The sequence below is a fragment of the Sphingobacterium hungaricum genome, assembly GCF_015210005.1.
In the GTDB taxonomy this organism is placed as follows: domain Bacteria; phylum Bacteroidota; class Bacteroidia; order Sphingobacteriales; family Sphingobacteriaceae; genus Sphingobacterium; species Sphingobacterium hungaricum.
In genome coordinates, this window is sequence record NZ_MU158698.1 from 992,352 (window position 1) to 1,223,037 (window position 230,686).

Consider the following 230,686-nt stretch of genomic DNA (forward strand, 5'->3'; position numbering starts at 1 on the left):
AACCCGAAAATAACCTGATTCTATATAGGAAAATGTTTGGCAAGGTTTGCCTACTTGAGTGTAGAATTGATTTTTTACGAGTGTTTGTTTTTGGAATTTTGACAGAATGCGATTCAAATCATCCTGTTCGGCACTAAATAACCCCAGAAGTTGAAGCTTTAAATCCATTGCCTACAAGATAACCAGCTCTTCGACCACCACTTTTCCGACATATTCATTGACATTGACCATAATTTGCTTGCGCATCAGCATCAGCTCATTCTTGATTACAGCAGATTCCACTTTAACAAAAAGCTTCTTGTCTTTGATATAAATCTGTTGCGTACGGTTGGCGATGGCTTTGCCAATGATATTCGGCCAAGCCGAAAGAATGGATGTTTCATCGAATTTACGGCGCAGATGATACACATCCAGCATTTTTTCTACTGCCTGTTTGATAGAAATATCGTCATTTCTTCTAAATGCATCGTCTTTATAGTTCGCCATGAATCATCCCTCCTTGAATATCAAATATACGAATTGGATGAGCGATTTCGTCAAAAATCTTTCGAAGTCTCAATGCGTCCGTGTCGGTAATGAACAATTGTCCAAATTCGTCATCAGCCACAAGTTTCATCAACTTTTTTGTTCGATTGGCATCCAGTTTATCAAAGATATCATCCAATAATAGGATTGGATTCAAATGCTTATTCTTTTTCAAAAATGCATACTGCGCTAACTTCAAAGCAATCAGAAATGACTTTTGCTGTCCTTGCGAACCAAATTTCTTCAACGACATCCCATCATGAATTGTAAAATTCAAATCGTCTTTATGAATTCCTTGCGTTGTTCTTTCCAGTATTCTATCCTTTTCCAGATTCAGCTGTAACAAATTCAGGAAAGATTCGGAATGCAATGGCGATTCGTACAACAAAGCAACTTCTTCCGACTCATCAGAAAGGTAGGCGTAGTACTTTATAAACTCTGGATGAAATTCTTCCATGAAGCGCTTGCGCCGTTCAAAAATCTTTTCTCCAATAGAAACGAGCTGTAAATTCATGACTTCCAGCAGTCCCAAATCTAAGCTAAATTCTGCTTTAGCTTTTTTCAGCAAAGCATTGCGTTGCAACAAAACACGATTGTATGCGATTAAGGTATCCAAATATTGATTGTCCGTTTGTGAGATGACATTGTCAACGAACTTACGGCGCTCTTCACTACCTTCGGTAATGATTATATGGTCATTTGGTGAAATCATCACCAATGGAAATTGACCAATATGATCAGCCAATCGGGGATAATCCTTTTTATTCCGCTTGAATTGTTTCTTCTGATTTTTCTTTAAACTGCACGAAATCGTACTGGGAAGGTCGTCTTTTTCAAAATCGCCTTGAATCATGAAAAATTCTTCACCTTTTTTGATGTGCTGGGAATCTACAGGATTAAAATAGGATTTACAAAGGGACAAATAATGAATGGCATCTAGCAGATTGGTCTTGCCAGCGCCATTGTTCCCTGCAAAAGCATTTGTTTCTGGAATAAACGTTAACGTAGATTCCTGATAATTCTTGAAATTTAATAATGAAAGATGCTTGAGCCACATAGAAAAACAAAGATAAGCTTTAGAAAAACTAAACGCTTACTTTATTTCTTCGAAATCAATAAACTCACCAGCCGTAGCCGTTCCTTTTCGCTCGTCCTCTTTTGGCGGAACATAGTCCACATGGATTTTCCCATCCGGCTTCTGTTGCTGAGTCTTGAACTGATCAAAAGGGTTTGAATTTGTATATTGATATGATTGTTGTCCTGACTGTGATTGTTGTGCTTTTTGCATTAACTTTTCAGCCATTTTTCGCATAGCGAATGGCATGATAAGTCGCATCGCAAACTTAAATATATAATAAAATGCAACTGCACAGATTATAAAATATAAAAAGCTATTCATAATAATTTTACTGTTATCCTCAAATTTAATAAATATAGTTATTCAAAATGTTAACTGAATGTCAGAGATAGATTGATTAACATTATTTAAGATTTCACCTGAGCTTGTTTAACGGCTTTGACCAATTCGTCTGCTCGTTGCGTTCCGATGATGTAAATCAATCCATCCCTATCTGTTAACCAAACGGCATCTCTCCCATCTGAATAAAAACGAATCTTCCCATTCTTATGCAAATTGTACACTGGATTATTAAAAAAATAGGTACTGTATGGCTTTTTTTCTACTTTAACAATGGAGTTTAAATCAATTTTCACCAAACTTGTGCTCCACAATCCGCTCAATGTTAAAAAATTCGGAGTCACTTCCGTCTTGTAATTGATCATGTACATCATGATAATCGAAACCACGATAATCGAAGCACCGACAATAAAGAAAAGCTGGCTTGAAGCAAGATGATCTAAATTTAAATAATAGGCCGAAAAACAGAACAATGCCAATATCAATCGCACACTGATCCATGTTTTATCCCGTCCTAAATATTGTTTTTCTTGAAATAAGTATTCTTCTGCCATATGCTAATTTTCACAAACTAAAGTTACTACTTTTTGTGTTTTTCTGGTTAGTTTATACCGATTATCTATTCGATTATTTACTACCCACATAATATCATTATTTCCATTTAATAAAACACAGACCTCATCTTTCTCAAACAAGTTTAACTTGATGCCGATTAAATAGTCACTTACTTTTTTAAACCCCCTCATTCCTAAAGGAACAAACTTATCGCCATTTTTCCATCGCCTTAATGTCAAAGGAAAAGTTAATTTATCAAAATCGAATTGTGCAACACCCTCATCATTGTTAATCTCCGTGTTTTTATTGACCTCCATCAAGTATTTTTTATTCATAAATTGGAAATCAACATCTCGATGCTCGATAAGCAATTCTTCTTCATTTCGAACGGATTGCAACTTTCTTAACCAAATATACTCTCTATCCAATAACAATTCGTGTGAAGAAGATTCAAAAATCCGACCAGAACCATTTTCCCAAGAATCTTTCAGATCCTGCAGAATGGCTTTGGAAAAATTAAACTCATTAAATAGCGCAAAAACCATCGGTCCGCTGTTTAGATACACCTGTAGCTTGATTTTTTCGATTTTAAATAAGGTTTCTGAAACCGATTGAAACAATGCCTTTTTGACAGGAGCTAGAAATTCATTCAGCAGGCTGTAGGAATCATTGAAATTTTGAATGCTTTGAATAAATGTTTTATCAAATTCTGGATTGATTTCCCTCAACAATGGAACAACCTTCAGCCGGATTTTATTCCTGCTATATTTAGTCTCGAAATTTGACGCATCATCTCTGAAAGGCACATTCCATTGCTTCGCAATATCTTGAACATCCTGAGACGTGAAATGAAGGATCGGACGCAAAATTTTATCACGGATAGGCTGAATGCCGCACAAACCTTTCAACCCTGTTCCTCGAGTCAGATTTAACAGAACCGTTTCTACTTGGTCATTCGAGTGCTGCGCAACGGCAATGTATTGCGCTTCTTGCTCAATTCTCAATTCTTCAAACCAAGCATAGCGCAATTCCCTAGCAGATACTTGAATGGAAATTTTGTGCTGATCAGCAAACTTTTCTGTATCGAAAGATTTAACGAAGAAAGGCAACTTATGATTCAGCGCATACTTCCTTACTAATTTTTCGTCTAAATCAGATTCCTCTCCACGCAAGTTAAAATTACAATGAGCGAGAATTATCGAATAACCAGAACGGTAAAAAAGCTCCGTCATCACCATGGAATCCTTTCCTCCGCTGACGGCAAGAACCACAGTATCATCTTTTCCTAAAAGCTGATTATCAAGAATGTATCGTTGAAATTGACCTAAGAAATCCATAGGGCTAATTTAATGAAATAAATCAATCGATTTATTTGTCCTAAAAAAATGTTAAACACTCTTAAATCGTCTAGATTAAATGGAAAATGTATCTAATTTTTGCATATTTTTGAACCTGTGAGAATTTGGCTACTAGTATTACTTTTTTTTAGCGCTGCAGGTGTAACATTTGGACAAACTCCAATCCCTCAAAACCCTGCGCAACAGCAAAATAATCAGCCAATCAAGCTTATTAGCTCTGTTTATACCAAAATCTTAAATCAAAATACATTCAGCAGTCTTTCGCCTCTTTATGAGCATAATGGAAACACATTAAAAGCAGATAGCGGGGTCTTGTATGAAGATGATATCAAACGGCAGTTTTTTGAGGCCTTCGGCAACGTCGTAATCACGCAACCTTCAGGAACCGTAATCTATGCCGAACGTTTGCATTATGACGTGACCACGCAACATGCGATTCTCACGCGAAATGTCCGCATGGTTGATGGACCATCCGTTTTAACGACGAATTACTTAACGTATAATATGCGAAGCAAAACCGGAACGTACACCGGTGGCGGAAGAATTATCAGTAAAGGCGACACCATCACCTCTAAAAACGCTTATTATTTCGAATTAACGAAAGATGCGTATTTCAGAAATCAAGTAGTCGTCCGCACACCAGACGTCAAAATTTTCACGGATACCATGCGCTATAATTCGCTTGAGCGCGTGACCTACTTTTTTGGCCCAACCAATATCAAAGGGAATAATGGCGAAAATTTATACACGGAACTTGGAAATTACAACACAGGAACCGATGTTGCAAAATTTTCGAAAAATAACCTTTATACCGAAGGCTCTAAATTCTTGAAAGGCGATAGCTTGTATTATGAGCGAAATGGCGGTTTCGGAGAAGCTTTTCGCAACGTCGTTTTTATTGACACGCTAGATAAATTTTATGCAAATGGTGGATATGGGCTTTATAAACAAGGGGAAGAGTCAATTTTAATGACCGACAAACCCTTGATAACTTATGTCATCGTTCAAGACGATACCACGCAAAATAATGTGGCTCAAGATTCTGTCGCATTGGACGAAGAAAAAACATTAAGCCGACGAGAAAAAAGAAGGCTCGAAAAAGAAGCTGAAGTGGAAAACCAAGCTGACCTGTCTGATTCAACAGCTACCGAAATAAAGGCCATTGGCATTGCTCCACAGCCCGAACCGAAGATAGATTCGGTATACATGACGGCAGACACGCTTTTTTCGAAAGTGATTTTAGTAAAGGATTATAAACCGTTGGATTTAAAATTAAATCGAGATGGTGGAGAAATATTGGATGAAACCGATATCGATTATGGTGATGACGAAGATGAATTTGGAGTAGATTCACTGGGACGAGGTTCTTTAGAACTTGATTCTTTGGGCTTAGGAGATATTCAAAGAGGTACAGATTCATTAGAAACGAAGGTTGGACAAGAGCTTGTCAAAAAAGCAGAGGAGAAAATCGACTCAACGAAAATAAAAACGGCAAAACCGATTGTCGCGGCAGCAAAGAAAGAACTAACGGTAGAGCAAACCGTCAAAGCAGACAGCTTGCTTCGAAATAATGCAGAATTTCCGAGCGGCCTGGAGGCGGATAGTTTGCTATCCAAAGCGATTACATCCGTGCAGTTGCCTGATACCACAATTAAGGATTCTACCATTGCCTACTCCGATACCGCGCGTACGCGGATTGTGAATGCTTATTACAATGTGCGCTTATTTAAATCGGATTTACAGGCGGTCGCAGATTCAGTGTATTATGGCATGGTGGACTCGATGTTCCGTTTTATGGGTAAACCTATGATTTGGGCAGAAGGTTCGCAAATTTCGGCTGACACACTTTTCTTGCAGATTAAAAATCAAAAACTCGATAATGCGCTGTTAAAAGACAATGCTTTTATGGTCAATGTCGTTTTGGATACGGTGAAATTTAACCAACTCAAAGGACGAAAAATCACGGCATTTTTTACGAACAATAACGTCGATCGAATTTATGTGGACGGCAACGCCGAAAACTTGATTTTTACATCAAACGATAGTTTGAACATTATCAATGAAATGTTCCATGACCGCAGCAGCAGGATTAAAATCAAGATGGAGAACAAAGAAATCATCGATTATGTTTCTGCGAAAAAAGTAGATCAAAAAGTCTATCCATTTAAGCTGGTCAGTGCCGAAAATGAAATTCTTCCAGGTTTTATCTGGCGACCGCAAGACCGTCCAAAATCGAAAGAAGATTTATTAAATCGAAAACGAGAGGTTTCTACGCCTGTGGACCCGAATGAGAAGCCGGAAAATCCAGGTAAACGAACCGTTCAGGACGAGGTGATTGATAAGATTTTAGAAAATAAGGACAAGATCCTCGCCCCTCCTTTAAAGAAAGCAGAATAATTCTTCAGCCTAACAACTGCCGCAAATTTCTCTTAAGATTTTTTGGTTTCGGATAAAAACTCCGCTAGTTTTTTGACCGCTATCGCACGATGGCTAATGCTGTTTTTTTCGTCAGCACTCATTTCTGCAAAAGTCTTGTCGTATCCATTAGGAATAAATATTGGATCGTAGCCAAATCCTTTAGTACCCACTTTAGAATTGATAATCGTACCTTCAATAGCGCCTTCGAAAAAATAGTTTTGTGCATCGAGCTGCAACGAAATTACTGTACGGAAGCGAGCGCTTCTGTCAGTTATTCCTTCCATCTTTTGCAGCACCAATTCAATATTTTTTTCCATATCCCGAGAACCGGAATAGCGAGCAGAATAAACTCCTGGTTCACCATGCAAGGCATCAATCTCCAACCCAGAATCATCTGCAAAGCAATCCATATTTAGCTTATCCACTAAATAATCAGATTTCTGTTTTGCATTGGCTTCGAACGTGTCGCCCGTTTCGGGAATATCTTCATACAGGCCAACTTCTTCCAAAGTTTGAATATCGAATTGATTTCCGATTATAGCCTGAACTTCTTCTAGTTTATGCAGGTTATTGGTTGCAAATAGGATTTTCATTAGGATTGGATAAATGTTTTAAATTCTTGCCAGAATGCTTTCTTTTTATCTTGATTTGCAAACATCTCTTCAAAACTAAAGGTATTGAAAACGGTCGCTATCTTTCCTTTCATGTAGGAATTATGAGCAATCAGCGGAAGTTTTAAAGAGATAGGTTCAACGCCCAGCAAAATGATTTTCGTAGGTGTAAAATACTGCATGATTTGTTTAAAATCATTTGGATTATGCGCATTCGCCAAATTAACCACTGCGACATTCTCCGGCCCCAATTTGACCGCATCCATCATTTTGTTAAACGCATCTTCCGCCTCTGGCGAAAAATAAGGATAGTCGGGATAACGCAAAATAAACAGCACGCCTTTAGCTTTTGAACCTTGATAGATAAACGCTTCCTGCGCCGTTGGCTCTTGTGCTACAGCAATCGGTTCAGCTTCGCTTTGCTCATTTTGAATTTCATTCACATACAAATCATCCCCAAAAGAATAAATATCTTCTGACATAAAAGCCTGCAATGCAATTGGATTAGTAGTTTTCAAGATAATTCAAAAGTAAAAATTCAAAAGTAAAAAGTAAAAAGTAAAAAGTAAAAATTCAAAAATGTATGGCGGATTATAAGCTTTCATACTTGCTTTTACGTCATTCCGAAATTTTTCGGAATCCGCGACATCGAATCAATTGCCCTCCTTAGAAGAAAAGATTCGTGAACTAAAAATTGCGCACCGACAGGTGCGCAATCTAAATAATATGCTTAATTCCCTAAAACCCAAGCGAAGATCAAAGGCGCAACAATTGTCGCATCCGATTCCACAACGAATTTCGGTGTATCAATATCTAATTTTCCCCAAGTAATTTTCTCATTAGGAACAGCTCCTGAATATGAACCATACGATGTAGTTGAATCAGAAATCTGGCAGAAATACGACCAGAAAGGAACATCTTCCCATTCTAAATCTTGGTACATCATCGGCACAACACAGATCGGGAAATCACCTGAAATACCTCCTCCAATTTGGAAGAAACCTACACCTTTTCCGTCAGAATTTGCGCGGTACCATTCTGTCAAGTAAATCATGTATTCGATACCAGACTTAACAGTACTTGCCTGTAATTTTCCTTTAATCACATTGGAAGCAAAAATATTTCCCGTTGTCGAATCTTCCCATCCCGGACAGATAATTGGCAAGTTCTTTTCAGCTGCCGCAACAATCCATGAATTTTTTGGGTCGATTTCATAGTATTGTTCCAAAACACCAGAATTAACCACTTGATATAAGAATTCATGTGGCAGATAGCGCTCGCCTTTCGATTCAGCAGCATGCCAAACATCTTCTAAATGCTTTTGCAAACGGCGGAAAGCTTCTTCTTCTGGAATACACGTATCCGTAACACGGTTGAAATGGTTATCCAATAATTCACGTTCTTGCTCTGGAGTCAAGTCGCGGTAGTTCGGAACACGTTTATAGTGAGAATGCGCAACTAAATTCATGACATCTTCTTCCAAGTTTGCACCTGTACAAGAAATAATAGCCACTTTATCCTGACGAATCATTTCAGCCAAAGAGATTCCTAACTCGGCTGTACTCATCGCACCACCTAAAGAAATCAACATTTTACCGCCAGCATCCAAATGTGCTTCGTACCCTTTAGCTGCGTCAACCAATGCTGCCGCATTGAAATGCAAATAATTTGTTTCTAAAAACTGAGAAATAGGTCCTCTTTGTTTACTCATGATTTAAATCTTTATGCCTAAAAAATATTGGCACAAAGGTAAGGATTTGTTATGAGCTAGCGAATTTTTAGGACTTTATAAGCATCTCTTTAAGCGGATAATTGATTTCGCTTTCTCCGTTCACAATCTGCTGATGGTTATTGATCACAACAGACAAAGGATGCGCCGAATTATTTTGGATCCTAAACGTATTTTTTGAAATCCTGACTTCCAACAAAGATTCGCGAAACGTAATTTTAAACGAAAATGCATTCCAGCTTTCTGGCAAGAAAGGTGTAAAATTCAACTTCCCATTCTTCACGCGCATACCGGCAAATCCTTCAATAATGCTCATCCAGCTCCCTGCCATGGAGGTAATGTGCAAGCCATCTTCCGTATCGTTGTTGTAATTATCCAAATCCAATCTTGCCGTACGCAGATAAAATTCGTAGGCTTTATCTTCGCGTTTTAGCTTTGCAGCTAGAATGCTGTGGATGCATGGCGAAAGCGAACTTTCATGCACCGTTTTTGGTTCGTAATAATCATAGTTTCGTTGCAGAGTCTCTTGGTCATAGTCCTCTTCGAAGAAATACAAACCTTGTAACACATCCGCTTGCTTGATAAACGGCGAACGCAAAATTCGATCCCAAGACCAATTTTGGTTAATCGGACGTTCAGATTTCTGCAGATCCGAAACCGTTAAATCTTCTTTATCCAAATAGCCATCTTGCTGTAAGAAAATTCCTAAGGATTTATCTTCTGGAAAGTATAGATTATCAATAATATTTTGCCAATCGCTTAATTCTGTTTCTTCAAACGAATTTTTGCTGCATATAATTTCATAGCTCGACAAATCAGCAACTTTCAACGATTCCAAAAGCTTCTTCGTATAATCTAAACACCAAAGGGCTATCCGATTTGTGTACCAATTGTTGTTGACATTATTTTCATATTCATTTGGCCCAGTCACACCGAGCATCACAAACTTGTTTTTGTCTTTGCTCCAATTCACGCGCTGCTTCCAAAAACGAGCAATCGCCAGCAGCACATCCAGCCCAAATTCTGTCAAGTATTTTTCGTCGCCTGTATAGCGCACATAGTTGTAGATCGCAAATGCAATCGCACCGTTTCTATGGATTTCTTCAAATGTGATTTCCCATTCATTATGGCTCTCAGTTCCGTCCATCGTAACCATTGGAAATAAAGCAGCTCCATTTGTGAAACCCAAAGTCTGTGCATTTTCAATGGCTTTTTGCAAATGGTTGTGGCGATAAACCAACAGGTTCCGACTGACTTCCACTGGAGAAGTTGCCAAATAAAACGGCAGGCAATAGGCTTCTGTATCCCAATAGGTCGCACCAGCATATTTTTCTCCCGTAAATCCTTTCGGCCCTATATTCAAGCGCGCATCTTTCCCTGTGTAGGTTTGATACAATTGAAAAATACTAAAGCGAATGCCCTGCTGTGCCAATAGATCACCTTCAATGATCAAATCGCCTTCCGCCCATTTATGCGTCCAAGCTTCAGCTTGATTCTGTTTAAGTTTTTCAAAACCCAATGCCGTTGCAGCAGTTAGGATTTGAGCAGATTTTGCATATAAATCCTCTTGATTGTAATTCAAAGAAGAAACAACAGCTGCGATTTTTTCCAGGCTGATCTGTTCTCCTTGTTTTATCGAAAGTTCGTAGTGCTTCGCAATGAATTTTTCTTTTCGAACGACCTCTCCAGCAACTTCAAGTTGCGTGTTGTTGCTAAATAATTTATTTGAGGCTTGAATGGCTAAATCAAACTGTGTTTTTAAGGTTCTTGTTTGAAGAAAGATTGTATCTTGATCGTCATGATCCCTTACAAAATCCCAAAACTTCGTTTCATAATTGCTGTCTTCATTTCGTACATCGCCGTCCAAATAAGAAATGATTTTTACTTTTCCTGAAAAATTCACGGCTTCAATCTGGTAGCGCAAGCCTGCGATTTCATCTTGATCAATGCTGCAAAATCGGATGGAATTAACTTTAACAATTTTTCCGCTCGTTAATTTCGCTTCGAAAGAGCGCGACAAATACCCATCTTGCATATTCAATGTGCGGTTGAAATTCAACACCTCACATTGATGCAGATCCAAAACTTCGCCATCAATTTCTATTTCCAAACCAATCCAGTTGATGGAGTTGATTACCTTATCAAAAGTTTCAGGATAGCCATTTTTCCACCAGCCAACACGAGTTTTGTCGGGATAAAATATACCCGCAACATAGGATCCTTGCAACGTTTCTCCTGAATACGTTTCTTCAAAATTAGCGCGCTGCCCCATTCGGCCATTGCCAATGCTAAATAAACTCTCTGCTATTTTATTTTTCTGAGGATCAAATCCTTCTTCTATAATATTCCAAGCATCCGCTTTACTGTAACGCTCCATCTAATTTCTTAATTTTTAGTTTGTAATAATGCTAAATTTACCGCTGCCAATGAACCGACCGTAAAATCAGCTTGACGCAAATCCTCTGCTTTTCCGATTCCAATGACTTTCATGCCCGCTCTTTTCCCTGCCTCTACTCCTGCCTGCGCATCTTCGAAAACAATGCACTCTTGGGGATCGGCTTCTACTAATTTGGCCGCCAATAAAAATACTTCTGGATCAGGCTTTGATTTGCTGACTGAATTTCCATCAACAATTGCATCGAAATACGGACTGATGCCTGTCTTTTCTAAAATTAACGGTGCATTTTTGCTTGCAGAGCCCAATGCGATTTTAATTCCATTTTCCTTTAATTCGGACAAGAGTTCTTTCGATCCAGGCAGTAATTCTTCGGGTGTCATTTCGGCAATCATGTCTATGTACCAATCGTTTTTTAGGGTTGCCAACTCCAGCTTTTCTGTATCGCTTTTTTCTATGTTTCCCCAGCCTAACAATTTATTCAAACTATCCACCCGGCTAATTCCTTTTAGCTCCTCATTTTGGATTTCGGTGAAAGAAAACCCTAAAGAATTGGCCAGTTTTTTCCAGGCAATAAAATGGTATTTGGCTGTATCAACCAATACACCATCTAAATCAAAAATACATGCTTTCACGTGTGCTTACTTCTTTAATTCTATAACTAATGTTTTTTGCTGTGGAATCACAATCGAAGTCAGATTGTCCACTTTTTCTTGAGAAAGAATATTTATTCCGGAGGTAAAACCATCCAATCGCTGACTGAATCGAGCAAGATCTAAGGTTTTATCCTCCTTTTGATTGTTCATGATAATCATGACCGTTTTATCCTCATTATACCTGAAATAAACATAAATATCGTTCTCGGGAATATACTGCATCAGTTTTCCTGTTTGCAATACCGGATTATTTTTTCGGTAATTTGCTAAGGTTTTAACAAAATTAAAAGCTTCATTCTCTTGCTCTGTTCGGCCTGAAGCGACAAATTTATTGACTTTGTCCTCTTGCCATCCTCCCGGAAAATCTTCTCTGACTTTTCCGTCAGGATCTGCAAAATTCTTCATCAGAATTTCAGTGCCATAATAAAACTGAGGAATACCGCGCGTGGTCAATAACCAAGCAATTCCCGATTTATAGCGTTCAAAATCTTCCCCAATTACAGAATAATACCGACTTAAATCGTGGTTGTCCAAAAACACAACATTGCGCGTAGCATCTTCATATAAATAGTCGCTTGCTAAAGTATTGTACATACGGGTTAAACCTTCCATCCACCCGGACTTTCCATTCAAAGCATCGTTTATAGACCAATAGGTCTGAAAATCTGTAACCCCTTGCAATTCTGTATCTATTCCTTGATTGATTTTATTTCCTTTGGTGAAAAATGCTTGATTTGGCACTCCATGTACCCATGTTTCCCCGAAATAAGTCATTTTAGGATATTCCGCTGTAATCGCTTTTGCCCATTCGGCCATGTATTCCAGATCATTGTAAGCGTAGGTGTCTAAACGAAAACCATCGATTCCTGCTTCTTCAATCCACCAGATATGGCTTTGCGTAATGTAATTTCTGACGAACGGATTTTCCTGATTCATATCAGGCATGTGGCGGTCAAACCAGCCATCAACCATAATTGTCTTATCCACAGCAGCTGCATATGGATCCATCTGCACTTGTTCGCGGTAATTTGTTTTCGTGTAGGTCGGCCACTGATGTACCCAATCTTTCATGGGCATATCTTTGATTGTGAAATGTTCCGTTCCCACATGATTGTGAACCAAATCTTGGATAATTTTAATTCCTTTTTTATGACTTTCGTCAATGAGTTTCTTATACGCTTCATTGCCTCCAAAACGTGGATCGACATGGTAGTTTTCGGTATTGGCGTAGCCATGATACGATGTTCTTGGCTGATCGTTTGTCAATACAGGATTTAACCAAATGGCGGTCACACCCAACTCCTGCAGATAATCCAAATGTTGCGTAACTCCTTCTAAATCGCCTCCATGCCGAGAGTACATGCTATCCCGATGCACAGCCATCTCATTCATCCCTTTAACTTGGTCATTTTTTGGATTTCCATTCGCAAAACGATCAGGCATAATCAAATAAATAAAATCTGATGTATTGACACCTTGAAGCTGTAGATGGTCAGTTCTTCTTGCTTTTAAATCAAATGCTTGCGTAAATTTCTTACCCTTGCCGTCATTAAATTCAAACTTTACTTGTCCGGCTTTTGTCTGCTCCGCAATGTTTAAATCCAGGAACAGGTAATTTGGATTTTCAACTTTGTTTACTTTCTCAATAGTTACTCCCGAATAGGCAGTTTGAACAGTATAGCCAGCAATGTTTTCTCCATAAACTAACAATTGCACTTTCGGGTTTTTCATACCTACCCACCAATGCATTGGTTCTATGCGTTGAACTTGTGCAAAGGAAAGCGTAGCGAAGAAAAGGAATAAAAAGAAAAAATAAACTCTCATGTTTTTTGGATTATAAAGCGTGCAATTCATAAAAGAATCACACGCTATTCAATGTTTAGTTTTTAGTTAAGGTATAGACTAACGTCGTTGGATTAATCGAGATGGAATAGTTTCCTGCTGTTGCAATGGATAAATTTCCTCCCGAAGCACTTAATGTTCCTGATCCTCCACTTCCTAAGCTTGTTCCCCAATCATGGTTTTTACGGAATTTAAATTCTCCAGCCACTAGATCCATTTTTCCTACATAGTTGCCTGCACCATCATTGACAAATTTCAAATCAACATCTTTGTCCCAATTGCTTCCCGGAACTGCCGCTCCGATAACAGACCATACATCTGCATCGTCTATCGTATATGTCAATGTATTCAAATCAACAGTTACCAATTTAGCACCTGCTGTGACTGCTGTTAAGTCGCCACCGCTAGTACTCAATGTGCCATTGCCACCATCTCCATAGCCAACATTCCAATTTTTTTGAGGTGTGATTTTAAATGTATAATTACCTGTTGTAAAGACTATAACTCCTGAATAGATACCGTTGCCAGTAATAGAAACTAGTGAATCTGCTGTTTCAGGAACCCAATTTTGATATGCTCCTGGAACGTATACCCAAGAGGTTAAAGGAATCGGTCTTGAAGTAATTTCTACTATACTGCTGTAGATGGCCACCGTACTTGATAAGGCCGACTTCAAACGTACTTCCACTTGCGAATCTGCATCAAGCGGTAGGTTCAGCGATGACATTAGGTTATTAAATTCCAAACCCGTAAACGAGTGTGTGAAGACGTCTTTCGCTAAAACAACTTCCTTGAAGGGTGTAAAACTTGTTCCCTTCAAGCCAAATTCTAGTGAATAGGTGATTCCTGACTTGAATCCAAAATCTGAAGGCGTAAGCGTAAAAGTTACTTTGGTATCATTGAGCGTCGCTTTATCAATTGTTACTGCATTTACTGAAGCTGTTAGCGTGCCCGAAGTTCCTGAATTCGCCACCGTCAATTCTCCTTCCTTTTCACAAGACACAAAGAATGTGCTGATGAATAGGATTAGGATTGCGCTTATGTTTAATTTATTTTTCATTTTCTTAAATGCTAAAATTAATAACCTGTATTTTGAGTAAGATTTTGATTAGCAATCACATCCGAATTTGGCAGGGGCAATAGATTTCTATATTCATCAATTGAACGTCCTGCTAAAGTACCACCTTTCCATGGCCAGATGTAACTGCTACCAGTCAATCTTCCAAAACGGATCAAATCCGTACGGCGATACGCTTCGAAATACAATTCTCTAGAACGTTCTGCCAAAATAAAATCTAAAGTCAACGCCGTAATGTTTCCAGTTGCATTGCCATAAGCACGCTGACGAATAAGATTAACATATGAAATTGCCTGAGCCAATGAACCTCCAGTTCCGCCGCGAAGTACCGCTTCAGCATACATCAAATACACATCCGCCAATCGGAATAAAGGAAAATCCAATGAACTAAAAGTTCCTCCTTGCGAAGCACCTGCTTGCCCTGTAGATTTCATGTTTTTAAATTTTGTAATGCGCAATCCGTCTGTAAAAACTCCCAAATCATCATTCGTGATTTTATCGCCGAAAAATTGTGCGCGTTTATCGGTAGCTCCCGAATAATCACCAAAGGCCAAAGGCAAAGTGCTCGTTGTGCGATTGCCTCCCCAACCTCCGGTCGGCACACCAAAATTCGCTGGAATCATCTCTCCATTGATTGTCGAATTGATAATAAAGGTTGTTCCTCCATTATTTTGTGTCTGCACACCATCGTAATTCAAGCTGAAAATAATTTCATCTTTGCTGGTTGCATAATTGTCCTCCAAAAATAAATTGGCATAACTGCTTGCCAATGCATATCCCCCACCGATGACTTTTGTCGTATACGTAATGGCTTCTGTATATTTCGGCTGGTCGATGTAGACTTCAGCGTTCAGGTATAATTTTGATAACAAAGTCCAGACAGCAGCTTTATCCGCACGCCCGTATTCGTTTTTCTTAGGATCTGCCAATTTAGTTTCTAAATCCAGCAATTCCGTTTCGATGTAATCAAATAATTGCGGACGCATAATCTGATTTGGAGCGGTCGTTCCGATTAAATTTTCTTCGGTAACAAATGGCGGATTACCAAACAAATCCATCAGCACCCAATATTGATAGGCACGGATAAAACGTGCTTCGTTACGAAACGATTCGATGTCTGCAGTCTGAGAAATATTGCGTGCAGCTAATTTTTCTGGCGTACTTTCTCTCAAGAATTCATTGACTAAAGTAACCGTGTAAATGCATCTTGTGTAGATACCCTGGATCATGATGTTCGAAGCGTCTGGAGTTCCATAATTCATATCCGGAATACCAGGGTCATTCCAGCTGCATAGAGTTTCATCCGACGTCAGCTGCTGAATATTCCAATACAGGCGTAAAAAATCAGATTGCCCCGCATCAATTCCTGCAAGATCCGTAGCACCGGGGCCACCACCACCGGTCATTACCAAACTGCCATATACTTTTAAGAAAGCTTGTTGGTAACCTGTAAAATCTTTGTACACCTGCTCTGCAGTAATATCATTCGTCGGTGTAAGATCTAAAACATCTTTATTACAAGCGGTTAAAGAAGCAATAATCATTGCGCCCATAACAATATTTTTTTTCAAGTAATTCATCTCTTTACTTTTATAAAATTAAAAACCAAAATTCAAACCGAACGAGTACGTTCTAGGTCTTGGATACAACGTGTTGTCAATACCTTCAAAAATCTCCGGATCAATGCCTTTGTATTTTGTGATCACAAATACGTTCTGACAATTTGCACTAAGCATCAATGTAACCGAACCATCTTTATTCAAACTGCCCACATTGTATTGCAATCCGATGTTATCCATTTTTAAGAACGATGCATTTTTCACATAGTAATCGCTAGAATATTGATTGTTCACAAAATTCGTATTGTAGATATCTGTGGTTGCGTTATTGATAAATCCGGATGGATTCAAAATATTTCGTCCAACGCCATTTCCAGAAGACACGTTATCATACACGTAGTTTCCAAGATTAGCTCTTAAAACGGTACTCAATGTGATTTTCTTGTAGTTCAATGAAGTCGTAAAACCCATCATGTATTTTGGTGCAGGTTGCTGATAATAATACATATCGGATGGAGTAATCAAGCCGTCGCCATTTAAATCTTCATAAACGCCTTCCAAAGGTTTACCCGATTGATCATACACTTGCTTGTACACATAGAATTGGTAGGGCGCTAAACCGACAGAATGGTATTGAATCTGATTTCCTGTTCCTCCAGAAATACCTCTGGCTGCTAATTGGAAACCTGGATTGTCATTCAATGTCAAATTAGTCACTTTCGCTTCGTTGTATGTCAGGTTAAATCCTAAATCCCAATTGAAATTTTCTGATTTTACTGCTTGAATATTAATGCTTCCTTCAATTCCTCGGTTTTCCATATTACCTACATTCGTCAATAATTGGTTGCTGAAATTTGTTCCTACCGGAATGGTAACGGTCGCTAAAAGATCCCTGGTTTTCTTTTGGTAAGCATCGATGCTACCAAAAATTCTTCCACCCCAAAATCCATAATCCAAACCTATATTTGTTGTTGCTGTAGACTCCCATTTTAGGTTTTCATCATAAGCAATTGGCGTATATACATTGTAGAACGTATTGCCCATTTGGTAAAGACTTTGAGCTGTGCTCAAATAGTAATTAGGCAAATAGCTGTAGTTTGCAATACCGTCCTTATTACCAGTTTCACCATAACTCACCCTTAATTTTAAATCAGAGACCGCATCGTTATCTTTTAAGAAGTTTTCCCCTTTGATGCGCCAAGTCAAACCTGCAGACGGGAAAATACCCCAACGTCCTTCTGGGTTAAATTTGGAAGAACCATCCGTACGAATCGTTCCCGAAAGAATGTATTTGTCCGAAAACGAATAGATCAAACGGCCATAATAAGACAATAATTTATTTTGCTCCACAACGAAAGGAAAGTTTGGCGTCACCAACACATTGCCTAAAGCATTGTATTCGATTTCGTTATAAGGTGTCCTTTTGTTATCGTAATATCCATAACCTGCTGTTACGTTAATGTTGCTATTAATCGATGAAATATCTTTCGTATAGTTCAAATAAGCTTCAAAAAAGTTATTGTTCTGTGTTTCTCTGTAGCGTTGGAACTTTCCTTTATTAGCAAAATTTGAAGCTGCATTTTCAGGAATATACGTCGCTCCCCAGCCTTTTACCACATCATAACCAATGTTGGCGTTGATATGCAATTCTGGCAAGAAATGAAATGAATAATCCATCTGAAGATTACCTAAACTGCGGTTTGTTTCCGCACGGTTGCTATACAATTCTAGTTGTGCTAAAGGATTTCTTGGGGACAAAGGGTCAGGAACAGCGCCCTCTTGCCATTCAAAATATCCACCGTAAGGACTGGTTTCATCGTAAATAGGTTTTGTTGGATCAAAAGCAATCGCCGACCCAATAGCTGCCGTATTCGCGAATGTATTGTTCGTAATAGTTCCTTTAACGTTCAGATCAAACTTCAGGTGGTTGTCGAAAAATTTCGGAGAAATATTTAAACCTGATGTTGCGCGCTTCAAATAATCCGTTTTCAACGTTCCGGCTTGCTCAATATAGCCTAATGATATGCGGTAAGGCATGTTTGCCACTCCGCCCGAAAACGTAAAGTTATTGTCCGATGCAAAGGCATTTTGATAAATCGCATCTTGCCAATCAGTGTTGTAATCGGTCAATAAATCTTTTTGCGTATCGTTTCCATAGGTATTGACATATTCCCTGATCTGATCAGCTGTAAGCACATCAATCTTATTGGCAATTGTAGCTAAGCTGTTAACCGAAGAAACGCCAACTTTTAAACGGCCTATTTTTCCGCTTTTTGTGGTAATCAAAATCACTCCATTTGACGCTCTTGAACCGTAAATCGCTGTTGCATTCGCGTCCTTCAAGACAGTCATCGTTTCGATATCATTTGGATTGATCAACGCCAATGGGTTCGAAGCCCCGCTGATGTTGTCGCCGTTTAATGGGTTGCCATCGATTACGATCAAAGGATTATTGGAAGCTGTCAATGATGCTCCCCCGCGTACGCGAATCGTGCTTCCTGCGCCTGGTGCTCCTCCATTCGATGTGACCGAAACTCCAGCAACTTTCCCTTGAATCAATTGGTCAGGAGAAGTAATCGCACCTTTCTGAAAATCTTTTGATTGTACGGTAGACACCGAACCTGTTACCATTTTGCGGTCTACAGCTCCGTAACCGATCACGACAACTTCGCCAATCTCTTGATCATTCGAAGAAAGAATAAAATCTAAATTAGTTGAGGTTGGAATCTTGACATTCAGTTGGCTATTGGAATAACCGATGAACGAAGCGGAAACCAAATGGTCACCGGCTGTCAAACCTGTTAATGTATAGTTACCCTCCGCATCCGATGATGTCGAAATGCTTGTGCCCAATACACTGATGGTCGCCCCTGAAATCCCAACTTTGCTTTCGTCCGTCACACGCCCCTTTAAGACATTTTGCTGGCCAAAACTGAAGAATGAAATTAGCAGAAAACTTGTTAAAAAGCCAAGTTTGGCTAATGAGTAAATTCTGATCATACACTAGAATTTTTTGTTTATAAAATTGGTAATGCTGCCATCGTATTAGACAACATGACTAAGGTAAAATAGAGTTTTCACAAAAAAAAGAAAAATTATAAAATATTTTTCAAGATTAAAAATCGCTATTTTTATTTTTTAAAATTCTGAAAATCAATTTAATAAAAAATTGATTTTCAGAATTTCTTGGTGAAAAATAATTTATTTTTTCGGGAACGTTCTCGGAGTTTATCGAAAATTCTTCTTATTATTGATGTATAAACAAAATTATTGATGAAATTCGCTTCGTAAAGCGAGGTCATTTATTACACTTTTTCTATTGAGGATAAATGCAATTGATTGATATTTATAGTACATTTAAATCACCAATTTTAAATCATGCTTCAAAAGACATATTCCAAAAAACCTAGGCTTACTAGGCTTCAAATTTTCAACATGAGTTTTGGGTTCTTAGGAATTCAATTTGGTTTTGCTTTACAGACCGGAAATGCCTCCCGCATCTTACAGACGTTTGGAGCAGATGTCGAACATTTATCTTTATTCTGGTTAGCAGCGCCGCTGAGCGGGATGATCATACAGCCGATTGTGGGTTATTACAGCGACCGTACCTGGACTAAGCTGGGCAGGCGACGACCTTTCTTTTTGGCTGGAGCACTGATCGCTGCCATCTCGCTCGCCCTTATGCCAAACGCCGCTTTGTTTACGGCTATCTTACCCCCATTGATGATCGGGGCGGGCATGCTGATGATTATGGACGCTGCTTTTAATGTTTCGATGGAACCTTTCCGTGCTTTGGTTGCGGATAATCTACCCAAAGAACAGCATGGACAGGGATTTTCAATGCAGACTTTTCTTATTGGTGCGGGCGCAATTATTGGATCATTTCTTCCTTTTATCTTTTCAGAATATTTAGGCATTTCAAAAACAGCCGATGAAGGTTTTGTGCCTCAAAACGTGATCTGGTCTTTTTATGTAGGCGCTGCCATCCTTTTATTAGCGATCATCTGGACAGTTATATCGACCAAAGAATATAGCCCTGAAGAATTGAGGAGTTTCGATGAGGTGGTTTCAGAAGAAATAAAAGAAGAACAAAAAGGTTTTATGCTGGTTCTGAAAGACTTCAAAAACATGCCCAAAACCATGAAACAGCTGGGGCTTGTGCAATTTTTCTCTTGGTTCGCGTTGTTCTCCATGTGGGTATTTACGACGCCCGCCATTGCGCAGCATATCTACAAATTACCGACATCCGACACCTCGTCTGCCGCATATGCCGATGCCGGAAACCTGACTGGGGTTTTATTTGGAGTGTATAATGTTGTTGCTACCGCAATGGCGTTATGCCTGCCTTTTTTCTATCGGAAATTTGGAAAGAAGAAAACACATTTTCTATCCCTTGCGATCTGCGGATTGGGTTTTATCTCGATGCTTTTTATTGAAGATAAAAACCTGTTGTTTATACCGATGATTGCTGTTGGTATTGCTTGGGCAAGTATTTTGGCTACGCCCTATGCTTTATTGGCGAATGCGTTGCCAGCACGAAAAATGGGTCTGTATATGGGGATATTTAATTTCTTTATTACGTTGCCACAAATTGTAAATGGTTTTTTCGGTGGTTGGATTGTCAAGCATATCTTTCAGGGACAAGCAATTTACTCCCTGACTATGGCTGGCGTATTTATGCTTCTCGCCGCTGTTACCACGCTATGGATTTCCGAAGAAAAAATTAAAAAGTAAAGAGTAAAAAATCTAGAAAGCAGGAAGGCTTTTAACGTTTAAAGACCGCAGAGGACTCGGAACAGGCACAAAAGACACAGAGAAAGAATTTTTACGATAGTTGCTCTTCATGAGGTGCAAAGATTCGGATCCTCAAAAACTCTGTGACATCTTCGTAAATCCCTGTTTTTCAAAGTAAAAAATACTGAGTTAGGAATAGTTTATGATTAAACGCATAAAAACCCCTATTCTTTACTCCTTGTTCCTTACTCCTTATTCCTTGCTCTTAATAGCTTCCTTTCAAAGAAGAATCTCTAATCATTAGCTCCGACTCCAGCACAAATTCCTGATGAGTTTGCTTAGGGTTTTCATCAGCGAGCTTTTCCAATAATAAAGACGCAGCCTTCTCTCCTATTTTAATGGCTGGCTGTTTTATTGTGGTTAATGGTGGATTTAATAAAGATGCAATTTCGAGACTTGAAAACGCTGCGATTTTAATGTCTTGAGGGATTTGAAGCTTCATTGATTGACAGACTTGATACGTGGAAAATGCAAGGCGCTCCACCGAAGCCAAGATTCCGTCAGGATGATTGACTTCAATCATGTGCTCAATGATGACCGCATTTTCTTCATACGAATTTGTGCAATCCACAATCAAACGCTTCCGGATCGGAATTCTATTTTTCTTTAGCGCATCGACATAACCTTGCATACGGGTTTTACCAATCGACTGCTCTTTATTCACCACTAGGTACGCAATGCGTTCGCAGCCATTATCAATCAAATGCTGAGTGGCGTGGTAGCTGCTGTTGTAATCATCGGTAATAATTTTCGGGACACCCACTTCCTCATAAATCCGATCGAACAGGATCAATGGAAATCCAAAACTCTCGATATTATTTAGGTAGCTATGGTCGGTCGCTTCTCCCGAAGCCGACATCACCACGCCATCAACACGGCCATTCGACAGGCTTCGCATAAATTCCCGTTCCTTTTGAATATCATCGTCGGTTACAAAAATCAGAATGTGATAGCCCGCCGTTTTCGCAACCTTCTCTACGCCCTGAATAATCTGCGAGAAATAATTATTGGCCAATTCGGGAATAATCACCGCAATGGTCTTGCTTTTTTGCTCCCGCAAATTGCTGGCATAATGGTTAGGCTGATAATTTAGTTCAGCTGCCTTTTCCAGAATGCGCTTCCTTGTTTCGGGATTAATGTCATTTGTATTTCTAAATGCCCTCGAAACCGTGGATGTAGAAATATTCAAGACCTCAGCTAGCGTATGTATATCAATCTTTGCCATATCAAATAGAGACCGCCAAATTAACCTTAATTAGTAAGAAAAAAAACTACTATTTACAGTTCCCATTTTTCGCATTGCTGCAGAAAGCTCTCCTTTATAGACGCGCCAATGCCGATCGCTTCCGGAAGCACAATTTTATAGCCATCAAATTGCACACCTCCCTGAACTGGATCTTCCAAATGTCCAATCATGCAGGTATCCATATCGAAAAATTTGACGTTTGGGGCCGCGTAAGCAAAATGCACTTTGGCCGTCAGCGCCAATCGGGATTCCAGCATTCCTCCAATCATGCAATGCACACCATACTGAGAAGCGACGTTTTGGATTTTCAGCGCTTTGCGAATGCCTCCCGATTTTGAAAACTTGATGTTGATGTAGTCGCACGCATCTGTCCTGCAGATTCTGTCTGCATCATGATGTGAATAGACCGACTCATCGGCCATAATCGGAATAATCGTTTCTGTCCGTAATTGCGGCAGCAAATGGTCGTTGTACGTGCGCATAGGTTGTTCGCAGAATTGGATTTTATAGGCTTCCATGCCTTGCAAAGCTTCAATTGCCTGTTCAAAAGACCAGCCTTGATTCGCATCGATGCGAATCGGAATATCAAAACCGACTGCCTTTCGTATTGCTTTGATGCGCTCGATATCGTCGGCAGGCTGTTTGCCTAACTTCACTTTCAATATCTCTGCACCATTCTCTTTGAAAGCCAAGGCTTTCGTTGCCATTTCTTCAGCAGAGCTGATGCCGACCGTAATATCGGTCGTAATTTCACGGACTGCACCTTCCAAGAATTTGTACAAGGGTAAATTCGCATGCTTCGCCGCCAGATCAAACAATGCCATCTCGAACGCAGATTTGATGGTTGTATTTCCGGCGATAAACAAATCCAATTCGCCCATCCGATCATCAATTTTTAAAGGATCTTTTCCCTTCCATAGTTTTGCAAATTCCTTCGCCAGCACGATGCAGGTGTCTTGGGTTTCACCGACAATCATCGGAAAGGCAGAACATTCGCCAGTACCCTCTAAGCCAGAGTCGGTATAAATTTTCACACAGGTATTTTGTGCATAATCCATAGTCCCTGTCGCAATGACAAATGGCTCCATAGGAATGCTTAATCTATAAATCTCTATTCTGTTAATCAGCATACAAAAAGGTTAAATACAAAGGTAAGCATTGCATTATGAAATTTTCAACAGAATATCTTTTAAATACAAAATCATCGATTTTTGGAGTTTATCATTACAAATAAATTAAAAGGAATGATTATAAATTACAAAAAACATAATATAAAATTATTTTTATTGCTATATTAGCATTTCCAAAAAGATTTTTTAGTAATGATAAATGAAGGAATGAGCGCTGCAGGACTTTATGATCCTAATTTTGAACACGATGCGTGCGGTGTAGGTTTTGTAGCCCATATCAAAGGCAACAAATCTCATCAGCAAGTTAGGGATGCTTTAACCATGTTGGAAAACATGGAGCATCGCGGAGCTTGCGGTTGTGATCCAGAATCAGGAGATGGAGCCGGAATAATGATTCAATTGCCCCACGAGTTTTTGTGGGAAGAATGTATTTCTTTAGGAATACAATTAGAAGAGCCCGGATATTACGGAACTGGAATGCTGTTTCTGCCCAAGGAAGAAGCATTGAATAAGATTTGTAGAGATACAATTATCGAAGCGACTTCGGAAAGAAATATGAAGTTCTTAGGATTCCGAACGGTTCCAGTCAATAGAGAAGGCATCGGGCCAACAGCCTTAAGCGCTGAGCCTGAAATCGTCCAGTTTTTTGTCTCCCGCCCAGAAGGCATCAAAAACACGGAAGAATTCGAACGCAAATTATTTGTGTTGAGACGATTGATTATTCAAAAGATAAAACTACACCAGGAATATCCTTTGCCATTGTACATGGCATCGCTTTCTTGTAAAACAATTATTTATAAAGGTCAATTAACCACTTACCAAGTTGGAACATATTTCGAGGACTTAAAAGATCCTCGCGTTGTTTCGGCTTTCGGTCTAGTGCATTCGCGTTTCTCGACCAATACATTTCCCTCGTGGTCATTGGCGCAGCCATTCCGCATCATCGCGCATAATGGGGAAATCAATACGCTGACAGGAAATTTAAACTGGTTCTACGCAGGCATGCGTGCCCTTTCATCGCCTTATTTTACGGAAGATGAAATGGAAATATTATTGCCAGTAGTCGATCGCGGACAATCGGATTCAGCTTGCCTGGATAACGTGGTCGAATTGCTTTTGCATTGTGGCAGAAGCCTTCCGCACGTGATGCTGATGTTAGTTCCCGAAGCTTGGGACGGAAATACCCAAATGGATCCGTTGAAAAAAGCGTTTTATGAATACCATGCGACGCTTATGGAACCTTGGGACGGACCGGCAGCTTTGTGTTTTACAGACGGAAAAACAATTGGCGCGACCTTAGACCGCAATGGCTTGAGACCTTTGCGCTATGCAATCACATCGGATGACCGCGTAGTCGTAGCTTCTGAAGCTGGCGCATTGCCAATTCCAGAAAGTCTGATTATTAAAAAAGGACGTCAGCAACCCGGAAAAATATTCGTTGTTGACATGGAAGCTGGAATTATCCGTTCTGACGAAGAGGTCAAGGGACATTTAGTTACACAGCAGCCTTACGGCGAATGGTTGGACAATTACAAAATCCGCATGGAGGAATTGGAAAAACCGAGGGTCACTTACACCTATCTATCTAAAGAATCGGTTTTCAAATACCAGCAGGCTTTTGGCTATTCCAGAGAAGATTTGGAAACCATCTTAACGCCGATGGCATTGACTGGCTACGAGCCCATCGGCTCTATGGGAACGGATGTTCCTTTAGCGGTCTTGTCCGAACAACCTCAACATTTATCAAGTTATTTTAAGCAGTTTTTCGCACAAGTTACCAATCCGCCAATCGATCCAATTCGCGAACGTTTGGTCATGAGTTTGGCGACTTTTATAGGAAATGCAGGAAACATCCTAATTGAGGATAAAAAATTCTGTCATTGTGTAACCTTAGAACATCCGATTTTGACTTCCAGCGAGCTGGAGAAATTGCGTTCTATCGATACAGGCGTTTTCCAAGCAAAAACATTGCAGTTATATTTTAAAGCTGATGGCAAAGCAGGCAGTTTAGATGCTGGTATCGAACGTTTATGCCGTTATGCAGATGACGCCGTACGCGATGGTTTCGAAGTGATTATTTTATCAGATCGAGCGATCGATTCACAACATGCACCGATTCCTTCCATATTAGCTGTATCTGCAGTTCATCACCACCTGATCAAAACGGGAAATCGTGGCGCTGTAGGTTTGGTTGTCGAAGCTGGAGATGTTTGGGAGGTCCATCATTTTGCATGTTTACTGGCATTTGGTGCTACCGCAATCAATCCGTACATGGCATTGGCGAGTATCCGCACAATGAAAGAACAGGGTCATTTAGAAACTGATCTAAATTGGGAAGAGCTTAAGAAAAATTATGTAAAAGCAATCTGTGCTGGGCTTCTGAAGATTTTCTCGAAAATGGGAATCTCTACTTTGCAGTCTTATCACGGTGCGCAGATTTTCGAAGTATTGGGCATCGACCAATCCGTAGTAGATAAATATTTCTGTGGAGCGGTTTCCAGAATCGGCGGTTTAGAATTGGACGATATTGCGAAAGAGGTTTTAGCGAAGCATTATGGTGCTTTCAGCAATGCCCGAGTAGAAAAAAGCTTGCTTCCTGAAGGTGGAATTTATCAGTGGAAACGCCGTGGCGAAGGTCACTTATGGAATCCGCAAACGGTTCATTTATTGCAACAGGCTTGCCGGAACAATGATTTTGAGTCCTACAAAAAATACGCTTCATTGATCAATAATCAAAAAGAGCACATGTTCACCTTGCGGGGATTATTGGATTTCGCGAAACACAGAACACCAGTTCCATTAAACGAAGTGGAATCTGCAAAAAGCATTATGAAACGTTTTGCGACAGGCGCGATGTCTTTAGGGTCGATCTCGACAGAAGCGCATAGCACGTTAGCCATCGCAATGAACCGTATCGGAGCAAAAAGCAATACAGGAGAAGGCGGTGAAGATGCGATCCGTTTTGAACGTTTGCCAAATGGCGATTCCATGCGCTCGGCAATTAAGCAAGTAGCTTCGGCACGTTTCGGAGTGACTTCACATTACTTGACTGAAGCGGATGAAATTCAGATTAAAATGGCCCAAGGTGCAAAACCCGGAGAAGGCGGACAGTTGCCAGGTCACAAAGTGAATGAGTTTATCGCTCGATTGAGACACTCAACGCCAGGTGTTGGTTTGATTTCGCCACCTCCGCATCACGATATTTATTCCATCGAGGATTTAGCACAATTGATTTTCGATTTGAAAAATGCAAATCGTGCAGCAAGAATCAATGTAAAATTAGTTTCGAAAGCTGGTGTTGGAACCATCGCTGCTGGAGTTGCAAAAGCACATGCCGATGTGATTTTAATCGCAGGTTACGATGGCGGAACAGGCGCCTCACCGATCAGTTCTGTTAAGCATGCAGGGCTGCCTTGGGAATTAGGTTTAGCCGAAGCACATCAGACATTAGTACAGAATAAATTAAGAAGCCGCGTAGTTCTTCAGGCCGATGGCCAAATGAAAACTGGACGGGATATTGTTATCGCCACCTTATTGGGAGCGGAAGAATGGGGAGTTGCAACAGCAGCATTGATTGCAGGCGGATGTATCATGATGCGCAAATGTCATTTGAACACCTGTCCTGTAGGCGTAGCTACACAAGACCCTGAGCTTCAGAAACTGTTTACCGGAAAACCGGAAGACATTGTACATCTGTTCGGATTTTTAGCTGAAGAGATTCGTGAGACCATGGCTGAATTGGGTTTCCGCACCATCAATGAAATGGTGGGACGCGCACAATTCTTAAAGAAACGCGAAAACATCGACCATTGGAAAGCATCCAAAATCGATTTCTCTAAAATCTTGTATGTTTCACGTCAGGAACTTTCAGAAACATTGCACAACACACAAGAGCAAGACCATGGCTTAGGAATGATTTTAGATTGGGGATTGTTGAAACAAGCTAAAAATGCTTTGGACACAAAAACCCCAGTATTCGGAACGTTCCATGTCAAAAATACAGACCGTACGATCGGAACCTTGCTATCCAATGAAATATCCAAAGTTTATGGAGCTGAAGGTCTGCCAGACAACACCATCAACTTTAAGTTTGAAGGTTCTGCTGGACAATCTTTTGGCGCATTTGCGACAAAAGGAATTTCCTTTGAATTGGAAGGTGAAGCGAACGATTATGTTGGAAAAGGACTTTCTGGTGCTCAACTGGCAATTTATCCTACAGAAGACAGTCCGTTAACAGCACAGGACAACATCATTATTGGAAATGTGGCACTTTACGGTGCAACGTCCGGACATTTATTCATCAACGGAATGGCGGGCGAACGCTTTGCTGTTCGTAATTCAGGCGCGACAGCAGTTGTTGAGGGCATTGGAGACCATGGCTGTGAATACATGACGGGTGGAAGAGCCTTGATTTTAGGTGCGACCGGACGGAATTTTGCTGCCGGAATGAGCGGTGGATTGGCTTGGATTTATGATGTGAATGGCACATTCTCTGAAAACTGCAATCAAGAAATGGTCGACTTAGATCCATTGCAAGCAGAAGATGAAACAGCAATCATCACATTGCTGAAAAGACACATTCATCTGACCAACAGTGAAATTGCAAATTTCATTCTGAATAATTGGTCTGCAGAGAAAAATAGATTTATCAAAGTATTCCCTCGTGAATACAAAAATGTATTGAACAAAAAATTAGTAGTCGCTTAATCGGAAGGAGAATATAAAAATGGGAAAACCAACAGGATTTTTAGAATTTGATAGAGCCCTTCCTCAAAAAGAAAAGGCTGATGCTCGGGTACAGAATTACCAAGAGTTTGTAAAAGAATATAGCGCCGAGCAATTGCATGATCAATCGGCGCGATGCATGAATTGCGGTATTCCTTTTTGTCATTCAGGATGCCCTTTGGGCAATGTCATTCCTGAATTCAATGATGCCGTCTACGATGGCAAATGGGAAGAAGCTTACCAAATATTGATTTCAACAAATAACTTTCCAGAATTTACAGGAAGAATTTGTCCAGCACCTTGTGAAGCGGCCTGTGTTTTAGGCATCAACAAATCACCAGTTGCCATCGAGGAAATCGAAAAACACATTATCGAAATCGCTTTTCGAAATGAGTATGTGAAAGCCAGCAGCACTTACCTGAAAACAGGTAAAAAAGTAGCTGTTGTAGGATCTGGCCCTGCTGGATTGGCCGCCGCGGCGCAATTAAATAAAGCGGGCCATGATGTGGTTGTTTACGAAAGAGATGATAAAGTCGGTGGATTATTGCGTTATGGAATCCCTGATTTCAAATTAGAGAAAACAGTGATCGACCGCAGGGTCGATGTGATGAAAGCGTCGGGCATTGAATTTCGGACCAATGCCGAAGTTGGCAAAAATGTTCCTGCTGCTGAATTAAAGGATTTCGATGCAATTGTTTTAGCAGGAGGATCAACAATTCCACGTGATTTGCCAATCAAAGGAAGAGAATTGAAAGGCGTTCATTATGCGATGGAATTTTTGAAGCAACAGAACAAACGTGTTGGATTATCGACTTTTGAAGAGCAAGATATTTTGGCGACAGGCAAGAATGTGTTAGTTATTGGTGGTGGCGATACGGGTTCCGATTGTGTAGGAACATCGAACCGTCATGGTGCCAAATCGGTAACGCAATTTGAGCTTATGCCACAGCCTCCTCAAAAAAGGACAGACGGCATGCCTTGGCCAACCTATCCTATGTTGTTAAAGACAACCACTTCTCATGAAGAAGGCTGTCAACGCCATTGGAGCATCAGCACAAAAGAATTTTTAGGAGACGATGAAGGAAATCTGCGCGCAGCTTTAATCGTTGACTTGGAATGGGAAACTGACCATTTAGGCAGACCAACAAAATTCAAAGAAGTAGAAGGCTCTTTACGGGAAATTCCTTGCGAATTGGTAACGCTTGCAATGGGATTTTTGCATCCGCAACAACAAGGTTTATTAGAACAGTTGGGAGTCGAGTTTGATGTGCGAGGCAATGTATTGGCAACAGAAGGCGACTACCAAACTTCGGTAAACAAGGTATTTGCTGCAGGCGATATGCGCCGCGGTCAATCCCTAGTTGTTTGGGCAATTTCTGAAGGACGCGAATGCGCACGCAAAGTTGATGAGTTTTTAATGGGCTTTTCAGAATTGGAATCCAAAGATAAAGCTGTTAGCTACGCTGTATAATAATACGTATTTACTAAAACCGATTGGCTGGAGAGTTATCTCCAGCTTTTTTTTGTCACAATTTTACCATTCAATTAAATCTTCTGAAACTAAATTATCTCCGTATTGTTTTACTAACAAACAGATTATCATGGGTAAAATAATAGCAGAACAATTAGTAGATTATCTAGTCGAAGCTGGAGTTAAACGAATATATGCCGTCACAGGTGATAGCCTAAATTATTTAAACGATGCTGTCCGCAAAGACGGAAGACTGAAATGGATACATGTACGGCATGAAGAAGTTGGAGCTTATGCCGCAGCTGCTGAAGCCGAATTAGATGGCATTGCCTGCTGTGCTGGATCCTGCGGACCCGGACATGTGCATTTGATCAATGGAGTATATGATGCCCATCGTTCCCATGTCCCCTTGATTGTGATTGCTTCGACCATCAACACCATCGAGATGGGTATGGATTATTTTCAAGAAACAAATACTTATAAATTATTTGACGACTGCAGCTGTTATAACCAATTGATCACGACTGCTGAGCAAGCTCCGAGAGTAATTCAGACGGCCATTCAGCATGCGATTTCACAGAAAGATGTTGCTGTGATTGGCTTGCCAGGCGATGTGTCGGAAATGGATGCAAAAACAGGAAACAACGCAGAAAAGTTTTTCTTTACAAACCCAATCGTCAGACCGAACAACAAAGAATTAGCAGAAATTGCCCAGCTATTAAATGATTCCGATTCAACCACCATTTTTTGTGGGATCGGCGCAAAAGATGCTAGACAAGAAGTTATTGCTCTTGCTGAAACTCTTCAAGCTCCAGTTGGCTATTCTTTTCGGGCTAAAATGGGCATTCAGTATAACAACCCCTACGAAATTGGCATGACTGGATTACTTGGTCAGCCCGCTGCTTATCATAGCATGCATGACTCAGATGTAATCTTGCTATTGGGAACAGATTTCCCATATGACAAATTTATTCCAGCGGATTGTACGATAATTCAAATTGACATTAACGCGCATCGCTTAGGCCGTCGAGGAAAAATAGACTTCGCTGCTTGCGGTGATATCAAAGACACGTTAACCGCCTTAATCCCTTTGCTCAATAAAAAGGAAAGCGATAAATTTCTTCAAAAACATCTGGAAATGCATGAGAAAACCAAAAGTCACATGCAATCCTTTATCGAAGATCAAGGCGAAGAAAATGCAATCCAACCTGAATTTGTTGCGCACACATTGGATAAGCTTGTTGCACGAAATGCGATTTTCACTGTTGACACTGGGATGAGCTGCGTTTGGGGCGCGCGCTTTATTACAGACACGGGTCAACGCGAGCTTTTAGGCTCGTTCAACCATGGTTCTATGGCCAACGCGATGCCAATGGCTATTGGCGCCGCATTAGCTCATCCAGAACGTCAAATTATTGCAATGTGTGGTGACGGCGGTCTTTCGATGTTGTTGGGCGATTTAGCAACCATAAAACAATACAATCTTCCAATCAAGATTATTGTTTTTAACAATCGTTCTTTAGGCATGGTGAAACTAGAAATGGAGGTTGCGGGATTGCCAGATAATGAAACTGACATGATTAACCCCGATTTTGCAATGGTTGCTGCCGCAATGGGCTTCCGAGGTGTCAATGTACAAAAACCGAACGAAGTCGAACCCGCCATCTTGGACGCGCTAAATCATCCCGACCCCGTATTGGTAAATATTTTCACGAATCCGAATGCATTGGCTATGCCACCAAAGGTTGAATGGGAACAAGTCAAAGGAATGACGCAATCCATGACAAAACTAATGCTCGGCGGAAAAATGGATGAAGTTTGGGAAACGATTAAATCTAACTACAAACATATCAAAGAATTATAGAAATTAAAAAATCCCTTAACTTGCATATTTTAAGGGATTTCTATTCATTTATTCTATATTTCAAATCCATAATAGCTCCCAAAATCCGTATTATCTGAATTTCTCGATCTGAAATTATGGAATAAAAAATGATGTGTTTATTTATTAAGTAACCCAAAACATCTGGATGAATATTTTTATACCTTCTCCCAATTGGTGGATTATTCGCTATTTTCTGACAGCATAAGATTATTTCATGGTAATATTTATCGGCTTGAGCTTCCGACCATTTCTTAAAAGTATACGTATATATATTTGATAGGTCTTTGACAGCTTTATTAGTAAAGAGATAATTATTCACCTTTCTTCAAATCAGTTTTCAAAGTATTTAGGTGCGCTATTGGATCAAAGTCCTCTGCAAAACCGCTATCAAATCCCTCCTGAATTGAACTCTTTAAATCCAAAATTCTATTTTCCTCCTCTTCTAACAATCTTAATCCTGCTCGGATAACTTCACTCATGTTCGAATAACGTCCTTCGGAAATTTGGCTATCGACAAATTCTTCAAAGTGCTCGCCTAATAAAATATCTTTTGAGTGTTCCATAATCATTGAGAATTGAACTAATCACATAAAGTTACATAATTTATCATTTTTTTCAAAAGCTAAACTACTACTATAGATTTCACAATTATCAGAATTGATACTTTTTCACTAAAGCTCCGTCAAGAAAAATCAGCTAAAATCTGACATTTGGTATTCCGACTCCCCATCTGTTATGTTAAAACCTAGACCTTGGTTCTCTTTCCCTACGTTCGTCTACAACATCACTTTGAACTAGCCGGTCGTTAACATAGGTCAGCCTTGATGTCACTTCATACCACATACTCATTCTTAACACCCTATCAATATAAAACTGCTCGTCCACTAGCTGATTTTTATCGTTATAATAAAAACTTACTCGACTCGGCTTGCCTACGACCTTAATCACTTCTTCCTTGGACATTCCAGGCTTCACATTGGAACTATTTAATACCGATTCCATTCTAGCCGCGGCACAGCCACCGAACGTCAAAAAGATAACAGCAATAAACGACATGGAAAATATTCTTTTCATTGTCTTTGAATTTTTAGGGTTAATCATAAACTTAGTTTTATTATTTCGACTAACTTAAAAGAATTAAGTTTAATGAATTAAAAGAATATTGGATTGAGAATAGGCCCTACTTTCTAGTTAAATATTTATACAGAATAATCAAATTCACCATTGCCAAAAATAGTGTTGGAATCAGCCTGAAGGTTTGATGATTGGAAATCAACAAGTTCAAAGTTTCGACACGGTATTCATTTTGTAGTTGGACATGGATAGGAACTTGAACCAAAACCGAAAAAATAAGTATGAAAAGAAGCAAAAAAAAGGATATCAGAAAAAGAGTCTTAAAGCTTCGTGCCAATTTCATAAACAGCAAAAAAACATTCAATAAAAGGGTAAATCCCAAAGGAAGGAAAAGATATAATTTTAATAGTTTTTCTAACTCGATATGGTATTTTTTAAATTCAGTATTGCCGATAAAATACCAGCTTTTGTAGTTTACGTCATTTTCGATTGCCAATGCACCTATCGAATAAAATAAAAACCCGAAATAAAAAACAAGGATAAGTCTTGAGAATTTTGAATGTTCCATATATCAAAAAAATTAGCTTATGATCATCATTCAGCAAGGATATTGTATTATGCGCATTCATGTTGGAACAAAAATATCAATTAAATATACCGAAAAATTTAGGCAATAAAAAAAGCCTCTCGAAAGAGGCTTGATTTAGTAGCGGGAACCAGACTCGAACTGATGACCTTCGGGTTATGAGCCCGACGAGCTACCAACTGCTCCATCCCGCAATGTATTTTAAATATTGTTGAGTCAACCGAAGTTGACTTGTTTAGTAGCGGGAACCAGACTCGAACTGATGACCTTCGGGTTATGAGCCCGACGAGCTACCAACTGCTCCATCCCGCAATATATTTTAAAATGCGTTATTTTTTGGTGTTTAACGCGAATTGCTTATCCTTTTATTGGAGCACAAAGATATAATTTGTTTCTTTGTAAAACAAATAAAAATCAGAAAATGTCGCATAAAGCAGGATTCGTCAGTATCATCGGAAAGCCTAACGCAGGTAAGTCTACGCTAATGAACGCGTTAGTCGGTGAGAAGATGTCAATCATTACTCCCAAAGCCCAAACCACCCGTCACCGAATTATTGGAATTTATAACGAAGAAGACATTCAAATCGTTTTTTCGGACACTCCAGGTGTTATAAAACCAAATTATTCTTTACAGGAATCGATGATGAGTTTTGTCCAAGGCTCATTAATTGATGCGGACATTATTTTATTCGTTACAGATATCAACGAACGCTACGATGAGAATGATGTGTTGGAGAAACTAAGAAAAACGAGTTCTCCGGTAATCGTGATCATCAATAAGATGGATAAATCGACAGAGGAAGATGTCAAAGCAAAATATGATTATTGGAAAGAGACGGTTAATCCAGAGCAAATTTTTGCAATCTCCGCTTTGCTAGGCTACGGAACAGATGGAATCTTGGATTACATTAAATCGAATCTGCCAGAGCATGCTCCGTATTATGAGAAAGACGAGCTGACGGATAAATCCGTTCGGTTTTTTGTTTCGGAAATGATCAGAGAAAAGATTTTTAAACTATACGATAAAGAAATCCCATACAGCACGGAGGTTATTGTCACCTCTTACAAAGAAGAAGCTAAAATCACCCGCATCGCTGCTGAAATTATTGTGGAACGAGATTCACAGAAAAACATCATTATCGGGAAAGCCGGAGAAATGATTAAAAAAGTGGGTACTTATGCCCGCAAGGACATTGAAGAATTTATTGACGGAAAAGTATTTTTAGAACTTTTTGTCAAAGTAATTCCCGATTGGAGAAGCAAGAAAAATTATTTGAAAAGTTTTGGATATGAGGATTAAGCTAAACTAAAGTTTAGCTTAATCATTTTTTGCCTGAAGCTCTAGATCACTTAAGGTTTTCTTTTTCTTAACAGGCGCTTTCTCTTCGCCAAATAAGCCATTCCAAATGCGTCTAGACTCTTTGGTCAACAAAGGTGAAACAATCGAAAGGATCAGCACATACACGACTACAAAAGATTGAATGACGGGAAGCAGCTTTCCCGCTTTTCCGATATTAGCCATGATAATGGAAAACTCACCTCTTGCTGATAATGTAAAACCAATATCAAAGGCGGCTCTAGGTTTCATGCCTGCAAATTTTGCAGCAAAATAGCCAGAAGCCAAGTTACAGATAATCGTTATTACAGCTGCTAAAGTAGCCCATCCAATCGCGCCACCAAGCGAATACATATCGATCGATAATCCAAAGCTAAAAAAGAACATGGCACCAAAAAAATCTTTAAATGGCAACACCATGCCTTCGATTTTCTTGATGTATTTTGAATCCGCAAGCACCAATCCTGCCAACAAAGCACCAATCGCTTCGGCAACATGGATCGTTTCGGAAAAACCAGCAATTACAAATAACAGACTGATCGTAATCAAAATAAAAATTTCGGAAGTCGTATCTTGCAACAGCTTATCTATACTCGGAACTAATTTGCGCCCGACAATGATGAATGTTAGGATAAAGCCCAAGGCGAGCAAGGAAGTCCCAAGAACTGTCCAGACAGAAGAACTGCCTGTCAGAATCAACCCTGAAAGGAAGGAAATATGCATCGCAATAAACAAATCATCGAACATGATCATTCCCATAATGACCTCTGTTTCCGGATTTGCAGTTCGTTTTAAATCGGTCAATACCTTGGCGACAATTGCCGTAGAGGAGGATGTCATAATCCCGCATAACACCATCATTTCCTTAAACGGCAAATCCATCAACCAGCCGATTAACAAACCGGAAACAAAGTTGAGACATACGTAGACAAGTCCACCCGAAACAATGGATTTCCCAGATTTAATCAATCGTCCGACGGAAAACTCCAGCCCTAAATAAAACAGCAAAAATAGAACGCCTAGGCGCCCCATAAACTCAATAAAGGGCTTGCTTTCTTCGAAGGATAAGTCGATGTGTCCAATTTTTGGCGCATTTTCTGCGCCCAAAACCATCCCAATAATTATAAAAAAAGGAATTACAGAAAATTTCAACTTGTTTGCAAGCAGGCCAACTACAGTGACCAAAAAAACGGCGATTCCTACTTCTAAAATTAGGGTTTGTGATAGCATCAAATTACAATAGAATTTCTTTTAACATTTTAATATTTTTTGCCTTCCCAGCGATAACCAATGTGGTGTCCGTTTGAATAACGTAATCAGGCCCCGGATTGATTTTTGTTTCGTCATCATGAATGGCGGCAATAATTGATGCTCCAGTACGCTGACGAACTTCTAATTCTCCAATGCTTTTGTTTACTCCATCATTGGAAGCGCCAACTTTGTACCATTCGATGCGCAAATCATCCAAAGCAAGCTCCATGGTTTCCAAAGCCTTCGGCTTATAGGAAAGTCCCCCCAAAATACCGGCAACTTGACGAGATTCCTCGTCAGATAATGTCATTACACAGTGCGTCTCATGATCCTCATCTTCGAAACGATACAATTCTCTACGACCATCATCATGAATGACGACGACCATATTATCACCAGCTTCCGTTTCGATTTGGTATTTCTTACCAATCCCAATAAGATCGCTTTCTCTTACTACAGACATGCTATATTTAATTAAATGAAAAATTTATTAACAATATCCTAATGCTATACGAAGATATAAAATTATTTCTTGACAGCGACATCCACTATTTTATACGAACCATCGTCCTTCTTCGCTCCTTGCCCAATACTGATGCTCTTGGAGTGATAAAAAAGGTAAATCCATTCCGTTGCTTTGCCTTCCTCCCAATACTGCGCACGTAAATCCCGAGCTAAACGTCCATCATAATCGTATTTGGCGATGAAGCTTCTGAAAATCTCTTCCGGCTCCGGCAACACATCTCCTCCAAAGAAATAATGCTCGCCATTTGTCTCAATATGAAAGGCCTGATGATTTGGGGTGTGCGCACCATTCAATTCATAACGGATTTCCGGATTCACAGAACCCGAACCTTCTACTAAATGCAAATTTCCGCTTCTTTGCAGCACATCGAAAATCGCTGTATCGTACGAAGAAGATTTGCCGTCGTAGGCGCTCTCCCACTCCCCTTGCTGTACAATGTGTTCAGCATTCGGAAAGGCCAATCGAGCAGTTCCATTTTTAACGTCAACTAATCCTCCTGTATGGTCTCTGTGCAGATGCGACAACAAAACATGCTTTACATCTTCGACTTCAAATCCTAGTTTTTTAATGTTTTCGTGAATCAGCAATTCATCATTTTCCGTTCTAAATCCCAATCCTGCATCACAAAGAATCAATCCGTCATTGGATTCAATCAAAAATGGATGAACATGAATAAATAGCGAACCCGGACGATCTTTAGGATCATCTTTTTTATCATCAAACGGAACAAAGGCTTTGGAACTATCTACGGAAAAAGAACCCTCAAAAAGTGAATATGCTTTTATCATTTTTATTTTATTGTAACTATGACAGTTAAGAAATCTGTTGCCCTTCCAGTCACAGGCATTAGGTAAGTCTTGCTATTAAAACGTATATTTACACGTAATCAGTCTGCAAAGATATGCAAAAAAGATGGGTAGTAAAACCCAAAAATGACATCTATAAAATCAACAGCTTAGGGGAGGAATTAGGGATAAGCGCAACACTCTCAAACATTTTAATTCATCGGAATATTGAAACATTCGATGAAGCTCGTCAATTTTTTCGCCCAACTTTAGATGATTTGCATGATCCATTTCTTATGAAAGATATGGACAAGGCGATTTATCGAATCGAAACTGCGATCGGGAACAAGGAAAAGATTTTAATTTATGGAGATTATGATGTAGATGGCACTACTGCGGTGGCGACAGTCTATAGTTTTTTCAGAAACTTCCATTCAGGAATGGATTTTTATATCCCCGACCGCTACGAAGAAGGCTACGGAATTTCCAAACAGGGAATTGATTTTGCGCATGCAAATGGATTTACGTTAATCATTGCATTGGATTGTGGCATCAAAGAAATTGAGAATATCCAGTACGCTAAAGAGAAAAACATTGACTTTATCATTGGCGATCACCATCTTCCCGGAAGCAGCATTCCAGATGCATATGCCGTTCTAGATCCAAAACGCTCAGATTGCAATTATCCTTATAATGAACTGTCCGGTTGCGGCATCGGATTCAAGCTGGTTCAGGCATTTATTCTAAAAAACGATTTAGAAATGACGGACGCTTATCAATATTTGGATTTGGTAGCCGTCAGCATCGCTTCGGACATTGTTCCGATCACCGGAGAAAATAGGATTCTTGCTCATTTTGGGTTAAAAAAATTAAATAGCAATCCGAATTGTGGCCTGCAGACATTGGTGGATTTATCCACGAATAAAAATTCGCATTTTGGAATCAATGATATTCTATTTCAGATTGGGCCAAGAATAAACGCTGCAGGACGTATTGATCACGCGAAAAACTCTGTCCAGCTTTTGATTTCTAAATCCCTACAAGAATCTGAAAGCATTGCCAAAAAAATCGACCAGCAAAATAGCACTCGAAAAGAAGTGGATTTAAAAATCACGGAAGAGGCACTGGCTTTATTGGACTCGAATAGCTTAGAACAGCATAAAAAAAGCACGGTATTGTTCAAAGAAGATTGGCACAAAGGCGTCATCGGAATTGTAGCATCTCGCTTGACGGACAAATATTACCGTCCGACCATTATTCTCACAGAAACCAATGGACACATCGCCGGTTCGGCACGTTCAGTTTTAGGGTATGATATTTACGAAGCACTAACTGAATGCAGTGATTTGCTAGACCAGTTTGGAGGACATAAATACGCTGCTGGTTTAACGATGAAGCGGGAAAATGTCGAACTTTTTCAGCTTAAATTTGAAGAAATCGTGAGCAACAGCATTCCTCCGGAATTATTGCAACAAGAATTATTGATTGACCAAGAGCTCAATTTGGCAGAGATCGACGCCAAATTTTTCAGGATTCTGAATCAATTGGAGCCGTTCGGACCATCGAATGAGAAACCTTTGTTTCAAGCAAAAAACCTTTCTTTGTACGGGCCAGCACGCATTGTTGGGAAAAACCACTTAAAATTGAGCGTCGTTCAAGAAGGAAGCAAGCGTTTCGACTGCATCGCTTTTGGCTTGGCTGATGAATTGGAAAACCTATCCAATCATGCTAATTTTGAAATTTGTTTTTCGATTGAAGAAAATATCTGGAAAGAAAATCATAATTTACAATTAAATATTAAAGCGATTCGATATTAAATATATTTGTAATCACAGGATTAGAAGAGTACATGATATTAAAAGCCGAGCACCTCGTAAAAAAATATAAACAGCGTACCGTTGTTAATGATGTTTCATTCCATGTTGAACAAGGAGAAATTGTCGGATTATTAGGCCCCAATGGAGCAGGAAAAACCACCTCATTTTATATGATTGTGGGTTTGATCAAACCCAATGACGGAGAAGTGTATCTAGATGACCAAGAAATCACAAAGGATGCGATGTACCAACGCGCACAGCGCGGAATCGGTTATTTAGCCCAGGAAGCTTCTGTCTTCAGAAAATTATCCGTCGAAGATAATATCCTCGCTGTTTTGGAAATTCATTATAAAAACAAAGCGGAACGCAAAGAAAAATTAGAAGAGCTGCTTGCCGAATTTAGCCTTAACCGCGTACGAAAAAACCGAGGTGATTTATTATCCGGAGGAGAACGCAGACGTACTGAAATTGCACGCGCATTGGCTGCAAATCCTTCTTTTATTCTATTGGATGAACCTTTTGCTGGGGTCGATCCGATCGCTGTAGAAGAAATCCAAACCATTGTCCATAAATTAAAATCAAAAAACATAGGCATCTTAATCACGGACCACAACGTACAAGAAACCTTATCGATTACTGATAGAGCTTATTTACTGACCGAAGGAAAAATTATGCTCACTGGAACTCCCGAAGAAATTGCCAGCAACGAACTTGCACGTAAATTTTATTTGGGTAGACACTTTGAACTTAGAAGAAAAAAGCTTTAATTTAATCGTAAATACATTGGTATGGCCATTATAAACTCTCTATTTACGTGGTTTTTGAAAAAGCGCATGCATCAGATTGAGCTTTTTATTAAATATCCTCATGATGTGCAAGAGGAATGGTTCCATAGTTTATTGTCCACAGCAGAAGCTACCGAATGGGGCAAAAAATACGATTATAAAAGTATCCTGACTCCAGACGAATTCAAAAGACGTGTCCCTATCCAAGATTATGATTCACTCAAAGGATATGTAGACCGCATGATCAAAGGCGAACAGAATGTTTTGTGGCCGTCGGAAATCAAATGGTTTGCGAAATCATCGGGAACAACAGCCGACAGAAGCAAATTTATTCCAGTTAGCCTCGAAGCTTTGGAACAATGTCATTTTCAAGGCGGAAAAGACATGCTGACAATTTATTGCCACAATCGGCCCAATAATAAAATCTTCAATGGAAAATCAGTCGTTTTAGGCGGTTCTTCACAAATCAACAATTTTTCTTCCGATTCTTACTATGGCGATTTATCGTCCATTTTGCTTAGAAATTTACCATTCTGGGCAGAATCGAAACGGACTCCGACTTTGGCGATTACGTTGAACCCGAATTTCGAGGAAAAAATCGAAACGATTGCGCAGATTACCAGCAAAGAGGATGTGACAAGTTTAGCCGGTGTTCCGACCTGGAATGTCGTGATGGCTAAACGCATTTTAGAAATTACGGGAAAAGACAATTTGCTAGAAGTCTGGCCTAACCTAGAATTTTATGGGCATGGCGGTGTTAGCTTCAAGCCCTATGTCGAGCAATTTAAAAAATTGATTCCCTCAGATAACATGTATTATTTAGAAAATTACAATGCATCTGAAGGATATTTTGGCATTCAAGACATGAGCAATTCTGATGATCTATTGCTGATGCTGGATTATGGAATTTACTATGAATTTTTGCCAACTGAATTTATTGGACAAGAAAACCCAAAAACATTAGGCTTAGACGAAGTAGAAATCGGAAAAAATTACGCACTGATTATTTCGACGAATGGCGGACTTTGGCGATACATGATTGGCGACACAATTAAATTTACCACAAAATCGCCTTACCGTTTCCAGATTACGGGAAGGACAAAACAATACATCAATACATTTGGAGAAGAGCTAATCGTAGACAATGCAGATGTAGCTATCAAAAGAGCTTGCTTGGAAACTTCGGCGATTGTCAAAGATTATACAGCCGGCCCGGTTTATTTTAAAGAAAAAGAAGCTGGCGCTCACGAATGGATTATCGAATTTGAACAAGATCCAACTGATTTTAATCAATTTTGCCAGACCCTTGACAATACGCTGAGAGAAATCAATTCGGATTATGATGCCAAACGATTTAAAAACATGGCCTTAAATTTTCCAATCATCCACAATGCCAGCAAAGGCACCTTTTACAATTGGATGAAATCCAGAGGAAAATTAGGCGGACAGAATAAAGTGCCCAGATTATCCAATGACCGATATTACATCGATCAAATACTGAATTTATCTAAAAATTAATATTTTGGATTAAGGTTTTATGGCTGTTTTGTACATATAACTTAAAAATCCTCGAAGAAAAGTCCACAAACTTTCGTAATGGCGGTTAGCCAAATCCGCTTCGCTCTGTTTCTGCTGGTTTGATTTCATACTATTTAGTTGGTTTGTAAATCATTAAACGCTAAATTTCAGAACATCGCTACAGTGGATTGAATTCAAACCAAATTGATTCTGCAACATTAAATATAGCCGTTTTCGCTTTATCTATTAATTCTTTTTCATAAATTGCATACAAATTATAAGAGAATGAGCTTAATAACTAATCCTACAATTCAAGTAGAGCCAACAAAAAATTCTAGGCTTTCGGATGTAGATTTCGACAATTTAAAATTTGGTCAGATCATGTCGGACCACATGCTGGTAGCGACGTATGAAAATGGAGATTGGCAAGAAGTGAAAATCGTCCCTTATGGCGATTTAACGATTAGTCCTTCCCTATCCGCACTTCATTATGGACAATCCATTTTTGAAGGCGTAAAAGCCTATAAATTTAACGATGGTACGGTAAGTATTTTTCGTCCAGAGAAAAACTGGGAACGTTTTAATAAATCGGCAAGCCGCTTGCAAATGCCAGAAGTTCCTGAAGAAATATTTTTAGGAGGTTTGAATAAGCTATTGGATTTGGATAAAAATTGGGTACCATCCAAAGAAGGGTCATCTTTATATATTCGTCCATTTATGTTTGCTACAGAAGCTGCTTTGGGCGTTCATCCATCCATTTCCTATAAATTTATCATCATCACAGGGCCAGTTGGGGCGTATTATAGCAAACCGATTAGCTTAAAAGTAGAAACCAAATATACACGTGCTGCCGAAGGCGGTGTAGGATTTTCTAAGAATGCAGGAAATTATGCATTATCGTTATATCCAACACAATTAGCAAATGACGAAGGCTTCGATCAACTGATGTGGACGGATGCCAAAGAGCATAAATACATTGAAGAAGCAGGAACTGCAAATCTGATTTTCCGCATCGGCGATACGATCATTACACCGCATGGAGAAACAATCCTACATGGTGTGACGCGTAGAACCATTATGGAATTGGCTGAAAAATGGGGATTCAAAGCTGAACAGCGCAGAGTTTCTGTTCAGGAATTAATCGACGGCATCAAAAATGGAACTGTTTCTGAAGCTTTTGCGGCAGGAACGGCAGCTACAGTAACACCGATTTCAAAAATTGGCTATGAAGGCGAAATCTATGAATTGCCTCCTGTAGAAGGCAGAGAATTCAGCAACAAAGTATTGGCTTACTTAAATGATTTGCGCTACGGTAAAATTGCTGATGAGTTCGGCTGGAACTTTATTGTGAAATAAGAAAATAATCTGATTTGAATTGGCTAGAATGGTTAATTTCCATTTCTAGCCAATTTATTTTGAATCCATTCTGGATTATTCATTCATCACATACTCTTGATGAAATGATTTAATTGCTTATAATTTCTGATCGATATAATCTAAAATCCCTTCCGTATCATTTGGTTCGAACCATTCGGTTTCACCATATTTTTTAAACCAAGTGATCTGCCGTTTAGCGTATTTCCGTGAATTCTGCTTGATTTTATCGGTTGCTTCAAGCAATGAAATTTTAGTATCCAAATAATCAAATAATTCGGCGTAACCAACCGTTTGCAAAGCGGGATAACTTTTATAGTTTTCTAAACCCTTTACCTCTTCAAGCAAACCGTTTGCCATCATTCCGTCTACACGCTTATTGATTCGGTCATAAAGAAGCTGACGATCGGTATTGAGTCCAATGGTAATGATATTAAAAGGTCTTTTATCAGTGTTTTTCTGTTGGTAATAAGAAATTGGATTTCCGGTAGCCTCGTAAATTTCCATCGCACGGATCACGCGCTGGGTGTTGTGAATAGATTGTGATTCGTAAAATGCGGGGTCGATCGTTTTTAATAGTTCCTGAAACGAAGCTATGCCTTCTTGTTCGGCTTTTAGATTTAGTCGACTTCGGATTTCTTCGGAAACATTCGGAAGACTATCCAATCCTTCGCATAATGCGCGAATAAATAATCCAGAACCCCCAACCACGATTGCTACATCTTTAGTCAAGAAAAGATTGGATAAGAGGACTAGGGCATCGCGCTCGAAATCTCCAGCAGAATAGGGTTCTGTGATTGAATGCGAATCAATAAAATGATGCTTTGCTTGTGCTAATTCTTCAAGAGAAGGTTTTGCTGTGCCGATCGACATTTCTCTATAGAATTGACGGGAATCAGCAGATAGGATTTCGGTAGAAAACTTTTTTGCAAGTTCAATAGCCATCGCAGTTTTTCCAACGGCTGTTGGCCCAACAACGACAACTATTGTCTTATTTTTAGTGCTTGTCAATGAAATTAATATTCATCAAATCCACCGGATTTTTTGCTTTCACCACCCTCTTCCGATTCTTCTTCATCATCGTCGAACAAATCGAAATCTTCCTCTTCATCCACACCATATTCGGTATCGTCGACAGGTCGGTCGTCTTCATCATCTACGTCATCCGCTACAGGGAAATTCGCAGCGGCTAAATTCCTAGGCGCAGGGCCTACAGACTTAGAAATTAATGGATATTGCTTTCCAGCTTCTTCTTTTAAAATTTTAATCAGCTCCACATGAAACTCATATGGGCGGTCAAAGTTATATACGTAATAAAATTTCTGATGAGGATCATCAATAAATTTACTCAAGCGAATATTTTCCATAATCAATACCCCAGCATCCACTTTACGCGGCGATGGAAGCAATGCGATTTCAGTTCCTTTTTTCCATTGGTCATTGCTAACATAAAAAGAGGATGAACGCTCCACTTCATAACCAGTGGATTGTTGAATAGCTTGGTGTAAATCTAAGAATGTACTGTTTGAAGGCATATCAATTTCACGATATACATCTTCATAATCTTCAAAAGTGACTCTAAATCTGTAAATAGCCATTTGTATTCTATTGTCTTTGATTGAATGTTAAAATTACAATTTAATTTATTAATCCTAAATACTCGAGGTATTTTTTAAAGTAAGCCCAAGGGTTTTTCCCTTTTCAATGACAAATGCCATAGCTTCTTCCCTAGCATTTGGAATCTCTCCTTCTAATATGGCTTCGCGCATGGCATTTTTGATTTTGCCAACAATTTTGCCAGGGCCGACTCCAAAAATTTCCATAATATCAGCTCCAGTGACCGGAGGTTGCCAATTGCGGATCTGATCGCGCTCCTCAACATCTTTTAATTTCTGTTTGACAAGCTCAAAGTTATTGCGGTATTTCTGTTTTTTGTATTCGTTTTTGGTTGTCACATCTGCATGGCAAAGGAACATCAACGCGTCAATGTCATCTCCTGCTTCAAATAACAATCGCCGAACGGCAGAATCTGTCACAATATCTTTTGCTAAAACAATCGGCCTTAGATGAAGCTGAACGAGTTTCTGAACAAACTTCATCTTTTCATTCAATGGAAGTTTAAGTTCAGCGAACAATTTCGGAACCATGCGCGCCCCTTTGTCCTCATGGCCGTGAAATGTCCAGCCAACTTTTTTATCAAATCGTTTTGTTGCGGGCTTCGCAATGTCGTGCATAATCGCAGCCCATCGCAACCATAAGTCGTCCGAAAGTCCGGCAACATTATCCAAGACTTCTAAGGTATGATAAAAATTATCTTTGTGGCTTTTGCCGTCTATTGTTTCCACGCCGCGCAAATTATACATGGCTGGAAAAATAAGTTCGAGCAAACCGGTATCGAACAAATAAATAAATCCGATGGAAGGTTTATTCGACAGGATAATTTTATTCAGTTCGTCGGTAATTCGTTCTTTTGAAATTATCTTGATGCGTTCCGCATTTGCCGCTATGGCCTGAATTGCTTTGATATCAATCCTGAAATTTAATTGCGCAGCAAAACGAATCGCGCGCATCATGCGCAAAGGATCGTCCGAAAATGTAATTTCAGGATCCAGCGGTGTGCGGATTATTTTATTTTCAATGGCTTCTAAACCATTGAACGGATCTAGCAGTTTGCCAAATGTCGCTTCATTTAGACTGTAGGCCATCGCATTAATCGAAAAATCACGTCGATTTTGGTCGTCTTGCAAAGTTCCGTTTTCGACAATTGGATTTCTGGAATCCGAACGGTAAGACTCTTTGCGAGCACCGACAAATTCAACATTGATCCCATCATAAACAAACATGGCTGTACCAAAACTTTTGTAAACCGCGACTTTACTTCGTACCTGTTCGCCAACTTTCGTTGCAAAATTGATTCCGCTCCCAATTACCAAAATATCCACATCGTCTTTAAAGGGACGATTCATAATCCGGTCGCGCACGTAGCCGCCAATCACATAACATTCGACTTGCTCACGCTCTGCTACTTCTTTGATAATCTGAAAGATAGGATGTTGTAACTCTACACTCATAGTTATGCACTCGAAACCAAAAAGTTCAATAGTTTGCAAAAGTACGTTTTTTAAACGTAATGCGGATGAATGTAGCTAATCTCCATTCAATTCATAAAGCGAAAATAATTAATCGCGGTCCCTAGTTAAGCGGCGAAAGGTCAATGGATTTTTCGTCAATTCCTTCTGTTCTCTCCTGCGCTCAACGATATGAACAGCCGTAAATAAAGCCTCCATAAATGAATCATGGCTTGCAACATTTTGTCCGGCAATGTCATATCCGGTTCCATGATCCGGAGAAGTGCGCACAATCGGAAGACCAGCGGTGAAATTCACACCCGTGCGGGAAGCAATGTGCTTAAATGGAATCAGACCTTGATCATGGTACATGGCCAAAACCGCATCGAATTGTTTATAAGTATTGGAAGCGAAGAAGCCATCTGCAGGATAGGGTCCAAAACAAAATATGCCTTCTTTGTTTGCTTGCGCGATGGCGGGCTGAATGATTTTTTCGTCTTCTTCTCCAATCAATCCATTGTCGCCTGCATGAGGATTCAGTCCTAACACGGCGATTTTTGGTTTTTGAATCCAAAAATCAGTTTTCAGGCTCGTATTCATTAATTTCAGCTTATGAATAATAGCATCCGGAGTAATAGCTGCCGAAACATCTTTTACAGGAATATGCCCAGTCACTACCCCTACGCGCAATTCTTCGGAAATCATAAACATCAACACATCATTCTGATTTGTTTTTGCCTGAAGATATTCGGTATGTCCGGGGAAGTTAAAGCCTTCTTGCTGTATGTTATGCTTGTTGATGGGTGCTGTAACCAATGCATCGATTTTTCCAGCATTCAAATCTTCGACTGCTCGCTCTAAAGATAGAAAAGCATATTTTCCGCCGATTTCATTTTGCTCGCCTAAGGTGATTTTCACATCTTCCTGCCAGCAGTTAATCATGTTCGGGCGCTTCGGATTCGCCTGATCAGCCGAATTGATGACGTTAAAACTAAAATCATTAATTCCGATTGCTTTGCGATGAAAAGAAGCAACTTTGGTATTTCCATAAACAATTGGTGTGAAAAAATCAGTCACCCGATTATCGAAAAGTGATTTGATAATTACTTCCAGACCTATTCCATTCACGTCACCAACTGTAATACCAATTTTTAGTTTTTCTTTCATAACAAACCCATAAACTTTTTAACTAATTCAAAAGTATGGAAAATTAAAAAGAAAACAGCTAGTGAGGGAAGATTTTCAGATTCAAAATTTGCTTATCAATTAATCCCTATATTTGTAGTCTATCCATAAAATATGAATAAAGTTCGCGCGAAAAAACACTTAGGACAACATTTTTTAAACGACAAAAATGCGGCAGAGCGAATCGTAGAATCATTAACTCCAGCTTTAGGTTTCAAACAGGTGTTGGAAGTCGGACCAGGAATGGGCGTGTTGACGGATTTTCTAATCCGAAAAACTGATTACGAGACTTGGGCAATTGATATTGACAAGGAATCCATCATTTACTTACAAGAGAATTATCCTGATTTACAAGAAAGAATTATTGATGGAGATTTTTTAGCATTGGATTTCAATGAGCATTTCGACCAAAAAATGGCCATTATCGGGAATTTCCCCTACAACATTTCTTCCCAGATCTTATTTAAAGTTTTAGAAGAGCGAAACCGTGTGGTTCAGGTCGTAGGCATGTTTCAAAAGGAGGTTGCCGAACGCTGTTCGGCCAAGGCTGGAAGCAAAGAATACGGTATTTTAAGTGTGTTTTTGCAAGCTTATTATAAAGTTGATTATTTATTTACGGTAAAAGCCGGCGCATTTACGCCCCCGCCAAAAGTTCTTTCGGGCGTTATTCGCTTGACACGAAATGAAGTCAGCGAGTTGAATTGTGATGAAAAATTATTCTGGCGCGTTGTGAAAGCTGGGTTCAATCAACGCCGTAAAACATTAAGAAATTCATTATCTGCTGTTGTTCCGAAGGACAAAATGAGCGATAATCCGCTGTATGAATTGCGGGCTGAACGCTTAACGGTTGCTGATTTCGAAACTTTAACAAACGAAATTTCGAAGGCATTGTAATGGACAAGGTTGATTTTTTGATTATTGGAGGCGGTGTGGCAGGATTAACTGCTGCGATCAGTTTACATAAGATCGGAATCGATGCAACAGTTTACGAACGCGCAACAAAACTGACCGGCATTGGAGCAGGATTTGGTTTCGCGGCAAATGCGATGAAAGCTTTTGAGATTTTGGGAATGAAAGACGGAATTGTTCCGTTGGGCCATTATCTAGATAGCTATGAAATCTTGGATAAACATGGAACTGTTTTGGCTTCGCCGAATACACAAGCAATCAGTTCAAAATACAATGAAGATAATTTTGCGATTCATCGCGGTGAATTGCATCAGCATTTATTAGCACAGATTGCTCCCTCCAAAATCCATTTAGGAAAATCAGCGGTTCGTCTGGAACAAGAAAAGTCCCTAATCCGGGTCTATTTCTCCGACGATACTGTTGTTGAATGTACTGCTTTGTTGATTGCCGATGGTGTCAAATCAACATTGCGGCAGCAGCTTGTTCCGAGTTCCAAACCACGCTATTCGGGTTACACCTGCTGGCGAGGGGTGATTGACAATTCAAAAATCAATTTGAAAATAGGTTCGGAAACTTGGGGAAAAGATGGCCGTTTTGGAATGACGCCTTTGGTTGGAAATAAAATCTACTGGTATGCCTGTATCAATTCGTTGCCAAATAATTCGACATTTGCTAATTTTACTGTAGCGGATTTAAGCAAACATTTTGCTTCCTATCATCATCCCATTCCTCAAATTATTTCTGAAACAAAGGATGAAGAATTGATCTGGAATGATATAATTGACATCAAGCCGCTTAAGCATTTGGCCTACGGCCGAATTTTATTAATTGGTGATGCAGGTCATGCGACGACTCCAAATCTCGGTCAGGGAGCTTGTCAAGCGATTGAAGATGTTGCTGTATTGATTGATGAATTAAAAAAAGAACAGTCGGTAGAGAATGCTTTCAGCCAATTTGAAAACAGGAGACTGGCAAGAACTACCTACATTACGAAGACTTCCTGGCAGATCGGAAAGATTTCGCAATGGGAAAATTCGTTTCTAGTTTATGCGAGAAATGGCTTTATGAAACTTTTACCAGAATCTGTAAAGCAAAAAACTTTACAAAAGCTATTAGAAGTTAATTTTATGGAAATAAACACGAACCATGGAAAATAGAATTTTAATTGTTGATGATGTTCATCACATTCTGACGGAAAAATTTGAAGGGGCAGGAATTTCATTTGATTATTTACCAGAAATCACGAAATCGGAGGCCGAAAAAATCATCCATTTATACAGCGGAATGGTCATCCGTTCAAAATTTGAGGTCGACAAAAATTTTATTGACATCGCTGAATCGCTGAAGGTTATCGCTCGATGCGGTGCAGGAATGGATAATATTGATGAAGATTATGCTTCGCAAAAAAACATTAAACTCATCAATGCGCCTGAAGGCAATCGGGATGCTGTCGGCGAACACATGATCGGCATGTTGTTGAGCCTGATGAATAACCTCAACAAAGCCGACCAAGAAATCAAAAATGGCCGATGGGACCGGGAAGGAAACCGTGGGCATGAATTAAAAGGCAGAACCGTTGCTTTGATTGGTTATGGAAATAATGGCCAGGCAATGGCAAAGAAACTGAGCGGCTTTGATGTCCATGTAATCGCCTACGACAAATACAAGACTGGATTTTCTGACGACTATGCGAAAGAAGTTTCGATGGAAGAAGTGGTCAAACAAGCGGATGTTCTAAGTTTTCATATTCCGCTGACTAAAGAAACTAAAGGTTTGGTGAATGATGAATATTTGTTTCATTTCAAGAAACCATTTTTCTTTCTGATGGGCGCCCGTGGGCCTATCGCCGATGTTTCTGCGATCTTAAAGTATTTGGAACAGGGAAAAATTCTAGGTGCGGCGTTTGATGTTTTGCCTGTTGAAAAATTCCCTTCTCTTGCTGAACAAAGCTGGTATACAGATTTAATCAGTCATCCCAACGTGCTTCTGTCACCACATGTAGCGGGATGGACTTTCGACAGCTACTATAAATTATCTGCATTTGCTGCAGAGAAAGTGGTGGAATTTTTCGGGAAGAGCTATTGATCTAATTGGCGATCCTATGAAATTTCGCTAATAAATCATCATGCTTGCATAAACCAACAAAAATTGTACAACCAAAAAAGCATCTAATAAATAAACTTTGTTATACTCGTTTACGCCTTTGAAAACATATTGTTTCAAAAAGATGCAAATCAGCGCATTGGTAAAAAGCAATCCAATTTTCACGTCCAATTCAAATGGAGAAAGTACAATTAGCCCTGAATGAACGATCAATAAAACATAATTGATCATTTTAGCTTTCTCAATTCCGAAATATGTTGGAATGGTTATTAGGTTATATGATGAGTCCTGCTTAAAATCACGAATATCAAAAGGCAAAGTACAGATAATCAAGAATAAGAATTTCATGACGGATAAATAAATCACCTGATCCAAATCTACATGGATTCCCTCTGCCGTTAATTCAATCACTGGTAGAATCACGCTGCTACAGGTCCAAATAAATGCGATATGGAATAATTTAACAAAAGGAATATTCCGCAATCCTATCTTAACTCCTTTGTAGCGAACAACCGGAATAGCATACAATAAACTAAAAGCGCCTATCGCTCCAAGAAAGAGAAAACTTTCAAAACTGATTTGGAAAGTAAAATAAAACATTAGCAACATCGACAATAGGCTGCTTGCCCAGATCACATACGTATACTTAAAAATCCAGCGTGTTCGAGCGTAAATCGAATTTTGAGGATTTTTAGGTTTGGAAAGTAGAATGCTAAAGTTGTACAAAAGCAAAGTCGCTGTTGTTTCGATTCCCAAGATATCGTAATTAATTTCTTGATTAAAAATCAAGTAGGTCAAAGCACATTGAGCCAATGCGGCTGATGCAATCAGCAGATTTGAAAAGATAAAAAAATCGGAAATCTTATGGATAACTTTCATCTATATAAATAAAGAAAATTCTTGTGACTATGTTTTGGACCGTGCATATTTTATTCGTAATTCTTCATTATTACTCTCGAAAAAACTATATTAGTGTTGTTTAAATGCTATTTCACAAGTAAGATAAATAAAAGTCTTATCTGAATAAATTTAACAAAAACAAATAAACCAAAGATATGAAGTTGCAAATTAACTCTTTTGAAGAATATCAAGAAGCGTATAAAAAAAGCGTAGAACAGCCAGAAGAATTTTGGGCTGGAGTAGCCGACAATTTTTTCTGGAAAAAGAAATGGACCAATGTTTTGAATTGGAATTTTACAGAACCATCGATCAAGTGGTTTGAAGGCGGAAAGGTAAATATCACCGAAAACTGTTTGGATAGGCATATATATCAATTGGGTGATCAGCCAGCATTAATCTGGGAACCGAATGACCCCAATGAAGCTCACCGCATCTTAACGTACAAACAGCTTTTACAGAAAGTAGAAACTTTTGCAACGGTCTTAAAAAACAACAACATAAAAAAAGGCGATCGAGTTTGTATATACCTGCCGATGGTTCCTGAATTAGCGATCGCTGTTTTGGCTTGTGCGCGTATCGGAGCTATACACTCAGTTGTGTTCGGGGGTTTTTCCGCGCAATCCATCGCCGATCGAATTACAGACGCCGAATGCAAATTGGTCATTACATCAGATGGTAGTTATCGCGCGAAAAAAGTTTTAGAATTAAAAAGCATTGTGGATGACGCTTTGATGCAGTGCAAATCGGTGGAGCGTGTCATTGTCTTAACGCGCACCAGAACTCCAGTTTCAATGATCAAAGGCCGCGATGTATGGTGGGAAGATGAGATCAAAAAAGTAGAAACACAAGGAAATCCGCCATGTCCTGCTGAGGAAATGGACGCAGAGGACAATCTATTTATTTTATATACTTCCGGTTCGACAGGAAAGCCAAAAGGCGTTGTACATACTACTGGTGGCTATATGGTTTATACGGGATATACTTTTTCTAATGTTTTCCAGTATCAGCCAGGTGAGGTTTATTTCTGTACGGCAGATATCGGATGGATAACGGGACATTCATACATTATTTACGGCCCATTATCTCAAGGCGCAACAACGTTGATGTTCGAAGGCACGCCGACTTATCCGGACGCAGGCCGACTTTGGGATATTGTAGAAAAATACAAAGTCAATATTCTTTATACCGCTCCTACCGCTATCCGTTCGTTGATGGCTTTTGGCGATGAATTTTTAGAAAACAAAGACTTAAGCAGCATCCGCAAACTTGGCTCTGTCGGCGAACCCATTAATGAAGAAGCCTGGAATTGGTTCAATGAGAAAATCGGCAAAGGCAAAGCTCCGATTGTCGACACCTGGTGGCAGACCGAAAACGGTGGGATATTAATTTCGCCATTGGCGGGAATAACACCAACGATCCCAGGATATGCCATGTCCCCTCTGCCGGGCGTTCAACCATGTTTAATGGATGAGAACGGCAAAGAGATTGAAGGAAATGATGTAAGTGGAAATTTATGCATCAAATTTCCTTGGCCGGGCATGTTGCGTACAACATGGGGCGATCATGAACGTTGCCGCCAAACTTACTTTGCGACGTACGAAAACAAATATTTTACTGGTGATGGATGTTATCGTGATAAAGATGGCTATTACCGCATCACAGGCCGTGTGGATGACGTATTGAATGTTTCAGGGCACCGCATCGGAACTGCTGAAGTCGAAAATGCAATTAATATGCACGCAGATGTTGTCGAGTCAGCGATTGTAGGTTATCCGCATCCTGTAAAAGGTCAGGGCATTTACGCATATGTGATTGCGAATCCGCATCGTGAAGATGCAGATAAAACCAGAGCAGATATTTTGCAGACTGTAAGCCGATTAATCGGTGCAATTGCAAAACCCGACGTTATTCAGTTCGTGACGGATTTGCCAAAGACACGTTCCGGAAAAATCATGCGCCGTATTTTACGCAAGATTGCCGAGGGTGACACTGGAAGTTTGGGTGATACATCAACTTTGCAAGACCCTACGGTAGTTGATTCAATTATCGAAGCAGCTAAGGAGTTTAGGGGGTAAGGGGAAATGACTCCACAATATCGGTTAGCCTCGAAGTAAGAACTCATAAATATCTTAAAACAGAAGGAGCCGTCTCATATTGATTTGAGACGGCTCCTTTTCATGTAAAAAACTAAAGTCTTTTATTGCTTATTAACATTGCCATAATAGAATGACGTTGGAGTCCCTTTCTTAATCAATCCTCCAATCATTGCTGATTTTGAAGTTGAACTTTCTACCCAAGCCAATTCAAATTCTGCATCGATGAAATAGTTCTTGATAGCTGTAGTAACCCATCCATTACCCCAATTCGCATTTGATACACTTGGAATGTAATTTGAAAGTTTTATTGTATTTCCCGTTATGACATAGTCATATGACGCATCAGCCAAATACTGAGTTGTACCGCTTAAAAACCAAACTTCAAGCTTCGCTTTTCTAGGGTCAACCAATTTAAATGTCATGGAAATCATTGAAACACTATTTAATTGGTAGTTCGCTAGCTGAGCAGCCCAAAGTTGATTAAAATCGGAAACCACACCTTCAGGCATAACGCTGCCAGTGGTATAGATTGAGTTATACACTCCGTTATGCTTGAAATATAATTCAAACGGAAAAATTGGTTTAGCTTCGACTGTGATCGGATATTCCGTATTTGCCTCGTCGTAAGCTATCAAATTTCCTGCAGAATTAATTTTAAATCTTTTAATAACTATATCGTCAATAATTAACCCATTTATTACTTCTATGGCATCTATTGAAAAATAAAAACTTGCGGAAGTCGCTACTGAACCGGCGTCAGAAAAATTTGTCGATGATACTTTTTTATTCGTAATATCAAAGCTAATTTGGTAGTCCTTACTTCTATGAGCCAACTTTGTAAATGCATTACTTGAGAAGAAAGTTCTGTATTTGTTAATGTTAGTCGGGTATCCAGCATTCAGATAAGCACTTTGTTGCTCCTGAGTTGCTTTAACTAGAATTAATGGGTTTAGATATTTTTTTCCGACAAAAATAACGCTATCGCCAGATATTCTATCAAAATTATATTCTATATCACTTTGATATCCTCTGGCCGCTGTCCCACCTGCGACCCCCGGAACTGGATCTTGCATCAATGTCAGATAATTGTAGGTGTCAAATATAAGAGATGCATTCGATCCCCATTTCACCCTGTATGTGGATTCAACTAACGCAGTAGCCGATGCGGTAGAATAATCGCTTAACATTTTTAATTTATCATCTTCTGAAAACGAAATATAAAATCCGTAGCCACCTTTTCCACTAGTACCCATTCCCACTATCCATCCATTAGGAGCTTCTACTAAAGTCGATTTAACTTCTGCTAAAATTTCACTAACTCTTTCTTCCGGCGTTGCTCCGAATGTTAAATCAGTATCCTCTTTCTTACAACCAATTAATAAAATTGGTAGAATAAGCATATATAATATATTTTTCATCTTATTATTTTAAAACTATAGGTCCATAAAAATAATTACCCGCAGCGCCGTTGACTGAAAAACCTCCAAAAGTTCTGTACAGAGGATCTGTAGATGTAATACCTGTTGGTAAATATGATGCTACAAATTGTCTATTTGTTAGGTATGGAAGGAAAAATCTTTCAAAATTAACAAGTATGCTGGCGATTGCACCATTGCTGTACGTAGTTCCGGCTCCCTCAGGAATACTCTTAGTCCACGTTGTAAGCCCATTAGTGTTATTTATAGCCATATTAAAATCATAATCACCATAATAAACCGTGGTGCCTGTGCCCTGCGTAAACTCCACCCTGAAAGTCATTTTTGTCGATGATGCAAACAAAAATTGAACATTTCTTACGACCCAACTTGACGCAGCCATCGCTACTCTAAAATTTTCGTATACAGCTCTAAAATCAGCTGATTGTCCATAAGTCGCATAATGTGCAGCTGATGGGTTATAAGTAATCGATGCAATTTTATTATTTGCTAGCATCATTGGAAACGTTGTCGTAACGTCAACCGGGTCTGTAGCGTTATATTTTGTTTTTAAAACCGACTGAACTTCATTTTGCAACAGCTTAAAGTCAATGTTGTAAAAATCTTTAAAATAGGAATAAACAAGTCTTTCTTTGGCTCTTAGATCAGCTGCTGCTGCAGCATTTGTAGTTGCACAATAGTTATCAAAGTACACTTGCCCTTCCACCAAAAGATGAGCAACCATTTCAGCAAAGTCTTCACCAAATGAACTTCTTGCATATTGAGATATAAATCCTAATGATTTCGCTACCGCTGCAGTATTTGCTGCACCAGTCCAATCTGCGGTATAATCAGATTTAGAAACCTGTTCAAATGACGGAGGAATAACGATATTCTGATTCAATATATGGGTGAATTCGTGATGAATAGTTCTTATTGGTCGCTTTATTGCCGCTGGACTCGAGAAATTTAAACTATTTATTTCGTATAAGACTACCCTGCGTCCATTGTCCGCCGTACCCAAGGTAATACTTCCGTTATCATTGTACGATGGTGATCCTAATAGAACAAATTGTTTAGGGGTATATTGCTTAATAAAAGTTTTACCTGCAATCTTTTCGTATGGTTCCAAAAATGTCGATAAAACTGCTGTCATCATTGGCTCCACTCTGTCCAAATAAACTGGAGAAACATCCTTGTTAATGTCAATCAAATTTCTGTCGAACCGATAAAGAGTTTCGATATTGTAAACATCAACAAATGTCTTTGACAACCATAGATCGACATCATTTTGAGCCGTAATATCTGAGTTATATTTACTCAAATCTACAGCAAGATTTTCATTATCTCTGGTACAAGACCCAAAGTTAAATCCAATTAAGATGGTTGCTAGTATATAAATATATTTTTTCATAATCATTATGTTATCTAGGATTAAGTTCCACACCAGCTAATTTCGCAGTTTGAGGTATTTGAAACATTCTTCTATTGTCATCAGCTGTTAGGGTTTTATACGTTTCGTCACCTGCAGCATCTATAAATTTATGTTCAACAGGTAACCTATGTCTCAAAATATCAAACCATCTCATGCCCTCACACATCCAACCAATTTGTTTGAATTGCAAAACAGTTTTTAACAAGGCCTCTTTGTCATCAGCAACATTGAAAAATGTCCTTGATTTGTCTAACGTCACAGCATGCGTCGTAGCATTATAGTTTACTATTCTAACACTTGCAAACGTATTCAAATCTCTCATCGCCGACGCATAGTCTCCTTTTTGCGCGTATGCTTCCGCACGATTCATCAAACCCTCATCAGCAATAAATAATGGTTGCATTATGTACGGAAAGCCGATTCCTGCAGACAAGTTCGTGTAGTAAAAATATTCTCTAAAAACATAGGTTGTGTAATTTCCTTCAGACCACCTAAGACCTTTATTATAAAATGCTGCTCCGGTTGCAGTAACTCCGTTATAGATATTAAATACAGAAGTTCCAAAACCGTAACGTGTTGTACCACCAATATTACTTCTTTGATAAGTTGAATAGGTGTTAGCTAACAAAATATTATACGGTTTATCCGCTTTGGTCAACTCAGTTCTAAATTCCTCTGTGGTGTAAGTTCTTAAAGTAGTATTCCAAGGTCTTAAGCTTGACAAATATTCTCCATTCGGTACGGCCAAGTTAGAATGTTCAATCACCTTATCCCAATCCCCTTTAAATAAAAAGAACCTACTTGCGAATAAATGAGCTGCTGCAGGAGTAAAGTGATATTTTGGAACGTCCCAAGATCCGCCTTCCAAAAGCTTAATACCTTCCACAAGATCTTTCTCGATTTGTTCGTAGACAGAAGCCACTGTTCCTCTAGAGTATTGAGGAAGCGTCTCTGTTTCAGGGGCAATCACGTAAGGAACTCCAGGACTATCATTTGACTTTCCAATCTCATAAGCTTTGGCAAAAAATGTTACGAGCATAAAATGTGAATATGCACGAGCAACAAGAGCTTCACCCTTAAATTTTAGAACACTGGAATCAAAATCCTTTTCTTCAATCGCAGCAAGGGCTTGGTTGGCATTGTTTATTGCTGAGTAACACGCATTCCAATAAGCTGATGGCGTATTTGTAGCATCATCTTCGATGTCTTCCCAATTGTATAGACTGACAAACGGTTGATTAATGTGTCCTACTGCTGGCCCTTTATCAACAGCATTATCTGAATATGTTTCGGCCATTGCTAAATAATCGTAACCTGGATATGCTGAGGCTACCAACTGACCTACTTGTTCAACAGTGACAATTTCTGTCCGCATATCTGGAGCGACCTCCAAATACTTTTCACATGAGGAGAGAACCAATGTTGAGGTGAATAGTAATAATCCTAATTTTTTATTTAATATTTTCATGATTTAATTTATTAAAATCCAACTTTTAGCGAAAGGGTATACTGACGTGGAATTGGCATCGCTACCCCACCATTATTAAAGAACTCTGGATCTGCTCCATTCAATTTCTTGTCAGAATACAACAATGAAAGATTATTTCCAACCAATGCTAATTGCGCAGAGCTAATTGACAATCTGTCTGTTATGGACTTAGGCAATCTATAAGCGATACTCACATTTTTTAATCTTATAAAATCACCTTTTGCAACTCGCTGATCAGAATAGTTGTATGCGTTATACGGATAAACAGCATTTACGACTGCTCCAGTCGATGAAGTCACGCGGTTGTCGATTGTATATCGGTCTAAAATTGCTGGTATATTCGTATACGCTTCATCACCCGGACGCATCCAACGGTTAACGATGTCTTTAGACATCGAAGTCATATCATTGTATATTGCGTCAACTGTAGGCTGTAACCTCACATAATTACCTGTTGCAAAAGTAAATAAAGCGGATACCGTAAATTGCTTGTAAATAAATTGATTAAAAAATCCACCCGTTAATGTAGGGTCAACCGGTCCGTGGTATTTAAGGTAATCAACATCCGTACTTTGTAGGTAAATATTTGTTTCATTTCGTTGACCTTCAGTTCCGACATAAGTTGGATAACCGTATTCTGAGTTCAACCCATCAAATTCAATAGAATATAAACCTCTTTGGGATCTACCTAGCTGAGCAGCTCCTTCTGCTCGAACGAAATTCCAGATGTTGTCATTTATATCAATTTTGGTAATCTCATTTTTATTGACCCCAAAATTGAATTGAGTTCTCCATGAAAAATTATCTCTCTTTATTGGATTTCCTGCAATTGTCAATTCAAATCCTTTAGATTTCATATCTGCATAATTGGCGTCTTTTTCATATTCACCACCTATACCAGACGTCTTAATCCTTCCAATTAAATCGAAAATATCCCTTTTATAAATATCAACTGTTACATCAATTTTATCATAGAATGCTAAATCAGCACCGATATTGAATTCGTATAATTTTTCCCAAGTTAATTCGCTATTCTGAACATTGTTTGTATAAATTATTGCTTCCTTTTCATCGTCATAAGGTCTTCTCGCGATTTGGCTGTAAAACACCGCTCCCGAGTTATTAGCACTTCCCAAACTACCTACAAGACCATAAGTTGCTCTAATTTTAGCACCAGTAAGAACAGGATTTAAAGCTTCGAAGAAAGCTTCTTGATCCATAAACCAAGCTCCAGAAATGTTCCATGTCGGCAACCATCTAGCAGTTCTAGATCTACCCATTAAATTTGAACCATCATATCTAAACGTTCCATTTAAAAGGTATTTTTCTTTGAATGAGTATGCAGAACGTACCGCAAAAGCCGTAAAACGATCTTTTCCATAGTTCATCCCAAAATATGGGTCTCCAGCTTCGATTGCATTTTTGAAATATTTATAATATGGATTTACAAGACCTCCATTATTATATTGATATCCGACACCGTCATATGCTGAATTTTGACGGTCAGTATACCTAACTTCCATAGATCCAAAAAGATTTAATCTATGATCTACATTGAAAGTTTCATCAAATTCAAGATTGTGTCTGAAATAATAATTTTTAATTCCGTTTGTCGAGGTATTGAAAAATCCACCTTCAGGCAAAATTACTTCTGCTTGTTCATTTGGAAAATCGGGATCATCATAAAGTAAGATATTTCCATCATTGACAGTTGGGTTAGCATTTGCTCTAAAAGCCATCGCCATATTCGAACCGTCTTTTATATAATGCTGTCTTTCCGTTTTAGCATATCTGTATGCAGCATCTGCGGAATAAGTTAAATTTTTAAGGAATTTGTATTTGATTCCTCCTTGAACTTTTATGTCCAATCCCTCTAAGTTTAAATAATTATTGTTGATCTCATTAATTATATTAAACGGCGCATAGTTCATTGTAAAATATTCAAGATCGCCATTCTCATCATAAGGCGTAATCAGTCTACTGGTATTCAATGAATATGAATAAGGATTGATATCGAAATTCCTAGAGTATTTTCCATAAACAGGATCCGATTCTCTGGTCAGAGTCCCTGGAGATCGCTGGTCCCTAATGGATGCATTAGCAAGTAATTCTGCAGAGAATTTATCAGAAAATTTAAAATTATTCCTCATGTTGACAGTATATCTCTTAACATTATCGCCAATAGTTTGACCACTATCATTCATGTAACTTGTAGAGAAATATGTTTGCGCTTTGTCTGATCCTGTAGAAACGCTTAAAGAATGTTCTTGTAATAATGAATTTTTAAACAAAACGTCAAACCAATCTGTGTTTGCATTTGCATAACGTGTCAAAAAGTTAAGACGATCGTTCATTGTATTCTTTAACATGAAAGAATCCGTTGTAGGATTGTACTCATACATTTGATTGTACATTTTAGCAAATACACCACCACTGTTGTTATTTGCCATGCTACTATGATTAAAGTAGCCTTTGTTTTCTTGCTCAAGCAATACAGACATTTGCTCGCCCGAATTCATAATATCGAATTGGTCGTAGCTAGGCTTTAAGTATGTGGTAAAATTACCTGAATAGTTTATTAGCGGCTTACCATCAGTATTTCTACCTTTTTTAGTCGTAACGACAATTACACCATTCATGGCTCTCGCTCCATACATAGCTGTTGCTGCGGCATCCTTTAAAATCGTAAAAGACTCAATATCATCTGGGTTTAAACCGGCAACCGAAGATCCGATCAGTGTATTAGCATCACCCGTTGAAAGCGCCTCGTTTGAAATATTTACCACATCTTCAAGAATAATTCCATCGACAACCCATAATGGCTTGTTTTCTCCAGAAAGAGAAGTAGCTCCACGAACACGAATTTTTGGTGCAGCACCAAACGTTCCCGATACGTTTTGAACTGATACACCGGCCACTTGGCCTTCTAACATCCTAGAAATATCTGGAACTCCATTTCTCTCAGCATCTTTTGCATCCACCCGACTCGTAGCTCCCGTAAACAATTTGCGATCGATATTTTGATATCCAGTTGCTACAACATCTACCGCTTCGATTTCTTGGTCATTAACTTTAAGAACGACGTTGATATTACTTCTCCCATTAACACTAACTTCTTGAGAAAGAAACCCAACATAACGGATAACTAGTGTCGCATCATTGTTTGCCGCTAGTGAAAATTGTCCTCGGTCGTTTGTCGTGGTTGTAGTGTTTAATCCTTTAACGTTTACTGTGGCTCCAACCAAAGGAGAACCGTCGTCACCTCTAACAACTCCGGAAACATTATTTTGGATTTCGACGCTTTTTATTGAGTTAGTCGGAGATTTCTCTGTTAAAGAAATTGTATTAGAAACAATTCTATACTCGATATTTCTCTCCGTAAATACTTTTTTCAATACATCGTCGAGTTGCCCATTTTTAATTTCGATATTAACTGGCTTTGCTTTTTCGACCAATTCGTCATTGTAAAAAAACTTTAAATGTGTTTGTGCTGTAACTTCATTTATGAATCGCGAGAACTCAGCATTTTTCATCGAAAGAGATATGCGCTGTGCACGACTTTCGGCATACACTAGATTCAGTGTAAGAAAAAAAATAAAACAGGTTAGTTTCATAGTCTTAATGCATTGTCGAAACGGCATATCGCTGGTATACATACGCCATCTTTCAAATAATTTTTTATTCATATATTTGATAATTAGGGTTAATTTTTAATAATTTAACTTTAGGTTTTTTTTATACAGGGGTGCGCCAACACTCCTGTTTTCGTTTAAGTCTAAATTTTATCTCATACGCATATAATTTATTTGCTTTTTATTGTTAACTCTTTTCCATTTGTCAGAAATTTAAAGTCGCCCACAAATTCCAACATGCTCAGCACTTCGGATAAGTTCACATTTCTGTTAATAGATCCCGAATATGTTTTTGATTTTGAAACGGATGATGCCAATTTGATATCCAAATCATACCACATCATTAATTGGTTTGCGATTTGTACGATGTTATCATTTTTAAAATAAAACTCGTTATTCTTCCAAGCAACCTCCTTCTGAAGATCGGCTTTGTCAATCACGAAGTTATTATTTCTCCATGCAGCGTAATTACCTGGCGCCAATTTCTCTGTCAGCCCGTGAAATGACACCTGAACACTTCCTTCTACGAGCGTAGTTTTAAAACTGTTGTGATATGATTTTATGTTGAAATGTGTACCGAGCACTTTCACTTCCTTTCCATTTACTTCGACTATAAATGGTTTTGTAGCATCTTTGGCAACTTCAAAATATGCTTCCCCATCTAAGAAAACTCGACGTTCACTCTTACTAAACTTCGTCGGAAATTTCACAGAAGACATCGCATTAATCCAAACGTGAGTTCCATCTGGTAGCTGCATTTTGAAGAAATTTGCTTTAGGGACTTCTAAAATATTGTAGATAATCGCTTCTTCTGATTCTAGCGCTGCATTTTCTACTATATTTTCCCCGTTCTTAGATGTGATTTCACCATTAGAACCCAAAATAATTTCGTCCTCAATCACAAATTCTTTACCATCAGCAAGTGTCAGTCGTGCGCCAATATTTGCCGGAGAAACATCAGCTTTCTTTTTAGTGTTAGCTCCTAAACTATTATTCGAATAAGTATTTTGTTGTTGATTCTGATAGTAGAAAAACGAAAGACCAAATAAGATGAGTATAGATGCTGCTATATTAATCCAAATTATCTTAAACCTATTTTTGCTATCGTTCTTTGATTTAAATTCTTCTAAAGATCGATCGACATCCAGCTTATCAAAAAATTCGATCTCTTCGGTATTTTGTGGATTTGATACCAGCTTTTGAAATAATTCTTTATTTCTAGGATCTTTATTAATCCAATTATGCAAGATGTCTAATTCGACATCTGTACATTCGCCACTTAAATATTTGAAAAGAATGTCAGATAATTGAAAAGGTTCCTTATGCATACCATTAAGAAACCTAAAACCTGATTTGGGGTGACAAAAAAATATTTTTTTTGTCAAAAAAATAAAAAAACGCAGAAAAACACTAATAATTCTGGTTTTATAAGCCTTCTTATCGCTTCAATCCCTCTACGTTTTTGAGTTTTAACGGTATTTACACTAAGTTGCAAGATTTTAGAAATTTCTTCATTGGAATAGCCATCTAAATATCCCATCCGGCAAATTTCTTGGCATGCTGTCGGCAATTTAACCATCGCTTGCGAAACTTTAGAATAGAACTCGGCTTGGATTATACTGTTTTCTATGTCGACATCATCCATTTCGCTGTATTTGGTTTTATGCCAATACGTATCGATGACTTTGTTTTTACGAGATATATTGTATGCAGCAAATTTAACGTTAGTATACAAAAATGATTTTATTGAAATTTCATCCGAGGAAATAGAATCTTTTTTTAAAAGATAAGCCGTGAACGCGTCTTGTGCTAAATCCTCTGCAATTTGAGCATCACCGATCAACTTCCATCCAAAATAACAAAGTCCTTTAAAATATTTTTTAAATAAATTTGAAGCTAACTCATCCATTACTGTCAAATTAATAATTGTATCAAGAAAATGTTGCAAAGAAGCCCTAGCATCATTAACTCAAAGGCAATGTAGAAAATTAAAACGAAAGAATAAGAATATTTATTTACAAAATTTTAATTTATTTAAATCAGAAGTAATAAAAAGATAATCTAAATTATTTTTTTATTTGATTCTAGCATACTATGCTCACATTTCTGTTCTATTACAATCAATATTCTAATTTTTTGAAATAAAAATATTTTTTTCATTAACAAAACAAATAACGCGTTAGTTTGAAGTAATTTATTTATAAAAATCAATCTAAAAAATTAAAAATATTTCTTCTAAAACAACTTTTGTTAAATCTCTAGGGCCGACTTAGCCAGAAAATCACATTTTTTTAGTAGTTTTATGATTTCCAAAAATCTCATTAAGATTACATGCTATTAACTGTTTTATTAGGTTTAATACTATCCATATTTCTTGTTCCGTTTGGAAAGTTTGTAAAATCAAAATGGAGTGTTCTGTTGACGCTTGTTCCTGGGTTGATTTTTGTGTATTATCTTTTTCATATTTCTAGCGTATCTGAGGGATCTGTCTTTTTTCAGCACACGGATTGGATACCGTCTTTGGGAATCAATTTTGACTTTAAGCTTGACGGCCTTTCATTATTATTTGTTTTATTGATATCGGGAGTTGGTACGGCTATATTCTTCTATGCTTTAAGCTACTTAAAAGGACATCCCTTTATTGACAGGTTCTTTGGATACCTCTGTCTATTTATGGCGGCAATGATGGGTGTTGTTCTTTCAGATAATATTCTTCTTTTATTCGTTTTCTGGGAATTGACGAGCATAAGCTCCTTCTTTCTTATCGGTTTCAATAATGACAATCAAGATTCCCGTAAAAGTGCATTGACAGCATTAAGCATTACAGGCATAGGCGGTTTTTTCTTACTCGCTGGGCTAATTTTAATTGGAAATGTAGCAGGAACATTTTCGTTTACTGAACTTATCGATAAGAGAGACGTACTGATTAACCATAACTTATACCCAGCAATTCTAGGGTTCGTCTTTCTCGGAGCATTTACTAAATCTGCACAATTCCCTTTTCATTTTTGGTTGCCTGGGGCAATGAAAGCACCTACGCCAGTTTCGGCTTATTTACATTCCGCTACGATGGTAAAAGCCGGCATTTATTTGCTGGCAAGATTTTTCCCTATTTTGGGAGGAACGGATTTGTGGATGTATACCTTGGTTGGAGTCGGTGGATTCACGATGCTGTATGCGTCTATCCATTCTCTGTTCCGGGTAGATTTAAAAGGGATTTTAGCCTATTCAACAATTTCAGCATTAGGAATTTTGACTTTCCTAATCGGAATGGGAACCAAAGAATCGATTATTGCCGCGAGTGTATTTGTACTGGTGCACGCATTGTATAAGGCTACATTATTTCTTGTGACAGGAATAATCGACCACGAAACTGGAACTCGAGACATTACGGTATTGTCAGGACTCAGAAAAGTTTTGCCCCCCGTTTTTTTAGCATCCGGTTTAGCGGCCCTATCGAGTGCGGGATTACCTTTAACTTTCGGTTTTATTGGTAAAGATTTAATCTATGAAGCGACTTTGCATTTCGAAGAAAATTGGGCGTTAATCTTAACGATACTTGCTGTCGTAACCAATACAGGACTTGTGGTGGCTGGCTTTTTGGCTGGATTAAAACCTTTTACGGGAAAGCTGCCTCAATCTTTTGAGAAAGTCCATTTACCGTATAAATCCATGTGGATCCCTCCATTAATTTTGGCAGTTCTTGGCCTTGTCTTTGGTGTCTTGCCAGGAGTAACAGGTAATTTACTGAACCATCAAGCAGCCAATGCTATTCTTGGACAGGAAACATCCATGCATTTGGCTATTTGGCACGGCAGCGTAAACACTGTTTTAATATTAAGTTTAGCAACTTTGGCTTGTGGAATTTTTATTTATTTATCATTTAAGCCAAGTTATTCCAAACTTCAATTCATCGAAAAATTTGAAAATTTATCCCCGAAACATATTTTTAAGGGGTATGCCGTGGATATTTTCAGATTTTCAACATGGTATACGAATAAACTTCATAACGGCTATTTAAGGTCTTACCATCTAAAAATCATTCTTTTCGCAGAAATTCTATTGGGTTATAAATTGTGGATCAGCGGTCCAGTCTCCATTGATTTTAGTAATTTAAGTACGCTATCGATCTATGAAGTCGGAGTCGTATTGGTATTGATCGGTGCATTATTTATTGTTGTAACAACACCTTCAAGACTGACCTCCGTCGTTTCGATGAGCGTAATCGGTTATTGCATCTGTTTAATTTATGTATTTTACAGTGCACCAGATTTAGCCATGACCCAATTTTCGATTGACACATTAAGTACTGTTTTATTTGTCTTGGTGCTCTACAAACTTCCCGGATTTATTAATTTCACTGGAAAGGCGGTGCTATACAGGGATGGTATAGTTGCTCTAGGATTCGGAGCCATTTTATCCCTAATTGCTTTGAAAGTCAACAACGAACCGGTTGTAAAAGAGATTACTGAATTCTATGGAGAAAACTCTTACTTGCTGGCGAAGGGAAAAAATGTTGTGAATGTAATTTTAGTTGATTTTAGAGGAATAGACACGATGTTTGAGACTGTGGTCTTGAGCATAGCGGCTATTGGAGTTTACAGTTTATTACGATTACGCTTAAAACCTACAGAAAAAGAATAAATGAGAAGTATTATTTTACAAACAGCAACAAAATATCTGTTGCCAATATTATTGCTCTTCTCGGTGTTCCTATTATTGAGAGGACATTACGAACCGGGAGGAGGTTTTGTCGGAGGCTTGGTTGCGTCGATTGCGTTCGTATTGCACAGTTTTGCCTTCGGGACAGAAAACACGATGAAAATCCTTAGAAGAAAACCGATGTCCTTAATTCCAATAGGATTAGGAATTGCAGCTTTATCAGTAATCGCACCAACATTTTTCGGTCTTCCGCCAATGACGGGCTTATGGTTTGAAGAACCCATTCCCGTAATCGGAATGATAGGCTCTTCTCTGTTTTTCGATTTAGGAGTTTACTTAGTTGTGATTGGTGTTGTATTGACCATTTTGTTTACCATCTCATTGACTGAAGATTAATATGGAGTTACTGTTAATATTAGTTTTGGGACTTTTATACGCTGGGGGTATTTATATGATCTTGCGCAGGAGCTTGGTCAAACTTCTCTTAGGAATTATTTTGCTAGGTAACGCGACAAATATTTTAATTTTTGTTTTAGGATCATTAACCAAAGGGAAACCTCCTGTTATTGATGCTGACTTTAAGATTTTTCAGGATGTTTATGCAGATCCCATTCCTCAGGCATTGATTCTGACAGCGATTGTCATCAGTTTTGCCTTGACAGCTTTTGCCATTGTTTTGCTTAAACGTGTTTATGCTTTGGTAAATTCAGACGATTTAGATGATTTAAATACACCGGAGGAAGAAGATATATGATCGATAATCACATTTTAGCTCCAGTATTTATTCATTTATTAACAGCAATTGTACAATTAATTGCTTGGAGAAAGACTGTCACGCAGCGTTTCTTGAGTATAGGCGGAACTTTCCTAGGATTGCTGATTGCGATCCGTCTTTTCACAAAAGTATATAATGAGGGTATTTTAACGATGAATGCATCCAATTGGGATGCGCCATTTGGAATTGTCTTTGTTGCAGATACGTTAAGTACAACCTTGGTCCTACTCACTTCAATTGCAGGTTTTGCAGTTTCCATTTTCTCTGCCACCGGATTGAGCAGACAGCGCATGCGCTATGGATATTTCCCCATTTTCCATTTCTTATTAATGGGTCTGAATGGCGCATTTCTGACAGGAGATATTTTCAATCTTTACGTTTGGTTTGAGGTCATTATTATTTCTTCTTTTGTCTTAATGACTTTGGGAGGTCGCAAAGCCCAGTTAGAGGGTGGTGTAAAATACATGGCCATGAACATTTTGGCATCGACTTTTTTCCTGACAGGAATTGGAATTTTGTATGGGATTACCGGTACTTTGAATATGGCAGACTTGGCTTTAAAAATCCAGCTTGTACAAAATCAGACTTTGGTCGGCATTACGTCTTGTTTTTTCATTATAGGATTTGGTATAAAATCAGCTGTATTTCCATTGTATTTCTGGCTTCCATCTTCCTACCACACGCCTCCATCGGCTGTCGCAGCAACTTTCGGAGGTTTGCTGACAAAAGTTGGTATTTATGCGATGTATCGCGTTTTCAGTTTGATTTTTGTGCCTGACGAATTCACAAAAGACTTACTTATGGGAATGGCCATACTGACAATTCTTACCGGAGCATTTGGAGCGTTGATCAAAACAAATATTCGACGACTATTTTCCTATTTAATAGTCTGCCATATAGGATTTATGATAGGCGGATTGGCAATGTTCAACAAAGCGGCATTGATGGGAGCTGTGTTCTATTTAATTCATGACATTATGGTCAAAACAAACTTGTTCTTGATCGCAGGAGTAATCAGACAACTTGGAGGTACAATGGATATGACTAAATTAGGCGGCATTTATAAAGAATATCCAAAAATATCCCTGCTGATGGCCTTGGTGTTATTTTCATTAGTTGGGATTCCACCGCTATCGGGTTTTTGGCCGAAAATATATTTATTTCAAGCTGCCTTTGAATACAATCAGTATTTTTATGTCGCTGCACTAATTATCGGGAGCTTTTTCACCTTATACGTGATTGCGAAAATGTGGTCGGAGGTTTTTTGGAAAGACCCATCTTCAGATGAAGTGATTGAGGATAAATTTAAACCCTTGCCTCTTTTTAGAAAAATACTTTTAATATTACCAATTTGTATCTTATGCTCGGTCACGTTATTTATTGGCTTAAATGCGGAAGCAGTGATACAAGTTACGGAGCGAATAGTTAATCAAATGTTAGATACTCGACCTTATATCGAGGCAGTATTGGGAAAATAAAAATGTAAGTCAATGATCAGACAGTTTTTAATGAACCTCTTACTATCCTTTATTTGGGTAGCCTTAACGGGTTCCATGTACTACAGTAATTTTGTATTCGGATTTATGCTCGGATTCTTTATCCTATGGATCATGAACCGAAATGAAACCGATCAGCGTTACTTTTATCGAGTTCCCAAAATCATCAGCTTTATCTTTTATTTTCTGCTTGAAATGATCAAAGCGAATTTACAGGTGGCTTATGATGTAATTACGCCAAAATATTTCTTTAAACCCGGTGTGGTGCGCTATCCGCTTAATGCAAAAACAGAATTTGAAATTAACTTACTTTCTACATTTATCTCATTGACTCCAGGGACGTTGATTCTGGATATCAGTGAAGATAATAAGACCATTTATATCCACGTCATGTATTTGAATGATCCGGATGAATTTGTGAGAAACTTAAAAACGGGTGTAGAAAGAAGATTACTAGAAATATTACGATGACATTAGAATCCTATTTTGATTTTTTTATCCTTCCTGTATTGACCATATCGGTGATATTGGTTTTTATACGTTTGTATAAAGGACCAACAGTTGTGGATCGTGTCGTAGCATTAGATTTGATTATTACAATTGGGATTGGAATCATTACCGTTTACAGCATTCGTTCCAATCAAAAGGTGTTTTTAGATGTGGCCATTATCTTAGCGCTCATTGCATTTTTGGGAACAATTGCTTTTGCTTATTACATAGAACAAAGAAAAGATGATTAATATTCTATTAGCCATAATCAGCACCATCGGTGCGCTATCCATATTATTTGCATCAATCGGTATTTTGAGAATGCCAGATTTCTACCTGCGCCTTTCGGTTACGGTAAAAGCTTCTACGCTGGGTGTTGGTTTATTATTAATTTGTGCGTCAATTATGTTCCCCGATGTTTCCGTGACCACGAAAGCCATTGCCATCGTTTTCTTTTTGATTATTACTGCTCCTATCGGCGCTCATATGATTGGACGCGCAGCATACTTTACTGGAACTCCGCTATGGAAAGGCACCATCGTCGATCAATTGGCTGGCATGTACAACAAAGAAACACATGAGTTGGAAAGCGATCCTTCACAAGTCCCCCCTTCGGAGGAACTTAATGAAGAAGAAAATATCGCTCGGACAGAGGATGAGACGGATTAAAACCGTTGATAAACTAAAGATTACTAGTTCAATTTTTTTTTAAATTGGCGTTGTTAAATTTAGTTAAATCAAATGCCTCAAATTTAAATTTCGGTAACTTCGAACTTTTAGCATCAAATTGATTAGCCAAGGTGTTAATTAATTAAAAAATTGTAAAAAGTAACTATATTATAATAATTTTGTACTATTGGTATTTTACTGAAAGCATATAGTTGATTAATCATTTAAATGAAAAAATATATATTCTCAATTCTCCTTCCTTTGTTATTTGTATTTTCAAAAGGATATTCACAAGACAAGCTAATTGACAGAGTTGTAGCGACCGTGGGTTCTAATATAATCTTGCAATCTGATGTTGACATGCAATACGCTCAGGCATTGGCGCAAGGCGCAACAGGCGATGCTGAAAAACACAAATGTTATTTACTGCAACAACTGCTTACTCAAAAGTTGTTAGCGCAACAAGCAGCGATTGACTCCATCGAAGTTTCGGAAGCTGAAGTTGATGACGATTTGAATAGAAGAATGCGCTATATGACGCAACAATTTGGAAGCAAAGAAAGATTAGAGAAATTCTTAAACAGATCTGTTCTACAATATAAAGAAGAGATGCGCCCGAACATTGCGGAGCAATTAAAAGCTCAACGAATGCAACAGACAATTGTCCAAAAGATAAACGTTACACCTCAAGAAGTAAAACGGTATTTTGAAAGCTTAGATAAAGACAGTTTGCCTTATTTCAATACGGAAGTTGAAATTGGCGAAATTGTCATCAACCCTGTTCTGACGAAAGAAGAAAAAGAGCAGTTCCGCACAAAAGCAGAAGGTTATCGCCAACAAGTTTTAGCTGGCTCTGATTTTGGAACTGTTGCCAGACTTTATTCGGAAGATGGATCAGCGCCTTATGGTGGTGATTTAGGTTTTGCAACGCGCGAAAGCTATGTGAAAGAATTTTCTGCGATGGCATTTAAATTAAAGAAAGGTGAAGTCTCTCCCGTATTTGAAACGCAATATGGTTTCCACTTTTTGCAAGTATTAGAACGCCGTGGCGAGGAAGTAAACGTACGCCACGTACTGATTAAAACGAAGCCGACCCCTACAGCCTTAGCAAGAACAAAAGAAAAAATTGACAGCGTATACAATCTAGTGAAAACTGGAAAAATGACATTCAGCACTGCTGCAGCTTTATATTCAGACAACAATGAAACGAAATTTTCTGGAGGTATGGTGATGAACCAACAGTCTGAAAGCCGTTCAACGCTGATCCCTGTTGACGCATTGGATAAAGCATTATTTACGTCGATTGACCCACTGAAACCTGGAGAATATTCGACTCCTCAACAATTTACTGATCCTCGTACTGGCGATGTTGGTTTTCGATTTAATTTCTTAAAAACACGGATCCCTCCTCATGCGGCAAATCTAGACCAAGATTTTGCTAAAGTGCAAGAGGCGGCGCAGATGGACAAAGTGAACAGAAAATTAAGTGAGTGGTTTGAAATGCGTAGGTTGAACACGTACATCCACATTAACGACGATTTTGGAACATGCGATGACTTAAAGATCTGGACTAAAAATTCGGAACTCGCAACAAAATAAGTTCCATTTTAATACCTACAAAAAGAGCCAAGTTTTAAAACTTGGCTCTTTTTGTAGGTATAGCGACTATTATATTCAAAATTTTATTATGAAATATCAATAAGTATCTTCTTTTCAATAAGTGATTAGATTTAAAAAATAGCTCCGTTTTTAAGCTTAGTAATTGCAGCTTAATGAGCCGTCTACAAATGATAAAATAGTTTTCTTATCATTAGCAACGCTACTCTTCAGCGGAGTAACTATGCTGCAAAAGAAATATGGAAATCCAGCCGCTTAAATAGATTGATTAAGATGCTATTATCTTTCGAACATCATCTCCAAAATAACTTTCCATTGATAATCATCTTTTAATTGCCAAATACGGATGTAATTAAACTTTACGGTTTTATCTTTAAAGCCAACAGTTGCTGTTCCATTGGTGTACCCAAACTCGCCACTGTAAGCGCGCCCTACTCCCGTTGGTTCTGTTTCTATAACGATACGCTCCTTTTTCAGAAAATCCAACACCGCCTTCTTTCCTTCCATCTCTTGTTTCCATGGAAAGTAAAAGCGCACGTCGTCAGCCAAAAACTCATTATAACCTGTTTCAGTATTTGCTTTCAGAACGGTAGAGAAAAGTTCATCCGTTTGAGTTATTATCTCTTCGCGCTGTTGTAGTCTGACTTTAGAGCGATGTTTTAAATACCAAGAATCGTCTGGTTCAGAATATACCAAATCAGATTTGACACCAGTGCCATAATTTTCGACCTCTGTTCTTACATGCACTTTCCAATTCCCTTTCCGATCTCTTTTCCAAACTGTCAGGTATTGCCCGTGACGTTTGACGGCACCGACTTTTTGAAATTGAAGAGGACCCGATGTGACGCCCCAGTCTAAGCTTTTTGACACGATCGCAAAATTCGGATCCCAAGTCAATATATCAGGAATGTTGGGTCTATTATCCAAATAATTAACTGCATTTACGGCAGAAGGCACGTAAAATGTGGATTCCTTATCAACAATGGACTTAAAAGCCGCATGAGGATTTTCAGTTTTGGAAATATATGCTGCATTGCGATCTGCTGTAATCAGTCCACCAACTTTATCTGGCAATTGAGCATTCGCGATATGTATAGAAATTGTTAAAAAAAGTATTAATAAAGTTTTATGACAGTTCATTTAGCTATTTTATATGCTCACAATCAAATCTTATTCCAAAGTGTTCCGTCCTTACTATCTTTTAGCTGAATACCAATTCGAGTAAGTTCTTCACGGATACGATCTGAAGTTGTAAAGTCTTTATTTTCCTTCGCTCCGTTGCGCAATTTGATAATTACGTTCATCAAATCTTCAATATCATTAGAGGAAGAAACTTGGTCGTTCTTTAAGCCTAAAACGTCAAAAACGAAATCATTAATCAACGATTTGATTGCATCCAAATCTGCTTTTGAAACAGTCATTTTACCATCGTAAATAGAATTGATGATGCGGACTACTTCAAATAATTCTGCAATCAATATTGGGCTGTTGAAATCATCGTCCATTGCATCTTCAAACTTTTGACGAATGGCCTTGATATTGCCTACGGATGAGCTTTTAGAAACCGTAATTTTATCCAATAACCCTATTGCAGACATTAATCTTTTGTATCCCTTATCCGCAGCATCCAATGCTTCATTCGAAAAATCTAAGGTGCTTCGGTAATGTGCTTGCAACATAAAGAAACGAACAGACATAGGCGAATATCCGCGATTTAGCAATGGATGGTTTCCTGTAAAAAGTTCTTCTGGAAGAAAACCATTTCCTGCTGATTTAGACATGCGTGCTCCATTAACGGTCAGCATATTTGTATGCATCCAATATTTGGCCGGAGTAGTGTGGTTACATGCTTCGGATTGTGCAATTTCGTTTGTATGGTGCGTAGCAGCCAAATCCATCCCGCCTCCATGTATATCGAATTGGTCGCCCAAATATTTTTTGCTCATTGCTGAACACTCGATATGCCATCCTGGAAATCCGACGCTCCACGGCGAAGGCCAGCGCATAATATGTTCTGGTTTTGCTTTTATCCAAAGTGCAAAATCTAAGCGTCCACGTTTTTCGTCCTGTCCGCCTAATTCTCGCGTGTTGTTCAACAAATCTTCTAAATTCCGATTTGTTAAAATCGTATAATTAAATTCCTTGACGTATTTGTCAACATCAAAATATACCGTTCCATTGACTTCATAACCAAATCCATTATCAATGATCTGCTTGATCATTTCAATTTGCTCTGAAATGTGGCCTGTAGCCGTCGGTTCAATACTTGGCGGAATCGTGTTAAACAATCTTAATACATCATGAAAACCAATCGTATATTTCTGAACGATTTCCATTGGCTCCAATTGTTCCAATTTTGCCTTTTTAGCAAATTTATCGTCTCCTTCGTCATTATCTCCCTCCAAATGCCCCGCATCGGTAATGTTGCGGACATAACGAACCTTGTAACCTAAATGCATGAGGTAACGGAAAATCAAATCAAACGAAACGAAAGTCCGGCAATTCCCCAAATGCACATCACTATAAACAGTAGGCCCACAAACATACATTCCGACTAAACTCGGATGAATGGGCACAAACTTTTCTTTTTTACGGGATAACGTATTGTAAACGGTTAAATTATGTTGCATAAAATTAGATGTGCGACTTATTTTTGTCTAAAATATATTTGAATTGGAACTCCTTTAAAATCAAAATTTTCACGCAATTTGTTTTCGATGAAACGTTTGTATGAATCTTTGACATATTGAGGAAGATTACAGAAAAATGCAAACATTGGAGATCTTCCTGGAATCTGAGTGACATATTTAATTTTGATGTATTTACCTTTTGTTGCTGGTGGCGGATTGTTTTCAATAATCGCTAGCATCACATCGTTTAATTTTGAAGTAGGGATTTTTTTGGTTTTATTCTGAAACACTTCCATTGCAACTTCAACGGTTTTGAAAATACGCTGTTTCTCCGTAACAGATGTAAAAAGAATTGGAACATCTACAAAAGGAGCAATTTTCTCCTTAATTTTTGCTTCAAATTCTTTAATGGTTTTATGATCTTTTTCAATCATATCCCATTTATTCACAAGAATAACAATTCCCTTTTTATTTTTTTCTGCTAAATGAAAGATATTGATGTCTTGAGATTCAATTCCATCATTCGCATCAATCATTAGAAGCACAACATCAGAATCTTCAAGCGCCTTAATTGTACGCATTACTGAATAAAATTCGATGTTCTCGCTTACTTTGGCTTTTTTACGCATTCCCGCTGTATCAATCAACAAGAATTCATGGCCAAATTGGTTGTAATGAATGCGGATAGAGTCACGCGTTGTACCTGCAATATCAGTTACAATATTACGCTCATGGCCCAATAATGCATTTGTTAAAGAAGATTTTCCAACATTTGGTCTTCCTACGATTGTGAATTTTGGCAATTCAGTTTCATCCTCTTCTTCTACTTCAAAATGGGAAACAACATCATCCAACAATTCACCAGTACCCGAACCTGTTGCAGACGAAATATTGTAGATTTCTCCTAATCCAAATCCGTAGAATTCTGCCGAATCATTATGCAGTTTGGCATGGTCAACTTTGTTGGCTACTACATAAACAGGCTTTTTGCTTCGGCGCAATAAGTTTGCAATCTCATCATCTAAATCGGTGATGCCCGTGGTCACGTCGACCATAAAAATAATAACTGATGCTTCATCGATAGCGATATGCACCTGTTCACGGATAGCCGCCTCGAATACGTCATCCGATCCGTGTACAAAACCACCCGTATCGATTACTGTGAACCGTTTACCGATCCATTCAGCTTCTCCATAATGGCGATCGCGTGTTACGCCACTAAAATCATCTACAATTGCTTTGCGACTTTCAGTTAAACGATTATATAATGTAGATTTTCCGACGTTTGGTCTCCCAACAATTGCAACTATATTTGCCATAATGTATACCTTTTGCGTTACCTCACGGCAACTTAAATTTAAATTCTTATATAAGGTGACAAAGTTACACAAATGCGGTGGGATTTGTGTATAAATAACAAAAGGAAACTTTTGGTTTCCTTTTGTCGTATTAAGTATTAGTAATTTGCATTTTGGGTAATCGCGCCTTTACTGTTATCGATGACGCTTTGCGGTATCGGCCAAAAGTAATTTTTCGCTGGATCGAACGTTCTGTTCTCAACAGTATTTCTTTCTGTCGAAGTATAGGTCACAGCTCCGGTTGTCTGGTTAACAGTCCCTGATTTAAATGTTCCCTGTACAGGCAATTTCATAACTACCTCCGCGGTTTTCCAACGGACTAAATCAAAAAATCGTCTTCCTTCGCCAGCAAGCTCAACTCTCAGTTCATTTCTAACTAATTTCTGAAGAGGGGCTTTTGAGTTATAAACAGCTTGATCGACATCTGGCAATCCAGCTCTATTTCTTACAAGATTCAAGTTGCTGTAAACTGAATTGTCTATTTTATCTGCTTCAATCTTCGCTTCAGCATTTAACAACAAGATTTCTGCATAACGCTGCACAATGATGTTGCTTCCTACATTCCAAACATTTGCGAAACTTTTCGGGCTTTGAATGTATTTTTTAAAGTTGTAGCCTGTTTTCGATGCATTGTCTTTCCCTTGAGAATAATCATCTGAACTTGGGCTCAATGGATCATGGTATTTATCTGCATACAATTGTCCAGGATAAACAACCGTTTTTGTTAAGCGAGAATCTCTATTCACATATGGATTAGTAGCCAAATATCCAGAAGATGCTTCATCAATAAATTTACCAGCCGCTGTTTGGTATGCATCTACCAAATTTTGCGTGGGAACGATGGATCCCCAACCTCCCAAACTATTTGGTAAAATAACTCCCAGATTTGTGTATCCTTGAATGTTTTCAATGTATTGAACATCGCTTAAAATCTCGGCGTTATTTTCATTTGAGATTTCAAATAATCCAGCATAGTCTGCAAACAGGCTATATTGGCCAAGTCCAATGATTTCGTCAGTGACCCGAATAACATCATCATGCTTATTTTGGTAAGCCAAAGCCCTTGCTTTAAATCCTAATGCCGCACCTTTTGTGAAGCGCCCTTTGTCTGCTGCGCCATAAGTTAATGGCAAATCCGCAGCGGCTTCCGTCAATTCAACAACAACAAAATCTAATATCTCCTGCTGTGTGTTGGATTCCTGAAGAGTTTCATCCAAAGGCAAAACCTTAGTCACCAAAGGAACATTTTTAAATAAAATGGCTAAATCCAAGTAGCGATACGCACGGATAACCCTTGCTTCTGCAATGTATCGTTTCTTAGTGCTTTCATTCATCTCGGCTTTCGTAATGTTTTCTAGAAACCAATTTGCTTTTCTGATGGTCACGTAAGAAAAACGGCCTCCCGCAGCACCTGATGCTGTAGGCGTTGCTGTACCATTTCCTAAAGCTTGATAGCCTTCATGCGCATGGTAATTGAATGCATTATCAGAAACACAATCTAAATAAAAAACGTAATCGCCAGCTTCCCAACCATTGTATACACCTGTCAAAGCTTGTGTAGCTTCTTTTTCGGATGTAAGGAATGAGCCGTTATCGTTGAACTGGTCTTTGTATTGCTGATCTAAAAAATCTTTATCGCAAGATGTAAATAGAGCAGTACTGGATAATAATATAATAGGAATAATGTTTCTCATTTGACTAAAAATTAATGTTTAACCCCAATGTATTTGTCTTTACTTGTGGGTAGAAGTTACCTCTAGAATCTGCTGGGGCTTCCGGGTCAAACCCTTTGGCAAAACCTGTAAATGTCAGTAAGTTCTGTCCAGAGTAATAAACTTTTAAGCCTTTCAATCCTATTCTGTCTAAAACCTGCTGACTGAAACTGTAACCCAAGGTCACATTTTTCATCCTGACATAACTTGCATCCTGTACCCAAAAATCAGAAACATAAGATTCAGCTTTGTTTTGGTTCCAAGCTGTCAAAGCTCTTGGGAATTGTCCATTTGGATTTTCTGTTGCATGCCAGCGGTCCAAATACATGGTAGACGGTTTATCCGAACCTGAGATATTACCTACAGATTCACCCCATAAATAACCTTGCACATCTGCTGCTCCTTGAAAGAATACATTCAAATCAAAATTCTTATATGAAGCACCCAAGTTTAACCCAAACATATATTTTGGGTCCGGAGAACCTAAAAACACGCGGTCATTTCCATCAATTTTATTGTCGCCATTCTGGTCTTTGTAGATTAAGTCACCAGCACCAACATTGTTGTTGACACCTGTAACGCCACTATTCATATATTCTTCATCTGATTGATAAATTCCTGTTGTTTCATAACCGAAATACGAACGGATTGGCAAACCTTGTTGATACACGTAAAATGTATTGTAGGCCTCAGGAGCAGAACTTTTCCATTGCATAATTTTATTGTTCACATAAGAAGCATTTGCCGAGATGGAATAAGAAAAATCATTAATTGAATTTCTATAATTTACCTGAAGCTCTACCCCATTGTTACTGATTGAGCCTGCATTTTGATAAGGCGTTGGTAAACCAAAAATAATCGGAACAGGCAATTGCAATAAAATATCATTGGTAGTCCGCTCAAAATAATCCAATGAGATATCTATTTTTTGTTGTTTCAATGATAAATCTAAACCAATGTTCCAGCTATCTGTCGTTTCCCATTTTATGTTTTCATTGGAAGAATTGGTCACCGCAATACCTGTTTGCAATGCATTTCCGAATGGGTAATTGTTATTTGAAGAAATAGAATAAATTGCTGGATAGAAATTTTCTTCTCCGCCAACACTTAAATCTTGATTTCCTAAACGTCCCCAGCCTCCTCTAAATTTAACTTCTTGAAAAACGGATGAAAGTCCAGATTCTTGGAAGAAGGATTCTTGAGAAACTCTCCAGCCTAAAGAGAAGGAAGGAAACATTCCCCATCTATTTTGTGGCAAGAATCGAGAAGAACCATCGTAACGGATATTTCCCTCTACTAAATATTTGTTATCAAATGCATAATTTAAACGCCCAAAATAAGACCTCAAATTTACTTGCGCAGCACCGCCCGTAGCAGTTTGTCCTTCCGCACTTCCCAAATCCAGTTCTGGATAATCATGATTCAAGAAATTATTTCTGAAACCTGTTGATGAATCTCTTCTGAATGCTTCTTGCATGTAACCTGCTAAAACACCAAAATTATGCATGCCTATTTCTTTCTTGTATTCCAAAATAGATTGAAGCGTTAAGCGTTCGGACTTGAAGTTATACTCTGTTAAATTTGTAGTCCCTTGAAGAACGGTCGGGTTTCCGGTTAGGTAATCGTAGTACTGGATATTCTTAACAAATTTTGTCGAAATATTATCAATTGGCTGAAAACCTACAACTTGTTTGAAAGTCAATCCATCCAAAATTTTATATTCTGCAGTTGCATTGATGATGGTATGTTTTTTTATCAAATTATCATCTGCGCCTAAATCCATCCATGCAATCGGATTCCCATCTCCATAGTAACCATATACTCCATTGGAATATTTGTAGGGAATGAAGGAAGGGATACGGTAAGTCTGTCTAAAAATCTGTGCCATATCGCCTGTGTAGGGATTAATCGGCTCTCTTTGATTTTCATAGTTATAGGCAATACCAAAATTCAAGCTCAGTCGGTCAGTAATCTGAGCGTCGATATTGGTTCTGAAGTTATATCGTTTTGCGCGCGCAATATCAATCACACCCTGCTGGTCTAAGTACCCGAATGATGACATAAATTTAACATGCTCCGTTCCGCCCAAAACCTGAAGATTATGGTTTTGTTGCAGGCCGTTTTGATTGTATAGCAATCCCAACCAATCCGTATCAGGATATTTATCCAAATCCGAACCTGTACGGAATGCTTCTAGTGCCGTTTCATCATAGATGGCCGCTTTACCCTCGTTAACTAATGCTTCGTTAAGCAAACGCGCATGGTCGTACGAACGCAAATATTCAGGCAGACGAGTTGGGTCTTGAATACCTACATAACCGCTGTAGTTCAAAATTGGTCTTCCCGTTCCGCCTCTTTTTGTGGTCACCAAAATAACACCGTTCGCAGCTTTTGACCCATAAATCGCTGCACTCGAAGCATCTTTCAGTACGGATACATTCTCGATGTCATTTGGATTAATGTTATCCATGGAACTTTCGATACCATCAACGATAACCAAAGGACTAGAATTGTTGATTGTTCCTACTCCCCTCACACGGATGGTTCCGCCATCTTTACCCGGCTGACCCGAGTTCTGCATGATGGTTACGCCTGAAAACTTTCCTTGCAAAGCTGTGGAAACATTCGTAATCGGTCTATTCTCTAAATCTTTGGCAGAAATACTTTGTACCGCGCCCGTTAAGTTCACTTTCTTTTGCGTTCCGAATCCGACAACAACAACTTCATCGATGGATTGGTCGCTCGTAACCAATTCAAAATTAACCGTAGAACCGGCAATTAATTTCTCTTGGTATTCATAACCTAAAATCTCAACAGTCAGTGTTTGTCCAACTTTAGCATTTAGATTAAAATCTCCCGACTCATTGGTTGAGGTTGCAACCGTCGGCTCTTCTTTAATTCTTACCGTAGCACCAACGACAGGTTTCCCTTCGCTAAGCACTTTTCCAGAAATCGTTTCTTGGTTTTTGACTGAAAATTTTATCTCTACTTTCGCATCAGCATGACTGATTAGCGGAACGGACAACAGGAAGGAAGAAATTAAAAATAATGATTTACGCAAAACTAGTACGTTTGTAAATCTTTTGTTCATAAGCAGTATTTATTACGGATTTAAGTAAATTTTGACCAAGTAAGAAAAAATTAACTAAAATTCAAAACACCGCTTTAACGAAATCGATTGCGCGATTATTTTAACAATTGGTTAACAACAACTTAACCAAATCAGATTATAACAATTAAATTGTATTATTTTTTTTGAGGAGCGCGTTTGAAAATTTCCCTTTCAAATACGGATATAAAAATACTGCGCCTAACACCACAATCGCTCCAACATAAAAGCCTGTACTCATTGTTTCTCGATGTCCGAAAATAAGCAAGGCAAGAATAATTCCATAGACAGGTTCCATATTTGTAGTCAAGGCAACTGTAAAAGCACTGAGCTCTTTCATGACCGCGACCCCTAAAACATAGGCCAAAGCCGTGCAGACAATCCCCAAAATCAGCAAATAAAACCAATCTTTCGAACTCAGAATCAACTGTTCATTAAAACCTCCAGTCACCGACATGATTAAGCTGACAACGATAAAAGCGCCAATCATTTCATAAAAAGTGATTTTTGAAGGACTGTCTTTTTTTACCATTCGGGCATTAAAGATAGAAAATAGGCTCGCGCATAATGAACACAAAAGCCCGTAAATAATCCCCCATTTGTATTGAATTTCAAATTTGAAGATTAGATAAATCCCAAAAATTATGACGACGCCAATTCCTAAATCAGTAACCGATATTCGCTTTTTATTGATAATGGGCTCTAAAATTGCGGTGAATAAGGTGACGGATGATAAGGTCACTAAGGTTACCGAAACAGTGGATATTTTGATTGAATGAAAAAACAAAACCCAATGCAATCCCACAAGAACGCCAACGAGCAAATACTGCACAAGTTGAGTTTTTGTGACGTGAAGGGATTTGTTGCGAAATTTAAAATACAATAGCAAAGCAAGTCCGGCAATCAATACGCGGTACCACACCAAATGCAATGCGGAGACAGATATGAGTTCCCCAAGAACTCCAGTGAAGCCCCAGATTAGAACCGTAAGATGAAGAATTAAAATATTACGGTTAAAGGTGATTTTTTGCATTTGCTATTTAGGTGCTTTTAAAATAAGTATGATTCCTAAAATAAGAAATAACACATTCGGTATCAACACCGAAATTAAGGGGTCTAGGCCACCCTTCAGCGAAAACATGCTGGAGAATCGTTCCAAAACGATGTAGGCACAGCTCAATGCAATCCCGATTCCGAGACTCACACCGATACCTCCGCGCACTTTTTTGGACGATAATGCAACTCCAATCAAGGTGAGGATAAACGCAGAAAATGGATTGATGTACCGTTTGTATTTCTCTAACAACAGTTCGTTCATCATTCCGGTTCCCCGGATTTCTTCTTTTTCAATCCGCTGATTAAGCTCACGCGTATCCATCGCTGTAAAAATATTTTCATAAGCTTCGAAATCCTTTGGAAGCATGTCTAAGGTCGTATCCCTCGAAGCGCCCTTTTCCATCTCTTCATTCAAGCCATTGATTTTCCGATTGGTATAATTTTCAATCTTCCATTTCGTACTTACAGAATCCCAGGTAATGCGGTCAGCCATCAGCTTTTCAGTCAGGTTGTCGCCATCGAATTTCTCTAACACAAAATTATAACCGATGCCTCTTTTGGTATCAAAATTATCAATGTAAACGTAACTATTGGAATCAATCTGCATGTGCGTAGATTGAGCAGTTGTGCTTACTTTATTCGGTTTTACGTATACGTTTTCGAACTGAACCTTTACCTTATTGGTATAGGGAATAATGTATAAATTGGAAACAAAACTAAACACAAATATTAACCCTGCCGAGAATAAATAGGGCCTTAACATGCGATAGAAACTCATTCCGCCACTTAAAATCGGAACAATTTCGGTCTGGTCAGCCATTTTAGAGGTAAAGAAAATGACGGCAATAAAATTGAACAGAGGCGTTAGCATGTTGATGAAAAAAGGCAAACTTCCTAAGGCGTAATACTCCAAAAACACTTTGGAAAATGGTGCTTTATACTTTAGAAAGTCATCAATCTTTTCGGACATATCGAAAATCACAATAACAATACAGAAGATAGCCACGGTAAAAATAAACGTGGTTAAGTATTTTTTTATGATGTACCAATCGATGATTCCCATAAAATTCTTTTATAATCGTTGTGCTAGCGTTACAACCATTTTATTTTTCCATTCATAAAATGTACCATCAATGATTTTTTCTCTAGCTTGTTTCACCAGCCATAAGTAAAAATGCAGATTATGTAAAGATGCAATTTGTGCGCCTAATATTTCTTGTGAACGGATTAAATGTCTTAAATATGCTTTCGAATAAAACTTATCGGAGAACAAATCACTTTCAGCTTCGATAGGCGAGAAATCATCTTTCCACTTTTCATTCTTGATATTGATAATGCCGTTTCGCGTAAACAACATACCATTTCTGGCATTTCTTGTCGGCATCACACAATCAAACATATCAATCCCTAAAGCAATATTCTCCAAAATATTCACTGGCGTTCCGACGCCCATCAAATAACGGGGTTTTTCTTCAGGTAAGATTGCCGTCACGACCTCAGTCATCGCATACATTTCTTCCGCTGGTTCGCCAACTGACAAACCGCCAATTGCATTTCCCTCGCGTTCGAAAGAAGCAATCACTTCCGCAGAACGCTGGCGCAAATCTTTGTAAACCGAACCTTGAACGATTGGGAACAAGGTCTGCTCATATCCATAGATTGGCTCTGTGCTATCAAAACGGTCGCAACAGCGTTTCAACCAACGATGTGTCATTTCGATTGACTTTCTCGCGTAGCTGTATTCACAAGGATATGGCGTACACTCATCGAAAGCCATGATAATATCCGCACCGATAATCCGCTGGGTATCCATCACATTTTCTGGCGTGAACAAATGTTTCGACCCATCCACATGCGAGCGGAAGGTAACGCCTTCTTCACGGATTTTGCGAACTTCGGTCAACGAATACACCTGATAGCCTCCTGAATCGGTAAGAATCGGCATATCCCAGCCATTGAACTTGTGCAGACCACCAGCTTTTTGAATCACATCCAATCCCGGACGCAAATACAAATGATAGGTATTTCCAAGAATAATCTGAGCTTGAATATCATTCACCAGCTCGTGCTGATGAATAGCTTTTACTGTACCGGCAGTACCGACCGGCATAAAAATCGGAGTTTCAATAGTTCCATGAGCAGTTTCCATAACCCCTGCTCTTGCTTTTGAATTTGTATCTTTTGCTTGAAGCGTAAATTTCATAAATAATAATACCTTTCTCTATACGTTATTTCGTCAGAAAAAAATCAATGCAAAAATACTATAAATATTAAGATACAACGAGCCTCAAAAGATTTCTTAATAAAAGTTAACATTTGTCAATTCTACGCAGTCAAATAGCGGATATCTATTCTATTGCGATTGCATTTGAATTTTTAATTTTCAATTATTTCTTTCAAGAAGCTTATCTTTGGTGCAGGTATGCCAAGTTTAGTTGATTTTGAAGTTTATCTTCCCTATAGTCCATTTATCGTATTAGGAATTTTATTGCTACTGCAATTGTATTATATATTTTTTGTTTATGGAAAATTAGCTTTTTTCAAAGTGGTTTCGAATACTCAAGAATCGCTTCAAATGCCGATTTCGATTATTATTTCGGCGCATAACGAACAGAAAAACCTAAAGGCATTTTTGCCTTCTATCCTCAATCAAAATTATCCTGAATTCGAGCTGATTGTTGTCAATGACTGTTCGGATGACGATACCAAATGGATTCTCCAAGATTTTTGCCGAGAATATTCCTTTATGCGGGTGATTGAAATCAAAGAACATATCCAGTTAAAGCATACCAAAAAATTTGCGCTGACCATGGGAATCAAAGGCGCCAAATACGAGCATTTGGTATTTACTGATGCCGATTGTGAGCCGGCTTCTCCAAATTGGCTGAGCGAAATGGCGGGTTGTTTTTCCGAAGGAAAAGAAATCATACTAGGTTATTCTCCTTACTTTAAACAAAGCGGTTTTCTGAACAAACTGATACGATTCGAGACTTCGCATACCGCAATGAGTTATTTATCTTATGCGCTCAAGAAAGATGCATACATGGGCGTTGGCCGAAATTTAGCTTACACGAAATCTTTGTTTTTTAAAGGAAAAGGATTTAATGCGCACATGCATATCAAATCTGGTGATGATGATTTATTTGTAAACCATAATGCGACGAAAGAAAATGTGGCGATTTCAATCTACCCAGATGCGCATGTTTATTCTTTGCCGAAAGAATCGTGGAAAGGGTACAACAAACAGAAAGGGAGGCATTCGACCGCGTCGGTCCTATACAAAGGAAAGCACAAGCGCATGCTTGGGACACAGTTAGTCACGGCGCTTCTTTTTTATGTTGTGCTTATTGCATGTATAGCTGTATTTCCATCGCTATGGTACATTCCTGTCGGAATGTATGTCCTTCGTCTAATAAGTCAATTTATTATATTCAGCAGTATTTATAAAAAATTGCAAGTTGCCGATTTGCTTTGGTGGTTGCCAATTCTGGATATTTACTACTACTTTTACATTTGCCTAAATGGCTTGTTCAACCGAAAAAAGAAACAAGTTTCTTGGAAATAATTAATTTATACGCACGTGAATCCTACAGTCGACATTATCTATTCCTATTTTCCAAAATTAACGGATAAACAAAAGGAACAATTTAGCCAATTGGCAGAAGTCTATCCTTTTTGGAACAACCAAATCAATGTGATTTCACGAAAAGATGTGGAAAGCTTGTACCTTCATCATGTCTTGCACTCGTTAGGAATTGCCAAATTTATTCAAGAATTAACTCCCGGAACACATGTTCTGGATGTTGGAACAGGCGGTGGATTTCCCGGAATCCCATTGGCGATTTTATTTCCAGAGGTTCATTTTCATCTGGTGGATTCAATCGGCAAAAAAATAAAAGTTGTCCGTGAAGTTGCTGAAGCAATTGGATTGACAAATGTAGAAGCGGACCATATCCGCGCAGAGCAACTCGACACAAAATATGATTTCGTTGTTTCTCGAGCTGTTACCCGCTTTGCGGATTTTGCGCCTTGGGTTCAGAATAAGTTTTTGAAAAAAGACAAAAACAGCATTCCGAATGGCATTTTGTACCTGAAAGGCGGGGATTTAAAAGCGGAAATCAAGGAAGCGAATTTAAAAGCGGAATTGCACCCACTTTCCTCTTATTTCAAAGAAGATTTCTTCGACACCAAATACGTGGTCTATGTGCCGATGTAGTTAAGTAAAAATTCAAAAGTAAAAAGTAAAAAACCTGCTTGGCGGAATAGGATGTCCCCCTAATCCCCGAAGCGGAAACTATTTTCTAAAGACTATTTTTTGCTTAATAGCATCCAAGACCTAAGAAAGTCTTTCCACATTTTTTGAATTTTTACTTTTGAATTTCGAATTTCCTCTGTGTCTTTTGCGCCTTCTCCGAGCCCTCCGCGGTCTTTGAACTTTAGAAAGTCTTTCCACGGTTTACTGTTGAACTTAAAAGGTTAGACGCAAAGTTACGCAGAGAAGACGCTGATTTACACAGAGCTAAATCCCCTAACCCCCGAAGCGGAAAAATTTTCTAAAGACTATTTTTTTGCTTAATAGCGACCAAGACCTTAGCAAGTCTTTCCACATTTTTGAATTTTTACTTTTGAATTTTCTTTGTGCCTTCTCTGTGCCCTCTGCGGTCTTTTGAACTTTAGAAAGCCGTAGAACATTAATTCCCAAAAAGCTAGCGCAAAGTCTAAATACTATATACTAACTACTATATACTAAATGCCGGTCTTTCCACATTTTTTGAATTTTTACTTTTGAATTTTGAATTTCCCCTGTGCCCTCAGCGGTCTTTAAACTTTAAAAAGTTTTAGAACATTAATTCCCAGAAAAGCTAGTCCAACGTCTAAATACTATATACTAACTACTATATACTAATTGTTACTCCTTTTCAAGTTTTAATTTCTCTCGGATAGTTCCCACAGAATCCAGGTAGTTTTTCAAATTAATTTTTATGTAATAAAGTTTATCATAATGTGAAGCATTAGAAAGCCAATCTAATTTTGGTTTGTAGTACACCCGAAAATCACTTAATGAATCTCCAGACAGACCAGAAAATTCTTCCGTATAAGGTTCCCAGATATCATTGATTAAATCATCTTCATATTCATTCTCGAAAAAACCTTGTAATTTTCTGGATTGCTTTCCTGATTTACTAAAATGATTGTAGATTCTGTTGAGATTTGCACCAATGCCTATAGGTGTGATAATAAACGGATTTTTGTTATCTCCGAGCAGATAAATTATCCGATGGTCTTCTTTCTTCTGTTCAAATTTTTCTAAAGAAGTTTTTAATTTTCGTTCGACAAGAATTTCGTCGATGGCTACGGTGTCTTTTGTAATCGTGTCCAGTTTATTTTGATTTGGGCAACACGTTTCTTCTCCGGAATATGGAGGATAACCGGTAGATTGAAATGTAGGAATGATGCCCAACAGTCCCAAAAAAATAAAAAAATATGAAGACATAAGCTTATAATTTCGTTTAAAAATAAGAAGCTTATGCCTGCCGTAAAAATTCTTTAACTTTCTTTAACCCAGCTCTTGTATGATTTTCTGTCCGATTAAATTCACTTCCTCATCCATTCCAAATAAAGGCAATCCAGTTTCAGGGCTTAACTTTAACCAGCTTGTATCGGTGTCCTTAATAATCTGCACATACTCCTCTCCTTCTTTGAAAATCGTGTACGTATCTTCTCCATCATGAAAAACCGAATAAACAACATCTCCAATCTCGACATCAAAAGGCTCTCTTATTTCCATTCTACTTTCTTATTAACTTTTAAAAAATATAAAATTAAGATTTTTAAAATGAATATAATAATTAAGAGGATATCGTTATATTTAGCTATCTGAATATGAACAAACTAGAACAAATAGCGTTGACAAAAATCAAGGGCGTTGGACCAAAAACTTCGCGAACTTTATTAGCCTATTGCGGTTCTGTTGAGCAGATATTCAAAACATCCAAAAAACAATTGTGCGCCATTCCAGGAATCGGAGAAATTACAGCCAATCAGATTAAATCAAAAGCTTATTTAGCGGAAGCTGAAAGAGAATTGAATTTTATTGAAAAACATAACATTAAACTGCTTTGGATTGAAGACGCTGATTTCCCTAAACGCTTAAAAAATTGTGAGGATTCACCGCTCGTTTTGTATTACAAGGGGAAGGCTTCGCTAAATCCTGAACGCGTTATCAGTATTGTCGGCACACGCAATGCGACCGCTTATGGAAAGAAAATCTGTAATCAGTTAATTGAGGATTTAAAAACATTGAATGTTCAGGTTGTTTCTGGCTTAGCCTACGGAATTGATATTCAAGCACACAAAGCTTCGCTAAAAAACGACCTTTCGACTGTTGCTGTGCTCGCCCACGGACTGGATAGGATTTATCCGACTTCGCATCGCGAAATTGCAGAAAAAATGCTTGAGAACGGCGGACTGCTAACCGAATATCCATCCGAAACTAATCCAGACAAAACAAACTTTCCTGCTCGAAACCGAATTATTGCCGGCCTATCGGATGTCGTGGTCGTTGTCGAAGCCGCATCACGCGGTGGCGCTTTAATTACAGCGGAAATTGCCAATAGTTACAATCGCGACGTGTGCAGTTTTCCTGGCGGAATAGACCAAGAATATTCTGCGGGTTGCAATTATTTGATTAAAACAAATCGTGCACATTTGATACGCAATGCGAATGACTTATGTTACTTGATGAATTGGAGTACGGAGCAAAAAAAACCAGCTTCAAAACAATTGAGCCTGCTTCCGCCCGAACTATCCAAAGATGAAACGGTCGTTTATACGTACTTAGCAGAAAATGAGCATGCAACTATCGATGAAATTGCTTTATTTTGTGATTGGCCACAAAGTAAACTAGCGATTATTCTTCTGGAATTAGAAATGAATAATATAATTCTTTCTTCGCCTGGCAAAGTATATAAACTAATATAACCACAAACCTAATGCAAGAAACCGTAAACAAAAAAGGAATCTGGAAAGTCATTGGCGCATCCTCGTTGGGGACGCTGATTGAATGGTACGATTTTTTTATTTTTGGTAGTCTATCCATTGTCATCGCTACCAAATTTTTCCCAGCAGATAATCCAACTGCTGCTTTTCTATCCACATTAGCCACTTTCGCAGCCGGATTTGTTGTGAGGCCTTTTGGCGCCTTATTTTTCGGACGATTGGGCGATTTAATCGGCCGAAAATACACCTTCATGGTGACATTGATGCTAATGGGAGGTGCAACATTCTTAATCGGATGTGTTCCGAGCTATGAAACAATTGGCTTCTGGGCTCCTTTGCTAGTCTTAATTTTAAGGCTGTTGCAAGGTCTGGCTTTAGGAGGCGAATACGGAGGCGCCGCGACCTACGTCGCTGAGCACAGTCCTCCGGGAGAACGTGGATATTGGACCTCTTGGATTCAGACAACCGCAACTTTCGGCTTATTCATTTCACTTGTTGTGATATTAATTACGCGAACAGTTTTAGACGAAAACCAATTCGACTCTTGGGGTTGGCGCGTTCCTTTTCTCCTATCCATCTTCATGGTGTATGTGTCGTATCTGATACGTAAAAACATGGACGAATCTCCAGAATTTAAAAAAGCAAAGAGCGAAGGAAAGACATCCACAAACCCTCTTAAAGAAAGTTTCGGAAATAAATACAACCTTAAATTTGTTTTGCTAGCACTTTTCGGTGCAGCGATGGGACAAGGGGTAGTTTGGTATACAGGTCAATTTTATTCGATGAGCTACATGAAAACGGTTATGTTTTTAGACAGCAACCAAGCTGATATGATTCTAGGAATAGCTCTTTTAATCGGAACACCATTTTTCATTGTCTTCGGAAAATTAAGTGACAAAGTTGGTCGAAAATGGGTCATGATGACCGGTCTTGCATTGGCTATTTTTACCTATCGTCCAATTTACGAAGCCATGTATCAATTAACGAATTTGGAAAATAAACAGGAAAACGTTGATTTGAGAACCACAGAAAATAAATTGGTCGTGCATGACTCGAAAAGAGATTCCGTTCAAACGGTCAATAAGTTTTATACCGATGGAACAAATGAAAAAATAACAACGACTAAGCATCTTGTTGAAAACACAGAACAAACTGCTCAGGTAAAATCCACCGTATTTCTTTCGGGAAGTAAGTATTACATGCTGATTGCCTTAATATTTATCCAAATCATTTACATCACCTTAGTCTATGGCCCGATTGCCGCTTTCTTGGTTGAAATATTCCCAGTTAAGATTCGCTATACATCAATGTCTTTACCGTACCATATTGGAAATGGAATTTTTGGAGGTTTACTGCCAGCAGTATCGACTTATCTGGCGATGAATGCCAAGACCACCGGACATTCCGATTTTTATTTGGCCGGGCTTTGGTACCCAATCATTATTTCTGCGGTCTGTTTTCTGATAGGCTCACTTTACATCACAAAATCAATGACTCATAAAGACTTAAATCAATAGCAATGGATTTATTAAAAAGAATACTAGGAATTTTATGGATAGCCTTAGCATTGTTAACGGCCTATTTCTGCATATTTCAATTTGGATTACCAAAATTGAGCACCGGACATCAGGAAGATGTCGTGTTCGGAATTATTATCCTGTTTATCCTTACGCCAATTATTTCAATTGGATTGGGCGTTTTTGGATATTTCGCTTTGAAAGGAGAATTTTCCGCTGATAAAATGTAGTTTTTTAGTTTGATAATCAACTGCCTAAACGTGATAAGAACAAATAACTTTTATCACGTTTATTTTTTTGTTACTTTTGCCGTGGGTAAGTCTTTTACGACCAGCTCCCATTGACTCCCCCAGGTTGGGAACAAAGCAAGGGTATTTGGTTGAGCGGTGCGATAAGAGTAGCTTACCCATTTTTTGTGCCTTTTACTTTCCTTAATTTTTTCCTTTTTAATCATTCGGCTTCGCCAAATCAGTGTTGTATGCGACTATCTCTCAAAAGTTTCGTCGTTAAATCATAAGCTTATTTTTTTGTATTTTTAATAATGAAAACTTAACATGCTTTTTAATGGATAATTGGATTGAAGAAGCGATTTAACATTTCAAAAAACAATGTATCATTTGCTTCGAAAATAATTTCAGAAACAATAGAAAGAGGGTTTATAAAACCAAGTGACCCTGAAAATGCTTCAAAGAAGTTCGCGTCTTACATTCCTTTTTGGGCATAGCTTTATTTCATTAGAAAATCCCTAACAACCAAAAAAAAATACACAACAATCTGAAAAACAAAGCATTATTATTTCATTAGAAAATCCCCAATGACTACATACAACATCGGTTTAGCAAAACGGCGGTTTCTGTGCAAAGTTAAACGACAATTCTTCGATTGAGCTTTTGTGCAAAACTGAAGATTTTTGCTTCGATTTCTGCCACTTCGCCAAGTTACAAACCGTCAAAGATTATCATTCGAATTCAAGCATGTAAGATATTTTTTGTTTATTTGTAAACGTATTAGTGTAAACATATGAGTTGGTTTAAAAGAGATAAGGTCGGAATTAATACCGCCACAGAAAATAAGAAGGAAGCACCGGATGGGATGTGGAACAAATGTCCAAACTGTAAAAAGCCTTTGCTAAACATCGAACAGGTTGAAAACAAGTATGTCTGTCAATATTGCGACTACCATTTGCGCATAGGTTCGGAAGCTTATTTTTCTATATTATTTGATGACAATCAATTTACTGAATTATTTCCAAACTTGACGTCCGGAGACCCGCTTCACTTTGTCGATACCAAACCATATCCAGAACGTCTGGTGGAATCGCAAGCGAAAACTGGCTTAAAAGATGCAATTCGTTCAGGTCACGGAAAACTGCATGGTCAGGACCTTGTGATTGCTTGTATGGATTTCAATTTTATTGGCGGTTCAATGGGTTCTGTTGTCGGTGAAAAGATTGCGCGCTCGATTGATTATTGTTTGGAACATAAATTACCGTTTATGTTGATTTCAAAATCTGGCGGTGCCCGAATGATGGAAGCTGCATTTTCATTGATGCAAATGGCTAAAACTTCTGCGAAATTAGCGTTGTTAGGCCAAGCCAAATTACCTTATGTATGTTTGTTGACCGACCCGACAACGGGCGGTGTGACAGCATCCTACGCGATGTTAGGCGATATCAACATTGCAGAGCCGGGTGCTTTAATCGGATTTGCTGGACCTCGTGTGATAAAAGAGACAATCAAAAAAGATTTACCAAAAGGATTCCAAACTTCTGAATTTGTATTGGAACATGGATTCTTGGATTTTATCGTTGATAGAAGAAAATTGAAAGATAAAGTAGGAACATTTTTAAGAATGGTTAAATAACATTCTTTATAGCTATTTCAAAAAGCACGGATTTTCATTCGTGCTTTTTTTGTGAAATTTATATGAGATTCAAATATATTTCCAAAAACGCCATAACTTCCTGCTTTTCAAATAGGATAAATTCTCTTCGTTAGCAAACGCCTCCTTTTCAAAAGAAATGGAATAATAGGCTTTATTAAAATCGAATGACAGAAGAAATCGTATCAAAAATTCCGACAGGTAGAGCATATAAAAAGGGATAACCAATAATTCAAGTGCTTGCGCTAAATGGATGCGCTCATGGTTAATCAACACTTTGTCCTGCTTATCTTCCTTTTTGTATAAAAAGATAAAAGGAAAAATGGTGATGGCGCGAGCTTTTCGTGCTGAAAATAAATTTGTCCAGAAGCGGCTTGCAATAATAATTCCTTTCATTCCAATAGAAATCGCTGACCCTTTGAGCTACAAATATCTTACTTTTTATTGTTAATGCTTAATTGTATATTTGTTATGCACATTACTTTTACAAGTATGCCTTATAAAGAGCGAGAAATCAGTAAACTATATTATACGATGGGTGAAGTGACCGAAATGTTCGGAGTCAACGCTTCCCAAATTCGATTTTATGAGCGCGAATTTGATGTGCTTCAGCCAAAGAAAAACAAAAAGGGCAATCGCTTATTCACGCAAGACGACATTGCAAATCTGAAAATCATTTTCCATTTAGTAAAAGACAAAGGATATACGCTTCAAGGCGCGCGCGATTATTTGCGCTCCAATAAAAATGAAGCGCGGGAAAATCAACGCGTAGTAGATTCCTTAGAAAAACTTAAAGCCTTTTTGCTGGAAGTCAGAGATAGTCTTTAATTTGTTGCCGCAATAAATTCTTCCAACTTCTCAACCATTGCTTTCGAACCCAAAAATGCTGGGGTTCGCTGATGCAACGTTTCGGGTTTAATATCCAATATCCTACCTTCACCGCTTATCGCCTTGCCTCCTGCTTGTTCGATAATCCAGGCAATCGGGTTGCATTCGTACATTAAACGTAACTTTCCTTTAGAATACGAAGAGGTGGAAGGATACAGAAAAATACCTCCGAGAAGCATGTTTCGATGAATATCCGCAACCATCGAACCGATGTAACGGGAAGTATAAGGGCGATTGCTAGCCGAATCTTCTTCCTGACAATACTTAATGTAATTCTTTACAGCCTGTGGAAACTTGATGTAGTTTCCTTCGTTAATTGAATAGATTTGTCCGCTTTCGGGGATTTTCATATTCGGATGGGATAAACAAAATTCGCCGATAGACGGGTCTAGTGTAAACCCATTGACACCCTTGCCTGTTGTGTAAACCAACATGGTCGAAGAACCATAAATCACATAGCCCGCTGCGACTTGCCGGTCGCCTTGTTGCAACACATCATCTAATGTAGCCTTTCCATCGACAGAAATTCTTCGATAAATAGAAAAAATAGTCCCTACGGAAACATTCACATCAATATTCGAGGAACCATCTAAAGGGTCGATGCAGACGACGTATTTTGCTGTCGAAGAAATGTGCGAATCGATGCAGACTATATCTTCGTGTTCTTCCGAAGCCACGATACAACACTCACCGCCCGAGCGCAATGCCTGAATAAATTGTTCATCGGCATACACGTCCAGCTTTTTCTGTTCTTCGCCTTGTACATTGGTTGCATCTGCAGAACCCAAGATATCCACAAGCCCTGCTTTGTTGACTTCGCGGTTGACTAGCTTTGCGGCAATGCCGATATCGCGCAATAGACGCGAAAGTTCTCCCTTTGCGTATGGAAAATCTTTTTGATTTTCAATAATAAATTGTCCTAGTGTTAAAAAAGACCTCATAATCAGTTTACATGAACTATTAAAATATTTCCCTGCAAAACTAAAAAATTAACTGATTAAAACTGCAAATTTCAAGCAATCTTAATCGAATTAATTTACTGATTACGATATACTTACAACTTATCGAACGCCTAATTCGATGACTTCTAAATTCTCAATGCGGTCTCCATTAATGCTAAATCGCATTAGCGTTCTGACGGTTTGCCAGCCATGTTTTCCGGCTGCGCCGGGATTTAAATGAAGCAATTTTAATTTTGGGTCAGGAGCGACTTTCAAAATGTGAGAATGGCCACAAATAAATAGCTTCGGAGGATGAATTAGAATTTCAGATTTCACCTGAGGTGCATATTTTCCGGGATATCCTCCGATATGTGTCATCCAAACATCTACATCTTCACAATGAAAACGGAGATTTTCCGGACAAACCAAACGAATGTCCTTCCCGTCAATATTTCCATAGACACCTTTGAAAGGTTTGAAGTCTTGCAGTTTGGTCACGACATCGATAGACCCAAAATCTCCAGCATGCCAGATTTCATCCACTTTATCAAAATGTTTAAATACCGCATCATCTAAAAAACTATGCGTATCTGAAAGTAATCCAATCTTGGTCATATCAAAAAGCTAAAAAATAGGGTTTTAAAAGTTCTTTATAACGCCCGCTGTATTCATTTTTCTGTTCGTAAATATAAAACGAAGCTGTTGTTTTTTCTCCTTTGCTTTTACCTATCCGTAAAATTGTACGGATGGGATTTTCATTTTCAAATGAAGAAATATTCCATTCGTTAACCAAATGCAAGTGGTATCTATCAATCATCGAAGAGCTAATCTCTTGAGCCAGCTCGGTCGGAACAATCAGCTGCAGCAGTCCTTCTTCTGATAAATATTGAGTCGCAAAAGACAGCATGTTTTCAAAGAATTGAGAATCAGTGTGTTTTGCCAATTTCTTTCTTCCATCTGGGTTATGCAATGAGTTCGTATAAAACGGAGGATTTGAAATAATCAAATCAAATGAGTCCGTAGGTTGCAGTTGCATAAAGTCCATATGGACTGCATTTAATCGTTCAGAAAATGGGGAATGAGCAAAATTTGACTGCGCGCGCTTTGCCGCCTGCTCATCGATTTCAACAGCCACAATTGAGGCTTGCGGATTGGCTTGTGCCAACATCAGCGCAATCACGCCCGTTCCGGTGCCGATATCCAAAATCCTTGAGACATCTAAATCGCGTGCTGAAGCTGCTAGCAAAACACCATCGGTATTTATTTTCATCGCGCAATCGGCTTGGTCTACTTCAAATTCTTTAAACTTAAAAATTGTTCCCATTGCTAGCAAAAATAAACCTATTATCTTTCATTACAGAAAAATGATTTTCAAAATGCAGAAATGATTAATATTTAGTTATTTTGAAGAAAATTAATAACATGAAGAATTTTACGATTGCTATTTTATCTTTTCTTTTACTACTAACGGCATTCACTGCACAAGCACAGCAAGAAAATTGCGAAAGCATCTCCGAAATTTCTTTAGACCGATTGACACCTTTGTTGGATAAAAACGATTTTTCGCAAGTAGACGTATTGCTAACAACGATAGAAAGTGTTTGTGGCGTGTCGGAAGTAACGCAACGGATTCGTATTCTTCGCTTAATCATTGACAAACAACCTGCTGATGTAGCCATCGATGATTACATCAATAATCAATTCGATGTGAAATTTACCGTTCGCTTGGACAATGCCGACGATAAAAATTTTAAAACAATCTACGAATCTGACAAAGCCGCATTTAATTATATTCCCTTAGGTCATCCGATTGATTTGCTGACAAAACAAAAAGCCACGGCCCTGTTAAATTCCAACAGCTACAATTTGAATCCAAAAGAAGAATTGATCTGTTTGCTTTTTGCGGATATGGTAGAGGATTTCTATAATGAGCTGGATAAACGTCAAGCGCAAGTTCAACCGCAAACAATGCCTGATGAAATGGTAACCATAACTAGACCCGCCAGAGTAAAAAAAACGCAAAGTAATCCGATTCAACATGCAAAAGATAGAGGTGGTATCGTACTTTCAGCGGGCGCTTACATGCCTTTGGGGGCTACAAATCCGGTTTTCAAAAACAATGCAGTTCTTGGAGTTTCTTTGATGTCTCCTTTGTCAAATTCATTTATTTTTGAAGGAATGATAAAAGTACGCATCAACAGCAATGATCGGGATTTTGATTACATGCTTCGTGACGAAATCTATACGATCAATTCGAAGGCTACTTATCTGATGGGTGGAAGCATAGGATACAAAGTTTATGACGATGAAAAATACATTATCTATCCGAAGATTGGAATTGCATTTGAATCTACAAATACTGGATTAGCAGAAACGATTTACGATGATAATTCGTACGACGAATATGGCGACCCAACTTCGTATACGCGTTACAACAATCTAAATACAGTCAATTTTGCACCAGGAGTAACATTTATGCGTTATATAGCAGGAAAAACGTTTATGGGGCTGAATGTCAATTACCATTACTCGCCGTACCATTTGAACAATAATCTGCAGACAGAAATCTTCAACAGCTACTCTAGCGTTGAACTTTTCGTTCGATTCTCCTTGTAAGATTTAGTTCTTCAGAACTCGCTGGATTTCATCCAACTTCATCAAAGCTTCTACAGGAGTTAACGTATTCACATCCAAATTATTCAACACATCTCTGATCTTGACCAAAACAGGATCATCAATCGAAAACATCTGCAACTGATAGGCTTGCTTTTGAATTTTCCGCATGCTGTCTTTAATGTCTTCGCCACCTGTCCGCTCTTGTTCTAAACGTTTTAGAATTTCAGAAGCTCTAGCAACTAATTTAGAAGGCATACCAGCCAATTTCGCAACGTGTATACCAAAACTATGTTCGGAACCTCCAGGAACCAACTTCCGAAGGAAAATCACTTTATTGTTGACCTCTTTGACACTGACATTAAAATTCTTAATGCGCGGCATGGAATTGCTCAATTCGTTTAATTCATGATAATGCGTCGCAAATAACGTTTTTGCGCCAGCCGATGGATGATTATGCAAAAATTCAGCGATTGCCCAGGCAATCGAAATTCCATCATAGGTACTCGTTCCACGGCCAATCTCATCTAACAAGATCAAGCTTCTATCCGACAGGTTATTCATAATGCTTGCCGTTTCATTCATTTCGACCATGAATGTGGATTCGCCTGACGAAAGATTATCCGAAGCGCCGACACGTGTAAATATTTTATCGACTAAGCCAATCTTGGCTTCTTTCGCAGGAACGAAAGAACCGATTTGCGCCATCAAGACAATTAGACCAGTCTGGCGAAGCAAAGCAGACTTACCAGCCATGTTCGGTCCAGTAATGATAATAATCTGTTGCGTTTCGGGATCTAAATAGGTATCATTCGTAATGTAATCTTGTCCCAAAGGAAGATTTCGTTCGATGACAGGATGGCGTCCTCCTTTAATATCCAGAATTTTAGATTCTGAAATTTCTGGTTTGATGTAATAGTTTTTTGTAGCGATTGTCGCAAAGTTCAATAGGACGTCGAGCTTCGCTACCAATTGCGCATTGAGCTGTATCGGCTTAATGTATTCCGCTATTGACACCAGCAATTCCGCGTACAATCGATTTTCGATCACTTGAATTTTCTCTTCAGCACCCAGGATCTGGTCTTCGTATTCTTTTAATTCTTCAGTAATATAGCGTTCGGCATTAACCAAAGTTTGCTTGCGAATCCATCCTTCAGGAACTTTGTCCTTGTGCGTATTGGTCACTTCGAGATAATATCCGAAAACATTATTGAAAGCAATCTTCAACGAAGGAATTCCAGTCGCTTCGGATTCTCTCTTTTGGATTTCTAATAAATAATCTTTCCCTCCAAAAGCAACTTTACGCAGTTTATCTAAGTCTGGATCGATGCCGCTGGCAATGACATTTCCTTTGTTTAGCGCGACAGGAGGATCTTCCTGCAATTCATGCTCAATCTTATCACGAATAATCAAGCAGGTATTCAATTGTTCAGAAATCATTCGCAAGGATTCAGATTCTGCAACATTCGTCAGGCTCTTCAATCGCTCGATAGCGAACAGCGAACGTTTTAATTGACTAATTTCTCTTGGATTTGCTTTCAGCAATCCGATTTTGCTGATCAACCTTTCCAAATCACCGACTTGGCGGATTTCTTTAATGAGTTCTTCGCGGATCTCTGCATGCTGGTAGAAATAATCAACCACATTCAAGCGTTCCTGAATGGATTTTTTCTCCTTAAGTGGCATGACGATCCAGCGTTTCAACAGGCGTGCGCCCATAGGCGAAGCCGTTTGATCCAACACATCCGATAAGGTCGTTGCATTTTCATTCGCGGAGCCAATTAATTCCAAATTACGAATGGTAAACCGATCAAGCCACATAAAACGTTCTTCCTCGATGCGGGAAATATTCGATATATGTTGCAGATTCCTGTGTTCGGTTTCATTCAAATAATGCAAAGCAACGCCCGCAGCCAGAATTCCAATTGGCATCCGCTCAATTCCAAAACCTTTCATCGAGTTGACTTCGAAATGCTTTAACAACAGATCCGATGCATAATCGCCGCTGTAAGGCCATTCATCCAGCGTATAGGTATAATGGTTCGAACCGAAATTTTCGACGAACTCTTTGTATTGCTTTTTTGGCAAAATAATCTCATTGGGCTTAAAGCCCTGAATCAATTTGTCCATGTATTCGGCATTGCCTTGGGCAACCAAAAACTCGCCGGTAGAAATATCTAAAAAGGCTATCCCAAACTGGTTCTTTTCCTGAAAAATAGATGCCAAATAATTATTGGATTTCTGCTGTACAATCGCATCGGAATAAGAAACTCCGGGCGTGACCAGCTCCGTAACACCGCGCTTCACGATGGTCTTGGTCATTTTTGGATCTTCCAGCTGGTCGCAAATAGCAACACGCTGTCCGGCACGGACTAATTTTGGCAGATAGGTTTCCAGAGAATGATGCGGAAATCCTGCCAAAGCTGTTTCAGATTCCGTTCCATTTCCACGTTTGGTTTGCACGATGCCTAAAATGGCAGCCGCTTTGATTGCATCTTCGCCAAAGGTTTCATAAAAATCACCTACTCGAAATAATAATAATGCACCTGGATACTTTGCTTTGATCGCATTGTATTGTTGCATTAATGGTGTTGTTTTTTTCTCCTTAGCCAATGCTGTTTTGCTTTTTAGTAAGTTGTAAAAATAAGGGAAACGGCTGGATTTGACAAACTGAATAGTAAATCTTCGTATGAAAAGATTTATTTTTTCCTATTCAAAAAATAACCGAGGTCGCTTGCAGGCAAAACAAATCTTCACCATCTAATTACGCTGCTCCTAAATACCAAAAGATTAAGTCGGATCTAATTTTTTGGGTATCGAATAACGGCTTTTGAAAAATTAATTACCTAATTTTGCACCTTTAAGGAATTGAATGGCAATTAAACGCGGAAATAAAATAAAAAGTAAAAAATCAAGCAAATCATCTTGGAAAAGCAAGGTGAAATTTTGGTCGATACGCATTATTGGTGGATTTTTTATTTTCACATTTCTGTGGGTGATTGCGTTGCGTTTTACGAATCCCCCGATAACCTATTTGATGTTAAAAAGGGGATTTGAATGGAAAGCTGCCGGTAAAGGATTTAAGCTTGAACGCGAATGGTTAGATTACGAGGATATGTCTGACAACCTTAAACGAGCAGCGATTGCAGGAGAAGATGCGCACTTTATGACGCATAATGGATTCGATACAGAAGCTATTAAAGATGCCATCAGTAGAAATAAAGACGGCGGTGCGTTGCGCGGAGGAAGTACAATCAGCCAGCAAGTCGCTAAAAATGTTTTCTTATGGCCAACGCGTTCTTGGCTACGGAAAGGATTGGAAACTTATTTTACGGTATTGATTGAGATTTTCTGGAGCAAGAAACGCATACTCGAAGTCTATCTGAATGTTATCGAGATGGGACAAGGGATTTATGGCGCTGAAGCCGCTTCCCAATATTATTTCCATAAATCGGGCAAAAGCTTAACAAAGAAGGAAGCCGGCCTGATCATCGCTATTCTCCCAAATCCTAGACAATGGGATGCGCGAAGACCCTCCAATTATGTCAATCGCAGAGCGAATAGCATTGTGCGTTACATGAATTATTATTCGATACCGGAATAGTTTTTTATGTGAATTGTAAAGGCTGCTGCTTTTCTTTCCATTCTTTCATTCCTCCAAAATAAGTTCGGATATTCTCAAAACCATTTTTTAGCAAAATCGAACTTGCTAGCGCAGCGCGATCGCCGCTTTGGCAATACAGCACGATGGATTTCGTTTGATCGATTTCATCCAAATGGTTGATCATTGTGCCAACAAAAATATTTTTCGCTCCTTCAACATGTCCGTTTTCAAATTCTGATTGGTTGCGCACATCATAAACTTGCGTATCTTGGTCATGTACGGTTTCTGCAAATTCTTCGAAACTAAGCACTTCATAGGTATTCATCGGCACATCTAGGGTATCGATGGATGGTATATACCCTACGACATTGTCCAAACCGATGCGCATAAGCTTGCGCATTAAATCTTCCAGTTGATTCTTTTGTGCAATCAATACAATTGGACGATCATAGTCTAACATCCAGCCACACCAAGTTGCGAAAGCATTATTTGCCTGAATGTTATAAGCTCCCGCAATAAATTCTTTGGAAAATTCGAACTTTGAGCGTGTGTCCACAAGCTGTACATCCATAAGCAATAAATCAATAAAACTTGAATCTGACAACAATGGAATTTGTGGAACTTCTAAAAGCAAAGATCGTTCGATTTTATTGAGCTTCTTCATTTGGGCGAAATACCTTGGAGGCTCAGGCTGACCCGCCAACAGCGTTTGAATAAAATCTTGTCTTGAAGCATCTTCCAGTGCCCAATTTCTTATTTTCTCGTAGCCAATTGTGCTGCTTGAAACAGCACCTAAGGATTTACCGCAAGCCGAGCCCGCGCCATGTCCAGGCCAGAGCTGCACAAAATCCGGCAAAGCCGAAAACTTTTGCAACGATTGAAACATTTGCTCCGCTCCTTCTGATTGAGAGCCAACAATTCCTGCTGCCTTTTCCAATAAATCAGGACGTCCAACATCACCCACAAACACGAAATCCCCTGTTAAAATAATCACCGGATGATCCGATGCTGGATGATCGGTAATCAGAAAACTGATGCTTTCTGGTGTATGTCCCGGATTATGTAAAATCCGAAAACTGATATTTCCCAAATGGATCTGATCGCCATCTTTCAATCCGGTATGCGGAAATTCGTATTGCCAATCTTGGCCACCTTCGTCCGATAAATAAATTTCAGCTCCTGTTAATTTCGCCAATTCACGGGTGCCACTTAAAAAATCTGCATGAATATGTGTTTCTGTAACTTTAGTAATGGTCAGGCCATGTTGTTTTGCTAATTCAAGATAGGTGTCGACATCTCGCTTCGCATCGACGACCATCGCTTCGCCAGTCACCTGACATCCGATTACATAACTCGCCTGTGCCAAACTTTTATCATATACTTGTTGAAAAAACATATACTCTTATCCTTTTTTTTAAATGTGAAAAACTTCTTTTAAAACTATGTAGAATCCCATAATCAAAACAAAATAGCCAAAACTCTTCTTTAATTTGTCTCCGGGGATTTTTTTAGCAATTTTTGACCCAATAAATATTCCGATGATTGATGTCAGTGAAAATATACATAATAATTTCCAATCTATAACATGATCATCAATTTCGAGGAAACCCAAAAATCCGATCAGCGAATTAAAAGCAACTATAAATAGGGAGGTTCCAATTGCTTTTTTCATTGGCATTTTTGCAGAAATCACCAAGGTGGGAATAATCAAAAACCCACCGCCTGCGCCAACCATTCCCGTGACCAATCCTAAAAATATTCCTTTTAAAAATACACTTTTATAATTAAATGTCTGATCGTTTTTCAGCTCTTCCTCCGTTCGGTTCCGAATCATTGAGATGGATGCGAATAACATAATCACCGCAAAAAGAATCATCACAAAGGTTGCTTTGCTCAATACAAAACCTTCGTCGTGATACATAATCGCAGGAATATGGGGAACGATGAAGGACCGGGTAAACAAAACCATAAAAATTGAAGGAATGCCAAAGACGGCAACCATCCGGAAATCGACCAACCCGTTTTTAGCTTTTCCGAAACCGCCAACCAAAGCAGTAATACCGACAATAAATAAGGAATAAGCGGTTGCTAAAAGCGGGTCGATGTCCAATAAATACACTAAAATCGGCACGGTCAAAATCGAACCGCCACTACCAATAAGACCTAATGATATACCAATTAAAACTGCAAGTGTATAGGCTAAAACCTCCATCGAAGAATAAAGGTAGGAGTTTTAAGAATATATCAACTAATTTATAATCAAGTATTTAAAATTATATAATAGACGGATTTAGTAGATTTTTATCCTAATTAGCTAAGCCTCATCATCTTCATATAAATCCGATTTCAAATCGTCGATTTCCCTACGGTCGCGTTTTGTTGGACGGCCAGCGCCTCGGTCGCGCTTCAAGATTGGTGCATGGAATGTGGATTTGTAAGCATGCGTTTCTTCGACCGGAGTACGGTCTTCATAAAATTGAGCTGCCGTCGGAGCATCCGCACGCCTGTAAAGCAAGCCCGTTACGAAAATAACTTTTCGCTCGATGCCTTTTTGTATTTGATACAAATCGCCGATTTTTACAACATAAGAAGGTTTTATATTCTGGCCATTCAGCTTCACACGTCCCGCTTTGCAGGCTTCAGTCGCCAAACTTCGGGTTTTAAAGATGCGTATAGCCCACAAATATTTATCAATTCTCAGTTTTTCCGATTCCGTCGCCATTCGATGCTTTTTCTATGATTTACAATAATACCCACTGAAGTCAAGAATATCAACAAAAATTTTCATCTTTGTGAAATTTTTAATTACATACAAACAACATATTTTTCATGGAAATGGAGACGCTTAAAAAATTAATAGAAGATGCTTGGGAAGATAGGCAGCTATTGGAATACAAAGAATATTACGAGGCTATCGCTATCGTTATTCAACGCCTTGACAGTGGCGAAATTCGTGTAGCAGAACCTATTGGCAACCGTTGGCATGTGAATGATTGGATTAAGAAGGCCGTCATCTTGTATTTTCCAACACGTCAGATGGAAGTAATTGAGAACACTCCTTTTGTGTACCATGATAAAATGAAGCTGAAAACGAATTACAAGCATTTGGGCGTTCGTGTTGTTCCTGGTGCTTCTGCTCGTTTCGGAGCCTATTTAGCCAAAGGGGTTATCATGATGCCGTCTTATGTTAATATTGGCGCTTATGTGGACGAAGGTACAATGGTAGATACATGGGCAACCGTTGGTTCTTGTGCTCAGATTGGCAAAAACGTACATTTATCCGGCGGTGTTGGTATCGGTGGTGTTTTGGAACCAGTTCAAGCAGCTCCTGTGATTATTGAAGACAATGTTTTTGTTGGTTCAAGAGCGATTGTAGTGGAAGGTATCCGCGTAGAAACCGAAGCTGTTCTAGGTGCAAATGTCGTGTTGACTGCGTCAACAAAAATCATTGATGTATCGGGTTCAGAGCCGATTGAATACAAAGGTTATGTTCCTGCGCGTTCGGTCGTTATTCCAGGTTCATACACTAAAAAGTTCGAAGCTGGCGAATACCAAGTTCCATGTGCATTGATTATTGGCAAACGAAAAGAATCAACAGATAAAAAAACATCCTTAAACGATGCTTTGCGCGAGCATAACGTAGCTGTATAATGTCAAAATCAAACACATTTGTCGATAGAGAAGACCTGAACCAAGCTTTAGAAGTTCTGAAAGCTGGCGGTCTGCTATTATATCCTACGGATACCATTTGGGGAATCGGTTGCGATGCGACAAATGCGGAAGCTGTTGAGAAAATCTATGCCTTAAAAGAACGTGCAAGTGAAAAAAGCATGATTGTTCTGCTTTGGAATGATAATCAATTGGCTTCTTATGTGAATGAAGTGCCTGAAGTAGCTTATGAATTGATTGAAGCAAGCGATAGGTCGATGACGATTGTGTATTCCAACGCGAAGAATTTAGCCAAAAATGCACTTGCATCGGATGGCTCTATCGGTATACGCGTTGCGAAACATCCATTTTGCGAACAATTGTTACAGCGCTTTCGCAAACCAATTATTTCGACTTCGGCGAATGTCAGCGGCGCATCATCTCCACGTAATTTTTCGGAGATTTCAGAAGAAATAAAGGCCGGAGTAGATTATATCGTTAAATTTGGACAAGAAGATGTAGCTGAACGTGAACCTTCTATCGTTTTAAAATTAGACCCTAGCGGGAAATTCGAATTTTTAAGAAAATAAACAAATATGAAAAAATTAGTCACTTTATTATTTGCAATCATCGCTGTCGTACAACTAAGCATTGCGCAGCAAAGTGAAATACCTTCTGCACAAGCAGGAGTTCAATATGGAAAAAAGATTGACCAAACCAATGCGATTTCAGTCGGAAAACTAGAAAATTCTTTTGGAAAAGATTCAACGTTTTCAGGGAAAATCGAAGGCGAAGTGGTACAGGTTTGCAAGAAAAAAGGCTGTTTCATTACATTGAAAAGAGCTGGTGATGCTGAACCTATCATGGTGCGTTTTACAGATTATGCATATTTTATGCCTCAGGATATTGTTGGAAAAACAATTGTTGTCGAGGGAAGAGCTAAAATCAAGGAAACTTCCGTTGAATGGCAAAAACATTACGCAGAGGATTTAGGAAAAAGCAAAGAGGAAATTGCTAAAATAACAAAACCTAAAAAAGATATTTCTATCGTTGCCGATGGCGTTGTGGTTGTTAAATAGCCCATTCGCATACAGCATAAAAAAAGTCACAAGTTTTTGTGACTTTTTTTATGCTGTATAGTTTTTTAATTTTACCAGATAATCAGTAAACATGTCAACACTTCATACCCATTCTTGTCAATCCATCGTTGCAGGAGGAAAACTCATCAGCTTTGAACTGCCTAAAATCATGGCCATCCTGAATTTAACTCCAGATTCGTTTTACGATGGTGGCAAATACAATTCCATAGAACATGCCGTAGCGAAAGCTGAAGAACTTCTAAACCAAGGAGCGGACATTATCGATATCGGTGCTTTTTCGTCACGTCCCGGAGCTAAATTGATTTCCGCGCAAGAAGAAATGGACCGCGCCTTGCCGATTATCGAAGAAATTGTGTTGCGTTTTCCACAAGCACTATTATCCATCGATACCTTTCGTTCGGAAGTTGCCGAAACTGCTATCAAGGCTGGTGTGCAAATTATTAACGATGTATCGGGAGGAACAATTGATGAAAACATGTTTGATACGGTTGCGAAATTACAAGTCCCTTACGTGCTGATGCACATGCGTGGCTTACCGGAAACCATGCAGAACGAAACAAGCTACGACGATATTGTCACCGATGTTGCGACTTATTTTGGTGAGAAAATTTCAAAATTACGTTCGTTAGGTGTTAAAGATATTGTTTTAGACCCAGGTTTTGGATTTGCAAAAACGCAGGAACAGAACTATGAGCTTTTGCATCGGGTGGATGAACTGCATTATTTCGGCTTGCCGATTCTAGGAGGCATTTCGCGAAAAAGCATGATACATAAAAAACTAAACATCCAGCCAGATGAATCTTTAATAGGTACGACTGTATTAAATACACTTTTATTATTAAAAGGCGTTCAAATCTTGCGTGTCCACGATATGAAAGAAGCGAAACAAATTGTGGATTTATTATTTTAACTAAAAATCAAGCTAAAACGTATTATAAAAAGAGAATTGATACCGTTTTTTTATATTTTTTTGTAGTTTAGTGCAGTATTAACATATTAATCTATTATGCTTTATAAAAAATCTATTGGAAAACTTGTTAGAGAGGCGGAAGAGAGCGGCGCAGGGACACTAAAACGGACGCTATCATCCTCAGGATTGATTGCGCTTGGAGTAGGAGCCATTATAGGTGCTGGTCTATTTTCACTTACAGGTATAGCTGCAGCAGATAATGCAGGTCCAGCTGTTACAATTTCTTTTATGGTCGCTGCTTTGGGTTGTGCTTTTGCAGGACTTTGCTATGCAGAATTTGCGTCCATGATTCCTGTAGCAGGTAGTGCATACACCTATTCGTATGCAACCATGGGTGAATTTATGGCTTGGATTATTGGTTGGGATTTAGTTTTAGAATATGCATTGGCGGCGGCTACTGTTGCTTCCAGCTGGTCGCAATATTTTAACCAGCTTTTGCTCATTTTTAATATTCATATTCCGGAAACGCTCTTGCACGGACCTTGGGAAGGCGGTGTGGTGAATTTGCCGGCCATTATCATTGTCTGTCTGTTATCGCTTTTGTTGATGAGAGGTACACAAGAATCTTCGTTTGTGAATAATGTATTGGTTATTTTAAAAGTTGGTGTTGTACTTATTTTCATCGCTTTAGGATGGAGTTTTATGGACCCAGCGAACCATACGCCATTTATTCCTACAAATGAAGGCGAGGAGCTTCTAAAAGCAGGTAAAATAACTTGGGGGGAGTTCTTTGATGGAGGCTATTTTGGAGAATATGGAATTAGCGGAATTTTAAGAGCTGCTGGAGTTGTGTTCTTTGCGTTTATCGGTTTTGATGCAGTAAGTACTGCGGCTCAAGAAGCTAAGAATCCTAAAAAAGGAATGCCTATCGGAATCATCGGTTCCCTAGTGATTTGTACAATTCTTTATGTTTTGTTCTCTTACGTGATGACAGGTTTAGCGAACTACACTGAATTTACTGGCGATGCCAAACCCGTTGCGACAGCATTTGAGAAAACAGGCTATCACTTTCTGAATACAGCATTAATTATTACGATTATCTGTGGATATACTTCGGTTATTCTCGTGATGCTTTTAGGACAGAGCCGTGTATTCTATACGATGAGTAAAGATGGTCTGTTGCCAAAAATCTTCTCGGATTTATCGAAAAGACAAACACCTTGGAAAACGAATTTAATCTTTATGGTTTTCGTGAGTTTATTCACAGGTTTTGTTCCGGTTTCGGATTTAGGCCACATGGTGAGTATCGGAACTCTATTCGCTTTCACATTGGTATGTGTCGGCGTAATTATATTGAGAAAAACACAACCGAATATTGAGCGTCCATTTAAGACACCATTTGTACCATTGATTCCGATTCTTGGAATCATCGTCTGTGTGTTAATGATGGCTTCGTTGCCAATCGAAAGCTGGGAACGTTTAGCTATCTGGATGTTGTTAGGCGTGATTATCTATTTTGTATATGGTGTTAAACATAGCAAGATTAGAAAAGCCGTGAAAGAAGGAACTTATACGGAGGATTAATAAAATTCTTCGATAACAGAAAAGCCGGTTATTTAGTAGCCGGCTTTTTTGCGCCCGATAAACTGACATGAATCTTCATTAAACAAAAAAATCCCGATGCCTGAAGCATCGGGATTTTATGTAATGAACTTTTCTGTTTTATTAGCGAACAGATGAGCCATTGGCCACTGCCGAATTCGGATTTACAAAATCCAAACGTCCATCAGCATCTTCGGCCATCAAAATCATTCCTTGCGAAGCAATACCTTTAATTTCTCTAGGTTCAAGATTCACCAGAATAGAAACTTGCCTACCGACAATATCTTCAGGTTTAAAGAATTCAGCGATTCCTGAAACAACAGTACGCTGGTCAATTCCTGTATCGATTTTCAATTTTAATAACTTCTTCGTCTTAGCCACTTTTTCTGCTTCCACAATCGTTCCAACACGGATATCTAATTTAGAGAAATCATCAAATGTAATATTCTGTTTCGCAGGAGCAACTTCTGTCGACACATTCGACTGCGCATTTAATGCTTTTGCTTCTGCCAATTTATTCAATTGGAAATCCACTTGCTCATCCGTTATTTTTTCGAATAACAATTGCGCTTCGCCCAACTGATGATTGCTAGCGATTAAATCAACTGTTCCAGCTTTTGCCCAATCTTGTTGCTCAAGATTCAACATTTCGAATAGTTTGGTGGATGTTTTTGGCAAGAATGGCTGACCAATCACGGCTAAATTAGCGACGATTTGCGAAGCAACATATAAAACCGTTTTCACGCGCTCAGGGTCTTCCTTAAACGCTTTCCAAGGCTCTTCATCCGCCAAATATTTATTTCCCAAACGAGCGACCTGCATAAAGCTTGACAAGGCTTCGCGGAAACGATATTGTTCCAAAGATTGCGTAATCTGCGCAGGATATTTTTTTAATTCTGCCAAAACTTCCTCATCGCGTTCGGATAAAGCCGAACCTAACAAAACCTTACCTTCGAAATATTTATGGGATAAAACTAGTACCCGATTCACGAAATTCCCTAGGATAGCGACAAGCTCATTGTTGATACGGGCTTGAAAATCTTTCCAAGTGAACTCACTATCGGATGTTTCTGGAAGAATGGATGTAATCACGTAACGCAATTCATCTTGTTTCTCTGGAAAATCTTTCAGGTAATCACTCAACCATACGGCATGATTTCTAGATGTCGATAATTTATCGCCTTCCAAATTTAAAAACTCATTTGCAGGTACATTTTCCGGCAGGATATACTCGCCATGCGCATGCAAAATCGAAGGAAAAATAATACAGTGGAAAACAATATTATCCTTTCCGATAAAATGGATTAAAGTCGAATTATCTTCTTCTTTGGGCTGTAATTTCCAATAGGATTCCCAATCTTTTCCGTTATCGATGGCCCATTGTTTCGTTGCCGAAATGTATCCTATCGGCGCATCCAACCATACGTACAACTTTTTACCTTCTGCTTCAGCCAAAGGCACATCAATTCCCCAATCCAAATCGCGGGTCATCGAGCGAGGTTGCAAACCTGATTTTAGCCAAGATTGGCATTGTCCGAAGACATTGGATTTTAAGATGGATTTTTTGCCTTCAATCAGCCATTTTTCTAACCAAGGCTGGTATTTATCCAGTGGCAAATACCAATGTTTTGTTTCTTTCAGAATCGGTGTTTCACCGCTTAATGTAGATTTTGGATTGATTAAATCCGTAGGATTTAATGTCGACCCGCATTTTTCGCATTGGTCGCCATAAGCACCTTCGGAATGGCAATTCGGACAGGTACCGACAATATACCGGTCGGCTAAAAACTGATGAAATTTCTCATCGTAATATTGTTCCGAAACTTGCTCAATAAATTCTCCTTTCTCATATAAATTCAAGAAAAATTCCTGCGATAAATCGTGGTGAATCTGTTCCGAAGTACGGTGATAAATATCAAAGGAAATCCCGAATTCTAGAAAACTTTCTTTAATCAGAGCATTGTATTTATCGATAATTTCTTTTGGCGTAACACCTTCTTTTTTAGCCTTAATCGTAATCGCCGCGCCATGTTCATCTGAACCGCATACATAAACGACATCTTTATTGTTCAAGCGAAGAAAACGGACAAAAATGTCAGCAGGCACATACGCGCCGGCCAAATGCCCAATATGTAATCCTCCGTTCGCATAAGGTAAAGCAGAGGTAATGGTAAATTTATTTTTTGAAAGAATACTCAAAATAGAATGCTAATTTAAATGTGTAACGAATCAAAAATATTTCTTTTTGAAGCAACAAAGATAATGCAATTTGCGCTTAATAAATACGTTAAGATTAAATTATTGCAGGGAGAAATTTGACATTCATTCGTCAGTTTCATCCAAAATAAGTTAAATTGATGCCCATAACATAAAACGAGCAAAGAAATATGAAAAGACCCTCCGGATTACAAAAAGGAGATAAAGTAGCAATTGTCTGTCCGGCCAGCTTTGTGCGCGGAACAGTCGATATCGCTGTCAAAACTTTAGAAAGTTGGGGTTTGGAAGTTCAAATCGGCAAGACGGTGACGAGCGCCTACCATCAATTTGCTGGCGATGATGCGTTGCGCGCTAAAGATTTGCAAGACGCATTGGATGATGATTCCGTCAAAGCTGTTTTCGCTGGGCGCGGAGGCTATGGTACGGTTCGCATTATTGATGCCATCGATTTCAGCAACTTCAAGAAAAATCCAAAATGGCTGATTGGCTTCAGCGACATCACCGTATTGCATAGCCATGTCGAACGAAATCTTGCAATCCCAACCATTCATGGGCAAATGCCAAAATCATTTGAAGAGAGCACAAAATCAGGTTTAAACACATTGAAAACTGCTCTTTTTGGCAAGCCACTCGCCTATTCATTCAAACAGAATAAACAGGAAAACCGAGAAGGAAAAGTTGAAGGGATTTTAATCGGTGGAAATTTAGCTATTCTTCATAGCATTCTGGCATCTGATTCGGATATGGTTTATGACAATAAGATTTTGTTTATTGAAGATGTTGGAGAATCATTTTACAACATCGACCGGATGTTATGGACGCTGAAACGCGCCGGTAAATTAGCTAAGCTAAAAGGTTTGCTGGTCGGAAGTTTTTCTTCGATGAAGGATGCTACGCCAGGATTTGGGCAAACGGTTGAAGAAATCATTCTTGACAAAGTGAAAGGATATGATTATCCGGTTGCTTTTCATTTTCCGGCAGGACATATCGACAACAACCATGCTTTGATTTTGGGAGCTGAAGTGCGTATGGAAGTTGGCAAAAGCCACGTGAATTTGGAATTTAACTCGTAAAAGCGCTATGAAAAATTTATCAAAATACAGAGATTTAGGCATCTTGATTATCCGTCTTGGAATCGGGGCCATGATGCTGACGCATGGCGTTCCGAAATTATTGGGAGGCGTGGATACTTGGGAAAAAGTGGGCAGTTCAATGGGGATTTTCGGTATTCATTTCTTGCCTGTTGTTTGGGGATTTCTAGCGGCGGCCACAGAAACAGTTGGTTCGATTCTGCTTATTCTTGGATTGTGGACAAGACCTGCATGTTTGCTTTTAGCATTTACAATGCTTGTGGCTTTATCAAAACATCTGGCGCAAGGCGATGGCCTATCCGGGGCATCACATGCCATTGAGTTCTTCTGTGTCTATTTGGGTCTACTGTTTATCGGACCTGGAAAATACAGTGTCGACAAACGATAAATTGGCAACAATGAAAAAGAGCTAATCAAAATCTGATTAGCTCTTTTTCGCTGTGAATACTTTCGAATGCCAGCTCCGTTCGAATGGAACTTCCCATGAATCCTCAAATTCGTCATATGTGGTGACCATGTTATTGAACACGATTGTCTTTTCGGTCACTTCACCTTCATCAATCAAATCCTGAAAAACAGTATTCGAAACCAATTGAAGTTCGTTAAAACCATCCTTGTAGGCAATCAATAATCGATTGAATAAATTAATGTTCAATTCATTTTCGATTTTCTTTAACAAATGCACCGATTTATCAATCGAACAACCCGTCACATTCGCTACAGCTTCATCGACTTGAAGAATCACAAACAAGCCATATTCAATCGAAACCTGCCCTGCTAATTTATTGCCATGCGCAGTCCAATCCTGCACAAAAGCTTGCAGAATTTCTAAGGCTTGCGCCTCTTCCGGTTCTGTAAAAAAACGGTCTGCCTGATAAATCCAAACTCTTTTCATCTTTCTCTAATTAATGGACATAATACGGAGAAATCATTAAATAAACAATTACTCCTGTCACCGCAACGTAAAGCCACATCGGATAGGTTATTCTTGCTATTTTTTTATGTCTCGCATAAGAACCTGAAATTCCGCGAACGAATGTAATCAAGACGAAAGGAATGATAATAATCGATAGACAGATATGCGTAATCAGGATAAAGAAGTAAACGTAGCGGATAAATCCTTCACCTCCGTAAGGCGTTGATTGGGAAGTCATGTGATAAGCGACATACATCCCCAAGAATGCAATCGAACAAGCGATACAAACTTTAATTAATCGCTCGTGAAGCTTTTGATCTCCTCTTTTTATAGCAGATACCGCCCACACTAACAAAACTGCTGTAAGGCCGTTAATTGTTGCGTAGATTGGTGGCAAAAAACTCAAAGGCTGTACATCATAGCCTAAATCACGCAAATTAACTCCAAATAATATCGCAACAACCAATGGAATGGCAACCGACAAAATGATTATCCAGACATTGTATTTTTTTTCTGCTTCTCTATTTTCCATGCTATTTTTGTTCCACCTTCAGTGGCTTATTTCTAATTTCTTCTACTAATTGTAATTTGATTTCATCTTCCAATCGTTTGATTTCCGATTGCAGATTGATATCATAAAATCCGCGAATGCGGTGTTTTGAATCGATTAACAAAAACTTACTCGCGATAATAAATCGATTCGAGTCGTTTGAGTCTTTCATGGCATCGATTAGCATCTGCTTTTGTGCATATTCGAAAATATCCACATTTGGCCTTGTCGTAACAAACCAGTTTTTCGCATCCAATCGAGGATAATTGGCAAAGGCTTTAATGTCTTCAGGCGTGTCATTTGGATCCACCGAAATGGAATACAATTCGACAACCGGATTAGCAATAAAACGCTTCGCAATTCCTGCCAAATTATCCATCATCGGTTTCGAAGAGGATTTATCTTTGGAATAAAATAAATGAACGACGGTAACGGCTGTATCGTTGCCCAAAAAAGTGACTTGCTTGTTATTTGAATCAGTTAATTGAATAGGACTCAAGGTATGGTAAAGCGTATCTGGAATATCACGTCCCATGGAACGGTTGGTCTTGCCAGATAAGGACTTCTCACCGTAGACAGGCAGCTTAACATATTCGTTAGAGCCCATTTTATTAACCATTATATATAAAAATCCTGGCAAAAGTAGTACCATTGCCAGGATTATTAATTTTGATCCATTTCTCTTTTGAGAAACTTTTGTCATGCTAAATATCTATTTATGAGGGAAAATCGGCTGATGTGTGAAATGATCATGAAGATATCCACCTTCAATCAACATTAATACGATAAAGTAAATGATAAACACAAATACAATACAGACACTCAGAATAAAGCCCGATTTCTCAAATTTCAAGTGCATAAAATACGCAACAATGTAGTATGCTTTAACTAAAGTTAAGGCAATGTAAATGATATTTAAGAACGTTCCTTTGTGTAAAATTCCCCAGTGGTGAACAAATCCTAATGCGATTAAAAATTCTAATCCTGTTAATGCTAATAGAATAAAAAATACTTTCCAGATGCCCTTTTTATCCATACCCTCATGTTCATGAGTGTCGTGAGCTATATGATCGTGGTGATTTGACATAATAATTTTTTAAAAAATAGTGATACAGAAATTAAATTAAATAGAAGAAGGTAAATACGAATACCCAAACTAAATCGACAAAGTGCCAGTATAAACCAACTTTTTCAACCATTAGATACGATCCGCGATTTTGGAACGTATTGTTCAATGTTTGACAAAGTATAATAATATTTAATAAAATACCGATCGAAACGTGGAAACCGTGAAAACCAGTTATCGTAAAGAACAAGTTCGAAAACTGCAATGCGGCAGTATACGAAATTTCTTTAGAGAAATAAGGAGATAGTGCTTCAACGATTGCATTTTGATCCGTTAAACCAGTTGCCGGGTTTCTGCCAAACCAAAATCCTTGGTGATGTAAGTGAGTCCATTCGATTGCTTGACAGCCAACGAACAAAATACCACCTAAAATTGTCCATAACATGTATTTGACAACTTCATCTTTCTTATTGCGATGTCCTGCATCAACCGCAAGCACCATCGTAACCGATGACATAATCAAAATAAAGGTCATAATACCTACGAAAACCAAAGGTTGACCAGATTCTGCGATTCCAGGGATGGATTGAAAAATCTTATCTGCATCAACCCAAGTAGGCTGTGCATATTTTTGCGCTCCATAATAAATTAAAAATGCAGAGAAAGTAAAAGCATCCGATACTAAGAAAAACCACATCATGATTTTTCCATACTCTAGATTCCAAGGTGACTTTCCGCCGCTCCAAGGTCCGTCTTTAACCTTATCCAATTGCGATACCGTTGTATTCATGTCTTAGTGTTATTGATTCAAAAGTAAGAAAACATATATATAAATCCATAAAAGATCTAGAAAATGCCAAAAAATAGCAGCTAAATCCATTCTGAAAGTATTCTGATCTAAAGGAATTGGTTTGGCTGCGCCAATAAAGCAACGGATCAATACAATTAATCCTGCAATAATGTGCGCCAGGTGCATCCCTGTAAAAATGTAAATGAACGATTGCGAAGCATTCGTATTGATGAAATAGATTCCTCTGCTGGTTAGTGTAGACCAAGCTTCCACCTGAACAAAGAAAAACACGACACCTAATGCAATCGTCAGTAATAAATAAATCTTTTGTTTAGCTAATTGATTTTGTTTGACTGCTTTCGATGCCAAATGCATGGTCAGACTACTTAAAACAATTGCTACGGTACTCCAGATAAATGCATGAGGCAAAATCGTCTTGATGCCCTTATCAACGCCACTTGCTGTGTAGACAATAAATCCACTTGACAATGCCGCAAACATCATGAACATACCTATCATCCCCAGCCAAAGGCTAAATTTCTTTGCCTTTCTGGACTGAAGAATTTCTTCTTGTTGTAAATTTTCTATACTCATTATCATAAAGGAAGATAATCAAATAATAATACCAATTGGGTTAACGGCAAGTAAAGGAACGATGTAAACATGACTTTCTTAGCCGTTGCATCCTCCATTTTTAGCATATGCTGATAACCGTAATAGGTAAATAACAAACCTCCTAACAAAGATACTGCTGTAAAATAATATCCGCCAAAACCATAATACCAAGGCAAAAATCCCGCGGGTATCATAAGCAGCGCTGAAATAAAAATCAATACAGCTGATGTCTTATCTTTCTTTTTTGTCGGCAACAATCTAAATCCAGCACGTTTGTAATCTTCATCAGCAACCCAAGCAATAGCCCAAAAATGAGGAAACTGCCAAAAGAATTGCACCGCAAATAAAACCAAAGGCACGATCACAACTGCTGACTCGCTCACTTCGCTATAAGCCAATCCAAATCCTGCAGATTCAAACGCCGCGTAATATCCAATCAACGGAGGCAATGCTCCTGGAAATGCACCAACCAATACGGCTATCGGCGATTTCTGTTTTAATGGCGTATAGACGAAAGCGTATAAAAATATCGAGAACACAGAAAGCAATCCTGCGATAAAATTAAGTTGCACCAAGACCAAGGTTCCGATGATTCCCATAAACAAACTTAAAACCAAAGCTTGTCCGGTATTCATTCTTCCCGAAGGAAGCGGGCGATCCATTGTACGAACCATCAATTTATCCAAATCTCTTTCGATGATTTCATTAAATCCATTTGCCGCACCCGTCACTAAGAATCCTCCGATCGTCAACATCAACCAATTAAACCACATCACTTCACCCTGTTGCTTCGCTCCAATCAAAAATGCGATGGAAGCAGAAAAAACAACCGTCAGTGTAAGACGTAATTTTACTAGTTTATTAAAATCAGAAATAAATTCCTTCATGCGATTTAAAAATCTTTCACTTGTATTGGCAACTTATGCCGTTCTTTTTAATTTCGACAGCAACAACATTAAATAATATTGAGCTCCGAACAACAAACTTGCTAAAATCAAATGGCTCGTTTGTGCGAATGCAGGAACATTAAACTCAGTCAATATAATTCCTATCGCCATTTGAAGTACTACGAGCACCATCACAATCCAAGCATATTTACTTTGGATAGTGGCTGGGCTAAATCTATTTTTCACTAAGAAAAATAAGAGAACCGAAAGTAAAACGGTAATGTATGCTAATATTCTATGCCATTTTAAGCTTTCCCCAATCGATGCGATCCAGCTTGATCGAGCAAGTCCTTCATCATTCAGATGGTCTATTGCTTCTCGAACTTCCGTTCCAAAAACAACTTGAATCAGCAACACGATTAAGGCCAAAATGGCTAATGCTTTCACTCCTTTGTAGGAGTAATTCACCAGAATGCTGCTGTCTCGTAAAGTCGTGGCCAAAAAGAACGTATAAATACTTACGCCGACGATTATCAATGCCAAGAGCATATGTACGGTGATAATCCAAGGCATCAGGTTGGTTGAGACGACGATCGATCCAAGCCAGGCTTGAATGATAACAAAAATAAGATTAAGAACACTCCAAACAACAATGCTTGGTTTTGATTTTGAATAAGCGAAAGAGAAGATTGCTGTGAATAATAAAAAGAAACCTGCAATAACGCCTACTACCCTATTTATATATTCGGTCCAAGTTTTTGCTGCGTTAAATTCTTCATGAACCAATATCGATTCATCATGTCGAATTTGGTCTGCTTTTTCGGGATATCCGAAAAACTCAACTAACTTAGCAAAACGATTGTTTTTTTTCTGGCGACCATCAATATACTGTTGTTCATACCCTTCAGGAAGCTGCGAAACATGTGTTGGTGGAATAACTTGATTGAAACATTTCGGCCAATCCGGACAGCCCATTCCTGAACCTGTACTTCTTACTATTCCTCCAGCAGCTATTACCATAAATAAAACTATAATAGTTAATCTGTTTATTTTGATAAAACGCTTTTCAGCAGCTGGATACATTTTTCTCCTGTACTTTATAAAGTATGAAAAGAGAGGTAGGACGAACCTACCCTTCTACAGTTCTGTTGTTATCTTTATTCCATTGTTCCTGAATGCGAATCGCTTCTTCATTTCCTTCAAAGTCGTGCGCTTGATTAGAGCTCATTGTTTGAGAGAAAGGAACATCTTGAGGAATAAAGTCTGCTTCCGCTCCTGGCTTACTGTAATCGTACGGCCAACGGTGAACAGTAGGAATTTCTCCTGGCCAGTTTCCGTGAATATGCTCAACTGGTGTAGTCCATTCCAAAGTATTTGAATTCCATGGATTTTGTGTTGCTTTTTTACCGAAGAAAATCGAGGTAAAGAAGTTCCACAAGAATGCTACCTGACCTAATGCTGCAATGATTGCTGCCCAAGTAACCAAAATATTTACAGACACCCATTTCTCCATGAAAGGGAAGTTGGTGAATGAATAGTAACGGCGAGGTACTCCATCAATACCCATAAAGTGCATTGGGAAGAACACTAAATACGCTCCTAAGAAAGTTAACCAGAAGTGTAAATAGCCTAATTTCGCATCCATCATACGTCCGAACATTTTCGGATACCAATGATAAACACCACACAACATACCGAAGATCGATGCAGATCCCATTACTAAGTGAAAGTGAGCTACCACAAAATATGTATCGTGTAAGTTAATATCTAAAGCCGCATTTCCTAAGAACAAACCAGTTACACCACCGGAAATAAAGAAGGAAACCATACCAATCGCGAACATCATCGCTGGAGTAAAACGGATGTTACCTCTCCATAATGTCGCTAAGTAGTTAAATGATTTTACTGCCGAAGGAACCGCGATAATCAATGTCGTAATCATGAACACACCTCCTAAGAACGGATTCATACCTGTTACAAACATGTGGTGACCCCATACAATAAATGATAATACAGTAATACCAACTAACGAATAAACCATCGCGTGGTAACCAAAGATTGGTTTACGTGAATTTGTAGAAATAACTTCGGAAGTAATACCCAAAGCTGGCATAACTACGATATAAACCTCTGGATGACCTAAGAACCAGAATAAGTGTTGGAACAAAATAGGTGAACCACCTTCGTTAGGCAAAATCTGTCCTTGAACTACTAAATCTGATAAATAGAATGAAGTTCCAAATGAACGGTCAAATACCAATAAAACTACTGCAGAAACTAGAACTGGGAAGGATAATAAACCTACAATCGCAGTCAAGAAGAACGACCAAATTGTTAAAGGCATTTTCCACATGTCCATTCCTTTCGTACGCATGTTCAATACAGTACTGATGTAGTTTACACCACCCATTACCTGAGAAGCGATGAACAACGTCATACTGATTAACCAAAGCGTCATTCCCAATCCAGATCCTGAAATGGCTGACGGAACGGCTGATAATGGAGGATAAATTGTCCAACCCGCAGATGCTGGTCCGCTTTCAACGAAGAAAGATCCGATCATGATAACACATGCAGTAAAGAAAAACCAGTACGAAAGCATGTTCATGAATGGCGAAGCCATATCGCGAGCCCCTAATTGATAAGGGATCAATAAATTACTAAATGTTCCTGATAAACCTGCTGTTAATACAAAGAATACCATCATGGTTCCGTGAATGGTCACCAAGGATAGGAAAAAATCAGGTTTTATACGTCCGCCTTCAGCCCATTTACCTAAAAACACTTCCAAAATAGGGAAATCTTTGTCAGGCCAAGCTAATTGAATACGGAATAAAATGGATAATATCATGGCAAAAACTGCCATTATGATACCGGTAATCAAGAATTGCTTTGCAATCATTTTGTGATCTTGACTAAATATATATTTAGTCCAGAACGTTTCATGATGGTGATCATGTGAATCGTGATGCGCTGCGTCGTGTGATATAACTGTACTTGACATATTCTATTTTAAAAATCTTATTTCAATTAATTTAATGAAGCTGTGTTTAATTCAATCTCTTTTGTTGAAGAACTAAATTCTTTTTGCAGGTCTTCATTGAAGTATTTATTTTGCTGAGATAACCAAACTTTATATTCCTCTTCTGTCACTACAACAACTTTCTTCTGCATGTTGTAATGTGCTTCTCCACAAATCTTAGCACACAATAAAACGAAATCATATTTAGGATCATCCATTTTATCACGCATTTCTTGCGTAGTCATTGTTGGAGTGAATTGGAAATAATTCGTCATTCCCGGTACCGCATTAATCTGTACTCTAAAATCAGGAATGTAGAATGAGTGTAAGATATCTTTTGAAATAATATGGAATCTAACCGACTTATTTACTGGAAGTACAATATCTTGAGCTTGGATATCATCCCAAGCACTCTTATCGTTAAAATCAATACCGTAAGGGTTTGACGATGTTGTCATCTTGTAGTTACGGTTTCCGATTTTGCCATCAGCACCTGGGTAACGTACAGACCACATAAATTGCTCGCCCATTACTTCCACTTGCAATGCTGAATTTCTTAATTCCTCAGGAATATTTGTAATGTTTCTCCAAGCAAAGAATCCGAACAATACCAATACCGTTAATACAATCGAAGGAACGATTGTCCAAATCTTTTCAATGGTGTTGTTATGAGGGTAGTAATACGCACGTTTGTTAGCGCGCATTCTATACAAGTAAGGGAATGTCAATAACAAAATGTGTGTTGCTACCAATACGAATGTGGTGATTACTGTCGTAACGATAAACATCGTATCGATTTGCTTACCGTGTTCTGTTACGGCATCTCTCCACGCCCAGCTACCCCAAACTTTAAACGAGTAATAGACAAATGCTAAGAAAACGACTAAAAAAACAAACAACAAGATTGCTTGCAATGTATTATTCGATAATGGATTGTACTTGCCATTCATCTTTTTAGTTAATTCATACACTGAAATAACTTTCAAAATGATTGCAATGATCGTACAAACGATTAAGAATAATAAGATATAATATACTAAGTTTTTATAAACTTGAGGATCTACTGTTTTTTCTTCTTCTACTTTCTTAGCGGCAACAGTCGTTGCTCCAGCAGCAACACTTGTTGAGTCTGTTGCTGAAATAGCTGCTCCAGCTAAAGTATCTACAGGCGCAGTAGTAGAATCAACTACAGGAGCTGCCACACTATCCGTTGCTGTTGCAACAGAATCTTGTACTGCAAAGGAAGGTGTAGCGAAGAATAGACCTATTGCTAGTAAACAACCCGAAATGGATTTGAATCTGTTATTTATTTTAAACTTCATTTCTTATAATAACGTTTGAACGTAATTTTCTTAATTGATTTGCTCTTTATATTTGATGATGAAGACTTTCCTCCAAAAATGGATGATTCTTAGCAGCCAAAGGATGCTTGCTTAATTTACTCATCACTAAGAAAGTAAATAACCCAACAAAACCAATCGCAGTACCAATTTCAGGAATTCCAAATCCTCTGTGGTTCTCTACTGTACCAGGCATGATCATGATGTAATAATCCAACCAGTGACCTAATAACAATAAGATACATACAAATAGCATAATATTTTGCTTACGCTTCACATCACGATCGACTAAAATCAGCAATGGCGCGACAAAGTTAATGATTATACTTAACCAAAACCATGGTTTATATTCTGGTTCCCATCTTTTGTAGAAATAAACTGTTTCTTCAGGAATGTTTGAATACCAAATCAACATGAACTGAGCAAACCAAACGTATGTCCAGAAGATAGAAAAACCGAACATCAATTTTCCTAAATCGTGTAAATGATTTTCATTTACCCATGCCATATAGCCCGCTTTTTTCAATAAGATTAAGATCAAAGTGATCAATGACAAACCACTAACCCACATTGCAGCAAAGTTATACCAACCAAACATAGTTGAAAACCAGTGTGCTTCAAGTGACATGATGGTATCGAAAGACCAAATTGGCGTAGTGAAACCAAAGATTACTAAGAATATAGCAGAAAGCTTAAAACTCTTTTTGTAAGAATTTAAACCACCGTCTAGATCTTCCTTATACGAAAGTCTAGCAAGGATTACTGCAAAAATACTGTATGATCCCATGAAGATGATCTGGCGCAATAAAAATCCAGGCATATTTAAGAATGCAGATTTTCCCGCAACCAATGAATCATAATTAGGGCTATTCACATCCGTAATTCCTTCAGCGTACCAATGATGATACAGGTTGTGAGAATAAAGGCCTAGACCAACAATTACTAATAAAATTACTGAAGCAATCGGCAATACGCTTGCCATAGCTTGAGGAATACGAATTAATCCTGCGGACCAACCCGATTGAGTTACCAATTGTAAAGCGACGAAAAAAGCTCCGGCCGCACATACACATGTAAAATAATAACCCATCAACAATAAATTAGCATAGGTACGTTCTACCGTAATATGATCACCGGAAAGCAAACCGAAAGCTACAGCAGCTATTCCTACAACGATGGCGATTATACTCCCTATCTTGGCTTTTCCTGCGAATGTATATCTTTCGCCGAAATTATAATCGTGATGATGACTGTGAGTTCCCATTTATTATATTGATGTTAATTATTTTTTTTGTAATTCGTGTACATACATTACCACTTTCCAACGCTCTTCTGGCGACACTTGTGACGCGTAAGAACCCATTGAGTTCAATCCGTAAAAGATTGTGTGGTAAATTTTTCCATCTGTTAAATCGCTCATTAAACCACCTCTAGATGACATAGATCCTGTAGATTTATGAAATGATGGCGGCGGAGGGAAGTTTTCCAATTGACGTTTTCCTCTTGAATCTTCAACCGAACGATCTTGAGTAATAGGCCCATCTCCTTTTCCATCTACACCATGACATACTGTACAATAGGTGTGGAAAAGCGCTTCTCCTTGTTTTAAGTTTTCAGCAGTTACAATTAAAGGATTTACTAATTCACGACCTGCGCGTTCGTAATCTTCAACAGTATTTGCAAATTCAAAGCGTTCGAAACCTATCGGCGTAGTTCCATCCGGAGGAGTCTGCGCAGTGATTCCGTCTGCAAAATTTTTATTTGGCTGATCCGGGTTAAAAGCGATCGGATCATACATATTACGAGCAAATTCCCAGCCTGTACTGCGTGTTTTACCATCTCCACAAGCAGATAAAATTGCTGTCAATGCAACAGCCGCACATACAGTTCCAAGAAAACTCTTCTTATTCATAGCTAACATATTTTCTTTCATTGTATTTAACCTCTACAGCTCCTGATTCTTTCAATAAAGAGTCAATAAAAGCATGATCTGTATTTTCACGCGCATCGATAGCGATAACAAAACGGTCATCTGATGCTCTCAAATCCATTACCCTTGGTGTACGTCCTGGGAATAAGTGATTGCGAAAGAAAAACGTCGCAACCATACCCAAAGCACAAATTAAGATTGTTACCTCAAAAGTAACAGGGACAAAATTTGGTAATGGTAATGAAGGCTTACCTCCGATATTCATTGGCCAATCGTAAGCCATTGTATAATAAAGCAGGCTGAAGCCTAATAAAAATCCTAATGTTCCAAAGCAAAATGCTGCGATAGGCAAACGTGAAGGCTTAACACCTAATTTAGCCTCTATACCGTGAATCGGCATAGGTGTAAAACAATCGTAGATGCTAATGTTATTTGCTTGCAATTTATCTATCCCATACATCATTTCATCGGGATCCGCAAAACTTCCTAATATATAATTTGTGTTGCTCATTGCGATTATTTAACTTTTAATGCGTTAATATCTTCTTCAGAAACTGAATCGTATTTTCCTAATGAATTTCTGAAATATTCCACTTGTTCCTCTGGGAATGCTCCCTCTTGTACCAATTTAGTTTTATGTTGTAAACTAGAACTTTTCAACAACAACTTCACTTCGGCGATTGCAATACCCGGCAAGAAACGTAAGAACAATAGGAATAAGGTAAAGAATAAACCAATCGATCCTACAAAAATACCAACGTCAGTCCATGTTGGGTAGAACATTGCCCATGATGATGGTAAGTAATCACGGTGCAATGAAGTCACGATAATTACAAAACGCTCAAACCACATCCCGATATTTACTACAATCGATAATACCCAGGAGATAGGAATACTTGTTCTGATTTTCTTGAACCAGAATAGCTGAGGTGAAATTACGTTACAAGTCATCATACACCAGTATGCCCAAGCGTAAGGACCAGCGATCCTGTTTTCGAAAGCGTACATTTCGTATTCAGAACCTGAATACCATGCGATGAATAATTCTGTTAAGTAAGCGATACCTACAATCGAACCCGTAACTAAAATAATTTTGTTCATTGACTCGATGTGGAACATCGTAATGTAATTTTCGAAATTCATTACTTTACGAAGAATCAACAATAAAGTCTGTACCATTGCAAATCCAGAGAAAATCGCTCCCGCAACGAAGTACGGAGGGAAAATCGTTGTATGCCATCCTGGAATAACTGATGTTGCAAAGTCCATGGATACAATCGTGTGTACCGAAAGTACCAATGGTGTAGATATACCCGCTAAGATTAGAGACACAATCTCAAACCGTTGCCAAGTTTTTACGGAACCATTCCATCCGAAAGATAAAACGGAATATATTTTTTGTTTCAAACCACTTGCACGGTCACGTACAGAGGCGATATCAGGTAACAATCCACAATACCAGAACACTAAGGAAACGGTAAAGTATGTCGAGATGGCGAATGCATCCCATACAAGTGGTGAGTTAAAGTTTACCCATAGCGATCCAAACTGATTTGGAAGCGGGAAAATCCAGTATGCTAACCAAGGACGCCCCATGTGAGCAACAACATACGTCGCCGCACAAATAACGGCAAAGATAGTCATGGCTTCAGCCGAACGGTTAATGGAGTTACGCCAGTTTTGGCGGAAAAGCAGCAATACTGCGGAGATTAACGTTCCGGCGTGACCAATACCAACCCACCAAACGAAATCGGTGATATCCCAAGCCCAGCCTACAGTTTTATTTAATCCCCATGCACCGATACCTGTCCAAAAGGTATACGAAACACTTACAACCCACAACATAGCTCCAAGGGCAGCGAAGATAAAACCTATCCACCATGCTTTGTTGGGCTTATTTTCAACCGGAAGCAAGATATCATCGGTCACTTGTGCATAAGTGATATTCTTGCCGGTTATTAATGGTTCTCTTAATATTGATTCGTTATGCGATGACATAGTTTTTTTATTTCAGATATAGAGTAATATTTACGCTTCAAACGTGTTTCTAACTTTTGTCATGTAGCCGATATTCGGTTGTACATTGATTTCTTCTAACACATAATACACGCGCTCGTTACGTAATGCTTTAGCTACTTCAGATTCTGGATCGTTAGCATCTCCGAAGATGATTGCATTTGCAGAACAAGCTGCTTGACATGCCATAGTTACATCTCCGTCTTTCAACTTACGGTTTTCAATCTTCGCTTGTAACTTACCAGCTTGGATACGCTGAATACACATCGAACATTTTTCCATAACCCCTCTAGAACGTGTAGTAACATCTGGGTTAAGAACTAATTGCGTGAATTCATTGTTCAAATAATTGTCAAAGCGTGAATCATTCCAGTAGTTAAACCAGTTGAAACGACGTACTTTATATGGACAGTTATTCGCACAGTAACGTGTACCGAAACAACGGTTATAAGCCATATGGTTCAATCCTTCTGATGAGTGAACAGTCGCTAGAACTGGACAAACAGTTTCACAAGGAGCGTGATCACAGTGTTGACAAAGCATTGGTTGGTGAACAACAGTAACGCTTTCAAAATCTTGCAAATGCTTGATTTTTTTCTCTTCTGTGTAACCTACCACTTCGTTTTGTTCGTTTACATCTTGAATCGTGTAGTAACGGTCTATACGCAACCAGTGCATCTCACGACGGCGGCGAACCTCGTCACGTCCAACAACTGGAATGTTATTTTCTACATTACAAGCTACGATACATGATCCACAACCCGTACAAGCATTTAAATCGATAGCCATAACCCATTTGTGACCTGGGCTCTCAAATTTATTCCATAAATCGTATGTTTTATGCGTATCTGAGAAACGGCCTGACTCGGAGTTAGGATCTTGTAAATATTTAGCGAAAGAAGTCTCACGAATGATGTTACGTCCTTCGATTGTATGGTGTGTTTGTGTTTGAGCTAATTCGTAAGTTCCTGCTACTTTCTCAATAGTAGCTTTTGAAGAAAACTGAACCGTACCGTTTACTAATTTTGCAAAAGGAAATGCATTTTCACCAACATTGTTCCCTGCTTTTCCAACTAGGTAACGTCCGTATCCAACAGCGATGGAAACAGTTCCCATGGCTTGGCCTGGTTGCAATAAAGCTGGCAATTCGACTGAATATCCATTTGCTTCAACTTTAACAACACCATTCTCACCTACACCGATTTGCTCAGCGAATTTAGGGTTGATAGCAGCATAGTTGCCCCAAGTTACTTTAGATATTGGATCAGGAAGCTCTTGTAGATACGCGTTATTCGCATAACGTCCATCACGCATTCCTGTCGATTCGTATAATCTTAATTCAACTTCACCAGCGATTGATTTGTCCAAAGCAGTTACTGCGCTAGCAGCAGATTGGACATCGCCATTGAACGTATAGAAAGAACCAGAGTTAGTTCCTTTATAGATAAATCCTGTCTGTAAAACTTGTTTCCAATCTTTTCCAGTTCCAGCTAAAATTGTTGCTTCCCAGTTTTGCTTAACGAAATCATAGATTGAAGATGTGTTACCAGCCCAAATCAATAAACTTTGTTCAGCTTGTCTAGTATTGAAGACTGGATTGATTGTTGGTTGAACAACTGTGAAATATCCTTCTTTTGAAGAAGCATCACCCCAAGATTCTAAGAAATTGCTTGTTGGTGCAATTGCTTTTAAAGTAGTTGCTGTTTCGTCTGCGCGGTCTGAGAACGATAAAGTGAACTCAACTTTTGCTAACGCATTTTTCACATCTTCCGATTTGTAATAATCATAAACAGGGTTGCTGTTTAAGAAGAACGCTACTCCTACTTGTCCTGCATTTGCATTCGCAATAAATTGCTGAAATGCTGCATCTGATCCTTGGTATTGTTTTGAATAATTATCCAAATCAATAATCGATCCGTATGCACCTAACGCGCTGTTGATCGCATTCACTAATGTCTGTACGTTGACATCATTAGATCCTGAAACAACAACTGCATTGCGTTGGTTGCTTTGCAATTCTTTTGCGGTTAACTGAATCGCTGTAGCTGCTTTTTTGTTTGCTGTAACACCTCCTGAAAGATTTGCACCTGTAATTGCATTGTATAATGAAATTAACACAGCACCTTCTTCAGATGGTTTGATAGCTATACGCACATCTGCATTTGAACCTGTCATCGAAAGACCTGATTCAAACTGGATATGACGTGACATTTTTCCGCTTTTCAGCGTCTTGTGGTCACGGTTTCTAATAAAGTCTTGCGTGTGTTCTTCGCCAGCTAACCAAGATCCTAAGAAATCAGCTGCGACCGAAACAACTACTTGCGCATTTCCAAAATGGTATGAAGGAACAACTGCTTTTCCGAAAGAAGTTCTGTTGGCTTCAATTATTCCGCTGTAAGAAACAGCATCCACTTGTACATGATTCGTAGTTGGATATTTTGCCGCTAATTGAGCAATTGATGCTAACGTAGTCGGACTGTTTACCGTATTTGAAACGATTGTAATTTGTTTTGCAGAAGCTGTTGCCTTGTTTAATGCAGCGATAACTGTTGCATCCAATGCAGACCATTCCACATCCTTGTGGCCGATCTGTGGATTGTGCAACTTAGACATATCGTATAAATCCAAGACTGAAGCTGTTGTTGTTGCATCAGTACCTTGATTTAATCCGATCGAATTGCGATTTGCTTCTAATGAAATTGGACGACCTTCACGGGTGCGCACAATTACACTTTGTCCATTGAATGAAGAAGCGTAATAATTTGGTATACCTGGAGTTATTTCTTCAGGCTTAATTACATAAGGAACGGCTTTGTGTATAGGTGTACGATTACAGGCTGCTAAAGTAACAGCACCCAATCCAAATCCTAAAGCTTTAAGAAAATCACGACGAGGTGTTTTCGTACTCAGACCTGCTTCATTCAATACATCTTCTACAGGAATAGATTCGGCAAACTCACTCTTGCTTCCTTTTACGAATGCAGGAGTTTGATTTAACTCTTCCAAACCTTTCCAATATTTTTTATTGCTATCCATTTAAGCTGTATATAAGATTGCGTTTTGTTAATTAATGATTAATAATGACATTTTCCACATTCCAAACCACCCATCATTGCGGCAGTAACTTTCTCACCTTTTTTCAATTTTTCGTGAGCTGCGATCAAATCATCGTAATATTTATTGTCGACATTTACCTCTGTCTCTTTGTGACAGTCCACACACCATTTCATTGTCAATGGAGAGTATTGATAAACTTCTTCCATATTTTCAATCGGTCCGTGACAAGTCTGACATTCTACTCCTGCAACCACAACGTGTTGTGAGTGGTTAAAGTAAGCGAAATCAGGTAAGTTGTGAATTCTAACCCACTCGATAGGTTTAGGATTATTTCCGTACTCTTTCGTGTCAGGATTGTAATCCAATGCACGGTAAATTTTTGCAATTTCCGGCGAAAGCTCTCCATCATAATGATCTGCAGCAGTCACTGTGTTGTGACAGTTCATACAAACATTTGCTGAAGGAATTGATGCGTTTTTAGATTTGAATGCACCACCGTGACAGTATTGACATTCAATTTGATTCACACCTGCATGTATCTGGTGAGAAAATTTAATTGGCTGAACGGGTTGATAACCTTCATGAACACCAATGTTCCACATGGTTTTCCAACCTCCGACAGCTAACAAAGCAACAAGCATCAAAACAGCGAACCCGACAAGCTTTTTGTTCTTAACAAATGCTTTTGCAAATTTCGCAAATTTGTTTTCAGTGTATTCTTCGTTTTTAGCTTCAGCCTCAAGAATAGCTGCTTGATTATTTAAAATAACGTTTTCTAATGAACGAATAACGCGGTTCAAAATAACAATCACCAATACCGTAACGACTACCAATCCAATTAGACCAACAATCATCCATGTATTTGCATCACTGCTTCCAGTTGCCCCTGCTTCACCCCCACCTGGAGTATTCGCTTTTTCAGCTAACTTTACTTCTTCAGCTTTAACGTAAGCGATGATGTTTTTAATTTGATCATCCGAAAACTGAGTAAAAGCAGTCATGGCAAGCTTATTGTACTCTTCGTAAATAGCAACAGCAGCAGGATCACCAGCCTTAATCATGGCTTGTGAATTTCTGATCCAGCTAACTAACCACTCTTCCGAATGTCTTTCACTCATTCCGGCTAAAGCTGGTCCTGTTACTTTTCGATCTACTTTGTGACAAGTAGTACAATTAGCCTTAAAAAGGGTCTCACCCTCTTTCACATCTTGCGCCTGAGATGTCGAATGAATAGCAAATAACATTAAGAAACTTAATGTTATTCCTTTTGTAAATCTTCCCAAAACGGATGAGATATTTCTCATATTTAGCACTTTAACCTATCTATTAATGAATAATAATATTAAAATTCTGTTTCTTTAAGAGCAATTCTCCCACAAAACATGCACAAAAGTATAACTTATTAAGTAATCCCTGACAATATCATGACCTAATTTATCAATTTATAATCATTCTAAATTATTTGGTTTTAGTGTCATTTTTTGGGTATTTTATTTAAGTTAATTTGTTTATTAAACATATCTACAGTAAAATTGTTTAACTTAAACAGCTCTAAAAAGTTAGGGCATTCTCAGTTAAAAAAAATTCAACTATGAACAGTCATTTTATCACAAAAATACATTTATTCACATTTCTTCTTGCGACTTTTGTCTTGCTCAATACAGCTTGTTCACAAACGCAAAAACAGGAAAATAAAAAAACGACCATGAAAGAGGATTCAACATACAACAAATTAACGGACGAAGAGGCTTATGTCATCTTGCATAAAGGAACCGAACGTCCATACACAGGTGAATTATTGGACAACAAAGCGAAAGGAACTTATACTTGCAAACGTTGCGATGCGCCCTTATATCGCTCAGAAGACAAATTTGACTCGCATTGCGGATGGCCAAGTTTTGATGATGAGATTAAAGGTGCCATCATACATGAAACCGATGCTGATGGACACCGTACAGAAATATTATGTGCAAAATGTGGCGCTCACCTTGGACATGTATTCGAAGGCGAACGCTTCACCGATAAAAACACAAGACACTGCGTAAATTCCATTTCGATGAAATTTGTAGCAGACAAATAATTTTTAGTCTCTAATTTTTAAAGTACAAGGAACGACGATTTTATTCGTCGTTTTTTTCTTTTCTGTAATTTCTCTGACTAGGCTGCTTACAATTTCTTTCGCTAACGTATGGATATCTTGAGAAACTGCGCTAATACGCGGTTCATGCAGGCCAAACAACGTATGTTCGTCAAAAGAAAATATTTTGGGCTGTTTTATTCCATACTTTTTAATTGCCTTAAGCCCCAAAATCGCTAAGTAATTCGTCGCGAAAAAAACAGAATCTACTCGATTCTCGACCAGAAATTCGTGAATGAGGGAGATTGCCTCTTCCTCTTTTTCATCCATATTTATTTTCTTGATGTACGCTTGGCTTTTATGATCGTCAATCGCTTTCATATAGCCTTCCAATCGATCGCGCATTTGTGTCTGATTCGAATACAGCGAGAAAAAGCCTACTTTTTGTGATTTGCCTTCGGCCAATAAATATTTCGTCGCTTCATAAGCGCCATTGAAGTTATCAGAAACCACATAATTTGTTTCGACTTCGGGCAGATAGCGGTCAAATAAAACCAAAGGAATGTTGTTGTTGATCAAATTTTGAATGGTCTCTTGCAAACCTTCGGACGGAGTCAGAATAAATCCGTCTACTTGCCGATCATAAAAAAGCTGGATCAATTCCTTTGTTTTTGTCTCATCATTATCCGTACTGCAATAAATAATGTGATAGCCATGTTCGTAAGCATTTTTCTCAATTTGCTTAGCCATGTTGGAGAAGAATGTATTTCCGATATCTTCTACCAACAGACCTAAAATTTTTGTCTGGCCCGTGCGTAAGCTTTTTGCCAATTGGTTCGGCTTGTACCCAACTTTTTTGATGTGGTTCAGCACTTTTTTGGTCAATGCCTCGCTGATTCTCTTTTCCTTAGATTTATCATTTAAGATAAACGATACTGTGGTAACTGAAATACCCAGATCTCTGGCAATATCACTTATTAATATTCTTTTCTTCATGCAAATGAACTAGGTTTTTAATTTAATCAATGGTTATTTTTTAAATTTAGCAAATTTTAGCAAATATTTTAGCAAATCGAAAATTTAATTGCTTAAAGGATTTACTGAGCCGTTAAAGATATTTTTTGTATCATTATATCCGAAAATGAAATTATAGTATATGTTTAATCTTAAAATTAACAAAGCTGTTGCTACTGCCTTATTATTTAGCAGTTTAGCTTCAGTTTCCCACGCACAGCAATTAACACAATATGTCGATCCATTTATAGGATCTGACGAACACGGCCACGTTTTTGTCGGCGCGAACGTTCCTTTAGGAGCTGTACAGCTTGGTCCGTCTCAGATTGCTCAAACTTGGGACGAATTCAATGGTTGGGATTGGTGCAGTGGATACAATTACAAAAGCAATGACATTTTAGGTTTTACGCACACACATTTAAGCGGAACGGGAATCGGTGACCTGAATGATATCATGATTGTTCCTGCAAATGGAAAAGTGCAATTATTTCCTGCGGAATTCAACAAAATGAATACAGGTTATGGCTCTTTATTCAAAAAAGAGAATGAGATCTGCGTACCGGGATTTTACAGTGTCAAATTAGATGACTACCAAGTTCGAGCGAATTTAACCGCTACCGATCGCGTTGGTTATCATCAATACATCTACGAAAACACCGATAATGCACATATTTTCATTGATTTGGGATTCAAAATGAATTGGGATAAAACAACGGATTCCTATTTCAAACAAATCAATGACAGCACATTTGTCGGGTACCGCTTTTCGACAGGCTGGGCAAATGACCAAAAAGTTTATTTCGCGATCAGAACTTCTGCTCCGATCACGAACGTGCAATTTTATGATGATAAAGATCAAAAATTCGGATCATCGACTGTCAAAGGTTTAGCCATAAAAGCGGCCTTATTTTTTGACGCAGTCAAAGACAAAAAAATTGAATTGAAAGTCGGAATCTCTCCGGTCAGTACGGTCAATGCATTAGCTAATATTGATGCTGAAATTCCAAATTGGAATTTTGAGCAAGTCAAAAAGCAAGCAGACGAAAAATGGAACCAAACATTGAACAAAATACAGTTTGAAGGCGACAACGATACGAAGAAAATTTTCTACACGGCGATGTACCATACGTACTTCGCTCCTACGGTGTTCAATGATGTGAATGGAGATTATTTAGGAACTGATAAACAAGTTTACGAAAAACAAGACTTTACGAATCATACCCTATTCTCGCTTTGGGATACCTACCGTGCATTGCATCCCTTGATGAACCTGTTAGAAGACAGAAAAATCAACCAAGATTTCGTTAAATCGATGCTTGCTATTTATCAGCAACAAGGAAAATTGCCTGTTTGGCATCTTCAAGGCAATGAAACCAATACAATGGTCGGTTTGCCAGCGATTCCTGTTGTGGCAGATGCCGTAGTCAAAGGAATTCTAGACGAAAAGGATTTTGAATTAGCTTGGGAAGCGGTGAAAACAACAGCGATGGGTTACGAGCATGGGTTAAAATTTGTTCGCGAATTAACCTACATTCCAATCGACAGCATGGATCACGAATCGGTGGCTTGGGCTTTGGAATATGCGATTGCAGATTACAGCGCGTATGTGTTGGCGAATAAATTAGGAAAGACAGAAGATGCGGCCTATTTCGAAAAGAGATACAAATTGTACGAACAATATTTCGATAAAGAAGTCGGACATTTTGTAGGCAGAAAAGCTTCTGGAGAATTTAGAAGACCTTTCAACCCATTGATGGCCAAACACCGTGAAAATGATTACTGCGAAGGAAATGCATGGCAATACACATGGTTAGTTCCTCAGGATGTTGAAGGATTAATCAAGCTTTTTGGCGGTGAAGATAAGTTCTTGAAGAAGCTGGATGAATTCACAACAATGTCTTCAGATTTGGGTGAAGAAGCTTCCAATGACATCACAGGTTTGATCGGTCAATATGCGCAAGGAAATGAACCAAATCATCATGTTCCTTACTTATATGCCTATGCGGGCGAACAATGGAAGGGTGCGGCATTGGCTCGAAAAGCGATGATCGACTTTTACACAAGCAAACCCAATGGTTTGTGCGGTAATGATGATGCAGGACAGATGAGTGCTTGGTATGTGTTTTCAGCAATTGGAATCTACCCTTTGAACCCGATTAGCGGCGTTTATGTTTTTGGTTCCCCAATGATGGATAAAGCGACAATCAATCTTCCAAATCAAAAACAGTTAGTGATTGATGTAAAAAATCAGGCGAAAGAAAACAGTTATATCAAAAGCATCAAAGTGAATGGCGTTGCCTATGCAAAATCATACATTACCTACGATGATTTGTTGAAAGGTGGAAACATTGAAATTGAAATGAGCAACAAGCCGAACAAGAAATTTGGCAGAGACAAGTCAACTTGGCCTACTTCTAAAGGGATTTAATGCCAAATCAAAAAAGGAACAATTATTGGTATTAATTAATCAAGGAGAAATATTATGTCAGAATTTAACAACATTAATTTACAAGATGTTCCTGATGATGGAAAAGGAAATGATTTTTACGCAAACTTCAGAACGAAGTTGAATGAAGTAGAACAATTCCCAACACTATATACATTTAAATTTATCATTGAGGCATCGGAAGAAAAGATCAATCAAGTCAAAGAAATTTTCAAAGACACGAGTGCTAAATTTTCAGAAAAAGAATCTTCGAAAGGAAAGTATAAATCGCTGACCGTTGAAGTCTATGTACAATCTGCGGATCAGATTATCGATTTCTACAAACAAGTTTCGACGATTGAATCTGTGATTATGTTATAATAAAATTGTAGAATAAATTAAAAAATGGCTGTCAGTTTGACAGCCATTTTTTGTTATAGGATTTTGGAGTAAAGATTAAGTAGCAAGGAATAAAGACTGATCCTATCTTGAAGCTTAAAGCATAAATCCCTTATAGCTTCTTCAGCTTTACTAATTTCGCATTCTTGCCAGAAATAGAAATATCAATTTGATCTGATAATTGCAAAACCGATCCATTCATTAAATCTACTAACTGATAGCTTGCATTCTTATCCAAACCCAGCCAAGCATTTGACAAACTGATGTTCTTTTCGTTTTCATCATAATTAAACAGGGCAACATAAATTTCACCCTTCTGTTTTTTGATAAAAACCGGAGAAGCATATTCGTCTGTGTGAAGGGGCACAAATGCTTTTCCATCTTGAATAACCGACCAGATATCCGTCTGATTGAACAACTTTTTGGTTTGTTCGTTCCATTTTCCACTTATCGAAAAATCATCACCAAAAACGACTGTACCGGTCACCAAAGCCGAATAAAAACGAGCGATATTTTCTTCGGTTGAAGCATCTTTGAACACCACATGATCCGCATCTACATAATCGTACAGATGCGTTTGCCACCATCCATAAGTCGTCGAATTCAATGTGTAGCGCGTATCTTTAATGGAGCTAAACGCATCGCAAGCTATTCGGCGCACATGAACATAAGGCGCCGTTGCTAGGCTGGGAGAAATGGCGGCATACACCAACATTTTTCCATCCAATTGCTGGATCAGATAATCCATTCCTACACCGTAAGCCTGCATTCCGGTGCTGACATTAGGGTCCGCAAACTGCGTAGATTCTATTGCGGCATGGCCCAAAAAATCAATTTTTATCATTTCAAATCCGCATTCTTTCATTTTTGAAATGACTAGAGCAATCCGCTTTTGCGTAGCAGGATGTGTAGGATCCATTGCCCTAGCACCATCAATATCATGGTATCCAGACTTCACTTTTGTCCATGCCTCTCCGTAAGTTGCATCGGAACCTTCAACCCTTCGCTCGCCGCCACCTGCGAAACCCCAATCTGTAAATGGCGCCCAATAAATCCCAGGCTTCAGCCCTTTGCTTTTTACGTAATCCGCAAATTCTTTAAGTTTCGAATAATCACCTTCCAATCCGCCTTTCAACAAATTATCCCAATAGGAATCCAAATCGATGTAGACCGATTGACCAGTTGGCAAATTCTTTACGCTATCCGCAAAAAAATCAGTTACCTTCAGAATTTTATCGTAATTCAATGCGGTCTGCATAACGCCCCAGCTATTCCAAGCGACTGGAGTTTCTTCTTTCCATGCATGTACTACGCGTGTCTGCAACGCTTTTGTTTGCAGCGCAAATGCGTTCATGCCTTCTCGCCAATCCGAAAATTGTCCAACGAAAATTTTAGCAGAACTTATTTTCGAACCCGAGATAGATCCGTGAGGCATGTCATCCCGATTTAAATCCTTCTGCGTAAAACCGACGATCGCTTCTAGGTTCACCTGATTATCGCTTAGTTTCGAACTAACTATTCCCGATTTCCAAACCTGCTGTTCGACGGATCCGATCACAAATCCATTTTTCGAATTCTCATGATACAAAGCACCGACTTCAGCACTTTCAACCGATTCTATGGATTTTATCTTCTTTGAATCGAAACTAATAAATGTATCGTTGTCGAAAGGAGCTAACAAAGATTGATATTCACTTTGGTTTTTTAATTGAAGAACTCCCCGAATAGGGATTAAATGGTTTGAAGTCAATATCTTTTTCGTGTCCGAAAATTCAAGAGCGACCAAGACATAATCCTTGTTATCGAAAACAAAAAAATGCTGTTCTAAATCAGGCAAGTCTGGATCTGAATGTTTGAAAATATGTTTGATTCCTTTTCCAGACGCATCTTTAAAAGGAACTTTTGAGTAGGTTCTATTTTTGTACCCTTTGGAATCTAAAATAATCCCGTTCACGGTCGCACTTGAAAAAGCATCTTTTAGCCAAACGAATCCATCATTTGAAAAAGAAAATGTGCCTGATTCCGTATCGTAATTTATCTTACCATTCTTTCCAAAAGAAATTTCTGTTGCAAGCGCTGATTGAACACCGCAATACATCAGAAGAAAACAAAGAACATATCTCATAATTAATTTTTGCTTGTTTTTACGGTTTTAAATTCGCCGTTAAGCTTAATTTTCACCTCTTTCACTTCAGGTGAGGCTAAAGAATAGGAAATCACTTTTCCGTTTTTCCATTTCATGTCGACCGTCACATTTCCTCTAGCCCGCAAGCCTTTGACCTCTCCACTTTCTTTCCATGCATCGGGAATTGCAGGCAACAAATCAATAAAACCTTCTTGCGACTGCACAAGCATTTCGGTCACGCCAGCGACATATCCAAAATTTCCATCAATCTGAAAAGGCGGATGTGCACAGTACAGATTTTCATAAATCCCGCCTCCTTCATTGTAATCAATTCCCTCTCCCCCAACTAAACTAATGAAGTTCCTTAAAATTTTATAGGCGTGATTTCCATCTTGTAAACGAGCCCAGAAATTCATCTTCCAAGCCATCGACCAACCTGTTGATTCATCACCACGAGCGGTTAAACTTACCAAAGCCGCCTTTGCCAATTCTGGAGTTTTGTTCACACTGATTTGCCGACCGGGATGAACTGCAAACAGATGAGAAACGTGGCGATGTTTGTTTTCAGGATCATCTCGATCCGTTTCCCATTCTTGCAGCTGTCCCCATTTACCGATTTTTGGTTTCAACAGATTATCCCGAAGATTTAAAATATGGTTCCTGTACGCTTCGTCAATTTTTAATGTATCAGCGGCTTCGACATAATTGGTAAACAGGTCATATATAATTTGCTGGTCATAACTCACTCCATCTTCCGTTGGGCCATGTTCAGGTGACCAGCCATTCGGTGCGACAATTGTTCCGTCAGGCCTGCGTTTTAGATGATCGTCCCAAAACTCAGCGATTTCTTTCAGAATCGGGTACGCAAAATCTCCTAAGTACGTTTTATCTTGATTGAATGCATAATGTTCCCACAATGCTTGGGCGTACCAAGCACTTCCGGGAGTATTCCACAGAAAACTTTCGCCACCAAAAATATTATTCTCCGTCTTTACCGTCCATCCGCGAACTCCTGGGAATTCCTCTTGCGTATTTCGCTTTTTCACTTCTCGCATCGAATTGATGTAATCCAAGTAAGGCCAATGCAACTCCGCCAGATTGCTCGGTTCAGCTAACCAATAATTCATCTGAATATTGATGTTCGAATGGTAATCCGAACGCCAAGGTGGGTTATTGCTATTATTCCATAGCCCTTGAAGATTCGCTGGCAAACCACCTTTTCGTGAAGAGCTGATCAGCAAATAACGTCCGTAGTTAAGCAACAAGGTCTCTAATGCGGGATCTGCTTTTGATTTATAGCTGATAATGCGCTCTTTGGTTGTCAGAAAATCAGTTGGGCTACCTGCCCCTATCTGAAGCGCAAAGCGGTTGTATAATTTTTGATAATCGGCAATGTGATTCTTTTGGATTTCAGAAAATGATTTCTTCCCAATCGAAGCAAGCACTTTTTTATTCTTATCCACAGGATTTCCTTCACGCCATTGTTTGCTGCGCAAAGGACTGTAATCTGTTGAAGCGGCAAGGTAGATCGTAAATGCATTGACTTTGTCAAATTGAAGTTGCTTATTGCCATTCTCCCCATCGATCAATTTCACCGTTCCGCCTTCATGAATAATTTTTAAGGTTGCGTTATATTTTAATCCATTGTCCAGCGCACCTCCAAAGACCAATTCATTTTGGCTTCCAATAATCTTCGATTCATGCGCATCCTTCAAACTGATTTTTCCTGAAAGCGAACCTTTTTTATTCGCCTGATAATGAAAAGCAAGAACTTGATCCGGATGGCTGGCTAAATAGGTTCGCTCGAATTTAACCTGATTGGCTGAATAACTAATGGAATGGATTGCCTGATTGACATCCAATTTCCGTGAATAATTTTCCGGCGAAGCCGAATGATCGAAATCGATAAACAAATCTCCAAATGCTTGGTAAGATCCTGTTTCCTTCTCATCGCCCGTCCAAAGCGAGTTCTCATTGAACTGGATCTGTTCTCTATTTACGCCTCCAAAAATCATTGCACCCAAACGTCCATTTCCTATCGGATAGGCTTGCGTCATCCAATCTTTTGCTGGCTGATTGTCGTAAAGTGTACTAACATTATTTTTTTGCTGCGCAAAAACAGGAAATTGAACAAAGAGTATTAGGGTGTATAAAATGGTTTTTTTTGAAAACATGCCTCGGTTTTATGGTTTGAACGAATACAAAATCGCTGAATAAATAATTCAGAAAAAAAATAGTACGATTGATAATTAAATATAGGAATTTTTAATTGTAAATTTAATTGAATTGCCAATTAATCAAAACGTGTCTCTTGTAGCGTAAGAAAAGTAGTAATCGTTTAACGTTATTGGAAGCAATCATTTATTAAATTATAAAATCAAAATAACATGAAATCAATTATTTATTTGTTGGGGATGTGTTTGTCATTATCATTTTTTTCTTGCAATAAATCTGATGAGTTAAATGACTTAAACCTTGAAGAATTAGATGGAACTTGGCAACTAGTTTATGCGGATTTTGGCAGTGAAATATATTTTGGAAAAGGTCCTTTGATAGAAGACGGCTACATTATATCTTTTGATGGCTCTGGAAATTTTACTTCAACCCAATTTGATGATTGTCAAAAAGGAACCTATGAAGTGGAAGAAGGCTACATCACGTTCACGTTTGATTGTCCTAATTCCGGAAATTTGCTTTCTTCAGGAATTCAAAAAGGGAATTATAGTTTTGACGACGGATTTTTGTATTTAACACCAACTTATATGGTTTGTATTGAGGGCTGTTACTCACAATTTAAAAAGATTTCTGATTAACTTCGTAAGGGTTTACTTCTTACGAAATGAAATTTAAAATTTATAATTGAGGAGCCTCAGTATTGGAGCTCCATTATTCAAGAAAGCAACTTCCTTTTGTATTAAATCCAAGTAGTAAATCCAGAAGGCGATTTAGTTATTTAAGGTATAATAATAAATTCTACTAAATTGACTCGCGTCTACTGTAAGAAATTTCGGCATACTCATCTTTGATAATGCTTCAATTATAGCTTTGCACTCCTTCAAATTTCCTCGATGAATAATTGGATTTTCTAATAATCCATCATTATTTATAAAAGAAACTATGTTCATGTCAATAGCAGATGAATTTAAATCAGCATGGATAAATATTTGCTTTTCAAGCGCAAATACATTCACTGCTTCATGAAAACGATGCTGAATAGTTTTATCTTTTTGAACATAAGTTGGTGTTTCCAAATCTACTTGAAAAGATACAGGTCTACCGCTATGAATAGATTGCCATCTTTTCTCTTTCTTTATAAAATCTGCAATCAAATCTTCATAGGGGCTAAGCTTCACGGGAATTAGTACGCCACCTTTTACGAAAAATCGAACAGTGGTATTACTAGGCACTAATTTCCAGTCGAAAAGCTGATTTTTATGCAAGCTATCTAAATAGTTAACCCATCTTCTTTTAAACTTATCCATACCTCCTCGAGGCTGAAAATGCATAGGAACGGACTCAAAAATTTGATCAGTTGAATATTCTTTGGTTTGAACATATATTCCATCTGTATAAGCATCAAAGCGAAAAACTCCCTTAAACTTCGTATGGCCGTTAATAGTTTTTAGATTATTGCTGATTTTATCAGAAATATCACTAGCAATTTGTTCAGAAATCCTCCCTTCGGAAACAAAAACATAGTTATTCTGGATTGTATCAAATAACACCGTAAATTCAGATGAAAAACCTCGATAGGGCAATTCCTTTAAAGAATGCTTCACTATTTTATTCAGCTCAAATTCAATATTTTGAGAAAATACAACTATAGGAAAAATTAAAAGGCATGAAAAAATAAACTTTCTCATAATCGAGATTTAACTTTCAAATAAACATAACTAAAAAAGCCCACTTTTCAGCGGGCTTTCTCATTTTATTTTTTTTAAAAAATTAAGCTTGAGGAGCCTCCGTATTTGGAGTCTCTGTAGCAGGCTTATTTTCTTGTTTTGGTTTATCTTCACGTGGAGGACGAGGCAATAGAGCTTTGCGAGAAAGTTTCATCTTACCTTGCTTGTCCACATCTAATAATTTAACAGTTACCATATCACCTTCTTTGAAAATCCCGTCCATCGTTTCGTAACGTTTCCAATCGATTTCGGAAATGTGCAACAAACCGTCTTTTCCTGGCATAATTTCAACGAATGCACCAAATGGCATAATTGATTTTACTTTACCTTCGTACGTTTCACCAACTTCTGGTCTAGCGACGATGTTCTTGATACGTGTAACCGCTGCGTCGATAGCATCTTTGTTATCCGCAAAAACCTGAACGATACCTTTGTTATCCACCTCTTCGATTGAGATTGTAGCTCCGGTCTCGCGTTGCATTTCTTGAATGATTTTACCACCGGGCCCGATAACAGCTCCGATAAATTCTTTATCAATTGTCAATGAAATAATACGTGGTGCATGAGGTTTGAAATCTTCACGAGGAGCAGAAATCGTTTTCTTCATTTCCTCCAAAATATGAAGACGAGCTTCTTTCGCTTGATCCAATGCTTGAGTCAACACTTCCCATTTCAGACCGTTGATTTTTAAGTCCATCTGACATGCTACTATCCCTTTTTCAGTTCCTGTAACTTTAAAGTCCATGTCACCTAAATGATCTTCATCACCTAAAATATCGGAAAGAATTGCATATTTTCCAGATTTTTCATCGGTGATCAATCCCATTGCAATACCTGAAACTGGCGCTTTTAATTTAACACCTGCATCCAATAAAGCCAATGTTCCTGCACAAACCGTTGCCATAGAAGAAGAACCGTTGGATTCTAAAATATCAGAAACAACACGGATTGTGTATGGATTTTCAGAATCAGCTGGCAATACTTGTTTCAACGAACGCAAAGCCAAGTTACCATGACCAATCTCACGACGACCCGCACCGCGGTTTGGTCTTACCTCGCCTGTAGAAAATCCTGGGAAATTGTAATGCAAAAGGAATTTGTTGTAGCCATTGATAAATGCTCCATCGATCATTTGCTCATCATCTTTTGCTCCTAATGTAACTGAAGTCAATGATTGTGTTTCACCGCGAGTGAACACAGCCGAACCGTGAGCTGCTGGCAAATAATCTACTTCTGACCAAATCGGACGTACCGTACGTACATCACGTCCGTCTAGGCGTTTTCCTTCGTCCAATACTAAATTACGAACCGCATCGTATTGTACGTCATGGAAATATTTCTTCAATAAGAATTTAGTTTCGTCATCAACCTCTTCACCAAAAGCTGTTTTGAATTCTTCGAAAATTTCTTTGAATTTCTCAGAACGATCGTGTTTCGCAGATGCTGAAGCAGCGATCGCATACACTTTATCGTAAGTAGAAGCAAAAATCGCTTCACGTAATTCAGGATTTGAAGGCTCGTGGTCGAATTCACGTTTTGTGTTCGAACCTACTAAGTTTGCTAATTCAACTTGCGCAGCAACTTGTTTCTTAATCGCCTCATGAGCAAAAGCAATCGCTTCTACCATTTCAGCTTCCGAAATCTCATGTGCTTCACCTTCTACCATCACGATGTCTTGTGCTGAACCAGCAACCATAAATTCTAAAGTCGCATTTGCTAATTCAGATAATTTAGGGTTAATCACCAATTGACCATCAATTTTCGCTACGCGAACTTCAGAAATCGGCCCATTGAAAGGAATATCAGAAACTGCAATCGCTGCAGAAGCCGCTAAACCTGCCAATGCATCTGGCATAATATCTTTATCAGCTGAAATCAAGGAAATCATCACTTGCACATCAGCATGGTATGTTTCAGGAAATAATGGGCGCAAAGCACGATCCACCAAACGGGAAATCAACACTTCATAGTCCGACAAACGTGCCTCACGACGTAAAAATCCGCCTGGGATTCTTCCTGTAGAAGCATATTTTTCTTGGTAATCAACAGAAAGCGGTAAGAAATCCACTCCTTCTTTTGCGTCTCTTGAAGAAACTACAGTTGCCAAAAGCATCGTAGCGCCTTGTTTTAACACAACAGAACCATCAGCTTGTTTCGCTAATTTTCCTGTAGACAATTCGATTGGAGCTAGGTTGCCTCCTAAATCGATTGTTACTTTTTTTTCGTTATAACTCATCTTGTTTACATTGTGGTGCATTTGCGTCATTGAAAGATGCACCGAATACTAAAAATTTTTAATTGCCACAAAGGTAACTAAAATCTTAGCTATAAAATACAATGCACAAAAAAACCTTTGGGATTATATTCAAAGTAAAAAGAAAAGGATAGTGTTGACGAGTTTAGGGAGCTGGTCGCCCATAAAAAAAGCCATTTGCTTGAGCAAATGGCTTTCCAATAAATTCTAAAAGTTTATTTGATGATATCACGTAAACCTAAGCCTTTGATAATGGCACGGTATCTTTCGATATCTTTTTTGTACAAATAAGCTAACAAAGAACGACGTTTACCTACAAGCATTTGTAGAGAACGTTGAGTGTTAAAATCTTTTCTGTTTTTTTTCAAATGCTCAGTTAAGTGAGCGATTCTTTTAGTAAATAAAGCTACTTGTCCTTCTGCAGAACCTGTGTTTGTTGCTCCTCCCGCAAATTCAGCGAAAATGTCAGCTTTGTACTCTTTACTTAAATACATTCTTGAATAATATTAAAGTGTTAAAATTTAATGAATTGGACGCAAAGGTAATAATTAAAAAGTAAAAAATCAAAAGTAAAAAACTGGAAATTCAAAAACCAGCATGCGGGAATGGATTGAATTATTTTTTAATTTTTGGATTAAGATTACGACTAAAATGTTTTTTGTGAAGGTTTTCTATGAAAGTTTTTCTGTTAAAATTAGTTACAAAACCTGATTCTTCACCTTTTTTTAAGTTTCTAATCAAATCTGATTTCGAGAACTTTTCAGCTTTCATTTCTTGTAAATTTATTTTCCATAAAACAACTGTTTTACACCTTAATATAAATCTTCTTTTTATCCAAATAATAACAAATCACCCACATAATTGCTAAAAAGCAAAGCGAATAGACAAAGGAGCCGAGTTCAGGAGGACCAGGGATTTGAGCACATATATTTTTATAGAACCAATTGATCGCATTGGTGTAAGTAGCTATGCCTTCTTCATTTATCCCGTCAGGAATTCTAAATAGGCTGACAAAACGAGGTAGAAGTCCGCTTAAAACGAAGATAAACAATGGGTTTTTGCCAAATACATCGAAGAATTTTGTTAATCCATTTTTGACCTGCAGAACTTCGATCAGCCAAATCATCGAACCTATAGTGAGAATGGCCAATGCAGTCGTGTAAACAACGAAGGAACTTGTCCAAATCTTTTTGTTCAATGGAAATCCCAATGACCAAAACTGTCCAATCACGAATAAGATAAATCCGATTACCAATAATCCTGAGATAAGCTTATACTGTTTTTCGATGGATTTAGGCGCTTTAGCCCAAAGCCAAGAAACCTCTCCTTGATTTTTGATAAATATTCCAGCAAGATAGCCAAACGTCACTTGGACGATAGCTGGCAATGTACTAACCAAACCTTCCGGATCAAAAGGAACACCTTCGCCTTTGTACATGTGCGCCACACCTAAAATTTGTTTGTCGATCGCTGTTCCAAACCAACCTTCCAAGCTGTATGGATCTGGCGTACCCAAGAAATAACACAATACCCAATAAGCAAAAAGAATAAGTGCTGAAACAACAATTATAGCCTTTGGCTTTAAATAGTATGCGATAATGGAAGCAAAGAAATAACATAAGGCAATGCGTTGCAATACACCTAAAATCCGGATTCCTTTCGTCGGATCTTCTGGATTCACCCAATATTTAAACTCTAAGACATCATCAACCCATTGCACAAAAGGCCACCAATTGATAAATAAGCCAATCGCAAAAATCAAGACTGTACGCTTAATTACTTTTTTCCAAAAAACCGCATCACCGGCTTCCTGTAATTTAGGAATGACAAAGGACATGGCATTGCCGACGGCAAATAAAAAAAATGGAAAAACCAGATCTGTCGGTGTACAACCATGCCAAGGCGCATGTTTTAATGGCGCAAACATACTTCCCCAACTTCCCGGATTGTTGACTAAAATCATCAAGGCCACGGTTGCACCCCGAAAAACATCCAAAGAATAATAGCGCTGCTGCATGTTAGGTTTAATTTTAGGCTAAGATAAGGAAGATAGACAGGAGAGGCGAAAAATTTTTTTAAATAATCATAACGAATTACAAATTAAACTTGAATCATCGGTTTCAACAGCATTATAGTGGTATGAAATAGGTGTAAAAAATTCAGTTAAAGATTGGTACAAAATCGGCTATTTTGCAAAAGTTAATCATTATCAAGCTATTTCAGATGAACTAATCTGGCACTGTAAATTATGATCATGTTAAAGCTCGGTTAGACGAGATGGCCTCGTTTCCAGAATTCATTTCAGTAGATAATGAATTCGGCAAATTGTGGTCTGAAAATTAAAGTATTTTTTACGCACATTGTCGCTATTGCTAGGATGATTTATTAAACTTTATAGAAAACAGGCAAAACACATTCAAGAAAATAATTTTTCAATAGGCTTTCATCAATCCCCTTTGGATTGTGTCCCAGAAGCCTTTTTTTTTAAGCAGTAAACAAATTATTTAAGCTAAATTTGGTTTAAACTTAAAGGTAAACAAATCTTTCAAAATTGAAAAAACTAGAAGCATCTATTGTAAAAAGCCTATATTTTTCAAGTCCGCAATCTACTGCTGACTTAAGTAAATCGCTTTCTAAAAGCGTCCCTAACGTCACGAATGTGATTTATAGATTGTTGGAGGAAGAGATGATTATGGAAAACGGCTTAGCACCATCTACTGGAGGACGAAGAGCAGCACAATTCTTATTAAAAAAAGAGAAATTACCATTACTAATTTGCCTTGCAATTGACCAGCACTTCACACAAATTTGCGTTTTTGACTTTCGAAACAACTTTATTATTCCTCCAAGAACAATAAAAAATGATTTATCTGAAGGAAAATTAGCATACGAACGAATTGTTAAAATTATTACTGAAGTTAACAACAAACTTGGTCAAGCTGCCTATTTAATCGGTATTACGATTCCAGGATTTGTAAATCATACAAACGGAATAAATGATTCCTATGCAACGACCAATCCTTTATATAATTTAAGACAAAATATTCAAAACCATTTTCAGGTACATACGTTTATCGAGAATGATTCAACAGCAATAGCCATAGCGGAGCATAAGTTTGGAAGAGCGCTAAACTCAAAACATGCGCTAGTGATAAATTTAAATTGGGGTGTGGGGCTCGGTATGATCATCAACAACCAATTATTCCGTGGTCACAGTGGATACGCTGGCGAATTCAGCCACATTCCCTTATCAGAGCAAAATGACTTATGTTCTTGTGGTAAAAGAGGCTGTATAGAAGTCGAAGCTTCTTTGCTATCCGCAATTAAATTTATCAAAAGGCAATTAGAGAATGGCGTTCAAAGCAGCATTAAAAAAAATATGCAAACAGGAGAGATTGAATTCCAAGATATCATATCATCAATCCAATCCGGAGATCAATTAGGTATTGAAGCCACTAAAAAAATCGCACATATTTTAGGCAAGGGTATAGCGACGCTCATCCACATTATGAATCCAGAAAAAATAGTAATAAGCGGCAGAGGAGCTCAAATCGGAGAATTGCTTATTCCATCCTTACAATCTTCTGTACTAGAATTTAGCATCCCGCGACTTTTGCAACACACAAAAATTCAAATTTCAAACATACAAAACCCCCAATTGCTCGGTACCGCCTGCGTGATAATCGAACAAGCGAGCTGGAATAATTTTCAAGCAACTGTAACTGCAAGGGAATTTATCTAGCTAGATAATAAAATAAACACTCGAAATACGAAAATAACACCTCTATTTTTTGACCAACTTAACTAATATTTTCTCGAGTATTTAAAATTTAAATTGAAATATACACTAAATTAAATTAACACAATAATAACGGCTACTTAATAATATTTTTAAAAAGTTTTGATTTTTTAAGTAAAATTTATTTACTTTGGATTAAGTAAAATAATAACTAGCCAAAACTTGGAAAATCTTAAGCTTCAAATTGTTAAAAGTTTATACTTTTTAAAACCGCAATCAATTGCGGAATTAGCTTCTTCAATTGGTAAGAGCGTTCCTAATATTACGAAGGCTGTAAATAATTTACTTCAAGAAGATTTAATAATTGACAGTGGATTAGCGCCATCTACAGGAGGTCGAAGAGCCGCTCAATTCGAGCTAAATAGAGAAGTACATCCTTATTTAATTGCTGTAGCGATAGACCAGTACAAGACTAGCATTACAGTTTTTGATGTACATAATAATCAGCTAGTAACTCCTAAAGAGATTGAAAACCCTTTACTGGATTCTGATCGAGCATTTAAAAACGTTATCGATTTAATAGAAGAAACAGTAAATCTATTTTTAGGGCACTCATTTTTAGGAATCGGAATTACGATGCCCGGATTTGTAGAACAAAAAACGGGTATTAACAATTCTTACACATCAAAGAATCCACTTTTTAAGTTAAAGGATCATATTCAGCAACATTTCAATCTTCCTACTTACATTGAGAATGATTCATCTGCAATAGCAATTGCAGAGAAAAAATTTGGAAAAGCGATTCAGAGCCAAAATGCACTTATCATCAATTTAAATTGGGGGGTAGGGCTCGGAATGATTGTTAACAACCAATTATTTAGAGGCCATAGCGGCTATGCTGGAGAATTCAGTCACATACCACTTTCTAATAACAACAAATTGTGCTCTTGTGGTAAAAAAGGATGCATAGAGGTAGACGCTTCCCTCCTTTCGGCGATAGAATTTGTAAATGAAAAAATCAAATCTGGTGAGGAATCTGTTTTAAAAACGCTATCGACCAGCGCTACTGATTCCGAAAGTTTGATAACCGCTGTTCAAAACGGTGACCAGCTTGCTATTTCCGCTGTACAGAACATAGCCTATATGCTTGGCAAGGGTATCTCAACACTCATTCACATCATGAATCCCGAGAAAATAATCATCAGCGGTCGAGGTGCCGACTTTGGAAACATCTTGCTATTGTCTATACAGTCTTCCGTTCAAGAATTCAGCATCCCTAGGCTATCAAAAAACACAACTATCGAATTATCAACGTTAGAACATATTCAACTGCTTGGCTCAGCCTGTGTCTTGGTGGAGCAAGCTAAATGGAAAACCAAACAATTACAATCAACAGAAGCATTAACTTAATCAACTAAAAAATGAGCAAACTTTACCTAAAAAGTTGTACTTTAATGTTCTTCATACTTCTGGGTATGCAGGCATTATTTGCGCAACAATCTGTCACCGGGAGAGTGTCAGATACGAATGGAGCAGTACCGGGAGCTACTGTTTCCGTTATCGGAACAACAAAGGCTACTTCAACAGACGCTACAGGTTCTTTTACCATTCAAGCCAGCAACGGTGAAAAATTAAGAATTTCAAACGTAGGCTATTTAACTCAAGAAATCACAGTTTCTGGCACTTCAATTAATATTACTTTGGTAATCGATGATTCCGCAGTGGAAGAAGTTGTAGTCACAGCGATGGGCGTAAAACGTGAGAAAAAATCATTGGGTTATTCATTCCAAGAGATTCAAGGGGCAGCGTTGACCGATGCGCGTGAAAACAACATCGCGAACGCTTTGGCAGGAAAAGTAGCCAATTTGCAGGTTGTCAAAAGTGGTGGCGGTCCAGCATCCTCGTCAAAAATTATCTTGCGTGGATTTAACTCTATAACTGGTGATAATCAACCTTTAATCGTTGTAGATGGTGTACCGATGGATAATTTTTCTGGAGCATCAAATAATGACTTTTGGAATCCTTCGGCTGATATGGGAAGTGGTCTTGGAGATTTAAACCCTGAAGATATTGAAAGCATGTCGGTTCTAAAAGGTGGAGCTGCATCTGCTTTATATGGTTCAAGAGCTTCAAACGGAGTAATCTTAATCACGACAAAAAGCGGCAAAGCTAAAGACGGCGTTGGTATATCTTATTCAACGATAACTGGAATCGAAAATATCTTTATGACACCTGAATTGCAAAGTGATTTTTCACAAGGTGCTGGTGGAGTTTACGGGCGATTAGCTACTAGTTCTTGGGGTGAAAAAATTACTGGTCAAGAGGTAGATACTTGGAATGATTCAAAAACAAATCTGAAAGCTTATGACAACATGGGCACATTCTTTAAGACTGGATTTAGCACGACACAAAACATCAACTTTCAGCAGGCCATTTCTGATAAAGTAAATCTGTATTCTTCTGCAACCTACTTACATGATGACAGTAAAACACCAGGTGTTAAGCTAAACCGATTAAATTTAATTAATCGAGTTACATCTAAATTTGGCGAAAGAAACCAATGGTCTACCGACATTAAGGTTCAGTATATGAAAAACATGGCGCAAAACAGAGCTGTAGGTGGACAAAATGATGGAAACTATTACGCACAACTTCTTTTATTACCGAGGTCTTTAGATATTTCACAATTTGAATCTGGAATGGACCAATTGGGAGCAACCCAAACTTGGTATTTAGAAGATTCTGGAATGAATCCTTACTGGGCAGTAAATAACAAATTAAGTAATGATTCAAGAGACCGCTATTTAATGAATGCCACAGTAAAATACGATTTCAATTCTTGGTTAAGTGCTGACGTACGTTTTGGTTCAGATAGTTATAATACTAAATACGAATCTAAAACATATACCGGTAGTCATATCAATAATTCATACTCAACTAGTATGGACAAATTTTACGAAAACAACTACATAGTTAGCTTACATGCAAGAAAAGATAATCTTTTTGGTAAATGGGGTGGAGCATTCTCTTTATATGGTCAAGTGATGGAACGCAACAGAAATTCATTAAGCATTTCTGCGGGTAATCTTCGAGTACCAAATCTATTTACTGTAAACAACAACATTGGTAATCCAGGAGTGACAGAGTCAATTAACAAAAAACAAATCAACTCGGTTTATTCAAGTTTAGATGTTAATTATGATAATTTCTTTTACCTTACGTTAACCGGACGCAATGACTGGTCATCAACTTTACATCCTGATAATAACAGCTATTTTTACCCATCGATTAGTACGTCCTTTGTTATTTCTGACTTAATCAGAAAAAATGGAGAGATGCCTTCTTGGTTTAATTTTGCGAAAATAAGAGGTTCTTATGCAGAAACTGGTAGAGACATGGATCCATATAATTTATACAACACCTATACAATTGGAAATGACCCAAATAATGTAACAACAGCGTCTAAGCGTCAGACAAAATATGATGTTGGTGTTGTCAATGAATTGCAAAAAAGTTTTGAAGTGGGTTTCGAAACTAAATTCGTAGATAATCGCATTGGGTTTGATTTCGCTTATTACAAAAACAATTCGACAAACCAACTATTGGAAATTCCGATGAACAGTCTTTCTGGTTATCAACGATTTAAAGCAAACGCAGGGGATATCCAAAATGAAGGTTTTGAAATTGTTTTCAACGCTGAGATTTTGAGAAACACGCAGTTAAAGTGGAATTTAACAGCTAATGTTTCTAGAAACATTAACCAAATCATTGAGCTACATCCAGAAGCGAAGCGCTTGAGTTTAGGTGGTATCGATTATGTAAATATTTTTGCCGAAGAAGGAAGAAACTACGGAGCAATATATGGAACGAAGTTTTTACGAGTTGAAGACCCTGAAAGTATACACAATGGCAAATTGATTTTGACTTCTGAAACAGGTTTGCCTTCGGCAGCAAGTGGAACACATTATATGGGCGACCAAACTGCGAGAGCGCTAGCTGGTATTACCAATTCATTCAATTACAAAAATTTCGGACTTAGTGTTCAAGTTGATGGTCGATTTGGAGGAAAGTTCTTCGCTGGAACTCACAGAGCCTTGCAATTAGCAGGTTCTGCGGAAGAAACGGTTGTCAATGGAGCTCGAGAAAACTTCATTGTTGAAGGTGTGAAATTAGTGAATGGAGAATATGTACAAAATGATAGAGAGGTAAGTCCTGAAAATTATTGGACAGCTGTAGCTGGAACAGGTAATCTAGGTATTACTGAACAAAATATATTTGATGCTACGAATATCCGTATTAGAACTTTGATGCTGAGCTACAGTATTCCAACGAGTGTGCTAAAATCATCAGTAGTAAAAAGCGCACGTTTCGGACTATCAGTAAACAACTTGGCAATGTTAAAAAGTAATAGCAAAGGGGTAGATCCTGAATCCACGTTTGCTACAAGCACGAATGCGTTAGGATTTGAATACCTTTCATTCCCTACGTCTAGATCTTATTTCTTAAATATTTCTGTTGGTTTTTAAATAAAATATAATGAAAAATATATTATCAAAAATATCCATAGCACTTCTGATCACAGGGCTATCTGCTTCTTGTACAAAACTAGAAGATATCAATTTTGATCCTACGGCTGCTAACGACCAACAAGTTAGGCCTGAATACTTTTTGAACAATTCAATAATCGGAGCTCAACAAGATCCACATATTGCGGAACGCATGTACGTTTATTATTGGAAAACTGCAGCACGCCACCATAGCATGAACTACATCAATCAGGGGGCTGACGATGATGGATTTAATGGCGATTACTGGCGATACATTTCCGAATGGTTGAACAATGCAAACTCTGCAATCGAAGTTGCTGACATTAAAGCTACTAATGGTACAGCAGAGTCCTACAATGAGAACCTTAAACACGTTGCCCGTATTTGGAGAGTTTATCTAATGAGCGAATTGACAGACAATTTTGGCCCTGCTCCTATAGAATCATTTAAAGGAGTTAATCCAACATTCGATTCGGTAAAAGATGTTTATTACTATATGTTAGCTGAGCTTGCGGATGCACCGACAAAGTTAGACATAACTATTAGTGGCGATGAAGTTAAAGCTTATGATGCTGCGTATGGATTTGAATGGGATAAGTGGATTCGTTTTGCGAACTCTATGAGAATGCGTTTAGCTATGCGTTTATCAGAAATTGATCCAGCAAAAGCAAAAACTGAATTTGAAGCGGCTCTTGTTGGCAATAAATTCATTGAATCATCGGCTCAGAATTTTTCCGTTCAAGAAAAAGATGGATGGGATCCATTAACAGGAGTAATGTCTAGAACTTGGAATACTCAAATTCTTTCTGCTACAATGAACAATATCTTTGTAGGGTTAGGCGGAATAAAATCAGCAGATCAATTTGAAAACCCCGATATCATAGCTAAAGTAAAAGAGGAAAATGATTTTGGAACACGTTATTTTAATAACTTTTCAATTAAATCAAATGATCCTTCACAAGGTTATTATTTAGATGGGTTGCCAAACAAAATGGATCCACGGGCTTACAAGGCATTTTTCTTGCCAGGAAACACATCAGACCCTAACTATTTCCCTTCTGCAACTAATCAAGCGGCGACAATCAAAGTTAGCGATACTAGAACAGATAACTTAGATACTAAGTATACTTGGAATGCATTTTCAGGTGGAACTTGGGGAGCCAAAGCATCTACGATTGTTTTAAGGGGTCAGAATGGTAGACAGCCAGGAATGGTAAATAAATTTAGAACAAGTACTCAAAGAAGAATTTTCTTCGCTTCTTGGGAAAGCTATTTCTTAATTGCAGAAGCATCTTTAAGAGGATGGGCTACGCCATTATCTGACAAAGCCGCTTATGAAAAAGGAATTGAAGAAAACTTCGCTTATTGGGACGTAACTAATCATTTAACGGCTTACAAATCGTCGACAGAATATAATCGTGTTGGAACTTCTGTAAGCTATGATCACGTAACTGAACCTGCAACATCTTTCACTATCAAATATAAAGATGCTTATACTGGGGTAGAAGGTACTTCGCAAGTTGCTTACCCTTCTAATACGATCTATAAAAATGGAGCGGTTAAAAACGATAAACTGACCAAAATTATCACCCAAAAATACATCGCTTCATTTCCATATTTGGCTTTGGAAGCATGGAGTGATCACAGAAGGTTGGGATTGCCGTTTTTTGAAAACCCTGCCATCGAACAACCTATAGCAACAATGCCTCAATTAACAGATGGGAATTACACTAAAAATCAAGTAAATTTCTTCCCACAACGATTGAGATACCCATCTTCTTTTAGAATAGCAGATCAGGCAAACTATGATTTAGCTGTTGGCCTATTAGGACAAAATGGAGATCAAATTTGGACGCCTTTATGGTGGGCAAAACAAAATTAATCGGTATTTATTTAAATTGATAAAAGCGCTCAAAATTTGAGCGCTTTTCTTATTTTTAGAAAAAGTATTTTCATGAAAAATCTGATCATTTTAGCACTTTGCATTATTAGTATTCAAGTTTCTGCTCAAACCCCATCCAAGTCCAAATGGTTTGAAGATGCCCGTTACGGAATGTTTATACATTGGGGATTGTATTCTGGAGCCGAAGGCTTGTGGAAAGGGGAAAACTTGCGTTACGAAAATAATTATGCCGAATGGATTCGCTATCGCAATCGCATTTCAAAAGAAGAGTATGGCGAATTAGCACAACGATTTGTTTGGGATAAGATTGATCCAGAACAATGGGTTCTTTTAGCAAAAGAAGCAGGCATGAAATACATCATTATGACTTCTAAACATCATGATGGTGTCGCGATTTGGGATACGAAAATCGGAGATTATTCCCTTTCAAAACTGAGCGGAACGAATAGAGATGTCATTAAAGAATTAGCTGATGCTTGCCGGAAGCATGGAATGAAATTAGGGTTTTATTATTCCCATTGGCTTGATTGGTCTGAACCTTACGCTTGGGATCATAATCAAGAAGTAACTGGAAGAGTAACTGATGCACAATACAACCAATATTGGCAAGAGAAAGTAATCCCGCAATTAACGGAACTATTGACCAACTATGGAGATATTGCTTTAATGTGGTTTGATATGTGGATTCCCTATCAAGAATCGATCATTAAAAAAGAACAGCTCGAACAAGTCGTCCAGCTCATCCGCAAATTACAGCCAAATTGTTTGATCAATTCCAGATTAGGTTTGCCCACAGACCAAGAGAACGTTGACTTTGAAACGTTAGGCGATAACACATTTAGTTCTAATTACATTGAACATCCATGGGAAACGCCTGGAACTATCGCACATTCTTGGGGATACAACGGACAAGAGAAAGAATGGAAATCCACGGGACAGCTCTTCGAATCCTTGCTTTCGAACGTGAGCCTTAACGGAGGATTTACGCTGAATATTGGTCCGCGTGCTGATGGATCGGTTCCTTACGAAAGCATCACCCGATTGCACGATGTTGGCAATTGGTTGAAGAAATATGGAGAAGCAGTGTATGGAAATACAGGTTTAGGATTACGGACCAAACAGCATGATTGGGGAACCTTAACGACCAAAACAGAAAATGGGAAACAAGTCGTGTATGCGGAAGTATTTAACTGGCCTTTGGATAGCGTTTTGAGGATAAGTGGCATTACGTCCAAACCATCTCGGATTTCGGTTTTGAACGCAAGTGGAAATATTCCAGTAAAATTTGAACAATTTGGGCCATTGATGCATATTAAAATTCCGTCTGACCAACCTGATCCTTACGTTTCAGTTGTGAAAATGGAATTTGAAAAACCTGTTGAAATCAATAAAGAAATTGTCGGAGAATCTACTTTTGGAGGATTTTCAGCAAATGCTTTGAACGTGTTGGATTCAGATTTTAAATTTGAAAAATACAATGGCCTAAAGCCAAATCACTTGATCATCAATTCAGATAAATCAATTTCTTGGAAAATATTTATCGCCGAAAAAGGAACGTATAAAATTGACTTATCCACGCACAATCCAAATACTGTAGCTGTGCCTGTGAACATTACTGTCAATAAGAAAACACTGAAGGGAAGTATTTTGCCAGATGGGAAGATTACTGTCGAACCAAACATGAATTATTACACCGATGAATTTGTAGATCATCGAATTGGCGAAATCACAGTTGATCAAATCGGTGAGTACATAGTGACTTTCAAGATAGATGGATCGAATCCTCTCCTATTTAATCGCATTTGGATAGCGAAATAAAAAATAAATGGTTCGGTTTCTCTACCCCATACGAAACCGAACTTTAACGTTAGCTTATTTTTTTCCCTACATCGTATTTAAGAAAAATCAACAGGCAAGATTGTAGAAATAAAATCCATTATTTATTATAAATAAAAATTTTTCGTTTTAAATTACTATAAAAAGTTTCAAGTATTATTTAATTTTTGTAGATTCATGTAACCAAATATTCATAAATCTATGGAACAAAGCAGTTTATTAACTATATTCCTGCCTATTGCACTTGGAATAATTATGCTGGGTTTAGGACTTAACCTAGTTGTTGCAGATTTCACTCGAATTGTCAAATATCCTAAAGCCGTTTTTATAGGCCTTTTTTGCCAAATGATATTATTGCCAATCATCTGTTTCGGAATATGTATTTTATTAAAATTACCACCCGAACTAGCCGTTGGACTGATGCTTTTATCCGCATCACCTGGAGGCCCAACCGCTAATTTATTCAGTCATTTAGCCAAAGGCGACGTTGCGTTGAACATTTCATTAACTGCATTAAATAGTATTTTGACTTTAGTCTCGCTTCCCTTTATCGTCAATTTTGCAATGGGCTATTTTATGGAAAGCGAACAAGTGATTCCCATGCAGTTCAAAAAATCCTAGAAGTCTTTGCAATAGTCCTAATCCCTGTGGCAATCGGCATGTTTATCAATTATTTAAACCCGAATATCTCCAAACGATTGGAAAAACCTGTGAAAATCCTTTCTGCTATTTTTTTGGTCGTCATTATTGTTGGCGCTATCGTGAAGGAACGCGCACAATTTATGGAATCTTTCCAACAAGTTGGCCTTGCTTGTTTGGTATTCAATGTATTGAGCATGGGCGTTGGTTATTATTTGCCTTCCGCATTTAATGTAAATCGCAAACAGTCCATCGCTATCGGAATGGAAATCGGAATTCACAACGGAACCTTAGCCATTTACATTGCACTAAGTGTTTTAGGAAATAGCGTCATGAGTATTCCACCAGCAGTCTATAGCATAATCATGTTCTTTATTGCAGCAATATTTGGCTATTTAGTCAATCGGAAAAAGGTGGATGAATAAGATGAAAGTTTCTTAATTTTTCTCTAAATTTGATAATACAATATTATATGGTATGAAAACTATAACTATTCATTTAGAAAATGAAGAAGCTATAAAAGCTGTAAAAGCTGCTTTAAAAGCACTTCAGGTTGACTATCATGAGACAAATCAGACTCTAAATTACCCAAATCATGTCGTTGCCGGTATTGAAAAATCTAAAAACGATTTAAGATTAGGAAAGGTAAAAAAATTTAAAGACCTCAATTCGATTCTTGGTAAATAAACATGAGCCTCTCAGTTCAATATACAGATACATTTGAATTTACGTTCAGGGTATTAGTTATGTTCATTGAAGAAAACTGGGGTGAAAAAGTTACCAATCAATTTATTCTTCAAACAGAAAATATCATTCGATTAATTGCAACATATCCTAAAATGTACAAATCTAGTACATTCGATAGAGATGTTAGGGTAGCTCCAATAAACAAATTAAGTTCACTTTTTTACGCTGTGTCTGACGACTATGTTACCTTACTTTACATAGTTGATAATCGACAAGAACCATTTTGGTAAGGCTAAAAGGCTTGACTCAGAGTTTTGAAATGTATTTACTCAAAATAGTAAAACAACTATTTTGAGTTTTTCTCTGCGTCTTTTGTGTCTTCTCTGCGTATCCTGCGGTCTTTTGAACTTTAGAAAGTCTTTCAGCATGTTTTCTGTTTATAAAGGTTAGACACAGAGAAGCACTGAGAAGTCGCAGAGTTTCGCAGAGCTAAATTCACGTAACCCAAAGCGGAATTATTGCGGAAGGTCTTTCTTATTATTTTGACGCTAAAAAGGCTTGACTCAGAGTTTAGAAAGTTATTTACTCAAAATAGTAAAACAACTATTTTGAATTTTTCTCTGTGTCTTTTGTGTCTTCTCTGCGTCTTCTGCGGTCTTTTGAACTTTAGAAAGGTTAGCCAAGGAGAAGCAATGAGAAGTTGCAGAATTTCGCAGAGCAAAATCCCCACATAACCCAAAGCGGAAAGTCTTTCCAAATTTTTGAATTTTTGCTTTTAAATTTTTACTTCAAATTCCGAAGTCAATTTCACATTATCTGAAGCAGGACCTACTAAAACCTTAAACTTGCCATTTTCTACCTTCCATTGTTTATCGATGCCCCATAACTTCAAATCCTCTAGATTGATCTCAAAAGAAAACCTTTGGCTCTCTCCTTTTTTAATAAACTTCCGTTCGAAGCGTTTCAGCTGTTTTACAGGCGTAACGACACTGCTTACCTCATCAACAAGATACAGCTGGGCAACTTCGTCCCCACCGTAATCACCTGTATTTTTGACTTGGAAAGAAATAGTAGCTGTCAAATCAGTTGCTGATTCGTTCAAATCTATTTGAAGGTCGCTATAGTCAAATGTGGTATAGCTTAAGCCGTAGCCAAAAGCATACAAAGGTTTTGCTCTCAATTCAATGTAATCGTGATGATTTGGCTTGTTGTGGTTATAATAAACAGGCAACTGACCGATCGAACGAGGAAATGAAATCGGCAATCTTCCGGCAGGATTGTAAGCTCCAAAAAGCACATCTGCGATCGCTAATCCCCCTTCTTGTCCTGGATACCAAGCATCTAAAATTGCAGAAACATGTTCGTCAGCCCAGTTCAAATTAAGCGGACGGCCTTTAATAGTCACCAAAACAATGGGCTTTCCTGTTGCTTTTAATGCTTTCAGCAACGCCAATTGGTCACCCATTAAATCCAATGTCGAGCGATCAAAACCTTCTCCGCTTTCCATATCACTGATTGCTTGTGATGCCGCATCCACATTTGCGGCGCCCGTCGCCTGATAGGAAGTTTTAAAATCACGGGCACTTGAACCTCCCAAGACAACAACTACAACCTCCGCTTGATTAGCTGCCCGAACTGCTGCCGCAATATCCGTTGCAGTTGTATCACGAATCGCACAACCTTTCACATAATCAACCACGGTCTGTTTAGAAACCGCAGCTTTTATGCCTTCCAACACCGTTTTTACTTTTCCATCTTCTTGTGGTGCCGTGTAATCTCCTAATTGATTATACACATTGTCGGCATTTGGCCCGATAACTGCGATACGTTTTAACGACTTACTTAACGGCAACACATTATTTTCATTTTTCAACAAGACGATGGATTCAAGCGCAACTTGTCTTGCTAATTGACTATGTTCGGCAGTCGCTACTTTCTTCACAACCGCTTGTTCATCTACATAAGGCTTATCAAACAATCCCAATGAAAATTTCATGTGCAGCACACGAACAACAGCACGATCCAATACCGCTTGATCGACTAAACCCGTTTTAACTGCTTCCAATAAATTGGTATTAAAACCGCTTCCGCTCAAATCTACATCTAGACCTGCATGAATACTCTGCGAAGCTGCATCAGCTGCGTTTTCTGCTGTAGCATGGCTTCCATTCAATCCTGAAATACTCAACAAATCGGACACCACAAATCCTTTGAATCCCCATTGATTTCGCAAAACCTGTGTCAATAACCATTCATTGGCAGAACATGGAATCCCATCAATCGAATTATAAGCAGTCATAACAGAACCCGCACCCGCTTTAACAGCCTTTTCAAATGGTGGTAAATAGTGTTGCATCAAAGCACGTTCACCGACCGAAACTGCTCCGCCATTATGTCCTCCTTCGGGCACGCCATAAGCAACGAAATGTTTTAAGGTTGAAATGATTTTATTTTCTTCACCTATTGTTTTTCCTTGAAAACCTTTTACCATCGCCTCGCCCATTCGACCGATTAAATAAGGGTCTTCTCCATAAGATTCTTCTGTCCGAGACCAGCGTGGATCCCTAGCTAAATCCAACACCGGACCGTAGCCATTTTTTCCGCCTACGGCGAATGTTTCCTTAGCGATTGCGCTTGCCATCTTTTCAATTAAAAAAGGATTCCATGTGCTCGCTTGCCCTATAGCTGTAGGAAATACTGTCGCTCCAATAGCCATGTGTCCGTGAGGTGCTTCTTCTGACAACAGCAATGGAATTCCCAACCTCGTGCTATCAATCATATAGCGCTGTATCGCATTTGTGGCTTTGGCAGCTTCTTGAGGACTTAAGCCATTCAATAAGGTTTTTTGAGTCCAAGGATCCGCACGCAAAGTTGCCCACAGCATACCGATATGCTGTGTTTTTACAGCATCTTTTAGTTTTGGACTAGCCGAAATATTTTTTCCGTTTTTTTCATACATTTCCCAACCCAACAATTTGGATAGCTGTCCGACCTTCTCTTCGACAGTCATTCTGCCAAGCAGATCCGCGACACGCTCGTCAATAGAAAGTTTGCTGTTTTTATAAGGTAAAGTTTGCGCGCTTACTTGCTTTGTTCCAAAACAAATTAAAGCAAGAAGAAAAATATACGTTAGTTTCATTAGTTTGTTTTACTGATCAGAAAATACAATCGTTCTGATCTTTAATTTTATTTGTTGAATTTGAATACGCTTTCTTGATACTTACAAGCTAAATTGCTTCAAATGCTAAAGATACTTCAATCTCCTATTATAAATAGATAGAAATTTAAAGAAGTAAAGAATTTAATAAGTTTTATTTACCAATCCTATAACCTAGTTTTAGAATTTAAACCTTCTGTTTTAATTTCTATTCTGATCATTCCGAAAAGCAAAAAAGGCATCTCCTTTGCGGAAATGCCCTTTTTCTTATTTTAAGACTGATTTCTAAATTTCTTTTGTTTTAATTTCCAGCCAAGTGCTTTCTTCATCTGTTAAGAACGGAACCAATTGCTCATACACCCATTGATTGTACTGATTTAACCAGTCAATATGTTTCTGATCTAAGTAAGTTTTATCCACTAAGGAAGTTTCAATATAACATACCGTCAATGTTTCAAATTCAAGAAAATCTGCAAAGTAATTGGTTTCTTTTGGCTTCGCCAATAATAGATTTTCAATTCGGATTCCATATTGCCCTTCGCGATACAAACCTGGTTCCATCGAGGTAATCATTCCTTCTTCCACAGCAACATCTACTGCGGATGGATTAAACACCTGAGGACCTTCGTGTACATTCAGGAAATAACCTACGCCATGCCCTGTTCCGTGTCCATAATTTCTTAGGGTTTGCCACATCGGCTGGCGAGTGATGGCATCAATTTGATATCCTTTTGTTCCTTTAGGAAAAACAGCCAATGAACCTTCAATCATGGATTTCAAAACCAGCGTATAATCCGCTTGCTCCTCTTTTGTGATTTTTCCTAACGAAATAACACGCGTGATATCGGTAGTTCCGTCTTGATATTGACCTCCTGAATCAACCAATAGCAAGCCTTCGGCTTTCAGCGTTGAATTGCTTTCCTGCGTAGCTTTGTAATGTGGCAATGCGCCATGCGCTTGATAGCCAGCAATGGTATCGAAGGAAATATCCACAAAACCCGGCTGTTCTGCACGAAGTTGATGCGCCTTTTCTGCAATACTGATTTCTGTCAATGTATTTTCAGACACATTTTCTTCTACCCATTTGAAGAATTTTGTCAACGCCACACCGTCTTTGACCATGGCCTTGCGCGTATTTTCAACTTCAACTGCATTTTTAACTGCCTTTAGGCTGGTCGATGGATTAATCGCATCAAGGATTTGTATTCCTGCCGGAATGCTATCATACACAGCAAAGCAGGTTCTTTTTGGATCCAATAAAATGCGAATGGCTTCCAGCGATTTCAAATGTTCAAAAAGCAGTTCGTAGGATTGAACTTCAACTGAAGCATCTGCCAAAGTAGTAATATCCGCAGCCGTCAATTTCGATTGGTCAATGAACAATGTATTTCCAGCTCTGGAGATCAACAAAAATCCCAAAACAACCGGATTGCACTGCACATCATTTCCGCGTATATTCAATGCCCAAGCCAAATCATCCAGCGATGAAATTAAATGAGCATCTGCATGCTTCTCTCTCAACGTATCTTTTATCGCATTGATTTTATCCGAAGTGGATTGACCTGTTACTTTTTCATCGAGTAGATACGCTTTTTCGGTAGGCAATTTAGGCCTTTCGTTCCAAATGGCGTCCAACAAATCTATATGTCCATAAACTTCAATGCCTAGCGGCAATAGCGTAGTTTGGACAGTTTGAGCAATTGCAACAGAAGCTAGATTGCCGTCAAAGGCAACCTTCTGCCCAGCAGCAAGCTGATGGGACAACCAGGTTACATATTCGGCTACGCCTTGAATTTTTAATTTGACCAATTCAAAACCTGTATCCTTTAATTGTTCATTGGCCTGCACAAAATATCGGGAGTCCGTCCATAATCCGGCGAAATCTGCCGTAATGACTAATGTTCCAGCAGAACCTGTAAACCCAGAAGTCCAGGCAATGCATTTATAACGTTCGGGTAAATATTCACTGATATGCGGATCTGATGAAGGGATAATATAAGCATCGATGCCCTTGTCCTTCATTTCTGATCGTAAAGCTGCTAATTTTTCAAGTTGTGTCATTATCTTTTAAATTTAATGCAAGTTATAAAATTCTAATTTGTTCCTCGACGCAAATAAAGAAGGATATACTTTTTTTACATCAGCAGAACGTCAATCTTTGCGCATAGTCCTTACCTTTGCGTAACAAAAATCAAGATGCTATGAGGATCTATACTTTAATAACAAGCTGTCTGTTTTCGGTTTTTATTGCGTCTAGCGCAATGGCTCAAACAGCTACTCAAAAAATTGCCACAGCATTCCAAACATTTGAAAAGCAATCCAATATTAAAAATGGCGTTGCTTCATTAACGGTTCTGGATTCGAAGACAGGACAAGTTGTTTTTGAAAAAAACAGCCAGATAGGTCTGCCTACGGCATCAACCATGAAAGTCATCACCTCTATCACCGCTTTAGATCTTTTAGGCCCAGAATTTAAATTTCAGACAAAGCTTTACTACACAGGGGACATTGACTCTGTCGGTAATTTAGTGGGAGATATTGTGATTGAAGGCAGTGGAGATCCTACATTGGCTTCCGATCGATTTGAAGGAAATTCAGAAGAAGTCTTACTAAGTACTTGGGTGAAGGCCATTCAATACGCCGGAATTAAATCTGTGTCCGGACGGATTATCGGCGATGACCGCTATTTAAACGGTTATGATATTCCGGGAACATGGATGTGGCAGGATATGGGCAATTATTATGGTGCTGGAGTTTCAGGTTTGAATTGGAGAGAAAATAAAACGGGAATTGTCTTTGCCGCATCATCGGTCAACAACCCCACAAGAATAAGCAAAACAACTTCAGACATCTCTTATTTGTCTGTAGTAAATGAGGTTAAAACAGGCTCTTCGGGTTCTGGAGATAATGTATATGGGTATTCAGCCCCTTATTCAGGAACAATTTATTTGCGCGGAACGTATGGGCAAGATTTAAAGAAGACCATCGAAATCTCAGTTCCAGACCCTGCCTATGATGCAGCCTTCCAATTGCGCCAAGCTTTACTGGCGAACGATATTCTGATCGAGCAGTTACCCACGACGGGAAAATTATTGGCAGATAGCAACAAAACATTCCCGACAGGAAAAAAAGAATTGCATGTGCATTCTTCACCAAAACTATCGGAAATCGTTTATTGGTTCAACCAAAAAAGCATCAACCTGTATGGCGAATCCTTATTAAAGGTAATCGGCGAACGCAGCCCAACAGCATCGACCCGAAACAACGCGACGCAATTGGTGAATAAATACTGGCAACAAAAATTAGGAATCAGCGATTCCGAATTAGTGCTATACGATGGATCAGGACTTTCTCCTCAAAATAGAGTGACTACCTCGGCCATGAGCAAAATCATGCGCTATGCCAAACAGCGCAATTGGTTTGACACATTTGAGAAAAGTCTGCCAACACCGAATAACATGAAAATGAAAAGTGGCACCATCGGAGGTGTATTAGGCTATACGGGATATCAAACTTCTGGCGCAAATCAAGATTATGTGTTTTCTTTCCTAATCAATAATTATCAGGGAAGTGCCTCTTCTATGCGTCAAGCAATGTTTAAGGTTTTGGATACATTAAAGTAATAATTAAAACATTATTAGCAGAACTGTAAATAGAATTATACATTTGTCCTACGGTATAAGAAATTAAACGTAATTATAATGAGCAATATCAATAAAAAGAAAGACGCATTAAACTATCACTCAATGGGAAGGCCTGGAAAAATTCAGGTAGTACCTACAAAACCACATAGCTCGCAAAGAGATTTATCCTTAGCATATTCACCTGGTGTTGCAGAACCTTGTCTAGCAATCGCAGAAAATGCGGACGATGCTTACAAATACACCGCAAAAGGAAATTTGGTTGCTGTAATCAGTAACGGAACTGCCGTTTTAGGATTAGGTGACATCGGTGCTCAAGCCGGAAAACCTGTGATGGAGGGAAAAGGTTTATTGTTCAAGATATTTGCGGATATTGACGTATTTGACATTGAATTAGACATCACCAATGTAGACGAATTTGTTCGCACCGTTAAAGCATTGGAACCAACTTTTGGAGGTGTTAACTTAGAAGATATTAAAGCTCCTGAATGTTTCGAAATCGAGCGTCGTCTAAAAGCAGAAATGAATATTCCTGTAATGCATGATGATCAGCACGGAACAGCGATTATTTCAGGCGCGGCATTGATCAATGCCTGTGAATTGATCGGCAAAGAAATTAGCCAGGTTAAGATTGTTGTAAATGGCGCGGGTGCTGCCGCAATTTCTTGCACAAGCATGTACCAATCCGTTGGTGCATTAAAAGAGAATATTGTGATGCTGGATTCTAAAGGTGTGATCCGTAAAGATCGTACAGAATTAGACCCATCAAAAGCAGAATTTGCAACGGATCAGGACATTTACACACTGGAAGACGCAATGAAAGGTGCAGATGTATTTATCGGATTATCTAAAGCCGATGTGCTGACGCCAGAAATGTTGCTGACCATGGCAGAGAATCCAATCGTTTTGGCTATGGCAAATCCAAATCCTGAAATTGCTTATGATTTGGCAATCGCAACTCGTTCGGATGTGATTATGGGAACTGGACGTTCAGATTATCCGAATCAGGTCAATAATGTATTGGGATTCCCATACATTTTTAGAGGTGCGCTAGATGTTCGCGCATCAGCCATCAATGAGGAGATGAAAATCGCAGCTGTGAAAGCACTTGCTGAATTGGCAAAAAAATCAGTTCCAGAGGAAGTAAACATTGCTTACAACACAAATAATTTGCGTTTCTGCAGAGATTACATCATTCCGAAACCGACAGATCCACGTTTGATCACAGAAGTTTCTGTTGCTGTCGCAAAAGCAGCAATCGATTCAGGCGTAGCAAGACATATTATTACGGATTGGGATGCGTACATCGAAAATTTGCATAAACGTTTAGGAAACGACGACCGTATCATTCGTACGCTGGTAGAAAAAGCGAAAAGCGATCCAAAACGTGTTGTTTTTGCTGAGGCAGATAACTACAAAACATTGCGTGCGATACAGATTGTTAAAGACGAAGGTATCGCGATTCCAATTTTATTGGGTAACAGACAGAAAATTGAGGATTTAATTCAAGAATTTACGTTCGATTTGGGCGATGTTGAAATTATTGATCCAGTTTTGGAAACCAAAACAGAACGTTTTGAAAAATTTGTCAATCATTTTTACACCAAACGTCAGCGTCGCGGCATCTCGAAGTATGATGCTCAAAAGCTGATGACCAATCGTAATTATTTCGCAGCGAGCATGGTTGAATTTGGGGAAGCAGATACGCTAATCTCCGGTTTGACAAAAAATTATGGAACGACCATCAAACCTGCTCTGCAAGTAATTGGCGCAAAACCAGGAAGCCGTGTTGCGGGTATGTACATGATGATGACACCGAAAGGACCTTTGTTCTTTGGCGATACAACAGTAAATGAAGACCCGACAGCTGAAGAATTGGTGGATATCGCGATTTTGATCGACGATGCTGTTAAGCGTTTTAACGTGAAGCCTAGATTGGCCATGTTATCATTTTCTAACTTTGGTTCTAGCACGGGTAAAATCCCTACTAAAGTAAGAGAAGCGGTTAAGATTTTGCATGCTAAAGCTCCTCATATTACTGTGGATGGCGATTTACAAGCTAATTTTGCATTAAATGCAGAAATGCTGGACGCGAATTTCCCTTTCAGCACATTAAATGGACAAGCAGCCAACACGTTGATTTTCCCTAATCTAGAATCAGGAAACATAGCATACAAACTTTTACAGACAGCAGGCAATGCGGAAGCGATCGGTCCAATTTTATTGGGTATGAACAAACCTGTACACGTATTGCAATTAGACAGTTCTGTTCGCGAAATCGTGAACATGGTGACTATCGCTGTTGTGGATGTTCAAGCATTTGAAAAGAATAACTAAAAATAGACGATGTACGAATATTTTAGTGGAAAACTTATTTTTAAATCCCCTACTCACGTTATTATTGACGTGAGTGGGATTGGATATTTTGTACACATTTCATTAACAACCTATGCTCAGTTAAAAGACCAAGAGCATTTAAAATTATTTATCTCTTTCCAAGTACGTGAAGATTCCCAAACCTTATATGGGTTCGCGACAGAAGGAGAACGCCAATTATTTAACCATTTAATCTCTGTTTCAGGAATAGGTCCGAACACCGGACGCATGATGCTTTCTTCGGCTACGCCGGAAGAAATCCAGCAGGCGATCGTTACAGGACATGTGCAAACCATTCAAAAAATAAAAGGGATAGGCCCAAAAACAGCGCAGCGTGTAATCCTAGAATTGCAGGACAAATTAAAAAAAGAAGGCCCGCATGCCTTAATCTCTCTTCCCGTACAAAAACAATCTTCATCTGAAGAAGCCTTGGCCGCATTGGTCATGTTAGGTTTCCAAAAAATAGCTGCAGAAAAAGTTTTGCTGACCATACAAAATACAGAAGGTGAGCTACCGGTCGAAGCGTTAATTAAACTAGCTTTGAAGAAACTTTAGTTTTTGTTCAATCGCTTTACTTATTTGATAATTCCTCAATTAATTTAACAATTTGTTTTTAATTTCATTCCTTATATTTGCCTGTCGCCTAAGATATAACGGGTTAACTTTGATTTTGAGTCTAGTTGAAAAATTTCTTTATTTTAACTTGTGCATGTATTTGCTTCATTGTTATTAGTTCAATAACTTATGCGCAAACTATTTCTTATGTTGACCAAAAAGCAGACTCATTAAAATTGCCTTATCGGTTTAAAGACCAGCCTTTTTTATTCTTACCAAACAGCTATGATCCGGTCAGTTTATCTGCTCCAAAAAACATCGAACGCGAGATTGTTTATGATCCCATCAGCAGACAATACATTATTCGAGAGAAAATAGGCACCAAGCTATTCCGTCCGCCATTGTATTTGACGCTTGACGAATACAAGACCTATGAATTCAACAGGCTCAAGAAAAATTATTGGGAAGAATTAGCTCAAAAAGAATTGGACAATCATCGGAAAAGCCGCCTTTTCCCAGTTATTGAAATCGAAAGCCCTGCATTTGAACAAATTTTTGGTGGAAATACCATCGATTTAGTACCGAGAGGAAGTGCCGAAGTGACGCTGATGGGGCAACACAACACCAACCAAAATCCGATGTTCAATGAAACTCAGCGAAATCAATGGGGATTCGATTTTGACCAGAACATCAATTTAAACTTAACCGGAAATATCGGTGAGAATCTGAAAATCAATGCCAATTTCAATTCGCGCGCACAATTTGATTTTGAAAATCAAATCCGGTTTGATTATGTCGCAAAAGATGATGCTATTCTAAGGCGATTGGAAATTGGAAATGTGAGCATGCCACTTAATACAACGCTGATTCAGGGTTCAGAAGCTTTGTTTGGCGTCAAGGCAGAACTTCAATTTGGAAAATTAACCTTCACTGGGCTTATTTCACAACAACGGTCGCGAACTAAAGAATTCACGATCTCCAATGGAAGCCGAGATAGTGAGGTGAAAATTACGCTGGATAACTATGAAGATAATCAACATTATTTTTTGGGCCAATACTTCCGAGACAACTACAACAATGCATTGGCAATGGCGCCAATTATTAACAGCAATGTGAATATCTTGCAGGTCGAAGTATGGACGAGCAATCGCGCAAATAGTTCAACGGATTCACGCGACATCATTGCTCTATTGGACCTTGCTGAGTACACGCCCTACAATTCGTTGATTACACAAGGTTCTTCTAGGCTTCCATCGACAGGTATTCCTGGCGAAGCAAGTACAGAAAAATCAAATAATTTGCTGGATTTATTAGGTGAGCAAGGCCGCTTGTCGAATGGAAATTTCACACAAAGTTTTTTTGCGGCTACAGGAACCAATGATAACTATGCAAAACTAACTTATGCAAGAAAATTGGTTGAAGGCAAAGATTATGTCGTCAATAAGCGATTGGGTTATATTTCCCTATTTTATCCATTGAACCAAGATCAGGCCTTATCCGTCGCCTATAAATATATGGTGAACGGAAAAGAATATCAGGTCGGTGAATTTAGCACGGATATTCCTGTCACACCGTCTGAACCGAAAGCGCTGTACACAAAATTATTGAAGAATGAAGTCATCAAAACTAACCTTCCCATATGGAACCTGATGATGAAAAACATTTACTCGCTGAATGCGACGAATGTATCAGAAAATAATTTCTCCATTCAGATCTATCGGACTGAAAATGAAACTGGAACTGAAAGACCCGCGATTTATGAAGGGGTAAACACACAAGAAAAAACGTATTTGCAATTAGCAAAAGTGGATCGCTTAACGCAACAGCAAGCGGCTGGTGCTGATGGGCTTTTCGATTTTATACCCGACGTAACGATCGATCCAGCACGTGGAAAATTAATTTTCCCTGTAATCGAACCTTTCGGAAAGGATTTGGCTGGTCAATTTCAAGCAACGGAAGTAGAGCTAATCGAAAAATATACATTCCCTGAATTGTACAGCAATACGAAAGTGGATGCACAGCAATTATTCCCCAATAAAAACAGGTATTTGCTTCGAGGAAATTACAGCTCGGCTTCTGGAACTGAATTTCAATTGGGCGTTTTTAACCTGACAACGAATGGTATCAAAGTGATGTCCGGCGGAATGGTTTTGGAACCTAATGTAGATTACACGGTAGATTTTCAATTAGGGACTTTGCGCATTTTGAATGAAGCATTAGTTTTATCCGGCCAACCGATTACAGTTTCGGTTGAAGATGATAGCATGTATGGTTTGCAACAGAAAACTTTACTTGGCGGACGATTTGATTATTTGGTAAACGACAAGCTAAAAATCGGCGCAACCGTTATGAACTTAACGGAAAAACCCTTAAGCGAAAAAGTCTACATTGGTGAAGAACCAATTTCAAACACCATGCTTGGAGCCGACCTAAGTTACAGCACAACATCCCGTTGGCTAACACGAATGGTTGACAAGATTCCATTTTTGAGCACAAAAGAGGAATCGCACATCTCCTTCTATGGGGAATACGCTCAATTAATTCCCGGCCATCCGAGCGGATTGGATACGGATTTGTCGTCTACAGGAACATCCTACATTGATGATTTTGAAAACGTAGTCAGTTACATTGACATCAAAGGACAGAGCAATTGGCAAATATCAGGAACGCCGAGGTTGTTTCCAGAATCAGAACTGGTGAATGATTTGAGCTATGGATTCAATCGTTCGCTACTGTCTTTTTATAACATTGACCCGATTTTTTACAAAAACTCATCGACCAACCCGAATCTAAGTGCAAACGAATTATCAAATCACCGCGTCCGTGAGGTTTCTGAACAAGAAATTTTTCCTTACAAGCAGTCACAAACAGGTATTGATGGCTACCTGCAAACATTAGATTTAGCATTTTATCCAACGATTCGCGGGCCTTACAATTACGCAACTTCCGGAATTAATTCAGATGGAACTTTAATCAATCCAAGGACAAGATGGGGAGGAATGTTCCGTAAAATGGACCAGACAGATTTTGAAGCTCAGAACATTGAGTTTCTTGAAATGTGGTTAATGGATCCCACGTTGACCAATCCAAATAAAGAGGGTGGCGATGTGTATTTTAATTTGGGGAATATTTCTGAAGACATTCTAAAAGATGGGCGGAAATCTCTTGAGAATGGCATTCCGCCATCAGGCGATTTGTCTCAGGTCGAATTAACGAATTGGGGATATGTGATTAAAAACCAGCCCGTAGTTCAAGCCTTCGATAACGACCCCGTCAGCCGCGTGTTGCAAGATGTTGGTTTGGACGGTTTGGGAGATCGCGAAGAGTCTGTTATTCACAGCAATTTTTTAAATCAACTTCGTGGCCTGCTGAATCCTGAAGCCTTGGAAGAACTGACGAATGACCCTTCTTCTGATAACTACGGGTATTTTATTGGAAATGATTATTCTCAAAGTGTAGGCATTCTCGATCGGTACAAAAAATACAGCGGACTCGAAGGGAATTCTAGAACCAACGAACAATCGCAGGCTGATTTTGGAGTGGAAACCTCAGCTCGTACGCTTCTTCCTGATGGAGAAGATGTCAACCGAGACAATACCATGAATGAGGTCGAGGAATATTATCAATATAAAATGTCTACCAGACCACAAGATATGGCTGTTGGAAAGAATTTTATTGTTGAGGAACAGGTTGCAAAGGTGACGTTAAAGAACGGAAATCAGGTTGATGCCAAATGGTATAAAGTCCGGATTCCGATTACATCTTACGAAAGCAAATACGGCAATATCAATGATTTTAAATCCATACGTTTTGTTCGTGTCTTTATGACCAATTATGCTGATACAGCTATTCTGCGTTTTGGTCGCATGCAATTTGTCCGTGGAGAATGGCGCAAATACAATGCGGAAAATGATGCAACAAAAGTGATTTCTGATCCAAGTTTAGGCATTATGCCATCCGATAATTCTACCTTCAACGTTGCTAATGTCAGCATTGAAGAAAATGGAAACCGGTCGCCGATTCCATACGTTGTTCCTCCCGGAATAAACCGACAAATTGATTTAGCCAACAACAATCTGGATGTGGAATTAAATGAGCAATCCTTAAGCATTGATGTTCAAAATCTACGGGATGGTTATGGCCGTGCAGCATACAAAACAACTTCACATGATTTCCGAGCCTATGGAAATCTGGAAATGTTTATCCATGCTGAAGGCGAAAATTTAAGAGATGGCGATTTTCGTGCATTTTTCCGCTTGGGAACGGATGACAAATACAACTACTACGAATACGATATGCCTTTGGCAATCACGCCCTACGGGACAACTTCTGCAGATTTGATATGGCCTGAGCAAAATCGGATGAACATTCAGCTGAGTTTGTTTCAAGATGCCAAATTAGCGCGCGACAAGGCGCAGTTATCAGGACAGCCTTGGCCTTTGGATGTTCCATTTGAATACAGCGATGGCAACAACCGAATTGTCGTTGTCGGAACGCCAGATTTATCGAAAATCCGCTATTACTTAATGGGTATTAAAAATCCACTTCGGGGTTCTACGTCAAGCACAGGATTAGATGATGGCCGTGATTTAAGCGGAGAGTTTTGGTTCAATGAATTGCGCTTAACAGATTTTGATGATCGTGGTGGCTGGGCCGCAACTGCTAGATTAAATTTGAAATTGGCGGACTTTGCCAATGTTTCATTTACAGGAACAAAATCAACAATTGGATTTGGTTCTTTATCACAGCGCTTGGCTGAACGAAGCCGTTCAGACGATTTATTCTTTGATATTACGACCAATGCAGAACTTGGAAAATTCTTCCATCCTCGACATGGCATCGTCATTCCATTCTATTTTAATTATTCGAAACAAACCTCAACACCAGAATATAATCCATTCAGTCCAGATATTGAATTGAATACGGCTTTGGCAACTTTGTCGAATAATCAGCAAGATTCCTTGTTCCGCTTGGTGCAAGATTACACGATGAGAAAAAGTTTTAGTTTTAGCAATGTGCGCAAAATCAAAACCAACAACCTCAGCTCATTGAAACCATGGAGCATCGAAAATTTTAGCGCCACTTATGCTTATTCGGAATACATCCATCGGGATTTCAACACAGCGTTATCTGTTCAAAAAACGTATCGCGGTGCTTTGGATTATACCTATTCAAATCCGAATATCAAGTTTTATGAACCATTCAAAAACATCAAGAACGAAAACCTAAAAATCATTAAAGACATCAATTTTAATTTAATGCCTTCGCTTATCAATTTTAGGCTGGATGTCAATCGGATTTATAATGAAAATACATTGCGGGATAATTCGACCAACAACGAACTTCCGACCTATTACAACAAGAACTTCAACATGAACCGCATTTACGGAATCAGCTGGGACTTAACAAAATCCTTGCGCTTGGATTTCAATGCGACTAATTATTCAATCATTGATGAACATGCGGGTGTAGTCGATGGCATCAAACAAGATACCATGTGGTCCAATTTCTGGAAAATGGGTCGGACAACCGATTACAACCACATGATGAACATCACCTATACTTTTCCAATCTATAAGGTTCCTTATCTGGAATGGGTGAATGTGATAGCGCGCTATGGCGCGCAATTTAATTGGCAAAGCGAGCCTTTGCTGACCTTAGAAAACCCAGAAGTGAATCTTGGAAATACAATCCAAAATAATCGGACAATACAATTGAATCCATCATTCAATATGCAGTCCCTTTACAATAAATTCTGGTTTATCCGAAAGAATTCTGGCAGGAATGCGAAAGGATCGACAGCCTTTTTCACTCAGCTATTGACAATGGTGAGAACCGTTAACGGAGCTTATACACGTATTGAAGGAACTTATGTGCCGGGATATTTACCTGTAACAACTATTTTAGGGTATGATTTTAATGCCAATGCGCCGGGTTGGGGGTTTTTGTTCGGAAGCCAAGGCGATATTATTTCCAAGGCTTTGCAGAATAACTGGCTAACGACAGATACCCTGCAAACTCAATTGTTTTCAAAAACATATTCGGAGAACTTTTCGTATTTGGCAAACCTAGAACCGATAAAGGGTTTGCGAATTGATTTCACGGGAACGCGAATCGATAATTACAACATCACGTCAAACGTGTCAATTAATACAACGACAGGACTCTTAGAAAATATCACCCCATACACAACTGGAAATTATAGCGTTTCGCAAATTGGAATTCAGGCTTCCTTTAGAAATCATGCGTATTTATTCAGGGAATTCGAATCAAATAAACAGTTGATTTCGCATATTCTCGCACAGTCCAATTTAAATTCCGTAGGTCAGACCGAAGATCAGTTTGCGGATGGCTATGGAAAAGAACAGCAGGATGTTGTGGTGAATGCATTTTTAGCGACTTATTTAGGCAAAGACATCAATTCGAGCGCAGTCAATAAAACGCCGAGAATTCCATTGCCAAACTGGAGAATATCCTACAATGGGCTTGCAAAAATTGCTGGTTTGGATGAAATTTTTACCTCCATAAACATTAACCACAGCTATCTCTCTCAATATAACATCAGTGGCTACAACTCGATGATTCGCTACGATGAAACTGGCGGCGCACCTTCCGAACGCGATGCGAATAATAATTTCTTGACTAAAAATGTGTACCAAGAAGTTTCGATTCTCGACCAGTTTGTTCCATTAATTGGTATCGACGCACGATTAAAGAACAATGTTTCGGCCAATTCAGAATTCCGATCAACTAAAAGTTTGAATTTTAGCTTACAAAATAGCCAGCTTGCGATGATGACTGAAGAATCATTCGTGCTAGGTTTAGGTTACCGCAAGAATAACTTTATCCTTCCATTTGGCTGGTTCTCTGATCGAAAGCTTAAAAATGATTTGAATTTCAGGATGGATCTGGCAATCAACGATCGCAAAACTTTGGTCTACCGTTCTGACATTGCTTATTCCGAAGTGTCTTCAGGCAACAAAAGTATTAGTTATAATCCTACGTTGGATCTAACGATTAATCAAACCTACAACATCCGCTTGTTTTATAATTCAAATGTCGTAAAACCATATACTTCGCAGAATTATGCTACATCATATACCTATTTTGGCGTAAATTTGAGGGTCATGTTCCAATAACTGACTTTACATCAATGGCAGAAGATCTACACATAATCCGCGGTACTAAAGAAGAGCAGTACATACAATTACTTCCACAAATTAAGGCATTAATCACTGGCGAAAATGATACCATCGCCAACTTGGCTAATATTTCGGCCGCGCTGAAAGAGCAGTTTAACTTTTTCTGGGTTGGTTTTTATTTGTTGAAGGAGAATGAATTGGTTTTAGGTCCGTTTCAAGGTCCCGTTGCTTGTACACGCATCGGATATGACAGAGGGGTTTGCGGAAAATCATGGGCAGAAAAGAAAACATTGATCGTTCCTGACGTTGAAGAATTTCCGGGTCATATTGCCTGCAGTTCGTTGTCCCGTTCTGAAATTGTTATTCCTATTTTAAGAGGTGGCAAATGTTTGGGCGTGCTGGATGTTGACAGTTCGGAATTAAATTCATTTGACGAGATCGATCAGCAATATTTGGAAGAAATTATTAGCTTTATTGAATTCTAAAAAATCTTTAATTTTGCGTATTAAGTTTTAGACTATGAATGAGACAAATGAAAAGAAAATTACTTCGCTTGATCTTGATGAAAAGTTATATACTTACTTAGAGAATCTTGCGAAGCAGCAAAACACAAGTATAGCTAGGTACATTGAGACTGTTTTGATTGATGCGACGAACTTTAAATTCCCGAATGAGGAGACAAAGTTTGCTATCGAAGAATTTAAAAAGGAAAAACCTGATTTAAAAGGTTATACTGATATTGATAAATTATTCGACGACTTATCTCTGAACTAGATTTTCTACAATCCAATCTCCCAAACCTTTACTGTTTTATCATCACTGACAGTATATAAATAGCTATTCCAAAGAATATTATTGATGGATAAGCTATGGCTTTCATAGCCTTTATCGCGGGAGATATTTTTTAACAATGCCAAGGAATCTTTATCCCAGATTTTAAACGTTTTATCACGGCTTGCTGTCGCGATAAATGGAAAATCTGGATGTTTCACAATGCCATATACCGTAAACATATGCGGGACAATGGATTTGCGAATTGAAAAATCTGCACGATTCAACTGATGCAATTTGGCATCCCTTCCACCGGAAAACAGGTATTCTTTATCAAACAGCAAACTCGTAACGGGCAATTCATGCAATTGGTTTTGGTAAATGGATTCATAATCACGTGCATCATAGATGTACACAAATCCATTTTTATCTCCAAAGGCAACTTGTTGCTCATCATCAGAAATAGCAATGGACCTCACGGTCGTAGGCGAAACTTTGAAGCGATATTTTAATTGAAAATCTTCTGAATTCAATACGTATGCATAACCCTCTTCGCCTATGGCAATCACCTCGGGTTTGGAGCTAAATGATTGGATCGCAAACAACGCGCCTTGATTGGTTTTAAATTTTGCAAGCAACTTTTGTTCATTGACATCGATAAACATCAATTCTCCTGAACGAAGACCTACCGCAAGAATATTGCTATTTGGCAAGCGGTGAATCACATATACCGATGAGTCAACAGCGCATAAAATCCGTTTGAACTTCAGTGTTTTCACATCCCATTCAACGATTCCTTTGTCGTTCCCTCCTGTAAAAATGCTTTGCTGGTCTTCAGACGATTCAATCGCAAAAATTGGATTCTGATGTCCTGTCAATGTGGCTTTTAAAACTATATCCATGCTATTAAAATAAAAAAATGCTGCAAAACTTACAGCATTTCCCATTGTATTTTTTGTGCTGACAAAAATTATTGATGCCTGCCTTCTAAATTTTTTGCTATCGTTTCCAAACTTAATCCTTTTTCTTTCAACAGAAGCAACAAGTGAAAAACTAAATCCGAGCTTTCATTAATCAAATCAGTTTCGGTCTCATTTAAAGCGGCGATAACTGTTTCAACAGCTTCCTCACCTACTTTTTGAGCAATTTTATTTAATCCTTTTGTGCGCAAAGAGTTAACATAAGACCCTTCTTGCGGATTATCGATTCGCTGCTGAATCACGCGCTCCAATTGCAAAATAAAATTTTGGTTGTATTCGGTATTGAAGCAACTTCTTGAGCCTGTATGGCAAGTTGGCCCTTTGGGTTCAACAAATAAAAGCAACGTATCTTGGTCGCAATCGATATGGTAAGAACGCAATTCCAAAAAATTTCCGCTCTCCTCGCCTTTCGTCCACAACCTGTTTTTACTTCTTGAATAAAACGTAACTCTCTTTTCGGCAAGTGTCTTTTCCCAAGCCTCTTCATTCATATAGCCTAACATCAGCACTTCCAATGTTTGAAAATCCTGAATGATAACGGGAACTAAACCTGCACTTTTATCAAAATCAATCATAGTATATTCTTAAATTATCGTGCGATAATTTTATTTCTTCTTAACGTTTCTTTGAGCTCCGGAATCAATATTTCGCCATAATGAAATACTGACGCAGCCAAAGCAGCATCCACTTCTGCTTGCTGAAATACATCAACAAAATCTTGCTGACTGCCAGCGCCACCAGAAGCAATAATCGGAATGGTCAACGTATCATTGATTTTTTTCAGCAATGAGCAATCGAAGCCATTCTTTGTGCCATCATGGTCCATAGATGTCAGCAGGATTTCTCCAGCGCCTCGGCTTTCGGCTTCTTTAATCCAATCTTCTGTTTGGATTTCAGTCTTATCTCTACCGCCTCGCAGATACACCCAATTTTTACCCTCCGAAAAACGAGTATCGACCGCGATAACAACGAACTGTCGGCCAAATGTATTTGCTAATTCGTCAATTAATTTTGGATTGCGAACCGCAGCAGAATTGATTGAAATTTTATCCGCTCCCGAATTCAATAGGATTTCAGCATCAGCCAATTCATTGATTCCTCCACCGATGGTAAATGGAATATTGACTTGACGAGCAACAGATTTCACTAAATCAATGGTTGTTTTGCGCCCTTCATGAGTCGCGGTGATGTCCAAAAAGACCAATTCATCAGCTCCTTGCTGGGAATATTGCCAAGCTAGCTCCACAGGGTCGCCCGCATCGCGCAAATCGACAAAGTTCACACCTTTTACCGTGCGACCATCTTTGACATCCAGACAAGGAATTATTCTCTTCGCTAACATTTAAAAATTAATCAGCGATTTCAGATTCCAATCCTTGATTTCTTCAATCGTAATGTGGTTTTCATAGATCGCTTTACCCACGACGCATGATTCCATATTTCCTAACTGATGAAGCGCTTCGATATCTTTCATCGATGAAATTCCACCAGAACCAATCAGCTTAATAATTGGAGAATGGTCTAACAGCTTTTTATAAAGCTCAATACCTGCGCCTCCAAGTTTTCCATCTTTACTGATGTCTGTACATAAGAAACGGAAAAAGCCCAAGCTTAAACATTTGTCAATGTATTCAATCAATTTAATGGGTGAGCTTTCTAACCAACCTGAATATTTGATGACTTCATCCAAAACATCAATAGCAATCACAATGTGGTCCGCATATTTCACACGACCTTCATTCAATGTGCTCAGTTCTTGTAAGAAATCTGGATTTGTAATCGCCTGTGTGCCGACAATTACTCGGTATACGCCAGCATCGATTAATTCTTTGACTTTTTCAATGCTACGGACACCTCCGCCATACTGAATTTTCATTGGGCTTTTTTTCAAAATATCGAACAGATATTCTCTATTTGAAAAGTCCCCTTTTGCACCGTTTAAATCAATGATGTGAACGATTTCTGTGCCATTCGCATAATATTTTTCGATTTGCTCTTCTAAAGAAATCTCATATTTGGTGACATCATCGTAATTTCCTTCTCTTAGACGGACAACATTGCGGTCCAAAACATCAATTGCGGGTATAATATACATAATACTAAGGTTGTTCTAATCTGATTAAATTTTTGAAAAATTAAGTAATAACTGCTCTCCGTCACGGCCTGATTTTTCCGGATGAAATTGAACAGCATAAAAATTATTTTTCCATATAGCTGCCGAAAATTTTACTCCATAATCGCAGCTTGCACTTGTAAAGCTATTATCGAATTCAATAAAATATGAATGTACAAAGTAAAAATAAGCATTATTGGATATTTCTTTAAAAATCGGACAATCATTTTCCAATTCTACGCTATTCCATCCAACATGAGGAATTTTTAAATCGATGCGATTTGCAAAATGTAACGTCTTCAACGGGAAATGGTTAAGCATAGGTGCATTGCCTTCTTCTGAAAACGAAGTCAACAGTTGCATGCCCACACAAATCCCCAAAACAGGTTTCGTCAATGTTTTAATTGCATCGGCTAATCCTGAATCTTCTAATTTCTTCATTGCGACAGCCGCATGACCCACTCCCGGAATAATAATCCGTTCGTATTTATCGAAATCTGCCTCCTGATTAATCATTCCAAAGGGAATATTCAATCGCTCAAGAGTTGCAGTTAACGAAAATATATTTCCTGCTCCGTAATTAACAATGCCAATCATTTATTTCTCTATGTTAAATTACAATACACCTTTTGTGCTTGGCAATTGCATATTGTCAGCATCTCTTCTAACTGCCTTTTTTATTGATTTGGCAAAAGCCTTGAAAATAGCTTCAATTTTATGATGCTCATTTTCACCTTCTGCTTTGATATTCAAATTTGATTTTGATGCATCTGAAAAAGATTTGAAGAAATGGAAAAACATTTCCGTTGGCATATCTCCAATCTTCTCACGCTTAAATTCAGCATCCCAAACAATCCAGTTTCGTCCGCCAAAATCTAGAGCAACCTGTGCCAAACAATCATCCATCGGCAAGGTGTACGAATAGCGTTCGATTCCGCGCTTATCTCCCAGAACTTGTAAGAATATTTCGCCTAAAGCAATTCCTGTATCTTCGATGGTATGGTGCTCATCGATATGAAGGTCTCCTTTTGCTTTTATTGTCAAGTCCAAATTTCCATGACGTGCCAATTGGTCCAGCATGTGGTCGAAAAACGGAAGCCCTGTTTCAATCGACGATTTTCCAGAACCGTCCAAATTCAATTCGATAAAAATATCGGTTTCGTTTGTTTTGCGATGATGCGTGCCCGTACGAGTTCCTAATTTCAAGAACTCATAGATTGCTTTCCAATCTGATGATTCAAGAGCAACAGTCTGCGCTTCAATTTCAAGTTTTTCAGCCTGACCTAAGGTATCGTTGTTGCGCAACCAGATGGCTTTAGCGCCTAAATTCTGGGCTAAGCGAACATCATTGATGCGGTCGCCGATAACAAATGAATTTGCCAAGTCGTATTTAGCTCCATCGAAATACTCTCCAAGCAAACCAATTCCTGGCTTACGAGTCGGTGCATTTTCATGTGGAAAAGTACGGTCTATATGCTCATTTGCAAAGACTACACCTTCGCCAGCAAATGTATTTTTAATAAATTCATGAACTGGCCAAAAATTTTCTTCAGGATGAGAATCAGTTCCTAAACCATCTTGATTGGTCACTAAAACCAATTCGAAATCGAGTTCTTTGGCGATTCTCGGTAAATATTGCAACGCACCAGGGTAAAATTGCAACTTGGCGAAAGAGTCAATCTGTTCGTCTTCCGGTTCGGTAATCATTGTTCCATCGCGGTCGATAAATAAAACTCTTTTTGCTTTATCTGACATGTTTTATTCTTACTATAAATTATAAAATTCTTTTATTTCTGAAACCACTTGCTGGTTTTCTTCCGTCTTTCCTACAGTGATGCGAAGACAGCCTTCACATAGCTCTACTTTGGAACGGTCGCGAACAATGATTCCTTTAGCGACCAATGCATCATAAACTGCGCGCGGACTTTGCATACGCACAAGGATAAAATTAGCATCGGAATCAAAAACATGTTCAATTTGCTCAATTTCCGCAAGCTCTTTCACTAACCATTCCCGCTCATTCACAGTTTCGCGAATCCAATTATTTACTTGGTCTACTTTTTCTAAAGCTTCCAACACTAGATTCTGAGTCGCCTGATTAATGTTATAAGGCGGTTTGATTTTGTTAAAAATGGCAATAATCTCTTTGCTCGAAAAAGCCATTCCTAATCGTAAGGCGGCCAAACCCCAAGCTTTCGATAGGGTTTGCAAAATAACCAAGTTCTGAAACTCGGCTAGCTCCTGAGTGAATGATTTTTGTCTGGAGAAATTGATATAGGCTTCATCAATAACGACAATTCCATCGAAATTCGTCAAGATGGTTTCGATATCCTGGCGATTAATGCTATTTCCAGTCGGGTTATTTGGTGAACAGATAAAGATTAATTTGGTATTGCCATCAATCTGGTCTGCGATTTTATCCAAGTCCAATTGAAAATTTGCGGTCAGGTTTACTTTACGGATTTCAACATCGTTAATATTCGCCGAAACCTCATACATCCCATAAGTTGGCGGAACTAAAATCACATTGTCCACACCCGGTTTGCAAAAAGCACGATACAGAATATCAATGGCTTCATCACTTCCATTTCCAAGAAAAATATTTTCCGCAGGAATTCCTTTTATTTCCGTTAATTTCTTTTTTACTTTTAACTGTAAAGGGTCTGGATAGCGATTGAAGTCATTTGGCAATGGAGAGCCAAAAGCATTTTCATTTGCATCCAATAACACAGATGCTTCTCCTTTAAATTCATCTCTTGCAGATGAATAAGGAACTAATTTTTTTATATTTTCTCTTGTAAGTCTATTTAAGTCAAAAGACATGTCTATGTACTGAATTTATTTTCGAGATGTAAATATGAACAAAAATCTACTAAATTACTAAACTAAAAACCAATTCCCTTCAATTGATAGTTCAGTATGTTCAAAAACTGACTTTGCTTCGTCCAATAAAGGTGTCAAATCTTTGTAGCGAGCAGAATAATGCCCTAAGAGAAGTTTTTTAACTTGAGCAGTTTTAGCGACAGTTGCGGCCTCCAAAGCTGTGGAGTGAAATGTCTGCTGAGCACGCTCTGAGAGTTCATGCAAAAATGTCGATTCATGGTACAATAAGTCTGCACCTTTTATGACTTCCAAATAATCATCTACAGGTTTCGTGTCCGAACAGTAGACGTAGCTCCTAGATGATGGAGCTTTGTAAGTCAATTCTTCCGAACGATAAATCGTTCCTTCTGGACTTGTGTAATCAGCACCCTTTTTGATTCCTGATAGAAAGACTGACGGAATTTTCAATTTCTCAACGGCTTCAATGTTCAACGTCGCGGCACGTTTTCCTTCATCAAATCGAAATCCTGTGCAAGGAATCCGATGGGTCAATGGAAAGGACCTAACCGTGAGCATGGCTGTCTTCAGAATGACCTCTTCCTTTTCGGGATTGGTTGGATGAAAAATCAACTTATAATTGAGATTCGTATCCGAATAATGGAATTGCAAAAGCAAGATTTCCTCCAAAGGAGCCGGTCCATACAAATGCAAATCGGATTTCCGCCCTACTAAATGCATAGAGGACAGCAATCCGACTAATCCCAGATAATGGTCACCATGCAGGTGACTTATAAAAATATGTGTGATTTTATTGCTCTTAATTCCATAGCGAAAAAGTTGCATCTGCGTAGCTTCCCCACAATCAATCAAAAACAATTGTTCGTTAAAGTTTAGTACCTGAGCGCTGGGATGGCGCTCGTATATAGGTGTTGCAGAACTATTTCCTAGAATTAAAACCTCAAATTTCATTCATTATTTCCCCCGCAAATCCAAGCGTATCTCATTTCCGAAAATCAAATCTTCCGCATTTTCTAAAGATTTAACGATGGTAAAAAACTGTTGTAAATTCGATAGCTCAAGCAAGCCAAGCACTTTGTCATTTAAACCTGTTAAGATAAAAAGGCCTCCATGTGCTTCACACAATCTGTTTGCTAAAATCCCCATGCGTATTCCATTCTCATCCGCATCTTCCACATTGGACAAATCCAACACAATATTGCGCTGTCCGCTTGTGTTTCGCATCATAAATTCTGCTTTTAATTTATTAGCGACATCGCCATCCAAAACTGGAGATAGAGGTTGTATCACTACGTATCTATCATGTTTATCCACTGTGAATTTCATAGGTTGTTTTCTAAATAGGTTGTTAAGATAGTAATTTTAAAGCATTAGTAATATTCGTCTGCAAGCGAACTTGCACATCTTCGTCTGTAGGATACTGAAATTTTTCGCCCGTTATGTGTTCGTAAAGTTCAATGTAACGTTCTGAAATCGATTGAACAATTTCATCTGTCATTTCTGGAACCTGTTGTCCATCTTTGCCCTGAAATCCATTTTCAATCAACCATTGACGTACAAATTCTTTGGAAAGCTGTTTTTGCTCCTCGTCTTTTTCTTGGCGTTCCGCATAACCATCGGCATAAAAATACCGCGAAGAATCCGGTGTGTGGATTTCATCTATCAAATAGATTTTTCCATCTTTTTTACCAAATTCGTATTTCGTATCCACCAAAATTAAACCTCTTTCTTTTGCGATTTCTGTTCCGCGCTGGAAAAGTTGTTTCGTGTAATTCTCTAGCTGCACGTAATCTGCTTCCGAGACAATACCTTGCGCCAGAATTTCTGTGCGAGAAATATCTTCGTCGTGACCAACAGCTGCTTTCGTTGTTGGGGTAATAATAGGCTCAGGTAATTTGTCGTTCTCTTTCAATCCTTCTGCTAAAACTTCTCCGCACAAAATCCTTCCGCCGTCGCGGTAGGTTCTCCAAGCGTGTCCCGAAAGGTAGCCACGGATGACCATTTCTACTTTAAAAGGTTCGCAAGTATGACCGATAGTTACGCTGGGGTCAGGAACAGCAACCACCCAATTCGGAATAATGTCTGCCGTTGCTTTCAAGAATTTAGATGCGATTTGGTTCAGCACCTGTCCTTTGTATGGAATCGGTTTCGGAAGAACAACATCAAATGCCGAAATCCTATCCGAAGCTACCATAACTAAATATTCATTCGCTATCGTATACACGTCACGAACTTTACCGCGATAAAAAGCGGTCTGATTCTCAAAATTAAAATTTGTTTCTTTTATTGCATTCATTGCACTAGGTGCTTTATTTGTATAAATTAAATATCTCCGTAAGCTTCTAAAATCCGCTTCACTAATTTGTGGCGTACCACATCCGCACCGCTTAGGTAAATCATTTCGATACCTTCGATGTTGTCCAACAATTTAACCGCAGTAACTAATCCAGACTGGATTTTCTTTGGTAAATCGACCTGGGTCATATCACCGGTAACGATGAATTTGGCCGAAGGCCCCATGCGTGTCAGGAACATTTTCAATTGCAGTTCTGTCGCATTTTGTGCTTCATCCAGAATCACAAAACAGTTATCCAACGTACGCCCGCGCATAAACGCCAAAGGTGCAACTTCAATCGTTCGGTTTTCTAAATATCCTTTCAGCTTTTCTGCTGGAATCATATCATCCAATGCATCGTATAATGGACGCAAATAAGGGTCGACTTTTTCTTTTAAATCTCCGGGCAGAAAACCCAAATTTTCACCCGCTTCAACTGCAGGACGTGTAAGAATAATGCGTTTGATTTCCTTATTCCTTAATGCACGAACAGCTAAAGCAACGGCAGTATAGGTTTTACCTGTTCCCGCAGGACCAATCGCAAAAAGGATGTCGTTTTTCTCAATGCTATCGACCATTCTGCGCTGGTTCGGTGTGCGCGCGCGGACAATGATTCCATTCGGTCCGTACACGATAGGCTCTCCCTTAAACGTTGCCGGAGCACCCTCCTTTCCCGCATCAGCCACAGGCTTTTCGGCTTTCGGATGCGCAGGCACTACGCCTAGCAAATCCTCTAGTTCTAATGAAGAAAGCGATTGGAATTTTTGAATGTGTTCTAAAATCTTCTCAAAAATTTCATCAAACAGCTTTTGCTCCTGTTCCTCCCCTAAGACTTTTAGTTCGTTCCCTCGAGCTACTAAACGGATTTTCGGAAATCTCCTTTTGATAAATTCGAAATTCTCGTTTTGAGCACCCCATAATGTCACTAAGTTGACATCATCTAAGTTGATTAATATTTCGTTCAAATTATATATTTATTAGTACAAAATTTGCTAAAAGTTCTCTTCTGTATTTTGCAATAAATATATCAAAATAAGATGGAACTATCGGGTAAAATTCTAATGATTTAAAATTTTTGTAAATAAAATAAATAGATTGTCGTCAAAAGTACAAACTATATTTTACGGATTAAATAGCGGTCTTACATAATTAATCAAGAAATAGAAGTATACGACAATAGATTTTATTATTTTTGCACTCGTAGGAATAGGATTTAGCATCGAATTTCCATAAGCTGAAGCACTAACAACTTCATTCTTTATGGAATAGCATTATGGGATTAATAACGTTAACAACAGACTTAGGTCATCGTGACTTTTATCAGGCTGCTTTAAAAGGCAGCATCATATCGCAATTGCCCGATGTGAGGTTGATAGATATTACCCATGAGATTCCCTCATTCGATATTCAGTACGCCGCATTTGTCCTCAAAAACGCATACCAATATTTCCCAAAAAACACGGTCCATCTTATCGGTATCGACACTGTCTTTCAAGAAGAAGCGCGCTACATCGCGATGAATTACAATGGACATTACTTTGTGGGAGCGGATAATGGGATTTTCAGCATAATTTTAGGTGAAGAAAAACCATCGGCATTGATTGAAATCGATATTATGCAGGATTTGCGCTATCTACATTTTCCTTTAGCAGATATTTTAACAAAAGCTGCGTGCCACATTGCAAATGGCGGGAAGTTAGAAAAAATCGGCGCTCCGATTGACAATCCATTGGAAAAAGCGACTTTCCAACCTATTTATACCTCAGACTACATCAAAGGACATGTCACTTACATCGATTCTTTTGGTAATGTAATCAGCAACATCAGTAAGGATTTATTCAACCAAGTCCAAAATGGCAGGAAATTTGAATTGGAATTCAAGCGAAATGAAACCATCGATAAAATGAGCTGGCACTACAATGAAGTTTCTGAAGGAGAAAAACTATGTTTGTTCGGCATAAGCAACTTCTTGGAAATCGCGATTAATAAAGGTAATGCGAGTCAATTATTGGGGCTTTATCAAGATGAAACGATTACCGTAAAGTTTAAAGACTAGTCTTTCTATGAGATTTTTTTTCCTATTCTATTTTTCTCTTTTTTTGGCTGTTTTAGCCAATGGACAAACATCCAATCCTGTTGCTTCAGATTCCACATCGTATGAGGCGCAACGTGTTCAAGTGAACAAATTACTAGAAGATAGAAGCCGCAAGTTTGGTGAATACGACGTGTCTTTAGCGAAGAAAACGGGTGTTTTCGGTATTTTCAAAACCAAGGGCGATATGCAAAAGTCGATTGACATCCTTCGGCAGATTGTTATCACCGACAACAACATCTTTTTAGAAACCAAAAAATTGCTGGACTATAAAGATTTTGAAAGAGAAAAATTTCAGCGCATGGCAGCCGACTATGACAATCAAGTCACCCAATACATGAAGACAGTTAGCAAACTGCAAGAAGAAAATGAGAAATTAACGACTCAAGTCGCTGAATTAGAGAATCAAGACCATAGTGACTCTGTGTACATTTACGTCGGTATATTCTTTATTCTTATTCTGTCAGCGATAATTTTTATGCTCTACAAGAAATTGCATGCTCAAAAAGTGACGCAACTTTGATTTGCCAAACATTTTATATCCTTATTTTTGAAAAATATCTGGATTTTAATTTAAAATGGCAAGACCAAGATTGAACAGTGGAGATTCGCATTCGGAAGATTTACCCAAACCGAAGTTAAACAAAGAGTTGCTTAATAAAGCCCTTAAAATCTTTTCGTACATCAAACCCTACCGCACGCAGTTTATCGTGGGTATGTTTTTTTTGATTCTTTCGAGTTTAACCATGCTGACTTTTCCTGCCCTATTGGGTGCGATGATTGATGCTGCGCAAAACCGACAAACCTATCCTTGGTTGCCTGCAAGCGTCGCTTACATTGGCGGAATTGCGTTCATCATTTTGACGATCCAATCTTTTATCTCTTTTTTCAGAATCAAAATTTTTGTGGAAATTGCTGAAAAAGCATTGGCGAATATTCGGATGGATAGTTACCGAAAGCTGATAACTTTGCCCATTGAATTCTTTGCAAATCGCCGTGTTGGAGAATTAAATAGCCGTCTTTCAGCAGATTTATCGCAAATACAAGATACGATGACCACAACATTGGCAGAATTGCTAAGGCAGTCCATCAGTCTTATTGTAGGTGTGGCCCTGCTCGTATTTGTCTCGCCAAAACTGGCTTTAATGAATTTATGCATTCTCCCTTTGTTGGTCGTTTGCGGCTTGGTATTCGGACGATTTATCCGAAACCTTTCCCGCCAGGCTCAAGATCAATTAGCCGATTCCAATTCCATCGTTCAAGAAACGTTATTAGGTATAAGTAACGTAAAAGCATTTGTCAATGAATTTTTTGAAGCAAATCGCTACAGAAACAAATTGGATGCTGTTGTTAAATTAGCGGTCAAAGGCGCAATTTTTCGAGGCTTTTTTGCTTCGTTTATTATATTCTGCATTTTCGGAGCTGTGATTGCCGTTATTTGGTATGGAGCGACATTAGTTTCTGCCGGTGAAATCACGGTTGGGGATTTAACGACTTATATTTTGTATTCCATGTTCGTCGCTGGTTCTATGGGAAGTTTCCCAGAATTATACGCGAGCATTCAACGTGCATTAGGCGCTTCAGATAGAGTGATTGAGATTTTGAATGAACCTCAAGAAGATATTCTAGTGACCGAAGAAGACAAAGAAATACAGACTAAAATTTATGGCGGTCTGCGTTTTAACCATGTTGCATTTTCTTATCCAACGCGGCCAGACATTTTAACGATAAAAGATATTTCATTTGACATCAAAGCTGGACAGAAATTAGCGATTGTTGGCCCGAGCGGAACCGGAAAATCTACATTAGCTTCGCTTATCCTTCAATTTTATCAACCCAACAGCGGAGAGATTTATTACGATGATAAGCTTGCACAGGATTATAAATTAACCGATATACGAAATCAAGTGGCCATCGTTCCACAAGATGTTTTGTTATTCGGAGGGACGATCAGAGAAAATATACAGTACGGACGTTTGGATGCTGAAGCAGAAGAAATTATTCATGCCGCACAACGCGCAAATGCGCATAATTTTATTATGGATTTTCCGGAAGGATACGATACTGTCGTTGGTGAGCGTGGCGTAAAATTGTCGGGCGGACAGCGACAACGCATTGCGATAGCAAGAGCTTTGCTTAAAGATCCTTCCATCCTCATATTGGATGAAGCAACCTCATCATTAGATTCAGAATCAGAGCGACTAGTACAAGAAGCTTTGGAAGAATTGATGAAAGACCGCACGAGTATTATTATCGCACATCGACTTTCTACAGTACGCAATGCGGATAATATTTTGGTGATGGAAAATGGATTGGTTTCGGATTTTGGCAATCACCATGAGCTTATGTCCAAACAAAGCGGATTATACCACCATCTATTTTCTTTACAATCTGCGCAAACGGTTTAAAGTTAATTACTGTTAATTTGAAAAAATTAAAAACCTTTTGGAATAGCGATTGTTTAAAACTTACAAATAGCAATATATAAACAATAAAAAAATTGATGTCATGGAAAATAAAAATGGTTTAATCACATTTGCGTTATTAGGATTAGCAGTTGGTACTGCGGCTTATTATTTATTAGGTACTGAAGACGGCAAAAAGCAGTTAGATCGCGCAAATGAAGGCGTAAAAAGTTTAACAAAATCGATCAAAGATATTTCTAAAAAAGAGGCAAAACGTGCTGAAAAATATGCTAAAAAAGCGAAAAATGAATTTGATCATTTTGCAACAAAAGCAAAAAAAGCTGGTGAAGATTTTGTAGATACTGCGTCCGAAAAAGCTGGTCAATGGGCAAACAAAGCTTCCGATGCGGTGAACAAAGCACATAAAGAAGCAGATGATATTGCTGCAAAAGCTAAATCTGAGATTAAAAACGCCTAAGTTTTAGGATTTTCAATCCAGTCATAATTAGCTATTGTATTTGTATCTTTGCAGCACATGAATGTGTTTCAGCAAGTCAAAACATTAGTATATAAAGAAATAATCTTAGAATGGCGTTCTAAATACGCGCTTAACAGCATTCTATTATATGTAGTATCCACAGTTTTTGTCTGTTTTCAAGCATTCAAATCTGTGGATTCTGTCATTTGGAATGTTCTATTTTGGATTATTCTTTTGTTTACTGCAATTAATGCCATGAGCCGAAGTTTTCTTCAAGAATCTTCTAACAGGCAAATGTATTACTACACGATCGTAAGCCCACAAGCGGTCATTCTATCTAAAATAATCTATAACACGTTGATCATGCTAATCATTTCTTTGATTGCATTTGTCGTTTATAGCGTTATTTTCAAAAACCCAATCGGCGACCTTCCTTTCTATTTTTTAGCTGTGGTTTTAGGAAGTATAAGCTTCGCTAATGTTTTCACCATGATTTCCGGAATTAGTGCAAAAGCCGGCAACAGCAGCAGCATCATGGCGATATTAAGTTTCCCAGTAATCATTCCATTGCTTATTGTTTTGATTAAATTTTCGAAGAATGCGATGGCTGGTTTAGAACGAAGCGAAAGTTTTGCAGAAATCGGCGTTTTATTAGCCATAAATATCGTGACAATAGCGATATCTTTATTGTTATTTCCTTACCTTTGGAGAGATTAATTTCGACAATTAAGTATATAATATGAGAAAAAATTGGTGGAAGATTTTAGCCATTGTTATGATCTCCATAAGCATAATTGCTGGTCTTTTAGGTCCAGTGCCTGAACTCCCGATCCTTAATGAAACAATCCGAAATGTATATTTCCATGTACCGATGTGGTTTGCAATGCTTTTGTTGTACCTTATTTCGGTCATCTACAGCATCAAATACCTAAATACAGGTAATACGCGTTATGATTTTATCGCCGTTGAAGCGGTGAATACAGGGATTTTGTTTTGCGGATTAGGTCTTTTGACCGGAATGCTGTGGGGAAATATTACATGGGGCGACCCTTGGCCAAATGACCCAAAACTAAACAGTTCAGCGATTTCCACGCTCATGTATTTAGCATATTTGGTGCTTCGCAATGCAATTGATGAAGAACAAAAAAGAGGAAAGATTTCTGCGATCTACAATATTTTCGCTTTTCCAATTATGATTGTCTTGTTGTACATTCTGCCAAGAATGACTGATTCATTGCATCCTGGAAATGGCGGAAACTCTAATTTTGGGGATTTAGATATGGACAATTACATGCGCCCAGTATTTTACACGGCTGTTATTGGCTGGATGTTGTTCGGAACTTGGATTGGAACGATCCGCTATAGAATCCGCCTTTTAGAAAATAATATGTCATTAAATAAATAAGATTTACAATTCAATAATGAAAAAGTTTAGTTTGTTTTTAGCGTTTTTATTCGCCTCTTTTTCTTCCGTTTTTGCACAAGGAGAAATCGAAATGGCCACAGGATTAAGATCTTCTGGAAAAATATATGTTGTGGTATTGGTGATGCTTACGATTTTTTTTGGCGTAGGTTTATACCTGTTTTCTTTGGATAGAAAAATTAAAAAACTAGAGGATAAAAAGCAATCTTAATACATTCTCTCCACTATGATCATTGCCCAGCATCGAAAATTTACACCGGTAAATATCCTCTATGTCGTCTTGTTGGGAACATTTATGTGCTTGGGTGTATTTTTCCATTTACCTGATCAGCTTACTCCCATATTATTTGAACCAGCAATCAGCAATCTGATTGGGTTTTCGATTGGGTCAACCTTAAGCCCTCAGGAAAATGTATTGATTACGCTTGTCTTGACCTTATTGCAAGCATTTTTCTTAAACAGCATCATCAATTATTTCAACTTTTTAGGGAAGCCTAATTTCCTAACGGCGTTGATGTTCATGACCTTGGTGAGCTTGTTTATTCCATTTTTGGTGCTGTCACCGACATTAATCTGTAATTTCATAACAATCTGGATGCTAAGTAAGTTATTCAATATTTACAAACAGCCGGATGTCAAAGGATTGATGTTCGATTTGGGAATGATTGTCGCTTTCGGAAGCTTGATTTATTTCCCTTTTATGGTGATGTTGCTGTTGCTATGGATTAGTTTGATCATTTTCAGACCTTTCAATTGGCGCGAATGGGTCGCTCCTCTTTTGGGTTTTGCAAATATCTATTTCATTCTTGCTGTTATTTATTATTGGCTAGATCGGATGCCCGAATTTTTTCAGATTTTCGTGCCTTTGACCTATCCATTTCCAACGGTTTTAGAAATGGACTTATATGATTTCTTGGTCGTCATTCCGATTATTCTGATCTTATTGTTTTTCATTTACATTTTAAAAGATCAGTTTTACAAGAGCGTTGTCCATATCCGGAAATCATTTCAGCTCTTATTTTTCATGATTGTCCTGGTCGGAGCATCTTTTTATCTAAATGAGCACATCACTGTGAATCATTTTTTACTCTGCGCTCCAGCATTAGCCATTTACATGGCTTACTATTTTATGTATGCTAAAAACAAATGGGTTTATGAATCCTTGTATTTGCTTACAGTTGCCACAATAATCTACTTTCAGTTTATGTAAAAAACTGAACTTCAACTGTTTAACCTTTTTTAACAAATAGGAGTAACGGAATAGTTAAAATTTAAATAGTTTTGTATCACAATTTATAAGATTTAGTCGTATTAAGAAGGAAAACCTAGGTATTTGAATCTAGCTGGTTTTGATGAAAATATTAATGATTACTTCTGAAGCGAAATAACGATTAACATGCAGAAAAAGTTAAAAATTGCCCTTTGTAAAACATCATACTTTGTGTTGTTTGGCATCTTGACATTAACCATGAGCAAGAATGCGTCAGCACAAACGACCACATCCCACTCGCCTTATTCACAATTTGGATTAGGTCAAATGAGAGAAGATCTACTTCCTCAGACCCGCGCGATGGGCGGTATTGCTGCTGGTGTTCGTTATCAATCAGGTTTATCCGTTTTAAATGTTAGCAACCCGGCATCGTATTCAGCGATGACACGGACAATTTTGGAAGCTGGTTTGTACGCCAACGGTACACAATTAAGCAAAGGATCTGCTTCAGATTATACAGCCGATTTCGCATTTAGCCATTTTGCATTAGGAATCCCACTTTCTAAAGCGGGCGGTTTGGCATTCGGTTTACTTCCTTATTCAGATGTAGGTTATTCTTCTTCAGGGTTAAGAACAATTGAACCTTACACTTACAGAACAAGTGTTTCTGGAGAAGGAGGTTTAAATAAAGCTTTTGCAGGATACGGAATCAGCCCAATTAAAGGATTAAGCGTTGGTGCCAATGTTGGATTTATCTTCGGTAACTTAAAAGATATCGACGCAACTGAATTTGCTTACAGCATGAATGCGTACAATACATTCCAAACCGACAATCGATTAATCCGTGGAATCACATTTGATTACGGTGTTCAGTATTTCAAAGCTTTAGGGAATAAAATGAATTTTACGGTCGGATATTCCGGTTCATTGAATAACACCATAAATGACTACACAACACGTGTAGTAACCCGCTCGAGAACGGACCCTTCATCGGAAGTTGAAGAACAAGTGGCAATTGACACGACATTTAGCGGAGACATTTCAACCCGTAAAATTAACTTGCCGATGAAACATAATGTAGGTTTTACATTATCTAAAGGATATAATTGGATGGTCGGTGCAGATTTTAAATATGCGGATTGGTCAGGATTCCAAACGCGTACAGATGAACCGAAATTGGGTAAAAATTATGGCGTAGCGATTGGTGGACAAATCAAACCAGATCCAACTTCTATCCGCTACATGAATCAGGTAGATTACCGTTTAGGTGTTCGTTATAACAAAACGCATTTAACAGTCAACAACCATCGGATTGACGATATGGCCATTACGGTCGGAATGGGTTTTCCTTTGCCAGAAACAAATTTCGGAAGGACATTCTCCACAATCAATGTTTCTGCTGAATTTGGACAACAAGGAACGATGACGAACAATTTAGTTCGAGAACGATACATTAACATAAACTTAGGTTTCACAATCAACGACACCTGGTTTATGAGAAGAAGTTATGATTAGAAATATGTTAGTCTATTCACATATAAAAAAAATTATACAATACACGATCATCATGCTTTTCGGCATGGTGATTTTTGTTAGCTGTGAAAATGACATGAAAGACATCGATCGGCTTGCGAACATCAAGCAGGAAGAAGAAGTCAACATTTCTAAGCACGTAACCGTCATTTACAGTGATTCATCGCTTGTGAAAGCACAGATGACGAGTCCCGAAATGCGCGAGTATACAGATTCAGTTCGCATGGGAAATATTGAATTTCCAAAAGGGATTCTTATTATTTTTTATGGACCGGACAAAAAAGAGACACAACGTATCAAATCGGATTATGCAATCCAGAAGCCGGCTCAAGGATTAACCGAATTCCGGAAAAATGTGGTTGTCAATATGCAGGATGGCTCTGTCATTAAGACCGAACAATTGTTCTATGACGAAAAGAATGCGAAATACTACAATACCGTTCCAATTGTTTTCGATTTCAAAGATTCAAGAGGAAGTCTATATGCAACTTCTTTTGAATCAGACCTTAATTTCAATGCTATCGATGGGGAAAGCATGACCGGCTACATTATCCCTACAGAAAATTCGGCATTCCCATCTTTTGGAAATTAGGAATTTAGTTTAGTGCGCCAATTATTAAATAAAATACATTTTTTTTTATTAAAAATTGTATCTTGCGCCTTGTTTTCAGTAGAGGTCAATTAAACTACTTAAATAAAGCTTTTTACAAATAAATACAGTATATAGAATATGGGATTAATGAGCTATTTGCGTAACCGAGCAGGGTTGGTAATATTCATCATCGGTTTAGCAATTGTTGCGTTTTTACTTGGGGATTTGATTAATTATGGAACTCCATTTTGGATGAAAAACCAAAACCAAGTCGGTAGTGTCAATGGAGAATCAATTGATTATCAAACATTCAATGCACAAGTAGACCAAACTACAGCAAACTTTCAACAACAAATGGGTGGCGGTGCTGCTACTCCAGAAATCAGAAATTATGCAGTTCAACAGGTATGGAATCAATTTCTTTCTCAAGAATTATTGAAACAAGAAATTGAGAAAATTGGTCTTACATTAGGTGCTGATGAATTAAATTCTTTAGTTACAGGTCCAAATCCTTCCCCTCAAATCCTTCAAACATTCACTAACCCTCAAAATGGGCAATTTGACAGAGCTACATTAAACAATGTAATCGCTCAATCAAAATCAAATCCAGAAGTTAGACAACAATGGGAAGCATTATTAGAGAATGTGAGAAATGACCGTTTGAACCAAAAATATTCAAGCTTGCTTAACAACAGCGTATTTGTAACTAAACTTGAAGCTCAAGAAGAATACAACCAACGCAATAAATTGGCAAACTTCAAATACGTAATGCTAGATTATTCATCTGTTAAAGATTCTGAAATCAAATTAACAGATGCTGATTACAAAGAATATTACGACAAACATAAAAACGGTTTTAACAATCAAGAAGAAACTCGTTCTTTAGAGTACGTTTTGTTTGATGCTTCACCGACTAAAGCGGATACAACAGCAGCGCTTACTGCAATTAATACGCTTAAAACTGAATTGCAAACTTCAACAAACGACTCATTATTTGTTTCTGTAAACTCCGACACTAAATTTCCTGTTAAATACTACAGCAAAGGACAATTGAATCCAGCATTGGATTCTGTTGTTTTCAATGTCGCTTCGGGAACAACTGTTGGTCCTTACTTATCAAACGGAAGTTATGAAATTGCAAAAGTTTTAGAATCTAAATTCAGCCCTGATTCAGTAAAAGCTAGTCACATCTTATTGAATGCAACTGCTGAAGGTGGTATTGACAAAGCAAAATTAAAAGCTGACTCGATTAAAGGATTACTTGAAAAAGGCGAAAGCTTCGCTCCATTAGCTATTCAATTTAGCGTAGATGAAGCAAGTAAAGTTAACGGCGGTGATTTAGGAACTTTCGCAAGAGGAAGAATGGTTCCTGAATTTGAAAATGCTATATTTTCTGGAAAAGCAGGCGAAGTTAAAGTTGTTGAAACTCAATTTGGCGTGCATGTTATCAAAATTGAACGTTTAATCGGTAATTCAAAAATCGCTAAAGTAGCGGTGATTGACAAAGCAATCATTTCTGGTAAAACAACGACAGACGATGCTTATGCAAAAGCAAATTCATTCTTTTCATCTGTTGACAGCAAAAACTTCGTAGACCAAGCAAACAAACAAGGTTTGAAAGTAGAAAAATCTGCTCGTACCTTACCAATGGATAATTCATTGAACAGCACAGCTATTCCAAGAGAATTATTGCGTTGGGCTTTTGAAGCTGAAAAAGGAGATATTTCTGATAAAGTATATGAAACTGACAATCATTTCATCGTAGCTCGCGTGGTTGATATCCAAGAAAAAGGTCTTCAGCCATTAGCATCTGTAAAATCAGAAATCGAGCCAGCGGTTAGAAATCAGGTGAAAGCGAGAATGCTAAAAGAGAAAATGGACAATGCGTTAGCTGGTGCAACGTCAATTGACCAAGCTGCGCAAAAGCTAGGCAAAGCAGCAATACAAGTTGACAATGTTGTTTTAGCAAATCCAGTTATCCCTGGAATCGCTTTAGAAGGGTCGGTTATTGGAACTGTTTTCGGATTGCAACCAAACAAACCTTCTAAATCTATCGAAGGATATCAAGGTGTGTATGCAGTTCAAGTCGCTTCTTTTGTTAATCCAAAAGAATTAGCTGGAGACGACCTTAAAGCACAACAGAAACAAGCTTTATCAGTACAATCACAACGTGCATGGAGCGGTATCTATAAAGCGCTTACAGACAAGGCAGACATTGATGACAATCGAATTAGATTCTATTAAGATAGAATAAGTAACTTTACAACCGGACAACTATTTTGTCCGGTTTTTTTTTGATAAGAAAATGGAAATTCAAGAGACAATTGTCAATAAAGTTGCTCAGAGTGGCTTATTAACGATAGACTTAGCTCATTATGCGCCCAAAGAGGAAATTTATATTTATGATATAAAAGAAAACCTTTTTCATGGGCTGATTTTGAAAGAAAAAGATTTCAGAGAATTCGTTAAAACACATAACTGGGAGCAGTACGAAGGGAAACATGTAGGTATCATCTGTTCGACGGATGCGATTGTTCCCACATGGGCATATATGCTATTGGCTAATAAATTAGAGCCGTTTGCATTAAGCGTGAATTTTGGTGATGAACAAGTGATTTACCAATTCCTTTTTCAAGATGAGCTGAATCGCATCGACATGGAAGCCTTCAAAGACCAACGTGTAGTTATTAAAGGATGTGGCGATATTGCCATTCCAGAATCTGCATTTGTGAAATTTACAGCCAACCTATCCAAAGTGGCAAAAAGTATTATGTATGGTGAACCTTGTTCCACGGTTCCAATTTTTAAGCGAAAAACTTAAACTATTTTAAGTAAAATCTGTCCTTAGTATATGAATAAATTATTTTTACTCTTGGGAGTTTGTATGATGATGATTTCAGCGACTTATTCTCAATCTCTTCCGTATTTGCCAAATCCAACATTCAAAGAGGGCGAAAAACTATCCTACAAACTGCGTTACGGGATTCTTTCAGGCGCTGTAGGAAATTTAAGCGTGAATAAATCGAAATATAAATTCAGCAGTACCAACACCTATCATCTTTCCGCCTTCGGCGAAACAGCCGGTGCGGTATCGGCTTTTTATACGGTAAAAAATCAATACGATTCGTACATTGACGGAAAGACATATTTGCCTTATTTATATACTGAAAATATCCGTGAAGGGAATTACAGAAGGATAGAATACGCTTCTTTTGACCATCCGAAAAAGACGGTAAACGGAAAAAAAGGAAAATTCACTAGTCCAGTCAATCAGACTTTTGATTTGTTATCCGCATATTATTTCGCCAGAAATTTAGACTTGTCGAGGTTAAAAGTGGGTGACGTATTTACGATTACCTATTTCTTAAATGATGAAGTCGCTCAATTGGGTGTAAAGTATGTCGGCACGGAGAAAATAAAAACCAGTCTGGGCACTTTGGATTGCATTAAACTTAGTCCAGAAATAAAGCCCGGCCGAATCTTTAAAAAAGACAGCCGTTTGTATCTTTGGGTAACGAATGATGGCAATCGCATTCCAGTGAAAGCAGAAGCTGAGATTCGAATCGGCGGTTCAGTTGTCATGGAATTGGTCAGTGCTGATGGATTAAAATATCCGCTTGGCGAACGGGTTAGTTATTCAAAATAAGTTTTAAAAATGATTGAAGTAGGAAATGTTCTCGTACACGAAGATTTGATTAAAAATGAATTCGTGTGCAACTTAACAAAATGTAAAGGCATTTGCTGTGTGGAAGGTGATTCTGGAGCTCCATTATTGGCTTCAGAAAAAGCTATCCTAGAAGAAATATATCCGAAAGTAAAACCTTACTTAACGGAAAAAGGAATCAAGGCAATTGAAGAACAAGGCACAAGTGTTGTTGATATGGATGGAGATTTGACGACCACTTGCGTGGATGTCAATCAAGAATGTGCCTACGTCATTTGGGAAAATGGCATTACGAAATGTGGTATTGAAAAAGCGTATGAAGAAGGTGCTGTTGATTGGAAAAAACCTATTTCCTGCCACCTCTACCCTATTCGTACCACACATTATCCGGAGTTTGATGTACTAAATTATGACCGCTGGCATATTTGCAGCGATGCTTGTACGTTCGGCAAAGAATTGGGAATTCCAGTGTACAAATTTCTAAAAGACCCATTAATTCGTACGTATGGAGAAAAATGGTTTGAAGACTTAGAAAATACTATCGCCGCAGAACATTAATTTTGTTATTTTTATACCAAATTATTATTCTCTATTCTTTGTAATAGACCATGTACATGCTGAAATTAAAAGAAATACAAAAACCCATACAAGAAGAACTAAAAAGTTTTGAAAAGCGATTCAAAGCTTCTATGAAAAGTTCGGTTCCTCTTTTAGACCGCATCACACAATACATTATAAAAACTAAAGGCAAACAAATGAGACCCATGTTTGTCTTTTTTTCAGCAGGTCTTTGTGGCAAAATCAATGATTCAACATACAACGGAGCTTCTTTAGTCGAGCTATTGCATACTGCATCTTTGGTGCATGACGATGTGGTAGACGATGCCTACGAACGTAGAAGTTTTTTCTCAGTAAATGCATTATGGAAAAATAAAATTTCCGTTCTGGTTGGGGATTACTTGTTGTCAAAAGGTCTTTTGCTTTCGGTAAAACACAATGAATTGGATTTGTTGCGCATCGTTTCTGAAGCTGTCGAGCAAATGAGCGAAGGCGAACTGCTTCAAATTGAAAAAGCAAGAAAATTGGATATTCAGGAGTCTGTCTATTTCGAAATTATTCGTAAAAAAACAGCTTCCTTAATTGCTTCTTGCTGTGCTTCCGGAGCATCATCATCCGGAGCATCTGCCGAAATGGTACAAAAGCTCCACCTTTTCGGAGAAAAAGTCGGCATTGCATTTCAAATCAAAGATGACTTATTTGACTTCGGATTAGACGACGTCGGAAAACCGATTGGCAATGACATCAAAGAAAAGAAAATGACCTTGCCTTTGATTTATGCGTTACAAAACGTATCGAAATCAGAAAAAAGACGGATTATCAATCTGGTCAAAAATCATAATGAAGACCGCAATAAAATAGCCGAGGTGATTGAATTTGTCAGAGCTAGTGGAGGAATGGACTACGCAACACAAAAAATGTATGCGTATCAAGACGAAGCATTTGCTATTTTAGAGGAATTTCCAAACAATGAATATAAAACTGGTTTACAACAATTAGTGCGTTTTACAACTGAAAGAAAAAAATAAATTATGAGTCACGAATTAATGTTTTTTATAGGATTTATTATTTTTATAGTCCTAATGCTTGCTATCGATTTAGGAATGTTTTCTAAAAGCGATAAACCCGTTTCATTCAAAGCGGCTGCTATTATGAGCGCAATCTGGGTATTATTTGCCTTGGGATTTGCTGCCATTCTTTATTTCTGGGGTAATGAACTCCATAACATTCATGATTTCGCGCGTTTAAATGAGATTATCGAGAAAAATTTCCACAACATTAAAATCATACCTGATGATTTAGCGGCAAGTATCCACATTTACAACAAAAACTTAAGCTTAGAATATCTGACAGGCTATGTTGTTGAATATGCGTTATCTGTCGACAATATTTTCGTGATGGTCTTGCTGTTTACCTCATTCGGTATTCCTGAGAAATATTACCACAAAGTATTGGTTTGGGGAATTATAGGTGCTGTTGTGTTGCGTTGTATCTTTATTTTCGTAGGTGCAGCTTTAATCGCAAAATTCGGTTGGATTCTATATGTTTTCGGTGGATTCCTTGTGATTACAGGTATTAAAATGTATTTGGACAGAAACAAAAACGAAGAGGTCGACCCTCAGAATCATCCAGTTGTCAAGTTCATGTCCAAACATTTCAGAGTCACTCCGAAGTTAGATGGCGGTAAATTCTTCCATGTGGAAAATGGTGTCAAATACATGACTCCTCTTTTCTTGGTTTTAATAGTTATCGAGTTTACGGATTTAGTTTTCGCAGTGGATTCCATTCCTGCAATTTTCTCAATCACAAAAGACCCTTATATCGTATTCTTTTCAAATATCTTCGCCATTTTAGGATTGCGTTCGATGTTCTTTTTATTAGTTAACATCATTGATAAATTCCATTACTTAAAAGTTGGATTAGCTTTCTTATTGATATTTATCGGTTTGAAAATGTTATTGCATAGTTATCTGGAACAATTAGGATTTACAACGGTGCATTCATTAATTGTGATTGTAGGTATTTTAGCGTTGAGTATCATCGCTTCGCTGGTCTTTCCGAAGAAAGAGAACTATTCAGAAAATTAAGCTTTTCGTATCCGTCAAGCTATTTAAACAAAAAAATCATTCAACAGTGTTGAATGATTTTTTTGTTTAATGTATTCTAAAATATACTCATGTAAGCTTCAAATACATATCGCTGGCCTCTTCTGCCTCCTGTCATTTCTTTCAAAATTCCATATCCGACTAGTTCATCAATAATTTTATAGGAAGTAGGCAATGATACTGAAGTGATTTCCTGAATGCGCTGTACATTGATAATAGGTTTCTGAAAAAGCTGATCCAGCACTTTTAATAAATGCATAGGTCTTTTGCTATTTTTTTGGATGTATTCTTCCTTTTCCTTTTTCAACTTCAATGTTGAATCAAAAGAAGCAATTCCGTTTTTAGCGGTTTGTGTGATTCCTACCAAAAAAAACTTAAACCATTGTTTAATATCATTATTTGTTCTTGCTCTTGATAAATTATCATAATAAAGCATTCGATTTCGCTCAAAAAAATCGGAAAGAAATAGGATTGGCATTTTTAAAATACCCTTATCTACCAAATAAAGCGGAATCAATAATCTTCCTGTTCGTCCATTGCCGTCCAAAAATGGATGTATGGTTTCAAATTGATAATGAATCAATGCAATTTTTAATAAATCTGGGAAAAATTTTGTCTCATCATGAGCAAACTTTTCGATATCGGTCATCAATTCATGAATACTCGTATGAACTGGTGGAATAAATACAGCGTCATTTATAGTTGCTCCACCTATCCAATTTTGGCTTGTCCGAAAATCTCCTGGAAGTTTATGTTCCCCCCGTACGCTTTCCAGCAATATCTGATGGATATTTCTAATTAATCTTGAAGAAAATGGCAACGTTTTTATTTGTTCGATTGCAAAATGCATTGCAGAGATGTAATTGTTGACTTCATTCCAATCATTTCTCTTCTCGTATTCGACTTCTTCTCGTAATAAGAACGAATCTTCAATGCTTGTTTGTGTTCCCTCGATTTTGCTGCTTTGCGTAGCTTCTTTAGCAACATGCATGTTAATGAATAAATCAATGTTAGGAATGTATTCTGAATACATATCCAATCGACCGAGTTGAAGATATGCGTCAGAAAGAAGATATTGAATTTCCATATCCTCTAGATACCATTGCCGCATTATCGGTGTTGGCTGGAAACTTGAATAGTATCCTTGGTTTATATAGGTGCCTGAAATAAATTTTTTCAATTTTAATCAATATTATTCAATCAAATTTAAATAATATTTTCCTTATTTAAAATTTGTCAAATATTTTTAATTAAGCAAACACCTTATTTAAAATTTTGAGTATATTTTTAATTAAGGAGTACCACTATTTAAATTTTAACCCATAATTTTAATTAACAAATCCTTCAACTAAAAAGAACATTTCAAAATTCCAGTCTGGTATTATTAAACAATCAAGCGATCCTTAAATTGATGAAGCTCTTCAACCGACAATTGTTGCATCACCTGTTGCAATTGGGCTTTAAAGAGATTAATGGTGTGTTCTCCGCCTTGATTTCCTAAAGCTCCAACTCCATACATAAATGGACGGCCCATAAAATTGAATTCAGAACCAACAGCAGACGCTCTTCCCAAATCCACGCCCGAGCGGATACCGCCATCCAGCATAATCGTCAGCTTTTGCGAATAACTAGCATTCCGAGTCAATTTTTGCAAAGAAACGATGGAAGATTCTCCAGCATCCACTTGCCTTCCTCCATGGTTCGAAACGATAACGCCATCGACGCCTATAGCAATCGCAGCTTCCATGTCTTCTTCCGTCACGATGCCTTTTAGAACCAGCGGACCTTTCCACATATCACGGATTGCCTGGATTTTCTGTACATCAACCCTGCCAGTGAATGTGCGATTCATGAATTGCCCAAGCTGCGTCATGTCCAAGCCCTTTTCCATATACGGCTTTAGCGTCGCGAAAGAAGGTATGCCATGCTTTAAGGTCTTGATTCCCCAAGTCGGGCGAATCGCTGCTTGGAAAATATTCTGAATATTCATTTTTGGAGGCATTGACAATCCAGACTTGATTTCACGATAGCGCAAGCCAAATGAAGGAACGTCAACAAGAACAACTAAAACCGGACATTCAACGACTTGAAGACGCCGAATAATATCGTCACGAAGTGAATTTTCTGTTGGATGATACAACTGAAACCATGCTTTTCCTCCAGACACTTCCGCAATGCGCTCAATGCTGCTGGTAGAAACAGTACTCAAAATATACGGTACATTTTCTTTCGCCGCTGCTTTCGCTAAAATTTCTGGAGCATTCGGCCACATCAATCCCTGAAGACCGATCGGAGAAATTCCAAAAGGAGCTGAATAGGTATGACCAAATAAGGTTTTGGACATATCTATTCCTTTATAAGGTTTTAAATATTGTGGCTTAAGGTAAATGTCATCAAAATCCGATTCGTTCCGCGCAAGGTTCAGCTCTTCGTTACAACCGCCTTCAAGATAATCAAAAGCAAATTTGGGGATTCTAGATTTTGCCTTTTTCTTTAGGTCGGCGATTGATGGATAATTGGAATTATACGGGTATGTTATTTTCTTTTGCATTTTTTAATCCAGTAAACTATGCAAAGATACTAGAATTACAAAAACAACCTTCATGCACTATGATGCTTCACAAGGGTTAATGAATTTTATCAAATTTTGCAATCAATTTCCAGAATCTTGTAATTTCCCCTTCTTCAAAAACAGCCTTTTTCCATTCATTCAGCTGAATTTCAATGTGTTTTCCTTCAGCATGATAATTTCCAAAAAAGAAATCATCGCCATGAATATAAAATCCGAAATGATGATCCAATGTATGCAAGATTTCGACATGAAGCTGCTCGAAGAACAAAATCGAATGTTCTTCAAACGGAAAGTCGATGGGCTTAGGAATTAATCCTTCGTCTTGAATGGCTAGCAAAGGCTTTGAGCTAAAAATTGGAAAGCTGATTTTAGGAAGTTTTGTCCAGTCTGAATCGAATTGCTGTATATTTTGAGCTTGTTCTTTCCCTAAGAATGGAATCTGGGCAAATGAATTTTTAGCTGTCTGCGAGCCCTCCTCTTTGAAGTGGTCTTCGAAGTGAACAATTTCGTTGACTGTCAATTTTTTTTGCAAAAGCAAATCAACAGGTATGCTAAAATAATTTGCAATATGTAAAATAACTTCAATTTTAGGCTCGGCTCTTAACTCCTCGTAAGACGAAATATTTCCGCGAGAAAGACTAAAAATATCCGCAAAAGCCTGTTGACTCAATCCTTTTACCTTTCTTAGCTTTTTTATATTGCCACCAATCTGACTCATGTATGAAATTATTTTAAAATTTATTTTGCAAAATATTTTTGCATTTACTATCTTTATGCAAATATTATAAGCAAATATATAAATTTATTAGCCATGAACTTCCAAAAAGTGGAAAATTTTATCACCGACTTAGATTTTTTGATTGTTTCAAAAGATGAAAACGAAGGGGTGTTTGTAATCGAAAATGAATCGGATGGCATACGCAATTTAATTATAGGCGTTGCTGATCCCATCATCATCTTCGAACAATACCTTTTTACCTTATCTACCGATTCGCAAGAAATTTTTAAATCCCTGTTGATTAAAAATCGGGACATCGTTCATGGTGCTTTCGCACTGACAGAAGATGGCAAAAAAGTAATTTTTAGGTACACGCTCCAAATACACAATTTGGACAAGAATGAATTTGAAGCAGCAATCAATTCGCTCTCCTTATTAATGAGCGAATACTATGAACAGTTAATTGATTTTTCAAAAAAATAATACGATGAATATATTTAAACGACTTTTAAAAATCGGACAGGCCGAAATTCATGCGCTTGTCGAGAAAATGGAAGATCCAATCGCGTTAACAGAACAAGGAATTCGTGATATGAAACAAGATTTAGCGGAATCAACAGAATCTTACGCTAAAGTCAGAGCCTTAATCATCCGTTCAGAAAACAGGGTGGTTGATAAAACAAATGAGGCAGACAGCTATGAAGAGAAAGCGAAAAAGATCTTAGGAATTGCGCAGGCAGGTGAAATCGACAAAAACAAAGCTGAACAACTTGTCATCGAAGCACTACAGATTAAAAAAGATCTTTTAAGTGAAATTGCGAATCTGCAACATGAAATCAGCAATCACAAAATATCGGCCGAAGAAATTAACAATAGCTTGTCAGTGTTGAAATTTAATATTGCTAAATGGGAAAAAGAATTATCAACTTTAAGAGCCAAACAGAAAGTGAGCGCAACTAACAAAACGGCTAATCAGCAAATGGCACAGATTGAAGCAAATAGCACAATCCAAATGCTTGAACGCATGAAGGCCAAAGCCGAAGAAGACCAAGCATTAGCAAAGGCGTATAACGAGCTGGCAGAGCAACAAATCAATGAAAAGATTGATCATTCGCTAGAACGTGACAAAACGATAATGGCCGAATTAGAAACTTTAAAAAAGAAGATTGGTTTATGAGAAAATATGAATTTAAAGTAGTTGAACTATTTGGCAAAGCCAATTGGACGGAATATAAATTTGATTTAAAAGAATTAGACCATAAAATTCAGGAGTTAGGGAATGAAGGATTTCAATTAGTCAACTCATTGAGTATTTGCGGGACAGGAGGTATTACAACTCAACTTGTTTGTACTTTCCAACGAGAAATTACTCAATAACTTAATCAAAATAAATTATGAACGAAGTATTTGATATATTATTCCATCCCCTACCCAATGCCATTATGACTCTTTTGATGGGTTTGAGTTTGGTCTATTGGCTGTTCACTATGCTGTTGGGCGACGGGTTTGAGTTTGGCGAAGCCAATGTTGATTTTGAAGGCGCAGATATGCAAGACATTGATGCTCCTGATGATCTGGATGGCGATACAGATGCAGACGGAGAACCTTCTTTCTGGAGCAAGGCGATGGATTATATCAATATTGGAAAAGCACCAATGATGGTCATTGTTACCTTATTTAAATTTATCGGATGGATTATCACCATTGCATCGTCCATCGCATTGAGCCTATCGCAATATGGCTGGAAATCAGTCTTAATATTGATTCCAATATTTTTGCTGACTTATTTTTTAATGCATTACGTGACGATCCCTGTTGTCAAACTTTACCAAAAAGTGGGTTATCAAGGTGAAGAAGCACATGATTATTTAGGCAGAGTCGGCAAAATGAAATCCACGATTCAAGGCGATAACATTGGTTCGGCTGAAATCGTCATCAATCAGGATGTGATCCGCCTTCCGGTAAAAAGCAGAAACGGAGAACGGATTGCCTATGGCGACACGGTAGTCGTGACCAATGAAACAGGAGACGGCAAAATCTATTTCGTAGAAAAAGAAATTACATTAAACACTATATAAACACTATAAATTTATTAACCAATGACAAGTAGCACATTATTATTTTTAGACGGTATCACTGGCATTGTCCTAATTGCAGTGGGCGTGGTCGTATTTGGCATTTTCGCCTTCTTCGTCATCCTCAGCATGTTTTACAAGAAGATTCCGCAAGGAAAAGCGATTGTTAGAACAGGTGTTGGTGGCTCTAAAGTTGCATTCAATAAGGGAATGTATGTTATTCCGGTTTTCCATAAAATGGAAATCATGGATATTTCTGTCAAGAAAATTGATATTGCCAGAATGCAGGGCGATGGATTGATCTGTAAAGACAATATCCGCGCAGATATTAAAGTTGCATTTTTTGTTCGTGTGAACAAAAATGTAGATGATGTCATCAATGTTGCGCAAAATTTAGGCTGTGACCGTGCGTCAGACCCTGAAACATTAAAAAGTATTTTCGAAGCGAAGTTTTCTGAAGCGCTTAAAACGGTAGGTAAGAAGTTTGAATTTATTGAACTCTATGAAGCCCGCCGCGAATTTAGGGATGAAATTTTGAATATTATCGGAACAGATTTGAACGGATATATCTTAGACGACTGTGCGATCGATTATTTGGAACAAACAGAATTGCAATTCTTGAGCCCAGACAATATTTTGGATTCTGAAGGTATTAAGAAAATTACCGAATTGACGGCTAAACAAAACATGAATGCCAATCTAATCCGTCGTGAAGAAGAAAAAGTCATTAAGAAACAGAACGTAGAAGCGCGTGAAGCGATTTTGGAATTGGATCGACAATTAGCTGAAAAAGAAGAGAAGCAGAAACGCGAAATCGACAACATCAAAGCCCGCGAAGAAGCAGAAATCACCAAAGTGCGTGAAGAAGAGCGTTTGAAATCGGAAACGGTTCGCATTTCGACAGAAGAGCAATTAGCTGTTCAGGAAGAAAATAAACTGCGCCAAATTATTATTGCAGAAAAAAATAAGTTGCGTACCAATGCAATTGAAACGGAACGTGTAGAAAAAGATCGCGCATTGGAAGAAACAGAGCGCATTCGCATTGTTACTTTAGCGCAGATTGATAAAGAACGTTCGATTGAAACGGAGAAAAAGAGCATTCAGAATGTGATCAAAGAACGTGTTCAATTAGAAAAAGGCGTTATCGAAGAACAACAAGGTGTCAAAGACCTGGAGTTATTCCGCGAAGTGGAGCGTAAGAAACAAGCTGGAGTAATTGCTGCTTCTCAAGAAGCAGAAGAACGGTTGATTTCTACGGTGAAAGCGGCTGAGGCTGCAAAAATTGCATCCGAGCAAGAAGCGGCTAAGAAAATTATTGACGCGGATGCAGCATTAAAGATCGCTGAGAAAAAAGCACAAGAAATGCTGATTGATGCAGATGCTAAAAAAGAAGCTTCTGCGAAAGAAGCAGAAGCGCGTAAAATCATTGCGGAAGCACAAGCAAAAGAAGAAGCTGCAATCGGATTATCGGAAGCAGAGGTTATGGTTGCGAAAGCAGATGCAGAAGAAAAACAAGGAACTGCGCAAGCAAATATCATTGAGCGAAAAGCTGAAGCAATGCGTAAAGAAGGATTGATGGAAGCCGAAATCGTACGTGAAAAAGCTTTAGCGGAAGCGAAAGGAATACACGAAAAAGCAACAGCTATGAAGGAATTGGATGGCGTCGGAAGAGATCACGAAGAATTCAAGTTGCAATTGCAAAAAGAGCGCGATATTGAGCTCGCTCATATCAATATCCAGAAAGACATTGCGACAGCACAAGCAAGCGTTTTATCAGAAGCATTGAAATCTGCTAAAATTGATATCGTGGGTGGCGAAACGATGTTCTTCGAGAATATTGTTAAACAGGTTTCCAACTCTAAAGGATTTGATCATTTGATCGATAATTCGAAACATGCAACAGATATTAAAAATGCATTGATTGGCCCTGACGGAAAAGGTGATTTGGGAGAGAAAATAAAAAGTCTCGCTGATAAGTATGGGATTTCATCAAATGACATCAAAAACCTAACGGTATCTGCAGCATTGATTAAATTACAGCAAGCTGCGACAAGCGAGGAGAATGCGGAAGACAGCAGTTTTATTAATTCATTGTTTGGAATGGCCAAGAATTTAGGGATTTCAAATAAGAAGCTGGGGTAAATCATATAATAAAAAGCAAATTAAAAGGTTAATTGCGCACCTACGGCGCGCCAAAAAAACGAATTTAACTTTCGCTACAAACATTTAGCACCTACGGTGCTTTAAATAAAAAATATTTGATATATATAATGTAATTTTTAAAATAAATTGTTTTTTTCAAATTATAAGATAACACATTAAAGTTTGCTCCGTAGGAGCAAGATATTTGTAGAACGTTTAAAATATATGCATTGTGCGCCGTAGGTGCACAACCAAAATTGATTTATCAAATGGCTAATACCTATTCTCAATTATATGTTCATTTTGTGTTTGCAGTCAAATACAGAGAGGCAACAATTGGTTTAGATTGGGAAGAAAAATTACATAAATATATAACAGGAATTATTCAAAATCAGGGACATAAATTATTGGCAATTAATTCAGCAAGCAACCATATTCATTTATTAATTGTATTAAATCCAACACAGGCTATTTCGGATCTAATGAGGATAGTAAAAAGTGATAGTTCAGAATTTGTAAACAAAGAAAGATTTACGAAACATCGCTTTCAATGGCAAGAAGGATATGGCGCATTTAGTTATAGCCGTTCTCAAATTGACAATGTTGTGAAATACATTCTTAATCAAAAAGAGCACCATAAAAAAGTTTCCTTTCAAGAAGAATATAGAAAAATGTTAAAGGATTACAGCATTGATTATGATGACAAATATGTGTTCAAGGATTTGGAAGGTTAGTTGCGCACCTACGGAGCGCGTTTTGAACTTGTTGACATCGGGCTACAAATATTTAGCACCTACGGTGCTTTAAAGGAAACAGAACAGAATGATTTTAGAAAGATTGTGTATTTAATTATGCTTTGCAGAAGCAAGATATTTCCAATAGCAAAAGACTCGCAATTAATTGCTCCGTAGGAGCAAAAAGTTTGTAGCAAAATTGGAACCATTAAAATTGTGCTCCGTAGGTGCACAACAAAAACTCAATAAAACAATTTTAAATTGTTTATATGGCAGAAACAACAGAACAAAAAGAAACCCTGGAATCAGGAGCTTACGATATCATCCGGAGACGCCTTCAAACGCAAAAAGAAGATTTGTCGTCCAAATTGCAACAATTAAACGAAGCTCGGAAAGAAGTTTTTAATTCGACGAACTTTGTGCTAAAGGCAAATCAGCGCATCACCACAGAAAATAATTGTGTCGCTCGTGGGATTTTGGCTTTAGAGAACTTGTGCATTTTTGGATACAACGTGCATTTCGGATTGCGGACAGAAATAAAATTAGATGATGTTTTCAGCATCTATTTATTTGAGAACAATCAGTTTGTTCCTCAATCACTGGATTTGATTCAGGATACCAACTTCATCACGGATTATCAAAATCTCTATAAATATTACCGCGACTCCATCTTCTCAAAATTCCGAAGGACGGAAAATTATTTGTACATGATTTTCCAGACCAGCAAAAATGCAGAAGACTTAAAAGCATTCAAGTGGCTGATCAAAAATGGAAAGCTGATTTATCAGGATGACCGCAGCATCCACGAAGTAAAAATTGCACCGCAATTTGAATTTGATTGGATCAAAACCACCTTGGAAGACCGCCGGCTTGGAAAATTTCCACATATTTCAATTTTAGACAAGTTGTTTATCGAGGCCCTGCACGGCGATATCACATTTAAAATCGAAGACAATACGGATTCTGGAAAAGGAATTTATTCGGAAAAAGTAACGAATATCGACCAGCAATTGGATGATGCTGAATATTATTATGCAGATTTAGGCAACCTGATTGCCATTCGCATCAAACCTTATCAAGAGGAATTCCGCGCCTACGTTTTTAATCAGCGCACAAAGGAAGTTGTTAACCTAAAATCGCTCAACCAATCGGCGATACTGTTGCCGGATAACCAAGGGATTATTTTCTCCAATGGGTATTATTTGCAGAACGGAACGCATAAAGTCTTTGATGGACAGCATGAGAACTTTTCATTCCTGCGCAAAATTGCTTCGCCAAACGGGGAAGATTACTTATATATTTTTACGCAATCAGAAACCAATACCTACATCCTGATGTCGTACAACATCATTCAGCAATCTGTCGAAACACCGATTGTATGCAATGGATTTACGATTTTCAAAGATGGAAGTTTGATATACTTCCGTACAGAAGCAGAAGCTACACGTCATCATCAAGTTCAGATTTGGGAAACGCCTTACATGGCCGAACTGAAAGAAAACCAGGAACGCAAAGATGATCCTTTATATAAAGTTGGGAACAAACAGATTGTGCAAGCGATGGCCGAGGTGCAGGAAGTTGTCCAATTGATCAACAAGGAAGATTCTTACGAAGGTTTGTATGAGGATATTTTAAAGAAATCGAATGCTTTGCTCGACTCCTATTTTTGGATAAACGATCCGGCACTGCATAATCTGGGCGAACCTTTAACTCAGATTAAAGGGGTTGCCAATACAGCCATTGACGAGTTTGTCAAAGTTCAGGCGCAACGAAAGCATGCGCTTGAAATCCTTCAAGCGACCGATAAAAAACTCGAAGAACTGAATTTCAAAATCAACAGCACTGTTGTTGAGAAACTGGATCAGCTGGTTCATCAATTGGCGGATGCGCGTAGGCTTCAGGGCGAAGTTATTGATCTGAAAAATGTCAAATACATTGATCTAGATCGTGTAGAAAAACTATTGGAACAGCTCAATGGCATTACGGAGGATCTTTCTGCCAAGACCATCGAATTCTTATTGCGAGATGAAGCATTGGCGCCTTATGAATTGAAAGTAGCTGAACAAAAACAAAACGTAGAAAACATTACGAAAGTTTTTGACGCCAGAGCCGTCGAAGAAGCAAATACGCAGATTTCGAGTGAGCTGGAGTTACTGATCGATATTCTGAATAGCCTGAAAATCGAGGACGCCACACAAACAACCAAGATCATCGAAAAAATATCAGTTATTTTTTCTTTGTTGAATGAAGTGCGTGCGCAATTAACCAGAAAATTAAATTCGCTGAAAAGCAAGGAAGCAATTGCAGAATTTTCTGCACAGCTGACTTTGATTGAGCAATCTGTCGTTAACTATTTAGAGCTTTCGACAACGGCCGAAAAAGCGGAAGAATACTACACGAAGATTGTCGTTCAACTCGAAGAGATCGAGAGCAAATTCTCAGAATTTGATGATTTCTCACTGAAAATTGCAGATAAGCGAGACGAAATTATCAAAGCGTTTAACAGCAAGCGCGAACAGCTGATTGAGCAGATCAATAAGCGCACAAATTCGCTGGAACAAATCGGAATTCGTGTACTAAAAAATATCGAGAACAAATCCAAATCATTCGCTTCGCGAGAAGAAATTTTGAGCTTCTATTCTTCTGATTTAATGATTGACAAAATCCGCCAATTGATTGCGGAACTCAAAACATTAAATGATGTTTCGAAAGCTGAAAACTTAGAAAACCAGTTAAAAAAATCTCAAGAGGATGCGCTTCGTATTCTGCGTGATAAAACCGAATTGTATGTTGACGGCGAGAATATCATTGCCCTTGGCAAACATAAATTCTCTGTCAACAATCAATCTTTAAGCTTGACTCTGCTCCGAAGAAATGATGAACTGTATTACCATCTGACCGGAACAAGCTTCTACCAACTGGTCAAAAACAGCGAAATCACGGCTTTCCAAGATATATGGGAACAAGAATTGGTTTCGGAAAATGCCGCGGTTTATCGGGGATCCTATTTGGCTTATAAAACATTTCTAGCAGGAAAAGATTCACCGGAAAATTTCAATGCCGAAGAATTCATAAACCGTCAGGTAGAACAATCGTATACCGAATCCTACATTAAAGGTGTTCACAATTTCGATGCGCTGAAAATTTACAGCGCCTTGCTTGAACTGGACATGAAGCTGGATTTGCTTCGGTACGATGCCGCTACGCGCGCGACTGCTCAGCTTTTCTGGCATTCTTTGGCTGAAGAAAACAGAAAGAAACTATTGGGATTGATCCATTCTACGCATGCTGTTTTGAAAACATTTCCTAATTCAAAACGCTATGAATCCGTTATAGAAAATATAGAGGAACAATATAAAAAATGGGATTCGCTGACGGCATTCACGAACATAAATGCGCATTCGATTTCACATTATTTGTTTCAAACATTTACGAAATTCGGAAAATTCTCTTTGAGCGAGGCCGCCGATCATTTAAAGCAAGAATTCGTGCGTTATTTGGAGAGCAAAAAAGCATTCAAGGATTTTGAGCATGATATTCTTAACGAAGAATTTGCATTGGTGGACCGCTACTATCTGGCATTGAATTGGCTGAACTCGTTTATTGATGATCAAGAAAACTACGAACAGTATAGAAAACATATCGAAGAAACGGCGACCGAGTTGTTATTCCCGAATGATGAAAACGAATTGATATTCGGCAAAGATGCCTTAATGATCGATGGACTGAAAGGAAACCATCCAACACTAAACAATGGATCTATCCAAATCAATTATCATCAATTTGTATCGCAGTTAGATACATTCACGCAAGTAAATGTACCTCGTTTCCAAGCCTTCACGCAACTTAAAGAACAGCTAAGCAAGTCTTACGAAAAGGAATTAAAAATATCGGAATTCGAACCAAAAGTATTGACTTCTTTTGTCCGCAATAAATTGATAAACGATGTGTATTTCCCTTTGATTGGAAATAACTTAGCAAAACAATTGGGGGCAGCAGGCGACAATAAGCGTACCGCAAGAATGGGAATGTTGTTGTTGATTTCTCCTCCAGGTTATGGTAAAACTACCCTGATGGAATATTTAGCCAAAACAATGGGTCTTCATTTTATCAAGATAAACGGGCCGACCATCGGTCATTCGATAACTTCCATTGATCCAGTTGAGGCAAAAACTTCAGGAGAACGGGAAGAATTGAAAAAGATAAATCTTTCATTCGAAATGGCAGACAATGTGATGCTATATCTTGATGATATTCAGCATTTGAATCCAGAATTTCTTCAGAAATTTATTTCTTTGGCCGATGGCCAAAGAAAAATTGATGGCATTTTCGAAGGAGAAAGTAAAACCTATGACCTGCGTGGCAAACGTTTTTGCATTGTGATGGCTGGGAATCCGTATACCGAAAGCGGAAGTAAATTCCAGATTCCGGACATGTTGGCCAATCGCGCGGATGTGTACAATCTGGGTGATGTTATTGGCGATACGGAAGCTGTTTTCAATTTAAGCTTAATCGAAAATGCTGCTATAGAAAATGTATATTTAGAAAAAATTGCAAGCAAATCGTTCAAAGATTTCTATGCTTTAGTAGATTTTGTTCAGAATAGAGGCGAACAATTGCCTGATTTGGAAGGAAATTATTTGAAGCAAGAAGTAGATGATTTTATTGCTGTTTTAAAGCACATTTTGAAAATTCGCGATGTCGTGATCAAAGTAAATCAAAATTACATTCAAAGCGCCGCGATGCAAGATAGTTACCGAACCGAGCCTCCTTTTAAAATGCAGGGATCTTATCGTAACATGAGTAAGCTTGTCGCGCAGGTCATTCCGATGATGAATGATAAAGAGGTTGACCAAGTACTTTTAGCGCATTATGAAAGTGAGTCGCAGACTTTAACTGCCGATACGGAATCAAATTTATTGAAGTTAAAAGAACTAGCAAAGCAAATGACGCCTGAAGAAAAAACCCGCTGGGAAGAAATCAAAGAGATCTTCCGGAAGAATAATAAGCATGGCGGATTAGCGAAGGATGACAAACTATTTGCTCAAATGCTTGATTTCAATGAAAATCTAGAAGGAATTATTAAGGCAATTAAAGGAAAATAAATTCGTACACCCTAAAACCTATACTATGAGGAGCCATCTTTATATGATGCTAATTGCACTTTCTATGTCGTCCATTGCGAAGGCACAGGACACCATATACTTCGACCAGGATTGGAATGAAACTTCAAAAGCCAACCATTCTTTTTATAGGCCGATGCCTTTGGCAAAAGTCGGAGAATTGGAATTGCTAAAAGATTATTACAAAAATGGGAATCTCCAATTTCAAGCTTATATCAAGGACAGCAAAGAAGATCACTTTGTAGGCGATGTGTATTATTATGAAGAAAATGGATTTGATAGCAATTCAAGACAATATTACAATGAAAGCTCAATAAAGGAGCTTAGCTATTACAATCAGGATGGAAGCGTTTGGAAAAAAATCAGCTACGACGAAAATGGCAAAAAATCGAAGATTAGCATTTTTCTGAAAGGAAAGGAATTGTTTTCGGGAGAAATAATCGATGCCAACACTTTTTCAGGAACATTTAATCCACCAAAACCTGAATCCTATTATGATCGATTTGAAGAAATGACGGAACCTTCGGTAATTACTTACGAAGGACCCGTAGCAACAGCAGAAGTAACGCTAGAAGACGAATCACCAAAAACTTCTTATTTAGAAGTTACCTATTGGAAAAACGGTCAAAAAGCAGCTGAATCCAAATTTGAAAACACAGACTATTCAAATGGTAAAATTGTTTCAAAAAAACATTGGGACGAAAATGGGAAACTGATTAGTTCGGTGACGTTTGAAGATGATGGCATTGCTAAGAAATATGTTGATATTGACTATTACACCAATAACCAAGTCGCAATTTCCGTTCAAGAGATGAAAGAAATGCGGTCGCAAAATGAATACGAAAAACGCACACTCTATTCGGAAAAGGGTGAAATCCTATCCGAACAAAAATACCAAGATGGAGAATTAGCTGAAGTCATCAATTACAATTTAGCTGATAGAACGCAAAGCACTCAATTGTATCGAGAAGGAATGCCCTACGATGGAGAATTCACTACAGTTATCGGATATAATCAATTGTTCTACACGTTTAAAAACGGTAAAAAAGAAGGAAAAATAACAGTAAAAGATCGCGAAACAAACACGATTACGCTTTACGAGGGATACTATAAAGACGATTTACCTTTCGATGGCTATTTTATTATCGATGGCGCTGAAACATATCAATTGCATCACTATACAAACGGGAAACAAGAGGGCGTTCAAAAAGTATTCGCTAATTTCTTTGACGATGAAGTCAAAGAAGAATTTGAAATGAAGAATGGCGTATTAGATGGATATTACAACTATTATACTGATGGTAAATTAGTTTTTGAAAGCCGCTATAAGGATGGAAAAATAATGGATGGAACGCAAATCAGCAAAGAAGAGAAATGGGTATATCGCAATGGCGAATTAGTCGAAAAGACGGTATTCACTGACAGCTATAATTCGGAACCAAAATTGATCGAGCGATATGAAAATAACCAAATCGCTTCCGTTGAATATTTTAACTTTACGATTGCAGAAAAAGAGCAAGAAAGTTATTTAGGAACTTACAAAAATGGTGAACCTTACGATGGTTATTTTACCCTTCATAACCTGATTGATGACATATACCTTGTGGATTATTACGAAAAAGGAACTTTCCGATTCCAATATTCGTTTGATATCCTAGAACAACTAGAAAATTACAGGCACTACACTTATTTCGAAAAATCAGAAATTGAAAATGGAAAAATCATAAATGGTTCAGAATTTTTGCCACAAACGAAAAATGGTTTGGTCAAACTGGTTCATCAAAACAAAAACATCACAGCAGCGGAAATCAACATTTTCGCGATGCATTACTTTAACCGGATCAATCTGAAGATCGTAAATGATGAAATTGAGATTTCAGACATGAGCTCGCCCTTAAGAATAAAGATTTTCAAAGAAAAGGACTACATAACGGGGAGTCTTTTTGAAGGAGATGAACTGTTAAGAACACAAAAATTTCCGACGGAAGTGAAAGACGGTAGTCCAAACTCGATCAGCTTTTACTATGTAAAAAATAATAAAATAGAAACTTTTTCGATAGATCATTTTCCAGAAAATTACGAAGTAAGTAGTGAAAACAGAGCATTTGAAATCATTCTCACAAAATTTCCGATGACGACAAATAAGTCTATGAATGAAATTTTGCAATCTCTTCTTGAAATATTTCAATCAGAAGATAGCGGTGAGTTTGAAGAACTTGTTGAAAATACATTGTTTCCGTTCCCTACATCTGATTTTCTAAGCAAAATGGAATACGATGAAAATGGGCAGCCGCTTTTTGGAATCAAAATCAACATGGAGACTAGTGGCAAAATTTTAGTAGAAGCCATGGAGAATGGTAAAGTCCGAAAAACAAAACGGCTGGAATCATTGTCCGCTTTGCTAGCAAATGATAAAGAAGTTTTGCAGAAATTTTGGCAACAATTTATTAATGAAATGTAGCAAGATAAAGCAAAAAAAATCCCGGATCCATTTAATTGGATCCGGGATTTTTTCTTTTTTAGAAATAACTTATCGAACTAATTCGTCGATTGCCTGATCGACTTTTTCAAAATTAAAACCAGCAACAACTTCATTAAATTGACGTTCGATTTGATCGTTTTGCAAGTTGCCTATGCTTCCCTCGTGGGTATGATTTACGGTTTTGCTCGGCTTAAATGTTCCTGATTCGATGGCTGCGCCAATGTTTTTGTAGGCATCGCGGAATGGAATACCACTTAGCACTTCATTATTGACAACTTCGACTGAAAACAGATAATCATATTTTGGGTCTTCCAAGATGGCATCTTTTAATGAAATATGGTCAAGCATAAAGGTGCAGATTTCCAAACAATCGTTCAAAGATTTGAACGAAGGGAATAAACTTTCCTTTAACAATTGCAATTCACGATGGTAACCGGAAGGCAGATTGGTGGTCATCAATGCAATTTCATTCGGCAAAGCCTGAATCTTATTGCATCGTCCGCGCATAATCTCAAATACATCTGGATTCTTTTTGTGAGGCATAATGCTCGATCCAGTCGTTAAATGATCTGGAAAAGAGATAAAACCAAAGTTTTGATTGATAAACAAGGTAACGTCCATAGCAAACTTGCCTAGCGTCGCTGCGACAGAACTCATGGCTTGCGCCAATACACGTTCCGTCTTCCCCCTACCCATTTGTGCATAAACCACATTGTAGTTCAAATCCTGAAAACCCAATAGGTCGGTTGTCATTCTTCGGTTTAAAGGAAATGAAGAACCATAACCCGCGGCCGAACCTAAAGGATTTTTATTGCTGATGTTCCAAGCTGCTTTCAGCAGTTCCAAATCATCGACTAAACTTTCGGCATAAGCCGCAAACCACAATCCAAAAGATGAAGGCATTGCGATCTGCAAATGCGTGTATCCTGGAATCAGTATGTCTTTATTTTCATTGCTTAATCGAATCAATTGCTGGAACAATGCTGTGACCTGATCAACAAGTTGTTTGATTTCAAATCTGAAATACAGCTTCAGGTCCACTAAAACCTGATCATTGCGCGAACGGCCTGAGTGAATTTTCTTTCCTGCTTCGCCTACGCGTTGCGTCAGCATCATTTCAATCTGCGAATGAACATCTTCCACCGTATCTTCAATAGTGAAATTTCCCGATTGAATTTCTTGATAAATGGTTTTGAGTTCTTTTTGTACTAAAGCCAAATCTTCATCGCTCAATAAGTTAATGCTGTTAAGCATTTTTGTGTGCGCTAAAGAGCCCAAAACATCCGCAGTAGCCAATTGTAAATCCATCGCTCGATCATTGCCAACGGTAAATGATTCCACAAAAGAATCTACATCAATATTTTTTTGCCAAATTTTCATGCTAAAAATTTAAGAACACAAAAATACCATTTGACATTGGATATCACAACGCTCATTAAATCATATCTATAAGAAAACCAAAAATTGATTTTAAATTTTTGTTAATTTTTTAAAATTATATTTTTTCAAAAAACCGCCTTTAACGCTATTTAACATAAATTAACGTCTCTAAAAATAAGTAAGCACTCACTTTTTTGTAAAAAAAATTTTGCAGGTCTAAGTTAAACCCTTATGTTTGTTGAAGTAAAGGGGAAATGAAAGAAAAAAATTAGTGAGTATTGACTCACGCTTTTATTACCGAATAATAAACAACTAAATGATGATAGACCAAAATGTCTTAAAACTTTTAAAAGAAATATATTCTATCCAGTTTTAAACTAATATTAGATCAAAGACTTGTCAATGCCCACGACAAGTCTTTTTTTGTTTTAGTCCCATCCATTTCTTATTAAACGTAAGATTCTCTTGATTATTATTATCTTTGTTAAGCTTAAGATTTGTAGTTTAAAAAGATATAAGAAATGGGAACAGAAAGCAAGAGACAACAACGGTTTGCGGGAGTAATCCAGCAAGATTTAGCAGAACTTTTTCAGAGAGATGGCGGTAGTTGGGCACCAAATGCTTTTATAACCGTGACTCGCGTACGTGTCACGCCAGATTTAGCGATTGCTCGCGTCTATTTAAGCTTTTTGAATACGTCTACATCAAAATCTGATTTGGGACTTATCCGTTCCAAAGCTTCTGAGATTCGCTATAAATTAGGCACACGAATCAAAAATCAAGCACGCATTGTCCCTCACTTAGAATTCTTCTTGGATGATACCAGTGAATATGTAGAGCACATGGATAAGTTGTTTGACGAAATAAGCAAAGAACCTAGACAGGAAGATTAGCCAGAGCGATTGGATGGCATGATATCTTTATTAGACCCTCAAAAATTAGTTTTCCCGAATCAAAACCATGCGGATGAAGATGGTTTACTGGCTGTGGGTGGCGACCTGCAAGCGGAAAGATTGCTGTTGGCTTATCAGAATGGTATATTCCCATGGTACAATCCCGGAGACCCAATTTTATGGTTTTCGCCTGATCCACGCTGTGTGATATTCCCTGCGGACTTAAAGATCAGCAAAAGCATGAAAAAGGTATTTGCTCAACAGCACTTCTCATTTACTTACAATAAGAATTTTAGCGAAGTCATTCGCGAATGCGCCCTCGCAACTCGAAAAGACCAAGATGGAACTTGGATTACGGATGAGATGCAGGAAGCCTACATTAACTTGCACGCATTGGGCTACGCCCAAAGTGTAGAAGTTTGGGACTCTGAAAACAAGTTAGTCGGTGGTCTTTATGGCATCCTTGTCGACCGCATTTTTGTTGGAGAAAGCATGTTTTCGACAGTTTCTAACGCTTCAAAAGCCGGTTTAATTTACCTTATTACAAACTTCGAGCTGGAATTAATTGATTGTCAAGTTCACAATGATCATTTAGAAAGCTTAGGCGCGACACTGATTCCTCGCGATGCGTACTTAAGCCAGATACAAAAACAAAATATTCACCCTTATGGACTTCAAAAGCTACTTCGACATTCCTAAAGACCTGCTTTATTTCAACACGCCTGGAAACGGGCTGATGCCTAAAACAAATTATGCTTGGCGCGAACAAAGGGATAGGGATTTCTTTAACCCACAAGATCCTTTACGAGAACAGCAAGGTGATTTTATTGAACAAGTCAGGTCGAAGATCGCTTCATTTTTCTTCACCGACGTCCATAGTGTTTTCTGTGTACCCAATTTTTCGTTTGGCTTCAACACATTGTTAAGCGGAATTCCTTCCTCGATTCCAATGATTATTGTCGAGGGTGATTATCCTTCAGTAAACTATCCAGTTTTCAGCAGAGGATTTTCTGCGAAAACAGTTGCATTGGATGAAAATCTTGAAGCAAATATTGAGAAAAGCATCCTGCCAAATACCGAACAGATTCTGTTTTTGAGCATCGTCCAATACATCTCAGGTGTGAAAATTGATTTAAGTTTTATTCAGGAATTGAAACATAAATACCCGAAATTATTAATTATCGGGGATGCTACGCAATTTTTGGGCACTGAAAAGTTTGATTTTCAGCATGCTGGCTTTGATGGAATTGGCGCAAGCGGATACAAGTGGCTATTATCAGGATTCGGAAATGGATTTATGTTGCTCAACGAACGATTGAGGGCATTGATTTATCAAGAAGCGCAACAGAAGAGTTTGCCTCAAGAGACCATGTGGGCAGGAAGAAGCATTTTGAAAACTTATTTTGAACCAGGCCATATCGATACGCTCGCTCATGGAACTTTGTTGCAATCCTTAAATTTTCTGGAAACAGCAAATTTAGATTTGATACAGAAGCATATTCAGGGCTTAACAGAAATTGCCTATTCCGAATTGAATAAGCGAGACTTGCTATTGCCCATAGCAAAAAAGAGAAAAATACAATCTTCTCTAGTAAATATTCAGCTAAATCCAAATCTATATCCTAAATTAGTCGAATCGGGAATCCGATGCTTCCCCCGGGGGTCAGGAATACGAATTGGCATTCACCTGTACAATACGGAAGAAGATTTAAATAGATTGTTAAAAATTATAGATCAAATCTAATCATGTTTAAAATTGGAGATTTAGTTCGTTTTGTGGATGAGCCTATTGAGGGTCACATCACCTCTATTCAGCAAAACGACATTGTGGGCGTAACAGATGAAACAGGATTTGAAATTCCAGTTCTGAAAACAAAGATTACGCTGGTACATGGAAATATGCGAAGGGATGACGATGATTTCGAGACGGACAAACCGGTTCAATCAGGTCCTTTTGTTGAGAAAGGCATTTATTTGGCTATCCGTGGCGATCAGAATGAAGGATTGGCTAAGTTTTACATCATCAATGAAACTTCGTTTGATGTGCTGTTCAATTTTGGAGAGCTACATGGAACGAAAGTGACAGGCATTCGCGCGGAGCGCATAGGCCAAAAAGATTTCTTGCAAGTGTATTCTGCTAATTTTTCTGCAATTGGAAAATGGCCGACTTTTCAAATTCAGCTATTGCGTTTTCACCATGAAAGCCAAAACCTGCAACCAGCGATTACCAAAGAAATCAAGGTCAAGCCAATGGATTTGATGCAAAACAAAGTGAAAAGTGAATTGCTGGAGGACAAAGTCTGGCAATATGAATTGGATAAAATCGAAGAAAATATCAATTTAGATAAACTGAAAAGCCATTTCATCTCGCATCGTCCAAACAAATAAAACTTGAAATTTTAGGCTAGCATGCCATCTGTTTCTTGAACAGGCTCTTTAAGCTGTACCTTTTTTGTGCTTACCATCAAGGTAATGATGCCGATAAAAAACACAAACCAGCCCCACTTAAAGTGAATTGTTTTGGAAAGGATTCCGTCAATGAATTTGAATCCGAAATAATTATTAATCGTAAAATAAACAGCGACCATTGCCAGTATTGCCCACAAAGCAAGCACAAAAGTCATGATCCTAAACGCTTGTATTTTGCGTATAAAAAACAAGAAGGTGCAGATTCCCAACAAGCCGTAAGTGATTAAAAACAAACGCATATCGGTCTGGTAAAGGTTCCAATTTCCGATTAAAGGCACTCGCAAAAAGGGACAGAAAACTGCCGAAAGTGCAACAATTGAAGTTCCGATAATTGCCAAAGGCTTATATAAAATGTACATAGAAAAGCAATCTAATTTGCTGTAAAATTAGTTTTATAGTTTGATATTCTAAAAATAATTGAAAATCAGGCAATAACTCATAATAAAGCCAGAGCTTATAGTTAAAAAATTTGGTTTTCAATGATTTAACATAATTTTAACGTTATTTATAATCTTTCTAAATTCATGTGTTTGACAGATTTTTGACATTATAGCTGTGACTTTACTCTACATTTGCAGTACAAATTATTGAGCTAGGAATTTAAGCTTTGAAGAATTTAAAAGTAATAGCGTTTACGCACAAACATGTTGAACTGAAAGATCTAGGAAATCTAGTAATCTGCAATGAAGAATTGGATTACCGATTGATCAGTCTTAAGAACAGTTTAGATATTCCGGAAATATTTTACATTGGAACTTGTAACCGAGTAGAATTCGTGTTCTACGGAGCGCACGAGCTGACCGATGAATTTGTTGCCGAATTTATGCACAAGATGAATTTCTGTGTTCCTGCGGAGCGTTTGCAATGTTTTTTAGGGCAGGTTACAAAATATTCAGGCATGGATGCGCTACAGCATCTGTTCAGAATGTCTTGCTCGCTTGATAGTTTGGTAGTTGGCGAAAAAGAAATTTTATCTCAAGTAAGAAGAGCTTACGACCGTTGTCGTGAAGCTGGTTTTACAGGAGATTTTCTTCGTTTGATGATGGATCAATTGGTCAAAACAGCAAAAGAAGTTTACACCTACACCAACATTGCCAGAAATCCTATTTCAGTTGTTTCTTTGGCTTATCGCAAATTGAGAGAAGTTAAGTTATTGGAGAATCCACGAATTCTGATCGTTGGCTCTGGCGAAACCAATCAAAATTTAGCAAAGTATCTAAAGAAACACAAATACAATAACTTCGTGATCTTCAACAGAACAGTTGCAAATGCAAGTGCTTTGGTTGAAGAATTAAATGCAGAAGTCTATCCTTTGAGTGAATTGAAAAATTACAAAAAAGGATTTGATGTCATGATTACCTGTACTGGAGCTCCAGAAGCTATCATCGATAACGAATTATACACTTCGCTATTGAACGGCGAGACAGACCGCAAAGTAATCGTTGATTTAGCTATTCCAAACGATATTGATGCTGACGTAATTGCAAAAAATCCGATTCATTACATCGAAGTCAGCAGTCTGCAAGCTATTGCGGAGCATAATATTCAAGAACGTTACGACGAATTAGTTCATGCCGAACGCATTATCAATGAGAACATTAAAGAGTTTTTACCGATTATCAAACAGCGTCGTGTAGAAGTTGCCATGCGCAATGTTCCAGAGAAAATCAAAGAAATTCGTTCTACAGCTTGCAATGAAGTTTTTGCTCAGGATTTGAATAAATTAGATCCTCAAGCAAGAGAGGTTTTGGAAAAAGTAATTAACTATATGGAAAAGAAATACATCAAAGTTCCTATGGTTATGGCCAAAGAAATTCTTGTTAAAAGTTCAGAAGCAGAACAAAATTAATCTTCCTTTTTCTAAAAAAATAGCTATTAACTGACAGAAAATGGCTTTTATAAAAATCCTTTTGGTTAAATTTGACCATATTTTCCTGTAAAACAAATTATTGTGAATAGAACATTAATCATTGGTACGAGAGGTAGTCAATTGGCGTTATGGCAAGCGAATTACGTTAAAGATCGATTAGCAGAAATTGGCATTCAGGCCAATTTAAAAATCATAAAAACTCAAGGCGACATTATTCAGCATCTTCGTTTAGATAAGCTAGAAGGCAAAGGCTTTTTTACTAAAGAATTAGAAGAAGAATTGCTAAGTGGAGGCATTGATTTAGCTGTGCATTCCCATAAAGACTTACCGACTACAAACCCTCCAGGATTAATTATTGCGAGCGTTTCTGAAAGGGAAGATCCTTCAGAATTGATGATCATTCACAAAGATTGTGTGGATTTGAAAAAGCGATTCTCCATTAAGCACAATGCAACGATAGGAACTTCTTCTAACCGAAGAAAAGCACAATTGCTCTCTTTGCGCCCAGATTTAGAGTTTTCTGATTTACGCGGAAACTTGCAAACCCGAGTTAAAAAATTACAAGACGAAAACTACGATGCAATTGTGTTGGCAAAAGCCGGAATTGCTCGTTTGAATATGGATCTTTCCGAATTTCATATCGAAGAAATTGCACCCATAGAAATTATTCCTGCACCGGCGCAAGGTGTTTTGGCTGTGCAGATTCGAGAGAAAGACCAAGAATTATTTGACATTCTTCAACAGATTAATGATGTAGAAGTCGCTAAAACTATTGCTGTTGAACGCAAGGTTTTGAATCTTTTTGATGCTGGATGCCATGCTCCAGTCGGCTGTTATTGCCGAAAAACAGATACTGGATTTGAATCCTGGACATCGATTGCTGAAGACAACGAGGACTTTCCGGACCGTGTGTATCTACGTTCAGAAACAACTGAAGGAATGGCAGAAACGATTTTTTCAAAATTCAGCAAAGACAGAAAACTTCCTTCATCGGTATTCATCACTAGAGATTTAGATGAAAATTCCTACTTATCAAAAGCATTAAGCAAGCATGCAATATCCATCGAAGCTCGTTCTTTAATCAGGATTTATCCAGTCATCAACAAGTTGGATTCATTTATTTTGAAGCGCGCGGATTGGATTTTCTTTAACAGCAAAAATGCCATCGAGCATTTCTTCAAGTTAGAGCCTTTGATTTTAAAGAAAACAAAAATTGCCGTTTTGGGCCGTGGTTCAGAAGAAGCTTTGCGCGCATTTAACCGCACAGCGGATTTTTCTGGCGATAGTTTCGGAATCAATACGGACAATATCGCAAAAGAATTTGCGCAATTGGTGGATGGACAAACGGTACTTATCCCGCGTGCGAAAGGCTCTTTGCAAACCATTCAAAATGCTTTATTGCCTAGCACCACCGTGATTGACATTCCGATTTATGAAACCGTATTAGAAGAGCAAGTTGACAAATCGAATGCTGAAGTATTGATTTTCACGAGCCCAAGCAACGTAGAGGCTTATTTTCAAGAAAACCTTGTCGAGCCCGACCAAAAAATAATCTGTATCGGACATTCAACAGGAAAGGCAATTGAGGATTTTGGATTGAAATATACCAAACCATATACGCCAGACGAAATTGGTTTAGCCGAAGCTGTTTTCAGCTTATAATAGAATAAAAAATATGTTGACGCCTTAGCGTCAAAACTAATAAAATAAACATGTTACACCGTCCAAGAAGAAATAGAAAATCGCAGGTTATTCGCGATATGGTACAAGAAAATCACCTGTTCGCTTCGAATTTAATTTTCCCATTATTTATAATCGAAGGAAATAATCTGAAGACGGAGGTTTCTTCTATGCCTGGGATTTTCAGATATTCTATAGATAATCTGTTGCGTGAAGTTGAATCGTGCATGAATTTGGGATTGAATTCTTTTGACCTTTTCCCAAACATTGAAGAGTCATTGAAAGACAAACATGCTACCGTAAGCTACAAAAAAGGAAATCTTTATTTACGTGCAATTGAAGAAGTGAAGAAAAACTTCCCTGAAGCTTGCGTGGTTACTGATGTAGCGATGGATCCTTACAGCAGTGATGGCCATGATGGAATCGTCGAAGATGGAAAAATTTTAAATGACGAAACCTTAGAAGTTTTAGGTAAAATGGCTTTGGCACATGCTGAGGCTGGCGCAGATATTATCGCTCCTTCTGACATGATGGATGGACGTATTGGATACATTCGCCAAGCTTTGGATGCGAATGGTTTCAAAGACGTTTCGCTGATGTCTTATACTGCCAAATACGCTTCTGCTTTTTATGGACCTTTCCGAGATGCGTTAAATTCCGCTCCAAAAATGGGCGACAAAAAATCGTACCAAATGAATCCTGCGAATTCCAGAGAAGCTTTAATCGAAGCACAATTGGATGCAGACGAAGGTGCTGATTTCTTAATGGTCAAACCGGGATTGCCTTATTTGGATATTATAAAATTATTGAGTGACAATTTTGATTTACCGATTGCCGCATATAATGTAAGCGGTGAATATGCGATGTTAAAAGCTGCTAGTCAAAATGGCTGGTTAAATGAAGAGCGCTCGATTATGGAAACATTGCTGAGCTTCAAACGTGCTGGCGCAACGTCCATTTTGACCTACCATGCAAAAGAGGTTTTGGAAAAAGGATGGTTGAAGTAATTTTTTGAATAAATGGCTCGGTTAAATCGAGCCATTTATTGTTAAATTCAACATTTTTACTTGTCAATGAATGTTGAATAAGTATAAATAAATATCTTCGTGCTTTTAAATACTGAAACATGAGCAACCCAATTGAAGATATATCCAGAGTAAAATCAACTGAACTTTTCGAACAAGCAAAAAACTATTTTCCGGGAGGAGTCAATTCTCCGGTAAGGGCTTTTAAGTCTGTCTATGGTTCTCCCCTATTTATTGAGCGTGGCGACAAAGCACATGTTTGGGATGCCGATGGCAATGAATTTATCGATTTCTGCTGTTCATGGGGACCACTGATTTTGGGTCATAACAACGATCAAGTCCGTGAAGCAGTTATCAAACAATTGCCAAATGGTTTGAGTTTTGGTGCGCCAACGCAATTGGAAAACAAACTTGCGGATTTGATATTATCCAACAATCGCTTTATTGAAAAAATACGCTTTGTTAGTTCAGGAACAGAAGCGGTGATGTCGGCAATTCGCTTGGCGCGTGGCGTTACTAAAAGAGACAAAATCATCAAGTTTGAAGGATGCTATCACGGACATTCCGACTCTTTATTGGTGAAGGCGGGTTCGGGTTTGGTTACATTCGGTGAGACTTCTTCAGCCGGAGTTCCAAAAGCTTTTGCTGATGAAACAATCGTAATCGCATTGGACGACGAAACCGCATTGACAAAAGCTTTCGAGGATTTCCAAGGACAAGTGGCAGCCGTTATTATCGAAGGCGTTCCAGCGAACAATGGATTACTGCTTCAAGACAAATCTTACATTCAGTTTCTTAGAAAAATCACGAAAGAAAATGGCACCTTATTAATCTTTGACGAAGTCATTACGGGCTTCCGTTTAGGATTCGAAGGCGCTGCTAACTACTACGACGTGCAGCCGGACATCATCACCTACGGAAAGATTATCGGAGGTGGCATGCCAGTTGGAGCTTATGGGGCTTCAAATGAAATTATGTCCAATATTTCTCCAGACGGAGCCGTTTATCAAGCCGGAACTTTATCCGGAAATCCAATTGCCATGGCCGCTGGAATTGCTGCATTGACGCAATTGGCTCAACCTGGTTTTTATGAAAAGCAAGAAGAAAAAACTGATGCATTTGTAACAGAAATTCGCAACTTCATCGCTGAGAATAATTTTGAAGTGAAAATCTTCAGCATTTCATCTATTTTCTGGTTTGCCTTCACAGAACTTGATGCAATCAAAAAAGCGGATGATATCATTCCCGCATCAATGGAAAATTACAAAATCATGCATCGCGAACTGTTAAACCGCGGAATCTATTTTGGCCCTTCTGGTTACGAAGTTGGTTTTATCTCCGCAGCGCATACCAAAGAAGATTTAACGAAAGCGATTGCATCAATCAAAGAAGCTTTGGTTGAAGTATTTAAAAACAAATAATAATATAATTTGTTAAGCATAAAAAACGTTATATTTTTACATCTATAAACAAACAACTTAATCATGAAAATACAAAATTGGAAATCCGCTTTAGCTATTCTTGCTGTAACCGCAAGTTTGACGGCTTGTAATAACACAAAAAAATCAGATACATCTTCAGATTCAACTGCTACGACTGTTGATTCAACACAAAATACAGTTGCTGTAAATCCTTTGGCGCATTCAAAAGAATTTCCAGGAGCAACGTTGAAAATTGCATCCATTACTTCAGAAAAAGTTGGTGCAGATTCAGCTAAAATCACTGTGAAATATGATGTTCAAAACTTCAAATTGACAGAACAGACTGAGCATACACATGAAATGGCTAATTCTCACGAAGGTCAGCACATTCACTTTATTTTGGACAATACGCCTTACGCTGCATTGTACAAACCAGAACACAGTGTAACGGTTCCTGTGAATTCTGAGCATTATTTGATGTCATTCTTGTCTAGATCTTACCACGAATCGATTAAAACTGCTGACGCTTCGAAATTGGTTAAATTCAAAGTTGATGCGAATGGTAAAGTTGTTCAAGAGGCAGCACCTACAGCACCTGCAATTTTTTATAGCCGTCCAAAAGGCGATTACAAAGGAGCTGATGTGAAAAATGTCTTGTTAGATTTCTTTGTTTCAAATACAACATTAGCAGCTGACGGAAACAAAGTGATTGCAAACATTAACGGTCAAGATTTCACTTTAGATCAATGGATTCCTTACGAAATTACAGGATTGCCATTAGGAGAAAATGTAATCAAACTTTCTTTAGTCGATAAAGATGGTAATGCAGTTACTGGCGACAACGTAACAGTTGAACGCAAAATTAATCTTATTGCAGAATAAGTAAATTTTTGAAATACAAAAGAAAAGCCAGCAGAATCTGCTGGCTTTTTTCGTTACACGTATAGTCTTTAAAAACCTACGCTTTTCAAATTCAATCCGGTACGTTCATCCAATCCGAAAAGCAGGTTCATATTTTGAACAGCTTGACCTGAAGCACCTTTCAGTAAATTATCAATTGCGGTCAGGATGAGCAATTGATTTCCGTGTTTTTCCAAATGGATAATGGCTTTGTTGGTATTGACCACTTGTTTTAAATCAATATTTGATTTGCTGACCCAAGTAAAGGGTGCTGTTGCATAAAACGATTCGTAAAGCTCGTAGGCTTCACCTTCGGATAAATCTGATTCCACATAAATAGCAGAAAAAATTCCTCTCGCGAAATCACCTCTCTGGGGCACGAAATGTATTTTCTCAGCCGCTCTTTCCAGCAATGATTTTTCGGATGAAGTCAAAAATCCGGTTTGCAATTGCTCTAGAGATTCAGAAATCTCCTGCAAATGCTGGTGTTCAAACGATTTGTATGCCGACAAATTGTTATTCCGCCAAGAAAAATGAGTAGTAGCACCTGGCTTTTGCCCTGCTCCTGTCGAACCTGTTGTGGCATTGACATGAATTTCATTTGGCAATACTCCTTTAGATGCCAATGGCAATAAAGCCAATTGGATATTTGTCGCAAAGCATCCTGGATTAGCAATGTATTGTGCTTTTTCTATCGAGGATTTGTTCAATTCTGGCAAGCCATACACGAAATCTTTTCCTTGATAAGAAACATTCGCTTTCAATCGATAATCTTGTGACAAGTCAATAATCTTCACAGAAGAACCGATCGGGTTTGCTTCCAAAAATTTTCGAGCATCGCCATGGCCTACGCATAAAAACAGCACATCGATATCCGAATGGAAATCAGAAGAAAATTCCAATTCAGTATCTCCAAATAAATCATTGTGCACATCATAAACCTTCTTTCCGGCGTTGGATGCTGAATTTGCGAACACAATATCTACGGCTGGATGATAAATTAAAATGCGTAATAATTCACCTCCTGTGTAACCTGCTGAACCGATAATTGCTACTTTAATTTTTTCCATTCTTCTTTAATGATACTAACCGAAATGCGATCGGTTAGCTTATTTGTTGAACTGCTTTTCTGTACAGTAAAAATTCGCTGTCTGGCGATTGTATTTCAAATCCCATTTTTTTATACAATTTTTGTGCATTGTAATTATCCACGGCAGTTTCCAATTGAACAAAGCTAGCATTCGTACTTTCCACAAATTCCATCGCCTGCTGAATCAATTGCGAAGCAATACCCAACTTCCGATAATTTTCGTCCACATACAAATCGTTGAGGATCCAATTTTTTACCGCTCTTGCGGAAGAATATTTTGGATACAACTGAGTAAATGCAACCGCCTTGTTTTCGAAATAAGCAATGAATACTATGGATTCACTATTGGCTAACCGTTCGGTGAGAAAAGATTTGGCCAAAGCCAAATCAGAATCCTTTTGATAAAAAACACGGTAAGCATCGAACAAAAGAGCAAGCTCGTCAATATTTTCGAGCCTTGCCTTTTTTACTTCCAGCTTATTCGCCGCTGCCATTTACTTTATGCCAGATACTCACTTGATTCCCAAAAATTTTAGAAAATCCTTTCACATCATCACCTGTGTAGCCTTCGTTCATCTCGCCATACGAACCGAATTTTGAAGACATTAGATCGTGATCAGATTCAATTCCTAAAATCACAAAACGGTAAGGATGCAATTCCACAAATACGCGTCCTGAAACAGTTGCTTGAGAACTTTGTAAAAATGCCTCGATATCGCGCATCACAGGATCATGCATCTGACCTTCGTGCATATAATTTCCATAGAAAGCGGCCAATTGGTCTTTCCACGACAATTGCCATTTCGTCAACGTATGTTTTTCTAACGTATGGTGTGCTTTGATCGTAATCAATGAAGCCGCAGCTTCAAAGCCCACACGGCCTTTGATACCGATAATCGTATCTCCAACGTGAATATCACGTCCAATACCATAAGGTTGCGCCAAAGCTTGCAATTCTTGAATCACGCGTACAGAATCCAGCACATTTCCATTTAATGCAACAGGCTCACCTTTCACAAAATCAATCGTGATTTTCTGAGGCTCTGTCGAAGTAATCCGCGTAGGCCAAGCAGATTCTGGAAGATATTGATTAGAAGTCAATGTTTCTGCACCGCCAACAGATGTTCCCCATAAACCTTTATTGATAGAATACTTAGCTTTCTCTGCCGAATATTCAACCCCATGTTTGTTTAAGTATTCAATTTCATCCTCACGTGATAATTTCAAATCGCGGATTGGTGTAATAATTTCAACCCCAGGAATCAGCGTTTGGAAAATCATGTCAAAACGTACTTGGTCGTTTCCTGCGCCTGTCGATCCGTGAGCTACAGAAGTAGCGCCGATCTTCTTCGCATAGTTTGCGATTGCTGTTGCTTGGCAAACACGTTCAGCAGAAACAGATAATGGATACGTTGCGTTCTTCAACACGTTTCCAAAAATTAAATATTTGATCGTATCGTGATAATAGTCTTCGGTTTCGTCGATCGTTGTATGGGATTTAACCCCTAAATCATAAGCGCGTTTTTCAATTTGAGCGATTTCCTCATCTGAAAAACCACCTGTATTCACTACAACAGAATGAACTTCTAAACCTAAATCTTTGGTCAAATAGATGCAGCAAAATGATGTATCCAAACCGCCGCTAAATGCCAATACTACTTTTTTCATATTTTATTTTTTTATCGATTGAACGATGATTTTATTTTTAAAGTTAATCAAATTATGCCTTTTAACGGCTAGCTAAACCAAAAGGAAATATAGACGCGACCATTTTCTTGGTCGATCCCCATAATTTTGCTTCAATTCTTTTCAGCAAAGATTGCTTTTTAGAAATTCGCTGCAAGCGTTCTTTTGCTTCTGCCTTGCGTTGCAATTTCTCTTTCAACTCGCGTTCCTTCTCTACAGGATCCCAAAGCATAGCTGTGCACATGCAATTCTTACGCTCTTTGCTCATCAAAATATCGTAATTGATACAGGATTGGCAACCTTTCCAAAATTCTTCATCTTGGGTTAGTTCAGAATAGGTCACAGGTTCATATCCTAAATCCGAATTGATTTTCATAACCGCCAATCCGGTAGTCAAGCCAAATATTTTGGAATTGGGATATTTCTCTCGCGAAAGGTCAAAAACTCGCTTTTTGATGGCTTTTGCCAAACCAACTTTTCTAAATTCTGGATTGACGATTAAGCCTGAGTTCGCTACATAATCGCCGTGGCTCCAAGTTTCAATGTAACAGAAACCAGCCCAGGTGCCATCTTTATGCAAAGCAATAACAGCTTTGCCCTCATTTATTTTTTTAGAAATGTATTCGGGTTTTCGCCGTGCAATACCAGTACCGCGAGCTTTTGCAGATTCGAACATCTCATTGCAAATGGTTTCTGCGTAAGCGACATGCTCGGGTTTTGCTGGGATAATTAAGAAATCGGAAATTGTCATTTATTAATTCGACCTAAAATTTTTTAACAATGCTTGTTATAAAATAAACTAATTTCGAATGTAGCTATCGAGCTGAAAAGTACATTCTGCGCATGAAATTGCCTGCCTCCGAATCAAGCTCGAGGCAGAATTGGTCGTCGCAACCTTAATATAGGACAAGTAAGTGTGGAATTTTGCAAAAAATAGCCATTAACAAGCTTTGCGTAAGCTTGTGATAATGAACCCGTCTGATTTTTTTTACAGTACACTTTTTTATCTATGAAATGTGAAGCGCAAAAATAAAAAATATTCTTACCATTAATGCAATAAATATCTTGTTTTTTTAACAATTAATTATTTATGTCATTTGTTAGAGGCAAAATCTGGAAGGAGGTTTAACATAAAATAAAAAGATGGAAAATTTGGATGTCATCTTCGGTTCAGGATTTCAATCAGATTCTTCGATTCAGTATATTTTGAATAATTTTGCAAAACAATAATCTTTAAACAACATGGTTGGCCCAAGTATTATATTTTATTTATTTTTCGGAATCCCTTATATCTTGGTGATGTATTGGCTGGTTAAACAAGATAAAAAGAAGCGCGTTCTTGGAATGGTTGTCGTGACGTTAATTGCCGTCTTGGGCTTTATGGTTTCTCGTATTGCCAGCAAAAATGCTGAACAAAATTACAAACAGCACCAAATCGATTCTAGAGCAATTGAACAAGAAGAAACTTCAAAATAAATTTTCAATCAAGCAATCAACAGAAATCGTTCCTTTAGGCTAGATTGGAATCCTCTTAATGGCCACTCTATTTTTTTAACTCCCAAACGCTTAGTTCGTTGTTATAACTGACCTCCATCTCATTTTGGAAAAGTTTGACAATATTATATTCTTCACAAGGCAATCTCGTGTCGTCAAGTATTCCTTCAAATCTGATTTCATCAATCACATTGGGCTCAAGCTCAATAAAAAATATTTCTTCAGGAGCTTGATTCAAATGAATGGAAATTGATTTTGTTTCTTCATTTATGCCATAATTGATTTCTTGCTTTTGGCCTCCCGATTCTTTATAAATGGAAATATTTTCAACATCAAATTCTGGATTATTGCTAAATAAAAGGTCATTCCCGTTTTCATCAAAATAATTAACAGCCAATTTCTGTAAAACAAGGATTTCTTGGCAATAGATTATTTGTTCGTCATTTTCACATGAATTAAAAGTCATTAACAAAATGCCAAACAAGATAAAAATTAGTTTCTTTTTCATAATGGTTCTATTGATGTTTTTAATAACGCACGAACAAGTCATTTTGCTACATCCTATCATTCTGAAATTCAAAATCTTCAATTCCATTTTTAAAATAAAAATCCTGTCGATAGTTAAATCAACAGGATTTTCCATTACAAAAATAGCTGTACTCTATTTAGTGATATTTTCCAATTTCAGTAAGAAGGCATAGCTTAACGCTACATCTTTCAAATAATCAAATCTTCCAGAAGCACCGCCATGTCCATAATCCATATCTGTTTTTAATAAAATCACGTTATCTCCTTTTTTAATGGTTCTTAATTTGGCAACCCATTTCGCAGGTTCAAAATATTGAACTTGGCTATCATGAAGACCTGTTGTAACCAATAAATTCGGATATTCAACGGCTTTTACATTTTCGTATGGAGAATACAATTTCATGTACTCATAAGCGTCTTTATGATTTGGATTTCCCCATTCGTCATATTCATTTGTTGTTAAAGGAATAGATTCGTCCAGCATGGTATTGATTACATCAACAAAAGGAACTTGTGCAATCACGCCATTCCAAAGACTTGGCGCCATATTGATTACCGCACCCATTAACAAACCTCCAGCACTTCCTCCCTGAGCATACAAATGTGCTTCGCTTGTGTATTTTTGTTCAATCAAGAATTTACCGCAATCGATAAAATCCGTAAACGTATTGATTTTCTTTAGCATTTTTCCGTCTTCATACCATTGTCTTCCCATCTCTTCACCTCCGCGGATATGCGCAATTGCAAAACCAAATCCTCGATTCAGCAAACTCAAGCGAGTTGAGCTAAATGTTGGGTCCATTGAAGAACCGTATGAACCGTAAGCGTACAACAGCAGCGGCGCTTTACCATCTTTCTTAAATCCCTTTTTATAGACTATGGAAATCGGAACTTTCGTACCATCAGTTGCTGTCGCCATGACGCGTTCAGTTTCATATTCTTCGGAATTATAACCTCCCAAAACTTCTTGCTGTTTTAACAAGGTTTTTTCTTTGCTTTTCATGTTATAATCGTAGGTCGACGATGGCGTCACCATTGAGGTATAACCGTAACGAACAACGTCTGTATTGTATTCCACATTCGTGCTCGAATACACCGTATAAGCGGCTTCCCCGAAATTTAAATAATGCTGTTGACCGTCAGACAGATTTCTAACCGCTAACTGCGTTAATCCGTTTTTACGTTCAGAAATCACCAAATAATCTTTGAATTCATCCAAACCTTCAATCAATACATCTTCGCGATGAGGAATAAATTCTTTCCAGTTTTCTTTTCCTGTTTTATCCAATGGGCATTCCATCACTTTGAAGTTCTTTGCTCCGTCATTTGTCAGAATTAAAAAACGGTCAGCCAATGGAGTTACAGAATACAGTACATCTTTCATTCTTGGCTGGAAAACTTTGAATTTACCATTCGGGTCATCAGCGCTCAACAAGAACAATTCAGAAGACAAAGTACCGCCCGAATAGATGAACAAGTGTTTTCCATCTTTCGATTTTCCGACTCCGATGTAATTGGTGTTATCTTTTTCGTCGTAAACAACAACATCAGACGCACTGTTCGTGCCTAATGTATGTCTTTTAATTTTTTCGCTTAATAAAGTAACCGGATTCTTAGACGTGTAAAAAAGCGTTTTATTGTCGTTTGCCCAAGTTGCGCCTCCAGAAGTACGGTCGATTTTATCCGTTAAAATTTTTCCTGTTTCGAGATTTTTGACGTAAACCGTATATTCTCTTCGAGAAACCGTATCCACTCCGTAGGCCAACAATTTATTGTCTGGACTGACCGAAAATCCGCTAGCCGCATAATATGGGTATCCTTCAGCCATCGCGTCGATATCCAGTAAAATTTCTTCTTTTGCTTCTAAATTCCCTTTCTTTCTGCAGAATTTGTAATATTGTTTCCCCTCTTCTGTACGAGTATAGTAATAATAGCCATTTCTTAAATAAGGAACAGACTCATCCGTTTCTTTTATACGAGCTTTCATTTCATCGAATAGATTCGTCTGCAACCCTTCAGTGTCCTTCATCATCGCGGCAGTGTAGGTATTTTCTGCTTCTAGATAACTAATCACCTTCGCGCTATCAGGACCCTTTTTGAAATAGTCATTCAGCCAATAGTAATTATCGACAACGGTATCACCATGAATAATTCGTTCATAGGCTTTCGCTTCAGCAACAGGCGACGCTGCGTCAGGCCAAGAAATAGTTTTTTTAGTCATTTTTTGTTCGGAACATCCAATAATAAGTAAAGCTAGGGCCGAAACCGCAGCATATCGTTTTGTAGTCATTTTAAGAAGTATTAGATTAAGTATTTACCACATTAAAGTTACTCTAAAATATTAATAATTGATACTAATTAACAAATCTACAACTACAATTGCATTATATTTGCTATAGTACGTATAAAATTATTTAACGATATGATTAAATTTAATAAAGCACTTCTATATACCGCATTAGGCATACTTCCGCTGGCTGCACTATCGCAGACCAAAAAGGAAAGCGCTCCTGCGAACTGGTTTAATTTAGATTATAAGACAGATGGGGTGATGGGAATCAGTACAGAAAAGGCTTATGAGTTGCTTAAAGGCAGGAAATCAAGTCCTGTAATCGTTGCTGTATTGGATGGTGGCGTTGATATTAAACATGAAGATTTAAAAGACGTACTCTGGACAAACAAGGAAGAAATTCCTGGAGATGGAATTGATAATGACGGCAATGGGTATATCGATGATGTTCATGGCTGGAATTTTATTGGCAACGCCAATGGTGAAAACGTTAATCAGGATAATTTAGAAGTTACGCGATTAATCAAGATTTACGAACCAAAATACCAATCTGTTTTACCAAGCACGCCCTTATCGGCTGCCGAAAGACGCGAATTTGTTGCTTATCAGAAAATGGTAAGCGATTACACAAGTAAATTGGACGAAGCTCAATTTGGACAGATAAATTATTCCCGCTTGAAAGAGGAATTGGATGTCATTGTGAAAGCAATCGGCAAAGATTTAAAAGACGTCACTAAATCTGATTTGGATTCTTTTAAAACGACCAATGATAGACAGAAGATGGCGGTCCGCATCGCGAAGAAAGAATTGGATAATGGGAATTTCGAAAAATTCTACAAAGACATTCTGGATGCTGACGAATATTTTACGGGACAGACGGAATATCACCTGAACAAAGAGTTTGACCCTCGTCCTATCGTCGGTGATAATTATGAAGATGCTTCTCAACGGAATTATGGGAATAATGACGTAAAAGGACCGGATGCTGACCATGGAACGCACGTAGCTGGAATTATCGCTGCGAAAAGAAACAATGACTTAGGAATCAACGGTGTTGCGGATAATGTGCAAATCATGACTGTACGCTTAGTGCCAAATGGTGACGAGCGCGACAAAGATGTAGCGAATGGCATTCGCTATGCTGT

The 230,686-nt window shown here is 38.2% G+C and carries 193 protein-coding genes, 2 tRNA genes and 1 other RNA gene (2 of these 196 only partly in view); 93 read left to right on the forward strand and 103 right to left on the reverse strand.

Annotation, left to right across the window (positions count from 1 at the left end; genetic code table 11):
* The 6 genes from C4F49_RS07545 to tilS all read right to left on the reverse strand — a co-directional run.
* A protein-coding gene (locus C4F49_RS07545; protein WP_196935263.1) for a Crp/Fnr family transcriptional regulator crosses the window boundary here: on the reverse strand, nucleotides 1-168 show its 5' portion. Its footprint begins 399 nt before the window's first position; 168 of the gene's 567 nt are visible here — the first part of the coding sequence; it begins with the start codon at nucleotides 166-168; its stop codon lies off the left edge, out of view.
* Between the two features lie 3 nt (nucleotides 169-171).
* Nucleotides 172-486, reverse strand: coding sequence for a DciA family protein (locus tag C4F49_RS07550; protein WP_196935264.1), 315 nt, complete (start codon nucleotides 484-486; stop codon nucleotides 172-174).
* Nucleotides 473-1,582 (reverse strand): DNA replication/repair protein RecF, encoded by a 1,110-nt coding sequence (recF, locus tag C4F49_RS07555; RefSeq protein ID WP_196935265.1) that lies wholly within the window; start codon nucleotides 1,580-1,582, stop codon nucleotides 473-475. The genes C4F49_RS07550 and recF overlap by 14 nt, the downstream gene beginning before the upstream one ends.
* Before the next feature lie 36 nt (nucleotides 1,583-1,618).
* Nucleotides 1,619-1,924 carry a DUF4834 family protein gene (locus C4F49_RS07560; RefSeq protein ID WP_196935266.1) on the reverse strand — a complete coding sequence of 102 codons (306 nt, stop codon included), beginning with the start codon at nucleotides 1,922-1,924 and terminating at the stop codon, nucleotides 1,619-1,621.
* Nucleotides 1,925-2,010: 86 nt separating this feature from the next.
* Nucleotides 2,011-2,496: a hypothetical protein gene (locus C4F49_RS07565; RefSeq protein WP_196935267.1), complete on the reverse strand. Its 486-nt coding sequence runs from the start codon at nucleotides 2,494-2,496 to the stop codon at nucleotides 2,011-2,013.
* Nucleotides 2,497-2,499: 3 nt separating this feature from the next.
* Nucleotides 2,500-3,834, reverse strand: a complete 1,335-nt coding sequence (tilS, locus tag C4F49_RS07570; protein WP_196935268.1) for a tRNA lysidine(34) synthetase TilS — start codon at nucleotides 3,832-3,834, stop codon at nucleotides 2,500-2,502.
* 117 nt (nucleotides 3,835-3,951) lie between these two features.
* On the opposite strand from tilS, the gene C4F49_RS07575 reads away from it, so the two are divergent.
* Nucleotides 3,952-6,252: an OstA-like protein gene (locus tag C4F49_RS07575; protein WP_231388233.1), complete on the forward strand. Its 2,301-nt coding sequence runs from the start codon at nucleotides 3,952-3,954 to the stop codon at nucleotides 6,250-6,252.
* A 32-nt stretch (nucleotides 6,253-6,284) separates the two neighbouring features.
* Here C4F49_RS07575 and rdgB read toward each other — a convergent pair whose 3' ends face one another.
* The 9 genes from rdgB to C4F49_RS07620 form a co-directional block, all read right to left on the reverse strand.
* Nucleotides 6,285-6,866 carry an RdgB/HAM1 family non-canonical purine NTP pyrophosphatase gene (rdgB, locus tag C4F49_RS07580; protein ID WP_231388234.1) on the reverse strand — a complete coding sequence of 194 codons (582 nt, stop codon included), beginning with the start codon at nucleotides 6,864-6,866 and terminating at the stop codon, nucleotides 6,285-6,287.
* A complete protein-coding gene (locus tag C4F49_RS07585; protein WP_196935269.1) occupies nucleotides 6,866-7,366 on the reverse strand; it encodes a hypothetical protein in 501 nt (166 codons plus the stop codon). Before C4F49_RS07585 ends, rdgB begins: the two co-directional genes overlap by 1 nt.
* A 248-nt stretch (nucleotides 7,367-7,614) precedes the next feature.
* Nucleotides 7,615-8,595, reverse strand: a complete 981-nt coding sequence (locus C4F49_RS07590; RefSeq protein ID WP_196935270.1) for a deoxyhypusine synthase family protein — start codon at nucleotides 8,593-8,595, stop codon at nucleotides 7,615-7,617.
* Between the two features lie 67 nt (nucleotides 8,596-8,662).
* The gene (locus tag C4F49_RS07595; RefSeq protein WP_196935271.1) at nucleotides 8,663-10,990 is read right to left on the reverse strand and encodes a family 65 glycosyl hydrolase domain-containing protein; all 2,328 of its coding nucleotides are present in this window, start codon (nucleotides 10,988-10,990) and stop codon (nucleotides 8,663-8,665) included.
* Between the two features lie 8 nt (nucleotides 10,991-10,998).
* Entirely contained in the window at nucleotides 10,999-11,643 is a 645-nt protein-coding gene (pgmB, locus tag C4F49_RS07600; RefSeq protein WP_196935272.1) for a beta-phosphoglucomutase, read from the reverse strand.
* A gap of 6 nt (nucleotides 11,644-11,649) precedes the next feature.
* Nucleotides 11,650-13,488, reverse strand: coding sequence for a glycoside hydrolase family 13 protein (locus C4F49_RS07605; protein WP_196935273.1), 1,839 nt, complete (start codon nucleotides 13,486-13,488; stop codon nucleotides 11,650-11,652).
* A 55-nt stretch (nucleotides 13,489-13,543) separates the two neighbouring features.
* A complete protein-coding gene (locus C4F49_RS07610) occupies nucleotides 13,544-14,566 on the reverse strand; it encodes a SusE domain-containing protein (RefSeq protein ID WP_196935274.1) in 1,023 nt (340 codons plus the stop codon).
* A gap of 17 nt (nucleotides 14,567-14,583) precedes the next feature.
* Nucleotides 14,584-16,164, reverse strand: a complete 1,581-nt coding sequence (locus C4F49_RS07615) for a RagB/SusD family nutrient uptake outer membrane protein (RefSeq protein WP_196935275.1) — start codon at nucleotides 16,162-16,164, stop codon at nucleotides 14,584-14,586.
* Nucleotides 16,165-16,182: 18 nt separating this feature from the next.
* Nucleotides 16,183-19,143 (reverse strand): SusC/RagA family TonB-linked outer membrane protein, encoded by a 2,961-nt coding sequence (locus C4F49_RS07620; RefSeq protein WP_196935276.1) that lies wholly within the window; start codon nucleotides 19,141-19,143, stop codon nucleotides 16,183-16,185.
* A 435-nt stretch (nucleotides 19,144-19,578) separates the two neighbouring features.
* Between C4F49_RS07620 and C4F49_RS07625 the strand changes: the two genes are divergently transcribed.
* Complete coding sequence (locus C4F49_RS07625; protein ID WP_231388235.1) at nucleotides 19,579-20,877, forward strand: MFS transporter; 1,299 nt, start codon at nucleotides 19,579-19,581, stop codon at nucleotides 20,875-20,877.
* A gap of 265 nt (nucleotides 20,878-21,142) precedes the next feature.
* On the opposite strand, the gene C4F49_RS07630 is transcribed toward C4F49_RS07625, so the two are convergent.
* Both C4F49_RS07630 and C4F49_RS07635 read right to left on the reverse strand, forming a co-directional pair.
* The gene (locus tag C4F49_RS07630) at nucleotides 21,143-22,162 is read right to left on the reverse strand and encodes a LacI family DNA-binding transcriptional regulator (protein ID WP_196935278.1); all 1,020 of its coding nucleotides are present in this window, start codon (nucleotides 22,160-22,162) and stop codon (nucleotides 21,143-21,145) included.
* 53 nt (nucleotides 22,163-22,215) lie between these two features.
* Entirely contained in the window at nucleotides 22,216-23,313 is a 1,098-nt protein-coding gene (locus C4F49_RS07635; RefSeq protein WP_196935279.1) for a mandelate racemase/muconate lactonizing enzyme family protein, read from the reverse strand.
* 192 nt (nucleotides 23,314-23,505) lie between these two features.
* Here C4F49_RS07635 and gltB point away from each other — a divergent pair, with 192 nt between their 5' ends.
* The 3 genes from gltB to C4F49_RS07650 all read left to right on the forward strand — a co-directional run bounded on the left by gltB (nucleotide 23,506) and on the right by C4F49_RS07650 (nucleotide 31,373).
* Nucleotides 23,506-28,020 carry a glutamate synthase large subunit gene (gene gltB, locus C4F49_RS07640; protein ID WP_231388236.1) on the forward strand — a complete coding sequence of 1,505 codons (4,515 nt, stop codon included), beginning with the start codon at nucleotides 23,506-23,508 and terminating at the stop codon, nucleotides 28,018-28,020.
* 19 nt (nucleotides 28,021-28,039) lie between these two features.
* Nucleotides 28,040-29,509, forward strand: a complete 1,470-nt coding sequence (locus C4F49_RS07645) for a glutamate synthase subunit beta (protein WP_196935280.1) — start codon at nucleotides 28,040-28,042, stop codon at nucleotides 29,507-29,509.
* A gap of 130 nt (nucleotides 29,510-29,639) precedes the next feature.
* A complete protein-coding gene (locus C4F49_RS07650; RefSeq protein WP_196935281.1) occupies nucleotides 29,640-31,373 on the forward strand; it encodes a thiamine pyrophosphate-dependent enzyme in 1,734 nt (577 codons plus the stop codon).
* A gap of 40 nt (nucleotides 31,374-31,413) precedes the next feature.
* On the opposite strand, the gene C4F49_RS18155 is transcribed toward C4F49_RS07650, so the two are convergent.
* From C4F49_RS18155 to C4F49_RS07680, 6 genes are all read right to left on the reverse strand, one after another.
* A complete protein-coding gene (locus C4F49_RS18155) occupies nucleotides 31,414-31,713 on the reverse strand; it encodes a type II toxin-antitoxin system RelE/ParE family toxin (RefSeq protein WP_196935282.1) in 300 nt (99 codons plus the stop codon).
* Nucleotides 31,706-31,957: a type II toxin-antitoxin system ParD family antitoxin gene (locus C4F49_RS07660; protein ID WP_196935283.1), complete on the reverse strand. Its 252-nt coding sequence runs from the start codon at nucleotides 31,955-31,957 to the stop codon at nucleotides 31,706-31,708. Before C4F49_RS07660 ends, C4F49_RS18155 begins: the two co-directional genes overlap by 8 nt.
* 175 nt (nucleotides 31,958-32,132) lie before the next feature.
* Nucleotides 32,133-32,495, reverse strand: a complete 363-nt coding sequence (locus C4F49_RS07665; protein ID WP_196935284.1) for a hypothetical protein — start codon at nucleotides 32,493-32,495, stop codon at nucleotides 32,133-32,135.
* A gap of 79 nt (nucleotides 32,496-32,574) precedes the next feature.
* Nucleotides 32,575-33,036, reverse strand: coding sequence for a hypothetical protein (locus C4F49_RS07670; protein ID WP_196935285.1), 462 nt, complete (start codon nucleotides 33,034-33,036; stop codon nucleotides 32,575-32,577).
* 139 nt (nucleotides 33,037-33,175) lie between these two features.
* A tRNA-Met gene (locus C4F49_RS07675) sits at nucleotides 33,176-33,248 on the reverse strand.
* Between the two features lie 45 nt (nucleotides 33,249-33,293).
* Nucleotides 33,294-33,366: transfer RNA gene (locus tag C4F49_RS07680), tRNA-Met, on the reverse strand.
* A 109-nt stretch (nucleotides 33,367-33,475) separates the two neighbouring features.
* Here C4F49_RS07680 and era point away from each other — a divergent pair.
* The gene (gene era, locus C4F49_RS07685) at nucleotides 33,476-34,354 is read left to right on the forward strand and encodes a GTPase Era (RefSeq protein ID WP_196935286.1); all 879 of its coding nucleotides are present in this window, start codon (nucleotides 33,476-33,478) and stop codon (nucleotides 34,352-34,354) included.
* Between the two features lie 18 nt (nucleotides 34,355-34,372).
* On the opposite strand, the gene C4F49_RS07690 is transcribed toward era, so the two are convergent.
* From C4F49_RS07690 to C4F49_RS07700, 3 genes are all read right to left on the reverse strand, one after another.
* Nucleotides 34,373-35,620, reverse strand: coding sequence for a cation:proton antiporter (locus C4F49_RS07690; protein WP_196935287.1), 1,248 nt, complete (start codon nucleotides 35,618-35,620; stop codon nucleotides 34,373-34,375).
* 4 nt (nucleotides 35,621-35,624) lie between these two features.
* Nucleotides 35,625-36,104: a cation:proton antiporter regulatory subunit gene (locus C4F49_RS07695; RefSeq protein ID WP_196935288.1), complete on the reverse strand. Its 480-nt coding sequence runs from the start codon at nucleotides 36,102-36,104 to the stop codon at nucleotides 35,625-35,627.
* A 62-nt stretch (nucleotides 36,105-36,166) separates the two neighbouring features.
* Nucleotides 36,167-36,955, reverse strand: coding sequence for an MBL fold metallo-hydrolase (locus tag C4F49_RS07700; RefSeq protein ID WP_196935289.1), 789 nt, complete (start codon nucleotides 36,953-36,955; stop codon nucleotides 36,167-36,169).
* Between the two features lie 113 nt (nucleotides 36,956-37,068).
* On the opposite strand from C4F49_RS07700, the gene recJ reads away from it, so the two are divergent.
* From recJ to C4F49_RS07720, 4 genes are all read left to right on the forward strand, one after another.
* Nucleotides 37,069-38,769: a single-stranded-DNA-specific exonuclease RecJ gene (gene recJ / locus C4F49_RS07705; RefSeq protein WP_196935290.1), complete on the forward strand. Its 1,701-nt coding sequence runs from the start codon at nucleotides 37,069-37,071 to the stop codon at nucleotides 38,767-38,769.
* 32 nt (nucleotides 38,770-38,801) lie between these two features.
* Nucleotides 38,802-39,536, forward strand: coding sequence for an LPS export ABC transporter ATP-binding protein (lptB, locus tag C4F49_RS07710; RefSeq protein WP_196935291.1), 735 nt, complete (start codon nucleotides 38,802-38,804; stop codon nucleotides 39,534-39,536).
* A gap of 21 nt (nucleotides 39,537-39,557) precedes the next feature.
* The gene (locus C4F49_RS07715; protein ID WP_196935292.1) at nucleotides 39,558-41,072 is read left to right on the forward strand and encodes a GH3 auxin-responsive promoter family protein; all 1,515 of its coding nucleotides are present in this window, start codon (nucleotides 39,558-39,560) and stop codon (nucleotides 41,070-41,072) included.
* A 285-nt stretch (nucleotides 41,073-41,357) separates the two neighbouring features.
* Nucleotides 41,358-42,428, forward strand: coding sequence for a branched-chain amino acid aminotransferase (locus C4F49_RS07720; RefSeq protein WP_196935293.1), 1,071 nt, complete (start codon nucleotides 41,358-41,360; stop codon nucleotides 42,426-42,428).
* A gap of 117 nt (nucleotides 42,429-42,545) precedes the next feature.
* Here C4F49_RS07720 and miaA read toward each other — a convergent pair whose 3' ends face one another.
* From miaA to pdxA, 4 genes are all read right to left on the reverse strand, one after another.
* Nucleotides 42,546-43,457: a tRNA (adenosine(37)-N6)-dimethylallyltransferase MiaA gene (gene miaA / locus C4F49_RS07725; protein WP_231388237.1), complete on the reverse strand. Its 912-nt coding sequence runs from the start codon at nucleotides 43,455-43,457 to the stop codon at nucleotides 42,546-42,548.
* Between the two features lie 5 nt (nucleotides 43,458-43,462).
* A complete protein-coding gene (locus tag C4F49_RS07730; protein WP_196935294.1) occupies nucleotides 43,463-44,044 on the reverse strand; it encodes an IS1096 element passenger TnpR family protein in 582 nt (193 codons plus the stop codon).
* A gap of 54 nt (nucleotides 44,045-44,098) precedes the next feature.
* Nucleotides 44,099-45,517 (reverse strand): CCA tRNA nucleotidyltransferase, encoded by a 1,419-nt coding sequence (locus C4F49_RS07735; RefSeq protein WP_196935295.1) that lies wholly within the window; start codon nucleotides 45,515-45,517, stop codon nucleotides 44,099-44,101.
* Between the two features lie 108 nt (nucleotides 45,518-45,625).
* A complete protein-coding gene (pdxA, locus tag C4F49_RS07740) occupies nucleotides 45,626-46,681 on the reverse strand; it encodes a 4-hydroxythreonine-4-phosphate dehydrogenase PdxA (RefSeq protein WP_196935296.1) in 1,056 nt (351 codons plus the stop codon).
* A 132-nt stretch (nucleotides 46,682-46,813) separates the two neighbouring features.
* Between pdxA and rsmA the strand changes: the two genes are divergently transcribed.
* From rsmA to C4F49_RS07755, 3 genes are read left to right on the forward strand one after another with little or no spacing between them, the layout of a single operon-like run.
* A complete protein-coding gene (gene rsmA / locus C4F49_RS07745; RefSeq protein ID WP_196935297.1) occupies nucleotides 46,814-47,593 on the forward strand; it encodes a 16S rRNA (adenine(1518)-N(6)/adenine(1519)-N(6))-dimethyltransferase RsmA in 780 nt (259 codons plus the stop codon).
* Entirely contained in the window at nucleotides 47,593-48,765 is a 1,173-nt protein-coding gene (locus tag C4F49_RS07750; protein WP_196935298.1) for an FAD-dependent monooxygenase, read from the forward strand. Before rsmA ends, C4F49_RS07750 begins: the two co-directional genes overlap by 1 nt.
* Nucleotides 48,755-49,693, forward strand: coding sequence for an NAD(P)-dependent oxidoreductase (locus tag C4F49_RS07755; protein ID WP_196935299.1), 939 nt, complete (start codon nucleotides 48,755-48,757; stop codon nucleotides 49,691-49,693). Before C4F49_RS07750 ends, C4F49_RS07755 begins: the two co-directional genes overlap by 11 nt.
* 27 nt (nucleotides 49,694-49,720) lie before the next feature.
* Here C4F49_RS07755 and C4F49_RS07760 read toward each other — a convergent pair whose 3' ends face one another.
* A complete protein-coding gene (locus C4F49_RS07760) occupies nucleotides 49,721-50,590 on the reverse strand; it encodes a UbiA prenyltransferase family protein (RefSeq protein ID WP_196935300.1) in 870 nt (289 codons plus the stop codon).
* Nucleotides 50,591-50,766: 176 nt separating this feature from the next.
* Between C4F49_RS07760 and acs the strand changes: the two genes are divergently transcribed.
* Nucleotides 50,767-52,686, forward strand: a complete 1,920-nt coding sequence (gene acs, locus C4F49_RS07765) for an acetate--CoA ligase (RefSeq protein WP_196935301.1) — start codon at nucleotides 50,767-50,769, stop codon at nucleotides 52,684-52,686.
* Between the two features lie 122 nt (nucleotides 52,687-52,808).
* Here acs and C4F49_RS07770 read toward each other — a convergent pair whose 3' ends face one another.
* The 6 genes from C4F49_RS07770 to C4F49_RS07795 all read right to left on the reverse strand — a co-directional run bounded on the left by C4F49_RS07770 (nucleotide 52,809) and on the right by C4F49_RS07795 (nucleotide 62,587).
* Nucleotides 52,809-54,107 carry a DUF4302 domain-containing protein gene (locus C4F49_RS07770; RefSeq protein ID WP_196935302.1) on the reverse strand — a complete coding sequence of 433 codons (1,299 nt, stop codon included), beginning with the start codon at nucleotides 54,105-54,107 and terminating at the stop codon, nucleotides 52,809-52,811.
* A gap of 22 nt (nucleotides 54,108-54,129) precedes the next feature.
* A complete protein-coding gene (locus C4F49_RS07775) occupies nucleotides 54,130-55,446 on the reverse strand; it encodes a substrate import-associated zinc metallohydrolase lipoprotein (protein WP_196935303.1) in 1,317 nt (438 codons plus the stop codon).
* Nucleotides 55,447-55,546: 100 nt separating this feature from the next.
* The gene (locus tag C4F49_RS07780) at nucleotides 55,547-56,977 is read right to left on the reverse strand and encodes a RagB/SusD family nutrient uptake outer membrane protein (protein ID WP_196935304.1); all 1,431 of its coding nucleotides are present in this window, start codon (nucleotides 56,975-56,977) and stop codon (nucleotides 55,547-55,549) included.
* Between the two features lie 59 nt (nucleotides 56,978-57,036).
* Nucleotides 57,037-60,732 carry a SusC/RagA family TonB-linked outer membrane protein gene (locus tag C4F49_RS07785; RefSeq protein ID WP_196935305.1) on the reverse strand — a complete coding sequence of 1,232 codons (3,696 nt, stop codon included), beginning with the start codon at nucleotides 60,730-60,732 and terminating at the stop codon, nucleotides 57,037-57,039.
* 116 nt (nucleotides 60,733-60,848) lie between these two features.
* Complete coding sequence (locus tag C4F49_RS07790; protein ID WP_196935306.1) at nucleotides 60,849-62,006, reverse strand: FecR family protein; 1,158 nt, start codon at nucleotides 62,004-62,006, stop codon at nucleotides 60,849-60,851.
* A gap of 53 nt (nucleotides 62,007-62,059) precedes the next feature.
* Nucleotides 62,060-62,587, reverse strand: coding sequence for a sigma-70 family RNA polymerase sigma factor (locus tag C4F49_RS07795; RefSeq protein WP_196935307.1), 528 nt, complete (start codon nucleotides 62,585-62,587; stop codon nucleotides 62,060-62,062).
* A gap of 422 nt (nucleotides 62,588-63,009) precedes the next feature.
* On the opposite strand from C4F49_RS07795, the gene C4F49_RS07800 reads away from it, so the two are divergent.
* The 8 genes from C4F49_RS07800 (at nucleotide 63,010) to C4F49_RS07835 (ending at nucleotide 70,368) form a co-directional block, all read left to right on the forward strand.
* A complete protein-coding gene (locus C4F49_RS07800) occupies nucleotides 63,010-65,322 on the forward strand; it encodes a putative monovalent cation/H+ antiporter subunit A (RefSeq protein WP_196935308.1) in 2,313 nt (770 codons plus the stop codon).
* Nucleotides 65,323-65,736 (forward strand): Na+/H+ antiporter subunit B, encoded by a 414-nt coding sequence (locus C4F49_RS07805; RefSeq protein WP_196935309.1) that lies wholly within the window; start codon nucleotides 65,323-65,325, stop codon nucleotides 65,734-65,736. It abuts the gene before it with no gap.
* Between the two features lies 1 nt (nucleotide 65,737).
* Complete coding sequence (locus C4F49_RS07810; protein WP_196935310.1) at nucleotides 65,738-66,094, forward strand: Na+/H+ antiporter subunit C; 357 nt, start codon at nucleotides 65,738-65,740, stop codon at nucleotides 66,092-66,094.
* The gene (locus tag C4F49_RS07815; protein ID WP_196935311.1) at nucleotides 66,091-67,593 is read left to right on the forward strand and encodes a proton-conducting transporter transmembrane domain-containing protein; all 1,503 of its coding nucleotides are present in this window, start codon (nucleotides 66,091-66,093) and stop codon (nucleotides 67,591-67,593) included. Before C4F49_RS07810 ends, C4F49_RS07815 begins: the two co-directional genes overlap by 4 nt.
* Nucleotides 67,594-67,605: 12 nt before the next feature.
* Nucleotides 67,606-68,082: a Na+/H+ antiporter subunit E gene (locus tag C4F49_RS07820; protein WP_196935312.1), complete on the forward strand. Its 477-nt coding sequence runs from the start codon at nucleotides 67,606-67,608 to the stop codon at nucleotides 68,080-68,082.
* A complete protein-coding gene (locus tag C4F49_RS07825) occupies nucleotides 68,079-68,351 on the forward strand; it encodes a cation:proton antiporter (RefSeq protein WP_196935313.1) in 273 nt (90 codons plus the stop codon). Before C4F49_RS07820 ends, C4F49_RS07825 begins: the two co-directional genes overlap by 4 nt.
* Complete coding sequence (mnhG, locus tag C4F49_RS07830) at nucleotides 68,344-68,769, forward strand: monovalent cation/H(+) antiporter subunit G (protein ID WP_196935314.1); 426 nt, start codon at nucleotides 68,344-68,346, stop codon at nucleotides 68,767-68,769. Before C4F49_RS07825 ends, mnhG begins: the two co-directional genes overlap by 8 nt.
* Nucleotides 68,770-68,997: 228 nt before the next feature.
* Complete coding sequence (locus tag C4F49_RS07835) at nucleotides 68,998-70,368, forward strand: peptidylprolyl isomerase (RefSeq protein ID WP_196935315.1); 1,371 nt, start codon at nucleotides 68,998-69,000, stop codon at nucleotides 70,366-70,368.
* Nucleotides 70,369-70,665: 297 nt separating this feature from the next.
* Here the strand turns inward: C4F49_RS07835 and C4F49_RS07840 are convergent, their stop codons facing one another.
* The 8 genes from C4F49_RS07840 to tgt all read right to left on the reverse strand — a co-directional run bounded on the left by C4F49_RS07840 (nucleotide 70,666) and on the right by tgt (nucleotide 82,454).
* Entirely contained in the window at nucleotides 70,666-71,526 is an 861-nt protein-coding gene (locus C4F49_RS07840; RefSeq protein WP_196935316.1) for a nuclear transport factor 2 family protein, read from the reverse strand.
* A gap of 23 nt (nucleotides 71,527-71,549) precedes the next feature.
* The gene (cysS, locus tag C4F49_RS07845; RefSeq protein WP_196935317.1) at nucleotides 71,550-73,016 is read right to left on the reverse strand and encodes a cysteine--tRNA ligase; all 1,467 of its coding nucleotides are present in this window, start codon (nucleotides 73,014-73,016) and stop codon (nucleotides 71,550-71,552) included.
* A 17-nt stretch (nucleotides 73,017-73,033) separates the two neighbouring features.
* A complete protein-coding gene (gene der / locus C4F49_RS07850; protein ID WP_196935318.1) occupies nucleotides 73,034-74,335 on the reverse strand; it encodes a ribosome biogenesis GTPase Der in 1,302 nt (433 codons plus the stop codon).
* A 137-nt stretch (nucleotides 74,336-74,472) separates the two neighbouring features.
* Nucleotides 74,473-76,068 (reverse strand): RagB/SusD family nutrient uptake outer membrane protein, encoded by a 1,596-nt coding sequence (locus C4F49_RS07855; protein WP_196935319.1) that lies wholly within the window; start codon nucleotides 76,066-76,068, stop codon nucleotides 74,473-74,475.
* Between the two features lie 4 nt (nucleotides 76,069-76,072).
* Complete coding sequence (locus C4F49_RS07860; protein ID WP_196935320.1) at nucleotides 76,073-79,177, reverse strand: SusC/RagA family TonB-linked outer membrane protein; 3,105 nt, start codon at nucleotides 79,175-79,177, stop codon at nucleotides 76,073-76,075.
* Nucleotides 79,178-79,322: 145 nt separating this feature from the next.
* A complete protein-coding gene (locus C4F49_RS07865) occupies nucleotides 79,323-80,228 on the reverse strand; it encodes a DMT family transporter (RefSeq protein ID WP_196935321.1) in 906 nt (301 codons plus the stop codon).
* Between the two features lie 3 nt (nucleotides 80,229-80,231).
* Nucleotides 80,232-81,314: an LptF/LptG family permease gene (locus C4F49_RS07870; RefSeq protein WP_196935322.1), complete on the reverse strand. Its 1,083-nt coding sequence runs from the start codon at nucleotides 81,312-81,314 to the stop codon at nucleotides 80,232-80,234.
* A 9-nt stretch (nucleotides 81,315-81,323) separates the two neighbouring features.
* A complete protein-coding gene (tgt, locus tag C4F49_RS07875) occupies nucleotides 81,324-82,454 on the reverse strand; it encodes a tRNA guanosine(34) transglycosylase Tgt (RefSeq protein ID WP_196935323.1) in 1,131 nt (376 codons plus the stop codon).
* Between the two features lie 219 nt (nucleotides 82,455-82,673).
* Here tgt and C4F49_RS07880 point away from each other — a divergent pair, with 219 nt between their 5' ends.
* Nucleotides 82,674-83,816 (forward strand): glycosyltransferase, encoded by a 1,143-nt coding sequence (locus C4F49_RS07880; RefSeq protein ID WP_196935324.1) that lies wholly within the window; start codon nucleotides 82,674-82,676, stop codon nucleotides 83,814-83,816.
* A gap of 15 nt (nucleotides 83,817-83,831) precedes the next feature.
* Nucleotides 83,832-84,467: a 16S rRNA (guanine(527)-N(7))-methyltransferase RsmG gene (gene rsmG, locus C4F49_RS07885; protein ID WP_196935325.1), complete on the forward strand. Its 636-nt coding sequence runs from the start codon at nucleotides 83,832-83,834 to the stop codon at nucleotides 84,465-84,467.
* A 693-nt stretch (nucleotides 84,468-85,160) separates the two neighbouring features.
* Here the strand turns inward: rsmG and C4F49_RS07890 are convergent.
* Both C4F49_RS07890 and C4F49_RS07895 read right to left on the reverse strand, forming a co-directional pair.
* Complete coding sequence (locus tag C4F49_RS07890; RefSeq protein WP_196935326.1) at nucleotides 85,161-85,745, reverse strand: hypothetical protein; 585 nt, start codon at nucleotides 85,743-85,745, stop codon at nucleotides 85,161-85,163.
* Nucleotides 85,746-85,808: 63 nt separating this feature from the next.
* Entirely contained in the window at nucleotides 85,809-86,039 is a 231-nt protein-coding gene (locus C4F49_RS07895; protein ID WP_196935327.1) for a hypothetical protein, read from the reverse strand.
* A 95-nt stretch (nucleotides 86,040-86,134) separates the two neighbouring features.
* On the opposite strand from C4F49_RS07895, the gene dprA reads away from it, so the two are divergent.
* The 5 genes from dprA (at nucleotide 86,135) to accD (ending at nucleotide 90,630) form a co-directional block, all read left to right on the forward strand.
* A complete protein-coding gene (gene dprA / locus C4F49_RS07900; protein WP_196935328.1) occupies nucleotides 86,135-87,232 on the forward strand; it encodes a DNA-processing protein DprA in 1,098 nt (365 codons plus the stop codon).
* 11 nt (nucleotides 87,233-87,243) lie between these two features.
* Nucleotides 87,244-88,767, forward strand: a complete 1,524-nt coding sequence (locus C4F49_RS07905; protein WP_196935329.1) for an MFS transporter — start codon at nucleotides 87,244-87,246, stop codon at nucleotides 88,765-88,767.
* Nucleotides 88,768-88,769: 2 nt separating this feature from the next.
* Nucleotides 88,770-88,997: a DUF6814 family protein gene (locus tag C4F49_RS07910; protein WP_196935330.1), complete on the forward strand. Its 228-nt coding sequence runs from the start codon at nucleotides 88,770-88,772 to the stop codon at nucleotides 88,995-88,997.
* Nucleotides 88,998-89,080: 83 nt separating this feature from the next.
* Nucleotides 89,081-89,178: signal recognition particle sRNA small type (gene ffs / locus C4F49_RS07915), an RNA gene on the forward strand.
* A gap of 609 nt (nucleotides 89,179-89,787) precedes the next feature.
* Nucleotides 89,788-90,630, forward strand: coding sequence for an acetyl-CoA carboxylase, carboxyltransferase subunit beta (gene accD, locus C4F49_RS07920; protein ID WP_196935331.1), 843 nt, complete (start codon nucleotides 89,788-89,790; stop codon nucleotides 90,628-90,630).
* Nucleotides 90,631-90,699: 69 nt separating this feature from the next.
* Here the strand turns inward: accD and C4F49_RS07925 are convergent, their stop codons facing one another.
* The gene (locus C4F49_RS07925) at nucleotides 90,700-91,044 is read right to left on the reverse strand and encodes a hypothetical protein (RefSeq protein ID WP_231388238.1); all 345 of its coding nucleotides are present in this window, start codon (nucleotides 91,042-91,044) and stop codon (nucleotides 90,700-90,702) included.
* Nucleotides 91,045-91,140: 96 nt separating this feature from the next.
* Between C4F49_RS07925 and C4F49_RS07930 the strand changes: the two genes are divergently transcribed.
* On the forward strand, nucleotides 91,141-91,476 hold the full coding sequence (locus tag C4F49_RS07930; RefSeq protein ID WP_196935332.1) for a MerR family transcriptional regulator: 336 nt from the start codon (nucleotides 91,141-91,143) through the stop codon (nucleotides 91,474-91,476).
* Here the strand turns inward: C4F49_RS07930 and fbp are convergent.
* The 3 genes from fbp to C4F49_RS07945 all read right to left on the reverse strand — a co-directional run bounded on the left by fbp (nucleotide 91,473) and on the right by C4F49_RS07945 (nucleotide 93,801).
* Nucleotides 91,473-92,477: a class 1 fructose-bisphosphatase gene (gene fbp, locus C4F49_RS07935; RefSeq protein ID WP_196935333.1), complete on the reverse strand. Its 1,005-nt coding sequence runs from the start codon at nucleotides 92,475-92,477 to the stop codon at nucleotides 91,473-91,475. The genes C4F49_RS07930 and fbp overlap by 4 nt on opposite strands.
* Nucleotides 92,478-92,597: 120 nt before the next feature.
* Entirely contained in the window at nucleotides 92,598-93,092 is a 495-nt protein-coding gene (locus C4F49_RS07940; RefSeq protein ID WP_196935334.1) for a metallophosphoesterase family protein, read from the reverse strand.
* Between the two features lies 1 nt (nucleotide 93,093).
* The gene (locus C4F49_RS07945) at nucleotides 93,094-93,801 is read right to left on the reverse strand and encodes a tRNA1(Val) (adenine(37)-N6)-methyltransferase (RefSeq protein WP_196935335.1); all 708 of its coding nucleotides are present in this window, start codon (nucleotides 93,799-93,801) and stop codon (nucleotides 93,094-93,096) included.
* Nucleotides 93,802-93,899: 98 nt separating this feature from the next.
* Between C4F49_RS07945 and C4F49_RS07950 the strand changes: the two genes are divergently transcribed.
* A complete protein-coding gene (locus tag C4F49_RS07950; protein WP_196935336.1) occupies nucleotides 93,900-95,093 on the forward strand; it encodes a hypothetical protein in 1,194 nt (397 codons plus the stop codon).
* Between the two features lie 3 nt (nucleotides 95,094-95,096).
* On the opposite strand, the gene mutS is transcribed toward C4F49_RS07950, so the two are convergent.
* Nucleotides 95,097-97,673: a DNA mismatch repair protein MutS gene (gene mutS, locus C4F49_RS07955; RefSeq protein WP_196935337.1), complete on the reverse strand. Its 2,577-nt coding sequence runs from the start codon at nucleotides 97,671-97,673 to the stop codon at nucleotides 95,097-95,099.
* A gap of 289 nt (nucleotides 97,674-97,962) precedes the next feature.
* Between mutS and mtgA the strand changes: the two genes are divergently transcribed.
* The gene (gene mtgA / locus C4F49_RS07960; protein ID WP_196935338.1) at nucleotides 97,963-98,694 is read left to right on the forward strand and encodes a monofunctional biosynthetic peptidoglycan transglycosylase; all 732 of its coding nucleotides are present in this window, start codon (nucleotides 97,963-97,965) and stop codon (nucleotides 98,692-98,694) included.
* Between the two features lie 4 nt (nucleotides 98,695-98,698).
* Here mtgA and C4F49_RS07965 read toward each other — a convergent pair whose 3' ends face one another.
* The 3 genes from C4F49_RS07965 to C4F49_RS07975 all read right to left on the reverse strand — a co-directional run bounded on the left by C4F49_RS07965 (nucleotide 98,699) and on the right by C4F49_RS07975 (nucleotide 101,416).
* Nucleotides 98,699-100,090, reverse strand: a complete 1,392-nt coding sequence (locus C4F49_RS07965; protein ID WP_196935339.1) for an MBL fold metallo-hydrolase — start codon at nucleotides 100,088-100,090, stop codon at nucleotides 98,699-98,701.
* A gap of 18 nt (nucleotides 100,091-100,108) precedes the next feature.
* Nucleotides 100,109-100,906, reverse strand: coding sequence for a sulfite exporter TauE/SafE family protein (locus C4F49_RS07970; RefSeq protein ID WP_196935340.1), 798 nt, complete (start codon nucleotides 100,904-100,906; stop codon nucleotides 100,109-100,111).
* A gap of 102 nt (nucleotides 100,907-101,008) precedes the next feature.
* Entirely contained in the window at nucleotides 101,009-101,416 is a 408-nt protein-coding gene (locus C4F49_RS07975) for an RNA-binding S4 domain-containing protein (protein WP_196935341.1), read from the reverse strand.
* Nucleotides 101,417-101,523: 107 nt separating this feature from the next.
* Here C4F49_RS07975 and C4F49_RS07980 point away from each other — a divergent pair, with 107 nt between their 5' ends.
* From C4F49_RS07980 to C4F49_RS08000, 5 genes are all read left to right on the forward strand, one after another.
* Complete coding sequence (locus C4F49_RS07980) at nucleotides 101,524-102,345, forward strand: 2,3,4,5-tetrahydropyridine-2,6-dicarboxylate N-succinyltransferase (RefSeq protein WP_196935342.1); 822 nt, start codon at nucleotides 101,524-101,526, stop codon at nucleotides 102,343-102,345.
* A complete protein-coding gene (locus tag C4F49_RS07985; protein WP_196935343.1) occupies nucleotides 102,345-102,932 on the forward strand; it encodes an L-threonylcarbamoyladenylate synthase in 588 nt (195 codons plus the stop codon). The genes C4F49_RS07980 and C4F49_RS07985 overlap by 1 nt, the downstream gene beginning before the upstream one ends.
* 6 nt (nucleotides 102,933-102,938) lie before the next feature.
* Complete coding sequence (locus C4F49_RS07990; RefSeq protein ID WP_196935344.1) at nucleotides 102,939-103,421, forward strand: DUF4920 domain-containing protein; 483 nt, start codon at nucleotides 102,939-102,941, stop codon at nucleotides 103,419-103,421.
* Nucleotides 103,422-103,512: 91 nt separating this feature from the next.
* Entirely contained in the window at nucleotides 103,513-104,352 is an 840-nt protein-coding gene (folP, locus tag C4F49_RS07995) for a dihydropteroate synthase (RefSeq protein WP_196935345.1), read from the forward strand.
* Between the two features lie 96 nt (nucleotides 104,353-104,448).
* Nucleotides 104,449-105,936, forward strand: a complete 1,488-nt coding sequence (locus C4F49_RS08000; RefSeq protein ID WP_196935346.1) for an amino acid permease — start codon at nucleotides 104,449-104,451, stop codon at nucleotides 105,934-105,936.
* A gap of 141 nt (nucleotides 105,937-106,077) precedes the next feature.
* Here C4F49_RS08000 and metG read toward each other — a convergent pair whose 3' ends face one another.
* Nucleotides 106,078-108,153: a methionine--tRNA ligase gene (gene metG, locus C4F49_RS08005; RefSeq protein ID WP_196935347.1), complete on the reverse strand. Its 2,076-nt coding sequence runs from the start codon at nucleotides 108,151-108,153 to the stop codon at nucleotides 106,078-106,080.
* A 188-nt stretch (nucleotides 108,154-108,341) separates the two neighbouring features.
* On the opposite strand from metG, the gene C4F49_RS08010 reads away from it, so the two are divergent.
* Together C4F49_RS08010 and C4F49_RS08015 are read left to right on the forward strand one after the other, a co-directional pair.
* A complete protein-coding gene (locus tag C4F49_RS08010) occupies nucleotides 108,342-109,244 on the forward strand; it encodes a S66 peptidase family protein (RefSeq protein WP_196935348.1) in 903 nt (300 codons plus the stop codon).
* A gap of 7 nt (nucleotides 109,245-109,251) precedes the next feature.
* Nucleotides 109,252-109,650, forward strand: a complete 399-nt coding sequence (locus tag C4F49_RS08015) for a DoxX family protein (protein ID WP_196935349.1) — start codon at nucleotides 109,252-109,254, stop codon at nucleotides 109,648-109,650.
* A gap of 36 nt (nucleotides 109,651-109,686) precedes the next feature.
* Here C4F49_RS08015 and C4F49_RS08020 read toward each other — a convergent pair whose 3' ends face one another.
* Genes C4F49_RS08020 through C4F49_RS08095 form a run of 16 tightly spaced genes read right to left on the reverse strand, consistent with a single transcriptional unit; the run spans nucleotide 109,687 to nucleotide 126,755 of the window.
* Complete coding sequence (locus tag C4F49_RS08020) at nucleotides 109,687-110,157, reverse strand: ABC transporter ATPase (RefSeq protein ID WP_196935350.1); 471 nt, start codon at nucleotides 110,155-110,157, stop codon at nucleotides 109,687-109,689.
* 10 nt (nucleotides 110,158-110,167) lie between these two features.
* A complete protein-coding gene (locus tag C4F49_RS08025) occupies nucleotides 110,168-110,710 on the reverse strand; it encodes a DUF420 domain-containing protein (RefSeq protein ID WP_196935351.1) in 543 nt (180 codons plus the stop codon).
* A 1-nt stretch (nucleotide 110,711) separates the two neighbouring features.
* Nucleotides 110,712-111,380, reverse strand: coding sequence for an SCO family protein (locus C4F49_RS08030; RefSeq protein WP_231388239.1), 669 nt, complete (start codon nucleotides 111,378-111,380; stop codon nucleotides 110,712-110,714).
* A gap of 60 nt (nucleotides 111,381-111,440) precedes the next feature.
* Nucleotides 111,441-111,815, reverse strand: coding sequence for a cytochrome C oxidase subunit IV family protein (locus tag C4F49_RS08035; RefSeq protein WP_196935353.1), 375 nt, complete (start codon nucleotides 111,813-111,815; stop codon nucleotides 111,441-111,443).
* 31 nt (nucleotides 111,816-111,846) lie between these two features.
* The gene (locus C4F49_RS08040) at nucleotides 111,847-112,584 is read right to left on the reverse strand and encodes a cytochrome c oxidase subunit 3 (RefSeq protein WP_196935354.1); all 738 of its coding nucleotides are present in this window, start codon (nucleotides 112,582-112,584) and stop codon (nucleotides 111,847-111,849) included.
* A gap of 9 nt (nucleotides 112,585-112,593) precedes the next feature.
* On the reverse strand, nucleotides 112,594-113,178 hold the full coding sequence (locus C4F49_RS08045) for a cytochrome c oxidase subunit 3 (RefSeq protein WP_231388240.1): 585 nt from the start codon (nucleotides 113,176-113,178) through the stop codon (nucleotides 112,594-112,596).
* 2 nt (nucleotides 113,179-113,180) lie between these two features.
* A complete protein-coding gene (gene cyoE, locus C4F49_RS08050; protein WP_196935356.1) occupies nucleotides 113,181-114,086 on the reverse strand; it encodes a heme o synthase in 906 nt (301 codons plus the stop codon).
* Between the two features lie 33 nt (nucleotides 114,087-114,119).
* A complete protein-coding gene (locus tag C4F49_RS08055) occupies nucleotides 114,120-115,169 on the reverse strand; it encodes a COX15/CtaA family protein (RefSeq protein ID WP_196935357.1) in 1,050 nt (349 codons plus the stop codon).
* A 46-nt stretch (nucleotides 115,170-115,215) separates the two neighbouring features.
* Nucleotides 115,216-117,090 carry a cytochrome c oxidase subunit I gene (locus C4F49_RS08060; protein ID WP_196935358.1) on the reverse strand — a complete coding sequence of 625 codons (1,875 nt, stop codon included), beginning with the start codon at nucleotides 117,088-117,090 and terminating at the stop codon, nucleotides 115,216-115,218.
* Between the two features lie 26 nt (nucleotides 117,091-117,116).
* Complete coding sequence (locus C4F49_RS08065; RefSeq protein ID WP_196935359.1) at nucleotides 117,117-118,430, reverse strand: cytochrome c oxidase subunit II; 1,314 nt, start codon at nucleotides 118,428-118,430, stop codon at nucleotides 117,117-117,119.
* A 46-nt stretch (nucleotides 118,431-118,476) separates the two neighbouring features.
* Nucleotides 118,477-119,712 (reverse strand): quinol:cytochrome C oxidoreductase, encoded by a 1,236-nt coding sequence (locus tag C4F49_RS08070; protein ID WP_196935360.1) that lies wholly within the window; start codon nucleotides 119,710-119,712, stop codon nucleotides 118,477-118,479.
* Between the two features lie 18 nt (nucleotides 119,713-119,730).
* A complete protein-coding gene (locus C4F49_RS08075) occupies nucleotides 119,731-120,360 on the reverse strand; it encodes a c-type cytochrome (protein ID WP_336244677.1) in 630 nt (209 codons plus the stop codon).
* Nucleotides 120,353-120,889 carry a DUF3341 domain-containing protein gene (locus tag C4F49_RS08080; RefSeq protein WP_196935362.1) on the reverse strand — a complete coding sequence of 179 codons (537 nt, stop codon included), beginning with the start codon at nucleotides 120,887-120,889 and terminating at the stop codon, nucleotides 120,353-120,355. The genes C4F49_RS08075 and C4F49_RS08080 overlap by 8 nt, the downstream gene beginning before the upstream one ends.
* A 5-nt stretch (nucleotides 120,890-120,894) precedes the next feature.
* Nucleotides 120,895-122,376, reverse strand: coding sequence for an NrfD/PsrC family molybdoenzyme membrane anchor subunit (gene nrfD / locus C4F49_RS08085; RefSeq protein WP_196935363.1), 1,482 nt, complete (start codon nucleotides 122,374-122,376; stop codon nucleotides 120,895-120,897).
* A 30-nt stretch (nucleotides 122,377-122,406) separates the two neighbouring features.
* Nucleotides 122,407-125,430, reverse strand: coding sequence for a TAT-variant-translocated molybdopterin oxidoreductase (locus tag C4F49_RS08090; protein WP_196935364.1), 3,024 nt, complete (start codon nucleotides 125,428-125,430; stop codon nucleotides 122,407-122,409).
* A 38-nt stretch (nucleotides 125,431-125,468) separates the two neighbouring features.
* The gene (locus C4F49_RS08095; RefSeq protein ID WP_196935365.1) at nucleotides 125,469-126,755 is read right to left on the reverse strand and encodes a cytochrome c3 family protein; all 1,287 of its coding nucleotides are present in this window, start codon (nucleotides 126,753-126,755) and stop codon (nucleotides 125,469-125,471) included.
* A 287-nt stretch (nucleotides 126,756-127,042) separates the two neighbouring features.
* Between C4F49_RS08095 and C4F49_RS08100 the strand changes: the two genes are divergently transcribed.
* A complete protein-coding gene (locus tag C4F49_RS08100) occupies nucleotides 127,043-127,531 on the forward strand; it encodes a methionine-R-sulfoxide reductase (RefSeq protein WP_196935366.1) in 489 nt (162 codons plus the stop codon).
* A gap of 3 nt (nucleotides 127,532-127,534) precedes the next feature.
* On the opposite strand, the gene C4F49_RS08105 is transcribed toward C4F49_RS08100, so the two are convergent.
* On the reverse strand, nucleotides 127,535-128,524 hold the full coding sequence (locus C4F49_RS08105; protein ID WP_196935367.1) for a LacI family DNA-binding transcriptional regulator: 990 nt from the start codon (nucleotides 128,522-128,524) through the stop codon (nucleotides 127,535-127,537).
* Nucleotides 128,525-128,684: 160 nt separating this feature from the next.
* Between C4F49_RS08105 and C4F49_RS08110 the strand changes: the two genes are divergently transcribed.
* Complete coding sequence (locus tag C4F49_RS08110; RefSeq protein ID WP_196935368.1) at nucleotides 128,685-130,970, forward strand: GH92 family glycosyl hydrolase; 2,286 nt, start codon at nucleotides 128,685-128,687, stop codon at nucleotides 130,968-130,970.
* A 54-nt stretch (nucleotides 130,971-131,024) separates the two neighbouring features.
* Nucleotides 131,025-131,348 carry an HP0495 family protein gene (locus C4F49_RS08115; RefSeq protein WP_196935369.1) on the forward strand — a complete coding sequence of 108 codons (324 nt, stop codon included), beginning with the start codon at nucleotides 131,025-131,027 and terminating at the stop codon, nucleotides 131,346-131,348.
* Nucleotides 131,349-131,478: 130 nt separating this feature from the next.
* Here the strand turns inward: C4F49_RS08115 and C4F49_RS08120 are convergent, their stop codons facing one another.
* Nucleotides 131,479-133,491, reverse strand: coding sequence for an alpha-amylase family protein (locus C4F49_RS08120; protein ID WP_196935370.1), 2,013 nt, complete (start codon nucleotides 133,489-133,491; stop codon nucleotides 131,479-131,481).
* 2 nt (nucleotides 133,492-133,493) lie between these two features.
* Nucleotides 133,494-135,665 carry a glycoside hydrolase family 95 protein gene (locus tag C4F49_RS08125; protein ID WP_196935371.1) on the reverse strand — a complete coding sequence of 724 codons (2,172 nt, stop codon included), beginning with the start codon at nucleotides 135,663-135,665 and terminating at the stop codon, nucleotides 133,494-133,496.
* A gap of 213 nt (nucleotides 135,666-135,878) precedes the next feature.
* On the opposite strand from C4F49_RS08125, the gene C4F49_RS08130 reads away from it, so the two are divergent.
* Nucleotides 135,879-136,304: a hypothetical protein gene (locus C4F49_RS08130; RefSeq protein WP_196935372.1), complete on the forward strand. Its 426-nt coding sequence runs from the start codon at nucleotides 135,879-135,881 to the stop codon at nucleotides 136,302-136,304.
* Between the two features lie 132 nt (nucleotides 136,305-136,436).
* Here the strand turns inward: C4F49_RS08130 and C4F49_RS08135 are convergent, their stop codons facing one another.
* The 4 genes from C4F49_RS08135 to C4F49_RS08150 all read right to left on the reverse strand — a co-directional run bounded on the left by C4F49_RS08135 (nucleotide 136,437) and on the right by C4F49_RS08150 (nucleotide 141,664).
* Nucleotides 136,437-137,354, reverse strand: a complete 918-nt coding sequence (locus C4F49_RS08135) for a hypothetical protein (RefSeq protein WP_196935373.1) — start codon at nucleotides 137,352-137,354, stop codon at nucleotides 136,437-136,439.
* An 82-nt stretch (nucleotides 137,355-137,436) separates the two neighbouring features.
* The gene (gene pnp, locus C4F49_RS08140) at nucleotides 137,437-139,629 is read right to left on the reverse strand and encodes a polyribonucleotide nucleotidyltransferase (protein ID WP_196935374.1); all 2,193 of its coding nucleotides are present in this window, start codon (nucleotides 139,627-139,629) and stop codon (nucleotides 137,437-137,439) included.
* 233 nt (nucleotides 139,630-139,862) lie between these two features.
* On the reverse strand, nucleotides 139,863-140,141 hold the full coding sequence (rpsO, locus tag C4F49_RS08145; protein ID WP_196935375.1) for a 30S ribosomal protein S15: 279 nt from the start codon (nucleotides 140,139-140,141) through the stop codon (nucleotides 139,863-139,865).
* 311 nt (nucleotides 140,142-140,452) lie between these two features.
* Nucleotides 140,453-141,664, reverse strand: coding sequence for an acyltransferase family protein (locus C4F49_RS08150; protein WP_196935376.1), 1,212 nt, complete (start codon nucleotides 141,662-141,664; stop codon nucleotides 140,453-140,455).
* A gap of 534 nt (nucleotides 141,665-142,198) precedes the next feature.
* Here C4F49_RS08150 and C4F49_RS08155 point away from each other — a divergent pair.
* The 9 genes from C4F49_RS08155 to C4F49_RS08195 all read left to right on the forward strand — a co-directional run bounded on the left by C4F49_RS08155 (nucleotide 142,199) and on the right by C4F49_RS08195 (nucleotide 153,288).
* Entirely contained in the window at nucleotides 142,199-143,389 is a 1,191-nt protein-coding gene (locus C4F49_RS08155; protein WP_196935377.1) for an ROK family protein, read from the forward strand.
* Between the two features lie 219 nt (nucleotides 143,390-143,608).
* Entirely contained in the window at nucleotides 143,609-144,796 is a 1,188-nt protein-coding gene (locus tag C4F49_RS08160) for an ROK family protein (protein WP_231388242.1), read from the forward strand.
* Nucleotides 144,797-144,807: 11 nt separating this feature from the next.
* A complete protein-coding gene (locus C4F49_RS08165; protein ID WP_196935378.1) occupies nucleotides 144,808-147,912 on the forward strand; it encodes a SusC/RagA family TonB-linked outer membrane protein in 3,105 nt (1,034 codons plus the stop codon).
* Nucleotides 147,913-147,922: 10 nt separating this feature from the next.
* On the forward strand, nucleotides 147,923-149,815 hold the full coding sequence (locus tag C4F49_RS08170; protein WP_196935379.1) for a SusD/RagB family nutrient-binding outer membrane lipoprotein: 1,893 nt from the start codon (nucleotides 147,923-147,925) through the stop codon (nucleotides 149,813-149,815).
* A gap of 72 nt (nucleotides 149,816-149,887) precedes the next feature.
* Nucleotides 149,888-151,654: an alpha-L-fucosidase gene (locus C4F49_RS08175; RefSeq protein ID WP_196935380.1), complete on the forward strand. Its 1,767-nt coding sequence runs from the start codon at nucleotides 149,888-149,890 to the stop codon at nucleotides 151,652-151,654.
* Between the two features lie 219 nt (nucleotides 151,655-151,873).
* On the forward strand, nucleotides 151,874-152,293 hold the full coding sequence (locus C4F49_RS18095; protein WP_196935381.1) for a bile acid:sodium symporter family protein: 420 nt from the start codon (nucleotides 151,874-151,876) through the stop codon (nucleotides 152,291-152,293).
* Nucleotides 152,294-152,319: 26 nt separating this feature from the next.
* On the forward strand, nucleotides 152,320-152,736 hold the full coding sequence (locus C4F49_RS18100; RefSeq protein ID WP_262894785.1) for a bile acid:sodium symporter family protein: 417 nt from the start codon (nucleotides 152,320-152,322) through the stop codon (nucleotides 152,734-152,736).
* Between the two features lie 52 nt (nucleotides 152,737-152,788).
* Nucleotides 152,789-152,998 (forward strand): DUF2683 family protein, encoded by a 210-nt coding sequence (locus C4F49_RS08190; RefSeq protein ID WP_196935382.1) that lies wholly within the window; start codon nucleotides 152,789-152,791, stop codon nucleotides 152,996-152,998.
* A 2-nt stretch (nucleotides 152,999-153,000) separates the two neighbouring features.
* Nucleotides 153,001-153,288, forward strand: a complete 288-nt coding sequence (locus tag C4F49_RS08195) for a type II toxin-antitoxin system RelE/ParE family toxin (protein ID WP_196935383.1) — start codon at nucleotides 153,001-153,003, stop codon at nucleotides 153,286-153,288.
* Nucleotides 153,289-153,773: 485 nt separating this feature from the next.
* On the opposite strand, the gene C4F49_RS08200 is transcribed toward C4F49_RS08195, so the two are convergent.
* Both C4F49_RS08200 and C4F49_RS08205 read right to left on the reverse strand, forming a co-directional pair.
* Complete coding sequence (locus C4F49_RS08200; protein ID WP_196935384.1) at nucleotides 153,774-156,137, reverse strand: glycoside hydrolase family 3 N-terminal domain-containing protein; 2,364 nt, start codon at nucleotides 156,135-156,137, stop codon at nucleotides 153,774-153,776.
* A gap of 303 nt (nucleotides 156,138-156,440) precedes the next feature.
* Nucleotides 156,441-158,216, reverse strand: coding sequence for an aminopeptidase P family protein (locus C4F49_RS08205; RefSeq protein ID WP_196935385.1), 1,776 nt, complete (start codon nucleotides 158,214-158,216; stop codon nucleotides 156,441-156,443).
* Nucleotides 158,217-158,356: 140 nt separating this feature from the next.
* On the opposite strand from C4F49_RS08205, the gene dacB reads away from it, so the two are divergent.
* From dacB to C4F49_RS08235, 6 genes are all read left to right on the forward strand, one after another.
* Complete coding sequence (dacB, locus tag C4F49_RS08210; RefSeq protein ID WP_231388243.1) at nucleotides 158,357-159,778, forward strand: D-alanyl-D-alanine carboxypeptidase/D-alanyl-D-alanine endopeptidase; 1,422 nt, start codon at nucleotides 158,357-158,359, stop codon at nucleotides 159,776-159,778.
* 78 nt (nucleotides 159,779-159,856) lie between these two features.
* The gene (locus C4F49_RS08215) at nucleotides 159,857-162,133 is read left to right on the forward strand and encodes an NADP-dependent malic enzyme (RefSeq protein ID WP_196935386.1); all 2,277 of its coding nucleotides are present in this window, start codon (nucleotides 159,857-159,859) and stop codon (nucleotides 162,131-162,133) included.
* A gap of 9 nt (nucleotides 162,134-162,142) precedes the next feature.
* Nucleotides 162,143-162,727 (forward strand): Holliday junction branch migration protein RuvA, encoded by a 585-nt coding sequence (gene ruvA / locus C4F49_RS08220; RefSeq protein ID WP_196935387.1) that lies wholly within the window; start codon nucleotides 162,143-162,145, stop codon nucleotides 162,725-162,727.
* 236 nt (nucleotides 162,728-162,963) lie between these two features.
* On the forward strand, nucleotides 162,964-169,866 hold the full coding sequence (gene sov, locus C4F49_RS08225) for a T9SS outer membrane translocon Sov/SprA (protein WP_231388244.1): 6,903 nt from the start codon (nucleotides 162,964-162,966) through the stop codon (nucleotides 169,864-169,866).
* 14 nt (nucleotides 169,867-169,880) lie between these two features.
* On the forward strand, nucleotides 169,881-170,354 hold the full coding sequence (locus tag C4F49_RS08230; protein WP_196935389.1) for a GAF domain-containing protein: 474 nt from the start codon (nucleotides 169,881-169,883) through the stop codon (nucleotides 170,352-170,354).
* A 34-nt stretch (nucleotides 170,355-170,388) separates the two neighbouring features.
* Nucleotides 170,389-170,643, forward strand: a complete 255-nt coding sequence (locus tag C4F49_RS08235) for a hypothetical protein (RefSeq protein ID WP_196935390.1) — start codon at nucleotides 170,389-170,391, stop codon at nucleotides 170,641-170,643.
* Between the two features lie 5 nt (nucleotides 170,644-170,648).
* Here the strand turns inward: C4F49_RS08235 and C4F49_RS08240 are convergent, their stop codons facing one another.
* From C4F49_RS08240 to C4F49_RS08290, 11 genes are all read right to left on the reverse strand, one after another.
* Complete coding sequence (locus C4F49_RS08240; RefSeq protein ID WP_196935391.1) at nucleotides 170,649-171,542, reverse strand: WD40 repeat domain-containing protein; 894 nt, start codon at nucleotides 171,540-171,542, stop codon at nucleotides 170,649-170,651.
* Nucleotides 171,543-171,610: 68 nt separating this feature from the next.
* Nucleotides 171,611-172,195, reverse strand: coding sequence for a bifunctional phosphoribosyl-AMP cyclohydrolase/phosphoribosyl-ATP diphosphatase HisIE (gene hisIE, locus C4F49_RS08245; protein WP_196935392.1), 585 nt, complete (start codon nucleotides 172,193-172,195; stop codon nucleotides 171,611-171,613).
* A 14-nt stretch (nucleotides 172,196-172,209) separates the two neighbouring features.
* Entirely contained in the window at nucleotides 172,210-172,962 is a 753-nt protein-coding gene (gene hisF, locus C4F49_RS08250; RefSeq protein WP_196935393.1) for an imidazole glycerol phosphate synthase subunit HisF, read from the reverse strand.
* A complete protein-coding gene (locus C4F49_RS08255; protein ID WP_196935394.1) occupies nucleotides 172,963-173,715 on the reverse strand; it encodes a 1-(5-phosphoribosyl)-5-[(5-phosphoribosylamino)methylideneamino]imidazole-4-carboxamide isomerase in 753 nt (250 codons plus the stop codon).
* 24 nt (nucleotides 173,716-173,739) lie between these two features.
* Nucleotides 173,740-174,330, reverse strand: a complete 591-nt coding sequence (gene hisH / locus C4F49_RS08260) for an imidazole glycerol phosphate synthase subunit HisH (RefSeq protein ID WP_196935395.1) — start codon at nucleotides 174,328-174,330, stop codon at nucleotides 173,740-173,742.
* A gap of 18 nt (nucleotides 174,331-174,348) precedes the next feature.
* On the reverse strand, nucleotides 174,349-175,488 hold the full coding sequence (gene hisB, locus C4F49_RS08265; protein ID WP_196935396.1) for a bifunctional histidinol-phosphatase/imidazoleglycerol-phosphate dehydratase HisB: 1,140 nt from the start codon (nucleotides 175,486-175,488) through the stop codon (nucleotides 174,349-174,351).
* A 12-nt stretch (nucleotides 175,489-175,500) separates the two neighbouring features.
* Nucleotides 175,501-176,556: a histidinol-phosphate transaminase gene (gene hisC / locus C4F49_RS08270; protein ID WP_196935397.1), complete on the reverse strand. Its 1,056-nt coding sequence runs from the start codon at nucleotides 176,554-176,556 to the stop codon at nucleotides 175,501-175,503.
* 57 nt (nucleotides 176,557-176,613) lie between these two features.
* Entirely contained in the window at nucleotides 176,614-177,525 is a 912-nt protein-coding gene (locus C4F49_RS08275) for a ribonuclease Z (protein WP_196935398.1), read from the reverse strand.
* 3 nt (nucleotides 177,526-177,528) lie between these two features.
* Nucleotides 177,529-177,900, reverse strand: a complete 372-nt coding sequence (locus C4F49_RS08280; protein ID WP_196935399.1) for an STAS domain-containing protein — start codon at nucleotides 177,898-177,900, stop codon at nucleotides 177,529-177,531.
* Between the two features lie 22 nt (nucleotides 177,901-177,922).
* Nucleotides 177,923-178,870 carry a phosphoribosylaminoimidazolesuccinocarboxamide synthase gene (locus tag C4F49_RS08285; RefSeq protein WP_196935400.1) on the reverse strand — a complete coding sequence of 316 codons (948 nt, stop codon included), beginning with the start codon at nucleotides 178,868-178,870 and terminating at the stop codon, nucleotides 177,923-177,925.
* Nucleotides 178,871-178,896: 26 nt separating this feature from the next.
* On the reverse strand, nucleotides 178,897-179,874 hold the full coding sequence (locus C4F49_RS08290) for a PhoH family protein (protein ID WP_196935401.1): 978 nt from the start codon (nucleotides 179,872-179,874) through the stop codon (nucleotides 178,897-178,899).
* Nucleotides 179,875-180,182: 308 nt separating this feature from the next.
* Here C4F49_RS08290 and C4F49_RS08295 point away from each other — a divergent pair, with 308 nt between their 5' ends.
* The 16 genes from C4F49_RS08295 (at nucleotide 180,183) to C4F49_RS08370 (ending at nucleotide 194,951) form a co-directional block, all read left to right on the forward strand.
* Nucleotides 180,183-180,965 carry an SAM hydrolase/SAM-dependent halogenase family protein gene (locus tag C4F49_RS08295; protein WP_196935402.1) on the forward strand — a complete coding sequence of 261 codons (783 nt, stop codon included), beginning with the start codon at nucleotides 180,183-180,185 and terminating at the stop codon, nucleotides 180,963-180,965.
* 7 nt (nucleotides 180,966-180,972) lie between these two features.
* Nucleotides 180,973-181,524: a hypothetical protein gene (locus tag C4F49_RS08300; protein WP_196935403.1), complete on the forward strand. Its 552-nt coding sequence runs from the start codon at nucleotides 180,973-180,975 to the stop codon at nucleotides 181,522-181,524.
* A gap of 55 nt (nucleotides 181,525-181,579) precedes the next feature.
* The gene (locus C4F49_RS08305) at nucleotides 181,580-183,409 is read left to right on the forward strand and encodes an ABC transporter ATP-binding protein (RefSeq protein WP_196935404.1); all 1,830 of its coding nucleotides are present in this window, start codon (nucleotides 181,580-181,582) and stop codon (nucleotides 183,407-183,409) included.
* A gap of 100 nt (nucleotides 183,410-183,509) precedes the next feature.
* On the forward strand, nucleotides 183,510-183,884 hold the full coding sequence (locus tag C4F49_RS08310) for a YtxH domain-containing protein (RefSeq protein ID WP_196935405.1): 375 nt from the start codon (nucleotides 183,510-183,512) through the stop codon (nucleotides 183,882-183,884).
* Nucleotides 183,885-183,941: 57 nt separating this feature from the next.
* Nucleotides 183,942-184,601 carry a heme exporter protein CcmB gene (locus C4F49_RS08315; protein WP_196935406.1) on the forward strand — a complete coding sequence of 220 codons (660 nt, stop codon included), beginning with the start codon at nucleotides 183,942-183,944 and terminating at the stop codon, nucleotides 184,599-184,601.
* 22 nt (nucleotides 184,602-184,623) lie between these two features.
* Entirely contained in the window at nucleotides 184,624-185,289 is a 666-nt protein-coding gene (gene ccsA, locus C4F49_RS08320; protein WP_196935407.1) for a cytochrome c biogenesis protein CcsA, read from the forward strand.
* A 16-nt stretch (nucleotides 185,290-185,305) separates the two neighbouring features.
* Nucleotides 185,306-185,518 (forward strand): CcmD family protein, encoded by a 213-nt coding sequence (locus C4F49_RS08325; protein ID WP_196935408.1) that lies wholly within the window; start codon nucleotides 185,306-185,308, stop codon nucleotides 185,516-185,518.
* Nucleotides 185,519-185,533: 15 nt separating this feature from the next.
* Nucleotides 185,534-186,517: a beta-carotene 15,15'-monooxygenase gene (locus tag C4F49_RS08330; RefSeq protein ID WP_196935409.1), complete on the forward strand. Its 984-nt coding sequence runs from the start codon at nucleotides 185,534-185,536 to the stop codon at nucleotides 186,515-186,517.
* A gap of 186 nt (nucleotides 186,518-186,703) precedes the next feature.
* A complete protein-coding gene (locus C4F49_RS08335; RefSeq protein ID WP_196935410.1) occupies nucleotides 186,704-188,032 on the forward strand; it encodes a hypothetical protein in 1,329 nt (442 codons plus the stop codon).
* Complete coding sequence (gene lptC / locus C4F49_RS08340) at nucleotides 188,025-188,642, forward strand: LPS export ABC transporter periplasmic protein LptC (RefSeq protein WP_196935411.1); 618 nt, start codon at nucleotides 188,025-188,027, stop codon at nucleotides 188,640-188,642. Before C4F49_RS08335 ends, lptC begins: the two co-directional genes overlap by 8 nt.
* A gap of 147 nt (nucleotides 188,643-188,789) precedes the next feature.
* Nucleotides 188,790-190,886, forward strand: a complete 2,097-nt coding sequence (locus tag C4F49_RS08345; RefSeq protein WP_231388245.1) for a peptidylprolyl isomerase — start codon at nucleotides 188,790-188,792, stop codon at nucleotides 190,884-190,886.
* Nucleotides 190,887-190,947: 61 nt separating this feature from the next.
* Nucleotides 190,948-191,463, forward strand: coding sequence for a DUF2480 family protein (locus tag C4F49_RS08350; protein ID WP_196935413.1), 516 nt, complete (start codon nucleotides 190,948-190,950; stop codon nucleotides 191,461-191,463).
* Nucleotides 191,464-191,493: 30 nt separating this feature from the next.
* Nucleotides 191,494-192,288, forward strand: a complete 795-nt coding sequence (locus tag C4F49_RS08355) for a DUF3108 domain-containing protein (protein WP_196935414.1) — start codon at nucleotides 191,494-191,496, stop codon at nucleotides 192,286-192,288.
* A 9-nt stretch (nucleotides 192,289-192,297) separates the two neighbouring features.
* Nucleotides 192,298-192,864, forward strand: a complete 567-nt coding sequence (locus C4F49_RS08360; protein WP_196935415.1) for a DUF3109 family protein — start codon at nucleotides 192,298-192,300, stop codon at nucleotides 192,862-192,864.
* Between the two features lie 56 nt (nucleotides 192,865-192,920).
* The gene (locus tag C4F49_RS08365; protein WP_196935416.1) at nucleotides 192,921-193,892 is read left to right on the forward strand and encodes a polyprenyl synthetase family protein; all 972 of its coding nucleotides are present in this window, start codon (nucleotides 192,921-192,923) and stop codon (nucleotides 193,890-193,892) included.
* Nucleotides 193,893-193,895: 3 nt separating this feature from the next.
* Nucleotides 193,896-194,951 (forward strand): TerC family protein, encoded by a 1,056-nt coding sequence (locus C4F49_RS08370; protein WP_196935417.1) that lies wholly within the window; start codon nucleotides 193,896-193,898, stop codon nucleotides 194,949-194,951.
* Between the two features lie 76 nt (nucleotides 194,952-195,027).
* Here the strand turns inward: C4F49_RS08370 and C4F49_RS08375 are convergent, their stop codons facing one another.
* The 3 genes from C4F49_RS08375 to C4F49_RS08385 all read right to left on the reverse strand — a co-directional run bounded on the left by C4F49_RS08375 (nucleotide 195,028) and on the right by C4F49_RS08385 (nucleotide 198,259).
* A complete protein-coding gene (locus C4F49_RS08375) occupies nucleotides 195,028-196,149 on the reverse strand; it encodes a Fic family protein (RefSeq protein ID WP_196935418.1) in 1,122 nt (373 codons plus the stop codon).
* A 204-nt stretch (nucleotides 196,150-196,353) separates the two neighbouring features.
* Nucleotides 196,354-197,520 carry an alpha-hydroxy acid oxidase gene (locus C4F49_RS08380; protein WP_196935419.1) on the reverse strand — a complete coding sequence of 389 codons (1,167 nt, stop codon included), beginning with the start codon at nucleotides 197,518-197,520 and terminating at the stop codon, nucleotides 196,354-196,356.
* 76 nt (nucleotides 197,521-197,596) lie between these two features.
* Nucleotides 197,597-198,259 carry a helix-turn-helix domain-containing protein gene (locus C4F49_RS08385; RefSeq protein WP_196935420.1) on the reverse strand — a complete coding sequence of 221 codons (663 nt, stop codon included), beginning with the start codon at nucleotides 198,257-198,259 and terminating at the stop codon, nucleotides 197,597-197,599.
* Between the two features lie 93 nt (nucleotides 198,260-198,352).
* Between C4F49_RS08385 and C4F49_RS08390 the strand changes: the two genes are divergently transcribed.
* The 8 genes from C4F49_RS08390 (at nucleotide 198,353) to C4F49_RS08425 (ending at nucleotide 210,794) form a co-directional block, all read left to right on the forward strand.
* Nucleotides 198,353-198,742, forward strand: coding sequence for a YbjN domain-containing protein (locus C4F49_RS08390; protein ID WP_196935421.1), 390 nt, complete (start codon nucleotides 198,353-198,355; stop codon nucleotides 198,740-198,742).
* A 4-nt stretch (nucleotides 198,743-198,746) separates the two neighbouring features.
* The gene (locus C4F49_RS08395) at nucleotides 198,747-199,436 is read left to right on the forward strand and encodes a PspA/IM30 family protein (RefSeq protein WP_196935422.1); all 690 of its coding nucleotides are present in this window, start codon (nucleotides 198,747-198,749) and stop codon (nucleotides 199,434-199,436) included.
* Nucleotides 199,433-199,636 carry a DUF4177 domain-containing protein gene (locus C4F49_RS08400; protein ID WP_196935423.1) on the forward strand — a complete coding sequence of 68 codons (204 nt, stop codon included), beginning with the start codon at nucleotides 199,433-199,435 and terminating at the stop codon, nucleotides 199,634-199,636. Before C4F49_RS08395 ends, C4F49_RS08400 begins: the two co-directional genes overlap by 4 nt.
* Nucleotides 199,637-199,653: 17 nt before the next feature.
* On the forward strand, nucleotides 199,654-200,337 hold the full coding sequence (locus tag C4F49_RS08405) for an OB-fold-containig protein (protein ID WP_196935424.1): 684 nt from the start codon (nucleotides 199,654-199,656) through the stop codon (nucleotides 200,335-200,337).
* Nucleotides 200,338-200,358: 21 nt separating this feature from the next.
* The gene (locus tag C4F49_RS08410; RefSeq protein ID WP_196935425.1) at nucleotides 200,359-202,476 is read left to right on the forward strand and encodes an SPFH domain-containing protein; all 2,118 of its coding nucleotides are present in this window, start codon (nucleotides 200,359-200,361) and stop codon (nucleotides 202,474-202,476) included.
* Nucleotides 202,477-202,745: 269 nt separating this feature from the next.
* Complete coding sequence (gene tnpA / locus C4F49_RS08415; protein ID WP_196935426.1) at nucleotides 202,746-203,210, forward strand: IS200/IS605 family transposase; 465 nt, start codon at nucleotides 202,746-202,748, stop codon at nucleotides 203,208-203,210.
* A gap of 269 nt (nucleotides 203,211-203,479) precedes the next feature.
* A complete protein-coding gene (locus C4F49_RS08420; protein WP_196935427.1) occupies nucleotides 203,480-208,315 on the forward strand; it encodes a DNA repair ATPase in 4,836 nt (1,611 codons plus the stop codon).
* Between the two features lie 25 nt (nucleotides 208,316-208,340).
* Nucleotides 208,341-210,794: a hypothetical protein gene (locus tag C4F49_RS08425; RefSeq protein WP_196935428.1), complete on the forward strand. Its 2,454-nt coding sequence runs from the start codon at nucleotides 208,341-208,343 to the stop codon at nucleotides 210,792-210,794.
* Between the two features lie 69 nt (nucleotides 210,795-210,863).
* On the opposite strand, the gene argH is transcribed toward C4F49_RS08425, so the two are convergent.
* Nucleotides 210,864-212,195 carry an argininosuccinate lyase gene (gene argH / locus C4F49_RS08430; RefSeq protein WP_196935429.1) on the reverse strand — a complete coding sequence of 444 codons (1,332 nt, stop codon included), beginning with the start codon at nucleotides 212,193-212,195 and terminating at the stop codon, nucleotides 210,864-210,866.
* 521 nt (nucleotides 212,196-212,716) lie between these two features.
* Between argH and C4F49_RS08435 the strand changes: the two genes are divergently transcribed.
* Genes C4F49_RS08435 through C4F49_RS08450 form a run of 4 tightly spaced genes read left to right on the forward strand, consistent with a single transcriptional unit; the run spans nucleotide 212,717 to nucleotide 215,476 of the window.
* The gene (locus tag C4F49_RS08435) at nucleotides 212,717-213,088 is read left to right on the forward strand and encodes a ribosome-binding factor A (RefSeq protein ID WP_196935430.1); all 372 of its coding nucleotides are present in this window, start codon (nucleotides 212,717-212,719) and stop codon (nucleotides 213,086-213,088) included.
* Between the two features lie 18 nt (nucleotides 213,089-213,106).
* On the forward strand, nucleotides 213,107-213,787 hold the full coding sequence (gene aat / locus C4F49_RS08440) for a leucyl/phenylalanyl-tRNA--protein transferase (RefSeq protein WP_196935431.1): 681 nt from the start codon (nucleotides 213,107-213,109) through the stop codon (nucleotides 213,785-213,787).
* Nucleotides 213,756-214,832, forward strand: coding sequence for an aminotransferase class V-fold PLP-dependent enzyme (locus C4F49_RS08445; protein ID WP_196935432.1), 1,077 nt, complete (start codon nucleotides 213,756-213,758; stop codon nucleotides 214,830-214,832). Before aat ends, C4F49_RS08445 begins: the two co-directional genes overlap by 32 nt.
* A 2-nt stretch (nucleotides 214,833-214,834) precedes the next feature.
* The gene (locus C4F49_RS08450) at nucleotides 214,835-215,476 is read left to right on the forward strand and encodes a hypothetical protein (protein WP_231388246.1); all 642 of its coding nucleotides are present in this window, start codon (nucleotides 214,835-214,837) and stop codon (nucleotides 215,474-215,476) included.
* A gap of 11 nt (nucleotides 215,477-215,487) precedes the next feature.
* Here the strand turns inward: C4F49_RS08450 and C4F49_RS08455 are convergent, their stop codons facing one another.
* Nucleotides 215,488-215,916 (reverse strand): hypothetical protein, encoded by a 429-nt coding sequence (locus tag C4F49_RS08455; protein ID WP_196935433.1) that lies wholly within the window; start codon nucleotides 215,914-215,916, stop codon nucleotides 215,488-215,490.
* 248 nt (nucleotides 215,917-216,164) lie between these two features.
* Between C4F49_RS08455 and hemA the strand changes: the two genes are divergently transcribed.
* From hemA to C4F49_RS08480, 5 genes are all read left to right on the forward strand, one after another.
* Complete coding sequence (hemA, locus tag C4F49_RS08460) at nucleotides 216,165-217,406, forward strand: glutamyl-tRNA reductase (RefSeq protein ID WP_196935434.1); 1,242 nt, start codon at nucleotides 216,165-216,167, stop codon at nucleotides 217,404-217,406.
* A 102-nt stretch (nucleotides 217,407-217,508) separates the two neighbouring features.
* Entirely contained in the window at nucleotides 217,509-219,089 is a 1,581-nt protein-coding gene (gene hemC, locus C4F49_RS08465; RefSeq protein ID WP_196935435.1) for a hydroxymethylbilane synthase, read from the forward strand.
* A gap of 50 nt (nucleotides 219,090-219,139) precedes the next feature.
* Nucleotides 219,140-220,114, forward strand: coding sequence for a porphobilinogen synthase (gene hemB / locus C4F49_RS08470; RefSeq protein WP_196935436.1), 975 nt, complete (start codon nucleotides 219,140-219,142; stop codon nucleotides 220,112-220,114).
* Nucleotides 220,115-220,233: 119 nt separating this feature from the next.
* Nucleotides 220,234-221,553 carry a glutamate-1-semialdehyde 2,1-aminomutase gene (hemL, locus tag C4F49_RS08475; RefSeq protein ID WP_196935437.1) on the forward strand — a complete coding sequence of 440 codons (1,320 nt, stop codon included), beginning with the start codon at nucleotides 220,234-220,236 and terminating at the stop codon, nucleotides 221,551-221,553.
* 63 nt (nucleotides 221,554-221,616) lie between these two features.
* Nucleotides 221,617-222,435, forward strand: coding sequence for a hypothetical protein (locus C4F49_RS08480; protein WP_196935438.1), 819 nt, complete (start codon nucleotides 221,617-221,619; stop codon nucleotides 222,433-222,435).
* A 68-nt stretch (nucleotides 222,436-222,503) separates the two neighbouring features.
* On the opposite strand, the gene argC is transcribed toward C4F49_RS08480, so the two are convergent.
* The 4 genes from argC to C4F49_RS08500 all read right to left on the reverse strand — a co-directional run bounded on the left by argC (nucleotide 222,504) and on the right by C4F49_RS08500 (nucleotide 225,980).
* On the reverse strand, nucleotides 222,504-223,523 hold the full coding sequence (argC, locus tag C4F49_RS08485) for an N-acetyl-gamma-glutamyl-phosphate reductase (RefSeq protein WP_196935439.1): 1,020 nt from the start codon (nucleotides 223,521-223,523) through the stop codon (nucleotides 222,504-222,506).
* A 34-nt stretch (nucleotides 223,524-223,557) separates the two neighbouring features.
* Nucleotides 223,558-224,037, reverse strand: coding sequence for a GNAT family N-acetyltransferase (locus C4F49_RS08490; protein ID WP_196935440.1), 480 nt, complete (start codon nucleotides 224,035-224,037; stop codon nucleotides 223,558-223,560).
* Nucleotides 224,021-225,211, reverse strand: coding sequence for an argininosuccinate synthase (gene argG / locus C4F49_RS08495; RefSeq protein WP_196935441.1), 1,191 nt, complete (start codon nucleotides 225,209-225,211; stop codon nucleotides 224,021-224,023). The genes C4F49_RS08490 and argG overlap by 17 nt, the downstream gene beginning before the upstream one ends.
* A 61-nt stretch (nucleotides 225,212-225,272) precedes the next feature.
* Nucleotides 225,273-225,980 carry a GNAT family N-acetyltransferase gene (locus C4F49_RS08500; RefSeq protein ID WP_196935442.1) on the reverse strand — a complete coding sequence of 236 codons (708 nt, stop codon included), beginning with the start codon at nucleotides 225,978-225,980 and terminating at the stop codon, nucleotides 225,273-225,275.
* A gap of 491 nt (nucleotides 225,981-226,471) precedes the next feature.
* On the opposite strand from C4F49_RS08500, the gene C4F49_RS08505 reads away from it, so the two are divergent.
* Nucleotides 226,472-226,705, forward strand: coding sequence for a hypothetical protein (locus C4F49_RS08505; protein WP_196935443.1), 234 nt, complete (start codon nucleotides 226,472-226,474; stop codon nucleotides 226,703-226,705).
* Nucleotides 226,706-226,772: 67 nt separating this feature from the next.
* Here C4F49_RS08505 and C4F49_RS08510 read toward each other — a convergent pair whose 3' ends face one another.
* Both C4F49_RS08510 and C4F49_RS08515 read right to left on the reverse strand, forming a co-directional pair.
* On the reverse strand, nucleotides 226,773-227,231 hold the full coding sequence (locus C4F49_RS08510) for a hypothetical protein (protein WP_196935444.1): 459 nt from the start codon (nucleotides 227,229-227,231) through the stop codon (nucleotides 226,773-226,775).
* A 153-nt stretch (nucleotides 227,232-227,384) separates the two neighbouring features.
* Entirely contained in the window at nucleotides 227,385-229,541 is a 2,157-nt protein-coding gene (locus tag C4F49_RS08515) for a S9 family peptidase (RefSeq protein WP_196935445.1), read from the reverse strand.
* A 132-nt stretch (nucleotides 229,542-229,673) separates the two neighbouring features.
* Between C4F49_RS08515 and C4F49_RS08520 the strand changes: the two genes are divergently transcribed.
* On the forward strand, nucleotides 229,674-230,686 hold the 5' portion of the coding sequence (locus C4F49_RS08520; protein ID WP_196935446.1) for a S8 family peptidase. Its footprint extends 610 nt past the window's final position; 1,013 of the gene's 1,623 nt are visible here — the first part of the coding sequence; the start codon lies at nucleotides 229,674-229,676; its stop codon lies beyond the right edge, outside the window.

Excerpts from the sequence above, each read along its gene's own strand:
- C4F49_RS07550 (WP_196935264.1), bottom strand. The coding sequence starts at position 486 with ATGGCGAACTATAAAGACGATGCATTTAGAAGAAATGACGATATTTCT.
- recF (WP_196935265.1), bottom strand. The coding sequence starts at position 1,582 with ATGTGGCTCAAGCATCTTTCATTATTAAATTTCAAGAATTATCAGGAA.
- C4F49_RS07560 (WP_196935266.1), bottom strand. The coding sequence starts at position 1,924 with ATGAATAGCTTTTTATATTTTATAATCTGTGCAGTTGCATTTTATTAT.
- C4F49_RS07565 (WP_196935267.1), bottom strand. The coding sequence starts at position 2,496 with ATGGCAGAAGAATACTTATTTCAAGAAAAACAATATTTAGGACGGGAT.
- tilS (WP_196935268.1), bottom strand. The coding sequence starts at position 3,834 with ATGGATTTCTTAGGTCAATTTCAACGATACATTCTTGATAATCAGCTT.
- rdgB (WP_231388234.1), bottom strand. The coding sequence starts at position 6,866 with ATGAAAATCCTATTTGCAACCAATAACCTGCATAAACTAGAAGAAGTT.
- C4F49_RS07585 (WP_196935269.1), bottom strand. The coding sequence starts at position 7,366 with ATGTCAGAAGATATTTATTCTTTTGGGGATGATTTGTATGTGAATGAA.
- C4F49_RS07590 (WP_196935270.1), bottom strand. The coding sequence starts at position 8,595 with ATGAGTAAACAAAGAGGACCTATTTCTCAGTTTTTAGAAACAAATTAT.
- C4F49_RS07595 (WP_196935271.1), bottom strand. The coding sequence starts at position 10,990 with ATGGAGCGTTACAGTAAAGCGGATGCTTGGAATATTATAGAAGAAGGA.
- C4F49_RS07605 (WP_196935273.1), bottom strand. The coding sequence starts at position 13,488 with ATGAGAGTTTATTTTTTCTTTTTATTCCTTTTCTTCGCTACGCTTTCC.
- C4F49_RS07610 (WP_196935274.1), bottom strand. The coding sequence starts at position 14,566 with ATGAAAAATAAATTAAACATAAGCGCAATCCTAATCCTATTCATCAGC.
- C4F49_RS07615 (WP_196935275.1), bottom strand. The coding sequence starts at position 16,164 with ATGAATTACTTGAAAAAAAATATTGTTATGGGCGCAATGATTATTGCT.
- C4F49_RS07620 (WP_196935276.1), bottom strand. The coding sequence starts at position 19,143 with ATGATCAGAATTTACTCATTAGCCAAACTTGGCTTTTTAACAAGTTTT.
- C4F49_RS07625 (WP_231388235.1), top strand. The coding sequence starts at position 19,579 with ATGAGTTTTGGGTTCTTAGGAATTCAATTTGGTTTTGCTTTACAGACC.
- C4F49_RS07630 (WP_196935278.1), bottom strand. The coding sequence starts at position 22,162 with ATGGCAAAGATTGATATACATACGCTAGCTGAGGTCTTGAATATTTCT.
- C4F49_RS07635 (WP_196935279.1), bottom strand. The coding sequence starts at position 23,313 with ATGCTGATTAACAGAATAGAGATTTATAGATTAAGCATTCCTATGGAG.
- gltB (WP_231388236.1), top strand. The coding sequence starts at position 23,506 with ATGATAAATGAAGGAATGAGCGCTGCAGGACTTTATGATCCTAATTTT.
- C4F49_RS07645 (WP_196935280.1), top strand. The coding sequence starts at position 28,040 with ATGGGAAAACCAACAGGATTTTTAGAATTTGATAGAGCCCTTCCTCAA.
- C4F49_RS07650 (WP_196935281.1), top strand. The coding sequence starts at position 29,640 with ATGGGTAAAATAATAGCAGAACAATTAGTAGATTATCTAGTCGAAGCT.
- C4F49_RS07660 (WP_196935283.1), bottom strand. The coding sequence starts at position 31,957 with ATGGAACACTCAAAAGATATTTTATTAGGCGAGCACTTTGAAGAATTT.
- C4F49_RS07665 (WP_196935284.1), bottom strand. The coding sequence starts at position 32,495 with ATGATTAACCCTAAAAATTCAAAGACAATGAAAAGAATATTTTCCATG.
- C4F49_RS07670 (WP_196935285.1), bottom strand. The coding sequence starts at position 33,036 with ATGGAACATTCAAAATTCTCAAGACTTATCCTTGTTTTTTATTTCGGG.
- era (WP_196935286.1), top strand. The coding sequence starts at position 33,476 with ATGTCGCATAAAGCAGGATTCGTCAGTATCATCGGAAAGCCTAACGCA.
- C4F49_RS07690 (WP_196935287.1), bottom strand. The coding sequence starts at position 35,620 with ATGCTATCACAAACCCTAATTTTAGAAGTAGGAATCGCCGTTTTTTTG.
- C4F49_RS07695 (WP_196935288.1), bottom strand. The coding sequence starts at position 36,104 with ATGTCTGTAGTAAGAGAAAGCGATCTTATTGGGATTGGTAAGAAATAC.
- C4F49_RS07700 (WP_196935289.1), bottom strand. The coding sequence starts at position 36,955 with ATGATAAAAGCATATTCACTTTTTGAGGGTTCTTTTTCCGTAGATAGT.
- recJ (WP_196935290.1), top strand. The coding sequence starts at position 37,069 with ATGCAAAAAAGATGGGTAGTAAAACCCAAAAATGACATCTATAAAATC.
- lptB (WP_196935291.1), top strand. The coding sequence starts at position 38,802 with ATGATATTAAAAGCCGAGCACCTCGTAAAAAAATATAAACAGCGTACC.
- C4F49_RS07715 (WP_196935292.1), top strand. The coding sequence starts at position 39,558 with ATGGCCATTATAAACTCTCTATTTACGTGGTTTTTGAAAAAGCGCATG.
- C4F49_RS07720 (WP_196935293.1), top strand. The coding sequence starts at position 41,358 with ATGAGCTTAATAACTAATCCTACAATTCAAGTAGAGCCAACAAAAAAT.
- C4F49_RS07730 (WP_196935294.1), bottom strand. The coding sequence starts at position 44,044 with ATGGCTATTTACAGATTTAGAGTCACTTTTGAAGATTATGAAGATGTA.
- C4F49_RS07735 (WP_196935295.1), bottom strand. The coding sequence starts at position 45,517 with ATGAGTGTAGAGTTACAACATCCTATCTTTCAGATTATCAAAGAAGTA.
- pdxA (WP_196935296.1), bottom strand. The coding sequence starts at position 46,681 with ATGAAAGAAAAACTAAAAATTGGTATTACAGTTGGTGACGTGAATGGA.
- rsmA (WP_196935297.1), top strand. The coding sequence starts at position 46,814 with ATGAATAAAGTTCGCGCGAAAAAACACTTAGGACAACATTTTTTAAAC.
- C4F49_RS07750 (WP_196935298.1), top strand. The coding sequence starts at position 47,593 with ATGGACAAGGTTGATTTTTTGATTATTGGAGGCGGTGTGGCAGGATTA.
- C4F49_RS07755 (WP_196935299.1), top strand. The coding sequence starts at position 48,755 with ATGGAAAATAGAATTTTAATTGTTGATGATGTTCATCACATTCTGACG.
- C4F49_RS07760 (WP_196935300.1), bottom strand. The coding sequence starts at position 50,590 with ATGAAAGTTATCCATAAGATTTCCGATTTTTTTATCTTTTCAAATCTG.
- acs (WP_196935301.1), top strand. The coding sequence starts at position 50,767 with ATGAAGTTGCAAATTAACTCTTTTGAAGAATATCAAGAAGCGTATAAA.
- C4F49_RS07770 (WP_196935302.1), bottom strand. The coding sequence starts at position 54,107 with ATGCTTATTCTACCAATTTTATTAATTGGTTGTAAGAAAGAGGATACT.
- C4F49_RS07785 (WP_196935305.1), bottom strand. The coding sequence starts at position 60,732 with ATGAATAAAAAATTATTTGAAAGATGGCGTATGTATACCAGCGATATG.
- C4F49_RS07790 (WP_196935306.1), bottom strand. The coding sequence starts at position 62,006 with ATGCATAAGGAACCTTTTCAATTATCTGACATTCTTTTCAAATATTTA.
- C4F49_RS07795 (WP_196935307.1), bottom strand. The coding sequence starts at position 62,587 with ATGGATGAGTTAGCTTCAAATTTATTTAAAAAATATTTTAAAGGACTT.
- C4F49_RS07800 (WP_196935308.1), top strand. The coding sequence starts at position 63,010 with ATGCTATTAACTGTTTTATTAGGTTTAATACTATCCATATTTCTTGTT.
- C4F49_RS07805 (WP_196935309.1), top strand. The coding sequence starts at position 65,323 with ATGAGAAGTATTATTTTACAAACAGCAACAAAATATCTGTTGCCAATA.
- C4F49_RS07810 (WP_196935310.1), top strand. The coding sequence starts at position 65,738 with ATGGAGTTACTGTTAATATTAGTTTTGGGACTTTTATACGCTGGGGGT.
- C4F49_RS07815 (WP_196935311.1), top strand. The coding sequence starts at position 66,091 with ATGATCGATAATCACATTTTAGCTCCAGTATTTATTCATTTATTAACA.
- C4F49_RS07820 (WP_196935312.1), top strand. The coding sequence starts at position 67,606 with ATGATCAGACAGTTTTTAATGAACCTCTTACTATCCTTTATTTGGGTA.
- C4F49_RS07825 (WP_196935313.1), top strand. The coding sequence starts at position 68,079 with ATGACATTAGAATCCTATTTTGATTTTTTTATCCTTCCTGTATTGACC.
- mnhG (WP_196935314.1), top strand. The coding sequence starts at position 68,344 with ATGATTAATATTCTATTAGCCATAATCAGCACCATCGGTGCGCTATCC.
- C4F49_RS07835 (WP_196935315.1), top strand. The coding sequence starts at position 68,998 with ATGAAAAAATATATATTCTCAATTCTCCTTCCTTTGTTATTTGTATTT.
- C4F49_RS07840 (WP_196935316.1), bottom strand. The coding sequence starts at position 71,526 with ATGAACTGTCATAAAACTTTATTAATACTTTTTTTAACAATTTCTATA.
- cysS (WP_196935317.1), bottom strand. The coding sequence starts at position 73,016 with ATGCAACATAATTTAACCGTTTACAATACGTTATCCCGTAAAAAAGAA.
- der (WP_196935318.1), bottom strand. The coding sequence starts at position 74,335 with ATGGCAAATATAGTTGCAATTGTTGGGAGACCAAACGTCGGAAAATCT.
- C4F49_RS07855 (WP_196935319.1), bottom strand. The coding sequence starts at position 76,068 with ATGAGAAACATTATTCCTATTATATTATTATCCAGTACTGCTCTATTT.
- C4F49_RS07860 (WP_196935320.1), bottom strand. The coding sequence starts at position 79,177 with ATGAACAAAAGATTTACAAACGTACTAGTTTTGCGTAAATCATTATTT.
- C4F49_RS07865 (WP_196935321.1), bottom strand. The coding sequence starts at position 80,228 with ATGCAAAAAATCACCTTTAACCGTAATATTTTAATTCTTCATCTTACG.
- C4F49_RS07870 (WP_196935322.1), bottom strand. The coding sequence starts at position 81,314 with ATGGGAATCATCGATTGGTACATCATAAAAAAATACTTAACCACGTTT.
- tgt (WP_196935323.1), bottom strand. The coding sequence starts at position 82,454 with ATGAAATTTACGCTTCAAGCAAAAGATACAAATTCAAAAGCAAGAGCA.
- C4F49_RS07880 (WP_196935324.1), top strand. The coding sequence starts at position 82,674 with ATGCCAAGTTTAGTTGATTTTGAAGTTTATCTTCCCTATAGTCCATTT.
- C4F49_RS07890 (WP_196935326.1), bottom strand. The coding sequence starts at position 85,745 with ATGTCTTCATATTTTTTTATTTTTTTGGGACTGTTGGGCATCATTCCT.
- C4F49_RS07895 (WP_196935327.1), bottom strand. The coding sequence starts at position 86,039 with ATGGAAATAAGAGAGCCTTTTGATGTCGAGATTGGAGATGTTGTTTAT.
- dprA (WP_196935328.1), top strand. The coding sequence starts at position 86,135 with ATGAACAAACTAGAACAAATAGCGTTGACAAAAATCAAGGGCGTTGGA.
- C4F49_RS07905 (WP_196935329.1), top strand. The coding sequence starts at position 87,244 with ATGCAAGAAACCGTAAACAAAAAAGGAATCTGGAAAGTCATTGGCGCA.
- C4F49_RS07910 (WP_196935330.1), top strand. The coding sequence starts at position 88,770 with ATGGATTTATTAAAAAGAATACTAGGAATTTTATGGATAGCCTTAGCA.
- accD (WP_196935331.1), top strand. The coding sequence starts at position 89,788 with ATGAGTTGGTTTAAAAGAGATAAGGTCGGAATTAATACCGCCACAGAA.
- C4F49_RS07925 (WP_231388238.1), bottom strand. The coding sequence starts at position 91,044 with ATGAAAGGAATTATTATTGCAAGCCGCTTCTGGACAAATTTATTTTCA.
- C4F49_RS07930 (WP_196935332.1), top strand. The coding sequence starts at position 91,141 with ATGCCTTATAAAGAGCGAGAAATCAGTAAACTATATTATACGATGGGT.
- fbp (WP_196935333.1), bottom strand. The coding sequence starts at position 92,477 with ATGAGGTCTTTTTTAACACTAGGACAATTTATTATTGAAAATCAAAAA.
- C4F49_RS07940 (WP_196935334.1), bottom strand. The coding sequence starts at position 93,092 with ATGACCAAGATTGGATTACTTTCAGATACGCATAGTTTTTTAGATGAT.
- C4F49_RS07945 (WP_196935335.1), bottom strand. The coding sequence starts at position 93,801 with ATGGGAACAATTTTTAAGTTTAAAGAATTTGAAGTAGACCAAGCCGAT.
- C4F49_RS07950 (WP_196935336.1), top strand. The coding sequence starts at position 93,900 with ATGAAGAATTTTACGATTGCTATTTTATCTTTTCTTTTACTACTAACG.
- mutS (WP_196935337.1), bottom strand. The coding sequence starts at position 97,673 with ATGCAACAATACAATGCGATCAAAGCAAAGTATCCAGGTGCATTATTA.
- mtgA (WP_196935338.1), top strand. The coding sequence starts at position 97,963 with ATGGCAATTAAACGCGGAAATAAAATAAAAAGTAAAAAATCAAGCAAA.
- C4F49_RS07965 (WP_196935339.1), bottom strand. The coding sequence starts at position 100,090 with ATGTTTTTTCAACAAGTATATGATAAAAGTTTGGCACAGGCGAGTTAT.
- C4F49_RS07970 (WP_196935340.1), bottom strand. The coding sequence starts at position 100,906 with ATGGAGGTTTTAGCCTATACACTTGCAGTTTTAATTGGTATATCATTA.
- C4F49_RS07975 (WP_196935341.1), bottom strand. The coding sequence starts at position 101,416 with ATGGCGACGGAATCGGAAAAACTGAGAATTGATAAATATTTGTGGGCT.
- C4F49_RS07980 (WP_196935342.1), top strand. The coding sequence starts at position 101,524 with ATGGAAATGGAGACGCTTAAAAAATTAATAGAAGATGCTTGGGAAGAT.
- C4F49_RS07985 (WP_196935343.1), top strand. The coding sequence starts at position 102,345 with ATGTCAAAATCAAACACATTTGTCGATAGAGAAGACCTGAACCAAGCT.
- C4F49_RS07990 (WP_196935344.1), top strand. The coding sequence starts at position 102,939 with ATGAAAAAATTAGTCACTTTATTATTTGCAATCATCGCTGTCGTACAA.
- folP (WP_196935345.1), top strand. The coding sequence starts at position 103,513 with ATGTCAACACTTCATACCCATTCTTGTCAATCCATCGTTGCAGGAGGA.
- C4F49_RS08000 (WP_196935346.1), top strand. The coding sequence starts at position 104,449 with ATGCTTTATAAAAAATCTATTGGAAAACTTGTTAGAGAGGCGGAAGAG.
- C4F49_RS08010 (WP_196935348.1), top strand. The coding sequence starts at position 108,342 with ATGAAAAGACCCTCCGGATTACAAAAAGGAGATAAAGTAGCAATTGTC.
- C4F49_RS08015 (WP_196935349.1), top strand. The coding sequence starts at position 109,252 with ATGAAAAATTTATCAAAATACAGAGATTTAGGCATCTTGATTATCCGT.
- C4F49_RS08020 (WP_196935350.1), bottom strand. The coding sequence starts at position 110,157 with ATGAAAAGAGTTTGGATTTATCAGGCAGACCGTTTTTTTACAGAACCG.
- C4F49_RS08025 (WP_196935351.1), bottom strand. The coding sequence starts at position 110,710 with ATGGAAAATAGAGAAGCAGAAAAAAAATACAATGTCTGGATAATCATT.
- C4F49_RS08030 (WP_231388239.1), bottom strand. The coding sequence starts at position 111,380 with ATGGTACTACTTTTGCCAGGATTTTTATATATAATGGTTAATAAAATG.
- C4F49_RS08035 (WP_196935353.1), bottom strand. The coding sequence starts at position 111,815 with ATGTCAAATCACCACGATCATATAGCTCACGACACTCATGAACATGAG.
- C4F49_RS08040 (WP_196935354.1), bottom strand. The coding sequence starts at position 112,584 with ATGAATACAACGGTATCGCAATTGGATAAGGTTAAAGACGGACCTTGG.
- C4F49_RS08045 (WP_231388240.1), bottom strand. The coding sequence starts at position 113,178 with ATGAGTATAGAAAATTTACAACAAGAAGAAATTCTTCAGTCCAGAAAG.
- cyoE (WP_196935356.1), bottom strand. The coding sequence starts at position 114,086 with ATGAAGGAATTTATTTCTGATTTTAATAAACTAGTAAAATTACGTCTT.
- C4F49_RS08055 (WP_196935357.1), bottom strand. The coding sequence starts at position 115,169 with ATGTATCCAGCTGCTGAAAAGCGTTTTATCAAAATAAACAGATTAACT.
- C4F49_RS08060 (WP_196935358.1), bottom strand. The coding sequence starts at position 117,090 with ATGTCAAGTACAGTTATATCACACGACGCAGCGCATCACGATTCACAT.
- C4F49_RS08065 (WP_196935359.1), bottom strand. The coding sequence starts at position 118,430 with ATGAAGTTTAAAATAAATAACAGATTCAAATCCATTTCGGGTTGTTTA.
- C4F49_RS08070 (WP_196935360.1), bottom strand. The coding sequence starts at position 119,712 with ATGGGAACTCACAGTCATCATCACGATTATAATTTCGGCGAAAGATAT.
- C4F49_RS08075 (WP_336244677.1), bottom strand. The coding sequence starts at position 120,360 with ATGAATAAGAAGAGTTTTCTTGGAACTGTATGTGCGGCTGTTGCATTG.
- C4F49_RS08080 (WP_196935362.1), bottom strand. The coding sequence starts at position 120,889 with ATGAGCAACACAAATTATATATTAGGAAGTTTTGCGGATCCCGATGAA.
- nrfD (WP_196935363.1), bottom strand. The coding sequence starts at position 122,376 with ATGTCATCGCATAACGAATCAATATTAAGAGAACCATTAATAACCGGC.
- C4F49_RS08090 (WP_196935364.1), bottom strand. The coding sequence starts at position 125,430 with ATGGATAGCAATAAAAAATATTGGAAAGGTTTGGAAGAGTTAAATCAA.
- C4F49_RS08095 (WP_196935365.1), bottom strand. The coding sequence starts at position 126,755 with ATGAGAAATATCTCATCCGTTTTGGGAAGATTTACAAAAGGAATAACA.
- C4F49_RS08100 (WP_196935366.1), top strand. The coding sequence starts at position 127,043 with ATGAACAGTCATTTTATCACAAAAATACATTTATTCACATTTCTTCTT.
- C4F49_RS08105 (WP_196935367.1), bottom strand. The coding sequence starts at position 128,524 with ATGAAGAAAAGAATATTAATAAGTGATATTGCCAGAGATCTGGGTATT.
- C4F49_RS08110 (WP_196935368.1), top strand. The coding sequence starts at position 128,685 with ATGTTTAATCTTAAAATTAACAAAGCTGTTGCTACTGCCTTATTATTT.
- C4F49_RS08115 (WP_196935369.1), top strand. The coding sequence starts at position 131,025 with ATGTCAGAATTTAACAACATTAATTTACAAGATGTTCCTGATGATGGA.
- C4F49_RS08120 (WP_196935370.1), bottom strand. The coding sequence starts at position 133,491 with ATGAGATATGTTCTTTGTTTTCTTCTGATGTATTGCGGTGTTCAATCA.
- C4F49_RS08125 (WP_196935371.1), bottom strand. The coding sequence starts at position 135,665 with ATGTTTTCAAAAAAAACCATTTTATACACCCTAATACTCTTTGTTCAA.
- C4F49_RS08130 (WP_196935372.1), top strand. The coding sequence starts at position 135,879 with ATGAAATCAATTATTTATTTGTTGGGGATGTGTTTGTCATTATCATTT.
- C4F49_RS08135 (WP_196935373.1), bottom strand. The coding sequence starts at position 137,354 with ATGAGAAAGTTTATTTTTTCATGCCTTTTAATTTTTCCTATAGTTGTA.
- pnp (WP_196935374.1), bottom strand. The coding sequence starts at position 139,629 with ATGAGTTATAACGAAAAAAAAGTAACAATCGATTTAGGAGGCAACCTA.
- rpsO (WP_196935375.1), bottom strand. The coding sequence starts at position 140,141 with ATGTATTTAAGTAAAGAGTACAAAGCTGACATTTTCGCTGAATTTGCG.
- C4F49_RS08150 (WP_196935376.1), bottom strand. The coding sequence starts at position 141,664 with ATGCAGCAGCGCTATTATTCTTTGGATGTTTTTCGGGGTGCAACCGTG.
- C4F49_RS08165 (WP_196935378.1), top strand. The coding sequence starts at position 144,808 with ATGAGCAAACTTTACCTAAAAAGTTGTACTTTAATGTTCTTCATACTT.
- C4F49_RS08170 (WP_196935379.1), top strand. The coding sequence starts at position 147,923 with ATGAAAAATATATTATCAAAAATATCCATAGCACTTCTGATCACAGGG.
- C4F49_RS08175 (WP_196935380.1), top strand. The coding sequence starts at position 149,888 with ATGAAAAATCTGATCATTTTAGCACTTTGCATTATTAGTATTCAAGTT.
- C4F49_RS18095 (WP_196935381.1), top strand. The coding sequence starts at position 151,874 with ATGGAACAAAGCAGTTTATTAACTATATTCCTGCCTATTGCACTTGGA.
- C4F49_RS08190 (WP_196935382.1), top strand. The coding sequence starts at position 152,789 with ATGAAAACTATAACTATTCATTTAGAAAATGAAGAAGCTATAAAAGCT.
- C4F49_RS08195 (WP_196935383.1), top strand. The coding sequence starts at position 153,001 with ATGAGCCTCTCAGTTCAATATACAGATACATTTGAATTTACGTTCAGG.
- C4F49_RS08200 (WP_196935384.1), bottom strand. The coding sequence starts at position 156,137 with ATGAAACTAACGTATATTTTTCTTCTTGCTTTAATTTGTTTTGGAACA.
- C4F49_RS08205 (WP_196935385.1), bottom strand. The coding sequence starts at position 158,216 with ATGACACAACTTGAAAAATTAGCAGCTTTACGATCAGAAATGAAGGAC.
- dacB (WP_231388243.1), top strand. The coding sequence starts at position 158,357 with ATGAGGATCTATACTTTAATAACAAGCTGTCTGTTTTCGGTTTTTATT.
- C4F49_RS08215 (WP_196935386.1), top strand. The coding sequence starts at position 159,857 with ATGAGCAATATCAATAAAAAGAAAGACGCATTAAACTATCACTCAATG.
- ruvA (WP_196935387.1), top strand. The coding sequence starts at position 162,143 with ATGTACGAATATTTTAGTGGAAAACTTATTTTTAAATCCCCTACTCAC.
- C4F49_RS08230 (WP_196935389.1), top strand. The coding sequence starts at position 169,881 with ATGGCAGAAGATCTACACATAATCCGCGGTACTAAAGAAGAGCAGTAC.
- C4F49_RS08235 (WP_196935390.1), top strand. The coding sequence starts at position 170,389 with ATGAATGAGACAAATGAAAAGAAAATTACTTCGCTTGATCTTGATGAA.
- C4F49_RS08240 (WP_196935391.1), bottom strand. The coding sequence starts at position 171,542 with ATGGATATAGTTTTAAAAGCCACATTGACAGGACATCAGAATCCAATT.
- hisIE (WP_196935392.1), bottom strand. The coding sequence starts at position 172,195 with ATGATTGATTTTGATAAAAGTGCAGGTTTAGTTCCCGTTATCATTCAG.
- hisF (WP_196935393.1), bottom strand. The coding sequence starts at position 172,962 with ATGTTAGCGAAGAGAATAATTCCTTGTCTGGATGTCAAAGATGGTCGC.
- C4F49_RS08255 (WP_196935394.1), bottom strand. The coding sequence starts at position 173,715 with ATGTATATTATACCCGCAATTGATGTTTTGGACCGCAATGTTGTCCGT.
- hisH (WP_196935395.1), bottom strand. The coding sequence starts at position 174,330 with ATGATTGGCATTGTTAATTACGGAGCAGGAAATATATTTTCGTTAACT.
- hisB (WP_196935396.1), bottom strand. The coding sequence starts at position 175,488 with ATGTCAGATAAAGCAAAAAGAGTTTTATTTATCGACCGCGATGGAACA.
- hisC (WP_196935397.1), bottom strand. The coding sequence starts at position 176,556 with ATGTCTTTTGACTTAAATAGACTTACAAGAGAAAATATAAAAAAATTA.
- C4F49_RS08275 (WP_196935398.1), bottom strand. The coding sequence starts at position 177,525 with ATGAAATTTGAGGTTTTAATTCTAGGAAATAGTTCTGCAACACCTATA.
- C4F49_RS08280 (WP_196935399.1), bottom strand. The coding sequence starts at position 177,900 with ATGAAATTCACAGTGGATAAACATGATAGATACGTAGTGATACAACCT.
- C4F49_RS08285 (WP_196935400.1), bottom strand. The coding sequence starts at position 178,870 with ATGAATGCAATAAAAGAAACAAATTTTAATTTTGAGAATCAGACCGCT.
- C4F49_RS08295 (WP_196935402.1), top strand. The coding sequence starts at position 180,183 with ATGGGATTAATAACGTTAACAACAGACTTAGGTCATCGTGACTTTTAT.
- C4F49_RS08300 (WP_196935403.1), top strand. The coding sequence starts at position 180,973 with ATGAGATTTTTTTTCCTATTCTATTTTTCTCTTTTTTTGGCTGTTTTA.
- C4F49_RS08305 (WP_196935404.1), top strand. The coding sequence starts at position 181,580 with ATGGCAAGACCAAGATTGAACAGTGGAGATTCGCATTCGGAAGATTTA.
- C4F49_RS08310 (WP_196935405.1), top strand. The coding sequence starts at position 183,510 with ATGGAAAATAAAAATGGTTTAATCACATTTGCGTTATTAGGATTAGCA.
- C4F49_RS08315 (WP_196935406.1), top strand. The coding sequence starts at position 183,942 with ATGAATGTGTTTCAGCAAGTCAAAACATTAGTATATAAAGAAATAATC.
- ccsA (WP_196935407.1), top strand. The coding sequence starts at position 184,624 with ATGAGAAAAAATTGGTGGAAGATTTTAGCCATTGTTATGATCTCCATA.
- C4F49_RS08325 (WP_196935408.1), top strand. The coding sequence starts at position 185,306 with ATGAAAAAGTTTAGTTTGTTTTTAGCGTTTTTATTCGCCTCTTTTTCT.
- C4F49_RS08330 (WP_196935409.1), top strand. The coding sequence starts at position 185,534 with ATGATCATTGCCCAGCATCGAAAATTTACACCGGTAAATATCCTCTAT.
- C4F49_RS08335 (WP_196935410.1), top strand. The coding sequence starts at position 186,704 with ATGCAGAAAAAGTTAAAAATTGCCCTTTGTAAAACATCATACTTTGTG.
- lptC (WP_196935411.1), top strand. The coding sequence starts at position 188,025 with ATGATTAGAAATATGTTAGTCTATTCACATATAAAAAAAATTATACAA.
- C4F49_RS08345 (WP_231388245.1), top strand. The coding sequence starts at position 188,790 with ATGAGCTATTTGCGTAACCGAGCAGGGTTGGTAATATTCATCATCGGT.
- C4F49_RS08350 (WP_196935413.1), top strand. The coding sequence starts at position 190,948 with ATGGAAATTCAAGAGACAATTGTCAATAAAGTTGCTCAGAGTGGCTTA.
- C4F49_RS08355 (WP_196935414.1), top strand. The coding sequence starts at position 191,494 with ATGAATAAATTATTTTTACTCTTGGGAGTTTGTATGATGATGATTTCA.
- C4F49_RS08360 (WP_196935415.1), top strand. The coding sequence starts at position 192,298 with ATGATTGAAGTAGGAAATGTTCTCGTACACGAAGATTTGATTAAAAAT.
- C4F49_RS08365 (WP_196935416.1), top strand. The coding sequence starts at position 192,921 with ATGCTGAAATTAAAAGAAATACAAAAACCCATACAAGAAGAACTAAAA.
- C4F49_RS08370 (WP_196935417.1), top strand. The coding sequence starts at position 193,896 with ATGAGTCACGAATTAATGTTTTTTATAGGATTTATTATTTTTATAGTC.
- C4F49_RS08380 (WP_196935419.1), bottom strand. The coding sequence starts at position 197,520 with ATGCAAAAGAAAATAACATACCCGTATAATTCCAATTATCCATCAATC.
- C4F49_RS08385 (WP_196935420.1), bottom strand. The coding sequence starts at position 198,259 with ATGAGTCAGATTGGTGGCAATATAAAAAAGCTAAGAAAGGTAAAAGGA.
- C4F49_RS08390 (WP_196935421.1), top strand. The coding sequence starts at position 198,353 with ATGAACTTCCAAAAAGTGGAAAATTTTATCACCGACTTAGATTTTTTG.
- C4F49_RS08395 (WP_196935422.1), top strand. The coding sequence starts at position 198,747 with ATGAATATATTTAAACGACTTTTAAAAATCGGACAGGCCGAAATTCAT.
- C4F49_RS08400 (WP_196935423.1), top strand. The coding sequence starts at position 199,433 with ATGAGAAAATATGAATTTAAAGTAGTTGAACTATTTGGCAAAGCCAAT.
- C4F49_RS08405 (WP_196935424.1), top strand. The coding sequence starts at position 199,654 with ATGAACGAAGTATTTGATATATTATTCCATCCCCTACCCAATGCCATT.
- C4F49_RS08410 (WP_196935425.1), top strand. The coding sequence starts at position 200,359 with ATGACAAGTAGCACATTATTATTTTTAGACGGTATCACTGGCATTGTC.
- tnpA (WP_196935426.1), top strand. The coding sequence starts at position 202,746 with ATGGCTAATACCTATTCTCAATTATATGTTCATTTTGTGTTTGCAGTC.
- C4F49_RS08420 (WP_196935427.1), top strand. The coding sequence starts at position 203,480 with ATGGCAGAAACAACAGAACAAAAAGAAACCCTGGAATCAGGAGCTTAC.
- C4F49_RS08425 (WP_196935428.1), top strand. The coding sequence starts at position 208,341 with ATGAGGAGCCATCTTTATATGATGCTAATTGCACTTTCTATGTCGTCC.
- argH (WP_196935429.1), bottom strand. The coding sequence starts at position 212,195 with ATGAAAATTTGGCAAAAAAATATTGATGTAGATTCTTTTGTGGAATCA.
- C4F49_RS08435 (WP_196935430.1), top strand. The coding sequence starts at position 212,717 with ATGGGAACAGAAAGCAAGAGACAACAACGGTTTGCGGGAGTAATCCAG.
- aat (WP_196935431.1), top strand. The coding sequence starts at position 213,107 with ATGATATCTTTATTAGACCCTCAAAAATTAGTTTTCCCGAATCAAAAC.
- C4F49_RS08445 (WP_196935432.1), top strand. The coding sequence starts at position 213,756 with ATGGACTTCAAAAGCTACTTCGACATTCCTAAAGACCTGCTTTATTTC.
- C4F49_RS08450 (WP_231388246.1), top strand. The coding sequence starts at position 214,835 with ATGTTTAAAATTGGAGATTTAGTTCGTTTTGTGGATGAGCCTATTGAG.
- C4F49_RS08455 (WP_196935433.1), bottom strand. The coding sequence starts at position 215,916 with ATGTACATTTTATATAAGCCTTTGGCAATTATCGGAACTTCAATTGTT.
- hemB (WP_196935436.1), top strand. The coding sequence starts at position 219,140 with ATGTTACACCGTCCAAGAAGAAATAGAAAATCGCAGGTTATTCGCGAT.
- hemL (WP_196935437.1), top strand. The coding sequence starts at position 220,234 with ATGAGCAACCCAATTGAAGATATATCCAGAGTAAAATCAACTGAACTT.
- C4F49_RS08480 (WP_196935438.1), top strand. The coding sequence starts at position 221,617 with ATGAAAATACAAAATTGGAAATCCGCTTTAGCTATTCTTGCTGTAACC.
- argC (WP_196935439.1), bottom strand. The coding sequence starts at position 223,523 with ATGGAAAAAATTAAAGTAGCAATTATCGGTTCAGCAGGTTACACAGGA.
- C4F49_RS08490 (WP_196935440.1), bottom strand. The coding sequence starts at position 224,037 with ATGGCAGCGGCGAATAAGCTGGAAGTAAAAAAGGCAAGGCTCGAAAAT.
- argG (WP_196935441.1), bottom strand. The coding sequence starts at position 225,211 with ATGAAAAAAGTAGTATTGGCATTTAGCGGCGGTTTGGATACATCATTT.
- C4F49_RS08500 (WP_196935442.1), bottom strand. The coding sequence starts at position 225,980 with ATGACAATTTCCGATTTCTTAATTATCCCAGCAAAACCCGAGCATGTC.
- C4F49_RS08505 (WP_196935443.1), top strand. The coding sequence starts at position 226,472 with ATGGTTGGCCCAAGTATTATATTTTATTTATTTTTCGGAATCCCTTAT.
- C4F49_RS08510 (WP_196935444.1), bottom strand. The coding sequence starts at position 227,231 with ATGAAAAAGAAACTAATTTTTATCTTGTTTGGCATTTTGTTAATGACT.
- C4F49_RS08515 (WP_196935445.1), bottom strand. The coding sequence starts at position 229,541 with ATGACTACAAAACGATATGCTGCGGTTTCGGCCCTAGCTTTACTTATT.